General features: G+C 60.0%; 159 protein-coding genes, 1 tRNA gene and 4 pseudogenes (1 of these 164 cut by a window edge). 83 read left to right on the forward strand and 81 right to left on the reverse strand.

Annotated elements, in window-relative coordinates; genetic code table 11:
- The 6 genes from J3R75_RS00005 to J3R75_RS00030 form a co-directional block, all read right to left on the reverse strand.
- Window positions 1-1,749 (reverse strand): TonB-dependent receptor plug domain-containing protein (locus tag J3R75_RS00005; RefSeq protein WP_307259051.1); only part of this gene is annotated, 1,749 nt, incomplete at its 3' end.
- 106 nt (window positions 1,750-1,855) lie between these two features.
- Window positions 1,856-2,923, reverse strand: a complete 1,068-nt coding sequence (locus J3R75_RS00010; RefSeq protein ID WP_307259052.1) for an ABC transporter ATP-binding protein — start codon at window positions 2,921-2,923, stop codon at window positions 1,856-1,858.
- Window positions 2,924-2,992: 69 nt separating this feature from the next.
- Window positions 2,993-4,636 (reverse strand): ABC transporter permease subunit, encoded by a 1,644-nt coding sequence (locus J3R75_RS00015; RefSeq protein WP_307259053.1) that lies wholly within the window; start codon window positions 4,634-4,636, stop codon window positions 2,993-2,995.
- Window positions 4,637-5,635: 999 nt separating this feature from the next.
- Entirely contained in the window at window positions 5,636-6,001 is a 366-nt protein-coding gene (locus J3R75_RS00020; RefSeq protein ID WP_307259055.1) for a hypothetical protein, read from the reverse strand.
- 346 nt (window positions 6,002-6,347) lie between these two features.
- On the reverse strand, window positions 6,348-9,176 hold the full coding sequence (locus J3R75_RS00025) for a DEAD/DEAH box helicase (protein WP_307259056.1): 2,829 nt from the start codon (window positions 9,174-9,176) through the stop codon (window positions 6,348-6,350).
- A gap of 918 nt (window positions 9,177-10,094) precedes the next feature.
- Entirely contained in the window at window positions 10,095-11,093 is a 999-nt protein-coding gene (locus J3R75_RS00030) for a glycoside hydrolase family 130 protein (RefSeq protein WP_370882380.1), read from the reverse strand.
- A gap of 214 nt (window positions 11,094-11,307) precedes the next feature.
- Here J3R75_RS00030 and J3R75_RS00035 point away from each other — a divergent pair, with 214 nt between their 5' ends.
- Window positions 11,308-12,246, forward strand: a complete 939-nt coding sequence (locus J3R75_RS00035) for a carbon-nitrogen hydrolase family protein (protein WP_307259059.1) — start codon at window positions 11,308-11,310, stop codon at window positions 12,244-12,246.
- Between the two features lie 25 nt (window positions 12,247-12,271).
- Window positions 12,272-14,503: an SF1B family DNA helicase RecD2 gene (gene recD2 / locus J3R75_RS00040; RefSeq protein ID WP_307259060.1), complete on the forward strand. Its 2,232-nt coding sequence runs from the start codon at window positions 12,272-12,274 to the stop codon at window positions 14,501-14,503.
- Window positions 14,504-14,706: 203 nt separating this feature from the next.
- Here the strand turns inward: recD2 and J3R75_RS00045 are convergent, their stop codons facing one another.
- From J3R75_RS00045 to J3R75_RS00090, 10 genes are all read right to left on the reverse strand, one after another.
- A complete protein-coding gene (locus tag J3R75_RS00045; protein ID WP_307259061.1) occupies window positions 14,707-16,362 on the reverse strand; it encodes an IS1634 family transposase in 1,656 nt (551 codons plus the stop codon).
- 518 nt (window positions 16,363-16,880) lie between these two features.
- Window positions 16,881-17,681: a TMEM165/GDT1 family protein gene (locus tag J3R75_RS00050; RefSeq protein WP_307259062.1), complete on the reverse strand. Its 801-nt coding sequence runs from the start codon at window positions 17,679-17,681 to the stop codon at window positions 16,881-16,883.
- Between the two features lie 92 nt (window positions 17,682-17,773).
- Entirely contained in the window at window positions 17,774-18,544 is a 771-nt protein-coding gene (locus tag J3R75_RS00055) for a serine/threonine-protein kinase (protein WP_307259063.1), read from the reverse strand.
- Window positions 18,545-18,600: 56 nt separating this feature from the next.
- On the reverse strand, window positions 18,601-20,550 hold the full coding sequence (locus tag J3R75_RS00060) for an aconitate hydratase (RefSeq protein ID WP_307259064.1): 1,950 nt from the start codon (window positions 20,548-20,550) through the stop codon (window positions 18,601-18,603).
- Window positions 20,551-20,640: 90 nt separating this feature from the next.
- Window positions 20,641-21,912, reverse strand: a complete 1,272-nt coding sequence (gene eno / locus J3R75_RS00065) for a phosphopyruvate hydratase (protein WP_307259065.1) — start codon at window positions 21,910-21,912, stop codon at window positions 20,641-20,643.
- A gap of 63 nt (window positions 21,913-21,975) precedes the next feature.
- Window positions 21,976-23,022, reverse strand: coding sequence for a 3-oxoacyl-ACP synthase III (locus J3R75_RS00070; protein ID WP_307259066.1), 1,047 nt, complete (start codon window positions 23,020-23,022; stop codon window positions 21,976-21,978).
- 80 nt (window positions 23,023-23,102) lie between these two features.
- Window positions 23,103-23,498, reverse strand: coding sequence for a hypothetical protein (locus tag J3R75_RS00075; protein WP_307259067.1), 396 nt, complete (start codon window positions 23,496-23,498; stop codon window positions 23,103-23,105).
- A 58-nt stretch (window positions 23,499-23,556) separates the two neighbouring features.
- Window positions 23,557-24,465, reverse strand: a complete 909-nt coding sequence (locus J3R75_RS00080) for a CehA/McbA family metallohydrolase (protein WP_307259068.1) — start codon at window positions 24,463-24,465, stop codon at window positions 23,557-23,559.
- A 634-nt stretch (window positions 24,466-25,099) separates the two neighbouring features.
- Window positions 25,100-26,458: a transposase gene (locus tag J3R75_RS00085; RefSeq protein ID WP_307259069.1), complete on the reverse strand. Its 1,359-nt coding sequence runs from the start codon at window positions 26,456-26,458 to the stop codon at window positions 25,100-25,102.
- Window positions 26,459-26,460: 2 nt separating this feature from the next.
- Window positions 26,461-26,808 (reverse strand): HTH domain-containing protein, encoded by a 348-nt coding sequence (locus J3R75_RS00090; protein ID WP_307259070.1) that lies wholly within the window; start codon window positions 26,806-26,808, stop codon window positions 26,461-26,463.
- Window positions 26,809-27,677: 869 nt separating this feature from the next.
- Between J3R75_RS00090 and J3R75_RS00095 the strand changes: the two genes are divergently transcribed.
- Genes J3R75_RS00095 through J3R75_RS00105 form a run of 3 tightly spaced genes read left to right on the forward strand, consistent with a single transcriptional unit; the run spans window position 27,678 to window position 30,912 of the window.
- Window positions 27,678-28,289, forward strand: a complete 612-nt coding sequence (locus tag J3R75_RS00095) for a 3'-5' exonuclease (RefSeq protein WP_307259071.1) — start codon at window positions 27,678-27,680, stop codon at window positions 28,287-28,289.
- Window positions 28,290-28,312: 23 nt separating this feature from the next.
- Complete coding sequence (locus J3R75_RS00100) at window positions 28,313-29,443, forward strand: aldo/keto reductase (RefSeq protein WP_307259072.1); 1,131 nt, start codon at window positions 28,313-28,315, stop codon at window positions 29,441-29,443.
- Between the two features lie 47 nt (window positions 29,444-29,490).
- Window positions 29,491-30,912 (forward strand): Mur ligase domain-containing protein, encoded by a 1,422-nt coding sequence (locus J3R75_RS00105; RefSeq protein ID WP_307259073.1) that lies wholly within the window; start codon window positions 29,491-29,493, stop codon window positions 30,910-30,912.
- A gap of 645 nt (window positions 30,913-31,557) precedes the next feature.
- Here J3R75_RS00105 and J3R75_RS00110 read toward each other — a convergent pair.
- From J3R75_RS00110 to J3R75_RS00135, 6 genes are all read right to left on the reverse strand, one after another.
- Window positions 31,558-32,064 (reverse strand): tetratricopeptide repeat protein, encoded by a 507-nt coding sequence (locus J3R75_RS00110; RefSeq protein ID WP_307259074.1) that lies wholly within the window; start codon window positions 32,062-32,064, stop codon window positions 31,558-31,560.
- Window positions 32,061-32,951 carry an inositol monophosphatase family protein gene (locus tag J3R75_RS00115; RefSeq protein WP_307259075.1) on the reverse strand — a complete coding sequence of 297 codons (891 nt, stop codon included), beginning with the start codon at window positions 32,949-32,951 and terminating at the stop codon, window positions 32,061-32,063. The genes J3R75_RS00110 and J3R75_RS00115 overlap by 4 nt, the downstream gene beginning before the upstream one ends.
- Complete coding sequence (locus J3R75_RS00120) at window positions 32,951-33,583, reverse strand: SGNH/GDSL hydrolase family protein (RefSeq protein ID WP_307259076.1); 633 nt, start codon at window positions 33,581-33,583, stop codon at window positions 32,951-32,953. Before J3R75_RS00120 ends, J3R75_RS00115 begins: the two co-directional genes overlap by 1 nt.
- A gap of 83 nt (window positions 33,584-33,666) precedes the next feature.
- A complete protein-coding gene (locus J3R75_RS00125) occupies window positions 33,667-34,656 on the reverse strand; it encodes an L-lactate dehydrogenase (RefSeq protein WP_307259077.1) in 990 nt (329 codons plus the stop codon).
- A 36-nt stretch (window positions 34,657-34,692) separates the two neighbouring features.
- Window positions 34,693-35,601 carry a diaminopimelate epimerase gene (dapF, locus tag J3R75_RS00130; RefSeq protein ID WP_307259078.1) on the reverse strand — a complete coding sequence of 303 codons (909 nt, stop codon included), beginning with the start codon at window positions 35,599-35,601 and terminating at the stop codon, window positions 34,693-34,695.
- Window positions 35,602-35,609: 8 nt separating this feature from the next.
- Window positions 35,610-36,668, reverse strand: coding sequence for a Gfo/Idh/MocA family protein (locus tag J3R75_RS00135; RefSeq protein ID WP_307259079.1), 1,059 nt, complete (start codon window positions 36,666-36,668; stop codon window positions 35,610-35,612).
- Window positions 36,669-36,849: 181 nt separating this feature from the next.
- Between J3R75_RS00135 and J3R75_RS00140 the strand changes: the two genes are divergently transcribed.
- From J3R75_RS00140 to J3R75_RS00165, 6 genes are all read left to right on the forward strand, one after another.
- Window positions 36,850-41,124: an amylo-alpha-1,6-glucosidase gene (locus tag J3R75_RS00140; RefSeq protein WP_307259080.1), complete on the forward strand. Its 4,275-nt coding sequence runs from the start codon at window positions 36,850-36,852 to the stop codon at window positions 41,122-41,124.
- A gap of 719 nt (window positions 41,125-41,843) precedes the next feature.
- Complete coding sequence (locus J3R75_RS00145) at window positions 41,844-42,158, forward strand: glycogen-binding domain-containing protein (RefSeq protein WP_307259081.1); 315 nt, start codon at window positions 41,844-41,846, stop codon at window positions 42,156-42,158.
- A 283-nt stretch (window positions 42,159-42,441) separates the two neighbouring features.
- A complete protein-coding gene (locus J3R75_RS00150) occupies window positions 42,442-44,010 on the forward strand; it encodes a glycogen synthase (protein ID WP_307259082.1) in 1,569 nt (522 codons plus the stop codon).
- A 7-nt stretch (window positions 44,011-44,017) separates the two neighbouring features.
- On the forward strand, window positions 44,018-44,368 hold the full coding sequence (locus J3R75_RS00155; RefSeq protein ID WP_307259083.1) for a hypothetical protein: 351 nt from the start codon (window positions 44,018-44,020) through the stop codon (window positions 44,366-44,368).
- Window positions 44,369-44,417: 49 nt separating this feature from the next.
- Window positions 44,418-45,461, forward strand: a complete 1,044-nt coding sequence (locus J3R75_RS00160; RefSeq protein ID WP_307259084.1) for a nitroreductase family protein — start codon at window positions 44,418-44,420, stop codon at window positions 45,459-45,461.
- 27 nt (window positions 45,462-45,488) lie between these two features.
- Window positions 45,489-46,283: a GNAT family N-acetyltransferase gene (locus J3R75_RS00165; RefSeq protein WP_307259085.1), complete on the forward strand. Its 795-nt coding sequence runs from the start codon at window positions 45,489-45,491 to the stop codon at window positions 46,281-46,283.
- Between the two features lie 127 nt (window positions 46,284-46,410).
- Here J3R75_RS00165 and J3R75_RS00170 read toward each other — a convergent pair whose 3' ends face one another.
- Window positions 46,411-47,628 (reverse strand): carbon-nitrogen hydrolase family protein, encoded by a 1,218-nt coding sequence (locus J3R75_RS00170; protein WP_307259086.1) that lies wholly within the window; start codon window positions 47,626-47,628, stop codon window positions 46,411-46,413.
- A 246-nt stretch (window positions 47,629-47,874) separates the two neighbouring features.
- Between J3R75_RS00170 and J3R75_RS00175 the strand changes: the two genes are divergently transcribed.
- Window positions 47,875-51,273, forward strand: coding sequence for a discoidin domain-containing protein (locus J3R75_RS00175; RefSeq protein WP_307259087.1), 3,399 nt, complete (start codon window positions 47,875-47,877; stop codon window positions 51,271-51,273).
- A 299-nt stretch (window positions 51,274-51,572) separates the two neighbouring features.
- Here the strand turns inward: J3R75_RS00175 and secD are convergent, their stop codons facing one another.
- Both secD and yajC read right to left on the reverse strand, forming a co-directional pair.
- Window positions 51,573-54,326 (reverse strand): protein translocase subunit SecD, encoded by a 2,754-nt coding sequence (gene secD / locus J3R75_RS00180; RefSeq protein WP_307259088.1) that lies wholly within the window; start codon window positions 54,324-54,326, stop codon window positions 51,573-51,575.
- An 84-nt stretch (window positions 54,327-54,410) separates the two neighbouring features.
- Window positions 54,411-54,920: a preprotein translocase subunit YajC gene (gene yajC / locus J3R75_RS00185; RefSeq protein ID WP_307259089.1), complete on the reverse strand. Its 510-nt coding sequence runs from the start codon at window positions 54,918-54,920 to the stop codon at window positions 54,411-54,413.
- A 179-nt stretch (window positions 54,921-55,099) separates the two neighbouring features.
- Between yajC and J3R75_RS00190 the strand changes: the two genes are divergently transcribed.
- The 3 genes from J3R75_RS00190 to J3R75_RS00200 are packed head-to-tail and all read left to right on the forward strand — an operon-like array spanning window position 55,100 to window position 58,339.
- On the forward strand, window positions 55,100-55,837 hold the full coding sequence (locus tag J3R75_RS00190) for an RDD family protein (RefSeq protein WP_307259090.1): 738 nt from the start codon (window positions 55,100-55,102) through the stop codon (window positions 55,835-55,837).
- 2 nt (window positions 55,838-55,839) lie between these two features.
- Entirely contained in the window at window positions 55,840-56,982 is a 1,143-nt protein-coding gene (locus tag J3R75_RS00195; RefSeq protein WP_307259091.1) for an LptF/LptG family permease, read from the forward strand.
- 31 nt (window positions 56,983-57,013) lie between these two features.
- Window positions 57,014-58,339, forward strand: a complete 1,326-nt coding sequence (locus J3R75_RS00200) for a formylglycine-generating enzyme family protein (protein WP_307259092.1) — start codon at window positions 57,014-57,016, stop codon at window positions 58,337-58,339.
- Here J3R75_RS00200 and J3R75_RS00205 read toward each other — a convergent pair.
- On the reverse strand, window positions 58,336-58,653 hold the full coding sequence (locus J3R75_RS00205; RefSeq protein ID WP_307259093.1) for a hypothetical protein: 318 nt from the start codon (window positions 58,651-58,653) through the stop codon (window positions 58,336-58,338). The two genes, J3R75_RS00200 and J3R75_RS00205, sit on opposite strands and share 4 nt — an antisense overlap.
- Before the next feature lie 903 nt (window positions 58,654-59,556).
- Here J3R75_RS00205 and J3R75_RS00210 point away from each other — a divergent pair.
- Together J3R75_RS00210 and J3R75_RS00215 are read left to right on the forward strand one after the other, a co-directional pair.
- A complete protein-coding gene (locus J3R75_RS00210; RefSeq protein ID WP_307259094.1) occupies window positions 59,557-60,693 on the forward strand; it encodes an IS110 family RNA-guided transposase in 1,137 nt (378 codons plus the stop codon).
- A gap of 292 nt (window positions 60,694-60,985) precedes the next feature.
- On the forward strand, window positions 60,986-62,548 hold the full coding sequence (locus J3R75_RS00215; RefSeq protein WP_307259096.1) for a xylulokinase: 1,563 nt from the start codon (window positions 60,986-60,988) through the stop codon (window positions 62,546-62,548).
- A gap of 157 nt (window positions 62,549-62,705) precedes the next feature.
- Here the strand turns inward: J3R75_RS00215 and J3R75_RS00220 are convergent, their stop codons facing one another.
- Window positions 62,706-63,272, reverse strand: coding sequence for an LURP-one-related family protein (locus J3R75_RS00220; RefSeq protein WP_307259097.1), 567 nt, complete (start codon window positions 63,270-63,272; stop codon window positions 62,706-62,708).
- 418 nt (window positions 63,273-63,690) lie between these two features.
- Here J3R75_RS00220 and J3R75_RS00225 point away from each other — a divergent pair, with 418 nt between their 5' ends.
- A complete protein-coding gene (locus tag J3R75_RS00225; protein ID WP_307259098.1) occupies window positions 63,691-64,539 on the forward strand; it encodes a GNAT family N-acetyltransferase in 849 nt (282 codons plus the stop codon).
- A 39-nt stretch (window positions 64,540-64,578) separates the two neighbouring features.
- Here the strand turns inward: J3R75_RS00225 and J3R75_RS00230 are convergent, their stop codons facing one another.
- The 7 genes from J3R75_RS00230 to J3R75_RS00260 all read right to left on the reverse strand — a co-directional run bounded on the left by J3R75_RS00230 (window position 64,579) and on the right by J3R75_RS00260 (window position 72,130).
- Window positions 64,579-66,018: a sulfatase family protein gene (locus J3R75_RS00230; RefSeq protein WP_307259099.1), complete on the reverse strand. Its 1,440-nt coding sequence runs from the start codon at window positions 66,016-66,018 to the stop codon at window positions 64,579-64,581.
- 161 nt (window positions 66,019-66,179) lie between these two features.
- Window positions 66,180-67,340: a UDP-N-acetylglucosamine--N-acetylmuramyl-(pentapeptide) pyrophosphoryl-undecaprenol N-acetylglucosamine transferase gene (locus J3R75_RS00235; RefSeq protein ID WP_307259100.1), complete on the reverse strand. Its 1,161-nt coding sequence runs from the start codon at window positions 67,338-67,340 to the stop codon at window positions 66,180-66,182.
- Between the two features lie 296 nt (window positions 67,341-67,636).
- Window positions 67,637-67,909, reverse strand: a complete 273-nt coding sequence (locus tag J3R75_RS00240; RefSeq protein ID WP_307259101.1) for a hypothetical protein — start codon at window positions 67,907-67,909, stop codon at window positions 67,637-67,639.
- Between the two features lie 16 nt (window positions 67,910-67,925).
- Window positions 67,926-69,248, reverse strand: coding sequence for a hypothetical protein (locus J3R75_RS00245; RefSeq protein ID WP_307259102.1), 1,323 nt, complete (start codon window positions 69,246-69,248; stop codon window positions 67,926-67,928).
- Window positions 69,249-69,474: 226 nt separating this feature from the next.
- Window positions 69,475-70,404 carry a prepilin peptidase gene (locus tag J3R75_RS00250; RefSeq protein WP_307259104.1) on the reverse strand — a complete coding sequence of 310 codons (930 nt, stop codon included), beginning with the start codon at window positions 70,402-70,404 and terminating at the stop codon, window positions 69,475-69,477.
- A gap of 55 nt (window positions 70,405-70,459) precedes the next feature.
- A complete protein-coding gene (gene hisF / locus J3R75_RS00255; RefSeq protein ID WP_307259105.1) occupies window positions 70,460-71,221 on the reverse strand; it encodes an imidazole glycerol phosphate synthase subunit HisF in 762 nt (253 codons plus the stop codon).
- Window positions 71,222-71,308: 87 nt separating this feature from the next.
- Window positions 71,309-72,130 carry a TIM barrel protein gene (locus J3R75_RS00260; RefSeq protein WP_307259107.1) on the reverse strand — a complete coding sequence of 274 codons (822 nt, stop codon included), beginning with the start codon at window positions 72,128-72,130 and terminating at the stop codon, window positions 71,309-71,311.
- 249 nt (window positions 72,131-72,379) lie between these two features.
- Between J3R75_RS00260 and J3R75_RS00265 the strand changes: the two genes are divergently transcribed.
- The 4 genes from J3R75_RS00265 to J3R75_RS00280 all read left to right on the forward strand — a co-directional run bounded on the left by J3R75_RS00265 (window position 72,380) and on the right by J3R75_RS00280 (window position 76,024).
- Complete coding sequence (locus tag J3R75_RS00265; RefSeq protein ID WP_307259109.1) at window positions 72,380-72,910, forward strand: DUF2147 domain-containing protein; 531 nt, start codon at window positions 72,380-72,382, stop codon at window positions 72,908-72,910.
- Between the two features lie 80 nt (window positions 72,911-72,990).
- The gene (locus J3R75_RS00270) at window positions 72,991-73,629 is read left to right on the forward strand and encodes a redox-sensing transcriptional repressor Rex (RefSeq protein WP_307259110.1); all 639 of its coding nucleotides are present in this window, start codon (window positions 72,991-72,993) and stop codon (window positions 73,627-73,629) included.
- Between the two features lie 43 nt (window positions 73,630-73,672).
- Complete coding sequence (murA, locus tag J3R75_RS00275) at window positions 73,673-74,950, forward strand: UDP-N-acetylglucosamine 1-carboxyvinyltransferase (protein WP_307259112.1); 1,278 nt, start codon at window positions 73,673-73,675, stop codon at window positions 74,948-74,950.
- 141 nt (window positions 74,951-75,091) lie between these two features.
- Window positions 75,092-76,024, forward strand: a complete 933-nt coding sequence (locus J3R75_RS00280) for an FAD-binding protein (protein WP_307259113.1) — start codon at window positions 75,092-75,094, stop codon at window positions 76,022-76,024.
- Between the two features lie 458 nt (window positions 76,025-76,482).
- Here the strand turns inward: J3R75_RS00280 and J3R75_RS00285 are convergent, their stop codons facing one another.
- From J3R75_RS00285 to J3R75_RS00295, 3 genes are all read right to left on the reverse strand, one after another.
- Window positions 76,483-78,900, reverse strand: coding sequence for a homocysteine S-methyltransferase family protein (locus J3R75_RS00285; protein ID WP_307259114.1), 2,418 nt, complete (start codon window positions 78,898-78,900; stop codon window positions 76,483-76,485).
- 65 nt (window positions 78,901-78,965) lie between these two features.
- Window positions 78,966-79,592 (reverse strand): hypothetical protein, encoded by a 627-nt coding sequence (locus J3R75_RS00290; RefSeq protein ID WP_307259115.1) that lies wholly within the window; start codon window positions 79,590-79,592, stop codon window positions 78,966-78,968.
- Between the two features lie 6 nt (window positions 79,593-79,598).
- A complete protein-coding gene (locus J3R75_RS00295; protein ID WP_307259116.1) occupies window positions 79,599-81,209 on the reverse strand; it encodes a protein-disulfide reductase DsbD in 1,611 nt (536 codons plus the stop codon).
- A gap of 270 nt (window positions 81,210-81,479) precedes the next feature.
- Between J3R75_RS00295 and J3R75_RS00300 the strand changes: the two genes are divergently transcribed.
- From J3R75_RS00300 to J3R75_RS00325, 6 genes are all read left to right on the forward strand, one after another.
- Entirely contained in the window at window positions 81,480-82,325 is an 846-nt protein-coding gene (locus J3R75_RS00300) for a lipopolysaccharide kinase InaA family protein (RefSeq protein WP_307259117.1), read from the forward strand.
- 115 nt (window positions 82,326-82,440) lie between these two features.
- Window positions 82,441-83,154, forward strand: coding sequence for a phosphotransferase (locus J3R75_RS00305; protein ID WP_307259118.1), 714 nt, complete (start codon window positions 82,441-82,443; stop codon window positions 83,152-83,154).
- 6 nt (window positions 83,155-83,160) lie between these two features.
- Window positions 83,161-84,120: a BUD32 family EKC/KEOPS complex subunit gene (locus J3R75_RS00310; protein WP_307259119.1), complete on the forward strand. Its 960-nt coding sequence runs from the start codon at window positions 83,161-83,163 to the stop codon at window positions 84,118-84,120.
- Between the two features lie 13 nt (window positions 84,121-84,133).
- The gene (locus tag J3R75_RS00315) at window positions 84,134-84,940 is read left to right on the forward strand and encodes a BUD32 family EKC/KEOPS complex subunit (RefSeq protein ID WP_307259120.1); all 807 of its coding nucleotides are present in this window, start codon (window positions 84,134-84,136) and stop codon (window positions 84,938-84,940) included.
- The gene (locus tag J3R75_RS00320) at window positions 84,937-86,160 is read left to right on the forward strand and encodes a hypothetical protein (protein WP_307259121.1); all 1,224 of its coding nucleotides are present in this window, start codon (window positions 84,937-84,939) and stop codon (window positions 86,158-86,160) included. The genes J3R75_RS00315 and J3R75_RS00320 overlap by 4 nt, the downstream gene beginning before the upstream one ends.
- Window positions 86,161-86,169: 9 nt before the next feature.
- Window positions 86,170-87,303: a glycosyltransferase family 4 protein gene (locus J3R75_RS00325; protein WP_307259122.1), complete on the forward strand. Its 1,134-nt coding sequence runs from the start codon at window positions 86,170-86,172 to the stop codon at window positions 87,301-87,303.
- Between the two features lie 526 nt (window positions 87,304-87,829).
- Here the strand turns inward: J3R75_RS00325 and J3R75_RS00330 are convergent.
- Window positions 87,830-89,125, reverse strand: coding sequence for a PhoH family protein (locus J3R75_RS00330; protein WP_307259123.1), 1,296 nt, complete (start codon window positions 89,123-89,125; stop codon window positions 87,830-87,832).
- 195 nt (window positions 89,126-89,320) lie between these two features.
- Between J3R75_RS00330 and folP the strand changes: the two genes are divergently transcribed.
- The 4 genes from folP to miaA are packed head-to-tail and all read left to right on the forward strand — an operon-like array spanning window position 89,321 to window position 93,139.
- Window positions 89,321-90,172: a dihydropteroate synthase gene (gene folP, locus J3R75_RS00335; RefSeq protein ID WP_307259124.1), complete on the forward strand. Its 852-nt coding sequence runs from the start codon at window positions 89,321-89,323 to the stop codon at window positions 90,170-90,172.
- 18 nt (window positions 90,173-90,190) lie between these two features.
- Window positions 90,191-91,063 (forward strand): diadenylate cyclase, encoded by an 873-nt coding sequence (locus J3R75_RS00340; RefSeq protein WP_307259125.1) that lies wholly within the window; start codon window positions 90,191-90,193, stop codon window positions 91,061-91,063.
- 5 nt (window positions 91,064-91,068) lie between these two features.
- Window positions 91,069-92,091: a CdaR family protein gene (locus tag J3R75_RS00345; protein WP_307259127.1), complete on the forward strand. Its 1,023-nt coding sequence runs from the start codon at window positions 91,069-91,071 to the stop codon at window positions 92,089-92,091.
- Between the two features lie 58 nt (window positions 92,092-92,149).
- Window positions 92,150-93,139 carry a tRNA (adenosine(37)-N6)-dimethylallyltransferase MiaA gene (gene miaA, locus J3R75_RS00350; RefSeq protein ID WP_307259128.1) on the forward strand — a complete coding sequence of 330 codons (990 nt, stop codon included), beginning with the start codon at window positions 92,150-92,152 and terminating at the stop codon, window positions 93,137-93,139.
- A 24-nt stretch (window positions 93,140-93,163) separates the two neighbouring features.
- On the opposite strand, the gene J3R75_RS00355 is transcribed toward miaA, so the two are convergent.
- Window positions 93,164-95,194: an alpha-amylase family protein gene (locus J3R75_RS00355; RefSeq protein ID WP_307259129.1), complete on the reverse strand. Its 2,031-nt coding sequence runs from the start codon at window positions 95,192-95,194 to the stop codon at window positions 93,164-93,166.
- Window positions 95,195-95,556: 362 nt separating this feature from the next.
- Here J3R75_RS00355 and J3R75_RS00360 point away from each other — a divergent pair, with 362 nt between their 5' ends.
- The 5 genes from J3R75_RS00360 to J3R75_RS00380 all read left to right on the forward strand — a co-directional run bounded on the left by J3R75_RS00360 (window position 95,557) and on the right by J3R75_RS00380 (window position 102,761).
- Window positions 95,557-96,594 carry a L,D-transpeptidase family protein gene (locus J3R75_RS00360; protein WP_307259130.1) on the forward strand — a complete coding sequence of 346 codons (1,038 nt, stop codon included), beginning with the start codon at window positions 95,557-95,559 and terminating at the stop codon, window positions 96,592-96,594.
- Between the two features lie 56 nt (window positions 96,595-96,650).
- On the forward strand, window positions 96,651-97,607 hold the full coding sequence (locus J3R75_RS00365; RefSeq protein WP_307259131.1) for an acetyl-CoA carboxylase carboxyltransferase subunit alpha: 957 nt from the start codon (window positions 96,651-96,653) through the stop codon (window positions 97,605-97,607).
- 37 nt (window positions 97,608-97,644) lie between these two features.
- Window positions 97,645-98,133 (forward strand): GNAT family N-acetyltransferase, encoded by a 489-nt coding sequence (locus J3R75_RS00370; RefSeq protein ID WP_307259132.1) that lies wholly within the window; start codon window positions 97,645-97,647, stop codon window positions 98,131-98,133.
- A gap of 157 nt (window positions 98,134-98,290) precedes the next feature.
- Window positions 98,291-101,803, forward strand: coding sequence for a LamG-like jellyroll fold domain-containing protein (locus tag J3R75_RS00375; protein ID WP_307259133.1), 3,513 nt, complete (start codon window positions 98,291-98,293; stop codon window positions 101,801-101,803).
- A gap of 112 nt (window positions 101,804-101,915) precedes the next feature.
- Complete coding sequence (locus tag J3R75_RS00380; protein WP_307259134.1) at window positions 101,916-102,761, forward strand: class I SAM-dependent methyltransferase; 846 nt, start codon at window positions 101,916-101,918, stop codon at window positions 102,759-102,761.
- Between the two features lie 1,385 nt (window positions 102,762-104,146).
- On the opposite strand, the gene J3R75_RS00385 is transcribed toward J3R75_RS00380, so the two are convergent.
- Window positions 104,147-107,530: a sugar-binding protein gene (locus J3R75_RS00385; protein ID WP_307259135.1), complete on the reverse strand. Its 3,384-nt coding sequence runs from the start codon at window positions 107,528-107,530 to the stop codon at window positions 104,147-104,149.
- A gap of 580 nt (window positions 107,531-108,110) precedes the next feature.
- Here J3R75_RS00385 and J3R75_RS00390 point away from each other — a divergent pair.
- Both J3R75_RS00390 and J3R75_RS00395 read left to right on the forward strand, forming a co-directional pair.
- A complete protein-coding gene (locus tag J3R75_RS00390) occupies window positions 108,111-110,102 on the forward strand; it encodes an ankyrin repeat domain-containing protein (RefSeq protein WP_307259136.1) in 1,992 nt (663 codons plus the stop codon).
- Window positions 110,103-110,368: 266 nt separating this feature from the next.
- Window positions 110,369-110,453: transfer RNA gene (locus tag J3R75_RS00395), tRNA-Tyr, on the forward strand.
- A gap of 77 nt (window positions 110,454-110,530) precedes the next feature.
- Here J3R75_RS00395 and J3R75_RS00400 read toward each other — a convergent pair.
- Entirely contained in the window at window positions 110,531-110,746 is a 216-nt protein-coding gene (locus J3R75_RS00400; RefSeq protein WP_307259137.1) for a hypothetical protein, read from the reverse strand.
- A gap of 254 nt (window positions 110,747-111,000) precedes the next feature.
- Here J3R75_RS00400 and J3R75_RS00405 point away from each other — a divergent pair, with 254 nt between their 5' ends.
- Window positions 111,001-111,207, forward strand: coding sequence for a hypothetical protein (locus J3R75_RS00405; protein ID WP_307259139.1), 207 nt, complete (start codon window positions 111,001-111,003; stop codon window positions 111,205-111,207).
- A 576-nt stretch (window positions 111,208-111,783) separates the two neighbouring features.
- On the forward strand, window positions 111,784-113,655 hold the full coding sequence (locus J3R75_RS00410) for a transposase (RefSeq protein WP_307259140.1): 1,872 nt from the start codon (window positions 111,784-111,786) through the stop codon (window positions 113,653-113,655).
- Here the strand turns inward: J3R75_RS00410 and J3R75_RS00415 are convergent.
- The 9 genes from J3R75_RS00415 to J3R75_RS00455 all read right to left on the reverse strand — a co-directional run bounded on the left by J3R75_RS00415 (window position 113,578) and on the right by J3R75_RS00455 (window position 125,722).
- A complete protein-coding gene (locus J3R75_RS00415; RefSeq protein WP_307259141.1) occupies window positions 113,578-113,916 on the reverse strand; it encodes a hypothetical protein in 339 nt (112 codons plus the stop codon). The two genes, J3R75_RS00410 and J3R75_RS00415, sit on opposite strands and share 78 nt — an antisense overlap.
- Window positions 113,917-115,194: 1,278 nt before the next feature.
- Window positions 115,195-115,362, reverse strand: coding sequence for a hypothetical protein (locus J3R75_RS00420; protein ID WP_307259142.1), 168 nt, complete (start codon window positions 115,360-115,362; stop codon window positions 115,195-115,197).
- 427 nt (window positions 115,363-115,789) lie between these two features.
- On the reverse strand, window positions 115,790-117,073 hold the full coding sequence (locus J3R75_RS00425) for an ISL3 family transposase (RefSeq protein WP_307259144.1): 1,284 nt from the start codon (window positions 117,071-117,073) through the stop codon (window positions 115,790-115,792).
- Window positions 117,074-117,511: 438 nt separating this feature from the next.
- Entirely contained in the window at window positions 117,512-119,758 is a 2,247-nt protein-coding gene (locus J3R75_RS00430) for an AAA family ATPase (RefSeq protein ID WP_307259145.1), read from the reverse strand.
- 278 nt (window positions 119,759-120,036) lie between these two features.
- Window positions 120,037-120,366: a helix-turn-helix transcriptional regulator gene (locus tag J3R75_RS00435; RefSeq protein ID WP_307259146.1), complete on the reverse strand. Its 330-nt coding sequence runs from the start codon at window positions 120,364-120,366 to the stop codon at window positions 120,037-120,039.
- Window positions 120,366-120,680 (reverse strand): helix-turn-helix transcriptional regulator, encoded by a 315-nt coding sequence (locus J3R75_RS00440; RefSeq protein ID WP_307259147.1) that lies wholly within the window; start codon window positions 120,678-120,680, stop codon window positions 120,366-120,368. The genes J3R75_RS00435 and J3R75_RS00440 overlap by 1 nt, the downstream gene beginning before the upstream one ends.
- Window positions 120,681-120,869: 189 nt before the next feature.
- A complete protein-coding gene (locus J3R75_RS00445) occupies window positions 120,870-122,483 on the reverse strand; it encodes a hypothetical protein (RefSeq protein WP_307259148.1) in 1,614 nt (537 codons plus the stop codon).
- Complete coding sequence (locus J3R75_RS00450; protein ID WP_307259149.1) at window positions 122,480-123,964, reverse strand: tyrosine-type recombinase/integrase; 1,485 nt, start codon at window positions 123,962-123,964, stop codon at window positions 122,480-122,482. The genes J3R75_RS00445 and J3R75_RS00450 overlap by 4 nt, the downstream gene beginning before the upstream one ends.
- A 438-nt stretch (window positions 123,965-124,402) precedes the next feature.
- Window positions 124,403-125,722 (reverse strand): hypothetical protein, encoded by a 1,320-nt coding sequence (locus tag J3R75_RS00455; RefSeq protein ID WP_307259150.1) that lies wholly within the window; start codon window positions 125,720-125,722, stop codon window positions 124,403-124,405.
- 307 nt (window positions 125,723-126,029) lie between these two features.
- On the opposite strand from J3R75_RS00455, the gene J3R75_RS00460 reads away from it, so the two are divergent.
- From J3R75_RS00460 to J3R75_RS00510, 11 genes are all read left to right on the forward strand, one after another.
- The gene (locus J3R75_RS00460) at window positions 126,030-126,656 is read left to right on the forward strand and encodes a hypothetical protein (protein ID WP_307259151.1); all 627 of its coding nucleotides are present in this window, start codon (window positions 126,030-126,032) and stop codon (window positions 126,654-126,656) included.
- A 47-nt stretch (window positions 126,657-126,703) separates the two neighbouring features.
- Entirely contained in the window at window positions 126,704-127,267 is a 564-nt protein-coding gene (locus J3R75_RS00465) for a DUF2764 family protein (protein ID WP_307259152.1), read from the forward strand.
- A gap of 81 nt (window positions 127,268-127,348) precedes the next feature.
- Complete coding sequence (locus J3R75_RS00470) at window positions 127,349-129,070, forward strand: V-type ATP synthase subunit A (RefSeq protein WP_370882381.1); 1,722 nt, start codon at window positions 127,349-127,351, stop codon at window positions 129,068-129,070.
- Between the two features lie 106 nt (window positions 129,071-129,176).
- Window positions 129,177-130,496 (forward strand): V-type ATP synthase subunit B, encoded by a 1,320-nt coding sequence (locus tag J3R75_RS00475; RefSeq protein ID WP_307259154.1) that lies wholly within the window; start codon window positions 129,177-129,179, stop codon window positions 130,494-130,496.
- A 30-nt stretch (window positions 130,497-130,526) separates the two neighbouring features.
- Window positions 130,527-131,144, forward strand: coding sequence for a V-type ATP synthase subunit D (locus tag J3R75_RS00480; protein WP_307259155.1), 618 nt, complete (start codon window positions 130,527-130,529; stop codon window positions 131,142-131,144).
- A 69-nt stretch (window positions 131,145-131,213) separates the two neighbouring features.
- The gene (locus J3R75_RS00485) at window positions 131,214-132,998 is read left to right on the forward strand and encodes a V-type ATP synthase subunit I (protein ID WP_307259156.1); all 1,785 of its coding nucleotides are present in this window, start codon (window positions 131,214-131,216) and stop codon (window positions 132,996-132,998) included.
- An 81-nt stretch (window positions 132,999-133,079) separates the two neighbouring features.
- Window positions 133,080-133,568 carry an ATP synthase subunit C-like protein gene (locus tag J3R75_RS00490; RefSeq protein WP_307259158.1) on the forward strand — a complete coding sequence of 163 codons (489 nt, stop codon included), beginning with the start codon at window positions 133,080-133,082 and terminating at the stop codon, window positions 133,566-133,568.
- 1,564 nt (window positions 133,569-135,132) lie between these two features.
- A complete protein-coding gene (locus J3R75_RS00495) occupies window positions 135,133-138,612 on the forward strand; it encodes a type ISP restriction/modification enzyme (RefSeq protein ID WP_307259159.1) in 3,480 nt (1,159 codons plus the stop codon).
- Between the two features lie 1,113 nt (window positions 138,613-139,725).
- On the forward strand, window positions 139,726-139,995 hold the full coding sequence (locus J3R75_RS00500; RefSeq protein ID WP_307259160.1) for a hypothetical protein: 270 nt from the start codon (window positions 139,726-139,728) through the stop codon (window positions 139,993-139,995).
- A gap of 200 nt (window positions 139,996-140,195) precedes the next feature.
- The gene (locus tag J3R75_RS00505) at window positions 140,196-140,654 is read left to right on the forward strand and encodes a hypothetical protein (RefSeq protein WP_307259161.1); all 459 of its coding nucleotides are present in this window, start codon (window positions 140,196-140,198) and stop codon (window positions 140,652-140,654) included.
- 267 nt (window positions 140,655-140,921) lie between these two features.
- Window positions 140,922-142,727 carry an RHS repeat domain-containing protein gene (locus tag J3R75_RS00510; protein WP_307259162.1) on the forward strand — a complete coding sequence of 602 codons (1,806 nt, stop codon included), beginning with the start codon at window positions 140,922-140,924 and terminating at the stop codon, window positions 142,725-142,727.
- A 907-nt stretch (window positions 142,728-143,634) separates the two neighbouring features.
- On the opposite strand, the pseudogene J3R75_RS19765 reads toward J3R75_RS00510, so the two are convergent.
- The 4 genes and pseudogenes from J3R75_RS19765 to J3R75_RS19770 all read right to left on the reverse strand — a co-directional run.
- Window positions 143,635-143,760, reverse strand: a pseudogene (locus tag J3R75_RS19765) (IS1595 family transposase); the annotation flags it as partial.
- Window positions 143,761-143,921: 161 nt separating this feature from the next.
- Window positions 143,922-144,149, reverse strand: a pseudogene (locus J3R75_RS00515) (transposase); the annotation flags it as partial.
- 83 nt (window positions 144,150-144,232) lie between these two features.
- Entirely contained in the window at window positions 144,233-145,387 is a 1,155-nt protein-coding gene (locus tag J3R75_RS00520; protein WP_307259164.1) for an IS256 family transposase, read from the reverse strand.
- 233 nt (window positions 145,388-145,620) lie between these two features.
- Window positions 145,621-146,349, reverse strand: coding sequence for an IS1595 family transposase (locus J3R75_RS19770; protein WP_370882352.1), 729 nt, complete (start codon window positions 146,347-146,349; stop codon window positions 145,621-145,623).
- Window positions 146,350-147,237: 888 nt separating this feature from the next.
- On the opposite strand from J3R75_RS19770, the gene J3R75_RS00525 reads away from it, so the two are divergent.
- Window positions 147,238-148,047: a hypothetical protein gene (locus tag J3R75_RS00525; RefSeq protein WP_307259165.1), complete on the forward strand. Its 810-nt coding sequence runs from the start codon at window positions 147,238-147,240 to the stop codon at window positions 148,045-148,047.
- Between the two features lie 345 nt (window positions 148,048-148,392).
- Here the strand turns inward: J3R75_RS00525 and J3R75_RS00530 are convergent, their stop codons facing one another.
- The 4 genes from J3R75_RS00530 to J3R75_RS00545 form a co-directional block, all read right to left on the reverse strand.
- Window positions 148,393-150,390 (reverse strand): hypothetical protein, encoded by a 1,998-nt coding sequence (locus tag J3R75_RS00530; RefSeq protein WP_307259166.1) that lies wholly within the window; start codon window positions 150,388-150,390, stop codon window positions 148,393-148,395.
- Between the two features lie 75 nt (window positions 150,391-150,465).
- Complete coding sequence (locus J3R75_RS00535; RefSeq protein ID WP_307259168.1) at window positions 150,466-152,043, reverse strand: NAD(P)/FAD-dependent oxidoreductase; 1,578 nt, start codon at window positions 152,041-152,043, stop codon at window positions 150,466-150,468.
- A gap of 29 nt (window positions 152,044-152,072) precedes the next feature.
- Window positions 152,073-152,333: a hypothetical protein gene (locus J3R75_RS00540; protein ID WP_307259169.1), complete on the reverse strand. Its 261-nt coding sequence runs from the start codon at window positions 152,331-152,333 to the stop codon at window positions 152,073-152,075.
- Between the two features lie 53 nt (window positions 152,334-152,386).
- Window positions 152,387-153,124, reverse strand: coding sequence for a hypothetical protein (locus J3R75_RS00545; RefSeq protein ID WP_307259170.1), 738 nt, complete (start codon window positions 153,122-153,124; stop codon window positions 152,387-152,389).
- A gap of 753 nt (window positions 153,125-153,877) precedes the next feature.
- Here J3R75_RS00545 and J3R75_RS00550 point away from each other — a divergent pair.
- Together J3R75_RS00550 and J3R75_RS00555 are read left to right on the forward strand one after the other, a co-directional pair.
- Complete coding sequence (locus tag J3R75_RS00550) at window positions 153,878-154,954, forward strand: NAD(P)-dependent oxidoreductase (RefSeq protein ID WP_307259172.1); 1,077 nt, start codon at window positions 153,878-153,880, stop codon at window positions 154,952-154,954.
- A gap of 32 nt (window positions 154,955-154,986) precedes the next feature.
- Window positions 154,987-156,297, forward strand: coding sequence for an FAD-dependent oxidoreductase (locus tag J3R75_RS00555; RefSeq protein ID WP_307259173.1), 1,311 nt, complete (start codon window positions 154,987-154,989; stop codon window positions 156,295-156,297).
- A gap of 512 nt (window positions 156,298-156,809) precedes the next feature.
- On the opposite strand, the gene aroF is transcribed toward J3R75_RS00555, so the two are convergent.
- Window positions 156,810-157,583, reverse strand: coding sequence for a 3-deoxy-7-phosphoheptulonate synthase (aroF, locus tag J3R75_RS00560; RefSeq protein ID WP_307259174.1), 774 nt, complete (start codon window positions 157,581-157,583; stop codon window positions 156,810-156,812).
- 1 nt (window position 157,584) lies between these two features.
- The gene (locus J3R75_RS00565) at window positions 157,585-158,682 is read right to left on the reverse strand and encodes a Rid family hydrolase (RefSeq protein ID WP_307259175.1); all 1,098 of its coding nucleotides are present in this window, start codon (window positions 158,680-158,682) and stop codon (window positions 157,585-157,587) included.
- Window positions 158,683-159,414: 732 nt separating this feature from the next.
- Here J3R75_RS00565 and J3R75_RS00570 point away from each other — a divergent pair.
- From J3R75_RS00570 to J3R75_RS00580, 3 genes are all read left to right on the forward strand, one after another.
- Entirely contained in the window at window positions 159,415-163,089 is a 3,675-nt protein-coding gene (locus J3R75_RS00570) for a LamG-like jellyroll fold domain-containing protein (RefSeq protein ID WP_307259176.1), read from the forward strand.
- A 10-nt stretch (window positions 163,090-163,099) separates the two neighbouring features.
- On the forward strand, window positions 163,100-163,318 hold the full coding sequence (locus J3R75_RS00575) for a hypothetical protein (RefSeq protein ID WP_307259177.1): 219 nt from the start codon (window positions 163,100-163,102) through the stop codon (window positions 163,316-163,318).
- 171 nt (window positions 163,319-163,489) lie between these two features.
- On the forward strand, window positions 163,490-165,100 hold the full coding sequence (locus J3R75_RS00580) for a solute:sodium symporter family transporter (protein ID WP_307259178.1): 1,611 nt from the start codon (window positions 163,490-163,492) through the stop codon (window positions 165,098-165,100).
- 205 nt (window positions 165,101-165,305) lie between these two features.
- Here the strand turns inward: J3R75_RS00580 and arfB are convergent, their stop codons facing one another.
- Together arfB and J3R75_RS19775 are read right to left on the reverse strand one after the other, a co-directional pair.
- On the reverse strand, window positions 165,306-165,767 hold the full coding sequence (gene arfB / locus J3R75_RS00585) for an alternative ribosome rescue aminoacyl-tRNA hydrolase ArfB (RefSeq protein WP_307259179.1): 462 nt from the start codon (window positions 165,765-165,767) through the stop codon (window positions 165,306-165,308).
- A gap of 29 nt (window positions 165,768-165,796) precedes the next feature.
- Window positions 165,797-166,444 carry a type II secretion system protein gene (locus tag J3R75_RS19775; RefSeq protein WP_370882353.1) on the reverse strand — a complete coding sequence of 216 codons (648 nt, stop codon included), beginning with the start codon at window positions 166,442-166,444 and terminating at the stop codon, window positions 165,797-165,799.
- Window positions 166,445-166,688: 244 nt separating this feature from the next.
- Between J3R75_RS19775 and rd the strand changes: the two genes are divergently transcribed.
- The 8 genes from rd to J3R75_RS00630 all read left to right on the forward strand — a co-directional run bounded on the left by rd (window position 166,689) and on the right by J3R75_RS00630 (window position 175,134).
- On the forward strand, window positions 166,689-166,853 hold the full coding sequence (rd, locus tag J3R75_RS00595; protein ID WP_307259180.1) for a rubredoxin: 165 nt from the start codon (window positions 166,689-166,691) through the stop codon (window positions 166,851-166,853).
- Window positions 166,854-166,987: 134 nt separating this feature from the next.
- Complete coding sequence (locus J3R75_RS00600) at window positions 166,988-167,221, forward strand: hypothetical protein (RefSeq protein WP_307259181.1); 234 nt, start codon at window positions 166,988-166,990, stop codon at window positions 167,219-167,221.
- Window positions 167,222-167,756: 535 nt separating this feature from the next.
- Window positions 167,757-168,065, forward strand: a complete 309-nt coding sequence (locus J3R75_RS00605) for an iron-sulfur cluster assembly accessory protein (protein ID WP_307259182.1) — start codon at window positions 167,757-167,759, stop codon at window positions 168,063-168,065.
- Between the two features lie 69 nt (window positions 168,066-168,134).
- Entirely contained in the window at window positions 168,135-169,148 is a 1,014-nt protein-coding gene (locus J3R75_RS00610) for an NADH:ubiquinone reductase (Na(+)-transporting) subunit F (RefSeq protein ID WP_307259183.1), read from the forward strand.
- A 32-nt stretch (window positions 169,149-169,180) separates the two neighbouring features.
- Window positions 169,181-170,353 carry a magnesium/cobalt transporter CorA gene (gene corA, locus J3R75_RS00615; protein WP_307259184.1) on the forward strand — a complete coding sequence of 391 codons (1,173 nt, stop codon included), beginning with the start codon at window positions 169,181-169,183 and terminating at the stop codon, window positions 170,351-170,353.
- An 881-nt stretch (window positions 170,354-171,234) separates the two neighbouring features.
- Complete coding sequence (locus tag J3R75_RS00620; protein WP_307259186.1) at window positions 171,235-172,578, forward strand: mandelate racemase/muconate lactonizing enzyme family protein; 1,344 nt, start codon at window positions 171,235-171,237, stop codon at window positions 172,576-172,578.
- Between the two features lie 49 nt (window positions 172,579-172,627).
- Entirely contained in the window at window positions 172,628-174,199 is a 1,572-nt protein-coding gene (locus J3R75_RS00625; RefSeq protein WP_307259187.1) for an SDR family oxidoreductase, read from the forward strand.
- Between the two features lie 35 nt (window positions 174,200-174,234).
- On the forward strand, window positions 174,235-175,134 hold the full coding sequence (locus J3R75_RS00630; RefSeq protein ID WP_307259189.1) for an RraA family protein: 900 nt from the start codon (window positions 174,235-174,237) through the stop codon (window positions 175,132-175,134).
- Window positions 175,135-175,549: 415 nt separating this feature from the next.
- On the opposite strand, the gene J3R75_RS00635 is transcribed toward J3R75_RS00630, so the two are convergent.
- Window positions 175,550-176,353 (reverse strand): PP-loop family protein, encoded by an 804-nt coding sequence (locus tag J3R75_RS00635; RefSeq protein WP_307259190.1) that lies wholly within the window; start codon window positions 176,351-176,353, stop codon window positions 175,550-175,552.
- Window positions 176,354-176,805: 452 nt separating this feature from the next.
- The gene (locus J3R75_RS00640; protein WP_307259191.1) at window positions 176,806-176,985 is read right to left on the reverse strand and encodes a hypothetical protein; all 180 of its coding nucleotides are present in this window, start codon (window positions 176,983-176,985) and stop codon (window positions 176,806-176,808) included.
- 522 nt (window positions 176,986-177,507) lie between these two features.
- Here J3R75_RS00640 and J3R75_RS00645 point away from each other — a divergent pair.
- The 3 genes from J3R75_RS00645 (at window position 177,508) to iorA (ending at window position 181,174) form a co-directional block, all read left to right on the forward strand.
- Window positions 177,508-178,080 carry an indolepyruvate oxidoreductase subunit beta gene (locus J3R75_RS00645; protein WP_307259192.1) on the forward strand — a complete coding sequence of 191 codons (573 nt, stop codon included), beginning with the start codon at window positions 177,508-177,510 and terminating at the stop codon, window positions 178,078-178,080.
- A 62-nt stretch (window positions 178,081-178,142) separates the two neighbouring features.
- Window positions 178,143-179,432 (forward strand): phenylacetate--CoA ligase family protein, encoded by a 1,290-nt coding sequence (locus tag J3R75_RS00650; protein ID WP_307259193.1) that lies wholly within the window; start codon window positions 178,143-178,145, stop codon window positions 179,430-179,432.
- Window positions 179,429-181,174, forward strand: a complete 1,746-nt coding sequence (gene iorA, locus J3R75_RS00655) for an indolepyruvate ferredoxin oxidoreductase subunit alpha (protein ID WP_307259194.1) — start codon at window positions 179,429-179,431, stop codon at window positions 181,172-181,174. The genes J3R75_RS00650 and iorA overlap by 4 nt, the downstream gene beginning before the upstream one ends.
- A 555-nt stretch (window positions 181,175-181,729) precedes the next feature.
- On the opposite strand, the gene J3R75_RS00660 is transcribed toward iorA, so the two are convergent.
- The 8 genes and pseudogenes from J3R75_RS00660 to J3R75_RS00700 all read right to left on the reverse strand — a co-directional run bounded on the left by J3R75_RS00660 (window position 181,730) and on the right by J3R75_RS00700 (window position 194,938).
- A complete protein-coding gene (locus J3R75_RS00660; RefSeq protein WP_307259195.1) occupies window positions 181,730-182,410 on the reverse strand; it encodes a hypothetical protein in 681 nt (226 codons plus the stop codon).
- 140 nt (window positions 182,411-182,550) lie between these two features.
- A complete protein-coding gene (locus tag J3R75_RS00665; RefSeq protein WP_307259196.1) occupies window positions 182,551-185,697 on the reverse strand; it encodes a DEAD/DEAH box helicase in 3,147 nt (1,048 codons plus the stop codon).
- Window positions 185,698-185,911: 214 nt separating this feature from the next.
- Window positions 185,912-186,943, reverse strand: a complete 1,032-nt coding sequence (locus J3R75_RS00670) for an HNH endonuclease family protein (RefSeq protein ID WP_307259197.1) — start codon at window positions 186,941-186,943, stop codon at window positions 185,912-185,914.
- Window positions 186,940-187,638 (reverse strand): class I SAM-dependent methyltransferase, encoded by a 699-nt coding sequence (locus J3R75_RS00675; protein WP_307259198.1) that lies wholly within the window; start codon window positions 187,636-187,638, stop codon window positions 186,940-186,942. The genes J3R75_RS00670 and J3R75_RS00675 overlap by 4 nt, the downstream gene beginning before the upstream one ends.
- Before the next feature lie 330 nt (window positions 187,639-187,968).
- On the reverse strand, window positions 187,969-188,745 hold the full coding sequence (locus J3R75_RS00680) for a hypothetical protein (protein ID WP_307259200.1): 777 nt from the start codon (window positions 188,743-188,745) through the stop codon (window positions 187,969-187,971).
- 88 nt (window positions 188,746-188,833) lie between these two features.
- A pseudogene (locus J3R75_RS19780) lies at window positions 188,834-190,876 on the reverse strand (ATP-dependent helicase).
- Between the two features lie 140 nt (window positions 190,877-191,016).
- Complete coding sequence (locus tag J3R75_RS00695) at window positions 191,017-193,257, reverse strand: tetratricopeptide repeat protein (protein WP_307259203.1); 2,241 nt, start codon at window positions 193,255-193,257, stop codon at window positions 191,017-191,019.
- Between the two features lie 1,414 nt (window positions 193,258-194,671).
- Window positions 194,672-194,938: a hypothetical protein gene (locus tag J3R75_RS00700; protein ID WP_307259204.1), complete on the reverse strand. Its 267-nt coding sequence runs from the start codon at window positions 194,936-194,938 to the stop codon at window positions 194,672-194,674.
- Window positions 194,939-199,430: 4,492 nt separating this feature from the next.
- Here J3R75_RS00700 and J3R75_RS00705 point away from each other — a divergent pair.
- A complete protein-coding gene (locus tag J3R75_RS00705) occupies window positions 199,431-200,519 on the forward strand; it encodes a glucosidase family protein (RefSeq protein ID WP_307259205.1) in 1,089 nt (362 codons plus the stop codon).
- A 531-nt stretch (window positions 200,520-201,050) separates the two neighbouring features.
- On the opposite strand, the gene J3R75_RS00710 is transcribed toward J3R75_RS00705, so the two are convergent.
- The 4 genes from J3R75_RS00710 to J3R75_RS00725 form a co-directional block, all read right to left on the reverse strand.
- Entirely contained in the window at window positions 201,051-203,048 is a 1,998-nt protein-coding gene (locus J3R75_RS00710; protein WP_307259206.1) for a LamG-like jellyroll fold domain-containing protein, read from the reverse strand.
- Between the two features lie 453 nt (window positions 203,049-203,501).
- On the reverse strand, window positions 203,502-203,873 hold the full coding sequence (locus J3R75_RS00715) for a desulfoferrodoxin family protein (protein WP_307259207.1): 372 nt from the start codon (window positions 203,871-203,873) through the stop codon (window positions 203,502-203,504).
- Window positions 203,874-204,395: 522 nt separating this feature from the next.
- Window positions 204,396-206,207, reverse strand: a complete 1,812-nt coding sequence (gene lnt / locus J3R75_RS00720; protein WP_307259208.1) for an apolipoprotein N-acyltransferase — start codon at window positions 206,205-206,207, stop codon at window positions 204,396-204,398.
- Window positions 206,208-206,236: 29 nt separating this feature from the next.
- Window positions 206,237-207,442 carry a CapA family protein gene (locus J3R75_RS00725; protein WP_307259209.1) on the reverse strand — a complete coding sequence of 402 codons (1,206 nt, stop codon included), beginning with the start codon at window positions 207,440-207,442 and terminating at the stop codon, window positions 206,237-206,239.
- A 106-nt stretch (window positions 207,443-207,548) separates the two neighbouring features.
- Here J3R75_RS00725 and J3R75_RS00730 point away from each other — a divergent pair, with 106 nt between their 5' ends.
- The 4 genes from J3R75_RS00730 to J3R75_RS00745 all read left to right on the forward strand — a co-directional run bounded on the left by J3R75_RS00730 (window position 207,549) and on the right by J3R75_RS00745 (window position 212,419).
- Window positions 207,549-207,866 (forward strand): hypothetical protein, encoded by a 318-nt coding sequence (locus J3R75_RS00730; RefSeq protein WP_307259210.1) that lies wholly within the window; start codon window positions 207,549-207,551, stop codon window positions 207,864-207,866.
- Window positions 207,867-207,912: 46 nt separating this feature from the next.
- On the forward strand, window positions 207,913-208,737 hold the full coding sequence (locus J3R75_RS00735) for an IclR family transcriptional regulator (protein ID WP_307259212.1): 825 nt from the start codon (window positions 207,913-207,915) through the stop codon (window positions 208,735-208,737).
- 116 nt (window positions 208,738-208,853) lie between these two features.
- Complete coding sequence (locus J3R75_RS00740; RefSeq protein ID WP_307259213.1) at window positions 208,854-211,157, forward strand: hypothetical protein; 2,304 nt, start codon at window positions 208,854-208,856, stop codon at window positions 211,155-211,157.
- Window positions 211,158-211,501: 344 nt separating this feature from the next.
- A complete protein-coding gene (locus tag J3R75_RS00745; RefSeq protein ID WP_307259214.1) occupies window positions 211,502-212,419 on the forward strand; it encodes an aldose 1-epimerase in 918 nt (305 codons plus the stop codon).
- A gap of 237 nt (window positions 212,420-212,656) precedes the next feature.
- Here J3R75_RS00745 and J3R75_RS00750 read toward each other — a convergent pair whose 3' ends face one another.
- The 3 genes from J3R75_RS00750 to J3R75_RS00760 all read right to left on the reverse strand — a co-directional run bounded on the left by J3R75_RS00750 (window position 212,657) and on the right by J3R75_RS00760 (window position 215,739).
- Window positions 212,657-213,358, reverse strand: coding sequence for a carbohydrate-binding family 9-like protein (locus J3R75_RS00750; protein ID WP_307259215.1), 702 nt, complete (start codon window positions 213,356-213,358; stop codon window positions 212,657-212,659).
- A gap of 73 nt (window positions 213,359-213,431) precedes the next feature.
- Window positions 213,432-214,694, reverse strand: coding sequence for a sialidase family protein (locus J3R75_RS00755; RefSeq protein WP_307259216.1), 1,263 nt, complete (start codon window positions 214,692-214,694; stop codon window positions 213,432-213,434).
- A 229-nt stretch (window positions 214,695-214,923) separates the two neighbouring features.
- The gene (locus tag J3R75_RS00760) at window positions 214,924-215,739 is read right to left on the reverse strand and encodes a flavin reductase family protein (protein WP_307259217.1); all 816 of its coding nucleotides are present in this window, start codon (window positions 215,737-215,739) and stop codon (window positions 214,924-214,926) included.
- Between the two features lie 182 nt (window positions 215,740-215,921).
- Here J3R75_RS00760 and J3R75_RS00765 point away from each other — a divergent pair, with 182 nt between their 5' ends.
- The 3 genes from J3R75_RS00765 to J3R75_RS00775 all read left to right on the forward strand — a co-directional run bounded on the left by J3R75_RS00765 (window position 215,922) and on the right by J3R75_RS00775 (window position 218,708).
- A complete protein-coding gene (locus J3R75_RS00765; RefSeq protein ID WP_307259218.1) occupies window positions 215,922-216,155 on the forward strand; it encodes a 4Fe-4S dicluster domain-containing protein in 234 nt (77 codons plus the stop codon).
- Between the two features lie 62 nt (window positions 216,156-216,217).
- Window positions 216,218-217,270 (forward strand): 3-methyl-2-oxobutanoate dehydrogenase subunit VorB, encoded by a 1,053-nt coding sequence (locus J3R75_RS00770; protein ID WP_307259219.1) that lies wholly within the window; start codon window positions 216,218-216,220, stop codon window positions 217,268-217,270.
- A gap of 13 nt (window positions 217,271-217,283) precedes the next feature.
- A complete protein-coding gene (locus tag J3R75_RS00775) occupies window positions 217,284-218,708 on the forward strand; it encodes a 2-oxoacid:acceptor oxidoreductase family protein (RefSeq protein ID WP_307259220.1) in 1,425 nt (474 codons plus the stop codon).
- Window positions 218,709-219,011: 303 nt separating this feature from the next.
- Here J3R75_RS00775 and J3R75_RS00780 read toward each other — a convergent pair whose 3' ends face one another.
- On the reverse strand, window positions 219,012-220,841 hold the full coding sequence (locus J3R75_RS00780) for an IS1634 family transposase (protein ID WP_307259221.1): 1,830 nt from the start codon (window positions 220,839-220,841) through the stop codon (window positions 219,012-219,014).
- 475 nt (window positions 220,842-221,316) lie between these two features.
- Between J3R75_RS00780 and J3R75_RS00785 the strand changes: the two genes are divergently transcribed.
- From J3R75_RS00785 to J3R75_RS00795, 3 genes are all read left to right on the forward strand, one after another.
- Window positions 221,317-222,972: an IS1634 family transposase gene (locus tag J3R75_RS00785; protein WP_307259061.1), complete on the forward strand. Its 1,656-nt coding sequence runs from the start codon at window positions 221,317-221,319 to the stop codon at window positions 222,970-222,972.
- Between the two features lie 453 nt (window positions 222,973-223,425).
- A complete protein-coding gene (gene rpsU / locus J3R75_RS00790; RefSeq protein ID WP_307259223.1) occupies window positions 223,426-223,587 on the forward strand; it encodes a 30S ribosomal protein S21 in 162 nt (53 codons plus the stop codon).
- A 1,035-nt stretch (window positions 223,588-224,622) separates the two neighbouring features.
- A complete protein-coding gene (locus tag J3R75_RS00795) occupies window positions 224,623-226,713 on the forward strand; it encodes an alpha-galactosidase (protein WP_307259224.1) in 2,091 nt (696 codons plus the stop codon).
- A gap of 63 nt (window positions 226,714-226,776) precedes the next feature.
- Here J3R75_RS00795 and J3R75_RS00800 read toward each other — a convergent pair whose 3' ends face one another.
- Window positions 226,777-227,832: a sialidase family protein gene (locus J3R75_RS00800; RefSeq protein ID WP_307259225.1), complete on the reverse strand. Its 1,056-nt coding sequence runs from the start codon at window positions 227,830-227,832 to the stop codon at window positions 226,777-226,779.
- 540 nt (window positions 227,833-228,372) lie between these two features.
- Between J3R75_RS00800 and J3R75_RS00805 the strand changes: the two are divergent.
- From J3R75_RS00805 to J3R75_RS00815, 3 genes and pseudogenes are all read left to right on the forward strand, one after another.
- Window positions 228,373-228,678: pseudogene (locus J3R75_RS00805) on the forward strand (NGG1p interacting factor NIF3); the annotation flags it as partial.
- Window positions 228,679-228,761: 83 nt separating this feature from the next.
- A complete protein-coding gene (locus J3R75_RS00810) occupies window positions 228,762-229,901 on the forward strand; it encodes a glycosyltransferase family 4 protein (protein ID WP_307259229.1) in 1,140 nt (379 codons plus the stop codon).
- On the forward strand, window positions 229,898-230,686 hold the beginning of the coding sequence (locus tag J3R75_RS00815; RefSeq protein WP_307259230.1) for a glycoside hydrolase family 10-like protein. The gene runs 1,596 nt beyond the window's last position; the window shows 789 of its 2,385 coding nt (coding positions 1-789); its start codon is at window positions 229,898-229,900; its stop codon lies off the right edge, out of view. The genes J3R75_RS00810 and J3R75_RS00815 overlap by 4 nt, the downstream gene beginning before the upstream one ends.

Consider the following 230,686-nt stretch of genomic DNA (forward strand, 5'->3'; position numbering starts at 1 on the left):
CTCGTAGGTCCGCAGCTGCTTGTTCTCGTAGCTGCGTCGCAGGAACAGCCCCTGGGCGTATGGCGTCAGGCGCAGCGCGTCGTCCGGATTGATCACGTAGGCAATCTGCCATTCCCAGCCAAAAGCCTGCGACTCGTCCACATTCGCATATTGGTAGGTCGTCGGATTCACGCGGGGCATGGTGATGTAATCCCGCGCGTCGCTGAAAAACAAGGCTGAATCAACACTCAGACGGCCATTTTCGTAACGCCCGCCGAGCTCAAAGCTGTTGGTCCGCTCGGCGTCCAAGTCGGCATTGGGCAGCACGTCGCTGCCATTATCGCTGTGACGCGTGCCGGTATACAGCTCCAGCAGTGAGGGGAAACGATAACCCTGGCCAAAACCCAGGCGCAGGGTAAGGTTCTCAAAACTGCGGTTCAACAGGGTCGCGCTGAACACCGACGCGTCGTCGCGCTGGGTCTCCTCCGGATAAGCGCGCGTCGTCTCGTCCAAACGCGAATAGACCCACGTGTGGCGCATGCCAAAATCCATGGTCCAGTCAGAATTCATGGCCCATTCGTCACGCAAAAACAGCGCCAGCTGGGTCTGCAGGGCGTCGTCTTCATTGAGGCTATGCGTTGGTGGCCGCGGCACGGGCAGGCCACTGATGGTGCTGGTCGCCCGGTCCTTGTCATCCAGCTGGTCCACCATGAAGTCAAAGCCACCAATGAGATAGTGCCCGCCCGGCAAGGTCCAATCCGTCTGAATGCTGCCGCCGTAGGTCCGCAGGCGGTTCCACACCGTGCTGTCTACCAGCACTTTCATGGTGAAGGGCCCCGCCGGCGCGCTGGCGCCGATGCGCTGATCAAAATTCTTCACGCTTTCCTGCGCATACAAATCCATAGACAAGCGCGTAAGATGCTCGCTGAGCTCATGCAGCTCGGCGTGAATGCTGAGCTTCTCGCGGTTCCAGTCCGGTATGTGTGCGTAGAAACTCGTCAGACCAGCCGGTAAAGTCGGCGGTGGCGCCGACGACACGCTGCTGGTGAAGCGCTCATAACGCGCCCGGATGGACAGGGTTTCATTGCGCCAGCCGACGTAGGTGGCGATGTCATCCATGTCGTAACTCGTGGGTTTGACAGTGCCCTCCGGCGTGCGGCGATCGTCATGCTCCAGGCGCAGGCCCGACAGGCCGTACTCCCAGCCCTCGCTGAAGCCGTCGAGCGTCACCGCCGTGCCCCAGCCGCGCGTCGCGCTGTCCGCAGATAATTCCACGGTGCCGGTCAGCGGCACCTCCACCTTGCGGCGGGTAATAATGTTGACCACGCCACCCACCGCCTCGGAGCCATACAACACCGACGCCGGCCCGCGGATAACCTCAATGCGCTCCACGCCCGCGCAGGTGAACAGCACCGGCGGGCCATTCATGGATTTCTGCTCGGACAGCCGCTGGCCGTCCTGCAATATCAGCACGCGGTTCGCACTTTCGCCCCGGATGGTGATGCGCGGCATGCCCGGCGTCGACAGGGTCTCGACTGTCAAGCCAGGTACATCGCGGAGCACATCGGCCACCGTGCGTTTCGGCGACGCTTCCAATTCAGCGCGGCTGATGACCGTGATCGCCAACGGCGCCTCCAACAGCAACTCGTCGCTGCGCGTGGATGTCACCCGCAACTCCGGCAAGGGGTCACCCGTGGCATCGGCCTCGGCACACGCTACCCACGGCGCGCATAACCACGCCAACAACATCAGTCGGCTCAAACGACGCATGCTAACGGATGCTTTTACACTCGGTGTTTTCAAAATGATGCGTGCCTTCTGTTGTTGTGTAAGTCAACTTACGTTTGCTCATAATCCCAGCAATCAATGACGCGGTTCAGCGCTCAGCCGATGGCGGCAAGACCACCACGTCGCTCGCACGCACGCTCAGAGTCACCTGCTCGCCCGCGCGGCCGCCACTGACTGGATTGAGCTCGCAAAAAGACAATTCAACCCCGCCAGCGACCTCCGCAACGTGGTTGGCGATCTCGCCCAGATACGTGCTCTCGCGCAATACCGCCGACAGCGTGTTGTCGCCGCCCTCGCCGATGCTCAAGGCCTCCGGCCGCAACGACAGCAGCACGTCCTGGCCCTCGCGCGCCCACTCCGGCGACAACGACGACCGGATCAGCCCGCAGGGCGTCTCCACCAGCACGCCCGTCGCCGACCGCTCTTTGATCGTGCCACTGACAAAATTGGTCTCGCCAATGAAATTGGCGATGAAGGCGCTGGCTGGGCGCCGATACAGGTCCTGCGGCGTAGCGACCTGCTCGACCACGCCGTCCTTGAGCACCGCCACGCGATCGGCCATGCTCAGCGCTTCCTGCCGATCATGGGTGACGTAGATGCCGGTCAGGCCACTGTCCTTGCACAAGCGGCGGATTTCCCGCCGCATATCCCGCCGCAGTTTCGCGTCCAGGTTCGCCAGCGGCTCGTCAAGCAGCAGGCAGCCCGGCTCCACCACCAGCGTCCGCGCCAGCGCGACGCGCTGCTGCTGACCGCCGGACAGTTCATTGGGCTTACGCTGCCGCAGATGTTCAATCTGCACCCGCTGCAACGCCTCACGCACCCGCCGCTCGCGCTCGTCCTTGGGCACTTTGCGCATTTCCAGACCGAAGGCGACATTCTCCGCCACGGTCATGTGCGGCCACAACGCGTAGCCCTGAAAGACCATCGCCGTATTGCGCTCGTTAGCCGGCCGACTGGCGACATCCTCGCCATTGAGCATGATCTGGCCGCTACTGACGCTCTCGAAACCGCCGATGCAACGCAACAAGGTCGTCTTGCCGCAGCCCGACGGCCCCAGCAGAAAAAACAACTCGCCGTCGGCTATCTCCAAATTGACGTCATGCAGTGCCCGGACTTGCCCAAAGAATTTGCTGACGCCGGCAATGGTAACTTTCATACACCCACCTGTGAACTTCCTGCAAGGACACTATTTTGGCCGGCACGACGTATCGCCGGCGCCATTGTTTCATTCATATCGGCTCTGGCGTTTGGGATCGAAGGCCTCACGCACACCCTCGCCTACCAGCACGCCCATCAACATCACCACAAATAACGCCAGGGACGGATACAAAATCAGCCACCACGCCCAGCGCTGGCTCTGTGCCTGCTGCAGGAGCTGCCCCAGGCTCGGCGTCGGCGGCGGCAAACCGAAGCCAAGATAATCCAGCGCGGCCAAAGAACCAATGGCGCCTACCAGCGAAAAGGGAAAAAAGGTGATCAGCGGCACCACGGCATTGGGCAACAGGTGCTTCAGCACGATGCGCCAGCCCGGCAGCCCCAGACAGCGCGCGGCTTCCACAAAGGGCTGGCGCCGCAGACGCAGCATCTCCGCACGCATGTAGTAGGATATGCCAATCCAGTTGAACAGCGCATAGCAGAAGATCATCAGCCAGAATCCCGGCCCATAAATGGAACCCATGAGGATGACAATGTACAAGAAGGGCAAGGCGCTCCAGATCTCCACCAGGCGCTGCCCCGTGACGTCCACCCAGCCACCCAAATAGCCCTGCAAGGCCCCCAGCGCGGTGCCAATGCTCAGTGAGCATAGCACCAATATCAGCCCGAAACTCAACGAGGTGCGCAGGCCGTACAATATGCGCGCCAGCACGTCCCGCCCCGCATCGTCCAGCCCAAACCAGTGCCGCGGCACCGGCCGGAACGGAAAACGCACCAGCTCCTTCTCGCTGCTCAACACGTAAGTCGTGTCATGCAGGCTGACCTCAGCACGAACGGCCTCGCCGGCAAAGGCCCGGCCGACCTGCTCGCGGATCTGCTCGCGTAAAGCCGCCGGCAAGGCCCCAAAACGCTCACGGTCGCGCTCGGGCTCAGGCCGCGCGGCAAGAAAATGCCAGGCGTAGCGCGGCGCGGCAAGCGCGCCCTGACCGCTCAACGTCAGTCGCAGCAGTGGCGGCGCACTTGCCCGCGGACTGTACGCCGGCAAACTCACGTCAATATCCGGATTATCACCCTGCCCTAGGCAACGTACACTGACGGCTGCCGCCGCCTGGTTGTTGAAACGCTGCGTCATGGCCGCCGACAACTCCGGTGGCAGCGCCCAGAAGTCGTCTAAATTGAGCCCGCGCCACTCGGGCTCGACGCCACCAAACAGCGCCTTGGCACCAACGAAGCGGACCAGCCTGCCAAACGCGTCCACGCTGGCGCCCGCCAACGCCGGCTGCGGTTCCAACCGGCAACTCACCCGCAGATGGGGCTCGAGGTCGGCAATGGGCACCGGCTCGTTCGGACCGGAACGCAACGGCGGCCACAACATCCACGCCGATCCGTACTGAAACTCGCGCCGCTCGGCCAGCCGACGGTAGTCCGTACGCGTGCCCAGGCCACTGCCGGTGAAAGCGTCGTCGGGATAAAAACGCCACACGGGGAAAAACAGTCGCCCTTGGTGCCGAACCACCAGCGGCACGTCGTTGCAGATCAACTCCGACCCCAACGTCAGGCCGTAAAGCAATAGCAGCGCCAGCAGCGCGTACCACGCACGGCGAATCTCGCGGAAACGCCGCCAGCGCTTTCTCGTAATGGGATTGAGGCGCAAAAACACGTTGGTCACTCCGTCGGCAACAAAAAACCGGTTCTCGTGAACCGGCCATAACATATCGGCACTCGCAGTCGCGCGTCGCACGCACCACTTCGGCAGTCGCACTCGCAGTCGCGCGTCGCACGCACCAATAATGTACGTACCACAAAGCACCATTGCCACCAACAACGACCCGAAATCTCACGCAACAAGTAATCGGTCACCCATTGATAACCAAAACTGTGGTGCCTCTACGAGGCACTGCCTGTTGGCAGGCAGCGTCCCCAGGCTAAAGCCTGGGGTTAAGCATGGTTAAGCGCCTACGGCGCAAAGACATGACGATTGAATAATGGTGGTTTTCGGCTCGGATCGGACAAAGCACGTCATCTGATCGGCCAAGTTCGGCCCGGAGGGCCGGACCATGCATAACCCCTGGCGAGGCGCCCGGAGGGCGCCGCAACCAGGGGGGGGGAACAGCAACAGCAAATTGCGCCTGGAGGGCGCCACATTGGCTTAACACGTTACGTCTCACCGCTCCAGAGTAAGGCAGACGTGCCGACATTATCAATCGCTAACCGATTACCGCAATAATGCGGAGCCTCGCGCGCCCATTTACCGACCGTGGTGTGGGCTTTCAGCCCGCGCCGTCGCCAGAGGCCAGTAAACGTCCACTCGCGCGCCCGACATCCAAGGCCGCAAAGCGACAGAAGCGCTGAAAGCGCGAAACATACCAGCCCAGGGCAAGCAGCGCCGAAGGCGCGCGCCGCCCTGGGTAACGCGTCATTTGTGTTCGTGTTCCTCGGCGCCTTTGGCCCCAGTCGGCGCAGCTGACTGGGGCCAAAGGCGCAATGGAACCATGTAACGTTTACCCCGTTTTGTGCCCTGCGACTCTCGCAGTGTTTTTTGTTAATGTGCGAAATCTTGTGATGAACACTTGTATTTGCGCCAATGTGACCGAAACTCTTCTTTTGCTAAAGAATTTTGTACAATAGACTCCTTATCAGATAGTTATGCATGAATTTGCCACTACGGCGCTGAGAAAGGCTTCAGAACTACTGTGTCAAGTCTCTCTTTTTATCACAAGATTTCGCACATTACCGTTTTTTTAGGTCGCCCTTCGGGGCTCATTTCGGGTGGGCCCCCTACCCAGGGCGGCGCGCCCTGGGGGCGCTTGCCCTGGGCTATCTTAGGCCGCGCCTTTGGCGCTGAAAACAAAAGGCTGCAGGAAAAATTGGTATCAATAGCTCCTATGAAACCCGCTGCCGCAAAGGTCGGCGGAATCAAGGTCGAATAGCTGGGCGACGACTGGCCGTGGGTTACCTGCAAATTGTCCCCGGTGAATTCCCTGCCGGGATGTACACTCCTATGAAACACGCTGCCGCAAAGGTCGGCGGAAATCAAGGTCGGATGGTTGGGCGGCGGCGGGCCGTGGGTTTCCTGCAAATTGTCCCCGGTGTTTTCCCCACCGGGATGGTTAATTACCGATTACGCCTCGCGGCCGTGGAGTGGGCGTCTCGCCCACTCCGACAAGACGGCTCATAAAACCGTCCTCGTCATCCACGCCGACCGTACCCGGTCCGTCTCCCCCGCCGCACGAGCCGTTCGCACAGCGGCTGGAAGCCGCTGCTACTCTGGGCCCGCTTTGACTCCGCTGCCGCAAAGGTCGGCGGAAATCAAGGTCGAATGGCTGGGCGGCGACTGGCCGTGGGTTTCCTGCAAATTGTCCCAGCGAAGCACCGGGGTGGTTACTAACCGATTACGATATGTGCTACTGCCACATCTTCTGCGGTCAATTTCCGGCCGCCAGTCCCCGCCGGTTGATGAAATCCGTTGTCGCCGCCAGAAATGCCTCGGCGCACTCGGCAAAATCCTCGCCAAGGTCCCCAGGGCTTTTCAGGCAAAGCGGCAACAACGCTAGCAACTGCCCCTCCACCGGCCGGGCCTTTTGCAACGAGGGCAGCATCTCCATGCTGAAATCTTTCGGCGCGGCATCCGGGAGCGCATCGCACACTTGTACAAACAGCGCCGCGCCAGCCTGCAGGACCGCCTGTAGCGCCGGCGCCCGACATTCGTCCGCAAAACCGCTGTCACGCAACACTCGTGCCATCCGCAGGTGCCGTTCGGCAGCGGCCAATGGCAGCGCGCTCAGCTGCATGCGCTGCTCGCGGTCCGATGGCCGCGGCGCACTGGCTGCCGGCGTCGCAAAGGCCGTCTTCAGCTCGGGATTGAGCGTGACGATGCCGAGCTTCAGCAGTTTTTGCAGCAGCGCATAGTCGTCCGGACTCAAGATCGCCGTGCGACTCTCGGCACTCTCTTTCCCATGCGTCTTGGCCACGGCCGCCAACACCGCCGGCGCCTTCCGGGGCGGCGCGACCGCCAGCACGGACTGCAACTGACCCGTCTCGCGGTCGTATGCCGCCTGACATAAGCTCGCCGCGTCCTCTTCCAAACTCAACTCCGTGGACAATTGCGCAAAGGGCGACAACGCCTCCGCCGCCACCGGTGGCGCCTCGGCAGCGGCTGAAGTGTCCGGCGACGGCACCCCGGGCGTGCCCGACATGATCGTGCTCAGACGCTCCATGAAGGCCGTGCGGCTGCTCTCCTGCTCGAAGTCCGCAAAATCCCCACGGCCATCCAGCACCGCGTCTGACAATGCCCGCTTGTAATTCAGCGTCACCAGCATGCGCTGCTCTAGAGTGGCTTCCGACACCAAGTTGATGACATGCACGCGATTGCGCTGGTGCTTGCGCCAGGCGCGCGCAATCCTCTGCTCGTGCCGGGCGGGATTCCAGGGCAAGTCCAGATTGATCACCACGCTGGCGGCCTGCAGGTTCAGACCGACGCTGCCCGAATCACTCGACAGCATCACCCGACACGCCGGGTCGTTCTTGAAACGCCGAATCTCGTCCCGTCGTCGCTGCTGGTCAAGCGCGCCGGTATGCAAGGCGTACTTAACATCGGCCGTTGCCAGCGCCTCCTGCACCAGCTCAAGCATGCGCGTCCATTCCGAAAAGATCAAGACTTTGCGTTCCGGCTCGGCCTCCCAGATATCCTTCAGAATCCCCTGCAACTCAAGGACCTTGGGCGACTCGCGTATCTTCTGGTCCAAAATGTACACGCTGTCGCAGAGCATCCGCATGCAGGACAGCGCCAGCTGCAAATGCTTAAATTCGTCGGGCGTCAGCGGATAGCGCCGGGCCTTGGCCGCCAAACGCGTGACTTGATCGGCGTAGTCGTCATAGCGCTTCGACTGCTCGCTGGTCATCTTGACAAAATAGTTGTTGTCGACGCGCTCCGGCAGATCCTCCTTGATCTCGTCCTTGCGCCGCCGCAGCATCACCGGTTGCACCAATGCGTGCAATTCGCGGAGGTTCTGCATGCCACAGACTTTGCCACTGTCGTCAAAAGCATAAAAACGCCGGTTGAAACGAAACAGACTGCCCAACAAGGTCGGGTCGACAAACTCCACCAGCGAGTAGAGCTCGTCAATGCGATTCTCCAACGGCGTGCCCGTCAGCACAAAGGCAAAACGCGACTGCAGGCGTTTCAGGTGGTTCGCAGTCAAGGTCTTCCAATTCTTGATCCGCTGGGCCTCGTCCAAAATCACCAGGTCGGGGTGGAAGTACTCGTTGATCTCCGCCACGTCTTTGAGCACCTGCTCGTAATTCACAATCAGAAAAAAAGCCTGGCTGTTGCGATAGGTGTCAAGCCGGGCCTTACGCAGACCATAGACGATCTCCAGCGGCAAGGCCGTGAACTGCCGGATTTGATCTTCCCACTCGCACTTCAGCGACGCCGGCGTCACCACCAGCACTCGCTTGACGCCGAGGCACTCCTGCTGGATCGCCGCGGCCGCGATGGCCTGCACCGTCTTGCCCAAGCCCATCTCGTCGGCCAGCAAGGCACGCCCCTTGAAAGCCAAATGCAGCGTGCCCGCTATCTGGTAGTCGTACAACGGACAACGCAGCATCGGCAGTTGTCCCTGGTTCTCCTTGAAACGCTCCTCGTAGGCACGACGCCAGTGCGCCTGCTGAGTCTTCAGCCGCTCGGACTGCAAATAAGCCTCAATCTCCGACGACACCCGCACCATCGCGCGCGTCGCGGCGTCGGCGCTGGCCAAGTCCTGCTGCAGAGCCAGCAGTGTCGTCGCCGCCGGCTCTTTCAGCTCGCCATTCACTTTCACATAACGCCGACAAAGCGCCGGCAACTCGCCACGACCAGCGTAACGCAGCACCGGCCGCCAGGGGCTGCGTTCCATGTACAGCTCCACATACGGCGACTCCAGCGCGCCAACGCCCTTCTGTGCGGCCTTCACACGCTCAATGTGCTTGCAGGTGCCAAGAAAATTCTTGGTGAAATCCGGACAACTACAGGTGTTGATGTTCTCCGTCAAGGAACGTAATTCGACGACGTATTCCTGAACGTGATCCTGGTCGCAGCGGCAGACCACATAGTCCCGAAAACGCCCCCGTCGCTCGCCCACCGGCCGCACCTGCATTGGCTCGGCCAGCATCCGCTGCCGGCGCAGCTCAATCTCATAGTCGTCCGTGGTCTTCCAGCTGCTCTGCTGCTTCCACTTTCTGCCCTTCTCAGCGGCGTCCGGCGTCGTTGTCTTCATGGTAGTTCCAACTTCTGCAGTGCGTGAACGTTCTTTCCACCCGCCGCTTTCCCGTCAGCCCCCTACTATACCAGCAATATGCCGGTGTATAACACCACTCCCCCACGTTTACCCCAATTTCACAGCCGGACCAGCGGCGCGTTTCCGCACCTGCCGCATAGTCGTCTGCCAGCGCCACCTCTTTCCTGACGGGACACTGAGCGTTTGTATGGACGCTATAGACGCCATGGACGCTATGGACGCTATGGACGCTATCCTGGTAGCCGCCAGTCAGTCCCCGGCGTCCCAGTAGTCCAAAACCGGTCCCCAGCGTCCAAGGAGTCATTCCCCACGGTCCCGAAAGTCCCCACCGTCCAATCCATGGGACCATGCCTCATGAGTCGTGAGTCCTCGCCCCAACGCAGCCGCCGCCATTGCATCCCCGAAGTCCATGAGGTACCCCAACCACGAGCCGCTGGGACGGCGGCGCTACGGGCGCGCTACGGTCGGCGTGGCTGGCGAGGACGGGGAAATAAGCCGTCTCGCCGGAGTGGGCGAGACGCCCACTCCACAGTCGCGAGACAGGCGATGCGAGGGTGCGGGCGGGGCCGTGGTCTTCCAAGCCGCCAATCTCAAAAATAATCTGCGTCAATCTGCGGAATCTGCGGCATGCTGCCAGCAGATAGAACCAGCGGTGGCAAGAAATTCAAGCAGTAGTTCCCAACTCAAGCCGCGCCCCGGCGAGGAACTTGTCCTGCTGAGCTCATCTGGCATGGACCAACTGATAGCTCTGCTTCCACGACCGGTAGAGGGGCCTGCTGCTGGTAGCGAAAGCGATCGCCGCGTGTTTTTGCTGGTGGCTACACGACGTCGGTAGCAAACAGATGCCTTTCGGCCAGCGTCGCGCTGGCCGAAACACAGTTACTTCGGCATAGGCATTCAGCGTGGCGAGTCGCAAAGCGCGAGCAAATCGTCCACATGGATACTCGCCAGGCATTCGACCGTATCGGCGGCGCCGTAGTAGATTTTTATCTCGCCGCTGTCTTCGAGAATCATGCCGCCGGGAAAGATCACGTTGTTGCGGAAACCGCCGTCGGTCTCGTAAGGCGCCTCGGGCGCTATCAGTGGCTTCTTGCTCATGGCGATGACCTTTGTGGGGTCATCCAGGTCCAGCAGCATCACGCCGGCGCAATAGCGCTTCTGCCAGCTGTTTTCCCAGCCATTCTTGCCGCGGCTGCTGTCGATATCCACCGTGTGAATGAGGGTCAGCCAGCCCTTGGCAGTCTTGATCGGCGGTGCCGCCGGCCCGATCTTGTCATTGGCGTAGGGGACGTCTTCGACGCCCAGCACCAGCTGGTTGTGTCCCCAGTAAACCAAATCCGGCGAGTCAGCCGACCAGATGTCAAAACGGCTGCCGCCGCCACGGCTGTACACCGGGAACGGCCGCTCCAGACGGACGTAACGACCCTGGCAGCGCTCCGGGAAAAGCACCATATTGCGGTTGTCGGGCGCCGTGGTGCAGAGGATATCGAAGTGGTCGAAGTCCTCGGTGACCGCGATGCCACCGCAGATGCCGTGGCGCGTGTCAATGGCGAAGCAGACGTAGCACTTGCCGTCGATCACGGTCAAACGCGGATCGTAACCACGGCTGATCTCCTGGTTGTGCAGATCAAAACACGGCTTGGGCTGGACCTGCCAGTGCACACCATCGTCGCTGTAGGCCAGACCCATGTTGGTCGCCGCCGGATGCACCGAATTCGGCCGCTGGCCGTAGTCGTTGCGAAACACCATCACATAGCGGCCCTGATACTTGGCCACGCCGGCATTGAAGATCAGCGACGCATCGTATGGCACGTCCTTGGCAGACAAAATCGGGTTCTGCGGACAACGGACGATCTTGTCGTTGCTGCGCAAGTCACCCACGGGAGTGTAGGTCATGGCCATAATTCATTCTCCTGAATATGAAGCTCAAAAAAAACGCGCGGAACCGCCGCGCGCGCTGTTGCCTGGAAAATATCGCCCGTCCAGATGATTCTACAAGATTCGCCATGCAAATACAGGTAAATGCATGCCTGGCTGTTGCAGCCGCCAGCGCGCCGAGTTACCTTGTACAACAACGTGCCCTCTAACCACCACGCGGAGAAAATCTACCATGGCCAGACGCTGCATGATTGCGACCCTGGGACCGGCCGCACAACATCTCGATGCGACCCTCAGTTACCAGCAGGGCGTCGAACGCATGATCGCCTTCTGGAAACGCCAGATCGACCCCGTGCTGCCCACGCAGCCCGACCTCATCGTCATCCCCGAGGCCAGCGACCGCTACAGCAACCTCACCGCCGACAAACGCCGGGAGTACTACCGCGTCCGCAAAGAACAGGTCAGGGATTTCTGGTGCGAAACCGCGCGGGAAAACCACTGCTACATCGCCTACTCGGCCGCCCGTGAACTCCCCGACGGCAGCTGGCGCAACTCCACCCAGATCATCGACCGCCAAGGCCAGATCGCCGGCATCTACAACAAAAATCACCTCGTGGTCGAAGAATACACCGGCTTCGGCATCCTCAATGGCAAAGACGCGCCAGTCATCACCACCGACTTCGGCAGCGTCGGCTGCGCCATCTGCTTCGACCTCAATTTCGAGCCAATCCGTAAGCAGTACATGGCCTCGCGGCCAGACCTGATCCTCTTTTCCTCCATGTATCACGGCGGCCTGATGCAGGCCACTTGGGCCTACAGCTGCCAGGCGCATTTTGTCGGCGCAATCTGCAATAACGAATGCGCCATCATCAACCCCATCGGGCAGAAGATCGCCGCCAGCACGAATTACTTCCCCTTCACCAGCGCGCTGGTCAACCTCGATTGCCGCGTCGTCCATCTCGATTACAACTGGGAGAAACTCCGCGCGCTCAAACGCAAGTACCGCCGCGACGTCATCATCAACGACCCCGGGCAGCTCGGCTGCGTCCTGGTCAGCTCCGAACACGACGCGCTCAGCGTCATGGACATGATCCGCGAATTCGCTATCGAGACCTGGGACGACTACTACGCCCGAGCCCTCACACACCAGAATGAACACCGTGAGCCCTGATCAGCACAAGGAATAACACCATATCGTGGACAGTGTCTTTGAACCATCCGACGACAATCTGCCGGCCATTAACCAGAACGCCGAAGACGCCTTCCTGCCACTGGATTACACCGTCCGCGGCGAGATCATGCGCGTGGTCTACACCAATCCCGACAGCCACTACAGCGTCGTCCGCCTGCGCGATGATGACGACAAGGAGCTGACCCTCGTCGGGCTGCTCCCCGGCGTCCTCGAGGGCCAGCGCATCGAAGCCACCGGCCGCTGGGAACTGCACAAGGAACACGGCCGGCAATTCCACGTGAACAGCTTCGCCGCCATCCTCCCCAGCTCCGAAGAGGGCATCCGCCGCTACCTGGCCTCCGGCGTCCTCCCCGGCATCGGCGAAAAATACGCCGAGCGCATTGTCGAACACTTCGGCGCCGACACCCTCGACGTCCTCGACAAGGCCTCCGAACGCCTCAAGGAAGTCCCCGGCATCGGCAAAAAACGCATCGCGGAGATTCGCCAGGCTTGGCGCGACAGCAATGCCCTGCGTTCGACGTTGGTATTCCTGCAGGGCCTGGGACTGAGCCCCTCGCTCTGCGGGCGCATTGTCTCGCTCTACGGCGACAAAATCGCCGCCGAGGTCGTGCAGCGCAATCCCTACCGCCTGGCCTATGAGCTCGACGGCGTGGGCTTCCTCACCGCCGACCGCATCGCCATGCGCCTGGGCATCGCCGCCAACAGCCCCTTGCGACTCTGTGCCGGGGTGGTTTTCGCCCTGGACGAACTCAGCCAGCAGGGGCATACCTGTTGCAGCAAAGACACGCTCCTCACTGCCGCCCAGCGACTGCTCGACGCCGATGCCGCCGACCTCGAACAGGGCCTCGCGACTGCCGTGCAGGAAAACAAAATCGTCATGGACATCGTCAGCGGCCCCCAGCCCACGCCGATGTTCTTCCCCCGCCGGCTCTACGCCGCCGAAATCGATCTCGCCCGCGCCATCCGCGTGCTGCTCAGCAACCCCGCCCGCGGCCTGCGCTTGCCCCAAGAACGGCTTGGTCAGGGCTTCGTACGCCTCAACCAGGCCCAGCGCCAAGCCGTCGAGTACGCCTTCAACTACGGCTTCAGCATCATCACCGGCGGCCCCGGCGTTGGCAAAACCACCGTCGTCAGCCAAATCGTCGCCGGCGCGGCCATTCTGCGCAAGCGAATCTTGCTCGCGGCGCCCACGGGCCGCGCATCCAAGCGCCTCAGCGAGGCCACTGACTGCGAGGCCAGCACCATTCATCGCCTGCTCAAATGGGACCCGCAGGAACGCGCGTTCGTCCACGGGCCGGACAAGCCCCTCAGCGGCGACATTCTGGTCGTCGACGAGGCGTCCATGCTCGATACTTTATTAGCCAGCAATCTCTTTCAAGCGGTCGCTCCCGGCACGCACGTCATTCTCGTGGGCGACAAGGACCAGCTGCCATCGGTCGGTCCCGGCGCGGTGCTGCACGATCTGATTCATTGCGGAAAAATGCCGGTCACCTACCTGACGGAAATCTACCGGCAACAAGAAGGCAGCCGCATCATCACCAACGCCCACGCGGTCAACCAGGGCCACCTGCCCGATCTGCGCAGCGTGCCCCAGAATACCCGCAGCGACTTCTACTGGGTCGAACAGGACGATCCAGTGCAGGTCGCCGCAATGATCAGCCGCCTGGTGGTCGAACGCATCCCCCAGGTCTTCGGCTACGATCCCTGCAACGACGTGCAGATTCTCACGCCCATGCGCAAAGGTGAATGTGGCACCATCGCCCTCAACACCAATCTGCAGCAGGCGCTCAACCCGCCTGACGTCAACAAGTCGTCCTTCCAGTACGGCAGCAAGCTCTTCCGCGCCGGCGACAAGGTCATGCAGACCTCAAACAACTACGACAAGGGCGTCTTCAACGGCGAAATGGGCCAGATCATCCTCGTGGACAACGAGGCCAAGCGCTTCACCGTGCAATTCGATATCGGCGTCGTCGAATACCAGCAGCAGGAAGCCGACCAGCTCCTCCTGGCCTACGCCGTCACCGTCCATAAATCACAGGGCAGCGAATTCCCGGTGGTGATCATGCCGCTCCTCAGCCAGCATTACGTTATGCTCCAACGCAATCTGCTCTACACTGGCATGACCCGCGCCAAAAAACTGCTCATCCTCGTCGGCTCACGCAGAGCCCTGGCCACCGCCGTCAACAACAACACGCCCATGCAACGACAGACCATGCTCGCCAACCGCCTGGGATGAAGAGGAGCAAACGCCATTGTTGCGGTACCCGCAGAGCACCACAACCACGGGTATGCCAGCAAGTTCGGCCTGGAGCGGACAAATCACGTCGCCCGAGCGGCCAAGTTCGGCCCGGAGGGCGCCTGGAGTTTGGAAAAACGGAAGTTTGAGGGCCTCGCCGTGATTTCCTGCGTGGGTCGGGGAAATTTCAGCGAAATTTCGCTCTACCCACGTAGGAAACTTTTGCTGATGGCGGATGCGCTCAATCCGGCCAGCTTGAGTAGCTGCCGGCATTGAGCCTCCGGCTGGCTCAACTGCTCATGGACTTCGTCTCCCAACTTGATTTTCCCTATTTGCAGCTCGCCCAGCTTGCTCCAGGCCGTTTGCAATGAAACACGCAGGTCTCCTTGCGGCTCCGTGAATTCCGCCAGTTTGTGGCGGGCCTTCCAGATGATCATGTATGCCAGCATGCAGACAAAAATGTGCGCCTTGACCCGCTCCGGATTCCACAGACGAATGGGGCGCATGAAGATATCCGTCGTCTTCATGGTTCGAAAGGTCTGTTCCACTTGCTGAAGTCCACGGTATTCATCCCGTGTCTGCTCGGCGCTTATGTCCAGGATATCGGTGGTAAACACATAGAAGCCGTCCATGGCGCGGTAGGACTCAATGAGTTCGTCCTTGCGGCGATAGCTGAAACGTCCTTCGCCATAGTCGACATCGAAGAAGCGCGCGCATTTCCATTTGTCGAACTTGGAGAACAACCTTTTGGCGATGAGTTTTTCCTGACGCAGACGCCCTTTTTGCACACTGGCTTCAATACCTTTGAGGACGGCCTCCGTTTTTTCGAGCATTCTATCGCGGTCGGCGCAGTTGCGTTCCTCCAACTCGGGGTTGTAGGATAGCACATAGTTGATTCCGTCATGCGACACTTGCACCAGCCTGGTGCGGTCAAACAAAGACAGCTGCAACGGGTGATCGTCATCCTCGACAAAGCGGGTGAACTCGTCGCGACTCAAGGCCGTGATGTACTTGATTTTCTCATATTCCCTGGCAGTCAGGTCGTTGCGTCTCGCCCGCGTCAGCATGCCCCGATCTCCAATGAAGACCATTTCCTCGATCCCGAACTTTTTCCTCATCGAGTCAATTCTGTCCATGACGGTGCTTTGGTCGCTGGTGTTTCCTTCGAAGACCTCCACACTTACGGGACAGCCAGCCTGGTCGGTGAGCATGCCGATGACGATTTGCTTCTTGCCTTGCTTGTGATCACGATTGTAGCCGAAAGCCTCCAGCGGGCACGCATTGCCCTCAAAATAACTGCTGGTGATGTCGTACAGGAACATGCGCGATTGGTTCGGATGATTCCGTTTGAACAGATAGTGTTCGATGGTATCCTGGCAGGGAAACAAATGATCCAGAGCATAATACATCTGCTCCAGCTTGATATCCTCGTCGTCCAAACCGCATACCCGGGACAGACCGCTGCCTGGCAGGTTTTCAAACAGCGACTTCCGGGAATGCGGAAAGGCCTCCACGACTCGATCAAGGATCAAGGCGAGAACCACTTTTCGATCCCGTTCGGGCAGGCAAGCCAGCGCGTCAAGGATGCCTAGTTCATCAGCAAAGTGATGCGCCACGGCCTCCGCGCCAAGCGGAATGGCCGACAAAAACTCGACCTTGAGATTGGTGTCACTGGATTCGCCATTTGACGAAAGAGAGTTGCTGATGGCCTTGACCGCTTCGGGAGGAAGCCCAGCCAAACTGGCCACACGCTTGAAGGTAGGCGTGCCCTTCGCTGTCCGGTAGCTGTACCCGATCCAAGAATAATGGTAGATTTTCCCGTGCTGCGTCTTCTTGAATTGCTGAACCCGGTATTTCATAGTCTGCCCCATTTTAACTAGCCTACAATACTTAAGTACAGATAGAAAATAATATAACACAAATTTTTGTCAAGTATCTAGACTACATTTCGAGCAAAAAAAAGAAAATTAGGCACGATTGTGTTGAAAACCCCTCAAACTTCCGGAAAAACTCGAAATTGCGCCTGGAGGGCGCCACATTGGCGTTGACAATGGTTTTCGGCTTGGAGCAGACGAATCATGTCGCCCGAGCGGCCAAGTTCGGCCCGGAGGGCGCCACATTGGCGTTGACAATGGTTTTCGGCCCAGAGCGGACGAATCATGTCGCCCGAGCGGCCAAGTTCGGCCCGGAGGGCCGCACCATGCATAACCCCGGGTGAGGCGCCCGCAGGGCGCCGCAACCCGGGGTGTGACAGCAAGTTGAAATTGCGCCCGGAGGGCGCCACATTGGCAAGGCTTGTATCTTCCCACGACGCCGTAACGAGGCACATCGGGCGCCCGTTCCCAACAACGAACCGATTACGCGCCGCACCTGTCCCTCACGCGACCTGGTGGTTCACCAGGGTGCACAGCTGCTCGGCCATGCGCAGTTCTTCGCCGGCCAGCCGCCGCAGCTCGTCGCGCAACTGGTGCTGGCTGACCAACTGTGCCATGGCCACGTAGAATTCCGCTGCGGCCTCCTGCTTGCGGATGATTGCCTCAATGGGCTCGTGAATCTCCTCGGTGCACTGGCAGAGCTTGTCGACCATGCCGGAGATTGTGCCCGCGCGTTGGCTGCTGGGCTCTTCTTGGCGGGCCTGATCACGCATGGCGACAATAGACTGGCCATGACCGCGATGCGCCGCAGCCATCGTCACCAGCGCCTGCCGACAATCGCAGTCGGGCATGCGCGCGATCTGCTTGTCGATATCCGCCACCAAACGCCGCTCAAAGGCCGCTAGCTGCCGAATCAGCAGGCCCTCACGGAACGACGGCCGCCGCGCCGCGCCGCTCGTTTGGCTCACGGCCGCCGCCGCACTGGCCGGCGTCGGTTCCGCCGTAGCCGCAGGCTTCGCACTGCTTTTCCACACCATCCCGACCAGCAGCGCCACGCCCATGAGAATGAACAGCAGCGCCGAACCCAGATGCAGGTACTTCTCGGGCAAGTAGCGCGACAAAAAGTTTCCGCAGAGCACCGCCAGTGCTGTGGTCGTCACCAACGCCATGCTGGCACCGATGAAGACTGCCCAGGTGCCGCCACCACGCGAAGTCGTCAGGGTCAGCGCCGTCAGCTGGGTTTTGTCACCAAGCTCGGCAAGAAAGACAATCGAAAAGCTCAACAGCAGTGTTTTCCAGTCCATGGTTACTCCGATATGCCGCGCACGGCTCACGTTCGTTCTGCGACGGCCCCCCTGCCGCCTTGGCCGGCCATTCGTGCCGGATTGCGGGCGTGTCAGTGCGCCCGGAGGATCTCCAGCCATTCTTTCATGGTTGGCGGACGCTTGTCCAGCCGTTTTTCCATGCCGGCCATGATGGCGTCCGCCAGCTGGCCGGCAATATTCGGATTCAACTCATAAATTGGCCGTGCCTCCACCGACTCGCTAGACTGGTTACGCCAGGTGTCCTTCTCGCTCTTACCGGCAAAAGGCATGCGGCCCGTGGCCAGCTGGTAAGCCATGATGCTGAAGGCAAAAACGTCCGACGCCGGCGTCGATATCTTCTGCACAAACTGCTCCGGAGCCATGTAGGCCGGTGTGCCGACCTGCCGACGCGGCCCCTGATCGTTGGCGCGACGAACCAGATCGAAGTCGGTTATCTTCACCACCGGCCGAGCCGTCGGCGACAGCCGCAGCAGGAAGTTCTCCGGCTTGACGTCCAGATGCATGAAGCCGCTGGCATGTATCCACGCCAGGCCCTCGGCGGCTTCGCTGAGGACGTACACCAAGTCGCGGTACAGCTGCTCGTTGCGACTGGTGATGTAGTTCTTGATGCTGTGGCCTTCAAACCACTCGATGATCTCATACGGCTGCAGCCCATGGTAGCCCCACTCCATCGACCCGATGATATTCGGGTGCGGCGTCAGCACTTCGCGGATCTTCAGACCGTAGCGAAAACGCAGATGTGAATTGAGCGAGAGGACTTTCGTCGGCTGCAGGGAGCGTATCAGCACCCGACGGCCGTCACTGAGCACCGCCGAGTACAGATCAGCCACGCCCCCGGACATGAAATGCCCCAGCATATGATATGACAGTTTTTTCCCAGCCATTCCCTACCACGCAATCAGTTTGCAGCCAGACGGCCGCCGGCAAGAACCAAGGCAATATCCTCTGCGGAAAGTGCGTGGGTCAGTGACAACTGCTGCTCACTACCATCGCCCCGCCGCAAGCGCGCCTGGACATCGGCTCCCGGCTTGAGCTGCGCATGCAGATTCTCAATGCAGAAGCTGTCACCAGCCGAAATCGTCTCCAACAACGAAGCGTCTTTGAATAATAATGGCAGAATGCCAAAATTGACTAGATTGGCCGCCAGTATGCGCTCAACCGAAATGGCGAGGACCACCCGCACGCCAAGGTGCATTGGGCAGATCGCCGCATGCTCGCGGGACGAGCCCTGACCAAAGCTCTCGCCGGCAACCACCACGCCAATGCGCCCAGCATCGCGAACCTTGCCGGCCCGCTCGGCAAAGCTCGCCTTGCCTTCTTCGTTGAAACACTCAAAGACGTATTGGGCATAGCGCGGAATATTGCTGCGGTACTTCAGGTAGGTGCCGGCAGGCATGATGTGATCCGTCGTAATCTTGTCGCCCACCCGCAGCAACACTTCGCCCTCGACACAGTCGGGCAACGGCGAGCAGCACGGCGGCTCGCCAATGGTCTCCTTGCGCACGATCTCCACCGCGTCGCCAGCCGGTGCCGGCTGCAAGACCATGCTGTCGTCCACCAGGAACTGCCCAGGCATCGCCCAGCTCGGATAAGCGATGCCGAGGCTGCGCGGATCCGTCAGCTTGCCCGTTAGCGCCGTGGCCACCGCCGTCTCGGGGCTCACCAGATAGCACTGGTCATTTTTCGTCCCCGTGCGGTTAAGAAAATTACGATTAAAGGTCCGCACGCTGATGGTGCCGCTGGCCGGACTGAAACCCTGACCAATACAGGGCCCGCAGGCTGACTCCAGTATCCGGCAGCCCGCACCGATCAAGTCGCCCAAACTGCCGTCCAAGCTCATCATCTGCATCACCTGGCGACTGCCGGGCGCAATGCCCAGCGATACCGCTGGCGACACCTGCCGGCCTTTCAGCACCGCTGCGGCCATGCGCAAATCCTTCAGTGAGCTGTTCGTGCAGGACCCAATCAGCACCTGCGACACCGGCAAGCCAGCAATTTCCGACACCGGCCGCACATTGCCCGGATTGGACGGACAGGCCGCCATCGGCACCAGCTGTGACAAATCCAGCTCGATCACCCGGTCGTACACGGCGTCGGCATCCGCCGTCAGGGACTGCCAGGCATCGCCACGGCCCTCAGCAACCAGAAACGCCCGGGTGTTTTCGTCAGACGGGAAGACCGACGTGGTCACCCCCAGCTCGGCGCCCATGTTGGTAATCGTCGCGCGCTCGGGTACGCTCAGGCTCTTCACGCCCGGCCCAAAATACTCCACTGCGGTGCCAACATTGCCCTTGCTGCCCAGTATGGCCAGCACCTGCAAGATCACGTCCTTGGCCGCGACCCAAGCCGGCAGCGCGCCGCTGAGGCGGATGCCAATCACGCGCGGAAAACTCAGTTTGAAGGGCTTACCCGCCATGGCCAACGCCACGTCGAGCCCGCCAGCGCCCATGGCGACCATGCCGATACCACCGCCGGTGGGCGTATGCGAATCCGATCCCAGCAGGGTCTTGCCAGGCACGCCATAGCGCTCCAGATGCACCTGGTGGCAGATGCCATTACCAGGTCGCGAGTACAGCACGCCCTTGGCCGCGCAGACACTCTGCAGATACAGATGGTCGTTGGGATTCTCCGGCCCAAATTGGCTCGTGTTGTGATCGATATACTGCACTGACAACTCAGTTTTCACGCGGTCAACGCCCATCGCTTCCAATTCCAGAAAAGCCATGGTGCCCGTCGCGTCCTGACACAACGTCTGGTCAATGCGTATCTTCACTTCCTTGCCTGGCACGCAGTCGCCCTCGACAACGTGAGCACGGATGATTTTTTCAATGAGGGTCTGTCCCGACATGTGTTCTCCTCGTATCCTTCGCGATGGCGTTCTCACAGCCGGCCGCGCTGTGGCGACCGACCGCTGTTATGTGCTTTGTGGCTGATGCCATCAGCCCTGGTAAATTGCATTGGGGCCCAGCTGTTCTTCAATGCGCAGCAGCTGGTTGTACTTGGCCGTGCGCTCGCCGCGGCAGAGCGACCCAGTCTTGATCTGGCCGGCGCCGGTAGCCACCGCCAGGTCGGCGATGAAACTGTCCTCGGTCTCGCCGGAACGATGGCTGATCACCGTCGCGTAGCCCGCGCGCTGGGCCATGCGGACAGTATCAAGCGTCTCGGTAAGCGTGCCAATCTGATTGAGCTTCACCAGAATTGCGTTGCCGCAACCCGTCTCAATGCCTTTCCGCAGGTACTTGGCGTTGGTCACGAACAGATCGTCGCCCACCAGCTGGCATTTGTCGCCAACCACTGCCGTCAAGGCCTTCCAGCCGTCCCAGTCGTGCTCGGAAAGGCCGTCTTCAATGGAATCCAGCGGATACTGCCTGATCAGGCCCTGCAAATACGCAATCTGCTGCTCGCTGTTGCGCTTGGCGCCCTTGCTGCCCTCGAACTTCGTCGCGTCATAAATGCCATCGATGTAAAATTCGGAAGCGGCGCAGTCCATCGCCAGCGTCACGTCCTTGCTGATCACATAGCCGGCCTTCTCGACCGCGTGCATCAGCGTGTCCAGCGCGTCTTCAACGCCCTGCAATTCCGGCGCAAAACCGCCCTCGTCGCCAATGCCCACACTCAGACCGCGCTCTTTCAGGTCCTTCTTCAAACAGTGAAAAATCTCCGCGCCCATGCGCAGCGCTTCACGAAAACTATGCGCGCCGACAGGACGGATCATGAATTCCTGGAAAGCCAGCGGCGCGCTGGAATGCGAACCGCCATTGAGCACATTCATCATCGGTACCGGCAGTATCTTCGCATTGACGCCCCCCAGATAGCGGAACAGGGGCAAGTCCAGAGCCAACGCCGCCGCCTGCGCCGTCGCCAGCGACACCGCCAGCATGGCATTGGCGCCAAGCCCGCTCTTCGTCTCCGTGCCGTCGAGGTTGATCATCACCCGGTCAACGCCGCTTTGATCCAGCGCGTCCATGCCGCGCAACGCCGGCGCAATGCTGTTCTGCACATTGGCGACGGCCTGGCCGACGCCTTTGCCGAAATAACGCTTGGCATCGCCATCACGCAATTCCAGCGCCTCATTCTCGCCGGTGGAGGCGCCCGATGGCACCGACGCCCGGCCAATCACCCCACATTCCAGCTCCACGTCCACTTCGACCGTCGGGGTGCCCCGTGAATCGAGAATTTCACGCGCGCAAAGTTCTTTGATTGCTGTCATGATCGTGCCCTTTCCTTGGCTGCTGTCATCTCTATTTCAGACGCGACGACGCGGCCGTCATGCCTACCACTGCACAGCCAGGCCACAGCAGTTGATACCGCTGCCAATGCCGAGCAAGGCCAGCTTGGCACCAGGCCGCAGCCGGCCGGCTTCTGCCGCCATGGCACAGGTCGCCGGCAGAGACGCCGAACCGCAATTGCCAAGCCGTTCAAAGGTTGAAAAGTCCTTCGCCCGATCCAAGCCGAGCGACTGATAGAGCAACTCGCTGTGGGTCTTGCCCACCTGATGCGTGCAAATCACATCTGGCGTCGACTCCGTCCACGCCGCCACGTCCTTGAGCTTCCGCCACATGTGGCCGGCAACTGCGATGCCACGGACCATCAGCTCATGCGAATTCGTCGCCATCACCGGCGCGCTGCCATCCGTCATGCCGCCACCGGCATCACCCTGACAAAGGTGGTTCCCGGAACAGTCCGCATAATGCGCCGCCGCCAGCAGACGATGGCCAAGACGACTCTTGGACAGGCGCCGCACCACCACCGCCGCCGCAGCCGAACCGATGGTCAGCGAGGCAAACTGATCCTTGATGCTCCGCCGCGTCTGGCTCGTATCGGCATTCAAGCGCTTGATGGTGTTCTCAACCAGTGGCACGCCATTCTCGCCACAAACCGCCAGGCCCGTCTCAATCTGCCCAAGCTCGACCATGTTCGCCAGCATCAATATGCCACTGACCATGCCCAAACACGCATTCGATATGTCAAAATTCATCACGTGATGGCCCAGGGCCAAAAGCCGATGCACCGCCGTCGAAGTCGCCGGCTCAACAAAGTCCCGCGACACCGAGCAGTTAATCAGGCAATCCACATCGCCAGCCACTAGCCCGGCCGCCGCCAGCGCCCGCCGGCCCGCTTGCGCCGACGCCTCGCTCGGCAAGGTCCCCGCCGGCCAAAAACGCCGTTCACGGATGCCACTCATGAGCTCCAGGCGACCTTCGTGCAAACCGATGCGCTCGTAGAGCGGTCGGAGCCAGCCTTCTATCTCCAGCGAGCTCACTACGCGCTCAGGCAAGGCGTAGCTGACCGCTTCAATACACACATCGCGATATCGCATGCAAAAATATCCCGTCTTTGGTTCTCAAAGCAGAAAAATGGCAAACGAGTAATATACACCCTCTTCCGCTTTCGGGGCCCCTAGCTGTCCAGCCCGAGATCGCCGGTCAGGCGGTAGTGCGAGCCGTCCCGATTCACCGCCAGCTGGCGATCCGGAAAGGCCTCCGCCAGCGCCGCCGCCAGCAGTTCGCCGGCGTCATTCAGCATCGCCTCGCGCTGCATGCCACTGATGGGCTGCGCTGACGCTGTGCGCATCTCCACCACGTAGCCCGCGCCAAATTCGCTGGTATAACCCATGGTGAATTTGGCGTCCACGCTAAAGAGACCATCGTACTTGGCGTTGGCCGTGCTGCCGCGCTCCGGCCGGTTCGGCTTCAGGCGAAAATGCGCGCCGTACTTGTCCTCAAGCGCCGCATCGACTTTGTCCAGCGCCTGCCGCAGGCGCCGTTCCCATTTTTCCAATGCCGATAAAGTCACTGTCGCTGTCCCCAATGATTCGTGTTGTTCGCTCACCAAAGCCGGTGACGCGCCGTTCTCAGGCATTGACCACGGGCACCGCAATGGGGTTGCTCCAGGCATATCGGCCCTGGCTGTCCCGTATTTGCAGGCGGAACCAGGTGCCGGGGCGCTTCGCCTGCAGTGTCGCTGTGAACGCACCACAGTCATTCGCACCACTGCCCGGCCCGTCCGCATCCGGCACCTGCACGCAGTAGCCGCCACTGAAATTGGTCAGGCCAATCACCTCCGTGCAAGGGCTGAACTCGGCCGAAAAGACGCCGTCGGCAAAATGCAGAAAATGGAATTCCGGCCCCTGCGTGGCATAGAAGTCGCCCTGCCTGAGCGCCGTCATCACCGCTGCTGGCGACGCGTCAGGCGCGGCCACCACCGTCCAGCCACGGAAGAGATCACGCGGCCGGTGCATGTCGTCCACCGCCAAGGCCGGGAGCATGACGCCGGCGTCGAGCATCTCGTCCCACAACTGCATGTTGTATTCCTTGCCGATGTAACGCGTCGCCGTGTTGAAGACTTCCAGGCCGATAAAGCCCTTGAGCGTCATCACCTCTGCCGAGGTGAAGCCACACCAGTGCGGATGCGCGCAGACACAGGCACCACCAAGCTTGTTGACCAGGTCGATCATGTCCTGCGCCGCCAGCCCCTCCGGATACTCGAAGGACTCGGGCACATTCAAGGCCACAATATGCCAGGGGATTCCACGCGGCCCTGCCGGATGCATCTCCATGCCGGATATTAGGGTCAACCCCATACTGTCCAACTCCGACACCCGGTTCGTCTTGCGATGGTCGGTCAGCGCCAAGATGTCATAACCGGCCTCGCGATAAAGCCGCACAACCTCCGCCGGTGCAAAAATGCCGTCCGACAGCGTCGTATGAGTGTGAAATGCACCCTTGAATGTCGGTAGTACCCGACCATATAAATCAAGCATGGCTGTCACCGCTTCTTCTTTTTAATTGAAAAAACAACAAAAAACACCCAAATGTAATGGCTGAATGACGATATAACAGCACTTTCGATGAATTACTAGATCAGACCGAGTAAGCGGTCAGCCATTGATAATTGAGCCGTAGAGCAGCAGGCGGCCATAGGCGCGCCCGCCTCCCAGCCGTGGCCCCGCGCGCTCATCTCCCAGCCCGTGGTGCGGGCTTTCAGCCCGCGCCGTCGCCAGAGGTCAGCCCGCGTCCCGTCGCGCGCCCGTCTCCCAGCCCGTGGTGCGGGCTTTCAGCCCGCGCCGTCGCCAGAGGTCAGCCCGCGTCCCGTCGCGCGCCCGTCTCCCAGCCGTGGTGCGGGCGTCCCGCCCGCACCGTCACGAGAGGTTAGCTCCTCGCACGACACCCGAACAGCCCCACGCTGACGTTCCCGAACAGCCCCCTCCTGCTTCCATGTTCCGGCCGTGATGAGAGCATCGCCCCGGGGCGGCGCTTGGAGGGCGCCACATTGGCGAGGCACGTCGCGTCCCACCGCGCCAGCGAGAGGCATGCCGTGCATCCATTCTCAATGGGTGACCGATTACTCAGACCGAGTAATCGGTCACTGGACTTTGGACAATCTTGCACGGACTCCTACGCAACGTCCGGTGCTGATTTTTTTCCCTCCGCCAGCTCGCTTTGCATTAAACGCACCAGATCGCGCAGGGATGGACGGGTGACCGGGTCGTTTCGCCACCGTTCTCGCGTTGGGAATGCCTCGTTTCGCTTGTCATCGTAGAGTCGTATGCTTGCCAGAAGCAAAGCGGCATAGCAAGCCGAGATGAAAGCGGGCACTTTAGCTACTGAATCTTTGTTCCACACCTGGGCTTTGCCAATGCCAAGTATTGCTTTCTGGTCTCGAAAGCTGACTTCGATCTCCCAGCGAAGCAAGTAAGCCCTTATAGCCTGTTCGATCGTGATCTTGTTTATGGCACCGGTTACGACCAGGAAGGCAGGCTGCCGATAGAGAGTGCGCCCATTCTTGGTCAGACGATAGGGAAAAGGCTTAATGACTATGAGATTACAGGGCTGATCGTGGGTCGCACCCGGCCACCTGACGTTTTGGACGCACTTGTAATGCACGGCAAGTTTACGTCCGTGCTTGAATACCTCCATGGTCCGCGTTTCGTAGTTGTCGCTGGCAAGAATATCCTTGGGTGAAGGCAGACGTTGGCCGTACTTGCGATTGCCTTTGCGTTGTTCGGGGCAAAGAGGCTCGACAAAGACCGTGTCCTTCCTCGCTCGCGCGACGATCACGGTGTTGTGAGGAGGATCAGTCAGGAAACAGCTGTTGGCAAAACTGCCGTCGGCGCTTTGGATAAGGACACGGTCGTAACCGCCAGGTATTGCGTCGATTGCCCCACGAAGGGAAAAAAGCTGCTGGCGACCGCGCACACTCATGTTGTGCTTTTTCTTCTCTTCCTTCAGTATCTGTTCCTCCTCCGGACTTGTCACTTTTCCAGCCTTGACCGGTGGTGCGTGTCTGAACGCCACGGGTACGGCTCGACTGGAGTTGGGATCAGAGCCGTGGCACATGATGGTCGTTTCCAGATAGCGCTGGCCAATGACCAGATTGACATGAAACGGGGGGCTGATAGGGTCCCGGGCGTAAGCAGTACCGGGGATTTTTTTGCCGGTCTTGCGCACGAGCGTATCGTCGATGGCGGAAATGATGGGGTCGTAGACTGGGCAGAGACTGACGGCCTCCTGGATAATGGGCCCGAATATGCCTTCACAGTCCCATTTACTCCGGGAGAAAAGTTTATAGAACGCGCTCCAGTGGAACACCATATCTAGAAAGTTAATGGCGCTGGTTATGGTTTTTGGATGACTGGCGCCCAAAAGGCCGATGCCTATCGTGACAAATCGCTTTCGTGACCGAACATCCTTGATGCCCACGCTCAGAGTCGCCAAAAAAGCACGCAACCACACAAGCAGCGATTTGTTTTCCATGGCTAATCGTCCTCCTCTTGGTCCAGCAGTGCAAATTCGTTGCGTCCTGTACGCCGGAACGTGTGTCCGTCGAGAACCTTCTTGGTCATCGCCGACACGATGGACTCGCGACGCAGCTTCACGCCATGGCGCTTCTGCACGCGGTCAAGGATCTCATTGATGTGAAGAGGCTCCCCCGCTTCTCGGAGTATATCGCTAACTAGTAACATGTTAGATCTTTTTCCGGCTGCCTTTCGGTTCGCTTCCAGGCGACCGTCCAAACCTTTGGCCGAGCGCAATGCCTTTAGTCCGGATTCAAGCATTGTTTCCAAGACATTACAGAGATCGTTGCTGCTGATTTCTTTTGCCATACCCGTAGCCCTTCCTTGTTGTGACCAGACACGCCAGCATTCAAGCTACGGGTAGCATAATACGGAGTAGGTAGAATGCAAATTAATTTTTAGATTTATTTTTAAACAAAAAAAATTGTCCAAAGTCCAGAGACCGAGTAATCGGTCAGTGATTGATAATGGCCGATATCAGAGGACGACTGGGACGCTGGGGACTCCTGGGAGCGCCGCCGTCCCGGCGGCACTTATTGGCTGCTGCGCACTGGGGCGAGGACTCACGGACTCATGAGGCATGATCCCATGGATTGGACCGTGGGGACTTTCTGGACCATTGGGATTGACGCCTTGGACACCGGGGACCGGTTGTGGACTGCTTGGACGCTGGGGACTGACTGGCGGCGTCCATCGCGTCCATGGCGTCCATGGTGTCCATAAAACGCCCAGTGTCCCGCCAGTCAAGAGGCGGCGCTGGCAGCCGGCTATTCTCAATCACTGACCGCTTACATCAGACGGGTAATCGGTCAGCCATTGATAATTGAGCCATAGAGCAACAGGCGGCTCTAGGCGCGCCCGTCTCCCAGCCGTGGTGCGGGCTTTTAGCCCGCGCCGTCGCAAGAGGCCTACAAGCGGCCACTCGCGCGCCCGACACCCCAGGCCGCGAAGCGGCAGAAGCGCTGAAAGCGCGATCAATGATAGCCCAGGGCAAGCGACGCCGGAGGCGGAGCGTCGCCCTGGGTACAACGGCGGCTATGTTCGAGCGATCCGTCCGATCCGTCCGCCCCGTCCGCGCTCCCCCCCGCGTCCTTGTTTTTCGCCTTGGCGCCATTACCTTAGCTTGACCGCCGCCGCCAAGAACGAAGTGTTTTATGACCGAGCAGAGATAACCCGCCATGCTGGCACGCGAAGCCGACATCGTCATCCTGGATTTTGAGAGCACGGGCAGCAGTCCCGGCAAGCCGAATCTGCCCTGGCAGCTTGGCGCGGTGTGTTTCAGCGGTGGCAAAGTCCAGCCCGACCACGGCTTTTCGGTATACCTGCGGGTGCCTGACGACCACCCATTCAACCCCTACACACCAGGCCGCTGGGCGTCTTTGCGCGATGAGCTGGCGGCGGCGCCGTCGCTCCCGGAGCTCTGGCCACAGCTGCAGCCGTGGCTTCTCGGCCACCCTCTGGGCGCCCATCACGCCCCTACCGAACGCTGCCTCCTCCAGCAAGCATTCCCCCTCCACCACTTCGGGCCGTGGATTGACACCCTCACTCTCGCCCGTATCGCTTACCCGGGCCTGAGCAGTTTCCAGCTCGAAGACCTCCTCTCCGAATTTGGCATCGACCGCAAGGTCGCCGAGGTCTGCCCCGACCGACAGCCCCACGACGCCTTCTTTGACGCCGTCGCCTGCGGCTTTCTCCTCCAATTCCTCCTCAGCAGGCCGTCATGGCAAGACACCAGCCTGGAAAAACTCTACGCCGCCAAGGCGACCGCTGCCAACACTGCCCCAAAATAAGCACTCATACTGGAGTCAACACCATGCAATACCGACAGATCGGCAACACCGGCGTTAACGCGTCCATCCTCGGCTTTGGCTGCATGCGCCTGCCCGTCGTCGACGGCAAAAGCAACCAGATCGACATGGATAAGACCGGCGAGCTCTTCCGCCACGCCTACGACCAAGGCGTCAATTACTTCGACACCGCCTACGTCTACCACGGCGAAACCAGCGAAGTCGCTCTCGGCCAGGGTGTACGGGACTTCCGTGACAAGGTCAACATCGCCACCAAGCTCCCGCCCAACCGCTCGCAGTCACAGGACGACATGGAACGCTTTCTCGACACTCAGCTCCAGCGCCTGCAAACCGATCACATCGACTTCTATCTACTCCACGCCCTCAACAAAAACTCCTGGCAACGCCTGGATGAACTCAAGGTCACGGATTTTCTCAACCGCGCCCTCGCCGACGGCCGCATCCGCCACGCGGCCTTTTCCTTCCATGACGACCTGGCGACCTTCAAGCAGATCGTCGCTGCCTTTCCCTGGGCTTTCGCGCAGGTCCAGCACAATTTTATCCAGACCGACTACCAAGCCGGCAGCGAAGGCATCGCCTACGCGGCCGAACGCGGCCTCGGTATTGTCGTCATGGAGCCCCTCCACGGTGGCGATCTCGCCCGGGAAAATCCCGCGACACAGCCCATCTGGGACGCCTTCCCGCAGCGGCGGTCGCCGGTCGCCTGGGCCCTGCGCTATCTCTGGAGTCAATCCAGCGTCAGCGTCGTCCTCAGCGGCATGAGTACCATGGCCCAGCTGCAGGAAAATCTCGCTTTGGCCAACGACCAGGCGCTCTGCACGCCCTTGTCCGACGCCGAAAAGCAGGCCCTTGCCGAGGCGCGCGCGGCCCTGCTGGCCCGCACCCGCGTGCCCTGCACCCGCTGCGGTTACTGCATGCCATGCCCTCACGGCGTGAATATCCCCGGCTGCTTTGAGCACTTCAATAAAAGCTCGGTCTTCAACAACCCCGCCACCGCCAAATTCCACTACGGCATCTTTGTCGGCAAAGAGAAGGACGCCTCGCAGTGCCGCAACTGTGGCCGCTGTCTGCCTCTCTGCCCCCAGCACATCGACATCCCCGCCGTCCTCAAGCAGGTCGCTGAGGAATTAGCCTGATCAATAGCGTCCCCACCAGGCCGTCATCACGGCAGAACAACAGCGCCATGGACATCAAAGCCCCCACCCTACCCTTCCCTCCGGCCAGCCTCTTCCTCGTCGGCATCGGCGGCATCGGCATGAGCGCCCTCGCCCAACTCCTCGCCTGGCAGGGCTACCGCGTCGCCGGCAGCGACCGCAGCGCCGACGAACCCGGCAAGGCCGAACTCTACCACGCCCTCGAACAACAAGGCGTGAGGCTATACCCGCAAGACGGCAGCGGCGTCAAAACCGAAAAACCCGACGCCATCATCATCTCCAGCGCCGTCGAAGACAACAATCCCGACCTCCTGGCCATGCCCGCGCGGCCCGTCATCCACCGCGCCAGCGCCCTCGCCCAGGCGTTGCAGCGTGTCCCCGCCCCGCTCATCGCCGTCGCCGGCTCCTGCGGTAAAACCACCGTTACCGCCTGGCTGGCCAGCGCCCTCAAAGCCCTCGGCGAACAGATATTGATGGTCAATGGCGGCTACGCGCTCAATTTCGTAAACGACACCGCGCCAGGCAATTTCTACAGCGATTTCGACCCGCACTGGCTGGTCATCGAAGTCGACGAAAGTGACCGCTCACTCACCACCTTCAAACCCGACGTCGGACTGCTTCTCAATGTCGGCAACGACCACTATAGCCAAGATGAACTGCGCAAGGTCTTCGGCGAATTCCTCCAAAACTGCCAGCAGGGCATCGCCTGCCTCAAAGAACTCGCGCCACTGGCCGCCGGCTCCAAGGCCGCGGTCACCTGTTTCGCCGCCGAACCCGATCCCGATCCCGCCGAGCCGGCCGTCATCGCCCCTGGCGACTACCAAGCCCGCCCCGACGGCATTCACTTCTCGGCCGCCGGCATCGGCGCCGTCCACAGCGGCCAGTCCGGCCATCACAGCGCTGTCAATGCCTGCGCCGTCATCAGCGCCCTCAAGCTGTTGCCGCTAACATCTAGTAACGACGACATCTGCCGCGCCATCGCCGCTTTCCATGGCGTACGCCAGCGCTTTGAAGTGATGGGCTGCCTCCCCAGCGGCACGCCAGTCATCAATGACTACGCGCACAACCCTGAAAAAATTGCCGCTGCCATTGCCACTGCCCGCGAGCGCTTTGGCTCGCCGTTGCTGCTTTTCTTCCAGCCACACGGCTTCAAGCCACTGGAATTCATGCGCGAGGCTCTCAAAGACGCACTGAAAAACAGCCTCCATAGTGGCGATCGCCTGCTGCTCCTGCCGGTCTTCTACGCCGGCGGCAGTGCGTCATTCCGCCCCAGCGCCGCCGAAGTCGCCGACGCACTGGTCGCCGCCGGCCTGCCCGTCGCCGCCGTCGCCGACCGCCAGGCCGCAGCAGCAGCCGTCCGCAATAGCGGCAGCCGCGCCAAAGCCGTCGTCGTCATGGGCGCCCGCGACAGCTCCCTCAGACCATGGTGCCAAGCACTTTGCCACGAATAACGAATGAGTTGGGGCGACCGGGGGGCGCCCCAACTAGTGCTCAGAGCCTGCCGACTTCGCGGCGTTTTATTGCCGCGAAGCGGCAGAAGCGCTGAAAGCGCGATCTATGACAGCCCAGGGCAAGCGACGCCGAAGGCGGAGCGACGCCCTGGGTAAAACGCCATATCTGTCCGTGTTCCTCGGCCTCATTGGCCCCAGTCGGCGAAGCTGACTGGGGCCAATGAGGCAATGGAACCTGGTGAACGCCTTCCCCGTCTTGCCCCCTGTACCCTCCGCGCTGTTTTTTAGGTCGCCCCTTCAGGGCTCAGTTCATGTGGGGGCTCTACCCAAGGCGACGCGCCCTGCGGGCGCTTGCCCTGGGCTTTCTTAGACCGCGCCTTTGGCGCTGAAAACTAAAGGCCGCAGGAACGGCTGTTATCAATTACTGACCGAGTGCCGACTAGTGCCGGCGGTGCCGACTAGTGCCGACGAGTGCCGGCGGATTTTTTGCGCCGTAGGCGCTTAACCATGCTTAACCCCAGGCTTTAGCCTGGGGATGCCGCCTTTCCCTGAGGCAGTGCCTCGTAGAGGCACCACAGCCCCCTAGCCAGCATTCCCCTGCCGATGCTTGCTGCCGCAGGCGCTGATGCGTCGCAGCGGTGGCCATTACTTCCCGCTGCTCTTGGCCTCGGCGAGGCTTTGTCGGAGCTGGCGGTTTTCCTGCTCCAGGGCGCTGATCCAGTTTTTCTGTCGCTGGGCGTGTTCCTCGAGCAATTTCACGCGCATGACGCGTTCTTCGTCGCTGGCGTTGTCCAATTTCAGGCGCAATGACGCGACCAGGGTCCGTTCAGCGCGTTCGAGCCACTGCTTGACGGCGTCGATCTGGCTGTCGTCCAAGGGCGCCATGGCCAGGTAAGCCCGGTAATGCCAGACAGCAAGGGGCAGCTGCTCGTCCTGGCGCTCGAACATCATGCCGAGCTGCAGGTGGGCGCTGAGAGCATTGTCATTGTTGAGCAGTGCCCGCTGGAACGCGTCTGCCGCGGCACCGTAGTCCTTGTTGTCCAGCAGGGCCATACCCTGATGGTAATACGACTGCTCAGTCACTGGTCGGCAGGACACACCGCAGCACATTGCCCCCAGCAGCAGCAGCAACAACGCCAAGCACGTTTTCATCCCTCTGCCCTCCACGTTACCGCGCTACTCACCACGGGCTGCCAGGCGTCGGCGCAAATGACGCAGTTGTCACGTAGTGCCCAGCACGCCGCCGAGTTCATGTCCAATACGAATGCCCCATTGGTGACCTCACAACTGATCTGGCCACCATCAGCGAGGCGGCCAACGATGCCGAGGCGGGCCATCATGGGCAACAGCCCCGCAATATCCCAAAGCTTCATGTGGCCGACGTAGGCTTGGGCCTGCCCCGTCAGCACTGCTGCCAACGCCTCCACCGCACTGCCGCTGGCCACAACCGGATTCGGCATGCGCAGCTGCCCGCTTTTGCAAAAACGCTGTCCGAGCATCAGCACGCCACCCGCCTGCCACGCGCCCGCTGCCGGCGCCAACTCGCGCCGCGTCGCCGCCGTCAAGGGCGCCGACAATCCCGCCAAGCGGTAATGCACAACGCCCTCGCCCTCGCTCACCAAGATATCGCCGCATTCCGGCACCATCACCGCGCCATGGCGCAGAACGCCGCCGACCATGTGGCCAATGGAAATGCCCCAGAGCGGAAAGCCATGCGCAAAAGACGACGTGCCGTCAATCGGATCGACCACCCAGCAGGACCCGCGCAACGCCTCGCGCGCATAGTCCGCGCCGCGTTGCGCAATCGTCTCTTCACCGATGAAATACTCGCCCGGGCCTGGCAAGGCCGCGCTCAGCAGCGCTTCGATGTCGCGATCGACCTCGGTGACGAGACTGCCGTCGCTCTTCAAAGTCCAGCTGCTGGCGGCGCGATGGGCCAAAGCCCGCCGCGCGCAATCCAGGAGTATCTCGGCCATGGCTGCGGCGTCCCAGCTGCGGCCATGGCCACCAGGCGCGGAATTCATAGCGCTGTTGCCCATCAGGCCCAGGCTCCCAGCGCCGTCAGCCAATGGCGTGCAATCAAGGCGTGGCCGGCTGGCGTCGGATGCACGCCGTCGGCCGCCCATTGCGCCGGACAAGCGCGGCAGGCTGCCGCCGCCAACAGCCCGTCCAGAGGCACGTATATCGTCTTGAATTCCAGCGCAAGCAGCCGCAGAGCGTTGATCTTCAGATCAAGATCAGCCCGCCAGGCCTTGCGGTCCTCCGGGTAGGGCAGCACAAAGGGCTCCAGCAGAATGATGCGCGCCTTGGTGTTCTCGCGGGTCAAACGCAACAACTCGCGGCAATTAGCCGTGTACGCCTCGACGCCGGTCGGGTCATCGCGATCATAGCGCCGCCAGGTGTCGTTGATACCGATCAGTATGGACACCCAGTCGGGCTTGAGATCGATGCAATCCAGCTGCCAACGCGCCACCAGATCCTTCGAACGATTGCCGCTGATGCCGCGATTAAGAAAACGCACGCCCTTTTCCGGGTACGCCGCCGTAAAGCGCGCTGCGATCTGCGCGGCATAGCCGCCGCCGAGCATCGTGTCGTTCTCGCGGGAGCGGCCGCAGTCCGTCACGCTGTCGCCCTGAAAAAGCACCGTCGCGCCATCCTGAATCAAGGTCATGATCGTCGTCCTTTCCAAATACACTTCGCTGGTATTTCCTGCTATGGTCCATGTCGACGCGTCATTGCGCCAGCATGCGTCCCTCATTGCTTTTGCTGCTCAAGGTCCAGCAGCGCCTGCAGGCGTCCACGCAGGATTGCCGCCGAGGCGTCCAGGCCGCGTTGCTCATCCCCGCTGAGAGAGCCCGTAATGACGCGCACAATACCCTCGCGCCCCACGACGCAGGGCACGCTCAGGCAGATGTCCCGCTGGCCGTATTCCCCCTGCAGCAGCGTCGATACTGTCAGCACGCTGTGCTGGTCGCGCAAGACCGCGGCACTGATTTCCACCAGAGCCATGCCGACGCCGTAACAGGTCGCACCCTTGGCGTCAATGATATGATAGGCCGAGTGACGCACCTGCTCCAACACCGCTTCGCGATTGACCGCCGACGCCAAAGGCGTGTCACAACAACCGCAGCCAGCGCAAATGTCCGCCACCGGCGTGCCGCCGACGTGGGACAGGCTCCACGCCGCCACCTCGCTGTCACCGTGCTCGCCAAGGATGTACGCATGCACGTTGTGGATATCCACCTGGCATTTCCGCGACAGGATATGCCGGAAACGAGCGCTGTCCAACACCGTCCCGGAACCGAAGACCCGCCGGCGATCATTCCCGAGCTCCGCAATGGCGATCTGCGTTAAAATGTCTACCGGATTGGACACCACAATGACCGGCGCCGTCCCACCCGACGCCTTGATATCACCCATAATCGCCCGCATAATCCGCGCATTGCGCTCAAGCAGATTCAGCCGGGACTCGCCGGGCTTCTGCGCCGCGCCGGCGGTAATCACGATCAGCGCCGCGTTGCCATAGTCGCCAGCATCGCCCGCACGGATGGACTGCATCGGCGCGAAAGCGCTGCCGTGGGACAGGTCCATCACCTCGCCTTCCACCCGCGCCCGATTGACGTCGACGAGAACAATTTCCTCCGCCAAGCCCTTGATCATCAGCGCATACGCGAAGGACACGCCCACCGCACCTGCGCCGACTATCACGACCTGCCGGCTTGTGCTCCCAGAGTATTTTATCATGTTGTCATGCTCTCCTGAACCCTCAGTTGTTTTTCCTCAAAACGCCTGGTCGCCATCGCGGCCAAACCACCTGCATTCGCAGACCAGCGCCGTCGGGCCAGTCTGCCGCAACATCATGTCTGCAGCGGCGGTCACAGTCAAGTCGCCGCCAGGCATGGACACCGTCACCGGCGACTGACAATAACCCAAACGCATGGCTACGGCCGCCACCGCTGTGGCGCTGCTGCCCGACGCCAGCGTGTAGCCCGCACCACGCTCCCATATCTCAATACGGACGCGATGGGCGTCCTCAACGCGCATGAACTGCACATTCGTGCGTCGGGGAAAACACGGCGCGCATTCCAGCTGCGGACCATATTCCCGGGCCACCGCCGGGCTCAGCTCGCCGTCCCACAGCACCACGCAGTGAGGATTGCCCACCGACGCCGCACAATAACGCAAGGTCCGTCCACCCAGCACCAGTTCTTCGTTGAGTACCTCGCGTCGCGGTCCCGTTACAGGTATCTGGTCACTCCAGAAAGTCGCCCGCCCCATGGCCACGGTGATGGACTGCTGGGGATCCGCAATAGTCACCTCCACCACGCCACCAAGCGTCGCTAAACGGAATGGCGCCGAACCGACAAGGCTGCGATCATGCAGCCAGCGGGAAAAAATCCGCAGGCCATTGCCGCTCTTCTCCGCCTCCGAGCCGTCGGGGTTGTAGATGCGCAGCGCGCAGCACACCCCCGCGCAGTCGGCGGCATTCAGACCGGCCTCGGCGCAAAAAGCCGCAAAATCCTCACTGCCAGGCATGATCGGCCCCAGGAGAATGCCGTCGCTGCCCACGCCGTAGTTGCGATGACAGATCAGCCGGATGTCAGCGACGCCCAATGGCCCAGCCAGTTCGGCGGGAGACAGCACCAGGTAGTCATTGCCCAGGCCGTGATATTTACGCATTGTCAGCATGACACTCCTCAGTTCAGTCCCTCGCCGTCGTCAAAATGCACCACCTGGCCCGATGAACCCGATTCCCAGATGGCGTCAATCACCCGCAGCAACCGCCGCTCCTCCGCCAGGGTGACCATGGGCTCGGCCTTGCCCAACAGGCAATCGCGCAAGTTCTCGTAGTAGCTGCGCCAGCGCCCGGGCAGGGTCGGCACAACCTGCTCGTCCGTGCGCGTTTTCAGTACGCCGTAGTTGCTGGCGGGTTCCACCGCTGCGTCAATATTCCCGGCGGTCTGGGCCTTCTCCTGGGGGTCCAAACCAAATTTCTGGAAGGTCCCCTCCGTGCCACGCACGTAGAAATGCGGCTTGTGAATAGCCGCCATGCTCGACATGTCAATCACCGCTGTCCGCCCGCCGGCAAAACCCAGCACGACCAGCGCTTCGCTCTCCACATCCACGCCAGGCAAGTCGTAGTGCAGGCGGCAATAGACGCTGCGCACGGGCTCCGGAAACAACACCAGGACCTGATCCAGCAAGTGCGGCCCCAAATCAAAAATCTTCCCGCCACCCAGCTCGCGCTTGCCGCGCCAGCCGCCCCAGGCGCCAAAACCCTGCCAGGCCAATTCAACCCAGCGGACGTCGCCCAGCCGGCCCGTCTGCTGCAAGTGCCGCACCGTCAGAAAATCACCGTCAAGCCGGCGGTTCTGAAAGACCGTCAGCAGCCGTCCGCTCTCTTCACTGGCGCGGATCATCGCCTCGCAATCCCGCAGGGACAGGCACATCACCTTGTCCGTCACCACATGCTTGCCGGCACGCAGAGCCTTGATGGCCAAATCGGCATGGCTCCAGTTGGGTGTGGCCAGCACCACGGCGTCCACCGCCGGGTCGCTCAGTACGTCATCAAAACTCGCGAAGGTCCGGCACTGCCGGTCGGCCTCGGCACGCACCCGTTTCTCTGGATCGCGGCTGGCAACGCCGTAGAGCTCCAGGCCGGGCGTCGTGCTGATCAGATAGCTGTGACATTCGCGACCCCAACGGCCATAGCCGACCACAACCAGACGCGGCGCGTGTCCATCTTCTCTGCACATAGATCTTTTATCCTTATTTCGCTATGGGACTCCCTGGTTTTTTAACATATATCCCGTTACAGTTAAACAAACGTCTCCCCGGGCTTTTTCTGCAGCTCCCAATCGCAGCAACAACCATGCAGCCCGGGACACCAGCGCGCCCAAGGCTCGCTCACAGACCCGCAAAGAGATTGGCCAGCCTATGCCCCTAACCCAAATACCGGCGCCTGGCGCCAAACTCGTCCGTTTCGCCGGCGACTGCCTTGATGTACTCCTCACGTTGCCGGACTCCCGGCCGGGCCGGGCATTCGTCCGCAGCAATCTCGGGCAGGCCGCTATCCGCCGCGCGGAAATCATCGCCAATATCGAAGAACACAAGGCCATCCTCGGCCGCGATTGGCGCGATCTGCCCATGCACGACGACGGCAACGGCCAGTTCTCCATCACCCTACCTCTCAATGACGTCGGCGTCTTCGACCTCAAGTCCTTCTTCATACCCGACGATGGCGGCGAAACCATCTGGTGCCGCGGCGATAATACCCGCGTCAAAATTGAACCGTCCCGCTGCGCCGGCGGCAACACCATCTACAACGCCTTCATCCGCCAGTTCGGCAAAAACCGCTCCGGCGGCGCCTGGACACAAAAACACCACGACGCCGAGGCCTTGCTGGATAAGGACGGCTACACGGTCATCCCCCCATCCGGCAGCTTCAACGACCTGGCGCAGGAACTGCACTTCATCATCGACACCCTCGGCTTCCGCATCATCCAGCTACTGCCCATTCACCCGACGCCGACGACTTTCGCCCGCATGGGCCGCTTCGGCAGCCCCTTCGCCCCACTGGACTTCTTCACCGTCGATTCCTCCATGGCCATTTTCAACCGCCACCGTACGCCCCTGGAACAATTCGTCGAGCTCGTCGACGCCATTCACGCCCACGACGCCAAAGTCATCATCGACCTGCCCGCCGCCCACACGGGCTGGGGCTCCACCTTCCAGGTCCACAGCCCCGAGTGGTTCAGCCGCAATCCCGATGGCAGCTTCCAAAGCCCCGGCGCCTGGGGCGTCACCTGGGAAGACCTCTGCAAAATGAACTTCCAGAACCAAGCACTCTGGAAAAGCCTCGCCGAGGTCTTCCTCCACTGGTGCCGACTCGGCGTCGACGGCTTCCGCTGCGATGCCGGCTACATGATCCCCCAACCCGTCTGGACCTACATCAGCGCCAAAGTCCGCCAGGAATACCCCGACACCATCTTCTTCCTCGAAGGCCTTGGCGGCACCCTCGCCAGCACGGCGCTGCTCCTCCAGGACGGCGGCCTCAACTGGGCCTACTCCGAACAATTCCAGCAATTCGGCTTCGACGCACTGAAAAACTACACCCAGTTCGCCATCGATTTCTCCGATCAGGTCGGCATGCTCATCAATTTCGCCGAAACCCACGACAACAGCCGCCTCGCCGCCACCTCGCCTGCCTGGGCCGCCCTACGCAGCATGACCGCGGCACTCCTCGCCCCCGGCGGCGGCTTCGCCATCGCCAACGGCGTCGAATGGCTGGCCAGCGAAAAAATCGACGTCCACCAGGCCGCCAGTCTCAACTGGGGCGCCCAGGACAACCTCGTCGAGCTCATCCGCAGCCTCAATCTGCTGCTACTCAACCACCCGGCCTTCGAGGCCCACGCCACCCTCCGCGTCCTCAACCACGACAGCAGCGGCAACGCCATCGCCCTCCTGCGCACCCCAGCCGATGACAGCGCCGCGCCCGTGCTCGTCGTCGTCAATCCTCACGAACAGGAACACGCCACCCTGCAATGGCCGGTCAGCAGCTTCGATCCGGGCAAAGCGCCCGTCGATCTCGTCAGCGGCCGCCATGTCCAGGTGGACAAACACGGCGACCGCGCCGCGCTCATCATCCAGCCCGCCGCCGCCTTCTGCCTCGCCGCCGCCGCCCCAGCGCCGCAACGCCGCCCCAGCAACTGGCAATGCTATCGCGACCGCGTGCTGGATTTCTTCGTCGACTTCCACGGCTTCGGCAATATGGCCGATGTCGATGTCGACCAGCTCGCCGATCTGCTGTGGGAAAACCCACCCGCCTTCGTGCGCCAGGCCCTAACCGCCGCCAGCTATCAACCCGTCATCGAATGGCGTCCCGGTCACGACGAACGCCGGCTGGTCACCGTCCCACCCGCCCATCTCCTCTACGTCCATCATGACAAGCCCTTCCGCGTCAGCGCCTGGCGCGGGGATACCTGCATCCAGCGCAAAACCGCGCTGTCACGCAAACACGGCGGCTTCTTCGCCCTCCTCCAGCCGCTCAACACGACCCGCCAGGCCCGGCAGGATGAAATCGTCGACCTCAAACTGGAGCTTTTCTGCCACCAGAGCCAGGCAAAAGCCGCCGCTCCCTGCCAGAACCTCCACGCTCAACTCCTGCTGGCCGCCGATGGCGACCGCCAGCGCGTCTCTCTCTCTCTCCCCGCCGCTGCCATCACCCCGGCCCACGCCGGCCTCTGCTGCAGCGACCTCGGCGCCTACACCCTCGCTCGTGCCTCCTGGGGCGCCATCGCCAGCCAGTACGATGCACTCCTGGCCGCCAACCTCGACCAGAAGGTACCCGTCGACCGCGTCGTCATGCTCAGCCGCTGCCGTGCCTGGGTCATCTGCCGCGATTTCTCCCAAGAACTCAACCTGGACTGCCAGACCCTCTTCCGCGCCAGCTATAACAACTGCCTCCACTGGCAATTCGCCGTGCCCTCCGGTATGGGTCAGACGGTCTGGGTCGATGCCGTCCTCACCCTCGATCGCCACGACAACGCCGTCAGTATCCGCTTCTCCCGACCACCAGCGCCCGCCGAAGACGACAACAGCCTCGATCCCGCACAGGCCGTCACCCTCGTCGTCCGCCCAGACATCGAAGACCGCAGCAATCACCACGCCACCAAGGCCTACACCGGCCCGGAACAGCTCTTCCCGCAAGCCATCAGCGCCGCCCAACGCCACTTCGTCTTCAATCCCGGACACGGTCACCGCCTCCAGGCCACAGCCGACCACGCAGTCTTCCACGCCAAGCCCGAATGGTCCTACGTGGTACCATACCCCGTCGAAAAAGAGCGCGGCCTGGGCGACAGCGGCGATCTCTTCAGCCCCGGATACTTCAGCGGCGATCTCAGCAGCACCACACCCATCACCCTCAGCTTTCGCATCAGCACGGAGGAGAACCCGCCGGCAACGGCACCAATGGCACCAACAGCGCCACCGGCCTTCCCTGACCGTCCCCTGCCACTGCTGGAAGCCCTCCGCCACTCCATACCCCATTTCATGACCCGGCGCGACAACGGCCACACGGTCATCGCCGGCTACCCGTGGTTCCTCGACTGGGGCCGCGACACTCTCATCTGCCTCCGCGGCATCATCGCCACCGGCATGTTCGCAGAAAGCCGCTCAATCATCAACCAATTCGCTCTCTTCGAACAAGATGGAACAATCCCAAACATGATCCGCGGCAACGACCACTCGAACCGCGACACCTCCGATGCGCCCCTCTGGCTCTTCGCCGCCGTCCGCGATTTCATCGCCCAAGCACCCGCCGGAAAGGACATCCTTAAACTCGATTGCGGCGGCCGACCACTGCTCGCCGTCATGGAAAGCATCGCCCAAAACTACTGGCGCGGCATCGCCAACGGCATCCACGCCGACCACCAAAGTGCCCTGATCTTCAGCCCCGCCCACTTCACTTGGATGGACACCAACTACCCCGCCTGCACCCCACGCATGGGCTACCCCATCGAAATCCAGGCACTGTGGATCAACGCCCTGGACCTGCTCGCATCCCTCACCAATAAAACCATCTACAGCCAGCGACGCGACCTGGCCCGCGCAAGCGTCATGACCCTATTCCGCAAAAAAGACGCCCCGGGGCTCTACGACTGCCTCAACGCCACTCCCGGCACAGCTGCCGCCAGCGCCCAGCCCGATGACGCCTGCCGCCCCAACCAGCTCTTCGCTATCACTCTCGGCGCTATCAACGACGACGCCCTCCGCCGCAGCATCCTTGACGCCTGCCAACCCCTCATGCTCCCCGCCGCCATCCGCAGCCTCGACGACGCACCCGTCCACTGCCCACTGCCCCTCCACGCACCCGACGGCACCCCCCTCAACAACCCCAAACGACCATACCAGGGCCACTACCAGGGCCCCGAAGACAGCCACCGCAAACCCGCCTACCATAACGGCACCGGCTGGGCTTGGGTCATGCCCAGCTTCTGTGAAGCACTCACCATCTGCTACGGCAAAAACGCGACGCCAGCCGCCAAAGCATGGCTCGGAACCGCCGCCCGCACCATGACTCAGGGCTGCGTCGGCTTCCTACCCGAAATCTGCGACGGCGATGCGCCACATGCACCCAAAGGCTGCGTCGCCCAAGCCTGGAGCTCGACCGAATTCTTCCGCGTCCTCAAATTCGTCGCCAATTTGACCTGAAAATAACACAGTGATCTCGGTGATCTCGGTGGACGCGGTGGACGCGGTGGACGCAGTGGACGCAGTGGACGCGGTGGACGCAGTGGACTCGGTGGACACAGTGATCTCGGTGGACGCGGTGGACGCGGTGGACGCGGTGGACGCAGTGGACGCGGTGGACTCCTATGAAACCCGATGCTCTTCATTTAACGGTATCCATGGCACTTGTTCAACCAAGCAGCCTTTTCTCGTCGTGCATTTCCGCCGCGAAGCGGCAGAAGCGCTGAAAGCGCGAAACATACTAGCCCAGGGCAAGCGGCGCCGAAGGCGCGCGCCGCCCTGGGTAGCGTGTCCTTTACGCCCGTGTTCCTCGGCCCCTTTGGTCCCAGTCGGCGAAGCTGACTGGGACCAAAGGGGCAATGGAACTCACTAGCTTGCCTAGGGTTGACGTCGGCGGCATATCGGGCATCCAATATCAATCGCTCCTATGAAACCCGCTGCCACAAAGGTCGGCGGAAATCAAGGTCGGATGGTTGGGCGGCGGCGGGCCGTGGGTTTCCTGCAAATTGTCCCAGCGAAGCGCCGGGGTGTACACTGACCGATTGCGTTCTTTTCCCCTCACCCAATCCTAACTGCATGCTAACCCGCAAGTAATTGCTATTTGCACTTCCACTAATATATTAAAGTTCAAGTCATTAGAGAAAAAACTATTCATTTCCCCAGCATAGGAGGACCTCACCATGAAAAAGACGCTCAAGCCCGAAAACACGGCGACGACGACCGTCCGTCTGGCGCGCAAACGCGTGATTTTCACTGCCAAGGCTCGCCCCGGCGCCACGGTTTTTCTCGCCGGCAGTTTCAATGACTGGAACAACAGCGACAAGGAAATGAAGGACAAGCAGGGCAACGGCCTTTTCACTGCCATCTGTTACCTGCCCGCAGGCACCTACGAATACAAGTTTTTTATTGATGGCGTCTGGTGCACCGACACAACAAACCCCAATGTCGTCAGCACCCCGCTCAACACGCTAAACAGCATCATCGAAGTCAAGTAACCGACCATTATTTCGTCTCAGCCCCTCGCCATCTCACCGTATGCCAAGCCCTGCAAATTTACAGCCCAGTGGCAGTCAGGACGCCTTGGCAGGGGATGGCACTACGCTAATACGGGCAAGGTCCTGTGCTTGCCTTGACCATCCGCGGCAGCTGCTGCGTAGCTCTGGCCGCAGTTCGCAGCCGCACCAAAACGTCGTCATACACCATGGGGACGGGGAAGTGCCGACAGGCCCTCGCCAACCGGCAATAGGTTGTTTCGTGATCGAGAATTAGGGAGAGGCAATGCCGCTTAAGAAGCAAACAAACAAAAAAATCAAGGTTCTGATTGTCACCCCGGAGATTACCTACCTGCCGGCCGGCATGGGCAATATTGCCAACAAGCTGTCGGCGAAAGCCGGTGGCATGGCCGACGTTTCGGCGTCCTTGGTCGCGGCCCTCTACAACAAAGGCGTCGATGTCCACGTCGCCCTGCCCCATTACCGTCGCATGTTCCACGTGGAAATCGCCGATCTGCTTGACGCCAAGCTCGCCCAATACCAGCAGACCCTCCACCCCGAAGGCGAGGAAACCCAGCGCATTCACCTCGCTGAAGACCGCATGTTCTACTACCGCGAACATGTCTACAGCAACTACACCGAAGACTGCCTGAAAATGAGCCTGGCCTTCCAGCGCGAAGTCATCAACAACATCATCCCCGCTGTCCGCCCCGACCTCATTCATTGCAACGACTGGATGACCGGCCTCATCCCCGGTTACGCCCGCCGCCTCGGCATCCCCAGCCTCTTCACCGTCCATAATATCCACACCCAGGAAACGACGCTCGAAGCGATTGAAAATTACGGCATCGACACCGCCATCTTCTGGCAGAACATCTACTACCAACGCCCACCCCTCAACTACGAGGAAAGCCGCGCGAACAACCGCATCGACCTGCTCGCCAGCGGTATCTTCGGCGCCCACTTCATCAATACCGTCAGCCCAACGTTCCTCCGGGAAGTCGTCAACGGCATGCATGATTTCGTACCCCCGCAAATCCGCCGTGAAATGGCCAACAAATACCACGCCGGCTGCGCTAAGGGCATCCTCAATGCTCCCGACCCAGACTACAATCCCAGTAGCGACGACGCCCTGGCCGCGACTTACGATGCCGCCGACCACGTCGCCAAAAAACGCCTGAACAAAACGGCCTTCCAGAAAGCCGTCGGTCTTAAGGTCAATCCCAACGCACCGCTCTTTTTCTGGCCGTCGCGCCTTGATCCTATCCAGAAAGGGCCGCAACTGCTCTCCGAAATCCTCTACCAGGTCGTCCACGACTACTGGCCGCGCCAACTCCAGGTCGCCTTCGTCGCCGATGGGCCCTATCACCAGTGTTTTAAGGACATCGTCGCCTTCCATGGCCTCCAGGACCGCGTCGCCGTTTGTCATTTCAATGAAAAGCTCTCGCGCCTGGGCTACGCTGCGTCAGACTTCGTGCTGATGCCATCGCTCTTCGAGCCCTGCGGTCTCCCGCAAATGATCGGCCCCCTCTACGGCAGTCTGCCCGTCGTCCACGACACCGGCGGCCTGCACGACACCATCACCCACATGGAAGCCGGTCACAAAAGTGGCAACGGCTTCGTCTTCAAATACTACGACAGCGCCGGCCTGCGCTGGGCCATCGACCAGGCCATGAGCTTCTACGAGCAGATCACCCCCGTCAAGGAAGCCGAGATTGCCCGCATCATGACCGATGCCGCCAAGACCTTCATTCACCCCAACACCGCCCAGGCATACATCGCTCTCTACGAACAAATGCTCAAGCGGCCCCTTGTACCTGACGTCTCCGTTGTCGACACCGACACCCAGGGATAAGCGCTCGATGTCATTGTTTGATGCACAACATTTCTATGACGAAATCTGCCAGGCCGCCATTGCTTTCTTCGATCTTACCAGCAAAGAGGCCCTGCCCATTGTCAGCGATCTTCTCGGCTGCCTTGAAGAAGAAGCCGGCGTGCTGGCCAAAAATGCCGACCAACCCGCAACGACTAAGTACCTGCTCGCATACGACAACATCGCCACCGTCGCCAAAAAACTGCAGACCAACGAGCTACTCGGCATGCTCAACCGTCTTGGCAAATGCAGCATGCCAGTACACGCGGAGGAACGCAAACGCGTCATCGATGAAATGTTGAAACGACTTGCCGCCGCCCGCACCCTGCACCCGCTCTGAGCCCCAAGCCAGACGCCACCGCCCGTCCAAGCCCAACCAACAAAACACCATGACTGCGCCTGAACTGAAAATCATGACCCTCGACCAGGCAGTCGCCTGGCAAACCGCGATCCGCCGCGAACACAAAACCCTCGCCGTCACCAACGGCGCCTTCGACCTCCTTCACCGCGGCCACGTCGAATACCTTAACCAGGCCGCAGCAGAGGCCGATGCACTCCTCGTCGCCGTCAATAGCGACGCGTCCGTCAAGCAACTCAAAGGCCCCGAGCGGCCGCTGGTCGGCGAACAGGACCGCGCCATGCTCCTGGCCAGCCTCCAAGCCGTGAGCGCCGTCGTCATCTTCAACGGCCCCAAACCCGTGGACGTCTTCTCGGTCATCCATCCCGATGTCTACGTCAAAGGCGGCGACTACACCGAAGACAGCCTCGACCGCGAAGAACACGCCCTGCTCAAAAGGGCTGGCGCGCGCTTTGTCTTCATTCCTTTCGTCGCTGGCTTTTCCACCACCAGCATCGTCCGCCGCCTCCGCGACGGCGGCAGCGCCCCAGCGGCCAGCCACGGCACCGCCGGACCGGCCCTCAACAACGCCCTCGACACAATCTTCTGCCGCCGCAGCGTCCGCCATTATCAACTCCGACCGGTGGCCGACGAACACCTCGTCGCCATCCTCCAGGCGGCCATGGCAGCGCCATCAGCCTGCGCCAAAGACCCATGGCAATTTCATGTGCTGAAAAATGACGGCCTGCGCACTGACATCGCCGCCGTCCTCCCCAACGGCCGCTTTCTGGCCCAAGCCCCCACGGGCATCGTCGTCTGCGGCGACCTCCGCCGCGCCCATGGCGCCGAGCTGTCCTACCTCATCCAGGACTGTGCCGCCGCCATTGAAAATCTCTTACTGGCAGTCAGCCAGCTCGGTCTTGGCGCCTGCTGGCTCGGCGTCCATCCCCGCCAGGACCGCGTTGACGCCATCCGGCAGCTCCTCAAACAGCCCGCTGAGATCATCCCCATCGCCGTCATCGCCATCGGCTGGCCGGCCGAACACCCGCCCAAACGCAGCCGCTACCGCGATGACGCCATCCACTGGGAAGTATAAATTCCTCAACCAACTAGGCAGAACAACATGACCATGACCGTCGTCGATCAATTCACCACTCATTGCGGCGAAGTGGTCACCATCAAGCTGATCATCCCCCCGGCGCCGACCTACGCCAAAGACATCCGCAGTTTCCTCGCCTGGATCGACGCCGAGAACTTCCGCAGCATCACGTCGCGCCTGGCGGGTCTCTTTCACGATGTCAGCGACGACCGCTATTTCTTTGCGGAAATCGACGGCGAAATCGTCGGCCAGATGTGGTACGGCTGGGGACGCCACGATCAGCCCGCCGCCAACTTCGGCCAGGTCTTCGTCGCCGCCCGCCACCGCAAGAAGGGCATCGCCGAACGGCTCTTCGCCGCGTTCTCAAAGCACTTCTTTGACAACAGCCCGCCTATCGCGGCGTTCTGCACCACCGGCTCCGAATGGGTCGCCAATATCTACCGCGCCGGAGGCTTCCGCACCATCGCCCCCAAGGCCGGCTGTGGCCCGCTTTACTGCCCAAAGCCCGGGCAACCCGAGACCTTCGCTGAGTTCACTGACAACTTCTACCGCGGGCAATGCACTGAGCGCGCCCTGGCCATTCCTGGCACTATGGAGTACCGCCACGAAATCGACTGCGTCCTCAAATTCACCCTGATCCACAAAGGCCTGCTGCCCGACCCCTTCCCCAGTTTCCAGCAGGCCTTCTATGATCACTGCGATGGCAAGGGCGACTTGCAGGTCTTCATGTCCCCACACCAGCGCCCGCTGGGCTGGCGCTTTACCCCAAGCGACGGCTCTGCACCACGTGGCATCATGCACCCCGAGTGCAAAATCTAGAGCTGAGCCGATAAATCCCAGGCGCTGAGCCGAAGAGGGATAGGGGGGAGCGCAAGGGGACGGGAAAAGGCAATGCCCCTTCCCGCCCCCTCGCAAAAACAAACGGTGCTTTTCGAACAAGCTCTATCTACCAGCTGTAAGCCTCCGGACGGCGTTCCTTGATGTAGAGCTGGTAGGGATCGCCGAACGACGGCCCGACCGACAACCAGAAACTGCGCTTACGCTCGTTGAGGTCGATCTCGGCAAAGGCAAAGCCGCCGCGCTCCGTCGTCGCTGCCAGCCAGCTGCCATCACGGTCAAGAATGGCCGACGGCACCTTCGGATCACAGATGGACACCACCATCGGCAGGCTGTTGTCAATACAGCGCGTGGACCAGGTCTTGCTCCAGTGCGACTCCTTGGCATCTCCAGCCAGCGGAAACACCAGCAGCTCCGCACCATTGAGACGCAACTGCCGGGCGCTTTCGCAAAACCAGTTGTCCCAGCAGACGGCGATGCCAATGCGCCCGAAGTCCAGCTCAAACACGGGAAAGCCGGTGCCCGGAATAATGCCGCTGGCCATCTCACCAGTGGTCAGATGGACCTTGCGGTAACAGCCGTGCAACTTCCCCTCGCGATTCACGATAAAGGCCGTGTTGTGAATCTGCCCATTGGGCTCCTTCTCGTGGATGTTCGCCACTATCCAGGTCCGATACTGCGCCGCATAGCGACTGCACAGCGAATAGGTCACGCCGCCCGGCAACGCCTCGGCGCGCTCATGCATGCTTGCGTTGACCCCGCGGAAGGTGTGACATTCCGGAAACACGATCAGATCAAGATCGTTCACCGACCGGCAGATGTGCGCCAGGGCGTCCTCAAATATCTGCAGATTCTTCTCCAGCGTCGCCGCCGGCGCCGGTTTGATATTCGCCGCCGCCAACCGTACCATGCGCTTGGGCAACGGCGCGCACTCATCCACCCGGATGTCCCGAAAGACCGTCCGTCCCGCCCGCCACTTGAACATGCACATGATCTCCAGACGTACGCAGCCATCAGGCACGGTAAACGTTTCGTCAAAACGCCGCAGAACCGGCGTGTCATCACGGCATTCAACATAATCACGCTGCTCCGGCGGCAACGACCGATCGGCACGACACCACGACAACACCAGGCTGGCGTTGTTCTTAACCTCCGCCGGCACATCGGCCCAAGCGCTGACCCGACACCCCCGACCCGGTCTCACCCCGCATTCACCCGTCCACATGCCCACGCTCTCGGCAACAGGGAGCTCAATGCTAAGAGAACCGTCTTCCTGACTAAACACCGGCGGCTTGACTGTATCAGGCGCGCTCGCTTTCCATTCCATCACCGACCTCCTTGTCATCACCATGCGTTTACACACCGTGTCGGCAGACACCATCTGGCGCCGCCAATGAATTGCTCGTTTACTCTAGGCGGGCAAGCCAACGCTGCAACCCCCTACGACCGCCCCACGTCTTTTCTCAGTGAAATGTGCTATCTTTTCGCGATTGTCCACCTTGCCACACTCATCTTGCGTCTATACACTACTTGCTCACCCTAAGTCTACTCAATCCCAACCAAGGACGACGCCATGAAATCCGCTCTGTTGGTCATCTTGACCGCCGCGTGCACCTGCTCAGCCGCAACGCGTTTCGAAGCCGAAGACGCCCAACTCAGCAGCAACGCCCAACGCGTTGCCGCCGCCGACTCGTCCGGCGGCGCCCACATCACCCTCGTCCATTCCACCCGTGTCGATGATCCCAGCACCATCCCGGCCTCCGCAGTATTCACCCTCACGGCTCCTGCCACCGCCCACTCCCAGCTGCGCCTCCGCGTCAAAGCAACCTCGCAGGGCAATGACTCGCTCTGGTACGCGCTGGACAACCACCCCTTCCGCCAACTCATCGTCACCCCGCTTGGTCAATGGGCGGACCTGGCACTGCCACTGCCGACACTCCGCCCCGGCGAACATCGTCTCACTCTCACCGTCCGTGAGAGTGGCTGCGCCGTCGACTGCCTGTATCTTGTCCAACAAGAGCTTCTCCCCGCCAGCGCAGCAACGCTGTATCCCCCGCCACCGGTCACTCCGCCCGCCGAACACCCACGTGTCCTGATCCGCAGCGCGGACATCCCCGCCCTCCGCCAAAACCTGGTCCACCCGCAAAACCTACCCTTCTGGCAGCTCGTCCAACAACGCGCCGACGCGGAAAACAGCGGTATCCTCGACCCCACCAAACACCGCGGCAAAGCCGGCCTCTTCGACGCCAATGTCCTCACCGACATCCAATGCCTGGCCTTCCTCGCCTTGATCAATCAGGACGACACGACCGGCAAACGCGCCATTGCCACCATGACGATCTTCCTCAACAAGGTCGATTTTCAGCTGGATTTTCAGGACGTCACCCGGCAGATGGGCCAGACCATCTATACGGCCGCCCTGGTGTATGACTGGTGCTATCCGCTCATGAGCGCCGAGAACAAGCGGCATTTCATCAGCCGCGCCGAGGAAATCGCCGCCTTGATGGAAATCGGCTGCCCGCCCACGCGCCAGGGCGATATCACCGGCCATGCCGGTGAAGCTCAACTTTTCCGGGATCTGCTGTCCTTCGGCATCGCCTGCTACGACGAAAAATCCACGTTGTACCAAGTCTGCGCGGGCCGTTTCTTCCACCACATGGTGCCCTCCCGCCTGCTCTTCATGGCCTCTGGCCGCCACCACCAGGGCTGCTGTTACGGCCCGTACCGCCTCCATTGGGAAATCTTCGCCGCCGTGCTCGTCCAACGCCTGGCCGGGCTTGAAGTCTTCCCACGAGAAGCCGTCCGCAGCCAGCTCAATGGCATCATCTACAATCTCCTGCCCGACGACTGGCACTTCACCAACGGCGACTGTTACCGCGGCAGGACCTGTACGCCTACCCTGCTGGCTATTGCCGCCTATTGCCATGACCCCATGGCCAAGGGCGAGTTCATCCGCCAGAAAGGCCTGGACTCGTTCCGCCGCGACCCCGTCACCTTCCTCCTCTTCAACGCCCCGGAATTGGCCGCCGCCGAACGCCGGGAATTGCCCCTCACCACGTTCTTCAGCGAGCCCCTCGGCGGCATGATCGCCCGCTCCGGCTGGGGCATGGGCGCCCGCGCTGACGTCGCCATCGTCGATATGCGCGGCGCCGGCTTTCTCTTCGGCAACCACCAGCATCCCGACGCCGGCGCCTTCCAAATCTACCACCGCGCTCCCCTCGCCATCGACCCCGGCCAGTACGGCAAATACGGCACGGACTACGACATGCTCTTCAACAAACAGTCCATCGCCCATAACGTCTTGCTCATTCATGACCCCGACGAGAAGCGCCCCACCCGCAGCATCAACGACGGCGGCCAGCGCCTCCCCAACCAGCGCCGTGAGCCCGGCAGCCTCGATACCCTCCTCAACAATGACTACCAGAACGGCGCCGTCGCTGCCCACGCCTTGGGCCCCGACCAAGCCCTGCCCATCTACAGCCACCTCAAATGCGATATCGCCAAAGCCTACAGCGACAAGCTCCGCGAATACACCCGCAGCTTCGTCTATTTCAACACCAACCAGACCAACGCCCCCGGCATTCTGCTGGTCTTCGATCGCGTCCTGGCCAGCAGCCCAAATTTTCGCAAGGAATGGACCGTCAATTCCTGCCAACAGCCCGACATCGCCAGCGACCGCTTCCGCATCGCCTATCGCGACGACACCTTCGACGGCACCATGGAGGTCATCCCGCTCCTGCCGACCGCTGCGCAACGAACAATAACCAGTTCCCCCAGCGTCGTAGTCGGCGAACAGTCCTTCACTCCCCCGCGTCCAGAGTTGCCCTCCACCAACAGCGTCCGCACCAGCATCAGCCCGACAACCGCACAAAGCGAAGACCTCTTCCTCAATGTCCTCCCCATCGGCAAACATCCCGATGGCTGGCAGGCTCGTCTGCTTGAACTCAATGGCGCGGTTGGCGTCGACGTCCAGGAGCGGTACCTGGCTACTTTCGCCCGCGACGGCAAGCTCATCCGCAATCCTTTGCGCCTGGACCTCCCCGGCGAACGCCTCGTGTTGGTCACCGACCTGGCAGAAGGACCGTGGACCATCCGCAAAAATCAACAACCATGGGCAAAATGCCAGATCGCCAAGGGCAATCACTGTCTGTTTTTCCATGCCGACAAAGCATCCTACGAGCTGGTCCCCAACGGCCCCGAAGCACCGCCACTGCCCGCTTACGACCACCTGCGCGCCATCCCCGGCGGCGATGACAACGCGCTGTTTCTCAACGACCAGCTCATTCAGCAGCCATCAGGAATTGTCAGCCGCGACGGCCAACCCTACATGCCTATCGCCACCATGGCCAATCTCGCTGGCGCCACTTGGCAAAACAACCTGCTGCAGCTCGGCGATCTGAGTTGCCAATTTCAGCCCGACAGCGACATCATCCGCTGCCAAGGCCTGCGCGATTTGCCCATCAGCGCCCCGGCACGCGATATCGACGGCGTTCTCCACGCCCCCCTCGCTGAACTGGCGCGACTTCTCCGTTTCCGTGCCCAACACAACGACGTCGGCGGACTCCGTCTCGACAAAGATGACGACAGCCGCTACGCATGGCTCGTCGCCGCCTATGAAGACCAGCCCAATCGCGAACCCGTCAGCCGCGCGCTTGACGGCAATCCCAACAGCTACTGGGCACAAAATGCCAAACCAGCGATGTTCACCGCCATCCTCGCCAAACCCGAAACCATCGCCGGCGTTGAAATCGCCTGGCACCGCGGCAACGAACGCTCATTCACCTTCGAAATCCAAACCTCTCGCGACGGTCAGTCCTTCACCACCGCCTATAAAGGCAACAGCAACCTCAACACCGCCGCGCAGACATATCTCTTCCCGGAAAAAACCGCCGCCCAATTCGTCCGCTTCCTCGGCTACGGCAGCAACCAGGGACCATGGACCAGCATCCGCGAATTCAAAATCCGCAAGTAAACGGGCTCCCCTCACTTTCCCGCTCGCTTGACGAGACCAGGCAAGTTCCCCGCCCCGGCTGCTCCCGGCTGCTGTCACTGGGGCACACAGTTGTGCGCCCCGAAAATTCGACTGCTGGCGACTGCTGCGCCGCTGCTGCGTCTTCTGCGCTTCGGCGTCCCATTCGTCCCCATTCGTCTCATTTGTTCACCCTCTGCCCTTCCCGAGAACAATCAGGCCGTGGTCCCTTACGAGAAACCACGGCCTGGCATTTATCGCACTGCCTCAGTGCGTAGCGTTAGGAACTAGCCTCCGAATGCTTACGCCTTGGCGGTCGCCTCGGCATCCCGAGCCGCATTTTTCAGTGCCTCGGCATTGACCCGTTCCCGGCGCACCGCGCGCTTATGCCACGTGTTAATGAAGGCGCTGGCGATGAAAATCGTCGAGTAAGTACCGGTGAAGATACCGAAGAACATGATCAGGGCGAAGTCGAAGATCGCGCCACCGCCAAAGACCAGCAACGACACCACGACCAGCAAGGTCGTCAAAGACGTCAGTAAGGTCCGGCTCATGCTTTCATTCACCGCTTGGTTGATCAGCTCGTAGTAGCTCTTGTCCTTGTTGAGTTCACGCGTCTCGCGAATACGGTCGAAAATAACGATCGTGTCATTCAGCGAATAACCGAAGATGGTCATCAAAGCCGCCATCGCCGTCAAGGACAACTGCCCGCCACAGAGCATGAACAGGCCAGCAGAAACCAGCGCGTCGTGGGCAACTGCGAGCACCGCCGCGAGGCCGAACATCAGCTCGAAACGGAAAGCAAGGTAGACAATAATGCCCAAGGTGGACAGCACGGCCGCCCAGATGGCGTCATTGCGGAACTTCGCGCCAACATTGCCACCAACCGTATTCGTCTGTTTCAAGCCGATCTTCACTTCCGGGAAGGCCTGGTCCAGGGCCATGCTGAACGCCGTATAGTCCACTTCCTGAACCTGATCCTTCACCTTGATGATGGGCAGCACGATTTCCAGCAGCCGTTCGCCGCCTTGCCCACGCTTGTAACCTACGCGCAGGTTGTCGCCATAGCCTTGAGTGCCGAGGAATTTGCGCACTTCGTCTACATCCGGCGCCTGACCGTCGCAGGTGTAGGCCAACTCGGTGCCGCCGGCGAAATCAAGACCAAGCGCATCCTTGGTGCCAAAGTAACGGACGCCAAAGCACGCCAGTGAAACAACGCAGAGGACAAGCGAGCCACGAATAGCATTCTTGCGATACTTCAGATAGTCCACATTCAGGTTCTCGAGGAACTTGAAGGTCCGCATAGGCAGGCCCTTGATGATGTCACGCAGCACCAGCAGGTCGAAAATGGCTCGCGTCATGAAGATCGCCGTGAACATACTGGCGAAAATACCAAAGCTCAGGGTGACCGCAAAGCCCTTCACCGAGCCACTACCAAACTGATACATGAAGAAGGCCGTGACCAAGGTCGTCAAGTTGGAGTCAAAAATACTGCTGAATGCCCGCTGGTAGCCGGCCACAATCGCATTGCCAATGGTCTTGCCACGCTTGAGTTCCTCACGGATACGCTCGAAAATCAGCACGTTGGCATCAACCGCCATACCAATGGTCAAAACCATACCGGCAATGCCCGGCATGGTGATCGTCGCCTTGGTCAGAGCCATCGTGCCCAAAACCAGGACCGTATTCACCACCAGCGCACTGACGGCAATCAAGCCCGCCACGCGATAATACCACATCATGAACAGTATCACTAGGGCCATGCCCAGCAGGCCGGCCCAGCTACCGCTGCGCACCGAGTCCGCACCCAGCGTCGGGTCCGTGCCAAACTCGCTGTCGATATTCACCGTCACCGGCACGTTACCAGAGGCAATCACGCCAGACAGCCGCCGGGCTTCCTCAAACGTGAAACTGCCGCTGATCTCAGCCTGACCGCCGGAAATCGCTTCGCGGATATTCGGCGCGCTGTACACCACGCCATCCAGCACAATCGCCAGCTGCCGGCCGACGTTCTTGCCCGTCACGTCCGCAAAAGCCCGCGCTCCGCGGCTCTTGAAACGCAGACTGATCGACCAGTTGCCAAATTCGTCCACGTTCGGAAACGCCTTGTCCACATCTTCACCGCGAATCCGCTGCGGCGTCTTCTCAATGAAAACAACCTGGGTGATCAACTCGCCATTGCGCTCGCTCTCAATCTCTTTGCGGATCAGTCCCGGCGGCGTGCGGAAATTCTGACGGTCGGCCATGTACTGGCTAACCAATTCATCGCTGTTCTCGGCAACCAGGTGAAATTCAAGTTTCGCAGCCTGCTTGATCGTCGAACGAATGTCCGACTTGTCCGCCTCGTCAACGCTGGGCATGCGCACTGATATGGTGTTTTTGCCCGTCGCCTTGATCTCCGGCTCGGTAACGCCCATGGAATTGAGCCGATTGTCCATGATCACCAAAATCCGATCACGGATGTCTTCGACTTTCTCGTCCTTGGGCACGTCCTTTTCATTGAATCCCAGCACAAATTCCGTGCCGCCCTGCAAGTCCAAGCCCAGGCGCAACTTGCCGGCAGACTTCACCCGCACGTAGCGCAAAATAGTCTTGTTCGACGCCTTCGCCTGAAAAGGCACGTTCACAAAGTCACTCAGATTGATGCGATACAGATCGGCATTGCCCTGCGCCGCGCGCTCCAAGGCCTTATACCCCGAGATGCTCGCATCATCGCTGCGGACAGCCGCCACACGACGCATCAGCTCAGCAAAATCCTTGACCTTCACCCACGCTTCGTAATCCGGCGATGCCTGCAGCTCCGAGTAGCTCTTCTGCAAGGCCTTGTACTCGTCGCTGTCCTTGGCCTCCATAGCGTCCAGCTTCGCCTTCAGCTCATCGGGATTGCCCACCTTCAGCACATTCTGAGACCGCGCCTGCAAAGCCGCCAACTGCTTGGCACTGATACGGTCAAATTCGCCCAGATAGTCCTTGTCCCGGATGGGAAACATGGCCGACAACCAGCCAATGACCACCAGGGCGATGATGATCCAGCGAATGATCAGGGATTTTTTCATAAACTCCTCGTGCTCTTAGGGTTTCTTCCAAATAGTGCTTTGTCGAATACGAAAATAGTATGGCGGGCGCCTGGGGCGCACCGATCAGTCTTTTTTGTCGTCGTCGTGCAACACCGTCGCCACCGCACTGCGAATGACCTCGATGTCAACGCGCTCGGCCACGGTAATCTTCACTGTTTTTTCGTCCACCCGGGAGATCGTGCCGATCACGCCGCCGCTGGTCATCACGCGGGTGCCGACGGTAAGCTTCTTGAGCAACTCTTGATGCTCCTTTTGCTTTTTCTGCTGCGGCCGGATCATCAGAAAATAAAGGATGCCCAGCAGGGGCACCATCATCAAAAATTGAAAGGCCATACCGCCGCCCGCCGACGGCTGGGCCTGCGCAAAAACACCAATGGCCTGTTGCATCATCTGTTCCACACTCTGCTCCATACTTCTGTTTGATTCTAAACCATGCCTAACAACACGTTTGCTCCCACAGGCCCAACGGGACCGCAGGGGGGAAAAATACGAAACGAGAAATGTACTGTCTGCACGCCAACTTGCAACCACAATCGCCGTTGACTCCATGCCTAGGTAGTTGATTTCTGCCATTTCGTGCTTACTTTTATGCCTCTGCATGCCACGCAGAAAGAGCCGGGCAATGCAGACGCCGGTGACCGCAGTCACTCAACCAGCGGCAGCCATGGCGTACCATGGGCCGGCGCTTCTGTTATAGTCTCTTGCCGCACCCCCGCCCAGGAGCCGTATCCACCGAAAGAAAGGTCGCGCCGATGGCAAGCGAACGCTTATATCTAGTCAAAAATGAGGCCGGCGAAGAAATGGGCCCGGCCGATCAGGATGCACTCGTCATTTGGGCCAAAGATGGCAAAATCACCCCCGGCTGCAAAGTCCGCTCGACGCTCATCCCCCAATGGGAAGCAGCCGGCGGTGTCGATTTCCTTAAGCCATTCATCCTCGCCCAACAGGAAGCCGCCGTCAGGAAAAAGCAAAACAGCATCGTCAACATCATCAAGCGGCGGATCTTTTTGCGGGCCGAAGACATCATGGCCGACAGCGGCCTGGTCAAAGTCCGCATGGAAAGTTATCCTCGCGCCAATCTCCTGGTGCGCTATATGGCCGGGCTGACTGACACCGTGATCATGGCTCTGCTCGCTGCCGGCATCGCCTACCTCTGCACGCTCCTCTTCCAGCATGGCGTTTTCGGCAAGGAGCAGATATTCTACGTCGGCTTCGGCCTCTTCTGGGTCCTCTGCCTACTGTACTTCACACTCTCCATCGCCTACCGCACCCAGACCCTCGGCCAGCGCTACTGGGGTATCTTCCTCATCAAACAGGACGGCCAGTCCTTCTGGGTCGGGCGGGCCTTTTTCTACACTATCTTCATGATTCCGCTGGGAATTTTCAGCGCCCTCTTCGCCTTGACCAGCGAGAACAAACTCAGCGCCCAGGAGTATCTCACCGGCACGCGCATGGTCAAACTCAAGCTCATCAGCAAAAAACAACGCTAGTCATGCCATCTGCACATCACGCCCCCGCACAAGCAACAACGCGAGACGTATCATCCCGCCGGCGTCTTTCCACCATCCTCTCGGCCTATTTCTGCCGCGAATTCATCTTGCCGCTTTTTTGCGCGCTGCTTGCTTTCGCCGTCCTCTTCCTCATCAACGATGTTTTTGACGACCTGCCGGACTTCCTCAACCAGGATATCCCCGGCAGCGTCGTCATGCGCTATTTTCTTGCCAAGCAGCCCGCCAACCTCATCAATGTCATACCCATCTCGGTACTGCTCGCAGCAAGCTTTATGGTCATGATGATGGGCAAGAACAGTGAGCTAACCGCCATGCGTGCCGCCGGCCTATCACTCGGCTCCTGCGCCTGGCCGGTATGGCTCGTCGCCAGCATCATGTGCCTGACTGTTTTCGCCATCGGCGAATCATGGGGACCAGCCGGCGCCAAGGCCGCTCATGACATCCGTCGACAATGGGTGGATAAGGACGACGACCGCCTCACCCATATCGCCTTCGCCAACGCCCAGCAACGCCGTGACTGGTTCATCGAAGAACTACAGCAGAATGACACCGCCCAGAACGTCATCGTCCGCCAATACCGCCCCGACGGCAGCACCGATTGGGTCCTTAACGCCCTCAATGCCGAGTACCACGCCGACACCTGGACTTTCGTCGCCGGCGATATCAAACGCTACGACGAACGCGGCGCCCTCGTCGTCGGCGAACCCGAATTCTTCCACCAGCACCAGGAAAGCTTCGCGGAAGCACCCAGCGACATCCGTGGCCACAGCAAGGCCTGGGATCTGCTGACCATCCGCGAGCTGCGTGCGGTCCTCAATGGCAACATCCTGCCGGCCAGCCAAATCCAGCGCCTGCTCAAGGTCATGTTCTGGCACCACCTGTGCTTTCCCCTGGCCAGCCTGGTCGGCGCCCTCTTCGGCATCGCCCTCACCATCGCCCAGGAACGCAGCGGCGTCATGAAGGGCTTCGCCACCGCCGTCGGCATGCTCGTGCTCTTCTACCTGGTCGGCCAATTTACCATGGTCATGGGCAAAAACGGCTGGCTGCCGGCCTTCGCTGCCGGTGCCCTGCCCAGCCTGGCTTTCACCGCCGGCGGCATCTTCACCATGTGGCGAAAACAATGAACGCCAACGCCACCACAGGACCACGCAGACCATGAACAAACTGCCAGAACAACCCGACACCAATACCGATGATCTGGTGAAAAAAAACGCGCGCGAACAACAGCAGCCGACCCCAAAAAACGACCTCACGCCAAGCACGACAAGCGCCAATACCGCAAGCGCGGCCCCGCCCGCACAAGCAGGCACCGAAGCCTCGCCCGTTGGCGATCACAGCCCGCAAGACCGCCCCGCCAGCGCACTGCCCGAAAACAATACCATCGCTGCGCCCAGAAATGCCGCCGCAGGCGCTGCTGGCACCATAACCGCGACCGCGTCCCGCCCGCGTCTCTCCCGTCGCCGCATTGTCATCTGGCTCATTGAGCTCGTTGTCCTGCTGGCGGCGACCGAGCATTTCATCCTCAAGCCCCGTCTTGCGCGCAGCCGCGCTGAAAAAGATCAGGCCGCGCGGACGGCCAAGCAGGAGCAGGAGGTCAAGGAGGTCATCCGCCCCCTGGCGGAGCGCGCGCGCGTCCTGCCTGGGCTCAGTGAAGTCTTTCCGGCCTATCTGGCGCCACTCACCGGCCTCGCCGATGGCAGCAAGAACATGCGTGACACCCAGCTGAGCGTTTCCGAGCAGGAGGGCCTGCCCGTTGAAGTGGTCAACAGCATCGGCATGGCCTTCCGCCTGGTACCCGCCGGCACCGGCCTCATCGGCAGCCCACCCGACGAGCAGGGCCGCGGCAGCATCGAAATGCAGCACGTCATGATCTTCCCACACCATTTCTACATGGGCAAGTACGAAGTCACCCAGGCGCAATGGCGACAGGTCATGGGCGAAAAAAACAACCCGTCGCATTACTTCGGCGACAGCCGCCCCGTCGAAGAAGTCTCCTGGTACGACGCCCTGCGCTTCACCAACGCCCTCTGCGAACACGAGGGCCTGCCCCTGGGCACCTACCGGCTCCCCAGCGAAACGGAATGGGAATACGCCTGCCGCGCCGGCACCAGCACCGCCTACTGCTTCGGCAACAACCCGAAACACCTTGATCTCTGGGCCGACTACGCCGACAACAACTACCAAAGCACCCGCTCGGTCGGCCAGCGCCGCCCCAATGCTCTCGGCCTCTACGACATGCACGGCAATGTCTGGGAGTGGTGCCTCAATAAATACACCAATTACCCCGGCGATGAAACACCCGAAGCCGAATACCACCAGTGGCCGACCATCCGCGGCGGCAACTGGCACGTCGCCGCACCCGAATGCCGCTCCGCTAACCGCTGCCGACTCCCCGGAGCCTCAGTCGGCAATATGCTCGGCTTCCGCATCATCAGGACTCTCAGCACCAACGTGACAAGCAACGAAAATAATCCCCACTAGGATGACCTACGCAATTTACGACTGACACCGCAAGGCCGGACTGCCACTTCGCTCACCAGCGTCAATAACTCGTGTACCGCCTCCACCACGTCCACCACGTCCACCACGTCCACCACGTCCACCACGTCCACCACGTCCACCACGTCCACCACGTCCACCACGTCCACCACGTCCACCACGTCCACCACGTCCACCACGTCCACCACGGCCACCACGTCCACCACGGCCACCACGGCCACCACGGCCACCACGGCCACCACGGCCACTTTCCTCAGCGCACAACGACTAAGGCAAGATTGTTTGTAATGCCTCACTCATTGATACTGGCGGTTCCAAGGAACGCCAGGGACCGTGCGGACTAATTGGCGCGGCGCACTGGGGCGAGGACTCACGGACTCGTGAGGCATGATCCCATGGATTGGACCGTGGGGATTGACTCCCGACGCCTTGGACTGATTGGGGACTGATTCGACTCCTGGGAGCGCCGCCGTCCCGGCGGCAAGTATCCTAGGAGCGCCGCCGTCCCGGCGGCATTTGAGCGCTGAAAGCGCGATCTATGATAGCCCAGGGCAAGCGACGCCGAAGGCGGAGCGCCGCCCTGGGTGGAGCGCCATTTTTGCTCGTGTTCCTCGGCCTCTTTGGCCCCAGTCGGCGAAGCTGACTGGGGCCAAAGAGGCAATGGAACCCGATGTAACGTCTTCCCCGTCGTTTCCCTTGCGCCCCCGGCGCCGCTTTTAGGTCGCCCTTTGTATAGTGGCGTCATTGACACCTGTGTGTCGATAGCCACTGCGATTTTCCCCGTAATTCTCTTGGGAGAACCAAGTAACAAGGAGCGGCAAATGGCTACGTATAAGTATCAAAGAGGTTATCCACGAGACGCCCTATGCATAGTCTCTATGCGTCCTGAAGGTTGTGGTACCTCTTTCTTTTTTCCGGTGTATGTTGTCTTCTCTTCTCTTCTCTTCTCTTCTGTTCCGCCTTTGGAGTCGTGTTATCAGGCGCTTTTTTGTGTTTCGCACACAAAAAAGCACGGCCGTGCCTGCCTGTGGCCCATGAGTAACTATTCAGTTCCTCAGCCTGAAGATTAGGCGGCACGACCGTTACCGTGCAGTGCAATAATGGCCGTATTCACCATCTTTGGGGAAACTCCCCGCATAGACAAGGTTGGCCTTGCACGCACACTTCCAACACTATAGCAGCAAGCGGAGAAGTAAGCCATGCTTAGCGAACATATAATCTGGGTCGGTCTTGATGTCGGCAAAAGAGATACCGTCTGCGCCATAGACTGGCTTGACGATAACCAGGAATTGAACAGGAACAAGGGGTTGACCTCCCTGGCGGTCAAGCACATCACCAACACGCGTGAAGGCGTGAAAGATTTCTTCACCTGGTTGAAGGCGAATCAAAAGCATATTGAGGAACGGCTGCATCCGCAGCGCAAGGTTGTGTACCGGCTGGTGATGGAATCGACGGGATGTTATTCATACCGTCTGATCAAACAGTTAAAGGCGGCGAAGCCCGATAGTTATATTGCGCTCATCAATCCAGCCAAAGTGCCTGCCTTCAAGAAGTTCAACGATATCGAAAGCAAGACGGACAAGCTGGACGCCCAATGCCTGGCGAGGTTGGGTACCACGCAAAAGCCGGACGCCATGTATGAAATGCCGGCAGACTACGCGGGGCTCAAACGTTTAACCAGAATGAATGCCAGTTTGACCAAAATAAGCACGATACTCAAGAATCAGCTGACGAACCTGGATGATCCGGGCGAACGTCAGATTTTTCAAAATCTGTTGAAGAGCGTGGAAGAACAACTGGACGGTCTCGTGGTGAAAATAAGGGAATACCTGCGGAGCCACGCCGCCCTGCAGGAACGCGTCACCAAGCTGGATTCGATTCCCGGGATAGGAATGATCATAGCGGCTACTCTCATCGCCGAATACGGGCCGGAAGACCGTTTCCAAAACATCCGGCAGGTCGTGAGCTTTGCCGGCATGAACCCGAAGAACAAGTGTTCCGGCACGTCTGTGAAATCCACCCGCTTGTCCAAGCAAGGAGCGCCGGTCATTAGGCAGATGCTCTACATGGCCACCCTCACCGCCCAAGCGAGAATACCCATCTTGGATGCATTGTCCAAGCGTTTGACGAATCTTACCCCCATGCAGAAGCGCTGCGCCGTCATGCGCAAGTTGCTGATGATCTGCTGGTCGGTGCTATGCGGCACGGAAAATTACAAGGAGTATCAGCCTTCAAGCAAGAAGTTGGTTCCCTATGAAGCACCGGCAACAACCAAACGTCGGATTAAGCGGGAAAGAAAAAAAAGGAGTTTTTCACCCGAAAATGACGCTGATTGAGTTGACAAAAGCATACCATCTTCAGGGCTCTTTTCGGGTGGGACTTTTACCCAGGGCGACGCGCCCTGCGGGCGCTTGCCCTGGGCTATCTTAGGTCGCGCCTTCGGCGCTGAAAACAAAAGACTGCAGGAAAGGCCAGTATCAATGACTGAGGCATTACCCATGTTAACAAGAAAATTCCTGCCAGACGTCGTCAAACCTGTACAAAACCATTACATTACGCCGTTTTTTTCTCTCACACTTTCAGCGATGCCCAGCGACACGATGCACCAGCAGCAAGAGGACAGGCACCATGGCAAAATTTCTCGGCTTAGACTGCAGCACCCAGAGCATCACCGCCGTCATCCTTGACAGCAGCAAAAAGACCGTCGTCTATGAGAAGAGCCTTAATTTCGGCAAAGCCCTGCCGCAGTACAACTGCCCCGACGGCTTTCTTCTCCACCCCGACCCCTTGGTCAAGCACAGCAATCCACTCATGTGGGCCAACGCCCTCGACCTGATCTGCAAAACGATGCAGGACGATGGCGTCAATTTGGCCGAAATCGCCGGCATCAGCGGCAGCGGCCAACAACATGGCACCGTCTATCTCAACAAGGACTTCCTCAGGGAAGACTGGCTACTCAAGGCCAAGTCACTGGCTGGCGCCGTCAAACCCCTCCTCACCCGCGCAACCTCGCCCATTTGGATGGACAGCTCGACCTTCGCCGACTGCCGCCGCATCGACGCCGCCCTCGGCGGCCCGGAACAGGTCCGCCTCCGCAGTGGCTCATCCGCCACCGAACGCTTCGCCGGTCCCCAAATCAGCCGCTTTGCCCGCGAAGACGCCAAAGCCTATGCCGACACGGCCGTCATCCAACTGGTCAGCTCCTTCATGGCGTCCCTGCTTATCGGCGCTTCAGCCCCCATCGACTACGGCGATGGCGCGGGCATGAACCTGCTCAATCTCAGCACCCTGCAGTGGGACGCCGACCTTCTGGCCGCCACGGCACCACAACTCGGCGAAAAACTCCCCCTGCTCGTGCCCTCCAGCCACATCGTCGGCGAAATTCATCCCTACTTCCACCGCTACGGCTTCCGCGAGGGCGTGCCAATCGTCGCCTGGAGCGGCGACAACCCCAACAGCCTCATCGGCGTCGGCGGCTGGAAGCCTGGCACTGCCGTGATCTCCCTGGGCACCAGCGACACCTTCTTCGCCGCCATGGACCGCGTCGCCACCGACCCCGACGGCTACGGCCACGTCTTCGGCAATCCCGCCGGCGGCTTCATGTCGCTCATCTGCTTCAAAAATGGCTCGCTGGCCCGCGAACAGGTCCGCAAACAATACGACCTCAGCTGGCAAGAATTCGATTCCTGCGCCTTCGAGCTCACCCAGCCCGGGAATGCCGGCAATATCATGCTACCCTATTTCACGCCTGAAATCACCCCGCTGGTCCTCAATTCCGGCCCGGTCTTCGAAGGCAATAGCATGTTCAAAGCCCAAAAGGATGCCGCGGCGGCCGTGCGCGCCCTGGTCGAAGCACAAGCCATGACCATGCGCTTGCACTCGGCGTGGCAACAGCAGAAGACCAAAAAAGTCCGCGTCACCGGCGGTGCCTCAAGAAGCGATGGCGTCTGCCAGGTCCTCGCCGATGTCTTTGACGCCAGCGTCGAACGCCTGCAGGTCAGCGACTCCGGCGCACAGGGTGCCGCCATGCGTGCCGCCCAAGGCGCCGGCGCCATGGACTGGGCAACCCTCAGTCGCATCTTCTGCGCCTGCGACGCCAGCAAAACCCGTAAGCCCATCCCAGCCAACATCGCCATCTACAACGAACTCATAAACCGCTACGCTGCCCTGGAAAAAAGCATCACCGGCTGACAGCACAGAGGCATCCGGGGCAACTGCGCCAGCGCCGAAGACTTCCCATAAGACAGCTGGCATTGGCAGGTCAGCATACTGAGTTTTGCCTCGCTCGCTTCAACAGGGAGTACCCCGAAAACAGAGCCGCGCGGCCTCGGGAACCAGTAGGAGGCCACTAGCCCTGCCGGCCCTCCAGCGCCACCAGCAGTATCCCCGCGGCGAGAATCAACCGCGAGTCCAGGTTGCAGGCGGCGTTAGTGGCCACATCGACTTTCATCACGAAGGGATTGAAGCGCTGCTGAATCTCGGCCACGGCGCGGTCGCCTAGCATCACCCGGTAGCCCTGCGGCAGCAAAGCGCCAAAGATAAAACGGCGCAACAGGGCCAGAGTCATGTTGTCCTCAGCCAGCACGCCGATCGGCGTGCCGGCAGCGTCCTGCAGGCTGTACTGATCACGCAACATCGACTTCCATAGCTGGCGCTTCCAAGTACCCAGCAGAACCCCGGACGCCGAATCAATGACGTCATAAATCCCCCAGCCATCCAAAATGTTCCGCGCTTTGATCAGCAAAATCTCGTCCTGCCGCAACTCATCGCGGTACACCCTGATGTCCTCCCGGAGCCGAAAAGCCTTCTGACGGCTATAGCCTATCAGCTGTCCCGACGCGTCGTAAATATGAAACGCCGCCCCAAACAAGGTGAAAATCTTGCGGCGAATCATGTATTTGCTGCCTGAATCCATAGCCATTCCCTCCTGCTCTGTCCCTCCAACTCCCGGCTGAGGCACGCTTCCACAGCCTCTGCCTGAATATATGCCACATCACCCCAGCTGTCACCAGTTGCATCGACAAAAAAACATCTCGAATAGCAACTGACTGGCAGGCAATGTCTTAAGAATGGCCTGCACTGACCATGGCCGCAATCTCAAAGGAGTGGGCCTTGACTTTTTTTGCCGGCCGTGGCAAGCTATTGCATGCCGCAGAACGACGTCGCTAGAAGAGTCTCTCCAACCGCCACTCGCAGCGCCCCGCTACCGCCCATGACACCAGGCTGTTTCGCACCAAAACTGCTGCCCCGCTGACACCCATGACTTAACGCAGTATCTCCCGAAGCACACTCAGTCCTGCGACCACAGAACGTTTCACAAGGAGGGCCCGGCCATGTCAGACAACTTCAGCATTCGTATCATGACCCGGCAAGAACTGGACCTCGTGATCGACTGGGCCGCCGCCGAAGGTTGGAACCCCGGACTACACGACGCGCACAGCTTCTATGCCGTCGACCCCAAGGGCTTCTACATCGGACTGCTCAACAATCAGCCCGTCGCCTCCATCGCCGTCGTCAAATACAGCCGCGAATTCGGCTTCCTCGGCCTCTATATCGTCAAACCCGAATGCCGCGGCCGCGGCTACGGCTTCCAGACCTGGACCGCCGGCCTCGCCCACCTCTCCGATTGCGTCATCGGCCTCGACGGCGTCATCTCCCAGCAGGTCAATTACAAACGCAGCGGCTTCACTCTCCTCTACCGCAATATTCGCTTCCAGGGCCCCGGCGGCGGCAACGCCACCGTCGACAAGGGCATCGTGCCCCTCTGGTCCATCCCCTTCAACGAACTGTGCGAGTTCGACCGCCGTTACTTCCCCGCCGACCGCAGCACCTTCCTCAAAAACTGGGTCAACCAGTCGCACAGCTGGGCGCTGGCCATCCGCGAAAATAACGCCCTGGCCGCCTACGGCGTCATGCGCACCTGCCGCAAAGGCTACAAAATCGGCCCGCTCTTTGCCCAGTCCAGCGAACAGGCCGAGAGGCTCTTCAACGCCTTCAAAACTCGCGTCAGCCAGAATGACGACCTGTTCCTTGACGTGCCCGAACCAAACCAGACGGGCCTGGCACTGGCGGAAAAATACCAGCTGAAAAAGTGCTTCGAGACCGCCCGCATGTACCGCGGCACCGCGCCAGCCCTCCCCGTCAGCAAAATTTTCGGCGTCACCACCTTCGAACTGGGCTGACAGTGGCCGACGCCAGCGCCGGCCACCCGACGCAGTTACTCAGAACACCGGCCGGGAATGCCAGGGGCACTCGCCGTCATTATCCAGCCCACAGCGCGCGACCTGCCCGAAGCCCGTCACGCCCTCATAGGCGCCATCACGCGCCGGAACCACATAGGTGCTGAACCAGCGCCGCAGCGCGGCCCCCATGGCAGCAACGCGCTCCTGCTGCTCTGGCTGATCAATGAGATTGCGCGTCTCGCCCGGATCGTTCACCAGATCATAGAGTTCATGTGGCCCGTAGGGTATGCGATGCACATACTTCCAGGCACGATTGCGGATCATCCGCACCGGCCCATACTCGTCAAAAACAACGACGTCGGCGTCCGCACGATCACCACCACCCAGCAGCGCCTCGGCAAAGCTGCGGCCAGGCAGTTCTGCTGCCAGCGGATTGTCCACGCCAGCAATCTCCAACAAGGTCGGGAAGACGTCATAGTGGCTGTATAGGCCCTGCAAGACCCGCCCAGCGGGTACCCGCCCGGGCCAGCTCGCGATACACGGCACCTTTACCGATGTGTCATACATGTTCATCGGAAAAGTGCCGTTACCTTTGCCCCAGACCCCGTGATGGCCCATGTTCATGCCGTTATCGCTGGTGAAGATTACCAGAGTGTCATCCAGCAGGCCCTGCTGACCCAGTTCATCAAGCACCCGGCCAATGCCGGCGTCCATCGCCGTGATCGCGCTGTAATAGCCCCGCAAATTGACGTGACGCGTTTCCGGCGTGTAACCATATGGCGCGGTCGGGCTCTGCCAGGGATGCCGCGGCAAATCCGGCGTCGCCGTAAAAGGACAGTCGCCATAGCGCGCCCATATTTCTGCCGGATGCTGATGCTCTTCCCATGGCGAATGCGGTGCCGTGTAATGCACACTGAGCATAAATGGCCGCTCGGCCGTCGCCGGTCGCTCACGCAAAAAACGCAAAGCCTGATCGGTGATTTCATCCGTCACATAGCGCGTCTTGCGACTGATCGTCCCGCCCTCAATCCACTCGTAGTTGTAATACTGGCCGCCTCCAAAAGCGTAGGCCTGCCAATACTCGTAGCCCTTCTGGGGCCGAGGACTGTCGCCTAAATGCCATTTGCCAGACAAGGCGCAGCAGTAGCCCGCCCCCGCCAAGTAATCCGTAAAGCCCTCACGACCATCCAGATAGCCGATCGCGCGGTCCTTGCCGCGAAAAACCCCAGCCGCGTCCTCAATGCAGCCCCGGCGGATCCAGTCATGTACGCCGTGATCGGAGGGAATGCGCCCCGTCAACAACGACGCCCGTGCCGGCGAACACACGGGCGACACACAGAAGAAATTCGCGAAGCGCGTCCCCTGTTGCGCCAAGGCGTCGAGATTCGGCGTCATGACATCGCGATTGCCGGCACAGCCCATCGCCCACGCGCCGTGATCATCTGCTAGAAAGACGACGATGTTCGGTCTCTTTGCCATGCTCGCACACTCCATTTCTGCATCGCGTCCCGCCGGTACCGACGGTGTCCCGGCCAACACTCACAACTGGCACCAAGAGCCGCACGCCGAGGGCTCCGCTCAGATATTCACGCCGTCGTCCGGCAAGACGCCTGGAGCGACCGACCGGCAGACGCACCCGCCTACTGCTGCGTGTTGCGCTCCTGCCACACGTCGGCAAGCAGCCTTGCCATGGCCGTCGCCGCGTCAGGCCGGGCAAAGCGCCGAACGGCCTCGCCCATCGCTTGCCAAGGCGCTGGCTCGTCCAGCCAGTTCCGCAGCCAGTCGCTGAGCAAGGCCGGGGACGCGTCTCGCTGCGCCAAAAACCGCGCCGCACCGGCCGCCGCCATGCTCTGCGCATTGACCGTCTGGTGATCGTCTGCCGCCGTCGGCAGGGGTATCAAGATGGCCGGCTTGCCAAATAAGGCCAGTTCACAAATGCTCGACGCGCCCGCACGGCAGATGACCAGATCCGCCACTGCATAGCAATTCTCAATGGCACTCTCGGATCTTTTCACCGCTGCGGCAATGCCGGCCGCGGCATAGGCTGCAATCACGTCAGAGTTGTCGTCGCTGCCCGTCAAATGGATGAACTGGACCCGGTCGGCAACATCGTGCAGCAGCGCCTGGCTCTCACTGATCAAGCCGTTGATGAAACGCGCGCCCTGGCTGCCGCCAAATACCAGCACCGTCCGCCGCCCCGCCTGTAGCCCAAGCTGCTGCAGATAGTCGGCTGGCGCCGCTGCCTTGCCCGTTGCGACCTCCACCAGCGCCTCGCGTAAAGGCATGCCACACATCGCCGCCCGAGCCCCACGCAACTGCCGTTCGTCGGCTAAGGGCAAAGACAGGCCGACCGACCGGGCCTTGCGCATGAAAAAACGATTGGTCTTGCCCATCAAGGCATTGCCCTCATGCAGAACCAGCGGCGTCCGCCGCGGTAAAGCCAGGCAGGCCGGCACCGCCGCAAAACTTCCCATGCCCAGCAGCAGATCCGGCCGAGTGTCCGTCAAAATCCGCCGTGCCGCCCAGACGCAACCCAGCAGCTGAAAGGGAAAACTCAACGTCGCCAGCAAGCCGGCCTCCAGCCGCACCGCCGGCACTTCCCGCGAGGCAAAGCCGTACTTGGCCGCAATGGCCGCCTGCTCGCCCGCATGCTTGCCGGCAACCAACAGTGTCACCCGATGCCCCATCGCAGTGAACTTGCCCGCCACGGCCAAGGTCGGGTAAAAATGGCCACCCGTACCGCCGCAGGCAATGGCCAGATGGCAGCTGTCGCCGCAACGCTCGTCGTGTGTTTCAGCCATAGAACACGTTCCCTGCTGTCTTAGCGTTTCAGACCCCACAAATGACAAAAGAAGGCTAGCAACCATGGTCTATGGCCTTGCCTAACAACTTTACTGCACAAAAAACGCCCGGTACCCTTTTCCACGTCAGCGGCCGCTTCTGCTCAGCCACGCCTGAATACCATAGCCAGGCAGCGCTAAAACCTCCAACCAACAAAAAAAGCCGGCAAGGTGCCGGCTCTACCAATAATCCCCACTGGGGGGCGTGCCGCCTGGGGATCCCATATCACAACGGAAACCACCCGCGCCATCTCAGTTCAGAAAGGCACGCCCAAGGTCTGGCCTTCCCAGGCCGCTGGAGCATTCCAAGGCAGGCGCCCTTGTGCGTTAACCTCTTTTTCGCTAACACAACCGGCCAGCAACGCCAAAGCACATAACAGTGAAATTACGATTGAAAACCGCATTGCTCGCCTCGCCGTCACTAGAAGAAATAAAAAGCCTGCATTTCCAAAAATTGGCAGACCAGCACGGCCACCATCGCCAAAAGTCCTACTATCATCGATATGGGCACGAGGTGTTTCATGATTCAACAAATCCCCTTGGTCATCATTCGCCGTCTGTCGAACTGTTGTCACCCTGAGGACGGACCCTGCCTGCAGCGGCCTCGTCACCCTTCTGCTGACTCGAAATAATTACTTGGGCACCGACGGGAATTGTCTCAATCGAACCGCGGATCAGCTCCGCCAAAGAAACTTTGTCCTGAACTTCGGTCACCTCGGCAGTACCAAGAAATTTACCCTGGGAGGAAATGGCCAGACGAACGCCTTTCATCAAGGAGGTGTTGCCCAAATCAACAATCACGTAATTCCATTCCTCGTTGCTCAACAGCACCCGGCCCTGCAAGGTCTTGTCCAAATCGTCATAACTGCTCACGGCTTTGGCCTCAACCACTCCAGCACCATCGTCCGAAATACCCAAATCAGTCATCTTCTTGCGCAAGGCCGCGATCTCCTTCTCGGCCTTTTCAGCAGACGCAATCAACTCGGCGTTGCCCTCCTCAAGCTTCTCTTTCTCCGCCTGGACACTCTTGAGCTCTTCCTGCGTCGTCTTCAACAACACCAACTTGCTGTTGATACCCGAAAAATCATTCTTCATATCGTTCAGCGCACTCCCATAGCGGGTGCTGTCGAGCGCAGATACGTCCGCTGACCAGTCATAGCTATTGACCGCTGCAACGCCCTCGCGAAGAGTACTGGCAAAGTCGTCCTGGCGTTTTTTCACCAAAGTGACGGCACTGGCATAGCCTTCAAGAACGCCTTGGCAATCAAAACTGCCCAGGCTCTCCTCGCCGTTCTCGTCAATGCGTTTGGCTCGCGCCAAAAAGACATCTTTATTGTTGGCAAAGCCAAAACCGACTGTGGCCGAGGACGCCTCCAGGGTAGCCAGCATCAAGTCATCTCGCTCACGAATCGCCGCGGCGTGGGCCTTGGCCTGAGCAGCGCCCTTCTCATAACTGTTGAGGTCGGTCAGTTTCTCGGTCGCCAATTCACTCTCGGGCAAGCGCAGTTCAATGGCCATCTCAACCATGGTCTGGGCAAGCAGGTTGCGCTGAGCATTCAGCGATGCGGCTAGGTTCACCGCGCTATCAACCGTCTTCTGAAAGCCGCCTTTGTCAGTCTTGTAACTCGCCCAGGCCAGACTGCCACTTTCTTTGGTGCCAGGCGCCGCAGGAGTAAAGGTCACCTGGGACGAAACGCCACTGCCACTCTGCACATCCAACTTCTGGGCAACCGCCGCCACGCCACTTGAAAGAATTGCCGCCCGGCCGACAAAATCCGCCCGGCGGTTTGACACCAGGAAGCTTAATACCGCTGCGGCGACAGCCAAAACGGCGACTATGGGTGCCAAGATCTTACCCAGCTTTGCCATGTATCACAACTCCCCTTGAGCACGTGACGGTCGTCCCGCCAAGCTATCATTTAGTTATTACACAACCAACCAACAGCAATTTCAGCCGAAATACCGCCTAGACTTGCCGCTTACTACACAATAGCGCCTCAAATTATTGGCTCAACAGCCACTTTACAAGCGCAGCCAAGGCTATTTTCCAAAAACCTGCAAGCGACGCGTACTGTAAATCATCAACCCGACTCCATCAATGTAATCCACGCATCAGAATGAAGAAATAATTACCAGCAGCCATCCACGCATAGGCGGCCACCGCTAAATAGGGGCCAAAAGGCCACGCCGACATCAGGCCACCATGACCAAGCAGGCGCCGGCAGGCCCCACACAGGAAGCCGGCAAAGGCCGCCGCCAGCAGCACATAAATGCAGGCATCCGCGCCTAAAAAGGCACCGATCAGCGCCAGCAATTTCACGTCGCCAAAACCCATGACGTCCCTACCCATGCGGCCAGGCAGGAGTCGCCGCCCCGCATAGCTCAAAGCCGCCAGCAGCGTAAAACCGACTGCGGCGCCCAATAGACAATCCACTGCTGCTGCTGCAATCGGCACCCGACCAAGCGCAGCGCCAGCCTCACCCATGACATCCAGCAGCCCACTGTACAACATAGCGCCGCTGTGCGGATCATCCGGCGCCACCAGGGCTAGTCGACTAGCCGGCAGGGCCAGCGACCAGCAGAAGGCCAGAAGCAGTCCCGGTAGGGTGATGGCATCGGGTATTATCCTATGCCCCCGGTCAATCAACGCCGCCGCCAGCAAGGAACCCGTCAAGTAAAAATAGCCGGGTAGCACCGCCAACGGCAAGTGCCGCATCAGGGCGCTAATCCAAATCAGCCAGAACAAAAGCCCCGTCGCCGCCTCACCCAGCGGATAGCGGATTGATATACGCGCCTTGCAGGCGCTGCAACGCCCACCCAGACACAGCCAGCTGACAATCGGGATGTTCTCCCAGGCCCGGATGCCATGCCCGCAGAGCGGGCAGTGACTCGGCGGGTGCAACAATGACTCGCCACGCGGAACTCGCCACACCACCACATTGAGAAAACTGCCCACCACGCAGCCAAAGAAAAATACCATGGCGTGCAGCGGGAGCAAAATGGGCTCTAGATCAGTGGCAAGCATGCAGTTTTTCCCAGGCGCCGGCTGGCGTTGCCACCGGCGGCACGTCCTCTCGCTGTCAGCGAACTTTCACACCACGGCCGCGTAGGTAGTCCTTCACCTGGGCAACCGTGAAAGTGCCAAAATGAAACACTGAAGCCGCCAGCAGGGCAGCGGCTTTGCCTTCGGTCGCCGCAGCGTAAAAATGCTCCAGGGTGCCAGCGCCGCCACTGGCAATCACCGGCAGGCCGGTCTTTTCGGCGATGGCCCTGGTCACCGCCAGGTCATAGCCGCCGCAACTGCCGTCGCAGGCTTTGCTGGTCGGCAAAATCCGCCCGGCGCCCGTGTCCTTCATCTCCATGGCAAAGGCCACGGCGTCCTTGCCCGTCGGCGTCCGCCCGCCGTCAATGTAGACCTCGCGTTTGGAGGGCATGGCGTCATTGCGGTCGACATCGATGGCAATGCAAATCCGCTGGGCGCCAAAGGTCTTCACCGCCTCACGCACAAACTGCGGATCGCGATACGCCGCGCTGGAGATGCTCACCGCGCTGGCCCCGGCGGCCAAGGCGTCGTCAATGTCCTGCAGCCGACGAATGCCGCCGCCGACTGTCAAGGGCACGGTCACCACCGCTGACACCTTCTGCAACACATCGAACATCGTGCGGCGCTTCTCAACCGTCGCCGTAATGTCCAAAAACGCCAGCTCGTCCGCCCCGCTGGCGCAATAGGCCTTCGCGGCCGCGACGGGATCAGCCGCATCCTGCAGCTCGACAAAATGTACGCCCTTGACAACCCGCCCGTCCTTCATGTCCAGACAGGGAATGATGCTCACATAGTCCATATCGCGTCCTCTTTCATAACCGGATTCGACGGCTTTGCCCAGAATGCTTTCTGCGTGTCCCCAGCTGCCGCAACGGAGCAGCAACAATTACCAGCGAGCGCAGTCTGCCAGAATCCGCAGCAGCGCCTCGACCTCGAGGTCCTTGCTCTTGCTGAACTCGGCTGACACGCAGCCGGTGTAACCGCTGGCCGCAATCGCCTTGAAGATGTTCTTGTAGTTCAACTCGCCCGTGCCGGGCTCGCGGCGGCCGGGATTATCGCCAAAGTGAAAGTGACCAATCTCATCCTTGAAATCCGTCAGATTGCGAATGACATCGCCTTCGCTGATCTGCTGATGATAGACGTCAAAAAGGAATTTGACCGCCGGACTGCCCACCTGCCGCACCATGTCTGCCGCTTGCTTGGAATACACCAACGCGTAGCCTTTGTGGTCCTTGCGGATGTTCAACGTCTCGTAAACCATCACCATGCCCGCATCCTCCAACATCGGTGCCAGACGTTTGCTGGCCACCACGACGTTGTCCATCTGCTGCGCCATGCTCATGTCGCTGCGCTCAGCACCAGTCAAGGCCAAAAGCGTCTTGGTCCCCAGCGCTTTGGCGTTGACGATCGCCGCGCGCACTTCGTTCTCGAAAGTGTCGTGATACGCCGGATTCACCGGGCCCTCGCCATTGATCGTACCGCCACAGGCGATTGCGCCGACGCTGATGCCCAACTCGTCGCATTTCGCGCGCACGGCTTCCTTGTCTTCCCACTTGCCCGCACCAAGATTTTCAAAGGCCGGGAAACCGTAGGCAGCGACCTGCTCGACCATCTCCACGTGGCTCAAACCGCCAAACCAACCCGTCATCAACGCCATCTTGACCTGAATTCCCGCACCAATTTTCTCGACATTGTAGTTAACCGGCATCACACACTCCATGAGCTTGCTTGTTGCTATTTTTTTACGGATGCATCCCGCTATGGCAAAGAACGTCAAATATCATGCCTCAGCGACGCCCTTGCAATGACTGCGGGCGCTTTTTTGCTGCAGCCGGGTCATCGCCCAGACACAAACTCAGCACTGACTCGACGCCACCCGAAAGTCCATTATGTTAACGGCCCGCAGCAATTGCATCTTTACCTCATGCTTGCCACCCCATCCCAAACAGGACCCCCCATGCAAAAATCACTTATCCGCGCCCTCTGCTCCCTGCTTCTCTTCGCCGCCGCCAGCGCACTGAAAGCCGCTGACACCGACATCACCGGCTTCTGGAAAATTATTGATGACGAAACCGGCCGCCTCCGCTCCATCATCGCTTTATACCAACACCAGGACAAACTCTACGGTCGCCTGGTCGTCACCTTCCACGAAGATGAAACGGTCAAAAATACCATCTACGCCCCCGTGGAACGCGCTACCGCCCTCCCGGACCAACCCTTCTTCGCTGGTCTCGACATTGTCTGGGACCTCCGCTGGGACGGCAACAAGCAGCGCTGGGACAAAGGCAAAATCCTCGACCCCAAAAAAGGCAAGGTGTACAGCAGTCACATCAGCTGGGACGCCAAAAAACAACAGCTGGTCGTCCGCAGTAAAATTGGCCCCTTCGGCCGCAATCAGTTCTGGCTGCGCGCCGAGGACAAGGACTTCCCGGCAGATTTTGTCCTGCCTGACACCAGCTCTTGGACGCCCAAAATTCCCCGCACGTGAAGCGCCCGCCAACAACACCGCGGCGCTGCCCCCCGCGCAACGATACCGCAATCCAGTCCATCGCTCAGGAGCCTGTCACCATGGGACGGCACAAAGTCCTCAACACCCCGGCAATTCGGCGCATGCCGACCTACTTCCACAAGCTCGTGCTCATGCAGCAGGCGCACGAAGAAGTCGTCTCCACGACCGTCCTGGCCAAGTACATGGGCCTGGAGCCCATCATCGTCCGCAAAGACTTTGAATTGACCGGCGTCAAAGGCCAGCCCGGCATCGGCTACAAAACTCACGAACTTATCGAAGCCATCCGCAGCTACCTCGGCTGGGATGCCTGCAAAAAAGCCTGCCTGGTCGGCGCTGGTTCGCTCGGCAGCGCGCTGCTCGGCTACCAGGAATTCAGCGAATACGGCATGCTTTTCACCGATGTCTTTGACGCCGATCCCGAAAAAATTGACACCCGCATCCACGGCCATCTCGTCCGCGACGTCCGCCAGATGACGCCGCGCCTGCGTCAGGCCCGGCCGGACATCGGCATTATCTGCGTGCCCGCCATACACGCACAAGCCGTAGTCGACGACATGATCGCCTGCGGCGTACGCGCTTTTTGGAATTTCTCCAACCTCTGCCTGCAGGTGCCTCCCAACGTCGTCGTCCAGCGGGAAGTCATTGCTGGCGGCTTGGCGCTGCTGTCCATGAAGCTGAAAACGCACGACATCATCTGAAGCAACCTTCAACCCGCAGCCAAGTTAGGCCCCGCGCCCGTCTATGAACAGCCTCATCATTAACGGCCCCGCCCGCGTCCAGGGCAGCATCCGCCTCAGCGGCAACAAGAACGCCGCATTGCCCATGATTGCCGCAGCCATGCTCTGCCCCGACGACGTCGTCCTCCACAACGTCCCGGACATCCTTGACGTACGCAACATGCTGGCCATCGCCCAGTCCCTCGGCGCCAGCGTGCATTATGAAAATAGCACCTTGCGTATCAACAGCGCCCACGTCCGCCACGGCGATGTCCCCGAAAAGCTCTGCACCGCCATCCGCGCGTCGCTGCTTTTCGCCGGGCCGCTCTGCGCGCGCTTCGGCAGCGCCACCCTCTTCGCGCCCGGTGGCGACGTCATCGGCCGGCGACGCCTTGACACCCATTGCTACGGCCTCAAAAAGCTCGGCATCCAGTCCCGCATGGAAGACAATCCCTACACCTTCTCGCGCTCGGGCGCCCTCCACGGCTCCGATATGTTCCTGGACGAGGCCAGCGTCACCGCCACCGAGCACATCATGATGACCGCCTGCCTCGCCCCAGGCTCCACCATCATCCGCAACGCCGCCTGCGAACCCCATGTCACCCAGCTCGCTGACCTCCTCAACGCCATGGGCGCCAAAATCTGCGGCATGGACACCAACCGCATCTGCATTGAGGGCGTTGACAATCTCCACGGCGCAGAAATCACTATCGCCGGTGACCACGTCGAAGCCGCCAGCTACCTCGCGCTCTGCGCCGCCACCCGCGGCGAGCTCGAAATCCACGGCCGCATCGCCCCACACGACTACTGGATGACCCGCCGCGTCTTCGAACGCTTCGGCGCCAATTTCACCCTCAAGCCCGACTTCATCGCCATGAAAAACGCCGAGCTCAAAATCCGCCCCGACATTGGCAACGCCATCCCCGTCATCGCCGATGGCCCGTGGCCACAGTTCCCCAGCGATATGCTCAGCGGCATGATCGCCATGGCCACCCAATGCCAGGGCACCGTGCTGTTCTTCGAAAAAATGTTCGAGAGTCGTATGTACTTCGTTGACAAGCTGATTGCCATGGGCGCCAACGCAGTTGCCTGCGATCCCCATCGCGTGGTCATCACCGGCCCGACCCGCCTGCACGGCGTCGCCATGTCCAGTCCGGACATCCGCGCCGGCATGGCCATGGTCACTGCCGCCTGCTGCGCCAAAGGCCGCTCGGTCATCAACAACGCCGACGTCATCCAGCGGGGCTACGAAGACCTCGCCGGCAAACTCCGCGCCATCGGCGTGGACCTCCAGGAACAGTAACCGTCGTGACTTCCACCACTCAATGCGCCTCGCAGAACACTCTCGGCAGCGAGTTCCAGGAGCAATAACCGCTGCGACTTCCACCGCTCAATGCGCCCTGCCGAGCTTTCTCGGCGGCGAGCTCCAGGAGCACTAGCCATTATGACCGCAGCTACGCAAACCGCTTTGCTGGACTCACTCGCCGCCACCGGCCTGCCTGTCGACACCATCGCCCGTCGGCGCTGGGCCGACTGCTGCAGCCTGAAGGCCGGTCTGGGCCACGTCGTCATCCTCACGCCCCGCAACGCCACCGAGCTGACGCAATCCCTCAGCGCCTGCAGGAGCATCGGCGTTGCCACCGCCATCCTTGGTGCCGGCAGCAACGCCGTCGGCAGCGATGACGACGACCCCGCCGCGATCATCATCCGCCTCGCTAAAAACGGCCATTTCGCGGACATTGCGCCCCTGGGCGATGGCCGTTACCGCGTCGGTGCGGCAGCATTGCTCGGCCCGGCGCTGGCCGCACTGGCGCGCCTGGGCGCGGGCGGCTTCGCCGGCCTGAGTGGCATCCCCGGTGGCATCGGCGGCGCCGCCGCCATGAACGCCGGCGCCAATGGCCAGGACTTCGGCCAGGCCGTCGTAGCCATGGAGGGCATCGACCGCCGCGACGGCACGCCACAGGTACTGCCCTGTCGTCCCGATGAATGGTCATACCGGCACTCACCACGACCAGACTGGCTGATCGTCACCAGCGTCACGCTCAGCCTGCAGCCCGTCAACCCCGCCGCCGAAATCGCCCTCATTCACGCCGAACGCCAGCGCCGCCAACGCGTCACCCCCCCCGGCGCCAGCGCCGGCAGCGTCTTCCTCAATCCAACACCAGAACTCAGCGCCGGCAAGCTCATCGAAAGCGCCGGCTGTAAAGGCTGGTCGCGCGGAGCATTCGCCGTCAGCGAACAACACGCAAACTGGATCGTCAACGCCAGCCGCCAACCCGGCAGCGCCCAGGACTGCCAGACGCTCATCGACGCTGTCAAAAAAAAAGTCCAAGCCGTTCACGACCTGGACCTGCACACCGAATGGCGATTCTTCTAACCACTACCGGCGAGATTCCGCGCCAATCTGCGACATCTGCGAATAAATGGGGGCGGACACATAGGTCCGCCCCTACCACCCCACCCCCCAAAAAAATCTGCGTCAATCTGCGGAATCTGCGGATAGAAAAAAATCTGCGGCTAAAAAGGGCGGACACATAGGTCCGCCCCTACCACCCCACCCCCCCCAAAAAAAATCTGCGTCAATCTGCGGAATCTGCGGATAGAAAAAAAGCGCCGTCCTGCATCTACCCGCCGACAAAAGATCAAAGGCACAGTCCCCCTACACCACCCACCCTCACAAAAAATCTGCGTCAATCTGCGGAATCTGTGGATAGAAAAAAAGCGCCGTCCTGCATCTACCCGCCGACAAAAGATCAAAGGCACAGTCCCCCTACACCACCCCCCCCAAAAAAAATCTGCGTCAATCTGCGGAATCTGTGGATAGAAAAAAAGCGTTTATTGCAGGAGCTTCTTGACGATCTTCACCGTCGCCAGGGCGTCACTCGCGTAGTGCGCGCCGATACTCTGGGCAAAATTCTCGTCGACGACGGCGCCGCCAACGACGAAGCGCAGTTTATCCATGCCCCGCTTAGCCGCCAGCTCAACGACCTGCTTCATCTCGCCCATGGTCGTGGTCATCAGGGCTGACAAACCAATGAGGGTGATGTCCTCCCTCGCCGCCGTGTCCAGTATCAGCTCGGCGGGGACGTCCTTGCCCAAATCCAGCACGTCGATGTTGTAATTGCGCAGCATCAGCGCCACGATATTCTTGCCGATGTCGTGGATATCGCCCTTGACCGTCGCCAGGATCATCCGTCCCAGCGGCTTGGCTGCGACGCCATCCTGCTGCAGCAAGGGCGTCAGGAAGTCCATGCCCGCGCGCATGGCGTCAGCGCTCATGATCAGCTGCGGCAGAAAGAAGTCCTTGCGCTCAAAGCGATCGCCGACATCGGATATACCCGGAATTAGTATGTCGTTGACTATGCGGTCGGCGCTGCTACCGGCCTGGATACAGGCGCTGATCGCCCCGGCAATGCCGGCGACATCGCCAGCCAACAACGCCTTGCGCACCGCGTCCTCTGGCGTCAAGGCCGCCGCCGAACCCGCAGCCGCAGCAGACGTCGCCACACCGCCACCATCGCTGTTCCCGTAGCGGCCAAGGAATCCCTGCATGCGCACATCGCGACCGCAGAGGACGTCGCCCGCCGCAACGGTCTCCATGATGTCCACCAGCATGGGATTGGCAATAGCCATGTTCAGCCCGCGGCCGATGGCCATGCCCAGAAAAGCACGGTTGATCAAATCGCGACGCGGCAACCCGAAACTCACGTTGGACAGCCCGCAGACGCAGTTCACGCCCCATTCGCGGGCGCACCACTCAACGAGCCCCAGTGTCAATTCGGCGGCATCGGGACTGGCCGACACCGTCATCACTAGCCCGTCCACACAGACGTCGTCCTTGCTGTAGCCGTACTTCTTCGCCTCAGCAAAAATGCGCTTGATGACGGCAATGCGTTCCGCCAGCGTCGCCGGAATACCCTCGTCGGTTATGGGCAGCAGTACCAGCATGGCGCCGTACTTGGCGGCCACCGGCAAGACTTTCTCCAGCCGGTCCTTTTCGGCTGAGATGGAATTAAAGAGTGCGCGGCCGGGATAGCAACGCAGAGCCGCCTCGGCGACATCGGCGCGCGTGGTATCGACGCACAAAGGCGCCGCATAATCCCGCGCAAGCATGGCCACGCCCTCGCGCATCATCGCCAACTCATCTATGCCCGACAGGCCGAAATTGACGTCCAGCAACGCCGCACCGGCAGCAATCTGCTCGTCCGCATAGCGTGAAACCAGATCGAATTTACCCTCGCGCAACTCCGCCTGCAACGCCTTCTTGCCAGTCGGATTGATGCGCTCACCAATCACCGCAAAAGGCGCCTGGCGACTCACTTCGCGATAGCCGCGAGCGTGGCTCACGCAAGCGCCATGCGCGGCACCAATCTGCGGCGGGCGCAATCCGGCCAGGCCATTGGCCAGGCTGCGAATATGCTCCGGCGTCGTGCCGCAACAGCCGCCGAGAATGCCGGCCCCAGCCGCCACAAATTCCGGCCCGAACACCCCGAATGCCGCCGCGCCCATGCTGAACACCGTCCGCCCGTCCTGCCATTGCGGCAAACCGGCATTGGGTTTGGCAATCAAGGGGACGCGTGCGTAAGGCTTGAGCAGGCGGATAATATCTAGCATGCCCTCCGGCCCCATAGAACAGTTACAGCCAAAGGCGCTGACGCCGAGAGCCTGCAGGGTGATCAAGGCCGACACGGGGTCGTTGCCCGTCAAGGTCCGCTGGCCTTTCTCGAACGTCATGGTCACCATAATGGGCAGGTCGCAGAGCTCGCGCACGGCCAGCACCGCCGCACGGGTTTCCTGGATGTCCATCATCGTTTCAATCGCAAAGCCGTCCACACCACCTGCGAGCAAACCCTCGGCCTGCTCGCGATAGATCGCCACGGCGTCCTCAAACGCCAGATCGCCGACCGGCTCAATGAACTGCCCCGTCGGCGCCATGTCGCCGAAAATAAGGCAGCCCGGCGCCGCCGCGCGGGACAGCCGCGCCAGATCGCGATTGATCGCCACGACGTCCTTCTCGCGGCCAAATTCAGCCAGCTTACAGCGGTTGCCGCCAAAAGTCGGCGCGTACACGCAGCGCGAACCCGCCGCCGCGTAGTCGCTTTGCACCCCCCGGATGGCCTCGGGATGCTCCAGCACCCACAACTCCGGACAGACGCCCGCCGGCATGCCGCGCTTGCTCAGCTCCGTGCCGGTCGCGCCGTCAAGTATCAACACCTGCTCTGCCACCAATGCCTTGAATGCGTCACCGGTCATACTCTCTCCATTTCTCGGGTTTCAAGGCAGTGTCGCGGCGGTTTTGACGCCCGCTGCCGTATTTTTCAGGAGTTGCGAATGCCGGCAATAGCCGTAATCGTCTTCTCCGGTTCAATAATCGCGCTCGGCGTCAGCCGCAAGCCCATGTCAGTCAGCGGCAGCCACGAAAAAAACAACGCCTGCGCAGACAAGTCCCAGCCGCCATAACCCACGGAAAAACGCTTGCTGGACAGCTGCCAGCCGCGTCGCCGCAACGTGGTCCCGGCATAGCTTTGCAGGACATCCATGGCGGCTTCGACTGTCTCACTGCCAACCGCATCGGCCACCACGGCTTTCGCGCCATCGCCGGCCGCCATCGCCTGATTGACCCATGCCGCCAGCTCCGGGCCAATGGTGGCCACCGCCAGCCACGCGTGCTGGCACTTGGCCAGTAGCCGCGCCACGCCGTCATTCTCGATGACCGACGCGTCGCTTAATGTAACCTTATGCCCATCGTTGTCCACAATCGCCAGACTACCAAAGACGCCCTCCGGACGACAGCGCGCAAACGCTTCCGTCATCCATTGCGCAAGCAGCGCCTCCTGAACAACCGACTCAGCCTGGGCGTCTTTTCGCCGCCCAAGCCGGCGATTACTGGCCGCCACCGGCATAGCCACTGGCAGCCGCTTCACTCTGGTCACATCATCAAGCATCCGCAGTCACTCCCGCCGCATCAGCACGTAAGTAGGCAGGCCAATGACCTCGTAACGCTTCAAGATGGCCTGCAACAACGGGTCATTCATGTCGTCCGCCTGCACCGCCACCTTCACCCAGTCGCCCATGTGCGCAATCACCTCAGGCTCTTTGAAAGTCGTGCGCTTCATCGCCGCGCAACTCTTGCAACTCACGCCCCAGAAATCCAGAAAGAGCAGCTTGTTCTCCATCTCGGCGACCGTCATCGCCGCCGGTAAGTCGCTCAGCCAACCCGCAGGCGCGGATGCCGACGTCTGCACCGCATCACCTGCACCTGCACCTGTCCGTAACAGCGCCACGCCAAGCCAGCCGTAGTACAAGGCAGCGCCAATAATCAAGACGCCAAATACGTGCTTGACATGCTCCATCCACGCACCCGGCTTGGGCATCTTGCCCATGCCCGCACCCAATATCGGCCACGGCAAGGCCATGCCAATACCCAGCAGGAAAGGCAGAAACAAACCAACCCAATTACCGCGAGCAAAGAGGTCCGCCGCCAGCAACAGCACCCAAATCAGCACCGGTGCCACGCAAGCACCGGCCAACAGGGCCGCCAGCGCGCCCAGCAGGAAGGCGCCAAAAGCCCGACCGCCCTCGACATCGCCAAAACGACCCGCCCGCCAACGCGAAAAGTCCACAACGAACACGTCGAACATCGACAGCGCCAGGACCGCAAAGATCACCGCCACCCCAAAATTAAACCACGGCGAGGAGTTGATCGCGCCAAAACGCGCACCGGTGAGCACCGCCACCACGCCAATGGCACCGTACACAATGGTCATGCCCAAGCCGTACATGCCGCCAAGCATGAATCCACGGCTCTTCTTGTCGCCGGCAGCGGCGCCGGCACCGATGATCGCCAGATTGATCGGTATCATCGGCAGCACGCAAGGCGTCAGGTTGAGCATGAAACCCAATGGAATGATCAACAGCGCCGCCACCAGCAAGCCGTAGCGCGCCAACACCCGGTCAAGCAGCTGCTCCTCAGCGGCCTCGCCAGACTCGGCCTGCCGCAACCAGCCCAGAAACGCGTCTTTATCCATGTAGCCCGTCGCCGTGCCCAGCACCGCAAAGCCCTCGGCCTGCCGCTGCCAGGCTAGCACCCGGTCGTCTGCCGGCAGTTCCGTCGGCTTCGCTTCAACTCGGGCCGACGCGCCCGCAAAGGTCAGGGCAAAAGCCACCGTCTCCGGCATGAAACACACGCCTTTGCTACAGCCTTGATAGTGCACGCTGAGCCCCAGGGGTTCGGGCACGGCGCCCGTCAAGCTATACCGCTGGCTGAAACTCTGCAGAAAAACACGCGACTCTTCGCCCTCTTTCACCACCGGCTCCGGCCCCGCAACCAATTTCGCCGCCAGGCCCTCCGGCAGAGTCAGGTCCATGGCATCCTCATACAGATACGCATCGGCAGCAATCGTAAACTGCAGCTCAAGCATGGCCTGGCTACCGCCATCGCGCAGCAACGCCGCTGTCACCCCAAAGGCCTTCGCCGGCGCAGTCTGCCCCCAAACGCCACTCAGGCCACACCACAGCAGCAACCCACTTAGCAGATAAATCAGTCGTTTCTTCTTGAGCATGATCTCCCTTCCGACAGCCGTAGCCATCTCATTCGCAAGCACGGACATTCCGGCTCGCTCGTGTAGTATCCTGTCTTTTTCCGAAAAAAACACCCGCACCCGCGCAAATATGTGAGCACGTCACTCTTCACTCGCCCGCTCAACACACGAACAGGGCAATGCGCGCTTTGGACAGCCCCGAGGCTCAGTCTGTTCCCCCGGCCATGGCTTTCAAGCCATCGCCAACTATATTACTCTTTCACCTTTTTCACCTCAGGAACATCGTTCAGCATGACTGTTTTCCATCCATACCGCAGCGGTAACTGGCGTGGCGTCGTCCACCACCAATGGCAAGAGCCTCTGCAGAACCTCGACCAGTGGCTGCGTGATAATCCCGGCACAACCGTCATCGCGAAAAAAGCCCGCACGGTCTCCCGCGTGGAAACGCCCAACGGCGTCCTCTACGTGAAAGTCCTCCACCGCCTGCAGGAAAAAGGCCCGGCCTGGAAAATGCTGCTCACGGGCAGCAAGTGGTTCCTCCGCCCGTCCCGGGCCATCGCCGTCTTCAAGATCACCAGCGCCATGCTGGACAAGGGCATCGGCTGCCCCGAGCCCGTCCTCGCCGCCCGCCGCCGCAACGCCATCGGCTGGCCCGAAGACGTCTTCATCTGCCGCGAAGTGCCATACCCGACGCTGCTCTCACTGTTTTACACCGCAGACAAGATCCCCGCCCGCGATGCCCTGATCGCCAACGCCGCCCATGGCATCGCCGCCCTCCACAACCAAGGCTTCGTCCACGGCGATTGTCTCCCCGGCAATCTCTGCCTGGCACCGGATCAGTCCATCGTCTTCCTGGACAACGACCGCACCCAACCGATGCCGCTCATGCTTAGACGCCGCGCCCGACTCAACAACGTCGTCCAATTCCTCTCACGACTGCCGCAAAGCACGCAACAAGGCGATGTCTTCACGCTCTTCCTGAACACATACCGGCGCGAGTGCGCTGCGACCTGTCCAATCAGCTCCGACAGCCTGTCGCGTCTGGCCCAAAAACTCCAACACCGCCTGGCTCTCCTCGCCGCAAAACGCGCCCGCAAAAACCGCGTCCAAGCGCAGGCCCAAAATGGAAGGCATTGAACGGCTTCAGCTGAGCAGGCCGTCAGCCTGGAGTATATTACCGCTCCACATCGCTAATCACCACATGAGTGACAACAACTGATCGCCCATACGATCACCCGCAGAGGAATGCCCCATGTTTCTCCACATTCAACCAGAATGGCAAGTCGTCCTCAAACAAAACGGCCTCGACAACTACCAGGCTCTGCTTTCTTTCACCAACGACTGCTGTATGTCCAGCCACACCCGCGGCGCCACTTGGCGACATACCCTTAGTGATGGTCGTACAATCTTTATCAAACAAGATTACTTCACTAAAATCGCCGTCGCCTGCCGCTACCTCCTGCGTGGCAAAAAGCCCCTCTGCAACATGGAAAAAGAACGCCGCGCCTTCGCCCTGGCCGCTCAACACGGCTTTGCCGTCCCGGAAGTCATCGCCTGGGGCGAACAGCGCCGGCTGGGCCTACCACATACCGGCGTCATGATCATGCTCCCCGTCGACGGCATCCCCGTCGACCGCTTCGCCGCCGATCCCAAAAACAAAGATCAGGCCCACGCTGCCATCGCCAAAGCCGAACATACCCTCGCACGCCTCCAGGACTGCCGCCTCGACTGGAAAACCGACTGCAAACCGGAGCATTTCTTCATCCGCCCAGACGGCTCCATCGCTCTCATTGACCTGGAACGACTCAGGCAACGCAAAAGGCCCCTGACACAAGACTACCGCGACAGGCAACTCCGGCGCTTCCGCTCGCTCCTGCCTGAAACATTCCGGCCCCCACACCAAGACCATCCGCACGCAACTGCACACGGTGCCGCCTTTTGCACCAATTGTTCGCGTGACAGTTGACACGCCATGTCAGCAAGCCCCACTACATCACCTGGCCAGCCCCCCCAACCAGTGCTCGCCCCTAATCCAACAATCAGCGCCTTCACCGGCAAAGCCTGGCGCCAGTTGCGCCGGGCTTTGCTCCAGGGCAGTCCTGACGGCAACTGCCGGGTGGAAAAGCTGCCCGATGGGATCCTGCGCTACACCGCGCAGCTGTCTCGCGAAGATGTCATCAGCATCCTCAATGCCGAGGCCAATGCACTCCCCCAAGCTACCATCAAGATCGACCGCAAACGCAGCATTCACCGGGTGTGGCTGCGTGACCAGTCCTTTGTCCTTAAGACCTACCACCACCTGCATCGCTGGCTCGCAGTCTCACCAGACCGCAAGAGCTGGCTTGGCGCCCATCGCTTGAACAATAACGTGCCCTGTTACGCATGGTTCCGAAAACATGATCGCAGCTCGGCTACTATCATCTACGGCGACGCCGGCAATCGCGACCTTTACATGCCGGAATGGTCACATAACCCCGACACTACCACCACAGCCCTTTTCCGCCAGGCCGGGGGCATCCTCGCCGCGCTGCACCGCCAGAATATCTTCCACGCCGACACCAAGCCCGGCAATTTCGTCTATATGGACAGCCCCACCACCAACTCAACTCTTCATCTGATCGACACCGACGATGTCCGCTGCTACTGGCATCTGAGCACTCGCCGACGACTCAAAAACCTCGCCCAGTTCATGGGCTGCACCCGCGAAGATATTCCCGGCGAGGCCTATCTCGCAGCACTCACAGCCTTCCTCAATGGCTACATGCAGTATTACCCAACCACAGCAACTGTACTCGTGGCGCAGTTTCCCGCCATAGCCGACGCCATAGCCGCGCTCTATCCCGAACGTCACCACCTCAACCACCCAATCGTCAGTCTCCTCGCCAAACGTCTCCAAGCGTACCAACCCGACATAACAACCCTCCCCAGCTGATCCCCCTCACCTCATGCAAAGCCCGTGCCCGACATTTCAGTACGCCGGCAAACATAACGGCATCGACTTCTGGTTCAGTCCGGAATGCCCCGTCGTCGACGAAGCCATGGCCCAAGTCAGCAGCGCCCAGGCGCCCGCAGCGGCAATCCTAAAAAATGACGGCAAACGCCTGCTCTTCGTCGCCGGCAAGCAAGAGGTAAAACGCTTCGTCGTCAAAATCAACCTCCTGCCACGCTGGAAAGACCGCCTGCGCGCCAAGCAATTCGCGCCAGAAGAATGTCAGTGCCATCACCGCATCGCCCAGCTGGGCATTCCCGTGCCCGCCCTGTGGGGCTTTTTTGCAGAAAAACGCTGCGGCATCACCCGCCGCAATGGCCTCGTCATCGCTTTCCTCGAACATTACCGCAATCTCAGCATCGACGAAAATAACCGCGCTGTCCCGCTGTTGCTCGCTCTCTACGAAAAAGGCATCAGCCATCCTGATTTCATGCGCAATAACATCATGGTCAACGACGATACGCAGGAACACGTGCTCATCGACCTCGAACGCAGTTCTTTTCACTCACCACGCGATCTGCGCATCCTGGTCATGAATCTTGCACGCTACATTGAATACAATGAACGGCCATTGCTGCACCCCGACAACCAGGCTATGATCAACCTGGCTTACGCGGGTCTCGCCAACCCGCCATGCAGCCGCGACGCTTTCGCGGAATTGCTTGCCATGCTCAACTCCAGTCACCTTAGCACCCGTGAACGCGTCGGACTCGTCGTACCCGACGACGTCATGTCTAAACTGCGCCAATACTGCCCACAATGAAAAAAATCATCAACTACCTCCGCTACCGCTGGCTGCTCGCAAAATGGCAACGCCGCGCAAAGAAAAAACGCCGCGCAAATGTCATGGTCGGCAACCTCAACGATTTCTTCGCTGAACTCGCGAAGTGTCAAATCAGCTACGTCGTCCTCCGCTGGTTCGACGAACTACCCGCCGACCGCAGCGCGGAAAAGAGCTTCCAGGGCGACATCGATCTGCTCGTCGAATCCGCACAGCTGGAGGATTTCTGCCGCATCGTCGCCGCATTTCCCGGCCACATCAAGATTGATCTCTACTCCAATGGCATTCGCCTCGGCACGGACTGCAAACGCATCGCCTACTTCCCGCCCGTCCTCGGCAGTGAAATCCTCCATGACCGCTGCCGGCACGATGGCCGCTTCTACCGCCCCGCGCCCCGTCCCTATCTCTACTCGCTGCTCTACCACTGCTGCTACCAGAAAGGCCTGCTCTGCGGCCTGCCCACCGGCACCGCCCTGGACAACCCGGAAACGTACTCCCACGACCTCAAACGTGAACTCACTCTGACCGCCGCCGCCTGCGCCGAAACCCTGCCGCAGCCACTGACCCTCTTGGCCATCCACCAGTGGCTGCAGCAACGACAATGGGCCATGCCTTACGACCTCATCCCCAGATGGCCCGCCCGTAACGCTTGGCATGACGAACTGCTCAAACGCGAAACCGCCGAGCTCAACAAGGCCCTCGCCGGCCTCAAGGACCTGCTGGTGTTCCTCATCCGCGAAGACGCCGTCAGCACCGGCGCCGATCAGCCCATCGTCCAGGCTCTGGCCAAGAAATTCACCGTTCTGGACGTCGTCCAGCTCGATCAGCAGCAACAGCAACGGGTCATGCGACAAACCCGCGGCGGCGATTGGACCAAACACAAGGACGTCGTCATTGTCGCACCCGTCATCGCCGTCGTCTGCCACGACCCGTCGCCGCAACCCGTCGATAACAGCTCCGGCCTGGGCAGCATTCACCATTTCGTCGGCAACGCCAACGTCTTTTACAAACATGCCATCCGCAAGGACCTGGAACGGCGTTTCCCCGACGCCATCAATTTCATGCACGGCAGCGACAACGACCCCGAAAGCATGGCGTACATCAAGGCCATCTACGGTCCGCAATGGCCAGAACGCATCGCTTCCTGGAAACAGCTCCCGCCCGACGCCCCCGGCCAAGCCACCAGCAACTCCCCGCTCTGAGTAACCCCCATGCGCCTGGCATTCACCATCTTCAAATACTTCCCCCACGGCGGCGCCCAAAAGGACATGCTGGCTATTGCCCACGCCTGCAAACAACGCGGGCACGACATCACGCTCTTCTGCTATGAGTTCCAGGGTGAACAGCCAGCCTGGCTGGACCTACGCCTTCTCCCGGCCAAAGGTCGCAGCAACCACCGCCGCGCCATGCACTTCCAAGAACTCGCCCTGACCGCCATCGCCGCCGATCGCTTTGATGGCGTCATCGGCTTCAGCCGCATGGCCGGCCTGGATGTCTATTTTGCCGCCGATGACTGCCTGGCCGCCCAATTGGCAACACGCAGCCTCCTCACCCGCATGCTCCCCCGCGCCCGCTCCTTCGCCGTCATGGAAAGAGCCGCCATCAGCCCCGCCGGCGCAAAAATGATTTTGACTCTCACCCGCCGCCAGGAAGACGACTTCCAACGACATTACTCCTGCGCCCCCAGGCGTTTCTTCCGCCTGCCGCCACTCGTGCCCGACGCGTTCCGCGATCTTGCCGCCCTACAAGCCAAACGCAACGCGCTGCGCCAGGAACTGGGAGCAGGGGAGAAGGACCTCATCCTGGCCCAGGTCGCCTCCAGCTACCACACCAAAGGCGTTGACCGCACCCTCCGCGCCATCGCCGCCCTGCCCGACTCCATCCGGCCACGCCTGTGGGTCGTCGGCGCCGAAAAACATCCCGGAGGCATGCAACGCCTGGCCCGAAAACTCGGCATCGCCCCCCGGATTACCTTCTGCGGCGGCCGCAATGACGTCCCGGCCATCCTCGCCGCCGCCGATGCCATGGTCCATCCCGCCCGACAGGAATCCGCCGGCGCCGTCCTGGTCGAGGCCCTCGCCGCCGGTCTGCCCGTGATCACCAGCGGCATCTGTGGCTATGCCGAGCACGTCCACAACGCCGGCGCCGGCGCCGTCATCCCCGAGCCATTCCAGCAGCACCAGCTCAATCAACAGCTTGCATCACTGCTGGCAGACCACGCTTGGCTGCAGTCCTGCGCCGCAAACGCCCGCGCCTACACCAAAAACCACGACTTCTACGCCCGCGCTGACATTGCCGCCATAGCCATCGAAAAATCGCTCACCACCAAAGCCACCACGCCGTAAGGACAGTGACCGGCTAACCTCCACATATCCCCAATACTCTTCACGTAACGATTTCCCTGTCGCGAGTTGTTTCAACCAAAACAGCCTTTTGTCATCGCGGCATTTCATCGCCGCGAAGCGGCAGAAGCGCTGAAAGCGCGAAAGCATACCAGCCCAGGGCAAGCGACGCCGCAGGCGGAGCGCCGCCCTGGGTAAAGCGCCAACTAAGGCCGTGTTCCTCGGCCTCTTTGGCCTCAGTCGGCGCAGCTGACTGAGGCCAAAGAGGCAATGGAACTTATTGACTGCAGCAGTATTGCGTGCTGCACCCCATCGTCGCTGGTCTTTTAGGTCGCCCCGACAGGGCTCATAATGATTGATGCCTCTTACCCAGGGCGTCGCGCCGCCTTCGGCGTCGCTTGCCCTGGGCTATCTTAGGTCGCGTCTTCGGCGCTCAAAACCTCGGCGAATGATCGTGCGCATGGTTACCAATCAACTCCTCGCCAACCATTGCCAGAACACTAAGTGAAGAGCATTGCCCCCATATCCCTCACAGCAGCATGGCTGCAGTCTCGGCCAGCTCACTGCGCTCGCCACGCATTAGCGTCACATGCGCCGACAACGGACTGGCCAAAAATTTGTCCACCAGCCGGGTCAGGCCATTGGAGTAAGCATTGACGTAAGGATTGTCGATCTGCTCAGGGTCGCCCGTGAGAATGATCTTGCTGCCGGCGCCCACGCGAGTAATCACCGTCTTGACTTCCAGCGGTGTCAGATTCTGCGCCTCGTCTATGATGATATACTGATTGGGAATGCTGCGGCCGCGTATGTACGTCAGTGGCTCGACGCTGATCTCCGGGCAGCTCATCACGTCATTGGGCAAGGTCCGCGCCGGGCATTTCTTGTCCTGCGAGCGGATGAAATCCAAAGCATCGAACACCGGCTGCATCCACGGCCGCATCTTCTCACTCAAATCGCCCGGCAGATAGCCCAGATCGCGGCTCACCGGCATGGTCGGGCGAAAAACCAGCAGCCGCTGGTAACGGTTGTCGGCAAAAATCTGCTGCAGGCCGGCCGCCATGGCCAGCAAGGTCTTGCCCGTGCCGGCCTTGCCGGCCAGCGTCACCAACTTGATCGACTCGTCCAGCAATGCGTCCAGCGTGAAGGTCTGTTCAACATTCAGGCTGCGGATACCGCAAACCACCCGCGTCGTGTCCGCCAGCGGCCACAACTCGTTGTTCTCGGCGTAGTAACGCGCACAACAGGCGACTTTCGCCTGCCCCTTGAGCTTGGCATAGACGTACTCGTTGGGCTGCAGGACCCCCTGGAACTGCCGCAGCGGCTGCCCAGAACGCAGCATCTCCAGCTGCGCCACATCCATCTCCATTACTTGCCAGCCACGCAAGGTGTTGGTATCCCGCGCCGGCGCCTGCTCGTAGTCCCGCGCATCAAGCCCCAGCGCGTCGGCCTTCACCCGCAAATTGACATTTTGGGTAATGATCACCGGCGCCAAGCCGGCCTCCTGAAACTGCTTTCCCAGGCGCAGTATCGCCGCCGCCGCCTGGCCATCGCCGCCCGTTACCACCGCGCTCTCGTCAGCCACAATGCGCAGGGTGGAACCATTGGCCAAACGAACCCCATCACGCAATGAGCCCTTCCCACGCATGCGGTCAATCAGATGCGCGACTTGCCGCGCATTATGTCCCGTCTCGGTGCTGTCGTGCTTGAAATGGTCGATTTCCTCAACGACCTCAAGGGGTATCAGCAACTGGCTACCAGGAAAATGCTCCAGCGCCTGAGGGTCAAACAAAAACACATTCGTGTCCAGAATATACGTTTCCGGCATAGCGCCCTTCTCTGTCATCGCGCTGGCCTCAACCAGGCTTAGTCATCCAAATGCATGCATTGCTGATAAAAAAACACCTCTATGCTTTTCTTATCCGCTACCGAGTATTAAGTTTATTTCGTTACTGCGCTGCCAAGCAGAGCGAGAAGATAATCTCCCATTCCCAATAGACAATCTGGTCGGAGCTGATCCATAATGCCCATCGCCCCCCTCGCCTTCCGTTTCCAAGACCGCCATATCCCCTGCGATGGCAAGGCCTACCTCATGGGCATCCTAAATGTCACTCCAGACTCTTTCTCCGATGGCGGCCAATTCATCAGTCTTGACCAGGCTATCGCCCACGGCCACGATCTCGCCCGCAACGGCGCCCACATCATCGACGTCGGCGGCGAATCCACCCGACCCGGACACATCCCCGTCAGCACCGAGGAGGAAATCCGCCGCGTCGTCCCCGTCATCCGCGAACTCAGCCGCAAAATCAGCGTACCCATCAGTGTCGATACCAGCAAAGCCGCCGTCGCCGAAGCCGCCATCCGCGCCGGTGCCAGTATCATCAACGACGTCAGCGCCGGCGAAAATGACCCCGACGGCATGATCGCAGTCATCAAAAAATACCGCGTCGGCACCATCCTCATGCACAGCCAGCCACTCCCGCCGGACGCCCAGCGCGGCGACCTGGCCGCACACGCCATCGCCGCCTACTTCCAACAGCGTCTGGACTCACTCTGCACCGCCACCGGCCTCGACAAAGTCTTCTTCATGCTCGACCCCGGCATCGGCTTCCGCAAAGATCTCGCCCAGAACCTCGCCGTCATCAAACACCTCGGCGACTTCCGCGCCCTGGGCTGTCCCGTCCTCATGGGACCTTCCCGCAAATCCTTCCTCGGCCGCATCACCGGCCACGATAATCCCCAGGACCGCATCTGGGCCACCGCCGCCGCCGCCGCCGCCTGCGTCGTCCTCGGCGCCGATGTCATCCGCGTCCACGACCTCTGCGAAATGCGCGATGTCCTCCTCGTCGCCGAAGCCATCGCCACAGCCGATTAGCGCCCCGAAAGCCCCGCCATGCGTGACCAACTCTTCGTCATCATCCGAAACCTCTTCGAGATCGGCATCCTCGCCGCGCTCTTCTACCTGCTTCTGCGGCTACTGCGCGGTACCCGCGGACTGGTCATGCTCTCCTCCATCTTCATGCTCTTCGCACTCCTCCAGACCGCCACCTTCATCCTGGACCTGTCTGTCCTCAGCTGGATCCTGCAGAAAATGCTCTATTTCATGCCCTTCATCGTCCTCATCATCTTTCAGAATGAAATCCGCCGTATCCTCACTGTCATCAGCATCCAGTATCTCCGCATGCAACACTGGCAGAAGCGCGGCCAAATGCTCGAAAACCCATTGGTCAAAATACTCTGCGACATCTGCGACAACCTGTCCCAGAACAGCACCGGCGCCCTCATCGCCATCGAACAGAAAATCAGCCTCAACAGCCACGCCGAAACTGGCAAGATCATCAACGCGCCTCTGCTTCCTGACAACTCCCTCGTCGAAACCATCTTCTACAGCGGCACGCCCCTCCACGATGGCGGCATTGTCATCCGCAAAGACAGCATCTACGCCGCTGGCTGCGTCTTCCCCCTCTGCGAGAAGGAGGACTTCCGCTCCGCCCACGGCATGCGCCACCAGGCCGCCGTCGGCCTCTCTGAACAAACCGACGCCATCGTCATCGTCGTTTCCGAAGAAACTGGCGCCATCAGCATTGCCTTCAATGGCCATCTGCGCACCATGGGCAACATCGATCAATTCCACCAGCAACTCAAGGTGCTGCTGCCCCCCGAACCAGCACTGGCACCACGCATCGCCTCGTGGTCGCCCATGCAATGGCTCGGAGCCCTGGCCATCAAAAAAAACAAAACCGTCACTGACGACTCGAAAGAGTAAGGCCCATGGCGAGCATACATCGACATCACCGCTTCTTCATCCGCGACTTCTGGCGCAAACTGGTCGCGCTTGGCCTCGCCTTGCTCGTCTGGAAACTCGTCGACGTCCAGCTCCGCAGCGTCGTGCCAGTCCAGCAAGTCCGCGTCAAAGTCAAATACGACACGCGTAAATTCTACCTCAAGGAAGACAGCTTCCTGGTTGATCTCGAAGCCAGCACCCCCAGTAAAATGACCCAGCTGGCCCCCGAGCTCTTCCAGATCGAAGTCGCCCTGCCCACAACCTACGAGCACTCCGGCATCTACTATCTCAAGCTACGCAACCGCCACTTGGTAAAAAAACCCCTGCGTGTGAACATCAAAACATTCCAGCCCAATAACTTGGCCATACCCTTCGATGTCATTGAGCAGGAAAAACTCAAAGTCCACGTCAACACCCAGGGCAAAGTCAAAAGCGGCTTTGAACTTAGCGCCACTGCCCAACCCGATATAGTACGCGTTCTCGGCCCATCCCAAGTGGTCCGCAATCTCCGCGAAATCAGCACCGAATCCCTGCAGCTCAACCCCGACATCACCAAGAGCTTCAGCGTCCCCCTCGACCTCCTTCCCCCCCACCCTGCCGTCCGCGTTCTCCCCAGCCAGGTCACGGTCAATGTCGTGGTCGAAAATACCCTCCGCACCGTCTCGCAGTCATTCACCAGCCTTAGCCCCGGGGTCATGCTGCCACTGAAAAACAATCTGCGGCTGGCGGCACTGCCCGAACAGCTCATCAGTATTCGTCTCCGCGGTCTCTCACGCAGTCTCAATGACATCGATGGCAAGCAACTCCGGCCTTTTCTTGATCTAAGCAACGCCACCCAACCAGGCAAATACCAAGCCGAGGTACGCATCTCAAGCCTCCCCCTGGGTATCGAAACCGAGGAAATCACCCCCGCCAGCATCGACGTCGAACTGGTCCCCATACCCGACCTGCCCACCACGCCCACCGCCGGCGACAAGACCGCCCCGCCCCCCGCCCCGAATAAACCATGAGGCCGCATCGCAGCCCCACCCCCCCTGCGCAACCTTGCACCGTCGCCCCGCCCCCCATATGCAGTCACTCCATAGCGATACTATCCCACGCACCATCGTGGTCACCGGCCCGACCGCGACCGGCAAAACCCAACTCGCCGTCGCCCTCGCCCGCATCTTCAACGGCGAAATCATCAGCGCCGACTCACGCCAGGTCTACACCGGCATGGACATCGGCACCGGCAAGGACCTCGGCGACTACGGCCGCGGCCCCAATGCCGTCAAGCACCACCTCATTGATGTGGTCGCCCCACAAGACGACTTCCACCTCTTCCTTTACCTAAAACTCGCCTGGAACGCCCTCGCCGACTGCCAACGCCGTGGCCGCCTGCCCATCATCTGCGGCGGTACCCCCCTCTACATCAATGCCATGCTCAACGGCTACGACCTCGTCGGCGGCCAACCAGACCACGCCCTGCGCCAAGAACTGGCTGATAAGCCGCTCGCTGAGCTCGTCGCCATCCTCAGGCAATGCGCCCCGCCCGATCTCGTCGCCCGTACCGACCTCGGCCAGCCACGACGCGTTATCCGCGCCATCGAAATCGCCCGCCACGCCACTGCCTTCGCGCCCTCACAGCGCCTACAACAACCCCTGGTCATCGCCCCGTTCTTCCCCCGCCACGTCGTCCACGAACGCATCGCCGCGCGACTCGACGAGCGCCTCGCCCATGGCCTCATCGATGAAGTCCAGCGCCTCCACGACCAAGGCCTGCCTTGGGAACGCCTTGACTGGTTCGGCCTCGAATACCGCTACGTCGCCCTCTTCCTCCAAAACAAGCTCAGCCGCGTCGACATGCGCGACCAGCTCCTCATCCACATCCGCCAATTTTGCAAACGCCAGGACATCTGGTTCCGCAAACTCGAACGCGAAGGTACCGACATCCACTGGCTCGACGACCAGCCCATCGAACAAGCCAAAGCCCTGGCCCAGCTCTGGATCAATAAACAGCCCCTCCCCGAACCAACAATCAAAATCTCACAAACCCTCTACGGCCCGAAAACACAGTAGGCTACGCAGCCGCAATCTGCCTGGTTACCGTGCCCCGCCCGCCATCTCATAGCGATACAACGCATAGCTGCGCGGCTGCGGGAGGGCAAAGTCCACCCGGCCGTCAGCATCGGCGACGACAACGTGGTCCGCGCCCGCGCCAACGATGTGCGTCAGGCGATAGCGACATCCCCCCTCCCCGCCATACAGCGCCAGGCGCCGCTGGCCTCGCGGGTTGTCCTCGCGGAAGATCAGGACGTAGCCGCTGCGCGCGTCGGCGATGGACTGGAAACCCGTCCAGCCCAGCCCCGACGGCTCATCGCCCAACGGCAGCACCAGCCCGGAATGCATGGCCAGGGCGTGCTCGCGGTAGCACCGCAACACATCCTTCAGGGCAAAGGCCTCCTCAGGCAAGCCCGTGCCCTCGAACCACGCCAGCGGCTGCGCCATCATCGTTATCGCAAAGCAGTACTCGAATGAGTAGCGCCCGGGCGCCAGCGGGTCATCGCCGTACTTGTCGCCATTCCGCCACGTATTCAAAAACTCAATCTGCAAGCGCCGCGTCGGCACGTACTTGGACAAGTGCCATAGATTCCGCAAGGTCCAATGCGGGTAGTAGTTGCCCCAGTCCGTGTAACGATTCTCCAGAAAGATATTCCCGTACTCGTAGAAAAAGTGGTAGCCGTAGCGCCGGCCGGCCGTGCAGTCAAGATTGAACACCGCCGCGCCGTCCGTCGCCTCAGTCACTGCATCGAACATGCGCCGGAGGTTAACTTCGGCCCGCTTGTCGCCAATGAACACGCCATCAATCTTGAAAATCCGTATGCCGTAGTCGCTATGCAGCCGTATCAGCGTGTCGGCATCGTCCCGCCAGTGCGCGTAGCTGTCGTCCTTGCTGGGATTGAACCACAGACACAATTCAACACCCTGCTCGCGGCCATACTCGACCACCGGCCGCAGACCGCGGGGAAAGACCTCCGCGCGTGGCTCCCAGTAGTCCGCGCGCTGCCAAATGCCGTCCAGCGATCCCGAAATGCCGCGGCCGGTATTGCAGGACACGCCTGTCTGCCAGCCGTCATCAAGCTGTAGATGCGTTATGCCCAGGCGCTTCGCTGCGTCGATCTCGCGCAACGCAAAGGCCTCGCCCATACGCGTGTCCTGGTTGCGATCGCCCCAGGTGTTCATCATCACCATCTCGTCCCGAGCCGCGTCGAAAACCCGCAGCCGACTCTGGTAGTCCCGCAGCGCCGACAGCTGCGACAGCTCGTCATTCGCGCTCAAGCCCACCACCACGCTGTAGCCGCGCACCCACTCGTCACCGGCGGCAGCCGTCGCCCGCAGACCCAGGCCAAGCACCGACAGATCGCCGATCCGCAGCACAAAATCCGCCGGCGGTCGCCCCAGCTGCACTGGCGCGCAAGGCGCCTCCTTGAGCACAAACACCGCCGTATCGCCAAAACTCGGCCGCATCAGCAGGATGTTGCCCGTCAGCATGCTGTCGCCGCGATAGGGCAAGACCTCCCGCTCACTGACCAGGTTGTTGCAGCGATCCGTCACATCCGCAAAATCCACCGCCCGAGCCCGCCAATGCACCCCCGGTAGACGCAGACGCTCCGTCACCACGTGGTCGCCGGCACCCTCCGCCAAACGCTCAGACTGCTCCACATTCGCCATATCCGCCACCTGCAGCGCCGCCGCCGTCGTCCAGCTTCCGCGCCCCGCCCGCCGCACGTAGTAGTCACAGGCAATGGCGGGACAATGCTCATACAGCCGGAAGACCCGCCGCAGCTCCAGTCCAGAGGCAAACACGCAGGTCACTGTCGCCGCCAAATACCCGTGCCGAGACGGCGTCCCCGACACCTCAGCAACCGTCAAATCCGCCGCCACCGGCGCATTCGTCTGCCCAGGCAGGGCACAGGACGCACCGCCGGCTAGAGCCAAGCTGCCTCCGCCATCACCCAACGCCAGCGCCAGCGCCGACAACAGCCCGCTCTGCCAATCGTAAGTCCTCGTCATCCGCCCGGTGCTCAGCACCAGCAGCCCATCAGTCAATTCAGCGCAACACACACCGCTCATAGTTATTGTCAACTCCTGTTCCGTAGTGGTTTCTTCAATGCTTGCTTGGGACGGATCGGACGGATCGGACGGATCGGACGGATCGGATCTATCTGATTGATCCGTCCCATACGTCCCTTACGTCCTATCAAGCTACCCAGAGTTCCCAGCCCCACACCCCAGCGCCGCCGCCAATGAGCCCCACCAGTCCCAGGCGTCCCCCGTATCCGCCCCAGCCCCATGGCTGACCACTTCGCCGCAGCAGGCCAATAAGTATAAACAGGTTTGAATAGGTTTCAATGAACTTATATATTCCCCACCGGCTAATTTGTCGGCCAGCAAGAATCCGTGTCATGTCTTGGCAAAAACAACTGGATCGTGCTATGTACTGGTATTATAAGTGGCCCCTAATCATCATCCTGCTGCTTCTCGGCGTGGGCATCTGCTCGTTCCTTTGGCGCTCATGCGTCGCCCCGGTCTTCTTCACCGATAGCACAACCAGCAGCGCCAATACCGAACAAGTGAGCAACAGCGATACCACCGCGCCTGAAAACCCAGCCACCACCCCCTTGTCTGGCTTGGAAACCCCCGCGACGGCGCCCTATACCCAGCCAGCAGTTACCACGCCGACCGCAGTTACCACGCCCGGATCACCCGTCAGCGTCGGCGTTACGCAGCTGCTCAATGCCGCCGACGGCCAGATGCTCGCCGACAAGCCCCTCGCCGCCCGCGAACTGGCCCGCCGCGCGCTCTCCAGCCCCAGCGTTGTCGAGTTCGACCAGACCTGGTGGCGTGCCGCAACCATCATCAACCAAGCCAACACCATCTTCATGAACTCCGCCGCACCCTGCCCGGAAAAACAGCCCTACGTCATCCGCAGCGGCGACAGCCTCAGCCGCATCGGCACCCAATTCCACAGCTCAGTCGGCGCCATCCAGCGCCTCAACGAACTCTCGCGCACCAACCCCATCATCCACCCCGGTAACTCCCTGCAGCTGCTCACCGGCAACTGGGCCATCCGCGTGTCCAAAAGCCAGTTCGCGCTCCTACTCTACTTCAACAACGATCTCTTCCGGGTCTTCCGCGTCGGCATCGGCCGCCAAGACCGCACACCCGTCGGGACCTTCGTCATAACCTCGAAAATCGTCCACCCGGCATGGACACCGCCCGGCAAAAACATCCCCTACGGCGACCCCGAAAACATCCTCGGCAGCCACTGGATGGGCCTAACTCCCACCGGCAGCACCAACCAGGCCCTCCGCGGCTACGGCATCCACGGCACGTGGGAACCTGACAGCATCGGCACCGCCGCCAGCGCCGGCTGTGTCCGCATGCGCAATGAAGAAGTCGAAGAGCTCTACGACTTCATTCCCATGCCCCTCACCAACGCCCCGCAGGTACCCGTGACCATCTTCGAATGACCCCCGCAGCGCTCGCCCCCCGCAATATCAGCCCCTAACGATAGAACCCAAAGACAATGGCAGTACACCTGGAATTCGAATACCCCATCATCGAACTCGAAGAAAAAATCGTCGCCCTCCATCGCTACAGCAAAACCCACGCTGTCGATCTCGCTCAGGGCATGGAGCTGCTTGAACAACAACTCGCAGCAACCCGCGAAAAACTCTTCTCGGGACTCACCGCCTGGGAAAAAGTCCAGCTCGCCCGCCACCCCCAGCGGCCCTACCCCCAAGACTACATCCAGGCCATCTTCAGCGATTACCTCGAGCTGCACGGCGACCGCACCTACGCTGACGACCACGCCATCGTCGGCGGCTTCGCCAAACTCAACGGCCGCAAAGTCATGGTCATCGCCACCCAGAAGGGCCGCAATCTCAAGCAAAATATCGACGTCAACTTCGGCAGCGCCCAGCCCGAAGGTTACCGCAAGGCCCTCCGCCTGATGAAGCTGGCCGACAAGGTCGGCTGCCCCATCATCTGCCTCATCGACACCCCCGGCGCCTACCCCGGCATCGCCGCCGAAGAACGGCATATCGGCGAAGCCATCGCCATCAACCTCCGCGAAATGTTCCGGCTGAAGGTCCCCGTCGTCTGCGCCATCACCGGCGAAGGCGGCAGCGGCGGCGCCCTCGGACTCTGCGTCGGCAACCGCGTCCTGATCATGCAATGCGGCTACTACTCCGTCATCACCCCCGAAGGCTGCGCCGCCATCCTCTGGCGCGCAACCGATGCCGTCCCCAAAGCCGCTGACGCCCTCAAGCTCACCAGCACCGACCTGCTCAAACTCGGCATCGTGGACGAAATCGTCCCCGAACCTGTCGGCGGCGCTCACCGCGACCCCAAAACCGCCGCCCAACTCCTCCGCGACGCCCTCTGCAACAATCTCGCCATGCTCGCTGCCAAAAGCGACGATGAACTCCGCGCCGAACGCTACGAACGATTCCGTAAACTCGGCCAGTTCAGCGAAGGCTAAGTCACCGGCAACCACCCATAGCGCGAGATCTCTGCACATGTCCATTGACACCGAACCCATCATCACCGTCGGCCCGGCCAAGGATCAGGACCCCGAAGCCATCGCCGCACTGCTCATTCCCTACGTCGAGCTCAAAATCGTCCTGCCCCGCTCGCCTGAGGACATCCGCCAATTCCTCCCTAACTTCCTCGTCGCCAGAGTCAATGACGACGAAGTCATCGGCTCCATCGCCCTCCGCGATTTCAGCGACGGGCTCCAGGAAATCCGCTCCCTCGTCGTCCGTAAAGACTACGCCGGCAAAGGCCTCGGCACCATGCTCATCGAAGCCGCCGTCGCCATGGCCCGCGAAAGAAAGGCCAAGAAGGTCTTCACCCTCACCGTGCGCCCCCGTCTCTTTCTCCGCCTTGGCTTCGTCTCCGCGCCCGTGTCGGATTTTCCCGAAAAAGTCTGGAGCGACTGCCTCGCCTGCCCAAAACGCCACTGCTGCGACGAAGTCGCCCTGGTCATGCCCCTGCAAAACAACTGACCCGACCTGCGCGCCGACAAACGACCAGCGACGCCAAGCACGCCTCGCCGGGCTGGTCGCCAGGCCGGGACGACGTTTCCCCTCGCCAAGGACGAAGCCATTTCCGCCAATCCGCATCACCATGAGTCTTCACCACCACACAGACAAGGAGCTCAGCATGCGACACCCCCTGGCCCTCTCCGTCCTCTCAGCCTTCCTCCTGGTCCACAGCTACGCCGACGCACAGACCGCCAGCAACGGCCTCGTCAACAACACCCCGGGCCTGCTCCGCTTCTACGATTTCAGCGCCCTCCAAGGCGACGTCAGCAGCGTCGCCTCCACCGGCAGCGACCAGACACCACTGCAGTGCAGCATCCCCTTCACCATTGTCCCCGGCCGCGACGCCGGCAAAACCGCCGTCCGCATTGACGACCAGGCCCTCCATGCCGATCCCTTCCCGCTCGACAGCCAGCACTTCACCGCCGAAATTTGGTTCAAGCTCATGGACGTCGGTTCACAGCGCGGCAACGGCGGCAGCACCAGCGGCACCATCATGTCCATCGGCATCGGCTACTGGGACGGCTGGCGCCTAACCACCTCATACCCCGGACGAAAGCTCGCCTTCGAACTCGGTAGACCACGGGGTATCAACGCCTTCGGCATCGGCAGCCCTCTCACCGTCGCCAATCGCGCCTGGCAGCACGCCGCCGTCTCCTGGGACGGCAGCACCATGCGGCTCTACGTCAATGGTCTGCTCAGCGCCCAGGCGCCCTACTCCGACCCATATACCCAACCAGCCGCCGACGCGCGCTTCAAAATCGGCTTCGCCGGCTTCGGCTTCGGCTCGGTCGTCATGGACGTCGAGCAGGTCGCCGTCTTCTCCCGCGCCCTCCGCCCCGCCGAGATCGCCACCCACGCCCTCGCCAGCGCCCTCCCCGCCGACGACCTCGCCGCACTTATCGACCAGGCCCAGGACTCCTACGTCAAAGCACGCGGCGACGACGACGCCCGCACGGCCATGGCGCCCCTGCTGGCCGCTTCCCTCCCCGCAACCTGGCGCCTCTGGGCCCAACTCGCCAGCGAACTAAAAAGCCCTCGCGCCCAGAACGTCCTCCCCATCATGACTGATCCGCAACTGCCACCATTGCTCGCCGCACAGGCCACCGACGCCGTCATCGCCGCCATCCGCGACAACCCCAAAATGGCCCTGCCCGACTCAGTCTACGACACCCTCCTGGCCAACGACGACCTCGACGCCGACACCCGCAATGCCGTCGCTCTCAGCCGCGCCTTCCAGCTCATCGCCAAGGGTCAGATCGACCAGGCTCAACAGACCTTCGACCGCCACCTGGCCCGGCCCGATATCAGTCCCGCCGCCCACAGCGACATCACGCTCAGCATCGCTCACGCTTTCCGCGGCCAAGGCCACTACGACCAGGCCCGGCAGTACTATCAACGCATCAGCCAGGACCAAGCCAAGCCCGCCGCCCACCAAGCCATTGCCGCCCTGGCTAGCGCCCAGACCTACGCCCTCGCCGGCGATTACGCCCAGGCCGCCGCGGCCTTTACAACCATCAGCGCCAACGCCGCCCTTATGCCGCACCACCGCCAGGAGGCCGCTGAATGCGCCAGCGAATGCCGCCGCCAGCAGCAAGGACTGCCTCCGCTCGCTCCCGATGCGACCCGCCAGCGCCCGACACCGCCGCCGCCGCCGACCAAAGAGTGGTTCGTCGCCCCAGAGGGCAGCGACCAGAACGACGGCAGCGCCCAGCGCCCATTCGCCAGCATCCACGCTGCCTGCGCCGCCATCAGGCAATACCGCACCACCCAGCCCGCCAGCAAGGGCAGTCTCGTCGTCACTCTCGCCGGCGGCAGCTACGACGTCCCCCAAACAACCGAACTCACCAGCGCAGACTGCGGCAGCGCTGAAGCCCCGCTGCACATCCGCGCCGCCACCGGCGAAAAGCCCGTCCTCACCGGCGGCGTCATCCTCCGTCACTTCCAACCCGTCACCGATCCGGCCGTCCTTGCCCGCATCCCCGCCGAAGCACGCGCACTGGTCCTCCAACACGATCTGCGCGACCTCAATCTTCCCCTCGATTTGCAGCAGCGCCCCCTCGCCGAGCTCTTCTGCGATGACCGCCCACTCACCGTCGCCCGCTGGCCCAACAGCGGCTTCGTCACTATCGACGCGCTCCTCCCCGACTACGCCGAAAAAAAGACCCCGGCTTTCATTTTTGCCGACCAGCGCCCCGCACGCTGGACCGCCGCCGATGACATCTGGCTCACCGGCTACTGGGTGCACCATTGGGCCGCCGACACCGTCAAGGTCAAGACCATCGACCTGGCCGCCGGCACCGTCACCCTCGCCAAAATGCCCGGCTACGGCCTCCGCAGCAAGCAGCACTTCTTCGCCTTCAATCTCCTGGAAGAACTCGACCAGCCCGGCGAGTGGTTCCTCGACCGCCAAAACGCCATGCTCTACCTCTTCCCGGCTCAGCCCGTCGCCAATAATACCTACACGCTCTCCCGCTTGAACGCGCCATTCCTCAAGCTCAACGATGTCAGCCACGTCGTCATCAGCGGTCTCCACTTCGCCTTCAACCAGGCCAACGCCATCGAAATGACAAACGTCAGCAACGGCGCCATCATCGGCTGCAGCATCAAAAATATCGCCAGAGACGCCCTTGTCTGCGAAAATGGCAGCCACCTCAGTATCTACGGGAATGACTTCCTGACCCTCGGTCGCGGCGGCATGCGCGTCAGCGGCGGCAAACGCCGCGATCTCAGCCCCAGCGGCATCGTCATCGAAAACAATGTCGTCAACAACTTCTCCCGCCTCGACCGCACCTACACGCCAGCGCTGCACCTCGAAGGCGTCGGCACCCGCGTCGCCCACAATCTCTTCTGCGACTCGCCGCACCACGCCATCCGTGTCGAAGGCAACGACCACGCCATCGTCTTCAATGAAGTACACAGCGTCGTCTATGAATCCGACGACCAAAGCGGCATCGATATGTGGTACAACCCTACCTATCAAGGCAATGTCATCAGCTATAACTTCTGGCACCACATCGGCAGCGGCATGAATGTCGCCGGCCAATCCGGCATCCGCCTCGACGACGCCATCTGCAACGTCGTCATGGTCGGCAATGTCTTCCTTAACGCCGCCGACGGCCACTTCGGTGGCATTCAAATCCACGGCGGCAAAGACAATGTCGCCGAAAACAATCTCTTCATCTCCTGCAAAGCCGCGCTGAGTTTCTCGCCCTGGGGCGAAAAACGCTGGCTCGACGTGCTCAAGCGCGACAATATGAAACAGCGTCTCTACGGCGACATCGCCATCGACCAGGATCCCTACGCGTCGCGCTACCCGTGGCTCGCCTCACTCCACGAAAACCACGACCGCAATTTCATCTGGCGTAACCTCGCCGTCGACTGCGACAGTTTCTTTATGCGGCCAAACCGCTACAGCGATGCCGTCGACAACCTCAGCGTCCAGAACGACCCCGGTTTTACTTCCCAACAGGACTTCACCCTCCGCCCCAACTCCTGGGCCCAACAGCACTCGGCCTTCCGACCAATTCCCTTCCGCGAAATCGGTCTCTACCAAGACGATCTGCGCGCCTCCTGGCCCGTCAAATTCCCCATCACCGACCACTACCGCGGCCCGCACTGGCCACTGCAATAACCACAAACGCAGCCCGTAGCCGCCACTAATCACTGCTGCCCGCAGCGGGCAGCGGCGCCGCCGGCTCCCCAACCACCCATCCCGACCACAACCACGCCCAAAGTACCCGCTCATGGCAGAACCCAACCGCTCATACCAGCTCGTCGACGCCGGCGCCGGCCGCAAACTCGAACGTTTCGCCGATGTCCTCATCAGCCGCCCCTGCGCCCAGGCCGTCTGGCGCCCATCACGCCCGCAAAGCGTCTGGGACCAGGCCGACGCCTCCTTCACCCGCGAACAGCAAAGCGGCTGGTCATTCCGCCGCAAAATCCCCAGCGAATGGACCTGCGAAGTCGGCGGCGTGCTCTTCACCGTCCGCCCAACCGACTTCGGCCACCTGGGCGTCTTCCCCGAACACGCCTTCGGCTGGCAATGGCTGCAACAACGTGCCACAGAAGCCAAACAACCACTCAATATCCTCAATCTCTTCGCCTACTCCGGCGGCGCCACCCTCGCCCTCGCTAAGGCCGGCTGCGAGGTCTGCCACCTCGATGCGTCCAAAAAAATGGTCGACTGGGCACGGCAAAACGCCGCCCTTAACCAACTCGCCAACGCCCCCATCCGCTGGATCGTCGACGATGTCCAAAAATTCCTCCACCGCGAAATCCGCCGCGGCCGCCGCTACGACGGCATCGTCCTCGATCCCCCCAGCTTCGGCCGCGGCACCAACCAAGAGCTCTTCAAAATCGACAACGACCTCATTGAGCTCCTCGATCTCTGCTGGCAGGTCCTCGCCCCCAACCCCGCTTTCGTCTTCCTCAGCTGCCACACCCCCGGCTACACCCCCATCGTCCTTCAAAACGTCGTCAGCCAATGCGCCAAAGGCGGCCAAATCAACACCGGCGAAATGCGCATCGACCCCCAACCCGGATCCCTCCCCATCCCCTCCGGCAGCTTCGCCGCCTGGCAAAACGCCTGAGCCCCCACCATAACCGATCAGACCGATCAGACCGATCAGAAATCCGATCCGTCAGATCAGTCCGATCCGTCCGATCAGTCCGATCAGTCCGCGAAGAAGACAAAAGACCGCCGATCAGACCGATCAGCCCGATCAGACCGATCAGACCGATCAAAAATCCGATCCGTCCGATCAGTCCGATCAGTCCGCGAAGAAGACAAAAGACTGCCGATCAGACCGATCCGACCGATCAGACCGATCAGACCGATCCGACCGATCAAAAATCCGATCCGTCCGATCCGTCCGCGAAGAAGACAAAAGACCGCCGATCAGACCGATCAGACCGATCAAAAATCCGATCCGTCCGATCCGTCCGATCCGTCCGATCCGTCCGATCCGTCCGATCCGTCCGATCCGTCCGATCCGTCCGATCCGTCCGATCCGTCCGATCCGTCCGCGAAGAAGACAAAAGACTGCCGATCAGACCGATCAGACCGATCAGACCGATCAAAAATCCGATCCGTCCGATCCGTCCGATCCGTCCGATCCGTCCGCGAAGAAGACAAAAGACTGCCGATCCGACCGATCCGACCGATCAAAAATCCGATCCGTCCGATCCGTCCGATCCGTCCGATCCGTCCGCGAAGAAGACAAAGGACTCCTATGTTACATGACCGGATAACCTCGGACAAATCACGTCGTCAGGTCGGCCAAGTTCGGCCCGGAGGGGTGTGACAGCAACTTGGAATTGCGCCCGGAGGGCGCCACATTGGCATGGCTAGTCGCTTCCCACGATGCCAGAACGAGGCATATCGTGCCGACATTATCAATCACTCCTATGTTACATGACCGGATAACCGGGGAATGGGGAGCAGGCTAAAGCCTGAACACCATACGCCGCCGCCTACCCAAGGAGCATGTAACCTGCAAATTGTCCCCGGTGTTTTCCCCACCGGGGTGGTTACTAACCAATTACGCTTTTTTGTAATCAGTCAGTGATTGATAATTGAGCAGAAGAGCAACAGGCGGCCCTAGACGTGCCCGTTTCCCTAGCCGCGAAGCGGCAAAAGCGCTGAAAGCGCGCGCCGCCCTGAATAGAGAGCCAGTATTGTTCGTGTTCCTCGGCCCCTTTGCCCCCAGTCGGCTTCGCCGACTGGAGCCAAAGAGGCAATGGAACCAGGTAACGTGAAGTGGCCCCCCAAGTCAAGGACAAAAACGAACGAATTATCAGTGGGGTCATGATTTCGCGCCGGCATTTGGCTGCAAAGCCGCAGTCCGCAGAAGAGCGGCTGAGCAGCCCGTCGGCTGGCCGGTTTGCAGGCACGCAAGCCCCATGGTTTGGCTTCTCTAGCCAAACCAGGCTTAATAAGAGTTGAACCCACCCCATTCAGGTGTTGGGCAGCGTTCTATTCCGAGGTCAGGGCTATGCTGCAATATCTTTCCGGATGCTGGAAGGGCTGAGTGCCTTTGGGTGTCAGGGTCAGCCCGGTCTTGCGGCCTTTGCCGTCGTTGTCGTTGACAAGCATAGAGAAACCGAAAGTCTCCCCGGCTTTGAACTTGACGTCGGGCAGGCATTCCGCCGGCAAGAAGATGTCGTAGCGCAAGCCGTCTGGCAGCCGGGCACAGTTCACCTTGACGGCCTTGTCAACTCCGGTCTCCTGGTTGGCCTCGCCGATATATCGCTTGGCGCAAGCCTTGAACAAGTAGGCGGTCGGCTCCGTCCCTTTTACCCAGGAGATGACATATTCCAGATCATCGTCGAGGTTGCGTTTTTTAGCGGAAGCTTCGGCGGTGGCGTCAAAGCGCATGTCGAAATAGATTTGCAGGGAATCGTCCTGCCAGGCTCCAGGAGCATTGTCCGGCAAGCATTCCTTGTCATCACGGGTTATCACGCTCAGAGCAAGTCCGTCGGCGTTCCAGCCGCAGGCGAATCTTGCCGAAATGTCTTCCACCCCTTGCCAGCGTTCGGAGATATGAAAGTCAGGAGAGAGGTTTTCCCCTCCCAGTTCGACCCAGTCTGAGTTCCGCCACTGATCGAACCCTTTGCATTCCCTGGCGAAGAGCGGAGGCGCCAATTGAGCATGAAGGCTTGAACGCTCATTCCCACTGTCCAGTCCGATTTTGAAACGGTAGTCGCCAAGCGGCTTGATATCGGATTCCTTCATCGTAAAGACTGCAACCCGTTTTTCGCCGGGGCCAAGAGCAAGGCTGCTGACGCTCTGCTCGAAACTCCAGCGCGAGGGTATATCCAGAAGCGAGAGCTTCAAATCAGCCTTCTGATTGGTCCGGTTTACGACAATCACGTTCAGCTTGTCAAGCCCCCCAAGCACCGGACGTATGCTGAATGGCTCGCCTAGGTTGAAAAACGCCGTGCTTGATATGGCTGTTACGATGGCATTCTTGCTCATGCTCGCCGGAAAGCGCAGGTAGACCGGCGCCCGCGATAATTTGACCTTGCCTTCAGGTAGCGGGTTGCCCATCATGTCAAAGGCCTTGGCTTTGCCGGGAAGCTGCATTTCCCCAAAAGTTTCAGCGCTGATGGTATGAATTGTAGCTAGCTGTCCCTTGGGGAAGACGAAGCACTTCAAGGCCTCGCCAAGCTGAAGAGGTTCGCCTGTTCCTACCGAGCCGAGGAACCCAACTGCTACGTTTGACGCCGGAGCAGCCGCAAAGGCGAATTTTTCATTCATGAAGCCGCGCCAGAAATGCTGCGGTGTAAATGCCGCGAACTTCGTGCCTGCGGCTGCATGATGTATCAGGTTTACGGCCATTGCCGTTGCATGCTCAAACTCCGTCGGCAGGGAACTATTGGCAAGATAATCAGAGTCTTGATCGTCAAGCTCTGGCATCTGAACGCCAAAGAACTGCTCGGTGTTCCAGACTGGCAAGTCCTTTCCAGTATATTGCTTGAGCAATTCATGGAAGCGGACAACGCTTCCGAAGGTGTCGGTCAGGTCGGGGTTATGGGTGTAGTTATGGAAACTGAAGACATCAATTTGCTTGCCGCCTCCCGCCTTCAAGAAGCGTTCGGCGTAGTTCATGTTGGCGGTGCAGATGCATGGGCCGACAAGCAGCATCTCCGACGCAATCGTTTTGATGATCGGGCGGGCTATTTCGTAAAATTTGGCGACTTTCTCCGGCGACATGGTCTTTTCGCCTTTTCGCGGCCCGTCCTTCATTGTCCAGAGATTGGGCTCGTTAAAAAGCTCAACGCCTGCAACCAAGCCTTTAAGCTCCATAATGATCTGCTTCAGCCACTCGCTGTATTCTTCCGCCAGCTCAGGCGTCATGCTTGCGGCTTCCACAATCTTGGTTTTCAGCTCTTGTGGAAAGCAGTAGTCGCCACCTTCTGCAAATACGATAATGTTCCTGTATTTCGACGCCTTCAAGGTGTTTTTGAAAATCTGACTTTGCCGTCCTGCCTTGTTAACCTGCAAGAAAAAACGGTTGAAGGTGTTTTCGAATGGCAAGTATTTCGCATAGTGCGCCTCGTCCGATGGATAGAGCAGGAATGGAACGACATGTCCAGCCAAGGGATTGTCCGGCAATTCCGCTTTGGAGAGATCATCCATGATGACGTAGCGCGACTCGCCGATCTTCTTGCCGTCAGAGACGAATTCCGCTGTGAAGAGGCCGCGCTTTCCATCGGGATTCACCTTCACAACGCTTGTTCCGGCCTTAAAGCTTTCCTTCCTGACGGTAGCACCGAAGATGTTTTGTACGACCATCTCTCCAGTACAGGTCGAATGAAGCAGCAAGACGGCATTACTGTCAGAGGAACTGATCAGAGTCTGTCCTCGCAGAGCAGCTCTTTTCTCAGAAACATAGAAATCTGAGGGCTTTTCTCCTGCCGACACCTGCGCCTTTTGCAGAAGGACGGCACCGTCTTTGACGTCGATTCTCAGGTAGAGTGAGTTTCGTGGCGTCTTCGGCGCAATGCCGCTGAAATCGTAGCGTTTCCATTCGTTGGACAGTTCGATGTCATGCCTGGCAGCCACCTGCCAGTTGGTTGCCAGGAGGTAGGCCCGGCAGCTTGCCTTCGCGGTGGCATCGGCCTTCTTCAGCCAGAGGGAGGCTGTATACGGCATGCCTTCTTGAACCGGGAAGGTGAAGCTTGTAATGCAAGTGCCTTCGGAGAGGCGCATGGCGCCTTCGGCATTGAGTCTTGGCTCTTGCATCCGGCTGAGAGTCTCAAGTCGTTCTGGACTTGAAAATCCCCCGTGATATGCGCTCCAGCCGGAACTTCCTTGGAAAAAGTCGGGATTGACAAGAAGGTTTTTCCCCACGGAATCCAGGTTGCGTGAAAGGAATTTCAAGTCGGTCTTGCCAATCAGCAGAACCCCTTTCTTGACATCTATCCTCCTCCAGAAACCAGAGTCTTCAGGGATAGCCGGCGGAACTGCCGTGATGCTGTATTTGCGCCAGGTACCGTCGACTTCAAACTCCTTTGCCACGTGCCATTTGTATTTGGTTCCAACGACGAGGATCCTTGCCGTGGCCGGGCCGTTCTCGGAGCGGAGCCAGAAGGATAGGTCGATGCTTTCCCCGTTCGCCGGAAATGGCTGTGGCTGCGACCGCATGCACCCGGCCTTGCCGTCCTCCGCCATGCCCAGACGCATCACCTGCTTGGAGCTTTCGAAGCTGAAGTCGTCCGTGAGTCCGCTCGCCGCAGAGACTTGGATGTATTTGCTCCAGCCGTCAGGAAATAACGATCTGTCGCCAGAGAAGTATTCGTCCCCGAGGAGCGTTGCCACATAGGACAGCATAATTGCATACAGAAAATTCTTCATGAAATGAACCTTCTCCTGCTATTTCAAGGGGATGGAGTCGTCGTTGAAATGCGAGGGGCCGGACGAATACTTGAAATTGGCCACATGGCCATCAATGAACACAGCCGGCCCATAGTCACATAAATTACCTGTTTTTGGGACACAAGCGAGCGCGAGGTTGCCTGATTTTTCATGACACCTGTAACTGCAGCCAGGCGATGATACCAAAACTGTCGTGCCTCGACGAGGCACTGCCTGTTGGCTGGCTGTGTCCCCAGGCTGAAGCCTGCGGTTAAGCGCCTACGGCGCAAAAACTTCGCGAGCTATAAACGGCGGCTTTCGGTACGGATCGTACAAATCACGCCATCTGAGCAGCCAAGTTCGGCCCAGAGGGCCGAACTTGGCCGAACTTGGCATTTTATTGCCGCGAAGCGGCAGAAGCGCTGAAAGCGCCATCTCCCACCCGGCCTGACCGCTTATCCCCGTCCCCCTCCAAGGAGGCTTGACTCACGCTCCTTCATCGGGTATCGTGTTTCCCGGCAAGCGGCTGTCAACACGCCCAACTTTCGCCTACGGTATCCAGATAACCTGGAGCGGCCTCATGACAAAACGATTTTTCGCGGGACTTCTTGCGTCGCTACTTCTGCTTACGTCCGCCTTGCGCGCACATGATCCCTTCGCAGGCATTAAGGCGGCCGGACTGTTCCGCGGCTACAGGACCGTCCTGCAAATCGACCCGGTTCTCTTTGTGCCCTCCTTATGGATCCCGCCGTACTTATTACCTGTCGCCCTGGTCAATCGTCGCGCCTCCGTGTATGGACTCAACACCGGCATCGCCACCCCGATGGCAAACAAGATATATGGCCTGTCCTGCCCCCTTCTCTTCTGCAAGGCCAGGGACATGAAGGGCATTTCCCTCAGCGGCAAAAACACCTTTGACCGCTGCCAAGGCCTTTCTGTCGCCGTCTGGCAGACTATCGACGAAATCAACAGCCCGGCCCTGACCGTGGCCCTCTGGCAAGAATGCCATCTCGAAAACAAGGGCGTGCAGCTCGGGCTGGTCAACACCGTCATCGCCACCCCCTATCACCGAGAAGCCCCATTCGCTGATCTCATTCCAGCCAGTATCTACGGCAAGATCGCCAAGGATACCCTGCACTATGTCCAATCATCGGTGGTTACCATACCCGGCAACACCGCCCAAATCGGCATTTTCAATTCGGCCAATGACGGGCTGCAAATCGGCATCTTGAACCGCAACCCCTACTCGTGGCTGCCCTACTCGCCATTGTTCAACTTCTCCCGGCCCAGAAAATCCATCAGTCAGCGTATGACGGTTTCCGGCCTGGACCTGGCCACCTGGACCACCTTTTCCTACACCATCAGCGGACTCGACTCGCCCTCTCAATCTGTATCAGATGTCACCTACGAGGCCATCCCGGACAGGCGCTTCGGTGATGTCGCCGGAACGGAACACTTCAGCAAACACCAGCTCGGACAGCCACAACCAATCCATCTCATTCAGTCTATTACCGAATACGATCAACATGGCGACATGACCCGCATTACCAGGGTGTCACACCACGAGCTCAAGCTCTTCAGCAACATCATCAAACGCACCAGTGAGGCCGATCGAGATATCGTCCTGGACTCCTACCACAAATTGATCGCATGGCACGACCTACCCGACAAACTCCGCGCGCTTCTCGATGACCGTAGCGCCTTCTTCTGGATGAGGGACTATCAGCAAAGCATGATGGCCAAGATCGCTGCCGAAGGCGGCAATGAGCCAGCCTATGTCACCCTCGCCTGGCAAACACTCTTCTCCGAATTCGTATACGATTGCCCGGACACCTTCCGCAACATCCACCTGCTCCTCAAAGAACAAGGCATCACCACCCCGGATATGCTCGCCCAGCACCCCGAACTCCTTGACAAGCTGTTTAATGACCCGGATGACATGAGTCTGGCCAATACAACCGATGCTATTCTCGATCTGTTTTTTGTCCGCTGCCGCTTCTCCCCAAACCAGCAGGACGCCTTTGGCCGCACGCCCCTCATGCGGTTAATGCAACACGCCGCCAGGAGAAAACACTCACCGCTGGACTGGCAACGGGTACTTGAACGCTTCAATAGCTACAGCGTAAACTGGTCCCTGGCTGACGCCGAGGGCAAACGCTACCTGGACTACGCCGTCGCCATGCAAGTGAAGGACATGGACGCCGTTCTGCCCCGCCTCCTCAACTACAACAACACGACCTTGTCTGCAGCCAACACCCCAGGCCATCGCCTGCTTGCCTACGCTCGCAATATTGACAACATCCAAAGCCTGGTCAATCAAGGACTGGACCTCAATGCCAAAGACGCGCAAGGCCGAACCCTCCTCCATATCAGGCCTGTTATGGTGAAAGAACTCGTCGGTCTCGGCATGGATATCAACGCCAAAGACAACGAGGGTAATACCCCCCTCGTTCATTTGCTCAAATACGTCAACGCCACGGGCACGATGCTCGACAATCAGGGAAAATCCATCTCACCCGCTGATGCCGGCAACTACATCAAGGTGTTCACTGACTTGCAGTCACACCCGTAACCACATGAGAGAATTTGCCCCGAAGCCAGCGCCTGCTTACAAGACGTACCGACCATACCCCAAAAAACGCCCGACACCAGCAGTTTCCCCCCCCCCAGCCACACACAAAGCGCGCGAGCCCCAAATTACCCCGCTAATCTCGGCCCTTGGCACTTTTTCCCGACTTTTCCTCTTTTTTCGCCATTCTCTGCTTGCACAACGCCCAACGGCGACTATTGTAATGACCCGTTCACAGGAAACATTACGTCACCTGCGAACACCCGGCTGGTAGGGTACCGAAGTGGTCAACCGGGGCAGACTGTAAATCTGCTAGCTATGCTTTCAGTGGTTCGAATCCACTCCCTACCACCACCTTCATAATCAAGGACTTACGGATAAAACCGCAAGTCCTTTTTTGTTGCCCGTGTTTCATGGTTTTTTGCCTTGTTTTATGCTGTTTTTAGTGAATTCTTGTACCATTCTTGTACCAACTTTTTTCCCCCGAAAACAGCGCTTTTCAGCAGAACGGTCCCGGCTTTCAGCGTCGCCAGCGCGGCGGGTCGGGTCAGCTCCGGCGCTTTTTCTTGTACCAAATCCGGGAATTCTTGTACCAAATCCGGGAATTCTTGTACCACGGCCCCAGTGTGACGCCAGCGGCTAGTCATGCCTTGCGCCCCTCGATGCCGGCGGCCGGTGCAGTGCGGTGGCGATCTTTCCCAGGTGCAGCGCTGGCGATGGCTCCGGCTATGATCCGGCCGGTGCGGCGGCGATGTCCACGGCGATGACCGGCGCCCCGATGCCCAGCCCCCGGCGATGATGACCGCGCAGCGCGTCATGGCGTGGCGCTGGTGCGGTTATTCCGCGCTGGTGGTGTCGATGCCCCCCCCCGGCGGCGCTTCGGCCCGATTTAGCGCGCTGTGTGCGGCGTCTCGATGATCTAGGGATTGCCCAGGACGGCGAACTGTCCACGCCGTCCGATGCCACGCGCAGCTTCTCGGCCATGACCACGCCAGCGCGTCAACTGCGGGCGAACTGTCCACGGCTGGCGCAGGACGGCGAGCAACGCCAGCAGCGGGGTAACACCGTGTCGCTCATGCCGGCCATGCTGGCGGCTCCACTGTTTTGAGGAAGCGCGTCCATGTCGACCTGGTGTCGGCGGTGTCTCCACAGATTTGTGGAGACGCGTTCATGCCGGCGCTTGCCCAGGTTTGGGCAGGCGCAGCTCGATGGTCTCCCAGGCGACCACCGCGCCAATGATGATCCAGATTTGGGCGGTCATGCCGTTGCCAGGTGCGCGGTCATGCCGGCCACGTTGTCACGTCATGCCCTCAGCCGGCCGATGGTCCGCGCTGGTGCCGGATCAGAAGGACCGCTAGTTAGCCTTGGGCGCGGGTAACGGTCGCCACTAGTCGGCCCTTGGCATCCCAGTAGCCGCATTGGCCAGCCAGTGCCTTGTTCGCGGCGTCTGTCATGCCGGTGATCCCTCCACTGAGAACGTCTCCCAGTACGCCCCTGTTGTATGCCTGGATGAAATAATCACAGATTTTCACATCGCTAATTACCCCTAATGTTTTTTACTCGCCTTGTTCAAAGCCTGTGTCTGAGGCTTTGTAACGCCATCCGTATTAGGGTTTATAGAATGTATTCAGTGTCAGCCAAAAATATAAGACGAGTGGCAATAACCGTATGAAAGGCCTTGTTTTTGCCTGAAAAACAGCGATTTCTTGAAGCGTTTGCGCTTGACGGCCTGTTTTTAGCTTATATGTTATTGGTGTTAATTATTCTAATTAACCCTAATTCAGGATGGGCTATGAACGACGTCGACACTTTTTCCAAGCTTACGCCCGAAGCCTTTTTCAAGACACCCGTCCTGCCTCTGCAACGCAAGTACGAGGCTCTCCGCGCCTATTATTTGGATAACCTGCCGGCCGATGCCATTGCCCGGCGCTTCGGCTATACAGTCATGAGCGTCTACTCGCTGATCAGGGATTTCAAAAAAGACTGTATGGGCGGCAATCCTGAAAAGTTCTTCTTCGCGGCGGCCGGACGTGGTCGTCCGGCCAGGCAGGATTCACGTGAGTGCGACCAGCAGATCGTCGCACTGCGCAAGCAGTACCTTTCCGTCCCGGAAATCAAAGTGAAGCTGGACGCCCTCGGAACTCATCTTTCCCAGTCGTATATCTGGCAAGTTCTTCACCAAAACGGGTTTAATCGTCTACCGCGGCGTAGGTCCATGAGGGAAGCGGGGCAGGAGGCCGAAAACGTTCTGGAAGCTCCCGTTTCGGCCTTGCTTGATGACGTTCCCGCCAACTTTTCCACGTCCTGCGGCGGCATCCTCGTTTTCCTGATGTTGATGTCCAAGTACGGCATCGACAAGGTGTTGGAAACGGCTGACTTTCCTGGAACCAGGGTCATTCCGAGCGTCAACTCCCTGCTGGCATTCATCGCGTTGAAACTGTCGGGCTGCAAGCGCTACAGCCATGATGACCAATGGTGCATGGACGCCGGTCTGGGCCTCTTCGCCGGATTGAACGTGTTGCCCAAGACCGGGTGGCTTTCCAGCTACTCCTTTCGCGTGTCGCATGACATGAACATGGCGTTGCTGGCCTCCATGAACAAACTTTGGCGGGAACATGGCCTTGCGGATGGGCCGCAAAGCTTGGATTTCACCGCCATCCCCTGCTGGGGAGACGGCAGTCATCTGGAAAACAATTGGTCCGGGAAACGCCACGAAGCCATCAAGAGCATACAGGCCGCGCTGGCGCATTCCCCCGACACCGGGATCATCTTCTACGCAGACAGCACGGTAAGGCATTCGGGCGAATCACAGGTCGTCCTGGAGTTCCTTGACTTTCGACGCAAGGCCGGGGGTCCGGATCCGACCTATTTGGTTTTCGACAGCCGTTTCACCACCTACCAGAATCTGGACCGGCTGAACAAGGAGGGCATCCAGTTCCTGACCATCCGCAGGCGTGGCAAGAACATGCTGGAGGAGATTGCCGCCCTTGCCCAATCGCAGTGGCAGTCCATGCGGGTGGAAAGCGCCGATGGCTTCAGAAATCTGAAAGTGCATGACGCCAAGGTCACCTTGAAAGACTACGAAGGCGAAATCAGGCAGATCGCCATCACCGGCCACGGCAAAATCAAACCCGCGTTGATTATCACCAATGACGTCGTGTCTCCAGCCGCTCAGCTTATCCGCACCTACACTCGGCGCTGGCTGATAGAGAAGGAAATCGCGGAGCAAATCTACTTTTTCCACCTCAACAAACCCTCATCCTCCATCGTCGTCAAGGTCGATTTCGATCTGACCATGTCAATCATGGCGCACAACCTCTATCGGCTCCTGGCTATGGAGATGCCGGGCTACGAACATTGCGAGGCCGAAACGCTCTTCAACAAGTTCGTGGACAACGGCGCCGACGTCGAATTCGCTGACGCGAAAGTCACCGTCCGCCTCAAGAAGAAACGTGACCTGCCTCTTCTGCTAAAAGTTTCAAAGAGCCTGGAAGGGAAGCCAATTGCGTGGCTCGGTGGTCGCAAGCTGGAATTCCTCGGGGCGTCGAACTCCTAGACAATTAGGGGTATTTTCGGAATATGAAAATCTGTGATAATCGGCAATTATATAGCCCCGAAGGACGACCTCTTTGTCCACGGCAGGCCCGGTGTGGAATAACATCTTCCCGATCACACACCGCAGGCTTTCAAATAGCGCTTCTGGATGCTCTGCGGCCTCTTTGGCCAGTGCGGCCTCGTTGGCAAAGTGCCAGTCGTCGGCAATCTGAATCATGGCTTCGGTCTTGCGGTTGGCGCGGTGTTGGCGTTGCTTTTCCATGGTGACGGTCCCTTCTCCCAGGAACACAAAAGCCGTCCCCCGGTCGGCCCCGAAAAGCCTTGCAAGTCGCCACCACGCGTTACTTGCTTCACGGAAAACGGCAAAGGTCCCTGGAACAACAAAGGCGGTGTAACGTTGTGACGCCGTGGCTTGGTATGCCTCGTTACTGGCGGCTGTCGTTTCGGCGGCAGCGTTGGAACTGTAGCCCAGGCCGGCGATGTTTGCAAGCGCGGCGCCGTATGTTTGACACTACGGCAAAACGTGGCATATTTTCGATGTTTTCAGTAGTCGCCAATAGTGAATAAACGGTGTTGCATTTAGTGAAAGTCGGCGCTTCCATGGTCAAAAACATGACAATCTGCAAACGGCCATTTTCGCAAATCATTGCGAATAAGCTAGTTATAGAGGTAGTGTCGCATAACATGTATTATGTATAATCGCTTCCCTAATCGGCTCGTAAGTGATTGATTATCAGCGTGTTACAAGGAAGAAAAAGAGGTGTTTCCATGGCAAAGACAGCGGAAAGTGAACTATTGAAGGCGGTGCTGAAAAGTCTTGGCCTCTCAGCCCGCGCGGCAGGCGAGAAGCTCGGTATTCCGGCAAGCCGAATTGAGAATTGGACCTGCGGACGGTCGGCGGCTCCGGCGTCATGCTGGGCGGGGTTGTGGCAGCTCCGGCTTGCCGATGATGCAGAGGTCGCGGATGCGGCCGAACGGGTGCGGGCTCGCGCTGAGGACCTTGCCGAACTGGCAGCGCGCGGTATGGCGCGGTCCGGCCATAAGCCGACACGAACGAGGACCACGGCGGGCGGGCGGTGCCTTGCCTGCGGGCGGGCGTTGTGACGACGGCGCTGGCCATGCAGGCGCGTGGCGCGTTGTTCTGCCGGCATTCGATGCTCCGGGCGGGTGTCGGGTCGGGTCGGCGGGATGCGGCGCTTGTAGCGCGTTCTGTGCAGCCATCGGCGGCTGAGGTTAGGCGCGGCTAAGTTTGTTTGGCGCTTTCGGAATAGTGAAAGTAAGTGTGTCTTTTGGCGTCTTTCCGAAGAGGTCACGGCCGATGGTCGAAAGGTCGGGGTAGGACCCGCGCGCTTCCCGGCGGCCACGGCCCCCACGTCATGCCCTATTCCGCGCGATCTGGCGCAATCTGGCGGCCTCTGGCGCTTGCCAGGTGCCAGCGTAGCCCTCGACGCCCTCGACGCCGCAGAACGCGAGCAGTGGCGCGCAGCGCGTGGGCTCAGAATTGAGCTTACGTCTATTTCTCATAACTGAGAATTGGCGCTCATGGCGATGATGACCACGGCGATGATGACCACGGCGCCATCGTTGCGAGGATGACCACCACGCCGATGACCTGCCGGATCACGCCGTCGTCAGCGGCCAGGACCAGCACGTCTAGGCGGTCCCAGGTGGCTCCGGCGAAGGCGTCCACGGGTCCTTCCGGGGTCATTTCCCAGCATCACGGTTTTGCGGAAAGACCCCCGGCCCGACACACTGTTTCTTTGTTTCCTTGGCGTCAACGATGACCTGGACGGCATGCCCTCGACGCCTCGATGACCTGGGGCGTCCACTAGCAGCAGAAGGGCGCGTCGTCGATCACCGCGCTGTCCACGTCCACCGCGATGATGACCGCGCCGTCTGCGCTCCTGCCGGTGCCGACCTGGGCGATGATCCGATGGTGGCTGGCGGTGGTATCTGGCGAAGGTCACGCCGTCCACGATGCCGGCCCATCCCCTTTTTCCTGGGCGGCCCTCGCCACGAAAAAAGCCCGCCTCAGTTGCCGATGGTGGCAGCAGGGCGGGCGGGGTTCTTTCTTTTTCGGTTGTCTTTTTTGGTGCTTCAGGCAATTCCGTGGGTTGCAAATTTGAGTGCAAGTGCTAGTTGGCGGCCTCTGGCAGCAGGTTAAGTTTCCCGCAATGAAACAGAATTGCATTGCGTAAAGATTCTTTGTTTTTGAAACCACATGCACTTCTCTTGACAGCCTCAATTTTGCTGTTCAGCCCCTCGGTCAGGGCATTGCTGACCCCATGTTCGATTGCAGCCACTATGCCATAGAAGTGGTTTTTCAGCGTATGGGCGGCTTTTGCCATGTCCGGAATTTGTGAATGCGTCGCCCACCAGTACCAGTGTTTGAAATACTTCGGCGTCTCTTCTTTGTCGGGGCAAGTTGTCCACATGTCGCGAAGGTTTTCCTTGATTGCCCATGCCCGCGCCGTTTTCTTGGCAATCTGTCTAACTTTTTCGAACCTGGCCTTGTTTTTGTCAGGAAGATTCTCCCTGCCATACAGAAAATCATGGCGCGCTCCGAACATGCTTTTCTTGTCCTCATCGCTCATCGTGGCCTGTTCTTGCTTTCGTGTGCTGTCCACTGCCTTTTGGACGACCTGCATCACATGGAAATGATCAAAACACAGTTCGGCATTGGGCATGAAGTTTGACGCAATACGCTCATACCCCGCACTCATGTCCATGGCCGCGATCTGGACGTTTTTCAAACTTTCCTTGCGTTTTTCAAACCAGGGGCTGATGTCATCAATGCGCCGCTTGTCCACCACGTCAAACACGCTCCCATTGCCAATGTCAGTGATAATGGTGAAATAGCGATGTCTGGAAAACACCTGCTTCTCGTCAAGTCCCATGATGACCGGCGTCGTATCGCCACGTCGCTCAAGCCCTCGCTTGACGGCCCGATCGCGGATACTTTCCAACATGTCCCAAGACACCCTCGTTAGTTCGGACGCATCGGTCAAATTGGAGGCCTGGATGGTCTTGATGCACTTGCTTTCCATCTTGTATGTAATTGAGATCTGTGAATCAGCCAGAGGAAAGTCGCTGTTGACGATCCCATGCTTGGGGCATTGAACTCGGGGAATACGGGCATGAAGGTAGGTCTTGCACTCGCAGGTGTCCAGATGTTGCCAGGTTCTTTCCGGAGCATGGTCGTAAGTAGGTGATGGGGTGTGACAGGCATGACACGAAAAGCGATAATGCTCCTGATGGATCAGCCAGACGTCAACACGGGTACTGTCGTCGGAAATTTCGACCTTGGAGACAGTCCAGGGCGATGGCGGATTAATCACGCGTTGATAAAACGACTCCAAGTTCATGGCGGACTCCCATGGCTCAATGTGAATGACGAGGTCAGGTGATTGACTGGGCATTGCGTGGCCATGAGGTAATGAAACACAAAAATGATCGGGTGCAACAAAAGTGAAGGCATTCTTGCAATAACAAGAAACACCGAAGCGGAAGATTGCTCCGACTGCCTTCCATACAAATTGACATGGAAAGCTGGGCGGGCATCATAATTTGAACATTAATTGATCGTTGAATATCAACAAGTTACACTATTTTATGCGTACGATTAGCTGGCTTTTTTCCCCCCATGTGACAAGGCGTTGTCTTGGTTCTGAGCACAAAACGTCGAAAAATCTACCCACTAAGTTTCCTGAAGAGCCTCTTTTTTTTTGTCCCCAGCCATTTAATCTTTTTCTTTCGACTCCCCCTATAATAAGGGGGGGAGTGTCGAAAAAGAATAAATGTGATTCCGGTTTTCTTTTTCGTTCTTTTTCGGCTTTCTTTTTCGGTCGTCGAAAAAGTTATAGCGGGTCGGTTGTCGTCGGTTCCGGCCCCCTTGCCAGCACTGTGCTGATGCCCCTTCCCCCTTCGCCCTTTTCCGGGTCCGGCGGTCTCTGGATAATCAGCCCCAGGTCAATCCCTTTCTGAATGATGGCAAGTTGCGTTTTTGTTGTCCCCGGAAAGCCCTTGCCGGTCATTCTCGATTGTAGAAGCGTTTGCGTCAATGCTTCCCCTGGAAGAAGAAGCTCGGCAACGGCCCGCGCACGGTCGGCCATGATGCCTTCGTTCTCTTCACGCTTGCGCTTGTCTTGCGCGGCTTTGTCCAGGCGTTCCGGCAGCGGGTCGCGGTTCTCTTCCCAGTATATGCCGTCGTCGCCCCACTTGACGCGCTTTTCATTCCAGCCCAGGCGTTGCCCACGCTTGCCCGCGCGGAGAATGAAACAGCCCCTCCCGGCGGCCGGGTCGGCCTCTAGGATAAAAGATGCGCGCGCCATGTTAATAATTTCAATGGACCCGGAGTATTTGTAGGCCGTCGCGCTTTCCAGGTTGCCGGGTCTCTCGTTCTTCGGCTTGTTTACATGGTGAACGAGTATAACCCCCACCTTGTGCTTTCTGATTACGGGGTTTACGCACTCGCGAAGAAACTGTGACATATCGGCGGCTTTAATTACGTCCCCCCCCGCAAAAGCAAAGAGCGGGTCGATAAAAACAAGGTCCGGCCTCACTTCGCAGGCGGAAAGTTGGTCATTTAGCCAGGCGGAAAACAAGCCCCCTGCATTATAGCAGTCGGAAACAATGGTTACTCTGCTCAGCGCGGCGGCAATATCTGATTCTGCTAGGTGGCTCTTTTGGTCCATTAGCGTCGTTATGCCGCTCAGCTCTTCGGCTATATCGCGCTCGTCGTTTTCTGCCTGGATAATCAGCGTCCGCAGCGGCCTTTTAGGTACAAAGCCCAGCGTCGGCAGCCCCAGCGCGAAGTAATGCGCCAGCTGGTTTATTAGGCTAGATTTGCCCACGCCGGTTTCGGCGGCAAATAGACAAACGCCCCCCCTGCACAAAAACCGGTGCCGTATAAGCTCGTTCGGGTCGTCGGGTCCTTCGGCTTGCACTTTTTTGAGTATGTCGCCGGTACTATTGCCGATTATTTTTAGCGGCTCCGGCTCCCATGCTTCTATGCGCTTGCGGATTTCGGCGTCGTCGATGGTCGGCTCCCGGCGCCGCAGCTCTTCCAGCCAGTCGGAAAAGTCGCCTTTGTCCGGCACTCCGGGCGGGGTAACGACGCGGACCCGCGCCCCGGCTTCTCTCATGGCGGCGGCGGCTTCGATGGCGAAGTTGTGCCCGTCCTTGTCGTTGTCCTGGACGATGACGACGCGGCGGCCAGCGGTGAAGGGTTCCCACTGTTTCGCGTCCTTCACGGCTCCCCCGGCGGCTTTGTGGCAGGTTACAAAAAGCCCCAGTGCGGCGGCGTTATCGGCGTCCTTCTCGCCCTCGACGCAATACAGAACGGCGTCGGGGTCCATGCCGGCAAGCGCGCTTTCATTATACAGCGGGTCCGGCCGGCGGCCCTTGCCATAACCCAAATCAAAAGCGAAGTCGCCGGCTCTGAGGTTTTTTTCCCCCTCGGCCCAGCAGCTCCGGTTATGCAGGCCTTCCCATGTCAGCGGCGCGGTATCGGCGTCGGGACACGCGGCATAAAACTTCAGAAACGTCTTGCGCTTTAGCTCGGCCCCTTCGCCGGCTTGCGCCAGCTCGGCTTCACTGTAAACAATCGGGATTCGGACTTGCGTCTTTACTAGCTCGCCGGCGGCGTTGCGGTAGAGGTAAACCGTTATGGCTTGGGTTTGCCAGCGCCCTTTGACCTTGGCGGGCGGTGGCGTCGCTACGGGTTCCGGCGTGGGTTCTGGCGCGGGCGCAGTCGTCGCTTCCGGCGTGGCGGTACGGCGCGGACCTATTTCCGCGTCCCAGTCCAGCCCATGCCCGGGGTCTTGTGGCGCGGTGTCGATGCGGCCCCCTTGCTCTTTGCACAAGTGGACAAGGGTTCCGATGCCTACTTTGCCCCCGTGGAAGCTTTGCCACTTGGACGCCATAACCTTCCCGTCGTAACGCTCTGTATCCTTGCGGCTCCAGGCGTCCCAGTCGTCCAAGGTGGCGCCAGCACTTTTCAGCGCCATGCCGACTTTTAGCCAGGTTTCATAATCCAGCGCGGCGGGGTCAATCTGGCGCAGCGCTTCCCGGGCGGTGTCGATGTCGTTTTTTTTGTTGTTCATTTCCGCGCCCCCCCTCCCCGTTTTCCGGCAGGGCGTCGGCCGGCCTTCCAGGCCCTTGCAGAAGTGTTTAGCGGCGTGTATCTTATGTCGGCAGCGTCAAAGCTCGCCATGCCTTGCCCGTCGGCTTGCCCCCGGCGGGTTTTTTTGTGGCGCGGATAGTCCGCCGATGCCCCGATGCGGATAATAGTTGTTTCCATGGCTCAGCCCTCCTTCCGGGTGACAAGCCGCGCGATGATCTGGAATAGCCGCGCCAATGATGCGATTGCTTCTGGCATAGCTCAGCCCTCGCTTTCCGTGGCGTTGCCGGCGAGCAAGGCGCGCAGGCTGTCGGGGTCGATGCGGACGCTCTTAGCTGATAGCACTATCCGGCGCAGCCTGCCGTCGTTCATCATGCGGGAAACACTTTGCAGGCTAATCCCCAGCGTTTCGGCCACTTGGCGGCGGGTCAGCGGGCGCGCGGCCAGCCCGGTCGGGTCGGCGGTGGGGTCGGCCTTGTAGGCTTTGATTGCTGCTACCAGGCTCCGGGGTGACAAGTCCGGCGCGAACGGCGCGAGCAGTCCCACGGCGGCGGTCAAAACGCTTGGGGTGATGTTGTCTCTGAGTTGCATTATTCGGCCCTCCCTTCGTTGCCCGTTGCGTTTCCCGACAGCAGCGCCTCGACGCTTGCGGCGTCGATGCGAACGGCCTTCGGGGTGACGCGGACCGATTTCACCTTGCCGTCATTGATAAGGCGGTGCAGGGTGACAAGGCTGATCCGCATGCGCGCGGCAGCTTCGGCACGGGTCATGTATTGCTTCCGTTGTCCGGGTTCGTACTGGCGCAGCGCCTCAACAAGGTTCTGTGCTGTCAGCTCCGGCGCCAGCGGTTGCAGTAGCCCCGTGGCGGCCTCGATAATGCGCGGTGACGTTCCTTTGACTTCCATGTGTGCAGCTCCTTTGCTCTTTCGACGTGAATACTAAGGGCGGGAAACTGCGCATATTTTCATGCTCGGTTACGGGGTGGTTACGGTACAAAAAAAGACCGGCAAAGGCTTTTTGCCCCTGCCGGCCACGGATATTTTTTTCATTTTTTTTTCGACGGTTACGGATTCGCGGAAAGTCGTAACAATTCGCTATGGTCTGCTATTCATTGTGCTACTCAATTCCTTTGAGGTTGATAAGAGAACTTGCGCCAGCGCCTCTTTGTCTTTATCGGTCGTAATTTTACCGATATTTGACGCCGCGCAATAGCTCAGTATTTCGTCAAATAGCTTGCCGTCGTTCAGATAATACTTGGCTTTATTCTTGCCTTCAATGCGCGGGTGCAGTCGCCCTTGCGCTTCCGCTTTGGCAAGGCGTCGGATCATGACCGTCTTCACCGATGCGGAGTTCGGTACCCGGTAGCTCCCAAGAGCTTCTTGCAGTGCATCGGCAATCATGCCGGCGGTCAAGTAGTGCAACAGTGTGAGCTTCTTTTCCGCGAAAATAGCGGCCACGTCGCGGCGTTGCTTCTTAACGACTGTGGCCATGCCTTCCAGCTTGGTATCATGCTCCCGATGTTCGGCCGTCGTTCTGGCGTCATGGTCGGCCAGCTTGGCGGCCACGTCGGCCAGCGGGTCGCGCGGAATGATGCCCAGCACGTCCGGCGGCGGGGTCTCTCCCCACTGTCCACTGGTTACGGTCTTGCCCAGGTCGGCCAGCAGCTCATAAAAGACCGATTTTTCGCTATTTGCGAGCGTCATGTTTTGCGGCGTCTCGCTGGCAATAAAAGCTTCGTTGGCCCGTATGGCGTTATATAGCTGCTCCTGGGCATTGGCTAGCTTCCAGTGGCGCCCCTTGGCAGCGGCGTCGTCAGCGTATAGCTCAGTCGTTCTCTTGCCGTCATGCCCGGCGGTTATTTCGTGGCTCCTACACCACGCAAAAAGTGGCGCGTACATACTGGCAGAATTGGTAAACTCATAGATGCGCTTGCGGCTCTTGTAGTCGGCCGGCAGTGGAAACAGTGGCAGCTTGCCGGCGCGATCTTCCGGCAGCCCCAGCACGTCCAGAAGGATCAGCAGGTCGGCCCGGGTATAGCCCAGGCCCGCGCGAAGCTCGCTCGCTCTTTTTGCTTCCACGGTCGCGGCCATGCCGTCAATCTTGGCGCCGTGCTCTTGTTGCCCGGCTAAAAGTCCGTCCATGCTGGCGAGTAACTGCCGTTCAAGTTGCTCCTTTGTCAGCACGTCGGCAAGCTCCATTAGCTGCATAAATCCACCCAATAAAATGCAGCTATTTGCTAGGACGAGCGTGTTAACGTCACCTTGGCCCAGATTATTCGCGATCTCGATGCAGCTATCACACTGTTGTTTGTAGAATGATACTGCTTTAGCCTTTGTTTCAGCGTCGGCCGTGTCTTTTTCTTGCCTGCATAGCTCGGCTTTGAGTTCGGCAACTTGCCCGGCCTTCGATATGAAAGAACAAAGCACTTTTTTCAATCTCTCCACGGTTAGCGGCTCGGCAATATATTCATATTTGACGGCCTCAATTATCCCGGCTCGGCTTGCCTGTAGATAGATAGCTTCCCGCTTGTCCCCGCCTTTGGCAAAACGCGCAAGTTTTTCCTGTGCGGCGAAGAAATTGGCAATCTGTTTTTCGTCATACCCCCTACTTTTAAGTAAAGCCGTAACCCGCTCCCGAAAAACCCGCGCGGTCGGCAAGGCTTGTATAGGTTCCGGGGTGCTTTGCGGTGTCTTTGTTTCCTTGTTCATGCCTTGCCCCCTTCTTTCGTTGTCGCCAGCAACGCGGCGGCTTGCTCTTCGGTCATGGTGTCGATGATGCGGCGAAGTTGCGCCCTTGCCCCGGTCGGCGCGTCGCTGGCGTTGTCCGGGTCGGCCGGCGTGGCGTCGATGACCATATCCCGCGCGGCCGGCGCGGCTGGCATGTCCAGGGCGGCAGCATACTTCACGGCGGCGGCGTCTGATATGCGCGTGTAATGCTCAGTCATGGCGGGGTTGCTGTGCCCGGCGTTGCGCTGGATAATGGCGGCAGGGACGCCGCTTTCGGCGTTGTGTGATATGTAGGAATATCGCAGCGAATGAAAGCCGTATTGGACGACAGCGCGCGGGCGGCCCGTCTCATAGACTTTTCGCTTGCCTTCGTAGTGGTAGGCGGCACCGGTGCCCTCGGCGCGGGTGGCGATGCCGCAGCGCTCAAATAGACTTGTTACCGCGCGGTGTGCGCTGGAATGTCGCCCCTCCAGCAGCTTGGCGGCCATGCCCGGCAAAACGTACTCGCCGGCCCTTGGCAGCGCGGCCAGCAGGTCGGCCAGGTAGGGCGGGATGCCGATCTTGACAATGGCCTTGGCCTTGTCCTTCACGGTGTTTTTAGTCTTGCTCGGGACGCGCTCAATGATGCCGCGCCCCAGGTCCACTTCGTCCCAGCGCAGGGTGCAGCAGTCACCGAAACGCAAGCCGGAGAAGTAGCCCAGGGCGATCAGCGCTTGCAGCTCGCCAGTGGACGTGTCCAGCAGGGCGGCGATTTGCTGGCGGCTCAGCGGGCGCTTGCTGTGCGTTTCGCCGTCTTGCGGCTCGATGTCCCGAAACGGGTTTGGCGCGGTGACTTTGCCGGCTTCGGTCAAGGTGTCATAAAAGCATTTCAGGAATTGCAGATACTTGTTCACCGTCCCACTGGCGCCAGCGCGGCCGATGTCGTCCGTAAATCGGGCGGCCATGTCCGGCGAGACTTCCGACAGCAGGCGCGCTTTTGGGTGGTTTTCATTCAGCCAGGCGGTGAAGCGGTCGTAATATCCCCGGTAATTGCTGGCGGTAGTGTGCAGCGGTATGGTGTCGCCGGCCTTGTAGCGGCGGCAGCTTGTCGGCCTTTTTGGGCAGCTCATGAATAGGCCCCAGCCGTCCGCGATGGTGGCGCGGTCGTTCAGCGTGTCGGCTTCTGCTTCGGCGGCGGCGGTCTCAGCGTCCCGCAAATCGTTTTGCAGTTGGCGCAGTCGCTCCACTTTATCGGTTTCCCGGATGCGCATTAAATGGCGGTCGGCGGCAGCTTCGGCGGCCTTCCGCGCTTCGATGGCAGCGGCGCGGCTCAATGGCTTGCCGTCGGGACCGGTGCCGTGTATCGGCTTGCCGTCCGGTGTCAGCAAACGGACACGCCGCGCGATCCCTTGCGCCATGTATCGCAGATAATAGGTTTCCCGGTTCCCGCGCTGTATCAGCGTCCCATTAGTTTTTCTTCCCATGGCTTCCCGTCCTTCTTTATGGCCTTGTTTCATGCTGGAATGTCATGCGACAAGTTACGCCATAAAAAGGGCGGTACAAGCCCAAAAGTCGAAAATTGTTGTACCTTTTTTGTACCAACTTACAAAAATTAAGTATAGCGGGGCAGACTGTAAATCTGCTAGCTATGCTTTCAGTGGTTCGAATCCACTCCCTACCACCACCTTAATAATCAAGGACTTACAGCTCCGGCCGTGAGTCCTTTTTTATTGCCCGTTTTCCCAGTTTTTACCCCGTTTCACGGCCTTTTATGCCGCCAAAGGGAACCAAAAGGGAACCAACTCTTCAGCCCTCTTTTTGGGCCCACCGGCAAGAGCTTCGTTTCGCTAGCCCCGCGTTGCGGTAACCTGGCGTTTTCCGTGGTCCCACGGGGCTTGCCGTGGCGTGGGGCTTGATGGCATTTATTCAGGCGTTTTATCGTTGGCCGCTGTTTTATCGGCGGCGGCTTTTTTTTCGTCCATGCCCTGTTTGACGCGGCGCATTTCCTCCTGGAGGATGCGTGCCTTGATGAGGTTGCCGTTGGCGTAGAGACGGCGGTGCAGTTCGCCGAGGGGCATGAGCGGATTGTCCACCAGACGGGACGCCTTGCGGAATTCCTCTTCGCCCTCGCTGAGCTGGCCATTTTCCCAGTATGCGCAGGCAAGGAGATAATGGACATTGCCGTTGGCGGGTTCGAGTCGCCGGAGTTCTTCGAGGCATTCAATGGCGTCGGCATAGAATGCCAGCAGCATCGCGGCCTCAGTCATATGCCAGAGGCGGCGTTGGTGTTCTTCCGCATTGGCGTTTTCGCCTTCCTGCTCGATTTCGGCCTTAAGCCGCTCGTAGTTTTGTTGGACTGCGGTAGCCTTGGTGGCCATGCTCACGCCCGTGCACTGGCTGGTGGCCAGGCTCAGGCACTGCTGGCAGCCCGTGAATGGCTGCAAGTACCACTGCAACTCGCGGAACACCGTGAAGTAGTACTGCCGGAGGGCATTTTCATCCTTGAAAGTGCCGACCTGCGGGCCGGGCAGCTGCGTCATGTGTCGGCAGTGGCAGACACGGCCATCGGGCAGCACGCCCATGTAGGGCAGGCATTGGCCGTAGGTCATGCCGACTTTCGCCAGTCGGCCGTAGTCCTCGTCCGAAAACACGCATGACGGCATGCCACAGTCAATCTTCAACACCGCGCCATCCTTGAGCAACGCCGTCGCTTTCGCCGCGCACCACGCCGCCAGAGGCCGCAGTCGCTCCAACGGCGTCCGGCAGTCCACGCGCATGACCAGCTTCTTGATGCCACACTCTGCCATGAGCGCCAACAGAAAATCGTAGTTGGCGGCGACGTCATCGGCCACGCCGATGAACTGCACCGACAGCTGCGCCGCCAGCAGCTCCTGCAGATTGGCGCGCATCTCAACCATGTCCGCCGGCGAGTAGAATTCCGGCCGATACACCCGCCACAGCACGTTGACCGACGACTTCACCAGCAGCGTCTTGGCGCCATCGGGCATCAGCCCGCTCGTTTCCAAAAATATGTTCATGCTGCGTTTGGCGCAGGCCGCCAGCAGCGCGTCCAGATCCGGGTAGATGGCCGGCTCGTTCCCCTTGAGCACCACCATGCCGCTCTTGCTGGAGGCGGCAAGGTCCAGCGCCTTGATCGCCACATTGACCGGCATGTCTTCGGGGCTCAACGCCATGCTGTCGGGAAAGGCCGCGCGTTGGCGATTGGTCAGATATAATTCCATGAGTTCGTCGTCTCTTCTTCCTGCAATGCTGACAGACCGCGCCACAATACTGTCACGCGCACAAAATAAACAGGCAGCACGCGCTGCTTTCAGTACAATAAAGCCCGAAACAATATCTGCATCAGCCGCATTTGTTTTTTCGGATAGCGGGCAATATCTTATGCGCCTATTTTCGCCCCCAAAGAGCGTCCGTATCGCCGGTCGCCGGGGCCATCTCCTAAGACATCTAGGCAACACCCGTTCGGTTGGTCGGATAGCACCGCCAGCCGCCGCTTGCTTTTTTCCAAAAATAAGGGCGCAGTCAACTATGGCAGACGAATTGCAGGCCTTGCTGGACCGGCTCTCTGAGCAGGAACTCAAAAAAGTCGACACTCAACGGCAGGATATCATCGCGCAGGCCAAAAAAGAAGCCGATGACATCATCAAAGAAGCCAAAAACAAGGCCAGCCAGATCGTCAGCGACGCTGAAAAGGAGTCGTCCCTCCTCGCCGTCAAAGGCGAAGAAGCGCTCCGCCAGGCGGCCCGCGATGTCCTCCTCGCCCTCCGTGGCGAACTTGAAAAACGCGTTCGCAAGGCCGCTCTGGACGTCTTGAAAACCACCCTGGGTGACAGCACGCAGTTTGCCACCATCATCAGCCAGGTCGTCAGCGCCTACCTGACCCAGTCCGGCGACAACGCCGACCTGCAGGTGCTCCTCCCCAAGGCCCAGCTCGACGAGCTCGAAACGGCCGTCAAAGCCGCACTGGGCGACGACTTGCGCCAGCACTGTGAGCTGGCGCCCTCAAGCAGCCTCAGCGGCGGCTTCAAGCTGGTATTCAAAGACAATGACGTGATGTACGACTTCAGCGACCAGGCGCTCGCCGAAGCCGTCGCGGCCTATGTCAGCCCGCGTCTTGCCGCCATCATCACCGACAAGGCCGCCAAAGACAACTAGTTCTCCGGCCGCCGGTCACTCCGGTCACCACGTCAGGAATGCCGCTCATGCCCGCCGACCTGTTTTATTTTATCAGTTCATTGCCAGCCCTGCGCTGGGGCGAAAAGCCCCCGCTGTGCTATGACGCCTTCCTCGCCGCCTGCCAGGAGCAGCTCGGCCCCGAACTGACCGCGCAGCTCAAGGCCATCAGCCTCATCCCCGGCGGCCAGCCCGCCAGTACGACTCTGGCAGCCTGGGAAGACTGGGAGACCTACCTGCGCAACGCCATCGCCGAATCCCGCGCCGCCAAACTGCGCAAAAACGCCGCGGCCTGGCTTCGCGCCGGCAACGGCCTCTACCCCGGCGACCGCAAGCGCCTTGAAGACGCCCTCAATCAGCCCACCCCGCGCGACCGCGAACACGCCATCGACCTCCTGCGCTGGCAGCAGCTCGAACACCTCGCCGCCATGCACCAATTCGACGTCGCCGCGCTTGAACTCTATACCCTGAAACTCCTCCTGAGCGAAAAACACGCCGGACGCAATCTTGACGCCGGCAAAAAGGCCTACCAGCAGCTGGTGGAACAGGGCCTCAACCAGGCTAAAGAACAACAGGGATCGACCTCAGCATAACCCAGACAGGCGGAACCCGCCGTACGTCAACCGATCAACGACGGGCAGCAGCGCCCCAATTTGGAAAAGAACATGAGTGATATGCTCCTAACCGGCAAAGTAACTGGCGTCAATGGCAACATGGTCAGCGTGGCCTTCGATGACCGCGTCACCCAAAACGAAGTCGCCTTCGTCCTCACCGATGGCAACGACCGCCTCAAGGGCGAGGTCATCCGCGTGCGTGGCCGCGAAGCCGATATCCAGGTCTTCGAAAGCACCACCGGCATCAAGGTCGGCAACAAGGTCGAATTTAGCGGCCAGCTGCTCTCCGTCGAACTCGGCCCCGGGCTGCTCACGCAGGTCTACGACGGCCTGCAAAATCCCCTCCCCGAATTGGCCAAAGAAGCCGGCTACTTCCTCAAGCGTGGCCTGTACATCTATCCGCTGGACCGCGAAAAGACCTGGGACTACAGCCCCGCAGCCAAAGTTGGCGACTGCCTCAAGGCCGGCGACACCATTGGCAGCGTCCCCGAGGGCATCTTCACCCACCGCGTCATGCTGCCCTTCGCCTGGGCCGGCGAATGGGAAATCACCTGGACCGCCGAGGCCGGCGCCTACAACATCGACACCGTTGTCGCCAAGGCCAAGAACGGCGACGAAGAGCGCAACATCACCATGGTCCAGACTTGGCCGGTGAAGATTCCCATTTCCTGCTACGACGAAAAACTCATGCCTCGCGAGCCCCTGGTCACCCAGGTGCGCATCATTGACACCTTCTTCCCCGTCGCCAAAGGCGGCACCTTCTGCACCCCCGGACCCTTTGGCGCCGGCAAGACCGTCCTCCAGCACGCACTCTCCCAGCGCTCGGAAGTGGACATCGTCATCGTCGCCGCCTGCGGTGAGCGCGCCGGCGAGGTGGTGGAAATCCTGCGCGAATTCCCGCACCTCGAAGACCCCCGCACCGGCCGGCACCTGATCGACCGCACCATCATCATCTGCAACACCAGCTCAATGCCCGTCGCCGCCCGTGAAGCGTCCATCTACACCAGCGTGACTCTGGCTGAATATTACCGGCAAATGGGCCTCAGCGTACTCCTCCTGGCGGACTCGACCTCGCGCTGGGCGCAGGCGCTGCGCGAAATGTCCGGCCGCCTGGAAGAAATCCCCGGCGAAGAAGCCTTCCCAGCCTACCTCGAATCCCTCGTGGCCAGCTTCTACGAACGCGCCGGCCTGGTCCGCCTCCGCGATGGCGGCCAGGGCTCCATCACCATCTGCGGCTCCGTCAGCCCCGCCGGCGGCAACTTCGAAGAACCCGTCACCCAGGCAACCCTGAAAGTCGTCGGCTCTTTCCTGGCCCTCTCCCGTGACCGCGCCAACGCTCGCCGCTACCCGGCCATCCACCCCCTCGATAGCTGGAGCAAATACCACAGCATCGTCCCCAAAGACAAGATCAACGAAGCCCGCGCCATGCTCCGCACCGGCAATGAAGTCAACCAGATGATGAAAGTCGTCGGCGAAGAAGGCACGCCCACCAGCGACTTCGTACAGTACCTCAAAAGCGAATTCATCGACGCCGTCTATCTCCAGCAAAATACCTTCGATAAAGTCGATAGCGGCTGCGGCGCCGAACGCCAACAGCATGTCTTCGATAAACTCTTGGACATCATCCGCCACAAATTCACCTTCCCCGACAAAGATGCCGCCCGCTCCTTCTTCCAGCGCCTCCGCCAGGATTTCATCGACTGGAATTACTGCCCCTGGGAAAGCGACACCTTCAAAGCCGGCGAAGAAAAAATCGACTCGCTGATCAAAAACGGCAAATGAGCCGCCCGAACGGCCGCTCATGGCGGCCACGACCTTTTTCTGACCACTTGACATCACCATCCAGCGCCGGCACGACAGCAGCTGTCACCGGCCAGCAGGGCCGAGCATGAGAAAAATCTACCACCGTATCATTCAGATCAGCGGCAACGTTATCACCGTCGAGGCCGACAATGTCGCCAACGGCGAACTCGCTGAAGTCAAAAGCGGCCGCGGCACCTCCCTGGCCCAGGTCATCCGCCTGGACAAGGGCCGCGTCTTCCTCCAGGTCTTCGCCGGCAGCCGCGGCATTTCCACCGACAGCGAAGTGCGCTTCCTGGGCCATGCCATGCGCGTAGCCGCCGCTGACGCCCTCCTCGGCCGCATCTTCTCCGGCAATGGCCAACCTCGCGACAAGGGCCCGGCGCTGCAGGAAAACCTCATCGACATCGGCGGCCCGTCGGTCAATCCCGCCAACCGCATCATCCCGCGCAATATGATCCGCACGGGCCTGCCCATGATCGACATCTTCAACACCCTCGTCGAGAGCCAGAAGCTGCCGATCTTCTCCGTCGCCGGCGAGCCATACAATGAGCTGCTCGCCCGTATCGCCATGCAGGCCGAAGTCGACCTGATCATTCTCGGCGGCATGGGCCTCAAATACGACGACTATCTCTACTTCAAGGAGACCCTCGACGAGCACGGCGCGCTGTCCCGCACGGTTATGTTTATCCATACCGCCTCGGACCCCATCGTCGAATGCCTGCTGGTGCCGGACATGGCGCTCGCCGCCGCCGAGCACTTCGCCACCAATGAGGGCAAACGCGTGCTGGTGCTGCTCACCGACATGACCAATTTCTGTGATGCGCTCAAGGAAATCGCCATCACCATGGAACAGATCCCCTCCAATCGCGGCTACCCCGGCGATCTCTACAGCCAGCTCGCCGCGCGCTACGAAAAGGCCGTCGACTTCGAAACCGCCGGCTCCATCACCATCCTCGCCGTCACCACCATGCCCGGCGACGATGTCACCCACCCCGTGCCGGACAACACCGGCTATATCACCGAGGGCCAGTTCTACCTCGTCAACGGCCGCATCGAGCCCTTCGGCTCGCTCAGCCGCCTCAAACAGCAGGTCAACAGCGAAACCCGCGCCGACCACCGCGCCCTCATGGACAACATGATCCGACTCTACGCTGAGTACAAAGAGTCCGTCGAAAAACAGTCCATGGGCTTCCGCATGAGCAACTGGGACGACAAACTGCTCAAATACGGCGCCATGTTCGAACAGCGCATGATGGACCTCAGCGTCAATATCCCCCTCGAAGAAGCCCTCGATCTCGGCTGGAAAACGCTCGCACAGTGCTTCGAGCCAGCCGAAACCGGCATCAAATCAGACCTGGTCAAACAATTCTGGCCGAAATCTGACAACGCGGATAAAAAGGACTGACGCCCCCCCCAGTCCAGACTGCCCTGACCTATGGCCAAAATTAAACTGACAAAAAATGAACTTAAATTCCAGCGGGACGCCCTCAAGCGCTTCCAGCGCTACCTGCCGACTTTGCAGCTCAAAAAACAACAGCTGCAGATGGAAGTCCGCCATGTCCGCGAGGAAATCGCCGACCTCAGCCAGCAGATGAGCGAGCTCACCGAAAAGGGCGCCGCCACCATCGAGCTCCTCGCCGGCCCCGACGCCGGCGGCCTCGCCGAACTCCTCAGCGTCAGCGCCTGGCACGTCGGCGAACGCAATGTCGCCGGCATTGACGTGCCCATCTTCCGCGGCGTCGATTTCGCCGACGTGGACTACGATCTCTTCGCTACCGCCCCGTGGTTCGACGACGCGCTGGCCATGGCCCGCAAGCACATCGAATTACACCTACACCGACAACTGGTCGAAGAAATGCTCGCCCTCCTCGAACAGGAACTGCGCGTCGTCACCCAGCGCGTCAATCTCTTCGAGAAGGTCAAAATTCCCGAAGCCAAAGAAAATATCCGCATGATCAATATCTACCTGGGCGACCAGCAGACCAACTCGGTCGGCCGCTCCAAAATAGCCAAGGGCAAATGCGCGCAACGTGACGCCGCCCTGGAAGCATAGTAGCCTCAGCGAGCGCCGCGACCGCGCCACTCAGACGCCGTCGTCGGCATCGCCATCTGGAGTCCTGCCGTGATTGAACCGATGAAAAAAGTGACCATCGCCTGCCTGGCTGACGAACGGCAACGCACCGTCGCCGCCATGCAGCGGCTCGGTTCGCTGCATGTGCTGCCATGCGTGCCACCGGCTTCCGACGAGCTCGACGCGCTCCTCCGTCAGCAGGAACAGCTCAACCGCGTCCTCGCCGCCTGCAAAAGCCTCAAGGTCGAACTCGATCCCACGGACACCGACCCCGAACGGGCCGTCCAAGACGCCAACCGGGTCATCGCCGAAGGCAAGCGCATTGACGAGGATCTCGCTCTGGCCCGCAAGGCCTACGCCCAGCTCGAACCCTGGGGATCTTTCAACAAAGAAGAGCTCGACGCCATGCGGCAGCAGGGCCTCCATATCGCCCTCTGCGCGGCGGCGCCAACGCGTCTGCCCGAACTGCCCGACGGCGCCGTCATCCACATGGTCAGCAAAACGCCCGCCATGGCCTACTTCGCCATCATCTCGCTCACGCCCCTCGACGACCTCAATCTCCCGCGCGTCACCCTGCCGGACAATACCGACCGCCTCGCCTGGGAGCAGAAAATCCACGAGCTCGTCCAGGATCAGCAGGCCCAGGATCAGCAGCTGCGCAACATCGCCGCGCACGCCACCGCCGCCATTGAGGCCTTCAGCAACGTCCTCCAAGAACGCATCGCCTTCGCCAAAGCCCGCGACGGCATGAACAGCGGCGATACCCTCGCTTTCATCAATGGCTACGTGCCCGAAAAACGCCTTGACGAACTGCGCACGAGCGTCCGCCAACAGGGCTGGGCCATCCGCTACGAGGACATCCCCGAGGACGACAACGACGTGCCCACGCTGCTCAACATCCCCCCGCGCTTCAGCATGGCCAAGGTCATCTTCGACTTTGTCGGCATCCTCCCCGGCTACCGCGAAACCGACGTCAGCATCGCCATGCTCGTCTTCCTCTCGCTCTTCTGCGGCATGCTCGTCGGCGACGCCGGCTACGGCCTGTTTTTCACCATCATCATGCTGGTCCTGCGGGCCAAAAATACCGATGCGAAGAAGCGCGATACCCTCAATCTCCTGCTGATCATGAGCCTGTGCATCCTCGGCTTCGGCTGGCTCTCTGGCAACTGGTTCGCCATTCCCAATGACAAGCTACCGCGCATCCTCTCCGGCATCGCTTGGCTCTCCGAAGGCGGCGAAGCGGCCAGCAACCACGTCAAGCTGCTTTGTTTCTTCCTCGGTGCCTTCCACATGTCCCTGGCCCGCGCCTGGCGCGCCTACTTGAGCACGAAGATCCGCGACGCGTTCGGCCACATCGGCTGGGGGCTCTTCCTCTGGGCAAACTTCCTGGTGACCAAGCTGCTCATTGTTGACGGCGGCAGCGTGTCCGAGCTCGGCGTAACTGCAAAAGCCCTGTACGTCGTCGGCTTCCTGCTTATTCTCTGCTGCGGCGTCAACTGGCGCGATATGGGCGCGGTCATCTACATGCCCTTCAGCTTCATCAACAGCTTCGTCGACGTTCTCTCCTACATCCGTCTCTTCGCGGTCGGCATGTCCAGCTTTTATATCGCCGACAGCTTCAACAACATGACCGCGTCGCTCTACCGGCTGTCGCCTTGGCTAATCCCGGCGGCCTTGCTGGTGCTTGCCGGTGGCCACCTGCTCAACATCGCCCTAGCGGGCATGGGCGTGCTCGTGCACGGCATCCGCCTCAACACCCTGGAATTTTCCGGCCACATGGACCTCACCTGGTCCGGCAAACCCTACCGTCCCCTCAGCAAACAGGACCTGTCCTGAACGGCCACCCGGCCACGCTAACCCATTTTCACACCAACGTTTAGTTCCAACCACTGACCCACATCCAAGGAGAACAGCACCATGATTGAATCCACACAACTCGCATTGCAGCAGGCCGGGGCTTTCTGTGCAATCGGCTTCGCCGCCCTCGGCTCGGCCTACGGCTGCGGCGTCGCCGCCGCGTCCGCCATCGGCGCCTGGAAAAAATGCTACATCCAAGGCAAAATGGCGCCCTTCCAGCTGTCCATTCTCACCGGCGTGCCCATGTCCCAGACCATCTACGGCCTGATCCTCATGCTGATGATCAACGGCAAGGCAAGTAACCCGGCCTGCTGGGCCACTTGCCTGGTCATGGGCGTCCTTGGCGGCATCGCCATCGCCCTCTCCGCAGCCTACCAGGGCCGCGCCGCCGCCGGCGCCTGCGACGCCTTCGTCGAAACCAGCCAGGGCTTCGTCAATTACCTCATCGTCCTCGGCATTATCGAAACCATCGCCATCTTCGTCATGGCTTTCGCCATCCTCCTCCTCGGCTCCGTCGGCGTCATGCCCGAAGTCGTCGCCGCAATGTAACCACAACGCGGCCAAGCCGCTGCGAAGAGCTTTTTTTATCCACAGATTACACAGATTACCACAGATTTTTTTTAGATTGGTTGTTTGGCAGTCCACGGCCGGGAGACGGGTGTGGCGCGGGCGTCTCGCCCGCACCGATCACACACCCGTCTCCCGGCCGTGGCGCGAGCGTCTCGCCCGTCTCCCGGCCGTGGAGTGGGCGTCTCGCCCACTCCGACAAGACGGCTCATTAGACCGTCCTCGTCATCCACGCCGACCGTACCTGGCCTGTTTCCCGGCCGTGGCGCGGGCGTCTCGCCTGTCTCCCGGCCGTGGCGCGGAGAGCTTTTTTTATCCACAGATTACACAGATTACCGCAGATTTTTTTTGAGATTGGTTGTTTGGCAGTCCACGGCCGTGGCGCGGGCGTCTCGCCTGTTTCCCGGCCGTGGCGCGGGCGTCTCGCCTGTCTCCCGGCCGTGGAGTGGGCGTCTCGCCCACTCCGACAAGACGGCTCATTAGACCGTCCTCGCCATCCACGCCGACCGTACCTCGCCCGTCTCCCGACCGTACCTCGCCCGTCTCCCGGCCGTGGAGTGGGCGTCTCGCCCACTCCGCCAAGACGGCTCATTAGACCGTCCTCGCCATCCACGCCGACCGTACCTCGCCCGTCTCCCGACCGTACCTGGCCCGTTTCCCGGCCGTGGAGTGGGCGTCTCGCCCACTCCGACAAGACGGCTCATTAGACCGTCCTCGCCATCCACGCCGACCGTACCTCGCCCGTTTCCCGGCCGTGGAGTGGGCGTCTCGCCCACTCCGACAAGACGGCTCATTAGACCGTCCTCGTCATCCACGCCGACCGTACCTGGCCCGTTTCCCGGCCGTGGAGTGGGCGTCTCGCCCACTCCGACAAGACGGCTCATTAGACCGTCCTCGTCATCCACGCCGACCGTACCTGGCCCGTTTCCCGGCCGTGGAGTGGGCGTCTCGCCTGTCTCCCGGCCGTGGTCACGCGCGCGCGTCTCCCGATCGCGAGGGCGGGCTTTCAGCCGGCCCCGTCAGATGACACCATCAGGCGGACCCAAGCGCGCCACCGGTATCGCTGGCCGCGAAGCGGCAGAAGCGCTGAAAGCGCGAAACATACCAGCCCAGGGCAAGCGACGCCGAAGGCGGAGCGCCGCCCTGGGTGGCGCGCCATGATGGCATTTGAGCGCTGAAAGCGCGAAACATACCAGCCCAGGGCAAGCGACGCCGAAGGCGGAGCGCCGCCCTGGGTAGCGCGCCATGATGGCATTTGAGCGCTGAAAGCGCGAAACATACCAGCCCAGGGCAAGCGACGCCGAAGGCGGAGCGCCGCCCTGGGTGGCGCGCCATGATGGCATTTGAGCGCTGAAAGCGCGAAACATACCAGCCCAGGGCAAGCGCCGTCCCAATGGCGTTCGGACTGATCGCGACCGATTTTTTCCCCCTGCGCCGTTCGCAAAATGGCCAATGCGGGTCATCTTACTGGCTATTCTGCCGGCTGCCCGAAGCATGCCAATCGCTGGCGCGACACGGGCCGTGACATCACCATGGAGCGGGGACAATGTCCGAGAACATCATTGAGCGTTATTTAAGTGACATTGGGGGAATTCACAACACCGGCGCGCATGTTGCCGAGACCTCGTTTTATCCCGCCTTGGAGCGTCTGCTCACGGATATCGGCTCGACGCTGACGCCCAAGGTGCGTTGCGTCATCAACCTCAAGAACAGCGGCGGGGGCATCCCCGATGGCGGTTTATTCACCGCCGACCAGTTTCGGCACCATGGCTCTGAGCAGTTTGTCGCCGGGGACTTCCTCAAGAGTCAACCGCCGGCGCGCGGGGTCATTGAGGCAAAAGCGCCCCATGAAGACGTCAACGCCGTTGCCGCCACCGAGCAAGTGCGGCGTTACTGGGAGCACTACCGGGTGGTGCTGGTGACGAACTTCCGCGCCTTTGTCCTCATCGGCAGCAATCCCGCCGGCCAACCCTGCATGCTGGAGGCGTTTTCACTGGCCGACAGCGCTGACGAGTTCTGGCGTCTGGTGGGGCACCCCCGAAAAGCCGCTGCCGAGCAAAGCGAGCGATTGCTGGAATATCTCAAACGCGTGCTGCTGTGCAACGCGCCATTGGCCAGACCCGAGGACGTCGCCGCCATCCTCGCCTCATACGCTCATGACGCCCGACTGCGCATACAAAACACCGAATTGCCGGCTCTGCAAAGCCTTCGCGACGCGCTGGAACAAGCCCTCGGTCTCCATTTTGAGGGCGAACGCGGCGAGCACTTCTTCCGCTCGACATTGATCCAGACCCTCTTCTACGGCGTCTTTTCCGCATGGGTCCTCTGGGCCCGCAACCGACCCGCCAAGATCGCCACCCTGCCGGGATTTCAACAGGCGCTGCATGACAGCTCGGCGTCCTACGGCGCACAGGCGTATTTCGACTGGCGCACGGCTCAATATTTACTGCGGGTGCCCATGTTGCAGGGGCTTTTCGCGCAAGTGGCCGCTCCGGGGCCTGTCGGCTCCCTGGGGCTCATCGAAGTCCTCGACTGGACGGCAGCCGCACTCAATCGCGTGGACCACCACGAGTTCTTCAAATCCTTCGATGAAGGCCACGCCGTGCAGTATTTCTACGAGCCATTCCTGCATGCATTCGACCCAGTGCTGCGCAAGGAACTCGGTGTCTGGTACACTCCCGAGGAAATCGTGCGCTATCAGGTGGAACGAGTGGATGCCGTACTGCGCAGCGAGCTGGGCATCGCCGATGGCCTGGCCGACCCCAAGGTCGTGGTCCTCGACCCCTGCTGCGGCACCGGCGCCTACCTCCGCGCCGTACTCAGACGCATCGCCACCACCCTGCAGGACAAGGGCGGCGACGCACTCATGGCCAACGACCTCAAGCGCGCCGCCATGAACCGAGTCTTCGGTTTCGAAATTCTCCCGGCGCCTTTTGTCATCGCCCACCTGCAACTCGGCCTGGAACTCGAAACCCTCGGCGCCCCCCTGGGGGACCACGTAGGCCAACCCGAACGCGTCGGCGTCTACCTCACCAACGCTCTCACCGGCTGGGAACCACCGAAGGAAAAAGCCAAACAAATCGCCTTCCCCGGCTTCGACAACGAACGCGACGCCGCCAACAAGGTCAAACAGGAAAAGCCCATCCTCGTCATCATCGGCAATCCGCCCTACAACGCCTACGCCGGAGTCAGCCCCGAAGAAGAAAATGACCTCGTCCAACCATACAAAGATGGCCTATACACCGAATGGGGTATCAAAAAATTCAACCTCGATGACCTCTATATTCGCTTCTTCCGACTCGCCGAAAAACGCGTCGCCGAACACGGCGGCAGAGGGGTCGTGTCGTTTATATCGAATTTCTCCTACTTGGGCGACCCGTCCTTCGTGGTCGCTCGACGACGATTTTTGGATGAATTTGACGCGATGTGGTTTGACTGCCTCAACGGCGATAGTCGCGAAACCGGCAAGTTGACCCCCGACGGCAATCCCGATCCATCGGTCTTTTCGACGGAATGGAACCGCGAGGGCATTCGCGTCGGCACCGCCATCGGACTCCTGGTCAAGCGAAACCGCGAACGAGAACAAACAACGGACACGACGATTCGCTTCCGACACTTCTGGGGCACAAACAAACGAGGCGAGCTCCTCGCCAGTCTCGACGCCGACGATTTCGACGGCCAATACGACGTGGCCAACCCCAGCAAAGACAACCGCTGGAGCTTCCGACCTTCCGATGTCGCAGACGCTTACCTGGTTTGGCCAAAACTGACGGACCTCTGCGCCGAACCGCCCAGCAACGGCCCCATTGAGCGTCGTGCTAATTCGCTCATCGTTTTTCCTGACGAAAAAGACCGATTGGCTTTGGTCAAAGACTATTTGGATTCCAGCGTATCCAACGATGACATAACAAGGATCGCTTCACCATTCATGACGTCCTCCGGTGAGTTCAACGCCGAAAAGGCTCGTGCTCTTCTCAAAGGGCGTCCATATAACGCCGACAATATCGTTAAATATCCATTCAAACCTTTCGACGTCAGACTTGCATATCTTTCCTCCGATATTGCACCATTATTTTCACGCCCATCGCCAACATTGCTACAACAGCGTTTTCCCGGAAACAAATTTTTCATCACCCGCGACACCGCCGACAAGAATCCTGAAGGACCGCCCTTTTTCTTTGCGCCCCTGGTCTGCGATTATGATTGTATTTCCGGACATGCCCGCCACTTCCCCCTTCGCCTTCGATCCGTGCCCAAGACCAGCGGCGGCGGCAAGTTTTTGCCCGGCATGGCCGATGAGGCTTCGAACAAGATCACGGCGAATTTATCACCGTCGGCGCGGGCCTATCTGTCCTCATTGGGCTATGGCGATGCCGACGGCGACCCGGCGGTGGCAGAGCTGATCTGGTACCACGCGTTGGCCATCGGTTATTCGCCGGCCTATCTCCGCGAGCATGCCGACGGCGTCCGCCAGGACTGGCCGCGAATACCCCTGCCCCACACGCGGGAAATCCTCGCCGCCTCCGCCGCGCTGGGACGACAAATCGCGGCATTGCTGGACACCGAAGCGCCCGCCCCCGGCGTCACCGCCGGCAAAATACCCGAAAAGCTCAAGACGATCGCGGTCTTCACCCGCCCGGACGGTAAGCCGGTAAATCTCGCCGCCGGCGATCTCGACCTCAGTGCTGGCTGGGGCCACGCCGGCAAAGGCGGCGTCACCATGCCCGGTAAAGGCAAGCTCCACAACAACGACGACGGAACCTGCGATGTCTTCCTTAACGACGTCACCTGCTGGCAAAACATCCCCACCGCCGTCTGGGAATACTGCATCGGCGGCTATCAAGTCATCAAAAAATGGCTGTCGTACCGCGAAAAAACACTCCTCGGACGCGGGCTCACAATCGATGAAGTCCGCTATGTCACCGACATGGCCCGACGCATCGCCGCACTCGTCGATCTCCATGTATCACTGGACGACAACTACCGCCAAACCTGCACACACGTCTCCCCTTGGCAAAAAAACTGAACCCGATAAGGGACCGTTCACTAATTGTTAATGTGCGAAATCTTGTGATGAACACTTGAATTTGCGCCAATGTGACCAAAACTCTTCTTTTACGAAAGTTTTTTTACAATAGCCTCATTATCAATTTGTTATGCATGAATTTGACCCTACGGCGCAAAAACATAACCATTGAATAATGTCAACGCCAAGTTGAAAGTGTACCACTATCGACATGTATTCTGGCCCCACCTTGACCCCTCTTCTTTTCGGCTTTCTGAGGAGAAAAAGCCGTTTCTTCCTCTTCTTCCAATGCTTTCGCGGCCGGAGCCAGGCAAATGCCACTTATGGGCACTTTTCACCTTGCCGTTCACAAATAATGGTGGTTTTCGGCTCGGATCGGACAAATCACGTCGTCAGCTCGGCCAAGTTCGGCCCGGAGGGCCGGACCATGCATAACCCCTGGTTGCGGCGCCCGGAGGGCGCCGCAACCAGGGGTGTAACAGCAACAGCAAATTGCGCCTGAAGGGCGCCACATGAGCTAGGCACGTCTCGTCCTACCACGCCAGAGAGGCAAGGTGTGCATCCATTCTCAATGGCTGACCGCTTACCTCAGTCAAGTAATCGGTCACCCATTGATAATTAAGCCACAGAGCTTCTGGCTGAGTCAAACGCGCCCGTTTCCCTGGCCGCGAAGCGGCAGAAGCGCTGAAAGCGCGAAACAGTCCAGCCCAGGGCAAGCAGCGCTGAAAGCGCGCGCCGCCCTGGGTACAACGGCGACTACGTCCGTGTTCCTCGGCCTCTTTGGCCCCAGTCGGCGCAGCTGACTGGGGCCAAAGAGGCAATGGAACTCACTTACTTACCCGGGGTTGACGTCGCGACATGTCTGGGCGTCCGTTCTCAATGGGTGACCGATTTCTCAGTCAATGAATAATTATTGTTTTGCTGGTTGCATGTGCAATAACGTGAGCTAAGCTATCCGATAAATTACGGTGAGCCAATCACGACAAGATATTGAGTTTTTCACCAGGGGAAGGCGTCCGGAACCCGAGATCAGAAACAGATGGCGCCGGTATGACGAGGCTGCGGTAGGCCCCCTGTGAAAAGAGCAGGCGCGACTAGAGGGAGACAGTGATCATGACTAGAAACTCGTCGTCTGACCTCCGTTTTTTGTTGCGCTGGCGTGCCGTACCTGTACTAATTGTTGCCATTCTCCTTCCCATGCAGCTTCTCGCGGCCGACGCCGATATGGACGGGATGGACGATGCCTGGGAGCAGGCCAACGGCTTGAATCCCGCCGTTGACGACGCTCTGCTTGATCCCGACGAGGACGGCTTGACCAACGTGGAGGAATTGCCAGGCAAGGCAGGAGAAATAAGTCGACTTGTCAATTTTTTAAAAAAATAAAGGATGTCGGTGATGCATGTAGCGGCATGAGTGGTGTTGCCAATACTTGTATGAACTTTGCCTCAGATATCGCTCAAGATACATGTTATAATTGTTGTATGGGAATTTACAATAGTTATGGAAATGAAATAGGCGGGATTGGATATTTTGTTTGTCATAACATTTGCAGTGAATTTTAACATCTAAGCAAAGGTAATACAATGAGGAAATGTTTATTAACCATATATATCTTTTTATTGTTTATTTTTTTTATTTCGTCGCATGTCGTTTTATCAGAAGATAAACAAGAGATAAATATTGAAAGTGATTATGTAATTAAAAAATACTCATATGATAAAGCAGGAACCAGTGTTCAAGAAACGTGGCTCAATGGCGTACGTCTTCTAACAATTATTATGAAAAACGATAAGATAATTCAACGTGTTTATCATATTAATGATTATTCTCTTATTGAGCATGATGAAGATGGTGATGGAATTTTTGAAAATATTACTATAGTTAAAGATCTCAATGAACTATTCAGTTCATTTCGAAGACTTTCAAATGGGAATATTGTTCCTCTACCGATAAAGGAAATTAATAAACTCAAGACAGATTTGAAAGAAGCCTATTCAGTGACGAATACACTAATTGATACTGTTTCGAAAGACAAAGAATGACATTAGGTAGAGGTCATCCGAAAAATGGGTTTTTCCGGGGTTTGCGAATAGAATAATATTTAACTTTTCTGAGAGGTGAACAAGGCCTTCCAGAAAAAATGCAGTCAACCTCTGCCGTACTTTGAAAATGCCCTTTATAGTGGACCCCAAAAATTGGATCAGGCAATACATGAAGAAGATCTTCGCAATTGGCTATGCACGGGGAGCTATTGTGTGCCGTCGGCAATTGGACATAGTCAACAAGGTGGAGGATAGTAGTCCCGTCTCATGGCATCAGAGGGCTGGATGATGAATGCACCCAAACGACGTTATACGCTACGGTTTGCCGACGGCCATGGTCCGACCTATACCTATACGCTGGACGGGAAGCTCGCGACCCGCACCTGGGCGCGCACTGACGCCAACGCCAACCCGCTGACAACGACCTATTCCTACGACTCCGCCACCGGCGAACTCATCAGCATCGACTATGCCGATAATACGCCGGATATCTCTTATACCTACACCCGCACGGGTCAGCCGGCCACGGTCACGGATGTCGTCGGCACCCGCACCTTCGCCTACGATGCCCAGCTCCAGGACGTCTCCGAGACCATCGTGGGCCTGTACAACAAAACGCTGACCCGCAGCACTACGACTACCGGCATGAAGGGCCGGAAACTCGGCCTGGCCATTGACGGCGTTCCCAACTACAGCTATGGTTACGACATGCATGGCCGCCTGAACCAGATCAGCACTCCCGCCGGGGATTTCGACTACACCCGCCTGGCCAACAGCGACCTGGTCTCGCAGATGACCCGCCCCAACGGCGTCACCACGACCTGGACCTATGAGCAGAGCCGCGACCTCATCACCCAGGTGCAGAATGGTGCGATCTCCACCTACGGCTATACGAATGACGCTATCGGCCGCCGAACCTCCATGTCCCGCGCCGGCTCCGCCCACCCGACGCCCGACATCATCACCTACACCTACAACGACCGCTCCGAAGTCACGGGCGCGGTGTCCAACGTGGACGCATCTTACACCTACGCCTACGCCTACGACCCCATCGGCAACCGCATCTCCGCCAACGAGGCCGGCGTACCCTGGACCTACACCGCCAACCAGCTCAACCAGTACACCGCCATGACCGAGGGGCAAGCCCAGATGGTCCCCACCTATGACCTCGACGGCTCCATGACCTACCGGCCCGTGGATGCGACATCCGGTTGGGTACAAATCTGGAACGGCGAAAACCGCATGGTCGAGACCACCAAGGGCACTGACCGTCTGGAGTTTAAGTATGACTACATGGGCCGAAGGGTGGAGAAGAAGGTCTATGACGACCAGACTCTGACCACCCACCTCAAGTTCGTCTACGACGGCTTCAAGCTCGTCGAGGAACTCGACGGCCTTAACGGCGGCGTTCCCCTGCGCCGCTACGCCTGGCAACCTGATGATGTGGGCTTGGATGTGGTCCTGCAGATGACGGACGTGCCCAACGCCGCACACTCCTTCCACCTCCACGACGCCAACAAGAATGTGATGCAAGTGACCGACGGTAATGGCCTTATTGCAAGCAGTAATAGTTTTTCGCCATACGGGATAAACAATATCATTCCACCGCATCAATTTGGTTTCAGTTCTGAAAAAAAAGACATAGAAACAAACTTAGTTTATTATAATTATCGTTATTACAGTTTATTAGGTCGATGGCTTTCACATGATCCAATAGATGAAATTTCCTTCAAAAAAACATATAGCTTCGAAAATGATTCGTATAATAATTTTACATTAGTAAACATGAATGACTGTATTAATCGCTTTGATAAACTAGGGTTGACATCTCGTTGGAAAGAGCCAGAAGAGCTTCTCTGTGATGGCTTAGACGGAATAGCGAAAGCGTTGTGTAAATGCGCGATAAAACTTGTTATGAAACTTCCCGAAGCAAGAGTATCGAAATGTGTTTATGCTTTTCAAAGTTGTATATGGTTGTGTCAAATGGATTTTGATCAGGAAAATCAAAAGGATGAATTGAACAAGTGTAATGAAGACTGCAAATATAATTACGGTAAATGTCTTTTGAAGTAATAAGGATATAAATATGCATATCAAAAAAGCAATTCATATTTTTATTTTTTTGGTTTTTTTCGTGCTTATTGTGGTGTTTTGTATAGAAATCATAATTAAATATGATACTGCAAAAAACTATCAAATAAATGATGTTTTTTCACATGCAGTTCGCGTCGTAGAATTAAAACGATTTTTGACAAGGATCGACAAAATTGATAATAATGATAAGATTGTACGATCATTGATTTACAATGACATAAAAAGTGACCTTATTTACCTCAATCACAAGTATATGAGCGACAAGTCTCTCTTTAATTCAGAATCAGAAATAATTCTGTTGAATTTCTGTAATAATATCAATTAATTATATCAGGATGTGTTTTTAAAGAATATTATGAGTGTTATTACTATGATAAAATATCTATATTTCATTATACCAATAAACATTTTTTTGTTAATAATTTTCATTAATATTCAGAGCGAAATAGTCACATCATATGCAAATATTTCTTGCCTTAATAAAGCTGAACATGCGTTAAGACTCTATCGGTATTTATACCATGTTGATGCAAAATATCCAGAATATAAGAATATTGTTTCTGATATTACAACCGCTTTGAAATTTCAAGTTTCATGTTTACGTGTTGATTCACAGTTTGATCAAAAGTTTAATCTATCTTCATTTCCAAAAATTGTTGAAAATATATTAATTAAGATTGAGAAATCAGATATTAAAGTAGACTATATCCAATAATCGATATTTAATATGACGCATATAGCATACTTTTTTTATTTTGTTCCTTTCCATATTTTATGAAAAACTGGTATATTTACCAGTTGAAACGAATTAGTTTATTTTTAATATTTATTGAAGGTAATTCATGGATGGGGGTATAAACTTTACGTAACCGATTTTCCTAGGACACTATATATGAGGTTGTATGATGGCAGCCCTTGTCGTCGGATCACAGGCCACCGCCAGCTGCATCAGTCTCCAGAAGAGCATTCCGCGCGCTTTTGAACTTCGCCGATTGAACCTGAACAGGTACTCCAGGCAGGATGCGCTTTCTTTGAAAATCTCGTCGATCATCTTCGTCTTTTTTGGGTATGTGTCTAGGCACGTACACTAAATGTGAAATCGGTTACGTAAAGTTTATACCCCTATTATCTATATTGGGGTATAAACTTGGGGTGACCAACTTTTCTTACCCACTACATCTTGTGGTTGACAATTTCTTTCTGGGAAGATGCTTGGTGAGTTGTTGCCATTTGGATGAGCCGCCAAAAAAGCATCCCCCTATACTTTGAGGATCTTCTGTTAAATCGAAAGGTGAATTCATTCAGGTAATCCTGAAGATGGTCTTTGCCAACTGAACCCTGCAACGTTCCGAGAATCCATCGTTTAAGGAGACTGATAGCTCGATGGCACAAGGGAAGTGAGGAGTCCTCCGTCAGATTGCCTTCTTCGCTGAATGGCTACGTACGCATTTTTCTGTAAATTCCCCGTTTCGTCAACGGAAAAATCAGATATAGGCCTTCTCTTCGGAAAGCCATTGTTCATCCAGTTCAATGAGCATTGCGGAGGCGATTCTCAGGAGCGCCCCCTTGTTTGGGAAGACCCTAATGTTGCGAGTCCTTTTTTTCAACTCCTTGTTTTGGAATTCGACCATGTTGGTAGTGCGCAACCTTTTTCTGGCGAAGTCGTTTTTAGCCACACTGTAGACCGTGAAGCCTTCGGGGATGTTTGACTCCATCCAGTCGGCCAAGTCCTTGAATTTGGCCTCTCTGTAGCGCGTGGCGGTGCGTTTGAGCAGACTTTCCGCCTCCTCCCGGGACGGCATGGAGAAGATCGTGCGAATATCGCGATGCACCTCCGTCTCCATCGTCTTTTTCGGGATGTAGGCCGTGGCGTTTTTCTGGATGTGGAACTGGCAGCGTTGCCATGGCACGGAGGGAAAGACGCTTTTTCTCGCCGCCTGCAAGCCGGCGTGCGAGTCACTTACGATCATCTTCAGGCCATGCAGGCCACGCGCGGCAAGCGATTCGAAGAACTTCCGCCAATGGATCTCTGCCTCCGAGTGCTCGACACTGACTCCGAGCACCCTGCGCCGGCCATTGGGAAGTATGCCATAGGCGGTCAGCAGGGCCGTATCCAGCACATTGCCATCCCGGCGCACCTTTTCGTAGCGGGCGTCAACCAGAAGGACATCCACCGGTTCGGACAACGGGCGTTCCCGCCAGGCGGTCAGGGTCGCATCCAACGTCGCCGTGGCTTTGCTGACCTGGGATGCACTGACCTCCAGACCACACATTTTCTCCAATATCTCGGTGACATTCCTGGTTGCGACGCCTTGCACGTACATCTCCGCCATAGCCACCGTAAGGGCTCGCTCACTACGGAGTCCGCGCTCCAGGCAAGAGGGATAGAAATCAGAATCCCGCGTCTGAGGGACATCCAGAGTGATGCTGCCAACTCTGGTATGAACCGTCTTGTTTTTGTAGCCATTGGCGTAGCCGGAACGTTCGGCTGAACGCTGATAGCTGGAGGCGTGAAGGTGGTTCTCGCGCTCGAGCCTCATGGCCTCGTTGAGCATGACGCGAAGCGATTCGGCAATGCCGTCGAGGCCGTGCTCCAAAATGGATTGCAGAATGGGATTTTCAGTGGTACATTCAGACATTGTGGTAAGTCCTTTCCGAGGCGTGTTTGTTGGTAGCTTAGACGACTCGGGAAACTTACCACTTTTTTTTGCCCAGGCAAGCCGGTCAGGCACTGGTGGCGACCCGACTCCGACGAGATGGTGTCCCATTCTCGTCGGGTCGCCACAGGCGCACCATGGCCCGCATGAGCGTCAAAAGGCGTTACGCGCGACCAGTCGCCTGCAGAGCGACCGTTCCGCGTATTTACAGAAAATCACGCACACTCCCCGCTGAATGGGGTTGTCTGTTTGATGGCTTTCTGCTTATGGGCAACATGAGGATAGCCTGCTACCTCAACTCCGTTGTAACCTGACCATCCGTCACTGTGAATTGTCGTTCCGGGCTCAATCAGTGCCTTGATTTCCTTGGAAAGCGTTTCGCCTGACACATTTGGGATGCATTTGAGCCTAATGCGGCCAAAGATTGTCCTGCCTGTCTTCTCAGAAAGTTTTCGCTCTGCGGCCACCAAAACAATTGATTTTCTGTCCGCTCCTCGACCGCGTTTCCCCTCGCGGACTCCGCCCACGTAGCATTCGTCAACCTCTACCTCTCCGGAAAGTCTGTCCTGGTCATTGCGAACCATCGCGCGACGCAATTTGTGAAGGCACAGCCAAGCCGTAGGATATGACAATTCGAGCGACCTCTGGACGCTCAGGGCACTATATCCGTTCTTTTGGAGGCAGATGTGCCACATAATTCTGAACCAGGTGAGAAGTGGAGTATGGGTACCCTGAAAAATTGTCCCGGAAAGAACAGAGTGAACCTTGCGACATTTGGGACATTTCAGTTTGTACCGTTCGGATATCCAAGCATCAGCTTTTGCATGGCAAAAAGGGCAGACAAACCCGTCTGGCCAGCGTATCCGTAACAGATACTTTACGCAATCGTCTTCTGTAACAAACTGCACTTGAAACTCTTTTGATGTGTTGGGATAATCAGCCATGACACTACTATACTATATGTAGTGGTGACTAAAAATTGGTCACCCCAACTTTATACCCCAAAAAATAAAATAGAAATTATAGAAGTTTTTTCAAGGTTATTGAGCGAAGAGCAAGCTCAATCTTTGTTGTCAAATTGTGAAAGAGATGTAGATAACAAGGCGCCTAAAATTTTATGACTTTGTTAGAGATATGACAAACAGGCTATGCAAAATATGACCATGCCTACGAGCAGGAACTGGACAGTATGTCTTTATTTCCATATAGGCAATTCATGTATATTTAGTTACACATCATCTTCCTCTCCAATGCCCATTTTTCCTGCAAAATAATCATCGAACAACCATGACGATGTGTTCTTTTGTTAATGTGCGAAATCTTGTGATGAACACTTGTAGTTGCCAACCAATGATTCCATGTGTAAATAAGAACTATTCTCTTCTTATGGAGAAAACTTTTTACACTAACCTGCTCCCATGAAACCGATGCTCTTCACTTTACGGTATCCATGGCACTTGTTCAGCCAGACAGCCTTTTCTCGTCGCGCATTTCCGCCGCGAAGCGGCAGAAGCGCTGAAAGCGCGACGCATACCAGCCCAGGGCAAGCGGCGCCGAAGGCGCGCGCCGCCCTGGGTGGCGCGCCCTATTGGTCCGTGTTCCTCGGCCTCTTTGGCCCCAGTCGGCGCAGCTGACTGGGGCCAAAGAGGCAATGGAACTCATTGATTGCTGCGGCGGGCACGTTTGCGTGTGGCTGTTTGGAGGTCGGGTAAGGTCATGATCCCAGGTGACGGTGCGGGCGGGACGCCCGCACCACGGCCGGGAGACGGGCGCGCGACGCATACCAGCCCAGGGATAGAGCCCACGGCGCAGACAAAGGGTTCGGAACTACTGTGTCAAGTCTCTCTTTCTATCACAAGATTTCGCACATTACCGTTCTTTTTCATCTTCCGCCGGAGCATTGCGCGATGACACTTATTTTTGATAGTCGGGCGGTGGGGATCGTGGTGCTTCTGCTGCTCATTTTTGGTGGCCGTGTTTTCGGGGATTCGGCGGGCGTAATTTTCAGCCCGTCGGTCATGACGTCTGGGCGTCATAACGCCTGGGAGGACCAGACGGTCGTGGTGAGCCTGGTCAATGGTCATGCGCACGCTGTCCGGCTGGTATCCCTGCGCAGTTCCTGCGGCTGCTTGCGGGTGGAAACGCCTCCTCAAGATGACCTCTTGCCTGCGAATGGGGCAGTCGCCATCAAGGCATACGTTCGGGGCGGCACGAAAACCGGCAGTTACACCCTGTACCTCTTTGCCGAGTGGCAGACGGCCAATGGCGATGCCAATGGCATGACCCGGCTCAGCATACGGGGGGAGGCTGTACCGCCACTGATGGTCACGTCAGGCGGCAAGCAAAATATGGGGTCGATCCCGGTTGGACAAGCGGCACGGTGTCGTATTTCCCTGCGTGGAGGGCTGGTTCCCGTTGTCCTGCGCGAGCCCGAGACAGCTTCGGACATGACCCTGGCCATGCCCAAACGCCGCCTGGCGGCGGACGAGGTGATGGTCGTCGAACTGATGCTGACGCCGCAGAAGACGGGTGCGTTTCAGCGGACGGTGTTGTTCGGTCTGGAAGAACCGGCCGGGCAGTCGCCCGTGGCCGTTACGCTTGCCGGCTGGGCCGAACAAGCTGATGGCGCGATGATTCCTTGAGCCTGCCTGATCCTGTCACTGCCAGTCAAACGTATCCATGACGACTCCTTAGCAAGAGGCCATTCGACAAGCATAGTTGGTTTTTGCGAGGGGGAGGGAAATACCCTTCGCTTCGCTCGGGCCGCCGCAAAGCGGCCAGGGGCACGGGCACGTTTGGCTCCACCTGAAGCTCTACGGCTCAATCATCCATGACTCCTATGAAACCGGCTGCCGCAAAGGTCGGCGGAAATCATGGTCCTATTGCTGGGCGGCGGTTGGCCGTAGGTTTCCGGCAAATTGTCCCCGGTGTTTTCTCCACCGGGGTGGTTACTGACCAGTTACGATGTCTTTATACGTGCGACATGCTCAGCGGCCTTCGGGGAATTTTGCCGGCGGGGCAGTCCGGCGCGTGTCGTACATGGTTTCGGCGACGGCGCGGTTGGCGTCGACGAAGTCCTGGTAAGGCGTGTCGGTGACATCGACCAGCCCGAATCCGTAGTTTTCGCCGTCCCAGCGACCGAGCAGAGTCTGGTCCTTGAAGGCAAAATGGTGCAGGCCCACGAGCTGCGGGTGGCGCAGGACGCTGGTGAAGAGCTCCCGCAGCGCGGTCTCGCGGTCGCCCGGCATGGCGCCGGCGATGGTCAGCCCGCCGAATGACCCACGTTCTTCGGTGCCGACCGTGTTCTCCGTGATCATCACCGGGATGTCCCGCGGCAAGCCCCGCGGCCGAAAATGGTCGAAATGCAGAATGTACATATTGTAGGACACCACGTCGCAGTATTGCGCCGACAGCTCGTTGATGTACTCGCGGAAATAATCCGGACTCATCAGCCGTGATCCCAGATAGAGGTGATTCGGCGCCCCGCGCTTCACCGCGTCCCGCGACATTCGCAGGAAGCGCTCGGCGAAGGCCCGGCTGAACTGCGCCAGGTCGGCCAGCGCGGCCGCGGCCGTCGGCGGCGGCTGTTCAGCGGCAAGCCACTCGTCCCAGCCGCCGAAGCTTGTCATCCACGCCGCATTGCAGGCCGCCACATCGGCGTATTTTGCCTGCAGCTGCCGCAGCAGCTCGCGTTTGGCCGGCTGGTCGGCCTTGGCCGCCAGCGCCTGCTCGCCAATGTGCGTCGCCGTCCCGAATTTGAGCTCGTTGCCGATGAAAAAGCCGACGCAGTACGGATCCTCCCGCGCAAAGGCAAACTCGTCGCCGAAGACATCGGCCATTCCCGCTGCAAATTCGTCGGCATAGACATCAATGATATCGCCGACCTTGGGGCATTTCGGCAGGGGCAGATTGAGCACGTAGGGCATTTTCTGCGCCTGGTACAACGCCGGCTCACTCCAGTTGGCGACGGTATTGAAACCCCAGCTCTGCAGCCGGCGCAGCTGAAAATCATTCCAGGCCGCGGGTGAACCGTACTTGGCCAGCACGTTGTCGCCGTAAAAGTTGAAGGTCTTGCCGTCTGCCGGGCGCTGGCGCTGGAACAGCCTCGCCCGTTCGCCGTCGTTGAGCCAGTACTCGTGCGCACGCAGTGCGTTGGTCCCCCGGGAGAAAAAGAGCCGCCCGTCCGGATCTACCAGGTACCACTTCCCGGCGTGCTTTTCCGTCCGGAAGTGCCCCGTCGCCTCAAGCTGCGGCCCCGCCGCCCAGCCGCCCCAGCGATTCCACGCCGACACGGGCTCGCGCAAGGCTGCGGCTTCGGCCTGATGACGCTGCTGCAGTTCGTCCAGCGTGCGCACTTTTGTCGGCCACTCGCCGTGCACATACTGGCCAAATTCGTCCACCAACGGGAAGAATGCCTCGGCGCTCTTCACTGCCGGGTTGATCACTCTCTCGCCATGCACCCGCAGATTGCGCAGACGGACCTTGATGTACACCGGAAAGGGTACGATGAACTGGATGGACGCCACCGCAGTGGTATTGCCATTGGTCCCGCCGGGAAAGCCGTCGGGCATGCGCCGGCCCTTGAACAAGGGATCAAAACCGTGATCGCCGCCATGCCGGAGACGGAACGTAAAAGCCTTTGTCGCCCCGGGCGCCACACTGGCCACCCCGATATTGCAGGCGCTGCTCTCCAGATTGACCTGAATCATCGCACTGCTGTCCGGGCACATATTCTCCATCTCGAACGACAGATAGCGATAGGCGGAAAAATCCCACGTCGCGCCAGTCGCCGGCAGAAGTCGGATACTCGGCCAGGGCACCACGGTATCCAGGGTGATCACCGCGTCATTGACGCCCTCGGGGACCACCGTGGTCACCGTCGGATGCGTCATCTGCACGTCCGTGGTCTTCCAGAGAACAGGCTCGCCCAGGCACAGCTGACCCATGACCGCCAGGATCGACATCATCACCCATGAGCTTTTCATCGCCACTCCTTTCGCTCTACGCATTCGTTCTTGCCGACGCACGCAATGGACGGCAATGGCCCAGGGAGCTCACGCTCACCGGTGATTCTGGATCATCGCCTCGGCTAATTTCACGCCGTCAATCGCCGCCGACATAATGCCGCCCGCCGCGCCACCGCCCTCGCCGCCAATGTAGAGTTTGTCCATGCTGCTTTCAAGGCTGTCCGGCCGCCGCGTAAAGCGCAGCGGACTGGATACATGCGTCTCCACCCCGACCAGCACGCCCCGCGTGGCAAAGCCCCGCGCCTGCCGTTCGAAGTGCCGCAGCGCCAGCGCCAGGGCGTCGTAAGTCCGCGCCGGCAACAGAGTGTCCAGCCGCTGTGGCCGCAGCCCCAGCTGGTAGCTGCTGCCGGCCGGCAAACGGCCGCCGCGTCGCGCCAGAAAGTCCTCCGCGCGCTGCGCCGGGCAGTCGTAGTCACTGCCGCCGTCGACAAAGCCCCGTCGCTCCAGCTCGCCCAAAAACGCAAAGGCCGCCGCCGCCGTCGCAAACTCTTCGCCGGCAATGGTGGATACAATGGCCGAATTGGCAAAATGGCCATCGCGCGCGGCATTGCTCATGCCGTTGGTAGACAGGCGTTCGTGCTCGCAGACCGCCGGGATAATGATGCCGCCCGGACACATGCAGAAAGTCGTCGCCCCCGGCGCCGGCTCCGGTGGCCGCGATGAGTAGAGGTACTCCGCCGGCCCCAGCGCCGGCAGCGCTTCCGGCCGGCCGTAGCGCAACTCGTTGATGAAACTCTGCTCGTGCTCAATCCGGCAGCCGATCTGGAAGCCCTTCAATGTCGCGCTCACCCGCTTGCTCACAGCCAGTATGAACTCCCGCGCGCTGTGCCCACAAGCAATCAAGGCCGCTGGCGCCGCCAAACGGCTGCCGTCAGCCAACAGCAAGTGCGAAAATGCCCGCCCGGACGCATCGGCAGCCACATCCGCCACCCGGCAGTCCCACGCAAAACGCCCGCCCAGCGCGCAGATTTCCTGCCGCAGTCCCGCGACAATCCCCGGCAGGCGATCCGACCCCACATGCGGATGGCTGTAGTACAGTATCGCCGGGTCAGCACCCGCCGCCACAAAGCTCTCCAACACATAACGGCTGCGGGGATCGCGCACCCGCGTGAATAGCTTGCCGTCCGACCAGGTGCCCGCGCCGCCTTCGCCATAGAGGTAGTTGCTGTCAGGGTTCACACTGCGTTCGGCCAGGAAGCGCTCGATGTCCAGCCGACGGCGCTCCACATCGCGTCCGCGGTCAAGCACCAGCGGTCGACAGCCCGCCCGTGCCAAAACCAGCGCCGCGAACAGGCCCGCGGGACCGGCACCGACCACCACTGGCTCGCGTAGCTCGCAACGCCCCGCCGGCGGGCTCCACGGCACGTCGTCCTCGGCGGCTGCCGCCAGATCCGCCCGCGGGCGCGCGCCATCGCGCAGCTCCGCCATAACCTGATACAGCACCTTCACCAGTGGCTTCTGCCGCGCGTCAATGCTCCGCCGCAAAATCCGGTACGAGAGCAACTCGTCCGCAGTCACACCACAAGCCACCGATACCGCTTCGTGCAGCTCAGTGTCAATCGCCGCCGGCAACCTGCGGGCGTCAAGACTCAGATTTACCATCACGTGCATGGGCTGTCCGCTCATTCCGTCGCCAGCCCTTAGCCGCGCTTGCGTTTGGGCACGCCACGAGCCTTCACCAGCGCCAATTCCTTCTCAAACAGATGGCCGCGCTGACAGAGGTTTTCAATTTTCTCTTCGAGCTCCAGCCAGTTCTCTTCCGTCGGCTTGCTGTCGTAGTCCCAGTCGACCTCGCCCGCAGGCAAAAACTGCCATTTGATATTTTCGGCGTGGAAAGACACGCGCACCTCGCGCTTGCCGCCCTCCCACTTCTTATCGATCCAGCCAATGGGTCGACGCATAGTCATGCTCCTTCTTGCCACGCATGGCGTGGCAATATCTGCGGCCTCTGAGCTTAGCGGCCCTTGTGGGCTGCCTCAAATGCCTTGCTGATGTCTTCTTCCGTAAAACGCTCGGCGAGCTTGCCGCTCAACTCACCCCGGCGGTCATAAAACCAGAATTGCGGGAGACTGCGCAGCTTGTTTGCCTGCGCCACCGGGTCGTCGCCGTCCTTGACCAGCACCCGCACATAGGCAGCGCCGCCGCGACTGTCATCACAAAGCCGCTGCGCCAGATTGCCCTGACGCGTGCTGGCCGCCGACCCGTCGTGATGAAAATGAACCACCGTCACCTGATTGTCCACCACCATGTCCCTGGCTCGCAACGGCCCGTCCTGGTCATCGTCATCATCGCCCTTGCCCGCCGCCGCTCGCTGCGCCTCGGCCATGAATGCCCGATAGTCTATCTTCACGTCAATGCGCCCGATCTGCCGCGAAAAGTAGCGCAACTCGTCGTCGCCGGCCGCAAACAAAAACGCACCATTTTTGATCCCCAGAAACGGCGCCGTCAAGACTTTCTTCGGCGCGCCGCTCAGCGTGTACTTCACCGGCGATGGCTTCGCGATCTTCAGCCGTTCGACCCGCCGCAACTCCATCTGCAACGGCTCGGTCGCCGTCCATTCCTGAAACTGCACCCGCCCTTTTGCATAGCCAGCAAACATCCCCGAGTAGCTCTTGCCGCCGGCCCGCAAACTGTCCGCCAACGCCGCCACACTCAATATGCCGCAAATGAATACCACCAACACACCACGCATCCGACACCTCACGTAAATTACTATCAGCCACTGCGACTTCCTGCGCGCATCATAATATGACCCCGCATCCCGCCCGGGAAAGACACCCGGTGCATATTTGTGAAAAATGCCGTAACCGGTCAGTGTACACCCCGGCGCTTCGCTGGGACAATTTGCAGGAAACCCACGGCCAGTCGCCGCCCAACCATCCGACCTTGATTTCCGCCGACCTTTGCGGCAGCGTGTTTCATAGGAGTGATTGATATATGTAGTCCCGGCAGCCTTTTCCATCGCGCTGTCGCAAACTATCATCCTCTTGGCATTTAAGCGCTGAAAGCGCGATCTATGATAGCCCAGGGCAAGCGACGCCAAAGGCGGAGCGTCGCCCTGGGTAAGACGCCCAATATGTCCGTGTTCCTCGGCCTCTTTGGCCCCAGTCGGCAAAGCTGACTGGGACCAAAGAGGCAATGGAACGATGTGTCTTCCCTTTCCTGTACCAAGACGCCCCGCATGGTGTTTTTTAAGGTCGCCCCTACAGGGCTCATTTCTGGTCGGGCCCTTACCCAGGGCGACGCGCCCTGCGGGCGCTTGCCCTGGGCTATCTTAGGCCGCGCCGTTGGCGCTGAAAACATAAGACCGCAGGAATGGCTGGTATCAATGACTGATCGATTACAAAAATGCGCGGCGCTGGCCCAGTTCCCGCCGGCAGGATTATAGTACCGGCAAATTTACGTAGAGAGGCCACCGCCAACCCATCACGAAAGCTCCATTGTAATGACCATATCAGATAAGCTCCTCGCCGATATTCTTCGGCATTATCAGCCAAGCCACTTTCCCGCCCTTCACACACAAATGACCGCCTGGCGGCAAAGCCGGCCGCTTGCCGGCAAGTCCGTACTCGATGCCACGCCGGTCTTCCGCAATACCCTCTGCAAATACCTGGCGCTCCTTGCCGGCGGTGCCCAGCTCAGCGTTTATGCCCACCCGGACATCCCCTGCGACCAGGAGGTCCGCGACAGCCTCCACAACTACGGCATCCGCCTGGCCACCGCCAGCGACCTCACCCAGCGCTACGACGTCGTCTGCGATTGCGCCGGCGCTCTCGCGCAGGTCCCAAACAACTACGGCGTGGTCGAACTGACCCGCTCGGGCGTCTACCACTACCAGTACGCGCCCTACCCGGTATTCTTAGTCGACGCCGGTAAAATCAAGGTCATCGAAACCGGCCTCGGTACCGGCGATGGCTTTTTCCGCGCCATGGCCGCACTGGGCTACGGCGACCTCCGCGGCAAAAACATCGTCATCTTCGGCTGCGGCAAAGTCGGCCGCGGCATCGCCCTGTACGCGCTCAATGCCGACGCCAAGGTCATCGTCGTGGACGACTTCCAACGCGCCCAGCCGCTCCCGGGCACCAAAGCTATTGACATGCACGACCGCGCCGCCATCGACCACGCCATGGCCAACGCCTTCTGCACGGTGTCCACCACCGGCGTGAAACACGCCCTTGCCAACAGCTTCGACCAGCGCGAAGTCTGCGCCTCGGCGACACTGCTGGTCAACATGGGCGTGGTTGACGAATACGGCCCGGGCATACCCGCCGAGCGCGTCCTCAACCGCAAGGCGCCAATCAATTTCATCCTGCCAGAACCCACGCAGCTCAAGTACATCGATCCCACCATGGCGCTGGACAACGCCGGCGTCATCGAGCTGCTCCAACACCGCCTCCAGCCCGGCATCAACATCCCCAGCAGCCAACTGGAAGATAAGATACTCGCCGTCGTCAGAAAACACGGCGTCATCAACGACGATTTGGCCCTACTGGACAACGCCATCCCGCAAAGCGCCTGCTGAAACGCCGGTGGCACCGGCAGAGAGGAATCATCATGGAACCCATCAGCATTCCGTCACAGTCCGTACCCGTGCTCACTAGCGTCGATGTCTGCGTCGCCGGCGGCAGCTGCACCGGCGTCTTCGCCGCCATCCGCGCCGCACAGGCCGGCTGCAGCGTCGCCATCATCGAGGCCCAGAACCGCTTCGGCGGCACCGCCGCCGCCTCGCAAGTCTCCATCTGGCACAGTCTCTTCGCCATGGATAACCACACCCGCATCATCGGCGGCCTCACCCAGGAGGTCATTGACCGCCTGGGCAAACGCAATGCCATTACCCTCGAAACCAAACCCAACCCGTCCATCTACGCCATTCTCAATACCGAGGAATTGGCCATTGAACTGGACGAAATGGTCCTCGAAAACCACATCACCCCCTTCCTTCACAGCCGCGTCGTCAATGTCTGGCGAGACGACGACGGCCGCGTCGCCGGCGTCATCGTCGCCGGCAAAGGCGGTCTCTTCGCTATCAAGGCCCGGGCATTTGTCGATGCCACCGGCGATGCCGATCTCTGCGCCGCCGCCGGCCTCGCGCTCTGGCGCAACCAGGAAGTGCAGCCGCCCACCGCCTGCGCTAAGTTCAGCGCCTGGCCACAGTTCAAGGAAGGCATCGGTACCCTCATCCACAATGCCGCCGCACGCTACAATCTCCCAGAAGGCATGGTCTGGGGCGCCTTCTCGCCAGCCAAAAACACCTACATGCTCGCCGGCACCAAAATCCCCGAACTGGACCTCTCCGACGGCGTCTCGCTTACGGTCGCCGAAATCGAAGGCCGCCGCCAGCTCCGCGCCATCCAGGACCTCGTCGCCGACGCCGGCTACCCCCGCCCCATCCTCGAAGCACTGCCGTCGCTCATCGGTATCCGCGACACCAAGCACATCCAGGCCCTATACCGCGTCACCACTGACGACATTCTCTACGGACGCGAATTCCCCGACGTCATCGGCCGCGGCACCTACCGCGTCGATGTCCATAGCCAAAATCCCCCCGGATCGCGCTTCCTCTACCTCGACGGCCGCGAGGTATTCATCTCACCACACAAGAAAAACGAAAGTGGCCACTGGCGCGACCCGGCCCTGCCCACGCCGCCTTTCTACCAGATTCCCCTGCGCAGTATGATCCCCGCCGGCGTCGACAATATCATCACCGCCGGGCGCATGATCGACGCCGAAAGCGGCGCCTTTGGCGCTCTCCGCGTCATGGTCAATCTCAATCAATGCGGTGAAGCCGCCGGCACTGTCGCCGCTATGGCCGTCGCCCAAGACAAGCCAATCCCCGACATCCAATACCGCGTCGACCTGCCCTGAACCGCCTTTGTTGCGGACGGCTCCGCAAGGGCGCGAAAGCGCGAAGGCGTAGGGGCGGACCTATGTGTCCGCTCCGTTCTGTGCCTCACGGCTTGCCGTGAGGGTATTTTTCCTCACGCGAAGGCGCGAGGACGCGAAGAAGACAAGAAAGAGGCGGCATGTCTCGCCGCTGCGCGGCAAGCCACGCCGCCGATAGGAAGACGCGAATTCGTTGGGGCGGACCTATGTGTCCGCTCCGTTCTGTGCCTCGCTGCTCGCCGTGAGGGTATTTTATCCTCACGCGAAGGCGCGAGGGTATTTTATCCTCACGCGAAGGCGCGAGGGTATTTTATCCTCACGCGAAGGCGCGAGGACGCGAAGAAGACAAGAAAGAGGCGGCATGTCTTGCCGCTGCGCGGCAAGCCACGCCGCCGATAGGAAGGCGCGAAGGCGTAGGGGCGGACCTATGTGTCCGCCCCGTTCTGCGCCTCACGGCATGCCCCCGCTCTGTAGCCTCACGGCATGCCGTGAGGCTACGATGTCCCGCGCAGGGCTCGCAGTTGGTCGAAGGACAGCTGTTGGCGGGCATCGCACTGGGCCTGCTCGGGGCATGGCGCCACTTCGAGCATCAGGCCATCGGCGCCCGCAGCCAAAGCCGCACGCGCCAGAGGCACCACCAGACTGCTGTCGCCGGTAGCGTGGCTGGGATCGGCGATCACCGGCAGCACGCCCTGGCTCTTCAGCCAGGCCAGCGCCCCGAGATCGAGCGTGAAGCGCGTCACTTCGGTCACGGTGCGTATACCCCGTTCGCAGAGCACGATGTCCCTTGCGCCGGCCAGCGCCAGATATTCGGCGGCGCAGAGCCACTCATCCACCGTCATCGCAAAACCGCGCTTGAGAATCACCGGCTTCCCGGCCCGCCCGACCAGCTTCAGCAACGCGTAGTTCATGCAGTTGCGGGAACCGACCTGCACGGCGTCCAAATACGGCAGCAGCAGCTCCAGCGAGGCACCATCCACGACTTCGGACACGTAGGCCAGGCCGAACTCGGCCTTGATGCGCCGGATAATGTCCACCCCACCGGCCTGCAGGCCCTGGAAGGAATGCGGCGAGGTCCGCGGCTTGTACAGCCCCCCGCGCATCACCGCAATGCCACAGGCCTTTAGCGCCGCAGCGGCATCGCGCATCTGCTCGTAGGACTCGGCTGCGCAGGGGCCGGCAATCCAGCCGACCTCCCCGCCGCCAAAGACCTCCCGGCCAATGCGGACCTCCCGCGAACAGTGCTGTGTCAACAATGTGTGGTCCATATCAGCAGAACTCTTTGAAACGCGGGTCGCCGTTAGCGTTCACCGCCATGCCATCCAGCTCGACCAGCCATCCCGGCCGACAGACCGAACCCTTTACCATAATCCGCGGCATTTCCGCAGACAAACGCCGGGACATCACCGCCTCGACCAGCCCCGCGTCCGCCGGATCGCGTAAATACACCACCGCCTGCCGCATATCGGCCAGCGTCCCGCCGTGGTTTTCCAGCAACGCCGTGACATTGTCGATCACCCGCTCCGCCTGGGCGACCACATCGCACTCGTACAGCGTCTTGCCATGGCGGTCGATGCTGGCCGTGCCCGACAGCAGGTAATGCGAACGATCGCCGTAGATGATGCGCGTGCCGCGCTCAAAGGTTACGCCATACACATGCGTCGGCGAGAGGTTATCCAGGGCCTGCATGTACTCAATCTGCGCCGGGTCATGCCCGAACAGCGCAAAGGAGTCCATGCGCACCAGCCGATCATGCGGATGCGACTGGCCCTCAATGCCCGTGCTCGCAATGTAATGCGTGTCAGCCGTCAGACCCTGTTCGGTGAAATAACGGCGGCGCGACTCCACCAGACCCGCGTAGTTGTTGTCGATGTCACGGCAGTAAATCCAGGTCCGCTGCAAGTTGTTCGCAATCGTGCCACCGCGACGCGCCAGCACCTCAGCTACCGCCCGCAGCTCGGCGGCCATCTGCGGACCGCTGCCCCGCTCGGACGTCAGCGCGCTGCCCATGAACAGCAGCTCGTAATTGCGCAGGCGAAGGCTCAAAACGCCGTCCGTCAACGACGGCGACGACGGCAAATCCATTGTGTAGGCCTCCATGGCCACCCGGCTGCCGCACACCGGCGCCTGCCCCACTACCGCCACCGAAACACCCATGGCCGCCGTCAGCATTTCCACCACCGCCGTCTGGTTCGCAATGTCACTCACATGCAGACGCATCACCGCCGGCCCGCCCCCCAACGACTCCCGACAGCGCGCCAGCAGCTCCTCACACTCGTCCCGAAAACTCTTTCCCGGCCGCGCCGTGCCAGCAAAAAAACGCTCTGTCAAACCACTCTTGCCGGTGAATATGGACGTATCAGTCATGATCTACCTTGCTCTGTGCTCGTTGCTTCCTGACGCAGCCTGGCGGCCGCGCTGCTAAAATCACCTGCCGGGTCACGGCGACCTCAGTCATGCTCAAAACGATGCTCACCGCAATAAATTGGCCGCCAGGCAACAGCGGCAGCCCACTACGCGCCTGGCGACCTGCCACCTATAAAACGCAGTACGTGCTCGCTTTATAATACCATTTCCCGGCCTTTCTCCCGACGCCTTGTCTTCTTCGCGCCATCGCGCCTTCCTATCGGCGGCGTGGATTGACGCGCAGCGGCAAGACATGCCGCCTCTTTCTTGTCTTCTTCGCGCCTTCGCGCCTTCGCGTGAGGAACAATCTTCGCGCCTTTCTATCGGCGGCGTGGATTGACGCGCAGCGGCAAGACATGCCGCCTCTTTCTTGTCTTCTTCGCGCCTTCGCGTGAGGAAAAATACCCCCGCGGCAAGCCGTGAGGCACAGAACGCCACCCCTACAATTCGCGCCTTTCTATCGGCGGCGTGGATTGACGCGCAGCGGCAAGACATGCCGCCTCTTTCTTGTCTTCTTCGCGCCTTCGCGCCTTCGCGTGAGGAAAAATACCCCCGCGGCAAGCCGCGAGGCACAGAACGCCCGCACCGCTGTTTTTCCGACACGTAGCAATAGACTATCGCCCTGGTGCGGTTACATTTGAAAACACTGTGCCGACGACGTCTTTTTGCCCTCTCTCAGCCAAGGAGAAGATGATGCTCCATGCCTCAACGAAATTAGCCGCCATCGGCTGCCTCCTGACCCTCAGTGCCTACGCCACATCGCTCTTCCCGCCACTCGCCGAGCTCAGCGCGCACAGCGGCGACGAAGGCGGCGGCCCCCTGATCAAGCGCGGCAACGCCCTTGTCTTCAAGGTCCACGTCGAGCCCCCCACCCTCAATCACCTCGTAAAACTCAGCGTTGCCGACGACGGCATCGTCCTTGACTCCAGCGCGCTCGCCGGCCAGGACTTCCGCAAGGTCGTCACCGGCTGGGAAACTCTCGACCAGCGCCAGTTCAACGACGAATCCCACCAAATCAAGCTCGAGGTCACCGGTCCCGAAAAAGGCGTCATCAGCATCTATTTCGAAGGACGGACCGACGACGGCAAGCATTTCTACAAACCCACCCACGTGCGCAGCAATGGCCAACGCAGCATCCTCAGCGCCATCTCGACCCTCCCTGCTAATTTCCAGCATTTCCACCTCCGCTTCGATTTCACCACCCCGGGCATCTACCGCATCCACGACATCGCCTTCGCTGGCGTCAGCAGCTACAGCCGCAGCCCCGACGCGCCGCGGCGCAGCCCCGAACTCATCTTCCACGCGCCCTTCGACGGCAATGCCCAGCCGGCCATCGCCAAGGGCAATGCCCAGCCCCTCGCGGCCGAACGCCTTGACTTCCAGCCCGGCCTGCTTGGCCAGGCCCTTTACGTCACCAAAGACAACCAGGCCGACCTGCGTTATGCCACGACTGGCAATATCGTCCCCAACTGCGGCACCATCGCCCTGTGGGTCAAACCCGATTGGGACGATCTCGCCGGCGTCAGCTACACGAAAAAAGACTACCACAGTTTCTTCTGCATGGACCGCCCGTCGCCCCGCAATGGCTCCGGCGCCATCTGGCTGTGGTCATGGGGAGCCGTCCCCCGAGCCGACACCAGCGATATGAGCGACAGCTATAAAACCGGCACCAAAAGCCTCGCCTCCGACCAGTGGGCACACGTCGCCATGACCTGGGACGAAAATGGCAGCGCGCTCTTCATCAATGGCCGCCCCGCCAAAACCGCCAGCGACGGCCATTCGCCGCTGGCCACCGACAAAAATGCCCACCTCATCCTCAAAGACCAGAACATCCCCTTCTTCTTCGTTGGCTCGCACCAGCAGGGCGAATACGCCAACGCCTGGCTGGACGATCTCCGCATCTACTCCGCGCCGCTCACCAATGACGAAATCTATGCACTAGCCAGCGACGTGCAGTACTTCACCCTCGACGTGCCGAGCAAGTACGTCCACCCAGGCACCGACAAGCCCATCAACGCCACGGTTAGCATCGTCAGAGACGGCCCCATGGCCTTCGCCTGGAAACTCCTCGACGCTCAACAGCAGGTCCACCAGCAAAGCAGCGCGGCCATCACCCCGCCACCACGCCAAGATGGCGTCCGCGCTTTCCCTCTCGCCATCGCCAGCAAGGACCTCGCCCCCGGCAAATACCAGCTTGTCGTCAGCGAAGTCAGCGGCAATCACCAGGGCCTCCGTGAACGCCAAACCGATATACTCGTCCTCAGGGACAAAAATCCCTGGCTCAGCAGTGACGACGAACTCACTCTCAGCCACGTCGCCACCATCGTCCCCACCCCCGACATGAACGACCAGCAGCTCCTCCACGTCGGCCCGCTTCACACCCGCTCCCTCAACGGCCGCACATACCTCGAAGCCGACAGCGCCCGCGGCAGCCGCTTCGTCGTCCGCGCCGCCCTCCCCGACAAAGACGCCATCTACCTCCTCGAATGGGACTACCCCGACGACAAACGGCGCAGCGCCGACATCATCGCCCAATCGGCTATCGCTCAGGCCAACGAATACGAACTCCAGACTGGCTACGCCGCCGGCGATGAATACGCCAACAGCAACGACTTCATCACCCAGAAATGCCTGTACTTCCCCCGCAGCGAAGACATCGCCATCATCTTCATGACCGCCCGAAAAGACGCCCCGGCCGCCGTCGCCGAAATCCGCATCCACAAAGTCCTCGCTGGCCTGCCGCCGGTCGCCATCACCGCGCCGCCGCCGGTCAACGACTGGCAGCGCAGCCTCGGCCTCTACTTCGAGGACCCGGCCATTCTCTACGACTTTGGCGTCCTCGCCAGCAGCATGACCACACTGGAAACCACCGTTGAGCGCTGCGCCGCCTACATGAAATACAGCGGCCAGGACATCCTCACCTACCCCGTCGTCTGGTATCAGGGACGCATCGGCGACACCTACAACCCCAGAAACCACCCCGAAGATTTCATGGGCGCCTTCCTCAGTAAATTTGACCGCGAGGGCCTCGGCTTCATGGCCTCCTGCAATCAGCACAATATGCCCATCGGCCAGCTCATAATCACCAGCCAGACCATCAACGACGGCTCTCTCCACGCAAGCCCCGTCAGTATCTGGAATACCGGCCGGCCAAACCCCGGCGGCTGGCATGGCACCTCGCCGAACTTCAATATCCTCCACCCCGATGTGCAACAGCACGTGATCCAGAACGTGGACCAGATCATCGCCGAAGGGGTCGCCCACCCGTCCTTCAAGGGCATCACTTTCCACCTCACCAAACACGTCTTCCTCTGGTTCGGCGACATCGAAGCCGGCTATAACGACTACGCCATCGACGCCTTCACCAAGGACACCGGCATCGCCGTCCCCGTCAACCGCAAAGACCCCCTCCGCGGCAAAGCCTACGCCGATTGGCTGCAGGCCAACGCCTTCGCAGAATGGGTCGACTGGCGCTGCCGCGAACTCGCCGCTTTCTACAAATCCATCGCTCAGCGCCTCCGCGACGCCCGGCCGGACCTCCGCCTCAATCTCTGCTCATTCCTCGCCATGCCCGATATCGCTCACCCCGACTACGCCCAGCCCGACTTCAACGCCATGATGGCACGCCGCGCCGGCCTCAACCCAGAGTACTATCACGACTGCGACAACATCGTCATCACCCAGACGATCTACCCCGCCGACTACCGCTGGCGGGACGACGGCCGCAACACCCCAGCCGATGCCTACGAGCACCTCCGCGTCTTCGACTCCCTCCCTGGCTGCTACGATTTGCTCAATGACGCCAAAACGCCCTGGCTGCATCAGCATGACCGCTACTGGGAATCGGCCATCGGCTCTCAGAAGGCCGACCATTGGAGCGACACGCCATCCTACATCGCCTCGCCGTGGTTCCACGAAAGCGGCTGGCGCGTCAGCACCATCAACCCCGCTGGTAGACACGCCATGAAGCACTTCGTCCTCCCGCTGCGCTACCACGATCTCCTCGCCATCACCAAAGGCGGTTTCCTCATCGGCACCCACGGCATGGACGAGTTCCTCCGGCCCTTCGCTCAGGCCTTCCGCGCCCTCCCGGCGCAGCCCTTCGCCGACCTCGACACCCACTCCGAAACCGTCGTCGCCCGCGTCCTCGAACTCAATGGCGACACCTGGTTCTACATTGCCAACACCGGCGACACCCCCGCCACCGTCGACCTCGCCATCTCCGGCGACGGCGTCATTGACCTCGTCACCGGCAAGGCTCTTGATGGCTTCCGCGACAACCACGGCACCCTCTCCCTCGCGCCCTACGACCTGCGCTCCTGCAAAACCAGCGGCAGCCAGTCCATTGGCGTCCGCGTGCCCGACTAAAGCAAAGGAGTTGTTCATTAATTACGTCTATTCTTTTCAACGCGAACGCTCTTTGCTGAAATGCATCGTCACCGACCACCATGTCACTCGCCGCGAAGCGGCAGAAGCGCTGAAAGCGCGAAACATACCAGCCCAGGACAAGCAGGCGCTGAAAGCGCGCGCTGCCCTGGGTATAACGGCGACTACGTTCGTGTTCCTCGGCCTCTTTGGCCCCGGTCGGCGAAGCTGACCGGGGCCAAAGAGGCAATGGAACCTCACCTTTTTTGTTTGCTATGTCGCACGCTTTCAGCGTGCCTGGGTATAGCTTAACAAATAATTATCGAACAGCCTCAGAGCTATTGTCACGACCTTTTTTTCACTCACCCTCCACAGCACCACAACCCGAGGAAATGCCCACTCCATGTCACATCTCTTCACCCTGCTGTCCTTCGTCTTTTTCACCGGCCTGGTCGCCGTCGTCACTTACTTCATCACCCGCAAGGAAGACGTCGCCAGCAACGACGGCTACTTCCTCGCCGGCAGAAATCTCACCTTTCCCATCATCGCCGGGTCGCTTCTGCTCACCAATCTGTCCACCGAGCAGCTCGTCGGGCTCAATGGCGACGCCTTCACCTTCGGGTTGTCGGTCATGGTCTGGGAAGTGCTGGCCGTCGTCGCCTTGGTCGCCATGGGCCTGTTCTTCCTCCCGCGCTTCCTAAAAAGCGGCATTGCCACCCTCCCGCAGTTTTTGGCACTGCGCTATGACGCCACCACGCAGCTGATTTGCAATCTGATCTTCCTGCTCGCCTACGCGCTCATTCTCTTGCCGATCATCCTCTACACCGGTGCCAGCGGCCTGGCCGGCATCCTCAATCTCTCCGAACTCACCGGCATTGAGAACCGCAGCACGTTGCTATGGCTGACCGTGTGGTTCGTCGGCATCGTCGGGTCGATCTACGCACTCTTCGGGGGCCTGCGTTCGGTCGCCGTCTCCGACACCCTCAACGGTATTGGCCTGCTCAGCGGCGGCCTGCTGATCACCTACCTGGGCCTCTCGCTCATCGGCGACGGCAATGCCTTGAATGGCCTGAATACCCTCAGCGAGACCATTCCCGACCGTTTCAACTCCATCGGCGGGCCCAAAACCAACGTGCCCTTCTACACCATCTTCACCGGCGTGCTCCTCAATAATCTCTTCTACTGGTGCACCAACCAGCAGATCATCCAGCGCACCCTCGCCGCGCGTAGTCTGTCCGAAGGCCAAAAGGGCATCTTCCTCACGGGCGCCCTCAAGCTGCTCGGCCCCTTGTACCTCGTCCTCCCCGGCATCATGGCATTCTACCTGTACGGTGCTGGCAATGGCCTGCGCCCGGTTGACGCCTACGGCACCCTCGTCCGCAATGTCCTGCCCGCGCCCCTCGCCGGCTTCTTCGCCGCCGTCATGGTCGGCGCCATCCTCTCCTCCTTCAACTCCGCCCTCAACAGCACCTGCACCCTCTTCAGCCTCGGCATCTACAAGGCCATGTGGAAAAAAGACGCCGGCGACGGCGCCGTCGTCCAGTCCGGCAAGCGCTTCGGCTACGTCGTCGCCATCCTCGCCATGCTTGTCGCGCCCTTCCTCGACGGCCAGGACAGCATCTTCAACTACCTGCAGAAAATGAACGGCATTTACTTCATACCCATCTTCGCCGTCGTCGTCGTCGGCATGCTCGCCAAACGCGTCCCGGCCATCGCCGCCAACGCCGCCCTCGTCATCGGCGTCGTCACCCTCAGCGTCGGCTTCTTCGCCTTCCCGCAGGCCGTCGCCAAAATCAACGACTTCCATTTCCTCGGCATTGTCTTCGCCTTGCTCGTCGTCATGATGCTCGCCATCGGCGCCCTCAAACCCACGCCCACCGCCTGGACACAGCAAGATACCAGCGCCGTCGAACTCAAACCATGGAAATACGCCACCCCCGCTGGCATCACCCTGCTCGTCCTCGTCTTCCTGATCTACGCCATCTTCGCCGACTTCACCGTCCTCGCCGGATAGCCCATCCCGCGCAACCAAAAACGCTATCCGCTCTCCTACCCTGCCTTCCCTGCCCAACGCTCTCTGCGGCGCGGCTGTCGCTTGGCGACAGCCGCGCCGCAGAGAGCCGAGATGGGATAGGTGGGGGAGCGCGAGGGGGCGGAAAGGGCTAACAGCCCTTTCCGCCCCCTCGCAAAACCTGCTTATGCATTTCGGACGCCCCCGCCTACGCGTCGCCGCCTTGCCGCAGTCGCTTGGTTTCGCCGCGGACGCGTTTTGTAGCGAGTCGTCGTTCCTTGCTGGCGCGGGTCGGCTTGGTTGCGCGGCGCGGTTTGGGGGGCGTTGCGGCGGCCAGCAGCATTTCCACCAGTCGGTCAATCGCGGCTTCACGATTGCGTTTTTGGCTACGGTATTCCTGCGCAGTAATCACCAGCACACCATCGCCCGACAGCCGCGAGCCGATCTGCTTCAGGAGCCGTTCCCGTACCCCCTCGGGCAGACTCGGCGACGTCATCACCGGAAAGCGCAATTGCACGGCCGACTCCGTGCGGTTCACGTGCTGGCCGCCGGGTCCCGACGCCCGCGTGAATTCAAACTCAATCTCATCCAGCGCAATCTGCAGGGTCGGCCCCACGCGCAAAAAACGGCCGCCGCCATCGCTGCCCTGTCCTGTCTTCACTTCCGTCATGCCCCTGTGCCCCAATCCTCTCTGCAAGCTCAAAAGAATTCCCGCGGCTCGACGCCGTCGCAATTATAGCGTATCTCGTCGATAGCCCACTTCTGCCAATCGGCATGGCCGTCGCAATACGTAAATACATTGCCCTTGCCGTGGCGGTTCGCGGGGGTATTCCCCGACAGCAGAAAATACCCATCGTCCGTCGTATTGGGCCGATTACCGCCCATGCCCTCTTCCAGCAGCAGCGGACACTCCGCCGGCTTGCTCACGTCGCCCGTATGCGCATCCTTAAGATCCGAATTAACCGCGTAGCTGTTGGTAGTGCCGGTGTGATCCGCCGGGCACACATAGACCTTCTCACTGCCCACATAGGGATAGATGGTCCCCACCTGCACAATGAACGGCCCTTCCGTAGGCACCGGAAAACTCTGAAAATACACCCAGCCGCCCGTTGCCGAGGCACCGCTATGTCCGTGAACCAAATGCGGGAACATCCCCCGATTGTCTTGGCTGTACATCGTAAAGGCCATGCCCATCTGCCGCTGGTTGCTCAGGCAATTCGCCTGCCAGGCCTTCTCGCGGGCCTTGTTCAGCGCCGGCAACAATAGCGCCGCCAAAATCGCAATGATGCCAATCACCACCAGCAGCTCAATCAGCGTGAAAAAACGCCCGCCTGTTGTTCTGTTCATGGCCGTCTTCTCCTGTCTCCAAACCCGCCCGGAACTCTGGCCCCGCGCCAGACGCCAAACATCACGACCCGCCAACACCATATTCATTAGTCTGCTACCAACGCGCTTTTTTTCAATACGCGCTTTCTTATAAGAATCGTTTGGCCTTTACTCCTATGCCGTATATCTTATGAACTGCTTTCGAGGGCGGCTGATATCGCCGCGGTGTCCACGGATTATCAACCCGAAACCATAAGGAGGTAATGTGAAAAAGTATAAATGTACATTGTGCGGTTGGATATACGACCCGGCTAAGGGCGACCCGGACAATGATATCAAACCCGGAACCCCTTTTGACAAACTGCCAGATGACTGGACTTGCCCGGAATGCGGAGCCACAAAAGAAGATTTTGAGCCCTGCGACGAGTAAGTGATAGCCAACCGCGCCGACTGCCGACTAAAAAACGGCAGTCGGTTTTTTTGCTTGATGGCAGAAACACCGCAACCGAATCAATCACTCGCTCTGCATTGGTGCGGGCTACTGGCGCAGAGGAAAAAACATTTATGAAAAAGAAAATCACTTATACTGACGAACCAATGGGGGACGTAAGGGTGGTTCACGATTTTCTTCCCCCGCCTGAAGAATTGGCCTTTCAGGAAGAAACGATCAAAGTCACCCTGCAACTCAGTCGCAGCAGTGTTGACTTCTTTAAGAAAGAGGCCCAAATCCACAACACGCCATACCAGCGAATGATTCGACACTTGCTGGATGAATACACCGCGCGACACACGCGGTGAAAAACCCTCACTCCCGGCGCTTGGCGGCAGCCGCGACAGCGGCTGCCGCCAAGCGCCAGACATGGGATAGAGTGGGGGAGCGCGAGGGGGCGAGGAAGGGCCCACGGCCCTTCCTCGCCCCCTCGCAGAACCATCCCCAACACCCCAACACCCCAACACATCCAACACACACCACACCACCAACTCGCCTCACACTCCCGGCGCTTGGCGGCAGCCGCGACAGCGGCGACGACAAGCGCCTGACATGGGATAGAGTGGGGGAGCGCGAGGGGGCGAGGAAGGGCCCACGGCCCTTCCTCGCCCCCTCGCAGAACCATCCCCAACACCCCAACACCCCAACACCCCAACACATCCAACACACACCACCAACTCGCCTCACACTCCCGGCGCTTGGCGGCAGCCGCGACAGCGGCGACGACAAGCGCCAGACATGGGATAGAGTGGGGGAGCGCGAGGGGGCGAGGAAGGGCCCACGGCCCTTCCTCGCCCCCTCGCAGAACCTCTTCCCAACCACCAACCACTAGCCAGACCAGCCATGACCATCAGTCCCCCTGCCCATGCCAAGCTGACCGCGTTGCTCAAGAAGAGTGGCCGCAGCATGATAGGCTATCGTTTTGATGGCTCTGTGGGCAACTGTCGCGGCAGCGTGCCGTTGCTCAAGCCCGTCGCGACGCCCCCCGCCGCCTTTCATGCGGTCATCGTGGACGGCATTGCTTTTTTCATCCCCGACGATTATCGTGACGTCTTTGCCAGCGCCACTCTTGATTACGACGACCGCCTTTTCAATCGCGGCCTGAAGCTCACCTGGCCGCACCGCGAAGGCGGCTGCCCGAACTGCCGCTGAAAACTTCTTCATCTTGGAACTGCCTTACCGCAAACCGCCATTCCATCTTCCAGCGGAGGATACACATACATGTCAGACAGCTACAGCGTTTCGATCAACAACGGCGCCAAAACCATCAGCGCCCAACCTGGCGAGTCGCTCTTCCAGGCGCTGGCCCGCAACCGCGTCTTCATCCCCACCGCCTGCGGCGGCCGCGGCGTCTGTGGACTCTGCCGGCTCAAAATCACCACCAGCGCCCACCAGCCCAACGACACCGAAAAAAAACACCTCAAGGACGACGATCTCCAGGCCGGCATGCGCCTGGCCTGTCAGACCATCGTCAACCGCGACTTGGCCATTGAGATTCCCGAGGCGTACTATCAGGCCAGCCAGTACCGCGTCAAAGTCAGCAAGATCACCCACCTGACCCACGACATCGTCATGCTCCGCTGCCAGGCCGTCGAGCCCAAATTCATTCACCTCGAGCCCGGCGCCTGGATGCTCTTCCACGCGCCGCCGTCGTGCATCTGCCCCGACGGCGTCAAGCGCTCTTTCTCCATCGCCTCCGACACCCGCAACAAACAGGTCATCGAATTCATCATCCGCAGAACCCCCAAGGGCATCTGCACCAAGTGGATCTTCGAACAACTGCAGGTCGGCAACGAAATCACCCTCGAAGGGCCACACGGCGACTTCCGCCTGCAAAATACCACCAAGGACGCCATCTTCATCGCCGGCGGCAGCGGCCTCTCGGCCATCCGCAGCATCCTCCTCGAAATCAAAAACAAAAAAATCCCCAAGAAGGCCACGCTTTTCTTCGGCGCCGTCAGCCGCCGCGATCTGTACCTGCTTGACGAACTCCAGGCACTCGCGAAGGACCTCCCCGGCTTCTCCTTCATCCCCGCGCTCAGCGCCCCCGAACCCGACGACAATTGGCAGGGCGAAACCGGCTTAATCACCGATGTCGTCGCCAAGCACCTCCAGAATGCCCAGGACAAAGAAGCCTACCTCTGCGGCTCGCCTGGCATGCTCGACGCCTGCATGAAGGTCCTCGCTGACAAAGGCATGCCCGAATCAGCCATCTTCTTCGATAAATTCGCCTAGGCAGCCCCCCCCGCAGCCAGAAGACCCGCAACGTGAAAAAACGACCGGCGCAGCACATCATCCCCGGCATGCCCCCGGGGATCATCATCCCCAGCGACTCCGCCCAGCATCCCCGCGGCGTCGATCTGCTCACCTACTCCGCCGATGCCGTCGACGAACGCCCGGGCCTTGCCGTCGACGATGCCCTCGCCGCCATTCGTGCTGTCACGCAAGCGCCGGCCACCCCGCCGCAGGTCCTCTGGCTCAATGTCTCCGGCCTGGCCGACGCCCAGCTGCTCAAAAAAATCGGCGAAGCGCTCACCCTCCACCCCCTCGCCATGGAAGACGTCGTCAGTCTCCGCCAACGCCCACGCGTGGACAACTACGACAGCCATCTCTACATCCCCCTGAAGATTCTCCAGCAGGACGACAACGCCCTCACCTTCAACCAGCTCAGCATTTTCCTCCTCAATAATCTCGTCGTCACCTTCCAGGAACAAACTGGCGATGTCCTTGACGCCGTCCGCCTGCGCATCCGCCACGGCAGTGGCCGCATCCGCCAAATGGGCGCCGACTACCTCATGTACTCCATTATCGATACGGTCATCGACAACTACTTCCCCTGCCTGGAACAGATCAACGACCTCATGGAGGCCCTGGAGGAAAAAATCATCCGCAACCAGGCCCACAAAGACAGCATCGAGTACATCCACCGCCTCAAACGCGACATCCAGGAAGTCCGCCGCGCCATCTGGCCGCTGCGCGATGCCATCGGCGCACTCTATCGCGACGAACTCCCAAACGTCAGCAAGGCCATCCGACCATTCCTCCGCGACTGCCAGGACCACGCCATCCTCCTCTTCGACTCCATCGAAAACTGCCGCGAATTCGCCAATAGTCTTATGGACATCTACCTCAGCACCCTCTCCAACCGCATGAACGAAATCATGAAGGTCCTCACCATCATCTCGACGATCTTCATCCCCCTCACCTTCATCGCCGGCATCTACGGCATGAACTTCGCAACCATGCCCGAACTGCAATGGCGCTGGGGATACGCCACCTGCCTGGCACTCATGGCAATCTGCGCCGCAGTGATGATCGGGCTCTTCAAACACGTCGGCTGGCTCGACTTCAAACAAAAAACCACCATCACCCGCAAAAAACGCCTCCCCCACCAACACGCCATCGCTATCCTCGAAAACTGGCTCAAACAAAATAAGTGACCACCGACGACCCGGTGGCTCCCACAAGCAGCGCCCAAACTGGAAGCGGCTCCCAGCCGCTTCATAACAAGTCCCGCAAGCAGCGGCTGGAAGCCGCTGCTACTCTCGGAGGCGTCCCGGAAGGGCGACGCGCGCGCGTGGTAATCGGTCAGTGATGGCTATTGGCCGGGACCGTGGGGACCGGTTGGCGGCGGCGCTGTGGCGAGGACTCACGACTCATAAGGCATGATCCCATGGATTGGACTGTGGGGACTTTCGGGACTATGGGGAATGACGCATTGGACGCCGGGGACTGCTTGACGGACGCCGGGGACTGCTTGACGGACGCCGGGGACTCCTGGGAGCGACGCCGGGGACTGCTGACCGATTACCGCCCGTGCGAAACTTCCTGTCTGGTGCCTGCGCAAAGCGTCCAACATGAGGTAAAGTAGTGACCGCGTTTCCGGCCACGAGCCGACGGCGCGTGGCCGGAAACACCCACGCCTCTTTTACACCTTATTCATCCCATCCCTCCTCCCTTAACCGGCGCTTGGCAGACGCCGCGACAGCGGCGACGACAAGCGCCTGACATGGGATAGAGTGGGGGAGCGCGAGGGGGCGAGGAAGGGCCCACGGCCCTTCCTCGCCCCCTCGCAGAACCTCTTCCCAACCACCAACCACCAACCACCAGCCACCAGCCACCAGCCACCAACCAACCAACCACCCTCACCTCGCCTCCATCCCGGCGCTTGGCGGCAGCCGCGACAGCGGCGACGACAAGCGCCTGACATGGGATAGGTAAGGGAGCGCGAGGGGAAGGGAAGGGCCAATGGCCCTTCCTCGCCCCCTCGCAAAACCATCCTCCCAACCACCAACACCTCACCCACAGCCCCTGGTAGAGCATGACGACCATCAGCAACACAGTCAACACGAATTCCTCGCCGAGCAAACTTCGGATCACGGACATGTTTTTCACGGACATCATTGGCGCGCCGATGCACTGCACGCTAATGAAGATCACGACGAACCAGGGCCTGGTTGGTCTCGGCGAAGTGCGTGATGCGGCCAGCAGGACCTACGCGGCGATGCTAAAAAGCCGCATCATTGGCGAGAACCCCTGCAACATCGACAAGATCTTTCGTCGCCTCAAGCAATTTGGCGGCCAGTCGCGGCAGGCCGGCGGCGTTTGCGGCATTGAGATTGCGCTATGGGATTTAGCTGGCAAGGCCTATGGCGTGCCGGTCTATCAGCTCCTCGGTGGCAAATTCCGCGACCGCGTCCGCATCTACTGCGACACCGACGTCCGCGGCAAGCACAGCGGCAGCGACATGGGCCGTGCCCTCAAAGAGCGCATGGCCATGGGCTTCACCTTTCTGAAGATGGACTTGGGCATCAACCAGCTTTTTGGCGAAGCCGGCACCATCTGCTCGCCGACGGGCATTGTCTCGCCGGACCTGCGCGACCTCCCTGACCGCAGCGATCCGCATCACCGCCTTCTTGCCCGCAATCGCAGTTACGACGCCAACAACATCGCCCATCCCTTCACGGGCATCCACCTCACCGAAAAGGGCTTCGACCGCCTCGAACAATACGTCCACGACGTCCGTCAGGTCATTGGCGACGACATCCCCCTGGCCATCGACCACTTCGGCCACATCGGCGTCGACGACTGCATCAAACTCTGCCGCCGCATTGAAAAATACAACCTCGCCTGGGCCGAGGACATGCTCCCCTGGCAGCTCACCGGCCAATATCAGCACCTCCACAATCACACCACCGTGCCGCTCTGCACGGGCGAGGACATCTACCTCAAAGAGAACTTCCAGCCCCTGCTAGCCAGCGGCGCCCTCGCCGTCATCCACCCCGACATCCTCTCCAGCGGCGGCATCTACGAGAACAAAAAGATTGGCGACATGGCCCAGGACTACGGCGTCGCCATGGCCATGCACATGGCCGAATCGCCCGTCGCCGCCATGGCCGCCGTCCACTCCGCCGCCGCAACCGAGAACTTCCTGGTCTGCGAAAATCACTCCGTCGATGTGGACTGGTGGGACGCCATCACCACCGGCACCCCCGCCAAAATCGTCCAGAATGGCTATATCGACGTGCCTGACAAACCCGGCCTCGGCATCGACGACTTCAACGACGAGGTCCTCAAAGAGCACCTCCACCCGGCATTCCCGACCCTCTGGGCGCCAACCAGCGAATGGGACGGCGAGTGGTCGCACGACCGCCTCTGGAGCTGAACACCACCCCTCCCCTTTAACCCACCAAGCAGCAACAGCAACACACTCTATGCCAACCGTCTTCATCTCCGGCAGCCGCGGCCCCTGCACCCAGTCCATCGCCAGCCACCTGGCCGACCACGGCTACAGCGTCGTGGTCAATGGCGAGGCATGCCCCCACAATGCCACCCGCAGCAACATCGCCCTCGACGACAGCGCCGCCGTCAGTGCCTTCTTTGACCAGTTCGACAACGGTCCTGAAAACACCCTCGCCGGCGTCATCATCGTCCCGCCGCCGCCGCTCGGCGCCAGCATCGCCAATACCAGCGAGGAACGCTGGGAGCAGTCCTTCGCCGACACCGTCCTGCCGGCATTCCTCCTTACCCAACGCGCCGGCAAGACCCTCACCCGCCAAGGCCACGGCGCCCTGATTTTCCTCGGCTCCATCCACGCCGAAAAACCCACCGGCTTCGACCACCTCCACGCCGAAAATGCCGCCGCCTGCCAGATGCTCTGCCGCGAAGCCGCGCTCGACTTCGGCACCCGCGGCATCGGCTGCTTCTACGTCCAGCGCGGCGTCTTTCCCGCCGATGAGCCCGACGGCACGCCGCTGACCAACGTGTACAGCGCACCCGACCTGCAGTATCCCGCGCGAAGCTACCCCGGCGAAGACTGCCTCAACGGCCTTATCCAGTTCCTCCTCACTCCCGCCGCCACGCCCCTCAGCGGCAGCGACCTGCGCGCGGATTTCGGTATGACCATGTTCTACGGCTGGCAAATACCCGAAAACAGCGCGCCGCCTAGCTGGGACGGCCTCCGGCACCTGTTCCACAAACACCACCACGCGCCGCCACCACCGCCCGTCCTAGCGCCCGTCGCCGCCACCGGCCGCCCCCCCACAGCCATCATCACCGGCGGCGGCAAAGGCGTCGGCGCCGGCATCGCCAAGGTCTTTTGCCAGGCCGGCTATCGCGTCTGCATCGGCTTCAATGCCAATCGCGATCTCGCCCAGAAAACCCTCGCCGACATCACCGCCGCCGGCGGTGACGCCTTCATCTTCCAGGCCGACATCGCCCGCCGCGACGCCGTCCAGGCCATGGTCGCCGAATGCGTCCGGCGCTATGGCGGCGTCGACGTCCTCGTCAACAACGCGGCGCTACAGCCCAATCTGTACATCCGTGAGTACGACGCCAAGACCCTCCGCGACATCTGGGAGATCAACATCGGTGGCTATCTGCGTTGCACCCAGGAATGCCTGCCGTATCTGGCGCAGAGCCCCTGCCCACGCATCATCAACATCTCGTCCATCCATGGCAAACGGCCTGCCGTCTTCGACGTGGGCTACGCCATGACCAAAGCCGCCATCCGCCTGTTCACCCGCGAAGCCGCCCTCGAATTCAAGGACCGCGCCATCACCGTCAACACCGTCGATCTCGGCGCCTGCAAAATCGAGTTCAAAACCGGCAATTATCCCTTCCGGCTCGTGCACGTGCCCGGCACCATGCAGCAGCCCCGGCATCCCCTCCACAAACTCACCACCCCCGAAGACGTCGGCCAGCTCGCGCTCTTCCTCGCCTCCGCCAATGCGGCCCAAATCACCGGCGCCGGCATCCGCATCGACGGCGGCGCCGTCCTCGTCTGAAACCACCACCACCCACGCATCCGAAAGGCCCTGTCATGAGATTCGACTGCAAAGACGACATCATCCAACTGACCCCGGAGTGGAAAGGCGAACGCTTCCCCAATGGCCGCCCGCGCGTGCCCGATGCAGTCCTCAATCGCCTCCGCAAGGTCACCTTCGAAGAAGCATGGGGCCCCCTCTGGGGCCAGGGCTATAAATACCAGTGGGAATGCGACTTCAAGCTGGTGCACCCCGACGCCAAACTCGTCGGCCGCGCCGTCACCGCCGTCATGGTGCCCATGCGACCCGATCTGCACAAAACCCTCCTCGACTACGGCCACCAAAGCGAAAACCGCCGCGGCTTCTTCAATCAGTGGGTCATCGACCAGCTCGCCGAAGACGACGTCGTCGTCGTCGATCTCTTCGATAAAATCGCCCAGGGCACTTACGTCGGCGGCAATCTCTCCACCGCCATCGCCACCCGCACCAAACGCGGCGGCGCCGTCATCTGGGGCGGCATCCGCGACCTCGAACAAGTAGTCAAAATCAAGGAAACCCAGACCTTCTACCGCGGCGTCGATCCCACCGGCATCGGCGATGTCACCATGACCGGCATGAACGTACCCTGCCGCATCGGCAAGGCCATCTGTATGCCTGGCGATGTCGTCCTCGGCACTATCTCCGGCGTCATCTTCATCCCCCCGCAACTCGCCGAAGCCGTCGCTACCCAGGCCGAAAAATCGCACGTCCGCGATATCTTCGGCTTCATCCGCCTCGCCGAAAAAACCTACACCACCGCCCAAATCGACACCGCCTGGACCCTCCCCATGTGGCAGGACTTCATCGCCTGGTTCAACAACGACCCGCAGGCCAAACCATACCAGCATCTCACCTGGGACAAAGAACTCGAAAAAGCCCAAACCACCGCCGCCAACAACACCCAGGTCCGCCTCTGAGCCGGCACGCTCTCCAGCCCGCGAGCAACGCCCAAAGTAGCAGCGGCTTCCAGCCGCTGCTACTCTATCCCGGCGCTTGGCGGCAGCCGCGACAGCGGCGACGACAAGCGCCAGACATGGGATAGAGTGGGGGAGCGCGAGGGGGCGAGGAAGGGACAACGTCCCTTCCTCGCCCCCTCGCAGAACCTCTTCCCAACCACCAACCACCAACCCACCACCCGCACTCACCGCTTTCCATTCCTGGCGCTTGGCGGCAGCCGCGACAGCGGCGACGACAAGCGCCTGACATGGGATAGAGTGGGGGAGCGCGAGGGGGCGAGGAAGGGACAACGTCCCTTCCTCGCCCCCTCGCAGAACCTCTTCCCAACCACCAACCACCCTCACCCCGCCCCTCGCAAAACCGTCCCCGCCTCTCCTAGAGCTTACCGTCGTCGGGGTCGGTGGTATCGGTGAAGTCCAGGTATCGTTTATCGAGCAGATGCGCCAGCCTCACATCGCCCATGCCTTTCAGCATAGCGCTGCGGACATTTTGGAATCGCCCTTCGAGTTGTTCCAGCAGCTTTTCCAGATAATGCCTATCTCCTTCAGCGAGAAGCCGCTCGTGGAATGGGCACGACCTCACGCGCGGGTATGCCATTTTTGCGCTAAATTTGCGTATTCGTTCCTTACTGAGCATACACAGCGGCCGGATCAGCCGTTTTGTGCCGGCATCGGCGGCCACATTTGGGCCCATCGTCTTCAGCCCGCCGCCGCGGAACAGCGCCATCAGCATACTCACGCAGAGATCATCCAGCTGTTGTCCCAGCGCGATTTTATTGCATCCCAGCCGATCTGCCACGGCGTGCAGCTGCCCGCGTCTCAGCCGCGAGCACATCGCGCATGGCCGTTCCTCGGCGCCTTTTTCCCGCAGCAGCTCCGCACCGGGCATTTGTACGTATTCCCACGGCCATTGCCACGCCTGGCAGTACTCCCTGAGTGCCTCCGCGTCGAAACTCGCGAAGCCCATATCGACCGTCGCCGCCACGACCTCAAACCGAATTGGCGCGCGACGTTGCAGCTGCCCCATGGCGTGCATCAGCGTCATACTGTCCTCGCCGCCGCTGAGTCCCACCAGCACCCGATCGCCCTCGGCGAGCATCGCATAGCGATTCACCGCCTCCGACACCACCCGGCACAGCTGCTTAAATTCCTTGTCCCGACGTAATTCATCAGGCGTCATCCGCCATTCTCCATCTTTCGCGATCATTCACAGGCTGCCATCACTCCACCACTCGCGCCATAAAATAATGGCAACTACCACAATGGCATGCCCACCCACTGCAATAATCGGTCAGTGATTGATAACCAAAACTGTGGTGCCTCTACGAGGCACTGTCGGTTGGCAGGCTGCGTCCCCAGGCTAAAGCCTGGGGTTAAGCATGGTTAAGCGCCTACGGCGCAAAAACATGGAAATTGAATGATGGTGGTTTTCGGCCCGAACCGGACAAAGCAAGTCGCCTGATCGGCCAAGTTCGGCCCGGAGGACCGCACCATGCATAGCCCCGGGTGAGGCGCCCGGAGGGCGCCGCAACCCGGGGTATGATAGCAAGTTAGAATTGCGCCCGGAGGGCGCCACATTGGCGAGGCACGCCGCGTCCCACGCGCCAGAGTAAGGCAGACGTGCCGACATTATCAATCACTCCTAGGAAACCCGCTGCCGCAAAGGTCGGCGGAAATCAAGGTCGAATGGCTGGGCGGCGACTGGCCATGGGTTTCCTGCAAATTGTCCCCGGTGTTTTCCCCACCGGGGTGGTTACTCCTATGAAACCGATGCTCTTCATTTAACGGTATCCATGGCACTTGTTCAACCAAGCAACCTTTTCTCGTCGTGCATTTCCGCCGCAAAGCGGCAGAAGCGCTGAAAGCGCGAAACATACCAGCCCAGGGCAAGCGGCGCCGAAGGCGCGCGCCGCCCTGGGTAGCGCGCCCTCTACGCTCGTGTTCCTCGGCCCCTTTGGCCCCAGTCGGCGAAGCTGACTGGAGCCAAAGGGGCAATGGAACTCACTAGCTTGCCTAGGGGTGACGTCGGCGGCATATCGGGCATCCAATATCAATGACTCCTATGAAACCCGCTGCCGTAAAGGTCGGCGGAAGTCAAGATCGAATGGCTGGGCGGCGACTGGCCGTGGGTTTCCTGCAAATTGTCCCCGGTGTTTTCCCCTCCGGGGTGGTTACTGACCGATTACTCCCCACTGCCAATATTCCCCCTCGTTCTTTTTGTATTTTACTGCGAGTAATTTACATTACTAATTCTTGTGTTTATGGAAGAATGGGTCTTATCATCACTGCCGGCCCGGCGTACCGCTGGGCGTTTTTTTTGAGGGCTGCGAGTCAATGAAGCGAAACATCGTATTAAGCGGCGTCGGTGGCCAGGGCATCCTCCTGGCGGCGAAGATCATTGCCGAGGCCGCCGAGTTGCAGGGCTACCAAGTTACGACGCATGAGATTCACGGCATGGCCCAGCGTGGCGGGTCGGTAACGGCACAGATCCGTTATGGCGAAGAAGTGCATTCGCCGCTGATACTGGAAGGCGAGGCCGACATCTTGGCGTCGTTGGAGGCCATCGAGGCCATTCGCTACGCGCATTACTTGCTTCCGGGCGGCCTGGCAGTGATCTCGCAGCAGCAGCTGATACCGGTTACCGTCTCCACGGGCCAGGCCCAGTATCCCGCCGACATCGAGCCGATGCTGGCCCGGGCCTTCCCGCGCTACAAATATCTCGATTTCTGCAGCATTGCCGAGTCGCTGGGCAATGCCCGCATGAGCAACACGGTGCTGCTTGGCGCGCTTTCGACCGGCTTGGACGAAATCCCGCCGGCGACCTGGGAGAAGGCCATTGCCGTCTGCGTCAAGCCGGCCTTTGTCGCCATGAACACCACGGCCTTCCACAGGGGCCGCGCACTCTGAGTTGTCATTTTATCCTATAGCCGCGGCCTCGTGAGTGACCATTACCGAAGGAAGAGCGCTCCATGAGCAACAACTTTTTCAACCCCGTCGAAGAATGCTATTCAGTCGATGAACTGCGCGCGGTGCAGGACCAGCGTCTGCGCCAGGTCGTCCGCCACACCGACCTCAACAGCCGTTATTTCCACGAGCGCTATCAGGCCGCCGGCATTGACAGCGCCGGCTTCCGCGGCCTCGACGACCTCCACGCGCTGCCCTTCATGAGCAAGATCGACTTCCGCGAACAGTACCCCGACGGCATGTGCTGCGTGCCCAAAGACCGCATTGTCGAAATGCACATGTCCAGCGGCTCCACTGGCACGCCGGTGGTCATGCTCTACACTCAGCACGATGTCGATCAGTGGGCCGAATGCATGGCGCGTTGCTACTGCATGGCCGGCGCCAAACCCGGCGACGTGGTGCAAATCACCCCCGGCCTCGGTCTCTTCAACGGCGGCTTCGGCTGCTTCCACGGCGCCCGCGCCAATGGCATGTTCATCATCCCCGCCGGCCCCGGCAACACCCAGCGCCAGATACACCTCGCCCGCGACTTCAAAACCAGGGTGCTCGTCGGTGTGGTATCCTACGGCACCCGCATCATGGAAATGATGCAGGAGATGAAGGTGTCACTACCCGACCTCGAAATCGGCATCTTCGGCGCCGAAGCCTTCTCCGACGCGATGAAGGCCAAGCTGCGCGACGGCATGGGCATCGACGCCTACGACATCTACGGCATGACCGAAACCGGCGGCATCGGCACCCTCGGCCAAGACTGCTGCGCCCACAATGGCACCCACGTCTGGGAAGACCACTACATCGTCGAAGTCCTCGACGCGACGACCCACCAGCCCGTCGCCGACGGCCAGCTCGGCGAGCTCATCGTCACCTCACTCACCCGCGAAGCACTGCCCGTCATCCGTTTCCGCACCGGCGATCTCACCAGCGTCCTCTCCCGCGAAAAATGCGTCTGCGGCCGCAGCCACGTCCGCCTCGCGCCCATCAGCGGCCGCGTAGACGACATGCTCATCATCAAGGGCGTCAATTTCTTCCCCAGCCAGGTCGAACAGTCCCTCATGAAAATCCCCGGCGTGCTGCCGCAGTACCAGATTTTCGTCAACGACGTCAATGGTGTCAAGGAACTCTACATCAAGGTCGAAGCCGAAAAAGGCGTCACCGGCCACCAGATCGTCAAACAACTGCGCGAAGACCTCGGCTTCTCCCCCGACGGCGATGTCTTCCCGGCCGGCACCCTGCCCCGCCAGGACGGCAAGGCCAAGCGCGTCTTCTATATGAAAAATGGAGTGGAGATTCAATGAAGCAGCTGCTCTCTGGCAACGAAGCCATCGCCCGCGGCGCCTGGGAAGCCGGCGTCCATGCCGCCTTCGGCTACCCCGGCACGCCGTCCACCGAAATCCTCGAAGCACTGGTGAAATTGCCGGACGTCTATTGCGAGTGGTCGCCCAATGAAAAGGTCGCCCTTGAAGCCGCCGCTGGCGCCGCCATCGCCGGCACCCGCAGCATGGTCACCATGAAGCACGTCGGCCTCAATGTCGCCGCCGACCCGCTCATGACCCTGTCCTACATCGGCGTGGTCGCCGGCATGGTCGTGGTCGTCGCCGACGACCCCGGCATGCACTCGTCCCAGACCGAACAGGACACCCGCCATTACGCCCGCCTCGCCAAGGTGCCCATTCTCGAACCCGGCAACGCCGTCGACTGCCGCGACTTCATGATCCGCGCCTTCGAGCTCTCCGAGGCGTACCGCTGCCCCGTCATTCTCCGCTCCACCACCTGCGTCAGCCACTCGCGCTTTCTCTGCGAAACCAAGGACCGCCAGGCCCGCGAGCGCATGCCCTTCGAACGCAATCCCTCGCAGTTCGTACCGCTGCCCCTATGGGGCCGCAAACTCCGCGTCAAGGTCGAAGAACGCCTCGACCGCCAAAGCACCGCCGCCGCCGCCGCTGCCGACCTCAATCGCGAATTCCTGCGCGCCCCGGCCCTCGGCATCATCTCCTCCGGCGTGGCCGCCCTGCATTGCCTGGACATCTTCCCCGACGCCAGCGTCCTCAAGCTCGGCTGGGCCTGGCCTTTCCCCGACGACCTCATCCGCGCCTTCGCCGGCAAGGTCCAGCGCCTGGTGGTCATCGAAGAAGGCGACCCCATCCTGGAAGAGCACATCAAGGCCTTGGGCATCGCCTGCGACGGCAAAAATATCGTCCCCCGCACCGGCGAACTCACCCCCGCCCGGCTCATGCAGGTCAAAAGCGCCATCGATGGCCAGCCGCACCCCGTGCCCACCGCCATCGCCGACGCCGCCGACCTCCCCGCGCGCCCGCCCATCCTCTGCGCCGGTTGCCCGCACCGCGGCCTCTTCTACGCCCTGAGCAAATTCGACGTCGTGGTCACCGGCGATATCGGCTGCTACAGCCTCGGCGTCTTCCCGCCACTCTCGCGCACCGACGTCATTCTCTGCATGGGCGGCGGCTTCACCCTCGCCCACGGCATGTCCAAGGCCGGCGAAACCCGCCCCGTCGTCGGCATCGTCGGCGACTCGACCTTCTTCCACTCCGGCATCACCGGCCTGCTCAACATGGTCTACAACCGCGGCAACGCCACCCTCATCGTCGCCGACAACCGCACCACCGCTATGACCGGCCACCAAGACCACCCCGGTACTGGCAAGACCCTCATGGGCGACCCAACCATCGCCGCGTCAATACCCGACATCGCCCGCGCCTGCGGCATGAAACGCATCCGCGTCATCGACCCCAATGACATCGACAACACCATCGCCGTCTTCAAAGAAGAACTCTACGTCGACGAGCCGTCGCTGATCATCACCCAGGCGCCATGCGTCCTCAACGACAAAAGCGCTGTCAGAGCCCCCCTCCATATCAACCCCGACGCCTGCAAAAACTGCCGCTCATGCCTCAAACTCGGCTGCCCAGCCATTGAGTCCGCCGACAAAAAAACCAAACCCGCCATCAATCCCCAACTCTGCACCGGCTGCGCCATGTGCCAGCAAGTCTGCAAATTCAACGCCATCACCAAAGCCTGACATACACGGCCACGGCACCAGCGTAGCCGCGGCTTCCAGCCGCGGCCGGACGTGCCCTTCTCCCGTTGCCGTCCCGCGCTGGCGGTATCGCCGGCGTTTCTCCCGGCCGTGGTGCGGGCGTCCCGCGCTGGCGGTATCGCCGGCGTTTCTCCCGGCCGTGGTGCGGGCGTCCCGCCCGCACCGTCGCATCGGTTCAGGACCTCACTGACCTCCAAACAGCCACGCGCAAACGTTCCCCAGCCTTGTCGCTGGCGTCTCTCCCGGCCTTGTCGCCGGCGTTTCTCCCTGCCTTGCCGCCGGCGTTTCTCCCGGCCGTGGTGCGGGCGTCCCGCCCGCACCGTCGCATGGGACCAGGACCTCACTGACCTCCAAACAGCCACGCGCAAACGTTCCCCAGCCTTGCCGCCGGCGTTTCTCCCGGCCGTGGAGTGGGCGTCCCGCCCACTCCGACGCGACGGCTTATTTACCCGCCCCGGCCATCCCCACCGACCGTACCTGGCCCGTCTCGCGGCGTCCCGCATCGCAATATCGGCGCCCATCGCGCCCACCACCTAGTTACCCCATCCCCCTACCGACCGTTGCCAAAAACACCTGTTGTTGTTCGGGGCTGAGTAGTCGGAAACGTTCCACGAGCCATTCGATCGCCAGCTTGCTCAAATGGCCCTCAATCTCCGCCAACATGGCGCGCTGCCGTTCCTGTCCCGACGCCGACAACACTGCCGGCGCGGCGGCAACGCGCGCGTGCAGCGTGCTGACCTCGGCCGCGCTGAGCTCCGCCAGTTTCGCCGTGCGTCCTTCCAGCTCAGCGAGCCATGCCGCAGCCTTGCGCTCCCGTTCGGCTAGCTGCTGCTGGCAGAATTTCGCCATGGTCTCCACTGGGTCCCATGGCAGCTCTGCGTCCGCGAGTTGCTCCTGGACATCGGCGCTGATTTTGGCCGCGTGGGCAACATACTCGTCTGGGGTCAGCTGGTCGTTCTCAAGATCGCGGTACGCATTCATGAATACACGCAGTGCTTGCCGCATGGCCTGAAAATCCTCGAGGTCGGCCGGACAACCCTCGTAAATCGCGAAAAGCTCATTGACTTCATTGTTGATTTGTTCCAGGTCATCATAAGACGCTATCACGTTTTGCCATAGGGCACTGGCGCGTTTGTCGACCTTTTCCATTTCCACTTCAACAGCGTCAAGAAAGCCCGACAACTTACCTCGCAACGGCGGCAAATCGGGCAAGTCCACGCTGGCTGCAAGCTGCTTGAGTCTTTTCGCGTAGTCCGGACCCGTTTTTTGCAGGGCCCGAAGCTGTGCAATCCGCACTTACCGCAAAGCCTGCTGATTACTCGTCAGCCACAAATCCTCACCCTTCCTGCTGGGCGACATCAGGCCGTGGCCATGCGTTCGGTGATGCGGCAGAGCCGTGCGGGCATGGGAGTGCGCAAGCGCCAGACAATGCTAATGGGCCGCGATCCCTCGTGGCTGAGGACGTCGGCAGGGCCCAAAAAACAATAGCTAGCAGTCCCGTCGTCGGTTTTTCTATTTTCGCGTACAAAAAGCAGCACCGTGCTGCTCCCCTGGAGATAGCGCTGGCCAGTGGGCGACTCCGCGCTGGTGGTGCTTTGGGATTGCCAGTGGAACAGGTCATCGCTGATGGCGTAGTCCTGATACATCGTCGTGGGCGAATAATGCTTTTCAGATTTGTTCAGTGTCACCAGCAGAATATCCGTGTTGATGTCCGGCAGGTACTTCACGCCTTCGCGCATATCCGGTGTGGCGCTCATACTCCAGTTGCCAAGTGCCACGAGGATGTCATTGCGGCTGTAATTCGCGTGTAGTTCAAGTGGGCACGAATAGGGCAGGACTGGCTTAGCAGTCACCAGGTCCGTGCGCTCATCGAGGATGTCGAGGACCTCAAGCAACTCACTGAAACAGGCCCCGTTGGCTTTCAGGCGGGTGACGCTCTCCGACAAGCTGCCGATGCCCGATTGCGTGGTCCAAAGACTGAAATGAAGCATGGTCAGAAGACGCGTCTCGTCAGTGCTCAGTCGCGAAAGTCGCTCGGCCGGCGCCATCAGGAGCTCCCGCAGGCTGCGCAGCTGCGTCGCCGAATTCATGTGAAGAAGGCGCAAAATGCCCCGGCGCAGGATGTCTTCATCCGGCGCCTGAAAGTCGTCCCGACGCCCCGCAAGCTGGCACAGCCGCGCAAAAAAGCCCCTTTTATAGACGGCATTGAGCCCGAGCTGGTGATAGTCAATGAAGTGAGCCAGGCTGAGCTGCTGGCCTGTCTCGTCCTCAAAGTGACCGATGCGCTGGATCAGCATGGCCTGCCGCGCATGGGCAATATTGTTCTTGATGTTCTCAAGTATGTATCCCTGTGCCTCTTTTTCCAGGGAAATATGGCACCCCGCCGGGAGCTGCGGAAAACCCCGCTTAATCTCGTCCGCGACTCCATTGCCTGTTGTCCCCAGCAAGGCCCGGAAACGCGACTCAAAATTGAAATTACGGTGGGCGTTGCCGACGAAGTCCAGCACGGTCAGGCATTCTTTATAGACCGTGCTTTTCCTGGCTGGGTCCCATTCCTCGTGGGTCCGCAAACCACGGCCGAGCTGCTGCAAGAAGACGGTCAGACTTTCGGTCGGACGGAGAAACAGCACGGTGTCTATGGACGGAATATCGACCCCTTCGTTGTAGAGATCAACCACGCAGATGATGTTGATCTCGCGCCCCTCCAACCGCTGAATCGCTGTGCCGCGGACTGCCTGGGGGCTATCCGCGTCCAAAACCTCCGACCGTAGGCCCTGGCTGACAAAATACTCATGCATGAATCTGGCGTGCCCTTGGCTGACACAAAAACACAGGCAGCGCGAGGTGGCGATGTTCAACAACAGTTCGCGCATTTTGCCCAGCACCAGCGCGGCCCGTTGGGTGTTGCCGCAGAACATATTCTCCAGCTCGGCCTTGTCGTAGCCGCCCCTGCTCCACTTCAGGCGACTCAAGTCGGCCAAATCAGTGATGCCAAAATAATGAAAGGGCACCAGCAATTTCCGGTTGATGGCATCCGGCAGGCGGATTTCGGCGGCGATGTGGTGGTCAAAGTAGCTCAAAATATCCAAGCCGTCATGCCGTTCCGGAGTCGCCGTCAGTCCCAGCAGGACTTTCGGCTGGAAATGCGTCAGCAGGCGCTGGTAGCTGGCCGCCGCTGCATGATGAAATTCATCCACGACGATGTAGTCGTAGTAATCCGCCGGCAGTTTCTCGCAAAGGCCCTGCGAATTGAGGCTCTGAATGGACACAAACAGCTGCTCGTACTCCGTGGTCTTCGCCTGACCCACCAGTAATCCACCAAAATTCAGGTCGCGCAACACCATGCGGAATTTCGCCTGGCTCTGCTCCAGGATTTCTTCGCGGTGAGCCACGTAGAGAAATCTGGCCGCAGGAGTCTCCTGCCGCAGGCGCCGGAAGTCAAACGCCGCGATCATGGTCTTGCCCGTGCCCGTGGCAGCCACGACCAGATTGCGGGTACGATGGTGCAAGAGGCGCTCCGCCATAAGCTGATCCAATATCTCCTGTTGATGAGCGTAGATATCCAGATCAAGCATTGGCAACACGCCATCACGGGCCTGATTGCCACCGCCGCGCTCCGACTCCAGCGCCTGCGACAACTTATCTCGCGAACGGACGTCGTAGCAGTCGAATTCATGGCTGTGCTGGTAGGTCTCAAAGGTCGCCTCTATTTTCTCCCACAAATACGGCGATTCATATTGGCTGATCTTCAGGTTCCACTCTAATCCGCTGGTCAAAGCCGGATTCGAGATATTCGAAGAGCCGATATACGCCGCGCCAAAACCACTGCGACGGTGAAAAATATAGGACTTGGCGTGCAAACGCGTCCGCTTGCTGTCATAGGACACACGCAACTCCGTGTTGGGCAACGCCTGCAGCGCGTCAATCGCCGCCAGGTCCGTGGCACCGAGATAACTCGTGGTGATGACCCTCAGGCGCTTGCCGTCTTGCGTCGCCTCCCGCAAAACAGGCAGCAACAGCCGCAAACCAGTCCATTTGATGAAGGAACACAGGATGTCAATGCTGTCCGCAGATTGGATCTCTTTCTTGAGCTCGGACTCCAACGTCAGGTCCGAACTCGTACCCGTAAACAGCGCAGCATTGGCCAAAGGCGTGTCCGGCCGGCTTAGTCGGCGCCTGGCCGGATCACGAATCATCAGCAAGTACATCAGATTGTCGATGAGCTGATCGGCCCCAACAGAATCACCGGTACCCTCTTTCGCCAGCAGCGCCAGCAGCTGATTGCATAGACGCGCCTGCTGCTGAAATTTGCCCGCACCCGACATGCCAACCAGCGTTCCCGCGAGCACTTTCGTCACATGCAGCGCCAGCGTAAAGGCGCTTTCTTCGGAATCAAGCTCCTTCCTCTCCACCTCAAAATTCGGCGGCAATGCCGCCAACTGTTCCGCCAAAGCGCGGGTGATGACGCTTTCGTAAAGACCATGCTCAAGCTTCTGCTTATCCATCAACTCACGTCCTCCCTCACGAACCGTTTTCGCACGAAACCAACTCCGACTTGGGGCCGCTTTGCCGCTCGCCTTCGGAGAAGTTGCCTGCAGCTTCACAGCCGAAAATCTGCGCGAATCCATGTGCCCACTGATAATGTCGGGCTATGCGCCCTTCTCTTGGGGGCCACGTCAACTTTTCCGGCCTCATTGCGCCGGGGTAGGTAGTTTACTGTCAAAATGTCGATACTCCGCAGGCTTTTGGGAGCCATTTGGCGGCGATGGTCACTGTTGCGCACGAGTAGACGGCCTGCAAGTAATCAATGCGGGCCTTTTCGGAAAAACCCGTTTGTGCAATCAGTGTTTCCCGGAGTGGGTGGTGGCTTTGGATGAGGTATTCATTGCGCCGGTGGAGTCTTTCCAGAAGCTCAATAGCTGGCAGGCGGTCGAATTTACCGGCTTGGCCGCGGTTGCATTCTTTGCAGGCCAGGACCAGATTGGCCACGCCGTCAATGGCCTTGCCTTCGGCACAATACTTCAGCTTATGCGGGAAGAAGTGGTCCACATCGACCTCGTTGACTTGGTCATTGCTGATCATGATATCGCGGAAGCAATAGAAGCATTTGCCCTTTTGGTAGCCATTCAGGGCGGTTCGGGCCGACGTGACAGGGACTCTCTCCAGCGAGTTTGACAGCACCTGCAGGAACTGACTGTCGGGGTCGTGCTGGACACTGAGCACTTTGGCCGGCAGCTGCAAGTTCCAGGCTGTTTCCACCAGCCGCCAGCGCGATTCGGTCTCGTTATATAAATCCGTGAACATCGGCGATTCGCTCAGCCGGTAAAAATCCTCGGTGAGGCGAATGCCCTTGTTTTGTTTTCGTTCATCGTTAAAAAACCGGTGTGGTATTTCGTCGCCATGGACATTGTGAAAGGCGTCAATCACATTTTGGAAACCCAGGCTGACGGTTTGCTCAATCAGCTGTGATTGCGACAATTCATTGTTATTGAAGGCCCGGCAGGCATCCAGAAATCGACTGTTTTCCACTGTGCATTGCTTGTCGTATTTCTTGAGGTGCTCGACCAGATAGCGGGAAAAGACCGGCGCCAATTCATCGAGTCGGATCAGATCATTGGCCTGTTTGAAGTGATACAGGCTTTTTGCCAGGGCAAATTTGTACGACGCCGTATTACGCCCAAACAGGATGATAGCCCGCCAATAATTCTCCAAGGTGGGGCTGACTTCATAAAAATGCCGGGTGTGATTCATGTCAATGAGTAGAGCAGAGTCGTCCAGCTCCGTTCGTCCCTTCCCAAAGAGTCCCCAGAGTCATAACGGCCATGGCATGCGAAACCACAGGGGACGAGACATGCCTCCAGTTCCGCTGCCGTGATGTCGGTGAAAAGTCGTCCGTCTTTGCGACTGCGCTGTTCACTATCGACCTCGGGGCCACGCAATGGTATAGAAATCACGAGTCTCCCCGATGGCCTTAACAGTCTCTTGAAGGTGCGCGCACTCTCGGCGATGGCGGCTTTATCCAGGTGCATCAATACCGCTGAACAGAGCACCGCATCAAAAGCGCCCGAGGGAGTTCGAGGCAGCAGGGGCAACGCATCGCAGGTGATGCGGTCGCCGAGCTCGGGATGCAGCGCCTGCGCTTGCAAAACCATGTCCGGACAAGCATCAACGCCATAACAGTCGCAGCCGGCTTTCTGCCAGCAGGACAGATCCCGCCCAGAACCGCAGCCCACATCAAGCAGCACCGGCGACAAACCGGCGCCCGGCGCAAAAATGAATCTTTTGAGCACGGCAAACCGGGATTCATCAAACTCCGCGCCTTCGTACCTCAGAGCTACATCCCGGGCGTTCTCCGAGTAGTAACGCACGGTCCGAACATCGGCTGAGTGTATAGCCTTGGCTGCTTGCATATCACCAGAAAAATCATTCACACTGCAATTCGCCATATCTATTCCTATTGCTGATTGCACTTTGCCCAGAGATGACCAGCACTGCCTGTCGTCATGCCCATGCTGATTGCTGATTGTGGTTGCCTGAGAAGCTTCTTTTGCATTGTCGCAACATTAACGATGAAAAGAGATTCCGAACGACGAATGGGCAGACAAGACGTCACACCAGACAGATTCACAATCGGTCATTGGGCAGTTTACTAGGTTGATTTAAGGACAGGCAATTAACTTGAACGCACCCGAATTTTTTACTAAATGGAAAAGGCAAGAGGTGACTCCGAGTATGCCATGCCCGAAACACAACCTTTATACTATACCAAGAAAGAACTAATTAATTAGCCAAAAACTATCTTCTGAATATTCTAAAAATGGACTCCTCTTTTTTTTCAAACATTCACAACAAATACTTTCTAAACAGTTATTTGCGATGTTTTTAAAAAATCCAGTTGGATATACTAATTCCCAACGTTTTTCACCATTTTGATCAATTAATTCTTTTACATCGATTACCATTTTATAGTATGGATCATCCTCGATTTTGAAAGGAGATTGATAACCTTTTCCTGGAGGACGAAATGCATGTGTTAGTCTGTTTCGATATATCCACAACAAATTTCGATGTGTGAATTGTTCAAGATATTTATTGTTTAACTTTTCAAGTTTTTTTGGCTCTTTTTTCGGCCATTCTTGACTAATTTCTTTATATAAAGGGTCGTTTTGTAATGAATAACTATTCTGAAATGGCGATCGGGAAGGATAAAATTTTGCATTACATTCTTTTTCTAACCATAACTTGAAGCTTTCAAATTCTTGTGGGACATCACACATTGAATTTATAGCTTTCCAAATTTGTAACATACTTACTCTATCATGATCTTGCCATTTTGAGTGCCTTTTAATTGTCTGAGCGAAACGAATACGATTTTGTTTCGGATTTTTTTCGTCTGGAAAGGCTGCGATTGAAAGCGAGTCTATAATCGAACATAGCAACAGTTTTGCTGGCACTCCTTCATATTGAATATTTGATTTTGCGACAGCGTTATCTATCATCTTTGTATAGTATTTTCTGAAACGTTCGATTTTTTCTTCAACAGTTTCCAACATTAGTCACTCCTTTGGGTGGCGAATGATCACTTTTTCCTAGCAGTTTCAGATAGTAACCAAATAGTGTAGCAATTAGCTGACTTTTAGGTTAGCTTATATCAATTCCAAACTTTATTGTTAGTTGGCGTTCGATCAAAGCTTGTCGCAACTGCTGTGTTTCTGTTGTATGAACATCCTCACTTACTAATTGAATGGGTAACCCATTAAAAAAGTATGATTCAATTAATGAATCATCAGGATTATTGCGATCCACTGGTTCAAGTTTTCCTTCTTCTTCTTTTTCTTCTTCTGTTTGAGGCTCACTTGATCTTGCATCTTGACGTGCCCATGTAGTACGAAAGTTTCTTGTAACAATTAGTTCATTTTTTGCTCTTGTTAATGCGACATAAAGCACTCTTCGTTCTTCTTCAATTAGGTCTAGATTATTTATCGCATATGAAGAAGGATATGAACGTGGTGAAACATTAGATATATAGCATACATCCCGTTCAGTACCCTTAGCAGAATGAATGGTAATAAGAGTCACTTTATCCACATCATCTATTTCTTTTCTTTGAGAAACGAAAATTGGATTAAGTATGTAATCTTCAATAAAATCAAGAACAGAAGTATGCTTAACTGCGAGCTTTTCAACAAAATCATAATCTCGTTTCCGTTTGTCCCAGTCTTGATTTTTATATTTTTTCTCAAGCATTTGAATCATTAAGTTAACAGCTTGAGATATTAGTTGAGAAACAGCACCTTTAACTTCGCTCAATTCTTTAATGATTAATGTAAATTCTGATGCACCAAATCCCTCGTTATCTAATAATTTTAGTGAGTCTTGGATGTTATTTAAATCCAGTATCTTACTTATAATTTTTACTGCCTTAACTTCACCTATACCAGGCCATAATGTAAGATATCTCATCCACCCTATTTCATCTTGATTGTTCCCCAATATTCTTAAAACAGAAAGCACATCTTTTACATGGGCAGACTCAAGTAATTTAGTGCCACCAATAAATTGATATGGAATCTCTTTTGATAATAATGAAGCTTCAAGTTTTCGTCCAGAATAATTCGTTCGCACTAATATCATATGCTCATTCCATGAGCTCCCAGATTTTTTTCTTTTAATTAGGTCTTCAGCTATCCAGCGAGCTTCTTCCCATTCGTTATCAAATGTATGGATACTTGGGGCCAATCCATTGCCTCTTACAGCCTTTAATTTTTTATCATAATTAAGTGGACTTTTAGATATCAACCAGTTGGACACATCAAGAATTTCTTGAGTTGATCGATAATTATCTTCGAGTTTTAATATTGTTGAGTTGGGTATTCGCTGTTTGAAATTATGAACATTTCAAAAATCTGCACCACGAAAACCATATATAGATTGTGCGTCATCACCAACGCAAAATAATTGAACATATTTTACCAATGGCTCTAACAACTTCCACTGCAATGGGTTGGTATCTTGCATTTCGTCTACTAAAATATGATCATAATTAGTGCCAATCCATTTGCATAGTTCTTCATCCTGATTTATACCTGTTGCAACTATATCGAGGATATCATCATAATCAAAATAATTTCTACTACGCTTTCTTGACTCATATTCTTTCATGATATTGGCTATATTACTTTTCTGGTCATAAAATCGATGCATTTTTTTTTGTAACGCTGTATCCAAAGATGATAGAGTATTTCGTGCAAAAGAATACAAATCACTAAGCTCGGCGGCTAATGGAAAACATCCTGTTTCTTTCTTGCCACGCGCAATTTTGAATATTTGGACTTGGTCTTCTTTGTCGATAACTGTAAAATTTGCATAGCCAAATATAGATGGTGCACTTCGAATAATTGAACTACACCAAGTATGAAAAGTAGATGATCTTAATCCATTGCAATTATCATCCAAGTTCATTTTTACTCTTTCAACTATTTCTGATGCAGATCGTCGGGTAAAAGTGAGAATTTGAATTCTATCAGGGGAAATACCCTGTGCGATTAAATAAGCAGCCCTTGCAATTATGGTTTTAGTTTTTCCACAACCAGCACCAGCCAAAACAAGAACATGACTATTCAAGTGTGTTGCTGCTATTTTTTGGCTTTCATTTAATTCAGATAGTAATCGTTCAATTGACATGTGTTACCTCTTTATTGCGCATATCGCTTGGCGTTCTGTTTTAATATAAGAAACACACTCATCCCAGCGGATAATGCCTTTCACAAACTCGAGGAGCCTTTACTGAACTCAACAACAAGTCTGGCGGCACTTGATGCAAATCAGATATGCATCAAGTAGGGGCGCAACAGAACATTAAGCTTAGTACGGATTTCGGCGTCGCTCAGGCACATCTTCATGAGGCAAGAATCGTAATTTGTAATACAGCGCTGTAGCATGGGATGCTGTTTTCCGCTGACAACAGAGGCATGCAACAGTCCTGCCAATACCCGCTCATACATGGACTGCGCCCCCGTATAGTCGCGATTCTTCTCCAGCAAAAAGGCCAGATTGTTTACTTCTTGAAGCGTTTTGGGATGCTCCGGCCCAAACGCTCGCTCACAAGCTTCAAGCGCCTGCTCATACAAGGACTTCGCGCCCGCATAGTCGCCTTTTTTCGCCAGCAATAGGGCCAAATGGTCCACGCTCATGAGTGTGTCTGAATGCTCCGGCCCCAGCACCCGCTTACGGACTTCAAGCACCCGCTCATACAAGGACTGCGCGCCCGCATAGTCACGATTCTTCTCCAGCAATAAGGCCATATTGGCCATGCTCATGAGTGTGTCTGGATGTTCCGGCCCCAACGCACGCTCGCGGACTTTAAGCGCCCGCTCATACAAGGACTGCGCGCCCGCATAGTTCCCCTTCTTCTCCAGCGATGCGGCCAGATTGTCCACACGCATGAGTGTGTCTGGATGCTCCAGCCCCAGCACCCGCTCATACAAGGACAGTGCACCCGCATAGTCGCCTTTCTTCTCCAGCAATAAGGCCAGCAAGTTCATGTTTTGAAGCGTCTTGGGATGCTCCGCCCCCAACACTCGTTCGTAAGCTTTAAGCGCCTGCTCACACAAGCGCCGCGCACCCCCATATTGCCTTTTACGATACAGCAATCTGGCCAAACCGCTCATACTTGCAAGCGTGTCTGGATGCTTCGGCCTCAGCACCCGTTTGCGGACTTCAAGCACCCGCTTGCAGTCTTCAAACGCCCGATCGCACAGATGCTGCGCGTTCACATAGTCGCCGTTGCTATACAGCAATTCGGCTAGATTGTGTACACTTGTGAGCGTGTCTGGATGCTCCGGCCCCAGCACCCGTTCGCGGGCTTTAAGCGCCCGCTCACACAGGGACTGCGCCCCCGCATAGTCACGATTCTTCTCCAGCAATAAGGCCATATTGGCCATGCTCATGAGTGTGTCTGGATGTTCCGGCCCCAGCACCTTCTTACGGACTTCAAGCGCCCGCTCGCACAGAGGCTGCGCACCAACATAGTCGCCTTTCTCATGCAGCAATGCGGCCAGATTGGCCACGCTCATAAGTGTGTCTGGATGCTCCGGCCCCAACACTCGCTCTTGGGCTTCAAGCGCCCGCTCATACAAGGACTGCGCGCGCGCATAGTCGCCCTTCTTCGCCTGCAATAAGGCCAGATTGTGTACGCTCATGAGTGTATCTGGATACTCTGGCCCCAGAGCCTGCTCGCGGGCTTTAAGCGCCTGCTCACACAGGGGGCGCGCCCCCGCATAGTCGCCTTTCTTCTCCAGCAATGCGGCCAGATTGGCCATGCTCATGAGTGTGTCTGGATGCTCCGGCCCCAGCACCCGCTTGCGGGCTTTAAGCGCCCGCTCACACAAAGACTGCGCGCCTGCATAGTTGCCTATCTTCTCCAGCAGTAAGGCCAGAGTAGCCACGCTCATGAGTGTGGCTGGATGCTCCGGCCCCAGCGCCTGCTCGCGGGCTATAAGCGCCCGCTCAAATAGGGGTTGTGCCCCCGCATAGTCGCCTTTCTTTACCAGCAATAAGGCCAGATTGGCCACGCTCATGAGCGTGTCGGGATGCTTCGCCCCCAGCATTCGCTTGCGGACCTCAAGCGCCCGTTCACACAGGGGTTGCGCCCTCGCATAGTCGCCTTTCTTCTCCAGTAATGCGGCCAGATCGGCTACGCTCATGAGTGTAGCTGGATGCTTCGGGCCCAACACCCGCTCTTGGGCTTCAAGCGCCCGCTCATACAAGGACTGCGCACCCGCATAGTCGCCTTTCTTCGCCAGCAATCTGGCCAAACTGTGTACGCTCATGAGCGTGTCTGGATGCTCCGGCCCCAGCCCCTGCTCTTGGGTCGATAGAGCCTGACGGATGAGCGGCTCGGCTTGGGTGTCAGCATGAGCATCAGATGATATGATTGACACTGATTGAGCCGAAGACGACGATGAACGGACAACGCAAGAGCGTGTGGATTGCATTTTAGTCGAGGATAAATCCTGATCGCTTTTTTTGCCGATGATTTTTTCCCTGAAACCGTTTTTTCTCATATAGAACGCATCCCTTCGAATGTATCCGTGACATCCATGGTTAATTCTGCGACTGAAAATGCCCGAAGCCCACCGACGATTTCTTGGCAAGAAATGGGAGTGATTTTGAGCCGAAGTCACCACCAGTTGCATTGAATGGGCAGTTTGTCTCCCGATTTTTCCCTGGCACCCGTCCCCTTAACCCTCTCCGCCAGCTCCACCATCCGCTCCGCCGCCTCAAAGCCTACAGGCATGCAGTCTGAAGTCCCAACCGATGAAACACCCACGCGGCATGCACTAGCGGAAGGTATGGGCCACGGTGCGGCACACAAGGTCTGAATTTGGCCTCGTCCCCAGATCGTAGTCCAAATCCAACTGACAAAACATACTGTGTGTCGTATCAAAGGCAATCACACCTGGGGCAAAGCGTCATGCGACGGTGCGGGCGTAGTTGCCGCCGGGACGGCGGCGCTCCCAGGTTGGGGCCAAGGCGTCGCGCAGGTGGTCCAGGACCTCAGGCGGTGGCAGGGGCGAGACGTCCACAAAAGCCCCGTTAGGGGCGTCATCATCGTAGCCCCGGGCAACGCCCGGGGAAGAGTTGATGATTTAAAAAGTGCCCTGGAGGGGCACCTCAACAGTCATTCTGCTAGGACTAACTGGCGGATTTGTTGAGATGCCCCTCCAGGGCATGCTCGTGTGGTGGCCCTTGCCCCGGGCTGCGCCCGGGGCTACGTTGACGGCGCCCCTCTAGGGCGCCTGCTCGCGAGCGCCCCGCACATATGCCGGCAAACGGACGCGCTATGATCGGCGGGGATGGCTGGGGCGGGGAAATGAGCCGTCTCGCCGGAGTGGGCGAGACGCCCACTCCACGGCCGGGATATGGGCGCCGCGAGGCAGGACGGGAGGCGTTTGCGACCGGTGGGACCGGTTGGCGGCGGCGCTGGGGCGAGGACTCACGACCCATGAGGCATGGTCCCATGGATTGGACTGTGGGGACGTTGGGGACCGTGGGGATTGACGCATTGGACGCAGGGGACTGGTTGGCGACCAATTGGACTCCGGGGACTGGTTGGGGTCCGCTTGGACGCTGGGGACTGATTGGCGGCGGCGCGGCGCCGGGGCGAGGACTCACGACCCATGAGGCATGGTCTCATGGATTGGACTGTGGGGACGTTGGGGACCGTGGGGATTGACGCATTGGACGCAGGGGACCGATTGGCCGACGCCTGGGACTTCAGGGAACGCACCCGTTCGCGGCCGTGGCGCGCAACATGACCGGGCAACGTTTGCGGGTGGCCATTCGGGTGTCTTGTGAGCGGCAGGTCCCATGCGACGGTGCGGGCGAGACGCCCGCACCACGGCCGCGAGAAACGCCCGCGCCGCAATCGGGTGTAATTTGCGCAAGGCTGCTCGGACGTCATGCGCTGAGCGGACCTCAGGCGACGGTGCGGGCATATTTGCCGCCGGGACGGCGGCGCTCCCAGGTTGGGGCCAAGGCGTCGCGCAGGTGGTCCAGGACCTCAGGCGGTGGCAGGGGCGAGACGCCCACAAAAGCCCCGGCAGGGGCGTCGTCATCGTAGCCCCGGGCAACGCCCGGGGAAGATATGATGATTTGAAAAGTGCCCTGGAGGGGCACCTCAACAGTCATTCTGCTAGGAATAACTGGCGAATTTGTTGAGATGCCCTTCCAGGGCATGCTCATGTGGTGGCCCTTTCCCCGGGCTGCGCCCGGGGCTACGTTGACGGCGCCCCTCCAGGGCGCCTGCGTGCAATCGCCCCGCACATACGCAGGGAGACGACCGCGCTACGCTCGGCGTGGATGGCTGGGGCGGGTAAATGAGCCGTCGCGTCGGAGTGGGCGAGACGCCCGCATCACGGCCGCGATACAGGCGCCGCGAGGAGACGGGGAACGGGCCAGGTACGGTTGGTGGGGATGGCGAGTGCGGGCTAATGAGCCGTCGCGTCGGAGTGGGCGAGACGCCCACTCCACGGCCGCGATACAGGCGCCGCGAGGAGACGGGGAACGGGCCAGGTACGGTTGGTGAGGATGGCGAGTGCGGGCTAATGAGCCGTCGCGTCGGAGTGGGCGAGACGCCCACTCCACGGCCGCGATACAGGCGCCGCGAGGAGACGGGGAACGGGCCAGGTACGGTTGGTGAGGATGGCGAGTGCGGGCTAATGAGCCGTCGCGCCGGAGTGGGCGAGACGCCCACTCCACGGCCGGGATACGGGCGCCGCGAGGCAGGACGGGAGGCGTTTGGGACCGGTGGGACCGGTTGGCGGCGGTGCTGGGGCGAGGACTCACGACCCATGAGGCATGGTCCCATGGATTGGACCGTGGGGACGTTGGGGACCATGGGGAATGACGCATTGGACTCCGGGGACCGGTTGGCCGACGCCTGGGACTTCAGGGAACGCACCCGTTCGCGGCCGTGGCGCGCAGTACGACCAAGGGACGTTTGCATGTGGCCGTTCGGGTGTCTTGTGAGCGGCAGGTCCCATGCGACGGTGCGGGCGGGACGCCCGCACCACGGCCGCGAGAAACGCCCGCGCCCCAATCGGGTGTAATTTGCGCAAGGCTGCTCGGACGGCCTGCACGGAGCCGACCTCATGCGTCGGTGCGGGCGTTATTGCCGCCGGGACGGCGGCGCTCCCAGGTTGGGGCCAAGGCGTCGCGCAGGTGGTCCAGGACCTCAGGCGGTGGCAGGGGCGAGACGCCCACAAAAGCCCCGGCAGGGGCGTCGTCATCGTAGCCCCGGGCAACGCCCGGGGAAGATATGATGATTTGAAAAGTGCCCTGGAGGGGCACCTCAACAGTCATTCTGCTAGGACTTACTAGCGAATTTGTTGAGATGCCCCTCCAGGGCATGCTCATGTGGTGGCCCTTTCCCCGGGCTGCGCCCGGGGCTACGTTGACGGCGCCCCTCCAGGGCGCCTGCGTGCAATCGCCCCGCACATACGCAGGGAGACGACCGCGCTACGCTCGGCGTGGATGGCTGGGGCGGGTAAATGAGCCGTCGCGTCGGAGTGGGCGGGACGCCCGCACCACGGCCGGGAGAAACGCCCGCGTCGCAATCGGGGGGAACGTTTGCGGATGGCCGTTCGAGTGTCTTGTGAGCGGCTGGTCCCAGTGAGGGTGCGGGCGAGACGCCCGCACCACGGCCGCGAGAAACGCCCGCGCCGCAATCGGGGGAAACGTTTGCGGATGGCCGTTCGAGTGTCTTGTGAGCGGCTGGTCCCAGTGAGGGTGCGGGCGAGACGCCCGCACCACGGCCGGGAGAAACGCCCGCGTCGCAATCGGGGGGAACGTTTGCGGATGGCCGTTCGAGTGTCTTGTGAGCGGCTGGTCCCAGTGACGGTGCGGGCGGGACGCCCGCACCACGGCCGCGAGAAACGCCCGCGCCCCAATCGGGTGTAATTTGCGCAAGGCTGCTCGGACGGCCTGCACGGAGCCGACCTCAGGCGACGGTGCGGGCATATTTGCCGCCGGGACGGCGGCGCTCCCAGGTTGGGGCCAAGGCGTCGCGCAGGTGGTCCAGGACCTCAGGCGGTGGCAGGGGCGAGACGCCCACAAAAGCCCCGGCAGGGGCGTCGTCATCGTAGCCCCGGGCAACGCCCGGGGAAGAGTTGATGATTTGAAAAGTGCCCTGGAGGGGCACCTCAACAGTCATTCTGCTAGGACTAACTGGCGGATTTGTTGAGATGCCCTTCCAGGGCATGCTCGTGTGGTGGCCCTTGCCCCGGGCTGCGCCCGGGGCTACGTTGACGGCGCCCCTCTAGGGCGCCTGCTCGCGAGCGCCCCGCACATATGCCGGCAAACGGACGCGCTATGATCGGCGGGGATGGCTGGGGCGGGGAAATGAGCCGTCTCGCCGGAGTGGGCGAGACGCCCACTCCACGGCCGCGATACGGGCGCAGCGAGGAGACGGGGAACGGACCAGGTACGGTTGGTGGGGATGGCGAGTGCGGGCTAATGAGCCGTCTCGCCGGAGTGGGCGAGACGCCCACTCCACGGCCGCGATACGGGCGCAGCGAGGAGACGGGAAACGGGCCAGGTACGGTTGGTGGGGATGGCGAGTGCGGGCTAATGAGCCGTCTCGCCGGAGTGGGCGAGACGCCCACTCCACGGCCGGGATATGGGCGCCGCGAGGCAGGACGGGAGGCGTTTGCGACCGGTGGGACCGGTTGGCGGCGGCGCTGGGGCGAGGACTCACGACCCATGAGGCATGGTCCCATGGATTGGACTGTGGGGACGTTGGGGACCGTGGGGATTGACGCATTGGACGCAGGGGACTGGTTGGCGACCAATTGGACTCCGGGGACTGGTTGGGGTCCGCTTGGACGCTGGGGACCGGTTGGCGGCGGCGCGGCGCTGGGGCGAGGACTCACGACCCATGTGGCATGGTCCCATGGATTGGACCGTGGGGACGTTGGGGACCATGGGGATTGACGCATTGGACGCAGGGGACCGATTGGCCGACGCCTGGGACTTCAGGGACCGCACCCGTTCGCGGCCGTGGCGCGCAGTACGACCAAGGAACGTTTGCGAGTGGCCGTTCGGGTGTCTTGTGAGCGGCAGGTCCCATGCGACGGTGCGGGCGGGACGCCCGCACCACGGCCGGGAAACGGGCGCCGCGAGGGGACGGGAAACGGGCGCCGCGAGGGGACGGGAAACGGGCGCCGCGAGGGGACGGGAAACGGGCGCCGCGAGGAGACGGGAAACGGGCGCCGCGAGGAGACGGGAAACGGGCGCCGCGAGGAGACGGGCCTGTCCACCAAGTCCACCAAGTCCACCAAGTCCACCAAGTCCACTCTGTCCACTATGTCCACTGCCCCGCACGGACTGCCCACATGCGACGGTGCGGGCGGGTTTGCCGCCGGCAAACAGACGCGCTATGATCGGCGTGGATGGCTGGGGCGGGTAAATGAGCCGTCGCGTCGGAGTGGGCGGGACGCCCACTCCACGGCCGCGAGATGTGGACGCGCGGCAGGATGGTGGACGTTTGCGCGAGGCCGCTCGGACGTCATGCGCGGAGCTGACCTCAGGCGTCGGCGCGGGCGTGTTTGCCGCCGGGACGCATGTCGACCTTGAGCGATGGCACAGGCGTTGTTGCCGCTGGGACGGCGGCGGCGCGGAGAGATGCTAAAAATAACGATGGAAATCCATGTTAATTCTTTCTGCGAAGCTGCAAACGAGACGCACACTCCACAGCCGGGATACGGGCGCCGCGAGGAAGGACGGGAGGCGTTTGGGACCGGTGGGACTGATTGGCGGCGGCGCTGGTGCGAGGACTCACGACTCACGAGGCATGGTCCCATGGATTGGACCGTGGGGACGTTGGGGACCGTGGGGAATGACGCAGTGGACGCAGGGGACTGATTGGGATCCGCTTGGACCGTGGGAACGCACCCGTTCGCGGCCGTGGCGCGCAGTACGACCAAGGAACGTTTGCGGGTGGCCGTTCGGGTGTCTTGTGAGCGGCTGGTCCCAGTGAGGGTGCGGGCGGGACGCCCGCACCACGGCCGCGAGACGTGGTGCGCAATAGGACGGGGACCGACCTCAGGCGACTGTGCGGGCGTCTTTGCCGCCGGGACGGCGGCGGTCCCATGGTCAATGCCGCCGGGACGGGGACCGGCCTCAGGCGACTGTGCGGGCGTATTTGCCGCCGGGACGGCGGCGGTCCCAGGGTCATTGCCGCCGGGACGGCGGCGGTCCCAGGGTCATTGCCGCCGGGACGGGGGCGTGAGGATAGGTGGCAAGATAGCGTGTATTATGTGGCCCCAGACGGAGGTTTTGCCAAGCTGTAATGTTGCCGGGTGTTTTTCGGTCGGGACGGCGGCAAGGTCGCCGAGGCGGGCTAAGGTATTGGCGGGTTTTGGGATAATTGGCTTGGCCGGGCGACTGCCGGGAGGACGCAGGAGGACTGCCGGACGACTGGGGTTGGGTTGGGTTGGGTTGGGTTGGGTTGGGTTGGCGGGTATGCCGAATGACGTGGACACTGATTAGCCGAGGTGGAGCGATGACAACGGACGATCTGAGTTTTTTAGCAGAGCTGGTTGCGGCCACGACGGCGGCATGTCGGGTGGCGCCGGGCGGGGAGGCGGTGCCCGGGGTGCGAAATGATCTCGGGTACAGCGTATTTCGTCCGGGCGGGCGCGGGTGTTATCCGGCAATATGGGTGCAGGACTTCACGATGATCTTCAGTGGCGGCTATGTGAGCGACGCCGACGGGCTGAATCACCTGCGGCTGTTTCTGGGCTGCCAGAATGGCCCGGAAGGCCGGGCCTTGCGCAGCGGGGCGTGGATACCGCCGCACGCCATTGCCGATCATATTCTGCTGGATGGCCGGCCGGTGTTTTATCCAGGCACTTACTCGGCGGGCGAGGACCAGGGTGGCGAGCCGTGGGGAATTGTACCGCCAGTCAACAACCACTATGATGTGATCTGGCTGGCGCATATGCTGTGGTCGCGATGCGGCGACGGCGCATTTCTGCGGGAAGAAGTAAATGGCCTGTCGCTGTACGAGCGGCTCACGCTGGCCTACGGCGCGCCAAGCACGGACGCGCAAACGGGGCTGGTGGTCACGACGCCCGACAAGCGCGCCGTGGGATTTATCTTTTGCGACTCCATATACATGACGGGGAAGCTGCTGATGGCGTCGCTGCTGCGCTACCGGGCGTCGCGGCAGCTGGCCGAGCTGGCACGATGCCTGGGCTGCGCCGGGGATGCGGTTTTCTTCGGCGGGGAAGCCGCGCGGATAGCGCGGCATATTCCGGAGACTTTTGTGTGTCCGGGCGAGACGGGCGTGTGGCTGCGGGCATGCACGGGCGTATCGGCACAGCCGGATGTGTGGGGGAGTATATACGCCGTGTATATGGATGTGCTGCCCATAGATGTGGCGGCGGCCGTGCGCACGGAGCTGGCGGCGGCTTTGCAGAATGGCCGCATCGAAGAAGACGGCGCGATCAGGCATGTGCCCATCGGCTGCGATGCGTCGGAAAAATCCGCATGGGAGCGCACGCAGACGCCGCATAATCGCTACCAAAATGGCGCATTCTGGCATATGCCGACGGGGTGGCTCGTCGCAGTGCTTGCGCAAAGTCAGCCCGAACTGGCAAACGCACTAGCAACGCGATTCGTGAAGCACATGCGGGACAATGCTTTCACCAAGGGCGAGGCATTCGGCGCACCATGGGAATGCATCGGCTGGAACGGCGAAGCACGACAAAATCCGGTCTTCGCCGCATGCATCACGATGCCCTTCGCCGCCCTGAAAGAATAGGGGGAGGAGGGTTTTGCGAGGGAAGAGGTTTTTGCGAGGGGGGAGGAAAGGGCCGTTGGCCCTTTCCTCCCCCCTCGCGCTCCCCCCACCTATCCCTCTTCAGTCCAGCGCCTTGAGGTGGTGGTACCTCATGCGAGGGGGTTCCTTTGCCGCCTCGGTCCCAGTCTGCTTCGCTGACTGGGACCGAGGCGGCCGAGGAAAACAGACATATGGGGCGCTTTACCCAGGGCGGCGCGCGCTTTCAGCGCGCTTGCCCTGGGCTGGTATGTTTCGCGCTTTCAGCGCTTCTGCCGCTTCGCGGCGAGGGACATGGTGGCCGGTGGCGAAGTCCAAAAGAACGTATTGCCGTCCATCGTGGTTAGCAGAAAGGTGACCACTTTTCGTAGCAGGCAACAAATACCGACTCGGGTGGTGCCGTCGAATTATGTAGGGGCGGACCTATGTGTCCGCCCCATCCATCCTCAAACGGGTGCCGTCGATTGCCACATTTGAGCGCTGAGGGCGCGAGCTAAAAAGGCCTTTGCCGGCGCATTACTCCAGCCAGAAGATGACGGGTGAGGACACGAAGAAGCCGCGGGAGTCGGTGACGGCGAGGTAGGCGGCAATGGCGTCAGCGGGGGCCGTGACGTCGAGGCGGATACTGCCAACCACAACAGCCGTCCCATCGGTCCCCTTGGTCCCATCCGTCCCATTCGTCCCATTCACTCCCTCTACTCCGGCGGCGTTATCTTTGGTGATCGCGATGGGTATGCTCAGCCACTGGCGGCTTTTCCACTCGCCGGAATTGGTGGCGGTGTAGATGATTTCGGCGCTGGCGATGTCGGTAGGGCTGGCGACTTGTGCTTGGATGCGCCGGTTGTCGTGGGAAAAGACCGTGAAATTGGGCAAGGGCTGGGCGCCTTTGAGGACAGCGTCGGCGAAAGCGGTGATTTCCTTCGGGTCGCCGGATGGTGCGTGGCCGTGTGGCATGCGTGGTTTGTAGTAGCGATTGACGGGTCCCTTGGTGATGCTGGTGCTTTTCATCCATGCGGGCGGCCAGAAGAAATTGTCGTTGGTGCCATTGCAAAAAAGCATGGGCATGCGAGCGTAAACGAGGTACTGCGAGGGGTCCCACAGCGTGCTGAGGCGCATGGCTTTTTCGGTGCCCATGCCGCGCATGCGGCCGAGCCAGGCGGAGCCCTCGCCGAGAAAGCCACAGCCATAGACCGGCGCGGCGAAACGGAAACGGTCGTCCACGCCGGCGACAATGCAGGTCAGATAGCCGCCCCAAGAGATGCCCGTCACGCCGATGCGGGAAGCGTCCACTTCGGGGAAAGAGCGGATAAGCGAGTGGCCGAGGACGACGGCGGCGACGGCGTGGTACGCCCAGTGGTCGCCGATGGGCTTGTCCATATTGCCGTAGTCGCCCCAGCCAGCGGGGCCACTGAAAGCGTGCTTGGGCCAGGGTTTGGAGTCGCTGTCGAGGGGAATGGGCAGGTGCCCGCAGGTATCCATGGCGATGGCGGCGTAGCCGCGGTCATTCCAGAGTTTGACCCACTTGCGGAAGGCCGTGCCACCGCCGCCGTGAACGAGCACCATGGCGGGCACGGGCCGGTCGGCGGACGCATTGGCCGGCGCGCCGTACCAGGCGAAGACGCGGGTGGGCTTGCCCTCGTAGGACAGGCCGTCGTACAGCAGTGGCCGGACGGGGTCGTTGGCCATCGTGTTGAAAGGCTCGTCCGCGACGGCATAGGTGGCTGGCGCCTGGAAGAGCTGCGTGGTGTCCCACATCCTCTGCTGGTCGCCGCTGGGCAGTGGCGGGCTGTAGACGCGCTGCTGCCGTGGCCGCAGGTGGTAGGCGTTGCTCTGGTAGCGGTTTTTATTCATGGTGTAAAACTCTTGGCACTGTGCGGCGTCCCACAGCGACTTGCTCAGCCGCAGATCGGCGACGAGGCCGGCGTATTTCCGGAATGTCGAGATGGACAGCGGCCGGCCGGCGACGTCGAGGCTGCCGGTGAAGGCCGCCGGGAAGGACCGCTCGCTGATCAACTCGCCATTAACGTAGGTGCTGGTCTTGCAGTTGGCGCGATCGACGCTAATCACCAGCGCCTGCCAGACTTTTTCCTTGATGGCGGGCGCCGAGGTCGTCGTCGCGCTGTGTTTGTCGGCGTCGGCCATGGCGAGCATGACGCGGCCGTCGTCGTAAATATCGACCGTCCAGAAATCCGCTGGCCAGCGGTCTTTGCTGAGCAGGCGCCGGTATTCGCCTTTTTTGGCGGTGGCGAGGGTATCCGGGCAGAGCCAGACCGCGATAGTGAAATCGCCGGTGCCGAACTGAATGGCGTCGTGATCGGGAATGACCACGGTGTCGGCGTCGCTGCCCGAGCAATAGAGGGCGCGACCGAAATCGCCATCGGCCCACTGCGCGTGGTCGTCAACCTGGAGCCCAGCGGGAAATGGCGCGCCCTCTGGGGACAGACAGACGAAATCAGCCAATGCCCAGCAACTCAATAGCACGGCAAGCAACGCGACGAGGCGATTCCACGACATGGCTATGGACCTTCCAGGATGAGGGTGAGGGCGAAACGGCGACGGGGACGGGGACGGGGACTGAGGCGCCGGGAAGTCAAAACGCCCGGGCATTTCTGCTCGGGCGTAAGGTGCTTTCACCGCGTGGTGAATGCAAGTATGTCGTGCGAATATATGAGACGTTTTCTAGTGTGGCGCCCTCCGGGCGCGGTTCCTCAGTGGTTTTGGCACCCCGGTTTACGGCGCCTTTCAGGCGCCTCACCCGGGACTATGCATGGTACGGCCCTCTGGGCCGAAATGCATTTGGGCAAAACGGTGTGAACACCACGGAGACTGGAAAAGTGTAGTGCCTCTACGAGGCACCGTCTTTTATGGGTGCCGCTCCCCAAGCTAAAGCCTGGGGTTAAGCATGGTTAAGCGCCTACGGCGCAAATACATTGCCAACACATGGCGACTAGGTTATATCTGCTGATCTCAGTTTGCCCAGAGGCCGTGGATATTGCAGTATTCGCGGGCTTTGACATTCATGGCGTCGGTGGCGAAGAATGCTTCGGGGGCCTGGCCGGGTTTGAGGTACTGGCGGTAGCAGAAATTATCGCCAAAGAGTTCAATCCAGGTGATGTAGTGTTCTTCGGTCATGGGATGGAGGGTGCTGCCCACGGTGACTTTCCAGCCGCCGGCGACCTTCTCGACCACGGGGACGTGTTTCTCGGTCTTGAAATCGGCCGTCTTGGCTTCGACCTTGGCTAGGTCCTTGCCCTTGCTGCTGAGGCAGCAGAGGTCGCCGCTAATGACTTCAACCAAGGCGCCGCATTCGGTCTTGAAAATGGCTTTGGCAGTACTCATGGTGTGTTTCTCCTTCTGGTGGGTGATACAGTGTTTCTTGTCTCCACGGGGCAGAACTCTGCCCAATTCACATCGCAAACCAAGCCGGCACTGATGACGGCGCAGACTTCCCACGCACCGCCGGCCTGCTTCGTGTTGCGGTTCTACAGTAGGTCACATTCGTTATTAAACAACGGCGCAGCGCCAGAGTTGCATCGCTGCGTAAGCGGCCAGTCATTTATGTTTGAGGAAACGGACAACAGGTGAGCAATGGGGCCGGAAAGCGGCTTTGGGCATCCAAGCACCATTCTCAAAAAAAATCTGCGGCAATCTGCGGAATCTGTGGATAAAAAAGGCGCGCGGTCATGGGTGCGGAGCCTTGGGCATCCAAGCACCATTCTCAAAAAAAATCTGCGGCAATCTGCGGAATCTGTGGATAAAAAAGGCGCGCGGTCATGGGTGCGGAGCCTTGGGCATCCAAGCAACCATTCTCAAAAAAAATCTGCGGCAATCTGCGGAATCTGTGGATAAAAAAGGCCCTCGTTATGGCGCTGGCGCCGCTTCTGGCGCGATGCCCTTGATGGCCTGGTACTGGCGGCGTTTGCGCGCGTGCCAGGCTTTGAGCAGCCACAGCCAGCAGGCCAGCGTCACCAGGACGCAGAGGCGCGCGAAGAGCGGCCCGTGGCGGGTAAAGAAGGTCGTGCCCCAGTCGTCGCTGACGGGCACGTCGTAGAGCTGCGCACCGCGGGCGAAAATGGCGCCGGTTTGCTCATCGACCAGCTGTCCGAGGACGCGGCCATTGGGGGTGATGAGGCAGCTATGGCTGTTGTTGCCAGAGCGCAGGAGCGGCCGGCGGTTCTCGATGGCGCGGAAGACCACGTGGCTGAGGTGCTGCTCGGCGCCGCTGCTCTCATTGTACCACGAGTCGTTGGTGATAGTCATGAGCATATTTGCGCCGCGGCGGGTGAACTCGCGGCTGAGATAGGGAAAGACGTCCTCAAAGCAGATATTGACGCCGGCTTTGGCGCCCCGGGGGAGCTGGAAGACGTGGTAGGCCAAGCCGGGCGTGAGATCGCGGCCCATGCCGATGAGGTCGCGCAGCCAGGGCAGCTGGTCGCCGAAGGGCGTGAACTCGCCGAAAGGCACGCGATGGACCTTGTCATAGTACTCGGCTATGACGTCGGTTGGCGTCAGGAGAAAGGCGCTGTTGAAAAGCAGCGGATTCTCTTTGTCCAGGGGATTTTCTCGAAATTGGGTAGCGCCGACGAGCAAGGGCAGATTGATGTCCTCCAGGAGCCGCTGCCGGGCATAGCGATACGGCGGGTAGTCCAGGGAGGCAGGCACGGCGCATTCGGGCCAGAGGACCATATCGGGTGGCGTGGCGCTGTTGGCCACGCCCTTGCGGGTTTCGTCGCCATAGACCAGCTGGGCGTCCCGGCATTGCTCTTCGGTCCAGTAACGGCATTGAGGGAGATTGCCCTGGACGGCGAGGACGCGGAGGCTCGGGGTGTCGGCATCAGGCAGTGCCTCGGGGCGCGTGCCCAGCCAGCAGAGCGGCAGGGTCAAAGCCATGGCCATGACGACATGCCAGGGCATGCCGCGTTTCTCAGCGGCACCCAGCCAGTGGCGGATGACGTAGGCGCCCTCCCCGGCCAGCACGCCGTTGATGAGCACAATGAGAAAGCTCAAGCCATGCACGCCCGTGTACTCGGCCAGCTGAATGACGCCAATGCGGCGATATTGGCTGATGCCCAGTTCGTTCCAGGGGATGCCCGTAAGCAGCCAGCCGCGCAGCCACTCGCAAGACACCCAGGCGCAGGCGGACAACACGGCCAGCAACGCGACCAGCGCGGGTTGTCGCAGCAGGAGCAGGCCAGCGCCAGGCAGCTGTCGCTCTTTGTCGGTCGCGCTTTTACAGTGCCACATGAGGGCGCTGAGAAAGACGTACCAGGCCATGGGGAACAGCGCGCACCAGATGGCCAGCAAGAAGCCGGCGCCGAAGCCGACCTGGTTCAGCCAGAACAGCGACCAGGCAAAATACACGTAGCCAAAGAGATAGCCGATGGCCAGCCGCTCGCCCCAGCGCCGCGGTTGTGGGACCAGCAACAACGGCAGCAAGGCCAGCCACGCCAGTAAATCCAGGCGCGCCGGCGGATAGGCCAGACCCAAAAATAGGCCGCTGAGCAAGGCCGCCGCCACCCGCAACAGCAGGAAGCTGCGGCCCGCAATCGCCAAATTCGCAGACGACGCTGGCGCGGCGGCAGGACGCGGCACGGCGGCAGGGCGCGGCGCGGCGGCAGGACGCGGCGCGGCGGGCAGGGAGGATTCGGTTGCGGTAGTCTGTTTCATGCTCATCGTGGTGGGTGCCTGAGGCGGGAGCCCATTCAGGGCTTGGTCGGAATCAGCGGCGTCGCCAGCGCGGGTTTGCGCTTGCGCAGGTCTAGGCGCCCGTAGCCTTCTTCGAAGACGACGTTCGCGCCGAGTTCGCGCGACAGGGCGCCGAGATTGGCGATCACGCTCGCGGCGGCAGCGCCAGCGAGGGCCCGGGGTTGATAATTCACAGCGCTGTCGCGATTGCGCGTGTAAAGCGGGAAGAAGTCCAGGCGAGTGAAGACGCCCTTATCGAGGACGACGCGAAGGAGCATGCCCTCGTCGGCCTGGGAATTGCCGGACCCGAAGGCGAAATTGCCCAAGCCGTACACGATGGGCACGCCGTGATAGAGTTCCACGGGCTGCCAGATATGCGCGTGGTGGCACACGACCAGGTCGGCACCGGCGTCGACCGCGCACTGCGCCAGCTGGCGCTGTCGCGCGGTAGGGGCGCGATTATAGCGGATGCCGCAGTGGATATTGGCTACGACGAGGTCCGCCTGCTGGGCCGCGCGCTGTACCAGCCGCCGCACGGTCCACGGCGTGGCGATCACCATGCCCGGCCGCTGATCGGCGGCGCCCAGGCGTTCGCGCATAATCGTCATCAGCCGCTCGTAGTCGCCAGGCTGTTGGGCGTCATCCCAGTCGTCATAATAGGTCTCGGGACAAATGGCGGCCACGAAGGCAATGCGCGTGTCATTGAGCACAAATACTGCCGGTTCGGCAGCTGCCAGAATGTCCTCCCCGGCCCCAAAATGCCTGATGCCAGCCGCCTGCAGATTCGCGATGGTCTCGCTAAGGCCCTCCTGGCCACAATCCAGGCTGTGGTTGTTAGCCAGATTCAGGAGGTCGAAGCCGGCGTCACTGAGGCCCGCGAGCACCTGCGGCGGCACTTTGTAACTGTAGTCGTAGTCCTTACGCCGGGCCTTCACCGCCACCGGCCCTTCCAGATTGCCAATCGTAATATCGGCAGCGCGCAGCAAGGGCAGGACATTCTCATAGGGATAACCGACACCATGCAACTGCAACAGGTCGGCCATGCGCTCCCAAGGCATGATGTCGCCCGTGAATACCAAGGTGTGTTCGCGCTGCTCCGACCCGGTGAATGACGCCGGCAAAGCCCCCGTCACATGCAGGTCGGCAGGATCGTAGGCAACCACGACGCAACCAGACGCCAACAGCGCCAAGACTAAAATGAAAACAAGGTGATGCCTGGTCATGCCTTCTCGTTGCTGAGGCAATGCTTACAACATAATAACGCAACCCGCTAATGTACCCGCACAACAGGCCTTTGCCATTAGCTTCGCCGGTGACATTTACGGCCGCTTGATCCGACGGATCATCGGACGGATCGGACGGATCGGACCGATCAGACCGATCAGTCAGTCGGATCCGTCGGATCCGTCCGATCCGTCCGATCCGTCCGCGAAGAAGACCAAAGAAAAGACCGACGATCCGTCCGATCCGTCCGATCCGTCCGCGAAGAAGACCAATGATAAGACCGACGATCCGTCCGATCCGTCCGATCCGTCCGCGAAGAAGACCGAAGACCGATTCCCCCCGCGGCGATTTTTTTCACGTCTTGCCGCTTGCACAGGCGCCGCCCATCGCTATATTAGCCACGAATTTCAGAATAATGGATGACGTTCAATAATAATGAAAGAGAAGAGATTCCCCTTTGGACCTCCCCGTGCGACATAGTGGCATCGCGACTGGCAAGACGCCGGTCGAGGCCTTGCATCGCGGCCTGCAGATCATTGAGATCCTGCATAGCTTTGGCGGCGGCAGCGGCATCTCGCTGATGGAGATCTCGCGTCAGATGGGTTTGAATCGCAGCACGGTTCACAACTTATTGAAGACGTTGGTGATGTGTGGCTATGCGGAGAACGTAGGTGAAGGCCGTTATCGCCTGAGTGGGAAATTGCGGCGCATGGCGCACGAGCAGGTCTTGAATCGCATCAGTCGCGGCCAGGCCCGTGGGGTGCTGGCGGCGCTGGCGGCGCTATCGAATCAGGTCGGAGAAGCGCTGGTGTTGACGGCGCTGGTGAATGGCCGGCGGCGGGTATTGGCGCGGGCTTTGGGCAATCAGACGGTTCGCGTGAGCACGGAGTTGATGGAGAGCGACACCCTGTGCATTTGGCGGAATGTGACTGGCCGGGTGCTGGCGGCTTATGCGAGCGCGGACGACCTGGTGCAGGTCTTTGCGCAGAATAGCCTGCCCTTGCGCAACTGGGGCGGCATGGACAATGAGCAGGCCGTCGCTGCCGCACTGACCGCGATTCGCGCGGCGGGCCATAGCAGCGAGGTCATTGGCGAAGTTTTTGCGCTGGCGGTGCCGGTGCTGGACCGGCGTGGGCAGCTGCTGGCGGCCGTGGGCATTTTCATGCCGCTGTTCCGCCACAGTTCGACGCCGCAGCTGCTGGAGACTCTGCAGCGCGGCGCGGCAGGACTGGCCGAGGCCATGCGGCATGACGAGGAAGAACCACCGCCCGCCGCCATGGATGGCGGCGGCTAACACGTTGTCAACAAACGTTTTCGTGTTTAGATAGAGACCAGAAGAAATCAACAGATTGGTATGGCCGTAGGCGTCTGGCCGTCGGCCGGGTAGTAGTGAATCAGTACAAGGAGAGCATGATGGACCAGCGTCTTACTGCATTAGCGAAGCAAAAAGCGTTTGAGTTGGGAGCGGACCTCGTCGGTGTCGGCAACATTGAGCGCTGGTCGGCGGCGCCGCCCCTGATGAGCCCGTTGGGCATCATGCCGGACGGCCGGGCCGTACTGGTCTGCGCGATACACCACACCGACGCGATGATCGAGGTTGGCGGCGAGGGCTCGCCCCACGAGCAGGGCACCTACTCCTACCAGTACTTCATGAACAGCCACCTCGATGTCATTTCCTACACCATGAGCAAGTTCTTTGAGGACATGGGCTACCGCGCAGTGCCCATCACCGCGAGCAACATCTGGCGCTACCGCGAGTACAAAGACCTCAAGGCCACTTTCGCGCCGGATATGTCCCACATCTACGCGTCGGTCGCTGCCGGCCTGACCGAGCTGGGCTTCAGCGGCCTGGCGATGTCGCCCGAGTTTGGCCCCCGCAACCGCTTTGTGTCCATCATCACCGACGCGCCGTTGGTGCCCGACCCGCTGCTACCCGGCGGGACCCTCTGCGACAACTGCGGCCAGTGCAAGAAACACTGCGCCACCGAGGCGTTCACCAAGGAAGTCCAGGGCGAAGTCGCCATTGAAATCGAAGGCCATAAATACAGCCGTTGTGACAAGAATCTCTGGCGCTGCGCCTGGTCCGAGCACTTCGGCCTGGACTGCGAAGCGGATATTCCTGAGAAAGTCGATGAGCCAGTCATCTTGGATAAGATCAAAGAGCTGGGCATGCGCGGTGGCACCATGGGCTGCTGTCTGAAGTTCTGCCTGCCCCGCGACAAGCGCTCCTGGGACAAGGAATACTCCAGCGCACCCATTCGCAAGAAGGGCGCCGTGCCGGCGCGGCCCAATCCCGACCGTGGCGTGCAGGAGAGCATCCTCAGCAACGCCCTGAGCAACGGCGCGGATATTGTCAGCGTGCAGAGCGCGGCAGACTGGGCGGCCATGGGCTACGACCTCAAGCCACTGCTGCCCGACGTCAAATCCATCGTGCTCTTTGCAGTGAAGACGCCGGCCCCGGCACCGGCCGGCGGCACGGGCGAGAAGCTCACCGGGCTATCGCACAGCACGGGCTACGTGATGAACAAGTGCGCCTTCTACACCGCTGCTGCCCTCGAGAAACTCGGCTACAGCGGCGCACCCTATTTCATGGGCGGCCTGAAGCAGGATCCCGGCAAAACTGCCATTGAAAACGTCAAGAAGGTGTGGACCGCTGCCGTCAACGACCCGTCGGCCGCCTTGGGCTTCACCCTCACCAGCGCCGAACTCACGCCCACCGAGCGCCGCTCGGTCTATGGCGCCAAACCCGCCGCGCTGAACAGCAAAGACACCATCCGCAAGCTCGCTCTGGAATTGGGCGCGGACGTCGTCGGCTTCAGCTCCGCCAAACGCCTCACCGACGCCATCAACAGCGTCCGCGGCGCCTTGGATGGCGAACGCATCCTCAATGCCCGCGAGACCGGCTCACTCTGGCTGAACTCCCTGGCAGAGATCACTGAGAGCCAGCGGCAAGTCCATGTCCCGGCCGACTACTTGGCCAGCGCCAAGAGCGTCATCGTCCTGGGCGTGCGCATTCCCAAGGAAAGCAGCGACTGCCTGGGCCGCCACGGCGCCGAGGCCATCGGGCCCTACGCGTTTGCGCAGCACCAGAGCCATCGGACGCTGGGCAACGCCATTCTCACGCTGAACAAGGTCCTGCAGGGCTGGGGCATGACCTGCGTGGCAGTAAACGACTTGGCCAACACCGGGTCGGTGATCTCCAATCCGCGCGGGGCATTCCCGAATATCTTCGCCAACCGCGTCGCGGCGCTCTGCGCCGGCCTGGGCACCATCACCAAGGGCGGCTTCGTCAACAACCCGCAATTCGGCACCAATCTGCGCTACGTGGCCATCATCACTGATGCCGAACTGCCCGAAGACGCGCTGGCGGACATCCACGGCCTGCGCAGCAAATGCGAAGGCTGCGACCGCTGCCTGACGCACTGCACAGTCAAGGCCTATAAGGGCGAAGCAGCCGTGCAGGTCGATGGCCATCGCCTCAAGTTCGGTATCGTCGAACAGGCGCGCTGCGACTGGGCACTGCGCTACGGTCTGATCGCCGACGAAGGCCAGAAGTGGACCGGCTCGAAAACCGACGTCCAGCCGCCGGAAACCATCACCAAGGAAGCGCTCGCCGAAGCACTCGCCAAGCGCGACCCGATCCTGCGCATCCGCCCCTGCGTGGCGGAAATGTGCGCCATGGCCTGCCCATACACCCGTTCGCAGGTCGATTGATCGTTTTTTATCCGCAGATTACGTAGATTAACACAGATTATTTTTTGAAGGTGAATATTGGGGGGCGGACCGGTGTGTCCGCCCCTTTCTTTTATCCGCAGATTACGCAGATTACCACAGATTTTTTTGGGGGGGGTGGGCGGTAGGCGCAGACCTACGTGTCCGCCCTCTGGAAAGTCCCGTGGCCGCACGCTTGCATGCGGCGACACTCCCGTGCGGCTTTACGCGTGTTGTGGGTCTTGACGCCTGTGCTTCGGGGGCGTATCCTATACCGCGCCATGCCGGGGCGGCAATGGCCGGTCCCACAGGCGCGCATTGGGCCACACGCATTACTGGAGCACACGATGATCAGCATCAGCAAGGGCCAGCTCACGGCCACGGCATATCCGCAATACGGTGGGAATCTCGCCAGCTTGAATTGGAAAGGCCTGGAGCTGCTGCGGGCGCCGGAACCGCCGGATATCCTCGTGGAAAAACCCGAGCATTATGGCCTGCCGGTGCTATTCCCGCCAAACCGCATTGCGGACGGTCATTTCACCTGGAATGGCCGGCGTTGCGAATTGCCGCTGAACGAAGGGCGGCCGCGCAACAACCACATCCACGGGTTGGTGTTGCGCCAGGCGTGGACCATCGCCGACCAGGGTGATGACGTCGTGGTCATGGAATACCGCTATGGCCAGCACCACGACGCCTTCGATGGCTTTCCCTACCCGTTCTGCCTGCGCCTGAGCTATCGCCTGGATGACGACTGTCTGACGCAGGAACTCGTCGTACAAAATTGCGGCGACACGCCCCTGCCCTACGGCCTCGGCTTCCACAGCGCCTTCAACGCGCCTAAGCGCCTGCGCATTACCACCGAGCCATGGCGCTGGGAAATGCTCCTGCCGCGACACCTCCCCAGCGAACGCCGCCTCCCCTGGGGCGATTTCGACCCCAACGAATGGCTCGATCCCAGCCTGGGACGCATTTCGGTGCACACGCCGGTCGGCGTCGGCCAACTCGCAGGCCGGCCTTTCCGCGGCGCCGTCCTCGACTACGGCGAACGCGCTTTCGCCTACGAAATCGACGACAAATTCCACCAGTGGTTCCTGTGGACGCCCGAGCCCAACAGCGGCTTCATCTGTCCGGAACCGATGTCCTGCATGGTCAATGCGCCGAACCTGGCCCTGCCACCGGAAACCACCGGCTTTACCGACCTCGCGCCCGGCAGCGAGGTCAGCTACCGCTCAACCATCCGCGAAATCGACGAACGCGGTGTATAGGTTCGGTTTTTTCTCCGCAGATTACGCAGATTTTCACAGATTTCTTTTTGGGGAAGGTTTTCTCCGCAGATGTGGGGAAAAGCCCATTCTATGCCTAACATGTCTCGGCCCAGCGCCCAGCGGCTGTCGCTTTGCGACAGCCGCTGGGCGCTGGGCCGAGACGGGATAGGTAGGGGAGCGCGAGGGGGAGGAAAGGGCTAATGGCCCTTTCCTCCCCCTCGCAAAACCTGACCTAAATCACGCCAGTTTGATGGGCGCGAAGAGTGCTGGCAGGTGGTAGTTGAGCAGCGGCAGAGGCGACCAGGTCAGCCAGTGCGGGTGGGAGGTGTTGTCGCCGCACTTGAAGAAATTGCCCGTCCAGGCAGCGCCGCCCCCGGTATGGCCGGCGAGCGGACCGCAGTAGGGCTCCAGGGCGGCGAATGGCAGTGCGAACTGAATGCACCAGGTGACTGGCGTCTTGATCTCGGGTTCGACGCGTGCGGGCATGGTGCTGCGCAGCTGCACCATGCGGCCGTGTTCGGGTGCCACCTTGGTGAAATCCACAAAGCCGTCCTCGCAACGGCGGGAATTGCGCACGTAGGTGAAGAGGTACGCGCCGCCGGCATTCATTTCGAGGTTGAAGTACCCCGGCCCCACTGGCGGTTTGAAGAAGAATTCCACGCAGGAGTCCGTGCACACCGGCACCTGATAGCCCTCCTGGACCACGCGCACATAGCGATCGTGGACCTGGTAGATGCCGTAGATGGCCAGGTCGTCGTGGAGGAGCCGCACAGCCACGCGCGGCCGATGGTCGCTGCTTTCCGGCCGGAGATTGGTGAGCTCGGCGGTCGCGGCGGCCGACCACGCCAGCGCCGACCAGTCGGCTGAGAGCGCTGGCGCGGCCGTCGTGGCATTGATGGTATAACTCATGGCGGGTTTGGCACTTGCGGGTGTCGTCACAGTCAGTCGTCCTTCACGTTGCGTGGTGATTCATTGTGTTATTGCCGCCGGGGCTGGCCCCGTGCGTCCGGCATCATGCCTTGGGCACGGACAGGTCCGCCAGGAATTCCGCGGTGATTTTTTTGCCCAGGAGGAAGAATTTACGTTCGGGGTGCCAGAGCACGTCTTCGCCATTGCGGGTGGTGAGGCTCGGGTAGACGCCGATGTCAATGCGTTTGAGTGGCCCGAGGCGTTCGCCGTCGTTGTCCATGAGGACCTTCGAGTCGCTGAACCAGATGGGCTGCTGGGCGTCTGGCCGGTATTCGCCGAGGGCGATGAATGCCGGCCGGCGGTTACAGTGAGTGTCTTCCGGCGAGCAGCCATTGACGCGGCCGTTGTTGTTGTGGTGGAGGAGGACGTAGCGGCCGTCGTGCAGCTGGTAGATCGGGCAGCAGCACAGCGGCTCGAGAATGGGCAGGCCGTGGTCCTGGCGCAACAGCGGCGAGGGATTGCTCCAGGTCACGCCGTCGTCTGCTGACACCGAGTACCAGATGCAGCCGGCCATGGTCCGCATCACTAGGAACAACCGTTGATCGGGCAGGCGGACAATGCTGGGCTCCTGCGCCACGCTGAGCAGCGGCTGCTGATAGTGCGGCACCCGTAGCGCCTGTGAAGCCGGCGACCAGGTGGTCTGAATGGCCGACACCGCCGGGTCGTCGTCAATATTCTCAAAACGGCAGAATTCGATGACGGTCTCCCACTGCGTCCACGACGAGGTCAGGGGCGGCGTACGCACGGCCTTGCTCACCCAGCGGCTAACACCGTAGAAGTACTTGCCGGTGAGGTCGCGCATGGGTATCTGCCAGATGATCCAGTTGGACGGCACCGCCGGATTGGGATGATCGAAAGCGCTGCGCGGCATGGGCACGGTTTCGGGCTTGGACCAGGTCTGCCCGCAGTCGTCGCTATAGACGCCGTCCATGGTGCCGGTGTGCTGGTGGATGACGTCGTCAATGCCCTGGTACTGGTTGTAGAGCACGTAGATGCGGCCGCTGCGGGAAAGCAGCGGGAAACCCCAGCTGGCCATGCGGCCATCGCCCGGCCGCCGCGGCCCAACCACATGCACGGGCGTAGACCAGCTTTGACCGCCGTCGTCACTGCGGGTGAACATGATGCGGTGGTCGCCGGCGCCCTCATAGCTGCTCTGCGTCCACACGGACAACAGCGACCCATCCGGCCCGGGAAAGACCAGGAAGTGCTCGTTGCCGGTATCGAAGGTGCTGCCATCGACGCTCTTGGGCACGTACACGACATAATCCGGCGCACTGCGCTGCAACTCACGCGATATCACATCCATTGCGAAACTCCTAAAATTGTGAAAATTCTATCCACAGATTACGCAGATAAACGCAGATTTCTATTTTGGGGAGGGGGGAAAATTGATCCCCTGGTTCTTTTTATCCACAGACGGCACAAATGACGCAGCTTTTTTGATCGCAGTATAAGCAGTGGAAAAATCATCCCTAAAAAGAAATCTGCGGTAATCTGCGTAATCTGTGGATAAAAAAGGATTTCTTTAGCGCCGGTCAGCGGCGGGTCTTGGTGGTGGCTTTCTTGATGGAGAAACCGAAGAAGCCCAGGCGTTTGCCGAGGACGTAGTACTCGCCGTGCGCGTAGGCCAGCAGCTCGGCCTTGTCGATACGCAGCTTGCCCTTCTTGTCGAGGATGTCCTCCGAGACCTGCACGGACACGATTTCGGCCAGGAAGAGATCGTGTGAGCCCAGTTTGATGACCTTCTTGACCTTGCATTCCAGGTTAATGGGGCATTCGGCGATCAGCGGCGCGGCGACCTTTTCCGCCGCCACCGGCGTCAGGCCCGCGCCGGCGAATTTGTCCCCATCACGGCCGGATTTGACGCCGCAGTAGTCCGTGGCGCGCGCCAGGGCCGCCGTCGGCACATTGACGACGAATTCCTTGGTCGCCTGGATGATCTTGTAGGAATGGCGTTCGGGGCGAATGGAAATGCCCAGCATGGGCGGTTCGGAGCAGACCGTCCCGGCCCAGGCCAGCGTGATGATGTTGGGCGCAAAGTCCTCGTTACCGCCGCAGCTGACCATGATGGCCGGCACCGGCGCCAGCAGCGTGCTGGGCTTCCACTGCCGCTTGCGTATCTCCCAGTCGCTATCGCCGCGACGGCGCCGGGGGGTGTTGCCCTCTTCGGCGTCCATCCGCGGCGCGACCTGGCGCTGGCCAAAAACGGCGCGTGGTGACGCGGCCTTGCTGTTGGTCGCCGGCTTGCTGCCCCTCGCCATGCCGGTGGCCGGCTTATTGACCCTCGCCTCGCTGGTCGCCGGCTTCTTGTCGCGGCTGCGGCCGCCGGTGGGTGTTGGTTTGCGCGCCATGTCAGTTTTCTCCTAGTTGTAAATCATTTGGAAATAGGAATAAATCCACGTCAGGACTGGTCATTGTTGTCCGGTTTCGTAGCCAAGCTGTCGTATTATGCTATATTAGAAAGTTTTGTTTTCCACCCTGCGAAGCGTAATTGCATCACTTCGCGCAATATTCAGAGGAGGCATCCGGCGCAATGGACATTGACAAGACGAAACCGTATCCGCTGATCAACAGCTTAGAGTGCAAATCCTGTGGGCGTTGTGTGGACGCCTGTCCGAAGAAGGTCCTGGCCATTGGCACGGTCATGAATCCGCGCGGCTACCACGCGGCGGTGTATGTGGGCAGCGGCTGCATTGGCTGCGGTACCTGCTTTTACACCTGCCCGGAACCGCACGCGATTGAAGTGCACATCCCGGGCAAAGAGTGACCCCGGCTCTTTTCGGCACCGACAGCACTGTAATATTGTAAAGTTCATCAGCAAGGAATATCATGGCAACAAAACTTGTTAAAGGCAACACCGCGGTAGTCATCGGCGCGTTGTACGCGGGTTCCGATTGCTTCTTCGGTTATCCCATCACCCCAGCCAGCGAGGTGCTGCATGAGGCATCGCGCTACTATCCCCAAATGGGCCGGCAATTCGTGCAGGCCGAGTCCGAAGAGGCGTCGATCAACATGTGCTACGGCGCGGCTTCGGCGGGCCATCGCGTCTTCACGGCATCGTCCGGCCCGGGCATCAGCCTGATGCAGGAAGGCATCTCGTACTTGGCCGGCGCCGAGTTGCCGACGGTGATTGTAGATATTATGCGGGCGGGCCCGGGCCTGGGCAACATCGGCCCGGAGCAGTCCGACTACAACCAGGTGGTCAAAGGCGGCGGCCATGGCAACTACAAGTGCATCGTGCTGGCGCCGAACTGCGTGCAGGAGATGTGCGACATGACCATGCTGGGCTTTGAACTGGCTGAGAAATGGCGCACGCCGGCATACGTCCTCGCCGACGGCGTCCTCGGGCAGATGATCGAGCCCTTCACTTTCCCGGAGAAAGCCGTCACGCCAAAAGGTGACAACAGCTGGGCCGTCTGCGGCACGGCCGAAACGCGCAAGAACCTCATCTCCAGCATCTTCCTGGATTTCACCCAGCTGGAGGAATTCAATACGCGCCTGCAGGATAAGTATGCCCGCATTGAGGCCGAAGAAGCCCGTTGCGAAGAGCAGCAAACTGAAGACGCCGACATCATTCTGGTCGCCTACGGCATCAGCTCGCGCATTGCCAAGACCGCGATGGACGTCGCCCGCAAGACCGGCCTGAAAGTCGGTCTTTTCCGTCCCAAGACGCTCTTCCCCTTCCCCAAGGCCGCGTTGCAGCGGCTGGCGAGCAAGCCCGTGACGTTTGTCAGCGTGGAAATGAGCAATGGCCAACTGCTTGACGACATTCGCCTGGCCATATCCTGCCAGCGCCCGGTCGAGCTGGTCAACCGCCTCGGCGGCAATCTCATCACCCTCGATCAGGTGATGGACAAAATCAATCACATCGCTGGCAAATAAAGGGGTGGTCATCATGAGCGAAAAAGTTATTTGCACCAAAGGCATCTATCCAGAATTTCCCCGCAAGGGCCCGAGCGCGGCGCCGGCGGCGACGCATTACTGCCCGGGCTGCGGCCACGGCGTCCTGCACAAGCTCATTGGCGAGGCGCTGGCCGACCTCGGCCTGCAGGATCAGACCGTCATGATCAGCCCAGTCGGCTGCGCGGTCTTCGCGTACTACTATTTTGACGCCGGTAACATCCAGGTCGCCCACGGTCGGGCGCCGGCCGTGGCCACCGGTGTATCGCGCGCCACGGACAAAGTCGTGATCGCCTACCAAGGCGACGGCGATCTGGCATCCATCGGCCTGAACGAAACCCTGCAGGCCGCAAACCGCGGCGAGAAGATCGCCGTGTTCTTCGTGAACAACACCGTCTACGGCATGACGGGCGGCCAAATGGCCCCGACCACGCTGATCGGCGAAAAGACGATCACCTGCCTCAATGGCCGCGATCCACTGACCCAGGGCTACCCGCTGCACATGTGCGAGCTGATCAACAGCCTCAAAGCGCCCGTGTACGTGGAACGCGTCGCCGTGTCGGACGCGAAGAACATCCGCAATGCGCGCCGGGCCGTGCGCAAAGCGCTGGAAATCCAGCGCGACGGCAAGGGCTACACTTTCGTCGAAGTGCTCTCGCCCTGCCCCACCAACCTCGGCACCACCTCGGTCAAAAACAACGACTTCATCAACAACGAAATGGCCAAGGAATTCCCCATCCAGAATTTCCGGGACAACAGCGCCACGGCGGAGCACGTCGTCCGCAGCACGAGCGACTTCAGCAAAGAGAAGCTCGATGCAATGTTTGAGTTGGCGGACATTCCCGCGGCCATCGCCCACAACACCGCCAATTTCGAGGAAGCCCAGGTGAAAATCGCCGGCTTCGGCGGCCAAGGCGTCTTGAGCCTCGGCATCATGCTGACCCAGGCCGCGCAGGCCGCAGACATGAAAGTGTCGTGGTATCCGTCCTACGGGCCGGAGCAGCGCGGCGGCACGTCGAACTGCTCGGTGATCGTGTCGGCCAAGCCCATCGGCTCGCCCGTGGTCTACCACCCGGACCTGCTGGTCGCCATGAACCGGCCGTCGCTGGAACGCTTCAAAAACGACGTCAAGCCCGGCGGCACCATCATGTACGACGCCAATATGGGCGACGTGGAACTGCCGGTCGGCGTCAAAGGCGTCGCCGTGCCCGCGCAGGCGCTGGCCGAAGAAGCCGGGTCGGACAAGGCCGCCAACACCATCATGTTCGGCGTCATGCTCGAACTGGGCATCACCCAGCTGCCCGAAGCAGCCTTCGCCCGCGCCCTCGAAGCAAACTTCGCCAAAAAGCCCAAGCTCATCCCCCTGAACCTCGCTATCCTCGAGTTCGCCCGCCAGTGGGTCCGCAAAAACGTCAAATGACCCGCAAAGCGGCGTTGTAAACCCAAGCGGCCCCGGGGACGCTTGGGACTGCTGGGACCGGCTGGCAGCGGCTCTGGGGCGAGGACTCACAGACTCATGAGGCATGGTCCCATGGATTGGACTGAGGGGACGCCTGGGACCGTGGGGATTGACGCAGTGGACGCTGGGGACTGATTGGCCGACTCCGGGGACCGGTTGGCGCGGCGCTGGGGCGAGGACTCACAGACTCATGAGGCATGGTCCCATGGATTGGACTGAGGGGACGCCTGGGACCGTGGGGATTGACGCAGTGGCCTCAACTTTTCATCTCTTGGAAGTAACTACATTATTTTGCCATCGTCTGGCGGTGGCAGTAGCGCTTCCCGGGTCGACGGCGAGTGCCGTGAGCATCCCCGGGGCCACGACCTCGAAGATTTCCCTCGCCTTGAGCGGCACTTCGGCCACGATTCTGGAACCATCGGGGTAGGCTACGGCCCTGAGCTTCCGTGCCTGGTCAAGGGCCTTGTTGACCGAAACGTGCCCTAGCAGATCAGCCTTGCGGAGCGCGTTCTCAAGCAACTTGAACAAGGTCACGGCGATGAAGGCGAGGAAGAGCCGTCCCTCCACGCTGTCATCGCCGGCGGAACGCAGGCGATCATTGCCCGTTGAGTTTTTCAGGATGTCGAAAACCTTTTCCTGGCAGTCCCGGCTGCGGTTGTCCCGTAGCGTCTCTTCGGCGTTGGCTTCGCGATCGCTGTTGAGCACCATGAACATACCGAGGTTTTTCATCGTTGCCGCGTAGGTCTTTTCAGCAACGCAGACCTGGAAATCGCCATCTTTCGAGATGGCCGCGCAATCGCCTTCCTCGCGCGGGCCGCGGGTGGCCTTCCTGACCGAGAAGAGGTCTGCCTTGCTCTTGCCCGCTGTCGCTGTCAGCCACGCCTGGGCGTCCTCAAGCGTGGAGAAGGATGTGCGCGAAAAGTCCGTCATGATACCGTGAAGCAGTTCTGCCAGTTCGCGTTCCTGCCTGGCTCGTTCGCATTTGTTCAGAAAGAGATGGGCCGTGGCGGCGAACCAGCTGTCTTTTTCGCCTTTTCGCCCGCGTTTGGTCACAACGTAGGTATCCGCCGCGTGGTGCAGCGTCGTGTCATCAAAGGTGACTATGCTTTTGAAGGAACGGAACTTCAGCCGGTTTTTATCCAGCAGCCGCTGCGCCTCGCGGTTGTTGCTCACAGGCACCCCGATGGTGAAGCCCAGCTTTTCGTTGTGAAGGTAATGCAGGTTTTCGGCGCTAAAAAAACCTCTGTCCAAGGAGAAGGTATAGGCCGACAGTCCGAGCTTGGAGATGGCTTGCGAGGTGTTTATCAAGGTAGTGACATCAGCGATGCTTCCATGTATAAGCCTGTAGAACAACGGCAGATGCGTCTCTCGCGAATAGACCATATTCAGGTTGACCTGCGGCAAGTGTTCGCCATCACGATTGTGTCCCCATTCGGCCAGGCAGAGCTTTTCCGCGTAACTGGAGATGGACGTGGTGTCACTGATCAGAGCTTTCGGGTTGCCGCTGGCCTTGAACCAGGCACGGAAAAAGTCGTTACGCAGGTCCGAATGCTCGCCGAGGTGCTGAAGCAGCCGAGTCATCGACGACGGCGACAACGACAGGTCTGCGTCGCGCAAAGACGTGTCGTCAGCCCAGTCTTCAAGACGGCAAAGCGCGCCCCCTTCGCAGCACTCAAAAATGGCCGCGGCCAAAATGCGTTGAGCGTCCTGTTCGCCAAAGGCGCGTATCAGGGAGCCATGCAGGCCGCTGTCGCCGGCAAGTCGCGCAAGCAGAGAGACGCGGCCCAGTTCAACGTCGTGACAGGATGTCAGGGTCTTGAGCACAATCTCCCTTTCGCGAAGCAGGCGCTTGCGCCCGGCATGGACGACCTTGCGCCCGCTGTAGCTGATCCCCTTGGCCTGCAGCAGGGCGACAAGCTCCGCCGTGGGCTCGGGGCAGCTCCTGCCCAGTAGCAGGTCCGATGCATCCTGGTCGAGGACGCCAAGATAAACCCGTTTTTGCACGGGATAGGTCCGGCCCTCCACCCGATGGCTGTCAACCAAATAGACATGAACGCGGTCTTTGCCGAAACGTTGCTGGACAATATATGACATGCGCGCCTCCTTGACAGGAGCTGGTGTAGTTACTCCTGTTAACAAGACAAAGTAACTACAGAAAACAAAAAAACAAGCTCAAAAAGCTTGTAGTTACTTTATTTTTTCAAAAATTATGAAAAGTTTAGGCAGTGGACTCCGGGGACAGGTTGGCCGACTCAGGGGACCGGCTGGCAGCGGCGCTGGGGCGAGGACTCACAGACTCATGAGGCATGGTCCCATGGATTGGACTGAGGGGACGCCTGGGACCGTGGGGATTGACGCAGTGGACTCCGGGGACAGGTTGGCCGACTCAGGGGACTGGTTGGCCGACTCAGGGGACTCCTGAAACGGAAGTTTGAGGGGTTTTCAACACAATCGTGCCTAATTTTCTTTTTTTTGCTCGAAATGTAGTCTAGATACTTGACAAAAATTTGTGTTATATTATTTTCTATCTGTACTTAAGTATTGTAGGCTAGTTAAAATGGGGCAGACTATGAAATACCGGGTTCAGCAATTCAAGAAGACGCAGCACGGGAAAATCTACCATTATTCTTGGATCGGGTACAGCTACCGGACAGCGAAGGGCACGCCTACCTTCAAGCGTGTGGCCAGTTTGGCTGGGCTTCCTCCCGAAGCGGTCAAGGCCATCAGCAACTCTCTTTCGTCAAATGGCGAATCCAGTGACACCAATCTCAAGGTCGAGTTTTTGTCGGCCATTCCGCTTGGCGCGGAGGCCGTGGCGCATCACTTTGCTGATGAACTAGGCATCCTTGACGCGCTGGCTTGCCTGCCCGAACGGGATCGAAAAGTGGTTCTCGCCTTGATCCTTGATCGAGTCGTGGAGGCCTTTCCGCATTCCCGGAAGTCGCTGTTTGAAAACCTGCCAGGCAGCGGTCTGTCCCGGGTATGCGGTTTGGACGACGAGGATATCAAGCTGGAGCAGATGTATTATGCTCTGGATCATTTGTTTCCCTGCCAGGATACCATCGAACACTATCTGTTCAAACGGAATCATCCGAACCAATCGCGCATGTTCCTGTACGACATCACCAGCAGTTATTTTGAGGGCAATGCGTGCCCGCTGGAGGCTTTCGGCTACAATCGTGATCACAAGCAAGGCAAGAAGCAAATCGTCATCGGCATGCTCACCGACCAGGCTGGCTGTCCCGTAAGTGTGGAGGTCTTCGAAGGAAACACCAGCGACCAAAGCACCGTCATGGACAGAATTGACTCGATGAGGAAAAAGTTCGGGATCGAGGAAATGGTCTTCATTGGAGATCGGGGCATGCTGACGCGGGCGAGACGCAACGACCTGACTGCCAGGGAATATGAGAAAATCAAGTACATCACGGCCTTGAGTCGCGACGAGTTCACCCGCTTTGTCGAGGATGACGATCACCCGTTGCAGCTGTCTTTGTTTGACCGCACCAGGCTGGTGCAAGTGTCGCATGACGGAATCAACTATGTGCTATCCTACAACCCCGAGTTGGAGGAACGCAACTGCGCCGACCGCGATAGAATGCTCGAAAAAACGGAGGCCGTCCTCAAAGGTATTGAAGCCAGTGTGCAAAAAGGGCGTCTGCGTCAGGAAAAACTCATCGCCAAAAGGTTGTTCTCCAAGTTCGACAAATGGAAATGCGCGCGCTTCTTCGATGTCGACTATGGCGAAGGACGTTTCAGCTATCGCCGCAAGGACGAACTCATTGAGTCCTACCGCGCCATGGACGGCTTCTATGTGTTTACCACCGATATCCTGGACATAAGCGCCGAGCAGACACGGGATGAATACCGTGGACTTCAGCAAGTGGAACAGACCTTTCGAACCATGAAGACGACGGATATCTTCATGCGCCCCATTCGTCTGTGGAATCCGGAGCGGGTCAAGGCGCACATTTTTGTCTGCATGCTGGCATACATGATCATCTGGAAGGCCCGCCACAAACTGGCGGAATTCACGGAGCCGCAAGGAGACCTGCGTGTTTCATTGCAAACGGCCTGGAGCAAGCTGGGCGAGCTGCAAATAGGGAAAATCAAGTTGGGAGACGAAGTCCATGAGCAGTTGAGCCAGCCGGAGGCTCAATGCCGGCAGCTACTCAAGCTGGCCGGATTGAGCGCATCCGCCATCAGCAAAAGTTTCCTACGTGGGTAGAGCGAAATTTCGCTGAAATTTCCCCGACCCACGCAGGAAATCACGGCGAGGCCCTCAAACTTCCGCTGAAAGCCGACGTCCCAGCGGGTTTCGGCCCAGATCACATGGACGAAGTCGTCTGGCCGGCCAAGTTCGGCCCGAAGGGCCGCACCATGCATAACCCCGGGTGAGGCGCCCGGAGGGCGCCGCAACCCGGGGTAGGACAGCAACCTAGAATTGCGCCCGGAGGGCGCCACATTGGCCAGCCATGTCGCCTCCCACCGCACCAGAGTGGCAAGGTGTCCATCCAATATCAATCACTGTCCGATTACACGACAATTTGGCATTTCAGGCTGACAGGCTTGCAAACACACCGCAGAATACTATATTTCCCCGCTTCATTTTTCAGAACGGGACTGTCCCGCTCAATAATACTAGAAAACCCTAACTGACGCCAAAGGGGGTGACAACGCAATGTCAGATGTCAAATGCCGCAAAGGCGAGCCCGTAGAACGCGCACTCCGTCGCTTGAAAAAGAAGATGGACAAAGAAGGCACGATGAAGGAGCTCCGCAATCGCCGCCATTACGAAAAGCCCAGCGAAGTCCGCCGGCGTCAGAGTCGCCACTCGCACTAAGCGATTGACGCTCAAACCCCTAAATCCCCGCTAGTCAGATAATGACCAGCGGGGATTTTTTTTGCGAGCGGAAGGAAGAGGGACCGCCGCCGGCCCGGCGGCATGCATCCTGGCAATCGGTCAGTGCACAACCCGGCGCTCCGCTGGGACAATTTCCAGGAAACCCACGGCCAGCCGCCGCACATATGGAAGGCTAACCAGGCAGCAAGTTTCTTAGGAGTAACTACCCCGGTGGGGACAACACCGGGGACAATTTTCCGGAAACCCACGGCCAGCCGCCGTCCAACCATCCGACCTTGATTGCCGCCGACCTTTGCGGCAGCAGGTTTCATAGGAGTCATAGCGGGCCCAGAGTAGCAGCGGCTTCCAGCCGCTGTGCGCACGGCTCGTGCGGGCGGCGAAGACGGGCCGGGTACGGTCGGCGTGGATGACGAGGACGGTGTAATAAGCCGTCTTGTCGGAGTGGGCGAGACGCCCACTCCACGGCCGCGAGACGTAATCGGTAAATAACCACCCTGGTGGGGAAACACCGGGTACAATTTGCAGGAAACCCACGGTCAGTCGCCGCCCAACCATCCGGCCTTGATTTCCGCCGACCTTTGCGGCAGCGGGTTTCATAGGAGTCATGAACAATTGAACCGTAGAGCTTCGTGCGGAGCCAAGCGTGCCCGTTTCCTTGGCCGCGAAGCGGCAGAAGCGCTGAAAGCGCGAAACATACCAGCCCAGGGCAAGCAGCGCCGAAGGCGCGCGCCGCCCTGGGTACAACGGCGACTATGTTCGTATTCCTCGGCCTCTTTGGCCACAGTCGGCGAAGCTGACTGGGGCCAAAGAGGCAATGGAACTCACTTGCTTGCCTGAGGTTGACGTCGGCGGCATGCCTGGCATCCATTATCAATCACTGACCTATTATTGCCCCCGAGCAATTTTGCGCGTATAGCGGGACATTTGCGGTGACACGGAGCATATTACTGGCCTGTTTTTTATCGGCCTGGTTATTCCCGCCTGTATTCTCGTCACCATCCCAGAGGAAGCGCCATGAATTCCATTACTTACGACAGCGTCCGCAAGCTGTTTTTGCTACAGACTGCGCGGATGTCCTACGCCTTCACCATCAGCAGCAACGGCAAGCTGGTCCACGTCTATTGGGGGGCGAAAGTGCCTGACAGCGGCTGTTTTGACGGCATGCTGGCGGGGCTGCAGGCCGACACGGCCGTCGGCGGCGTCAACGCCGGTTCGCGGCCCTACGAGTACCGCACGCAAGACCCCTTTGTCTATGGCGATATTGCTCTCTTGCCGATTTTCGCCGACGGTGTCCGCAACGCCCGGCTGGTGTACGATCATCACGACATCAGCGAGCACGCGTTGGTGGTCAGTCTGCGTGATGAACATTATGCTTTGGCCGTCGATCTGCACTACGATCTCTTTGGCGATCTCGACCTCATCAGCCGCCACGCGGTGATCCGCAACAACGGCGACACAGCGGTTACGCTTGACGTCATCCGCAGCGCGACGGTCAATCTACCGCCCCGCCAGGACTACCGCATCACGCATTTCGCTGGTAATTGGGGCGCCGAGTTGGGCCGCAATCAGTGCATGCTGACCCAAGCGCAATTCTTGCTAGAGAATCACCGCGGCACCTGCGCCGCGCATCAGCAGCAGCCCTTCATCGCGCTGGATCCCCGCGGCGAAAGCACTCAGAACTGCGGCGAGGTTTTCTTCGCGGCGCTGTGCTGGAGCGGCAATTTCAAGCTCTGCGTCGAAAAAAGCTATTACGGCGACGTGTCCATTTCCGCCGGCGTCAACGACTTCGACTGCCAGGTCGATCTGCCGGCAGCGGGCACTTTCACGACACCGGCGCTGGCCATTGGTTTTTCGGACACCGGCTTTGACCGCATAAGCGAGATCCTCTACGATTGGCAGTTTGACTGGATCAGCCCCCGCCCCAAAGCCCACGATGTGCGCCCCATCATTTACAACTCGTGGTACCCCTACGAGTTTGATGTCCGCGAGGACAATATCCTCGGCCTGATCGACAAGGCCGCACACATCGGCGCCGAGCTCTTTGTGATTGACGACGGCTGGATGCCCAAGCGCGTGAACGAGAAGGCCGGCCTCGGCGACTGGGTCGTCGATCCCCAGCGCTTCCCGCGCGGCTTCACCCCGATCACCGAAGCCTGCCACCAGCGCGGATTGCTCTTCGGCCTGTGGGTCGAACCCGAAATGGTCAATCCCGACAGCGATCTCTACCGTGCCCACCCAGACTGGGTCATCGCCGATCCCACCCGCCCGCGCAGCGAGCAGCGCCGCCAGCTCGTCCTGGATCTGTCCCGTGACGATATCCGCGACTGGGCCATCGACTGGCTGGACAAGCTCATTGACGACTACCAGCTCGACTATCTCAAATGGGACATGAACCGCTACCTCAGCGAGAACGGCCCCAAGCGCGATCTGTCCATCCGCTTCATCCAGAATCTCTATGCCATCTGGGCGCATCTCAACGAGCGTCATCCAAAGGTCCTCTTTGAAAATTGCGCCAGCGGCGGCGGCCGCGCCGATTTCGGCATGGTGCCCTACGCCGACCGCATCAACCGCAGTGACAACGCACGGCCCAGCGATGTCATGATCCTCCACGAGGGTTTCACGACGCTCTTCGTGCCCAAGACGGCCGGCGGCGCGGGCAATATCTCGTCAGATGCGAGCACGCCGCTGCCTTTCCGCATTCACCTGGGCATGACTGGCTCCATGAGCGTGGGCATCAATCTCCTCAAGGCCACGGACGAAACCATCGAGCAGCTGCGTCAGGCCACGGCGGCCTTCAAGCTGGTGCGCGCCGACCTGCAGAACGCCTACGTCTATCACCTGGCGTCCGCCACGGAAAAGCCCTACGCCGTCTGGCAGTACCTGCGGCGCGACCGTAAGACCTTCGGACTCTTCGCGTTCGCCCACGGCATGCGGCACTGGGATCGCAACCTCCCGCGCTTCCGCATGCGTGGACTCATTGCCGACGCCATCTACTGCGCTCCGGATGGCAGCCGCCACAGCGGCGCCGAACTCATGAACGTCGGTATCGCTATCACCCTCAAGGGCGACTACGACAGCAGCTTCACCTTCTACAAAGAAGGCTGATGGATGCCACGCCGGCGGGATGCGTAGTCAGCCATAACCGCCGGCTGGCCGGCGCGGGCCCGCTCAGGCGGGCGCGCCACCAAATTCGTCCGGCATGAAGGCGTAGCCGCGGATCTGGCCGCGCGGCGCGTCATCGACGATATAATTGACCACGAAGATCTCGCCATCGGGGAACTGCACCCATCCCGAGTAGCCCAGGTCGCTATTGGCTGAGCGATCGTAGTCGATGGGCATGATGCGAGTGGCGGCGCCACGCCGTTCGTGCGCGAGTGCCGAGTCATCGTCAGTCACGGCGGCGAAGAAGTTCTGCGTCCAGGAACCGAGCCAGCCCTTACCGCCCTGCATGAAGCGGTAGGTGATCATGATGCGGCCGTCCTGCAGATGGCCGGCAACGGGCCGGTGGCAACCCGGCAGCGGAAAATGAATGGGCTCGGACCAACTCAGGCCGTCGTCCTCAGATATGGTCTTGAAGCAATCCCAGCCCTGGCCGGAGTTTTCCCGCAGAAAACACACCAGCTTGTCCCGCACGCACAAAACGCTGCCCTCGCAGAGATTCAGGCCGGCGCATTTGCCGGCGGGAATCGGCCCCTGCCAGCTGCGCCCCTGGTCGTCGGAATAACTCACAAATTGAGCGAGAAAGCCGTCCTGCAGATGATGGCAGGACAAAAGCCAGCGCCCCGACGGCAGCTCCAGTACCTTGTCCGGCACAATGCCGCGCACCGGCGTGGTCACCTGTTCGCCCCAGGAGGCGCCGTCGTCGCTGGAGAAATAGAGGACGTTTTCGGCGAGGTGACTGGTATTCTTTTCGCCGCTACCGCCGGCGGGGGCGCGCCGCGGAATTTTGTCCACATTGGCGCAAAGCCGGCCGTCGCTGAGGCGGGTGATGCGGGCGCAGTTGTAGTAGTAATCGCAGTCGGCAGTGCCTTCGGTGAGCGGCCGTGGCGACGACCAGCTGCGACCGCGGTCACAGGAGTCGCTGAGCATGATGCGCGTGTAGGAACGGTCGCGATGGTGCGTGCACTCCGAAAAAATGCAGACGAGTTTGCCAGATGGGCACAACGTCACATCCGGCCAGGCCAGATACCACTTGTCATCACGGGCAATAGCGATTTTTTGCATGGCGGGCTCCTTGCAGCGGTCTTGTTGGCAGAACGAATTATCTGTGCCGTAAAAGATACCCAGCCGCCAGTAGAAAACAACCCCGCATCACCGGCGGGGCCCCCAGGTTCTATGCCGCCGGGACGGCGGCGCTCCCAGGTTCTATGCCGCCGGGACGGCGGCGCTCCCAGGTTCTATGCCGCCGGGACGGCGGCGCTCCCAGGGTCAATGCCGCCGGGACGGCGGCGCTCCCAGGTTCTATGCCGCCGGGACGGCGGCGCTCCCAGGGTCTATGCCGCCGGGACGGCGGCGCTCCCAGGTTCTATGCCGCCGGGACGGCGGCGCTCCCAGGTTCTATGCCGCCGGGACGGCGGCGCTCCCAGGATCAATGCCGCCGGGACGGCGGCGCTCCCAGGATGCATCCAATCGGTCTCCCAAGCGGTTGCGCATCGCCGCGCGGAATCGTATGGTAAAGAGAACAACAGCCCGTACGCGCGCCGCGGCGCCATTTTCCCCAGCGGCGTGGCGCTTGCCGGCCATGGCCAACGCACCATCATCAGCATGTACAAAATAACGTTCTATGTCCCCAGCGATGCCGCCGAGGCGGTAAAACAGGCGATGTTCGCGGCCGGTGCCGGCCGCATCGGCTGTTACGACTGCTGCTGCTGGCAATGCCTGGGCCAGGGCCAGTTCCGGCCGCTTGCCGGCAGCAATCCGACCATCGGCAGCCACGGCGACATCACGCGCCTGGAGGAACTGCAGGTCGAGATGGTGTGCGCTGACGCCTGCATCGCCGCGGCCATAGCCGCCTTGCGTGCGGCTCATCCCTACGAAACGCCGGCCTTCGCCTACTGGCGCGTCAATGACGCCCTGCCCACAGTGCCCGCAGCCGCAGCCGCTGCTGCGCCCGTGCCCGCCGCGGTTCCACCGCAGACGCGGAGGGCCGGCCGATGAGCAGCAACGGCATCGCGCTTGATGGCAGCGTCGTTCGCCCGCCGTATTCCGGCGTGCAATTGTCAGTCAGCCACGAAATCAAGGCGTTAGCGGAGTTTTTCCCAGCGGAGCAGCTCTGCCTGTTCAGCCGTGACGACGGCCTGGCGGCCTTTGCTGCGGAGCGCCACATCGCGCGGATTGCGCCACCAATGTGGACGGGCCGGCCGGCCGGCCGTGCCCTCTGGCAGCAGCTGCTTTTGCCGGGCGCGCTGCGACGGCGTGACATCGGTGTTCTTCACGCGTTCGCGTACACGGCGCCGCTGCGCTGTCCGGTGCCCTACGTCTTGAATGTCCACGACCTGATTGCGCTTGAGCATCCCGAGCTCTGTGCGACGACCAACGTCTGGCACATGCGGGCCCTGTTGCCGGGCAGTGCTCGACGGGCGGCCATGAACATCGTTTCCACTGAGCATGTCGCCGGGCAGCTCATGAGCATGCTGGGCGTCCCTCGTGAGCGCATCGTGGTCGCACCGCTCGGCGTGGATGCGGCGCGCTTCAGCACAGCAGCGCCGCGGCCGGCAGAGCTGGCGCCACTGGCGGATCGCCCCTACCTGCTCTTCGTGGGCAACATCGAGCCCAAAAAGGGCCTGGACACCCTGCTGGACGCCTATGCGGCCTGCGCAGACGCCATTGGCGGCCTGCCTCTGGTCATTGCCGGCCGGGCAGCGTGGAAATCCGCCACCGTGGTCCGGCGCATCCGACGCTGGCGCGGCCCGGGGACAATTCACTGGCTGGGGCGCGTGTCGGCCACGATGCTGCCAGGTCTGTACCAGCATGCCGCGGCGCTGGTCATGCCATCCATCACCGAGGGCTTCGGCATGCCAGTGCTGGAGGCCATGGCGGCCGGCACGCCTGTCGTTCACAGCGCCCATCCGGCGCTCTGCGAGGCCACCGGCAGCGCCGGCCTGGGCTTCGCCGTCGGCGCGCCGCTGGACCTGGCCCAGAAACTCCGCACGCTACAGCAAAGCACAGCACTGCAGGACGATCTGCGCGCCGCCGGCCGGCAACGCGCCGCGTCTTTCAGCTGGCACCGCTGGGGCGAGAGTGCTGCCGACGTGCTCAAGCAGGTGCTGCAAACTGGCAAGGCGGGTTCATGATATCCATCCAGACCACCCCGGCATTGCCTGCAAGCGGGCCCGCGCGCCGTTACGCACACCTGGCGTTGCTGGCCGTGGTTATCACTGTCGCGTTGCCGGTGCGGGCACAGGTGACGCAGGCCTACGACCGGCCGCCGCCGGGCATCAACATGGCGCGCGCCGCGACCAATAGCATCACCAGCGGCAGCGCCCGCGCGGCGACCCTGCGCAGCTATGGCGCCGTCAACGGCCTGGAGCTCAACGCCCATTTCACCCAGGGCGGACCGGCGCGGGCCAGCTGGGATTTCCCCATCAACGCCAACCTGGCCAATCTGGCGGCGGTGCAGCTGAAGCTGTACTGCCCCCGCCCCGCGCTGGCCCGGCAGTTCAACGTCTATATCAAGGCCGGTGAGACCTGGTATAGCGCGGCATTCGCGCCGGCCGGCAAGGGCACTTGGGAAGAAATCGTCATTCCTAAGACTCGCTTCGTGCCGGAGGGCGCGGCAGATTCCTGGCAGCACTGCAGTTTCATCCGGCTGGCTGCCTGGCAAGGCAGCAGCGGCCAGCTGGCTATCCACCTAGCCGATCTGCATTTCCTGCCGGCCAATGTCAATGCCGCCTTGCTGCGTAGCAGCGGCAAGAACCTGAAAGAGTCCTACCGTTACGCCCGACACTTCGGCGAAGCGTTATATCAGATTGGCATCCTGCCCGCCGTCCTCGAAGAGCCCGATTGCGCCGGCACGGCAATCAGGCCCTTTGCGATGTCCATTTTGGCCTATCCGCCGGCGGCGTCGCCCGCGCAGAAC

Origin of the sequence: Oligosphaera ethanolica, from assembly GCF_030814695.1 — a bacterium.
Lineage (GTDB): Bacteria > Verrucomicrobiota > Lentisphaeria > Oligosphaerales > Oligosphaeraceae > Oligosphaera > Oligosphaera ethanolica.

Excerpts from the sequence above, each read along its gene's own strand:
- J3R75_RS00010 (WP_307259052.1), bottom strand. The coding sequence starts at position 2,923 with ATGAAAGTTACCATTGCCGGCGTCAGCAAATTCTTTGGGCAAGTCCGG.
- J3R75_RS00015 (WP_307259053.1), bottom strand. The coding sequence starts at position 4,636 with ATGTTATGGCCGGTTCACGAGAACCGGTTTTTTGTTGCCGACGGAGTG.
- J3R75_RS00025 (WP_307259056.1), bottom strand. The coding sequence starts at position 9,176 with ATGAAGACAACGACGCCGGACGCCGCTGAGAAGGGCAGAAAGTGGAAG.
- J3R75_RS00030 (WP_370882380.1), bottom strand. The coding sequence starts at position 11,093 with ATGACCTACACTCCCGTGGGTGACTTGCGCAGCAACGACAAGATCGTC.
- J3R75_RS00035 (WP_307259059.1), top strand. The coding sequence starts at position 11,308 with ATGGCCAGACGCTGCATGATTGCGACCCTGGGACCGGCCGCACAACAT.
- J3R75_RS00045 (WP_307259061.1), bottom strand. The coding sequence starts at position 16,362 with ATGAAATACCGGGTTCAGCAATTCAAGAAGACGCAGCACGGGAAAATC.
- J3R75_RS00050 (WP_307259062.1), bottom strand. The coding sequence starts at position 17,681 with ATGGACTGGAAAACACTGCTGTTGAGCTTTTCGATTGTCTTTCTTGCC.
- J3R75_RS00055 (WP_307259063.1), bottom strand. The coding sequence starts at position 18,544 with ATGTCCGGGGGCGTGGCTGATCTGTACTCGGCGGTGCTCAGTGACGGC.
- J3R75_RS00060 (WP_307259064.1), bottom strand. The coding sequence starts at position 20,550 with ATGTCGGGACAGACCCTCATTGAAAAAATCATCCGTGCTCACGTTGTC.
- eno (WP_307259065.1), bottom strand. The coding sequence starts at position 21,912 with ATGACAGCAATCAAAGAACTTTGCGCGCGTGAAATTCTCGATTCACGG.
- J3R75_RS00070 (WP_307259066.1), bottom strand. The coding sequence starts at position 23,022 with ATGCGATATCGCGATGTGTGTATTGAAGCGGTCAGCTACGCCTTGCCT.
- J3R75_RS00080 (WP_307259068.1), bottom strand. The coding sequence starts at position 24,465 with ATGCTTGATTTATATGGTCGGGTACTACCGACATTCAAGGGTGCATTT.
- J3R75_RS00085 (WP_307259069.1), bottom strand. The coding sequence starts at position 26,458 with ATGGAAAACAAATCGCTGCTTGTGTGGTTGCGTGCTTTTTTGGCGACT.
- J3R75_RS00090 (WP_307259070.1), bottom strand. The coding sequence starts at position 26,808 with ATGGCAAAAGAAATCAGCAGCAACGATCTCTGTAATGTCTTGGAAACA.
- J3R75_RS00095 (WP_307259071.1), top strand. The coding sequence starts at position 27,678 with ATGCTGGCACGCGAAGCCGACATCGTCATCCTGGATTTTGAGAGCACG.
- J3R75_RS00100 (WP_307259072.1), top strand. The coding sequence starts at position 28,313 with ATGCAATACCGACAGATCGGCAACACCGGCGTTAACGCGTCCATCCTC.
- J3R75_RS00105 (WP_307259073.1), top strand. The coding sequence starts at position 29,491 with ATGGACATCAAAGCCCCCACCCTACCCTTCCCTCCGGCCAGCCTCTTC.
- J3R75_RS00110 (WP_307259074.1), bottom strand. The coding sequence starts at position 32,064 with ATGAAAACGTGCTTGGCGTTGTTGCTGCTGCTGCTGGGGGCAATGTGC.
- J3R75_RS00115 (WP_307259075.1), bottom strand. The coding sequence starts at position 32,951 with ATGGGCAACAGCGCTATGAATTCCGCGCCTGGTGGCCATGGCCGCAGC.
- J3R75_RS00120 (WP_307259076.1), bottom strand. The coding sequence starts at position 33,583 with ATGACCTTGATTCAGGATGGCGCGACGGTGCTTTTTCAGGGCGACAGC.
- J3R75_RS00125 (WP_307259077.1), bottom strand. The coding sequence starts at position 34,656 with ATGATAAAATACTCTGGGAGCACAAGCCGGCAGGTCGTGATAGTCGGC.
- dapF (WP_307259078.1), bottom strand. The coding sequence starts at position 35,601 with ATGCTGACAATGCGTAAATATCACGGCCTGGGCAATGACTACCTGGTG.
- J3R75_RS00135 (WP_307259079.1), bottom strand. The coding sequence starts at position 36,668 with ATGTGCAGAGAAGATGGACACGCGCCGCGTCTGGTTGTGGTCGGCTAT.
- J3R75_RS00140 (WP_307259080.1), top strand. The coding sequence starts at position 36,850 with ATGCCCCTAACCCAAATACCGGCGCCTGGCGCCAAACTCGTCCGTTTC.
- J3R75_RS00145 (WP_307259081.1), top strand. The coding sequence starts at position 41,844 with ATGAAAAAGACGCTCAAGCCCGAAAACACGGCGACGACGACCGTCCGT.
- J3R75_RS00150 (WP_307259082.1), top strand. The coding sequence starts at position 42,442 with ATGCCGCTTAAGAAGCAAACAAACAAAAAAATCAAGGTTCTGATTGTC.
- J3R75_RS00155 (WP_307259083.1), top strand. The coding sequence starts at position 44,018 with ATGTCATTGTTTGATGCACAACATTTCTATGACGAAATCTGCCAGGCC.
- J3R75_RS00160 (WP_307259084.1), top strand. The coding sequence starts at position 44,418 with ATGACTGCGCCTGAACTGAAAATCATGACCCTCGACCAGGCAGTCGCC.
- J3R75_RS00165 (WP_307259085.1), top strand. The coding sequence starts at position 45,489 with ATGACCATGACCGTCGTCGATCAATTCACCACTCATTGCGGCGAAGTG.
- J3R75_RS00170 (WP_307259086.1), bottom strand. The coding sequence starts at position 47,628 with ATGGAATGGAAAGCGAGCGCGCCTGATACAGTCAAGCCGCCGGTGTTT.
- J3R75_RS00175 (WP_307259087.1), top strand. The coding sequence starts at position 47,875 with ATGAAATCCGCTCTGTTGGTCATCTTGACCGCCGCGTGCACCTGCTCA.
- secD (WP_307259088.1), bottom strand. The coding sequence starts at position 54,326 with ATGAAAAAATCCCTGATCATTCGCTGGATCATCATCGCCCTGGTGGTC.
- yajC (WP_307259089.1), bottom strand. The coding sequence starts at position 54,920 with ATGGCAGAAATCAACTACCTAGGCATGGAGTCAACGGCGATTGTGGTT.
- J3R75_RS00190 (WP_307259090.1), top strand. The coding sequence starts at position 55,100 with ATGGCAAGCGAACGCTTATATCTAGTCAAAAATGAGGCCGGCGAAGAA.
- J3R75_RS00195 (WP_307259091.1), top strand. The coding sequence starts at position 55,840 with ATGCCATCTGCACATCACGCCCCCGCACAAGCAACAACGCGAGACGTA.
- J3R75_RS00200 (WP_307259092.1), top strand. The coding sequence starts at position 57,014 with ATGAACAAACTGCCAGAACAACCCGACACCAATACCGATGATCTGGTG.
- J3R75_RS00210 (WP_307259094.1), top strand. The coding sequence starts at position 59,557 with ATGCTTAGCGAACATATAATCTGGGTCGGTCTTGATGTCGGCAAAAGA.
- J3R75_RS00215 (WP_307259096.1), top strand. The coding sequence starts at position 60,986 with ATGGCAAAATTTCTCGGCTTAGACTGCAGCACCCAGAGCATCACCGCC.
- J3R75_RS00220 (WP_307259097.1), bottom strand. The coding sequence starts at position 63,272 with ATGGATTCAGGCAGCAAATACATGATTCGCCGCAAGATTTTCACCTTG.
- J3R75_RS00225 (WP_307259098.1), top strand. The coding sequence starts at position 63,691 with ATGTCAGACAACTTCAGCATTCGTATCATGACCCGGCAAGAACTGGAC.
- J3R75_RS00230 (WP_307259099.1), bottom strand. The coding sequence starts at position 66,018 with ATGGCAAAGAGACCGAACATCGTCGTCTTTCTAGCAGATGATCACGGC.
- J3R75_RS00235 (WP_307259100.1), bottom strand. The coding sequence starts at position 67,340 with ATGGCTGAAACACACGACGAGCGTTGCGGCGACAGCTGCCATCTGGCC.
- J3R75_RS00245 (WP_307259102.1), bottom strand. The coding sequence starts at position 69,248 with ATGGCAAAGCTGGGTAAGATCTTGGCACCCATAGTCGCCGTTTTGGCT.
- J3R75_RS00250 (WP_307259104.1), bottom strand. The coding sequence starts at position 70,404 with ATGCTTGCCACTGATCTAGAGCCCATTTTGCTCCCGCTGCACGCCATG.
- hisF (WP_307259105.1), bottom strand. The coding sequence starts at position 71,221 with ATGGACTATGTGAGCATCATTCCCTGTCTGGACATGAAGGACGGGCGG.
- J3R75_RS00260 (WP_307259107.1), bottom strand. The coding sequence starts at position 72,130 with ATGCCGGTTAACTACAATGTCGAGAAAATTGGTGCGGGAATTCAGGTC.
- J3R75_RS00265 (WP_307259109.1), top strand. The coding sequence starts at position 72,380 with ATGCAAAAATCACTTATCCGCGCCCTCTGCTCCCTGCTTCTCTTCGCC.
- J3R75_RS00270 (WP_307259110.1), top strand. The coding sequence starts at position 72,991 with ATGGGACGGCACAAAGTCCTCAACACCCCGGCAATTCGGCGCATGCCG.
- murA (WP_307259112.1), top strand. The coding sequence starts at position 73,673 with ATGAACAGCCTCATCATTAACGGCCCCGCCCGCGTCCAGGGCAGCATC.
- J3R75_RS00280 (WP_307259113.1), top strand. The coding sequence starts at position 75,092 with ATGACCGCAGCTACGCAAACCGCTTTGCTGGACTCACTCGCCGCCACC.
- J3R75_RS00285 (WP_307259114.1), bottom strand. The coding sequence starts at position 78,900 with ATGACCGGTGACGCATTCAAGGCATTGGTGGCAGAGCAGGTGTTGATA.
- J3R75_RS00290 (WP_307259115.1), bottom strand. The coding sequence starts at position 79,592 with ATGCTTGATGATGTGACCAGAGTGAAGCGGCTGCCAGTGGCTATGCCG.
- J3R75_RS00295 (WP_307259116.1), bottom strand. The coding sequence starts at position 81,209 with ATGCTCAAGAAGAAACGACTGATTTATCTGCTAAGTGGGTTGCTGCTG.
- J3R75_RS00300 (WP_307259117.1), top strand. The coding sequence starts at position 81,480 with ATGACTGTTTTCCATCCATACCGCAGCGGTAACTGGCGTGGCGTCGTC.
- J3R75_RS00305 (WP_307259118.1), top strand. The coding sequence starts at position 82,441 with ATGTTTCTCCACATTCAACCAGAATGGCAAGTCGTCCTCAAACAAAAC.
- J3R75_RS00310 (WP_307259119.1), top strand. The coding sequence starts at position 83,161 with ATGTCAGCAAGCCCCACTACATCACCTGGCCAGCCCCCCCAACCAGTG.
- J3R75_RS00315 (WP_307259120.1), top strand. The coding sequence starts at position 84,134 with ATGCAAAGCCCGTGCCCGACATTTCAGTACGCCGGCAAACATAACGGC.
- J3R75_RS00320 (WP_307259121.1), top strand. The coding sequence starts at position 84,937 with ATGAAAAAAATCATCAACTACCTCCGCTACCGCTGGCTGCTCGCAAAA.
- J3R75_RS00325 (WP_307259122.1), top strand. The coding sequence starts at position 86,170 with ATGCGCCTGGCATTCACCATCTTCAAATACTTCCCCCACGGCGGCGCC.
- J3R75_RS00330 (WP_307259123.1), bottom strand. The coding sequence starts at position 89,125 with ATGCCGGAAACGTATATTCTGGACACGAATGTGTTTTTGTTTGACCCT.
- folP (WP_307259124.1), top strand. The coding sequence starts at position 89,321 with ATGCCCATCGCCCCCCTCGCCTTCCGTTTCCAAGACCGCCATATCCCC.
- J3R75_RS00340 (WP_307259125.1), top strand. The coding sequence starts at position 90,191 with ATGCGTGACCAACTCTTCGTCATCATCCGAAACCTCTTCGAGATCGGC.
- J3R75_RS00345 (WP_307259127.1), top strand. The coding sequence starts at position 91,069 with ATGGCGAGCATACATCGACATCACCGCTTCTTCATCCGCGACTTCTGG.
- miaA (WP_307259128.1), top strand. The coding sequence starts at position 92,150 with ATGCAGTCACTCCATAGCGATACTATCCCACGCACCATCGTGGTCACC.
- J3R75_RS00355 (WP_307259129.1), bottom strand. The coding sequence starts at position 95,194 with ATGAGCGGTGTGTGTTGCGCTGAATTGACTGATGGGCTGCTGGTGCTG.
- J3R75_RS00360 (WP_307259130.1), top strand. The coding sequence starts at position 95,557 with ATGTACTGGTATTATAAGTGGCCCCTAATCATCATCCTGCTGCTTCTC.
- J3R75_RS00365 (WP_307259131.1), top strand. The coding sequence starts at position 96,651 with ATGGCAGTACACCTGGAATTCGAATACCCCATCATCGAACTCGAAGAA.
- J3R75_RS00370 (WP_307259132.1), top strand. The coding sequence starts at position 97,645 with ATGTCCATTGACACCGAACCCATCATCACCGTCGGCCCGGCCAAGGAT.
- J3R75_RS00375 (WP_307259133.1), top strand. The coding sequence starts at position 98,291 with ATGCGACACCCCCTGGCCCTCTCCGTCCTCTCAGCCTTCCTCCTGGTC.
- J3R75_RS00380 (WP_307259134.1), top strand. The coding sequence starts at position 101,916 with ATGGCAGAACCCAACCGCTCATACCAGCTCGTCGACGCCGGCGCCGGC.
- J3R75_RS00385 (WP_307259135.1), bottom strand. The coding sequence starts at position 107,530 with ATGAAGAATTTTCTGTATGCAATTATGCTGTCCTATGTGGCAACGCTC.
- J3R75_RS00390 (WP_307259136.1), top strand. The coding sequence starts at position 108,111 with ATGACAAAACGATTTTTCGCGGGACTTCTTGCGTCGCTACTTCTGCTT.
- J3R75_RS00400 (WP_307259137.1), bottom strand. The coding sequence starts at position 110,746 with ATGACTAGCCGCTGGCGTCACACTGGGGCCGTGGTACAAGAATTCCCG.
- J3R75_RS00415 (WP_307259141.1), bottom strand. The coding sequence starts at position 113,916 with ATGGAAAAGCAACGCCAACACCGCGCCAACCGCAAGACCGAAGCCATG.
- J3R75_RS00420 (WP_307259142.1), bottom strand. The coding sequence starts at position 115,362 with ATGACCCCGGAAGGACCCGTGGACGCCTTCGCCGGAGCCACCTGGGAC.
- J3R75_RS00425 (WP_307259144.1), bottom strand. The coding sequence starts at position 117,073 with ATGCCCAGTCAATCACCTGACCTCGTCATTCACATTGAGCCATGGGAG.
- J3R75_RS00430 (WP_307259145.1), bottom strand. The coding sequence starts at position 119,758 with ATGAACAACAAAAAAAACGACATCGACACCGCCCGGGAAGCGCTGCGC.
- J3R75_RS00435 (WP_307259146.1), bottom strand. The coding sequence starts at position 120,366 with ATGCAACTCAGAGACAACATCACCCCAAGCGTTTTGACCGCCGCCGTG.
- J3R75_RS00440 (WP_307259147.1), bottom strand. The coding sequence starts at position 120,680 with ATGGAAGTCAAAGGAACGTCACCGCGCATTATCGAGGCCGCCACGGGG.
- J3R75_RS00445 (WP_307259148.1), bottom strand. The coding sequence starts at position 122,483 with ATGAACAAGGAAACAAAGACACCGCAAAGCACCCCGGAACCTATACAA.
- J3R75_RS00450 (WP_307259149.1), bottom strand. The coding sequence starts at position 123,964 with ATGGGAAGAAAAACTAATGGGACGCTGATACAGCGCGGGAACCGGGAA.
- J3R75_RS00455 (WP_307259150.1), bottom strand. The coding sequence starts at position 125,722 with ATGGAATTATATCTGACCAATCGCCAACGCGCGGCCTTTCCCGACAGC.
- J3R75_RS00460 (WP_307259151.1), top strand. The coding sequence starts at position 126,030 with ATGGCAGACGAATTGCAGGCCTTGCTGGACCGGCTCTCTGAGCAGGAA.
- J3R75_RS00465 (WP_307259152.1), top strand. The coding sequence starts at position 126,704 with ATGCCCGCCGACCTGTTTTATTTTATCAGTTCATTGCCAGCCCTGCGC.
- J3R75_RS00470 (WP_370882381.1), top strand. The coding sequence starts at position 127,349 with ATGCTCCTAACCGGCAAAGTAACTGGCGTCAATGGCAACATGGTCAGC.
- J3R75_RS00475 (WP_307259154.1), top strand. The coding sequence starts at position 129,177 with ATGAGAAAAATCTACCACCGTATCATTCAGATCAGCGGCAACGTTATC.
- J3R75_RS00480 (WP_307259155.1), top strand. The coding sequence starts at position 130,527 with ATGGCCAAAATTAAACTGACAAAAAATGAACTTAAATTCCAGCGGGAC.
- J3R75_RS00490 (WP_307259158.1), top strand. The coding sequence starts at position 133,080 with ATGATTGAATCCACACAACTCGCATTGCAGCAGGCCGGGGCTTTCTGT.
- J3R75_RS00495 (WP_307259159.1), top strand. The coding sequence starts at position 135,133 with ATGTCCGAGAACATCATTGAGCGTTATTTAAGTGACATTGGGGGAATT.
- J3R75_RS00500 (WP_307259160.1), top strand. The coding sequence starts at position 139,726 with ATGACTAGAAACTCGTCGTCTGACCTCCGTTTTTTGTTGCGCTGGCGT.
- J3R75_RS00505 (WP_307259161.1), top strand. The coding sequence starts at position 140,196 with ATGAGGAAATGTTTATTAACCATATATATCTTTTTATTGTTTATTTTT.
- J3R75_RS00510 (WP_307259162.1), top strand. The coding sequence starts at position 140,922 with ATGGCATCAGAGGGCTGGATGATGAATGCACCCAAACGACGTTATACG.
- J3R75_RS00520 (WP_307259164.1), bottom strand. The coding sequence starts at position 145,387 with ATGTCTGAATGTACCACTGAAAATCCCATTCTGCAATCCATTTTGGAG.
- J3R75_RS19770 (WP_370882352.1), bottom strand. The coding sequence starts at position 146,349 with ATGGCTGATTATCCCAACACATCAAAAGAGTTTCAAGTGCAGTTTGTT.
- J3R75_RS00530 (WP_307259166.1), bottom strand. The coding sequence starts at position 150,390 with ATGAAAAGCTCATGGGTGATGATGTCGATCCTGGCGGTCATGGGTCAG.
- J3R75_RS00535 (WP_307259168.1), bottom strand. The coding sequence starts at position 152,043 with ATGCACGTGATGGTAAATCTGAGTCTTGACGCCCGCAGGTTGCCGGCG.
- J3R75_RS00540 (WP_307259169.1), bottom strand. The coding sequence starts at position 152,333 with ATGCGTCGACCCATTGGCTGGATCGATAAGAAGTGGGAGGGCGGCAAG.
- J3R75_RS00545 (WP_307259170.1), bottom strand. The coding sequence starts at position 153,124 with ATGCGTGGTGTGTTGGTGGTATTCATTTGCGGCATATTGAGTGTGGCG.
- J3R75_RS00550 (WP_307259172.1), top strand. The coding sequence starts at position 153,878 with ATGACCATATCAGATAAGCTCCTCGCCGATATTCTTCGGCATTATCAG.
- J3R75_RS00555 (WP_307259173.1), top strand. The coding sequence starts at position 154,987 with ATGGAACCCATCAGCATTCCGTCACAGTCCGTACCCGTGCTCACTAGC.
- aroF (WP_307259174.1), bottom strand. The coding sequence starts at position 157,583 with ATGGACCACACATTGTTGACACAGCACTGTTCGCGGGAGGTCCGCATT.
- J3R75_RS00565 (WP_307259175.1), bottom strand. The coding sequence starts at position 158,682 with ATGACTGATACGTCCATATTCACCGGCAAGAGTGGTTTGACAGAGCGT.
- J3R75_RS00570 (WP_307259176.1), top strand. The coding sequence starts at position 159,415 with ATGCTCCATGCCTCAACGAAATTAGCCGCCATCGGCTGCCTCCTGACC.
- J3R75_RS00580 (WP_307259178.1), top strand. The coding sequence starts at position 163,490 with ATGTCACATCTCTTCACCCTGCTGTCCTTCGTCTTTTTCACCGGCCTG.
- arfB (WP_307259179.1), bottom strand. The coding sequence starts at position 165,767 with ATGACGGAAGTGAAGACAGGACAGGGCAGCGATGGCGGCGGCCGTTTT.
- J3R75_RS19775 (WP_370882353.1), bottom strand. The coding sequence starts at position 166,444 with ATGAACAGAACAACAGGCGGGCGTTTTTTCACGCTGATTGAGCTGCTG.
- J3R75_RS00600 (WP_307259181.1), top strand. The coding sequence starts at position 166,988 with ATGAAAAAGAAAATCACTTATACTGACGAACCAATGGGGGACGTAAGG.
- J3R75_RS00605 (WP_307259182.1), top strand. The coding sequence starts at position 167,757 with ATGACCATCAGTCCCCCTGCCCATGCCAAGCTGACCGCGTTGCTCAAG.
- J3R75_RS00610 (WP_307259183.1), top strand. The coding sequence starts at position 168,135 with ATGTCAGACAGCTACAGCGTTTCGATCAACAACGGCGCCAAAACCATC.
- J3R75_RS00620 (WP_307259186.1), top strand. The coding sequence starts at position 171,235 with ATGACGACCATCAGCAACACAGTCAACACGAATTCCTCGCCGAGCAAA.
- J3R75_RS00625 (WP_307259187.1), top strand. The coding sequence starts at position 172,628 with ATGCCAACCGTCTTCATCTCCGGCAGCCGCGGCCCCTGCACCCAGTCC.
- J3R75_RS00630 (WP_307259189.1), top strand. The coding sequence starts at position 174,235 with ATGAGATTCGACTGCAAAGACGACATCATCCAACTGACCCCGGAGTGG.
- J3R75_RS00635 (WP_307259190.1), bottom strand. The coding sequence starts at position 176,353 with ATGACGCCTGATGAATTACGTCGGGACAAGGAATTTAAGCAGCTGTGC.
- J3R75_RS00645 (WP_307259192.1), top strand. The coding sequence starts at position 177,508 with ATGAAGCGAAACATCGTATTAAGCGGCGTCGGTGGCCAGGGCATCCTC.
- J3R75_RS00650 (WP_307259193.1), top strand. The coding sequence starts at position 178,143 with ATGAGCAACAACTTTTTCAACCCCGTCGAAGAATGCTATTCAGTCGAT.
- iorA (WP_307259194.1), top strand. The coding sequence starts at position 179,429 with ATGAAGCAGCTGCTCTCTGGCAACGAAGCCATCGCCCGCGGCGCCTGG.
- J3R75_RS00665 (WP_307259196.1), bottom strand. The coding sequence starts at position 185,697 with ATGGATAAGCAGAAGCTTGAGCATGGTCTTTACGAAAGCGTCATCACC.
- J3R75_RS00670 (WP_307259197.1), bottom strand. The coding sequence starts at position 186,943 with ATGAATCACACCCGGCATTTTTATGAAGTCAGCCCCACCTTGGAGAAT.
- J3R75_RS00675 (WP_307259198.1), bottom strand. The coding sequence starts at position 187,638 with ATGGCGAATTGCAGTGTGAATGATTTTTCTGGTGATATGCAAGCAGCC.
- J3R75_RS00680 (WP_307259200.1), bottom strand. The coding sequence starts at position 188,745 with ATGTTGGAAACTGTTGAAGAAAAAATCGAACGTTTCAGAAAATACTAT.
- J3R75_RS00695 (WP_307259203.1), bottom strand. The coding sequence starts at position 193,257 with ATGAGAAAAAACGGTTTCAGGGAAAAAATCATCGGCAAAAAAAGCGAT.
- J3R75_RS00700 (WP_307259204.1), bottom strand. The coding sequence starts at position 194,938 with ATGAGCATGCCCTGGAAGGGCATCTCAACAAATTCGCCAGTTATTCCT.
- J3R75_RS00705 (WP_307259205.1), top strand. The coding sequence starts at position 199,431 with ATGATCTTCAGTGGCGGCTATGTGAGCGACGCCGACGGGCTGAATCAC.
- J3R75_RS00710 (WP_307259206.1), bottom strand. The coding sequence starts at position 203,048 with ATGTCGTGGAATCGCCTCGTCGCGTTGCTTGCCGTGCTATTGAGTTGC.
- J3R75_RS00715 (WP_307259207.1), bottom strand. The coding sequence starts at position 203,873 with ATGAGTACTGCCAAAGCCATTTTCAAGACCGAATGCGGCGCCTTGGTT.
- lnt (WP_307259208.1), bottom strand. The coding sequence starts at position 206,207 with ATGAGCATGAAACAGACTACCGCAACCGAATCCTCCCTGCCCGCCGCG.
- J3R75_RS00725 (WP_307259209.1), bottom strand. The coding sequence starts at position 207,442 with ATGACCAGGCATCACCTTGTTTTCATTTTAGTCTTGGCGCTGTTGGCG.
- J3R75_RS00740 (WP_307259213.1), top strand. The coding sequence starts at position 208,854 with ATGATGGACCAGCGTCTTACTGCATTAGCGAAGCAAAAAGCGTTTGAG.
- J3R75_RS00745 (WP_307259214.1), top strand. The coding sequence starts at position 211,502 with ATGATCAGCATCAGCAAGGGCCAGCTCACGGCCACGGCATATCCGCAA.
- J3R75_RS00755 (WP_307259216.1), bottom strand. The coding sequence starts at position 214,694 with ATGGATGTGATATCGCGTGAGTTGCAGCGCAGTGCGCCGGATTATGTC.
- J3R75_RS00760 (WP_307259217.1), bottom strand. The coding sequence starts at position 215,739 with ATGGCGCGCAAACCAACACCCACCGGCGGCCGCAGCCGCGACAAGAAG.
- J3R75_RS00765 (WP_307259218.1), top strand. The coding sequence starts at position 215,922 with ATGGACATTGACAAGACGAAACCGTATCCGCTGATCAACAGCTTAGAG.
- J3R75_RS00770 (WP_307259219.1), top strand. The coding sequence starts at position 216,218 with ATGGCAACAAAACTTGTTAAAGGCAACACCGCGGTAGTCATCGGCGCG.
- J3R75_RS00775 (WP_307259220.1), top strand. The coding sequence starts at position 217,284 with ATGAGCGAAAAAGTTATTTGCACCAAAGGCATCTATCCAGAATTTCCC.
- J3R75_RS00780 (WP_307259221.1), bottom strand. The coding sequence starts at position 220,841 with ATGTCATATATTGTCCAGCAACGTTTCGGCAAAGACCGCGTTCATGTC.
- J3R75_RS00785 (WP_307259061.1), top strand. The coding sequence starts at position 221,317 with ATGAAATACCGGGTTCAGCAATTCAAGAAGACGCAGCACGGGAAAATC.
- rpsU (WP_307259223.1), top strand. The coding sequence starts at position 223,426 with ATGTCAGATGTCAAATGCCGCAAAGGCGAGCCCGTAGAACGCGCACTC.
- J3R75_RS00795 (WP_307259224.1), top strand. The coding sequence starts at position 224,623 with ATGAATTCCATTACTTACGACAGCGTCCGCAAGCTGTTTTTGCTACAG.
- J3R75_RS00800 (WP_307259225.1), bottom strand. The coding sequence starts at position 227,832 with ATGCAAAAAATCGCTATTGCCCGTGATGACAAGTGGTATCTGGCCTGG.
- J3R75_RS00810 (WP_307259229.1), top strand. The coding sequence starts at position 228,762 with ATGAGCAGCAACGGCATCGCGCTTGATGGCAGCGTCGTTCGCCCGCCG.